Source organism: Leclercia sp. LTM14, from assembly GCF_023736175.1.
Taxonomy (GTDB): domain Bacteria; phylum Pseudomonadota; class Gammaproteobacteria; order Enterobacterales; family Enterobacteriaceae; genus Enterobacter; species Enterobacter barmai.
This window is the reverse complement of sequence record NZ_JAIKTT010000002.1, coordinates 571,063-799,516: the sequence shown is the minus strand read 5'-3', so window position 1 is coordinate 799,516 and position 228,454 is coordinate 571,063. Positions and strand designations below refer to the sequence as shown.

At 55.8% G+C, this 228,454-nt stretch carries 223 protein-coding genes, 2 tRNA genes, 1 other RNA gene, 10 pseudogenes and 1 other annotated feature (2 of these 237 running past the window's edge); of the genes and pseudogenes, 141 read left to right on the top strand and 95 right to left on the bottom strand.

The genetic code is table 11. From position 1 onward, the window contains the following. Positions 1-515: pseudogene (rluC, locus tag K5I40_RS08345) on the top strand (23S rRNA pseudouridine(955/2504/2580) synthase RluC) (it extends 434 nt beyond the left edge of the window). Between the two features lie 74 nt (positions 516-589). Here the strand turns inward: rluC and K5I40_RS08340 are convergent. After that, positions 590-1,174: a nucleoside triphosphate pyrophosphatase gene (locus K5I40_RS08340; protein WP_223074301.1), complete on the bottom strand. Its 585-nt coding sequence runs from the start codon at positions 1,172-1,174 to the stop codon at positions 590-592. Between the two features lie 141 nt (positions 1,175-1,315). Here K5I40_RS08340 and yceD point away from each other — a divergent pair, with 141 nt between their 5' ends. From yceD to ptsG, 14 genes and pseudogenes are all read left to right on the top strand, one after another. Further along, positions 1,316-1,837, top strand: coding sequence for a 23S rRNA accumulation protein YceD (gene yceD / locus K5I40_RS08335; RefSeq protein ID WP_223074300.1), 522 nt, complete (start codon positions 1,316-1,318; stop codon positions 1,835-1,837). A gap of 16 nt (positions 1,838-1,853) precedes the next feature. Continuing rightward, positions 1,854-2,027 carry a 50S ribosomal protein L32 gene (rpmF, locus tag K5I40_RS08330; protein ID WP_003857964.1) on the top strand — a complete coding sequence of 58 codons (174 nt, stop codon included), beginning with the start codon at positions 1,854-1,856 and terminating at the stop codon, positions 2,025-2,027. Between the two features lie 79 nt (positions 2,028-2,106). Continuing rightward, the gene (gene plsX / locus K5I40_RS08325; protein ID WP_205735732.1) at positions 2,107-3,141 is read left to right on the top strand and encodes a phosphate acyltransferase PlsX; all 1,035 of its coding nucleotides are present in this window, start codon (positions 2,107-2,109) and stop codon (positions 3,139-3,141) included. Positions 3,142-3,147: 6 nt separating this feature from the next. After that, positions 3,148-4,101 carry a beta-ketoacyl-ACP synthase III gene (locus tag K5I40_RS08320; protein ID WP_223074299.1) on the top strand — a complete coding sequence of 318 codons (954 nt, stop codon included), beginning with the start codon at positions 3,148-3,150 and terminating at the stop codon, positions 4,099-4,101. Between the two features lie 14 nt (positions 4,102-4,115). Further along, positions 4,116-5,045 carry an ACP S-malonyltransferase gene (fabD, locus tag K5I40_RS08315; RefSeq protein WP_223074298.1) on the top strand — a complete coding sequence of 310 codons (930 nt, stop codon included), beginning with the start codon at positions 4,116-4,118 and terminating at the stop codon, positions 5,043-5,045. Positions 5,046-5,058: 13 nt separating this feature from the next. Further along, positions 5,059-5,793 (top strand): 3-oxoacyl-ACP reductase FabG, encoded by a 735-nt coding sequence (gene fabG / locus K5I40_RS08310; RefSeq protein ID WP_223074297.1) that lies wholly within the window; start codon positions 5,059-5,061, stop codon positions 5,791-5,793. 154 nt (positions 5,794-5,947) lie between these two features. Beyond that, positions 5,948-6,184, top strand: coding sequence for an acyl carrier protein (gene acpP / locus K5I40_RS08305; protein WP_000103754.1), 237 nt, complete (start codon positions 5,948-5,950; stop codon positions 6,182-6,184). 90 nt (positions 6,185-6,274) lie between these two features. After that, on the top strand, positions 6,275-7,516 hold the full coding sequence (gene fabF / locus K5I40_RS08300) for a beta-ketoacyl-ACP synthase II (RefSeq protein ID WP_223074296.1): 1,242 nt from the start codon (positions 6,275-6,277) through the stop codon (positions 7,514-7,516). Between the two features lie 142 nt (positions 7,517-7,658). Then, positions 7,659-8,468 carry an aminodeoxychorismate lyase gene (gene pabC, locus K5I40_RS08295; RefSeq protein ID WP_223074295.1) on the top strand — a complete coding sequence of 270 codons (810 nt, stop codon included), beginning with the start codon at positions 7,659-7,661 and terminating at the stop codon, positions 8,466-8,468. 2 nt (positions 8,469-8,470) lie between these two features. Next, positions 8,471-9,493: a cell division protein YceG gene (yceG, locus tag K5I40_RS08290; RefSeq protein ID WP_223074294.1), complete on the top strand. Its 1,023-nt coding sequence runs from the start codon at positions 8,471-8,473 to the stop codon at positions 9,491-9,493. Next, entirely contained in the window at positions 9,483-10,124 is a 642-nt protein-coding gene (gene tmk / locus K5I40_RS08285) for a dTMP kinase (RefSeq protein WP_139564765.1), read from the top strand. Before yceG ends, tmk begins: the two co-directional genes overlap by 11 nt. Then, positions 10,121-11,124 (top strand): annotated as a pseudogene (gene holB / locus K5I40_RS08280) (DNA polymerase III subunit delta'). The gene tmk and the pseudogene holB overlap by 4 nt, the downstream one beginning before the upstream one ends. A gap of 10 nt (positions 11,125-11,134) precedes the next feature. Next, positions 11,135-11,929: a metal-dependent hydrolase gene (locus K5I40_RS08275; protein ID WP_223074293.1), complete on the top strand. Its 795-nt coding sequence runs from the start codon at positions 11,135-11,137 to the stop codon at positions 11,927-11,929. A 297-nt stretch (positions 11,930-12,226) separates the two neighbouring features. Then, entirely contained in the window at positions 12,227-13,660 is a 1,434-nt protein-coding gene (gene ptsG / locus K5I40_RS08270) for a PTS glucose transporter subunit IIBC (RefSeq protein WP_223074292.1), read from the top strand. A 171-nt stretch (positions 13,661-13,831) separates the two neighbouring features. Here the strand turns inward: ptsG and fhuE are convergent, their stop codons facing one another. Next, positions 13,832-16,021 carry a ferric-rhodotorulic acid/ferric-coprogen receptor FhuE gene (gene fhuE, locus K5I40_RS08265; RefSeq protein WP_223074291.1) on the bottom strand — a complete coding sequence of 730 codons (2,190 nt, stop codon included), beginning with the start codon at positions 16,019-16,021 and terminating at the stop codon, positions 13,832-13,834. A gap of 349 nt (positions 16,022-16,370) precedes the next feature. On the opposite strand from fhuE, the gene hinT reads away from it, so the two are divergent. From hinT to K5I40_RS08225, 8 genes are all read left to right on the top strand, one after another. Then, positions 16,371-16,730, top strand: coding sequence for a purine nucleoside phosphoramidase (hinT, locus tag K5I40_RS08260; protein WP_138368681.1), 360 nt, complete (start codon positions 16,371-16,373; stop codon positions 16,728-16,730). A gap of 1 nt (position 16,731) precedes the next feature. Continuing rightward, entirely contained in the window at positions 16,732-17,106 is a 375-nt protein-coding gene (locus tag K5I40_RS08255) for a YcfL family protein (RefSeq protein ID WP_138368682.1), read from the top strand. Between the two features lie 10 nt (positions 17,107-17,116). Further along, on the top strand, positions 17,117-17,767 hold the full coding sequence (lpoB, locus tag K5I40_RS08250; protein WP_039028941.1) for a penicillin-binding protein activator LpoB: 651 nt from the start codon (positions 17,117-17,119) through the stop codon (positions 17,765-17,767). Next, on the top strand, positions 17,748-18,572 hold the full coding sequence (gene thiK / locus K5I40_RS08245; RefSeq protein ID WP_223074351.1) for a thiamine kinase: 825 nt from the start codon (positions 17,748-17,750) through the stop codon (positions 18,570-18,572). Before lpoB ends, thiK begins: the two co-directional genes overlap by 20 nt. Positions 18,573-18,583: 11 nt before the next feature. Next, positions 18,584-19,609 (top strand): beta-N-acetylhexosaminidase, encoded by a 1,026-nt coding sequence (nagZ, locus tag K5I40_RS08240; RefSeq protein WP_138368683.1) that lies wholly within the window; start codon positions 18,584-18,586, stop codon positions 19,607-19,609. Positions 19,610-19,643: 34 nt separating this feature from the next. Continuing rightward, positions 19,644-20,186: an alpha/beta hydrolase YcfP gene (gene ycfP, locus K5I40_RS08235; protein ID WP_223074290.1), complete on the top strand. Its 543-nt coding sequence runs from the start codon at positions 19,644-19,646 to the stop codon at positions 20,184-20,186. 233 nt (positions 20,187-20,419) lie between these two features. Continuing rightward, a complete protein-coding gene (locus tag K5I40_RS08230) occupies positions 20,420-21,724 on the top strand; it encodes an NAD(P)/FAD-dependent oxidoreductase (RefSeq protein WP_223074289.1) in 1,305 nt (434 codons plus the stop codon). A gap of 196 nt (positions 21,725-21,920) precedes the next feature. Beyond that, positions 21,921-22,460: a glycine zipper 2TM domain-containing protein gene (locus K5I40_RS08225; RefSeq protein WP_039028945.1), complete on the top strand. Its 540-nt coding sequence runs from the start codon at positions 21,921-21,923 to the stop codon at positions 22,458-22,460. Between the two features lie 476 nt (positions 22,461-22,936). On the opposite strand, the gene K5I40_RS08220 is transcribed toward K5I40_RS08225, so the two are convergent. After that, a complete protein-coding gene (locus K5I40_RS08220) occupies positions 22,937-23,572 on the bottom strand; it encodes a TetR/AcrR family transcriptional regulator (RefSeq protein ID WP_039028946.1) in 636 nt (211 codons plus the stop codon). A gap of 240 nt (positions 23,573-23,812) precedes the next feature. Here K5I40_RS08220 and bhsA point away from each other — a divergent pair, with 240 nt between their 5' ends. Continuing rightward, positions 23,813-24,070 carry a multiple stress resistance protein BhsA gene (gene bhsA, locus K5I40_RS08215; RefSeq protein WP_139564771.1) on the top strand — a complete coding sequence of 86 codons (258 nt, stop codon included), beginning with the start codon at positions 23,813-23,815 and terminating at the stop codon, positions 24,068-24,070. Positions 24,071-24,144: 74 nt separating this feature from the next. On the opposite strand, the pseudogene K5I40_RS08210 reads toward bhsA, so the two are convergent. From K5I40_RS08210 to K5I40_RS08200, 3 genes and pseudogenes are all read right to left on the bottom strand, one after another. Further along, positions 24,145-25,097: pseudogene (locus K5I40_RS08210) on the bottom strand (L,D-transpeptidase family protein). A gap of 155 nt (positions 25,098-25,252) precedes the next feature. Beyond that, on the bottom strand, positions 25,253-28,699 hold the full coding sequence (gene mfd / locus K5I40_RS08205; protein ID WP_138368686.1) for a transcription-repair coupling factor: 3,447 nt from the start codon (positions 28,697-28,699) through the stop codon (positions 25,253-25,255). Positions 28,700-28,817: 118 nt separating this feature from the next. Then, entirely contained in the window at positions 28,818-29,891 is a 1,074-nt protein-coding gene (locus tag K5I40_RS08200) for an acyltransferase family protein (RefSeq protein WP_223074288.1), read from the bottom strand. A gap of 270 nt (positions 29,892-30,161) precedes the next feature. Between K5I40_RS08200 and lolC the strand changes: the two are divergent. The 5 genes and pseudogenes from lolC to cobB all read left to right on the top strand — a co-directional run bounded on the left by lolC (position 30,162) and on the right by cobB (position 35,101). After that, positions 30,162-31,360: pseudogene (gene lolC, locus K5I40_RS08195) on the top strand (lipoprotein-releasing ABC transporter permease subunit LolC). Continuing rightward, positions 31,353-32,054 carry a lipoprotein-releasing ABC transporter ATP-binding protein LolD gene (gene lolD, locus K5I40_RS08190; protein ID WP_039028952.1) on the top strand — a complete coding sequence of 234 codons (702 nt, stop codon included), beginning with the start codon at positions 31,353-31,355 and terminating at the stop codon, positions 32,052-32,054. The pseudogene lolC and the gene lolD overlap by 8 nt, the downstream one beginning before the upstream one ends. Further along, a complete protein-coding gene (gene lolE / locus K5I40_RS08185; protein WP_138368689.1) occupies positions 32,054-33,298 on the top strand; it encodes a lipoprotein-releasing ABC transporter permease subunit LolE in 1,245 nt (414 codons plus the stop codon). The genes lolD and lolE overlap by 1 nt, the downstream gene beginning before the upstream one ends. Before the next feature lie 54 nt (positions 33,299-33,352). Further along, a complete protein-coding gene (gene nagK, locus K5I40_RS08180) occupies positions 33,353-34,264 on the top strand; it encodes an N-acetylglucosamine kinase (protein ID WP_223074287.1) in 912 nt (303 codons plus the stop codon). Positions 34,265-34,279: 15 nt separating this feature from the next. Continuing rightward, complete coding sequence (cobB, locus tag K5I40_RS08175) at positions 34,280-35,101, top strand: Sir2 family NAD+-dependent deacetylase (RefSeq protein ID WP_039028955.1); 822 nt, start codon at positions 34,280-34,282, stop codon at positions 35,099-35,101. A 105-nt stretch (positions 35,102-35,206) separates the two neighbouring features. Here the strand turns inward: cobB and potD are convergent, their stop codons facing one another. From potD to potA, 4 genes are read right to left on the bottom strand one after another with little or no spacing between them, the layout of a single operon-like run. After that, positions 35,207-36,253: a spermidine/putrescine ABC transporter substrate-binding protein PotD gene (potD, locus tag K5I40_RS08170; protein WP_223074286.1), complete on the bottom strand. Its 1,047-nt coding sequence runs from the start codon at positions 36,251-36,253 to the stop codon at positions 35,207-35,209. Beyond that, positions 36,250-37,041 carry a spermidine/putrescine ABC transporter permease PotC gene (gene potC, locus K5I40_RS08165; RefSeq protein WP_039028957.1) on the bottom strand — a complete coding sequence of 264 codons (792 nt, stop codon included), beginning with the start codon at positions 37,039-37,041 and terminating at the stop codon, positions 36,250-36,252. Before potC ends, potD begins: the two co-directional genes overlap by 4 nt. After that, positions 37,038-37,895 carry a spermidine/putrescine ABC transporter permease PotB gene (potB, locus tag K5I40_RS08160; protein ID WP_223074285.1) on the bottom strand — a complete coding sequence of 286 codons (858 nt, stop codon included), beginning with the start codon at positions 37,893-37,895 and terminating at the stop codon, positions 37,038-37,040. The genes potC and potB overlap by 4 nt, the downstream gene beginning before the upstream one ends. Further along, positions 37,879-39,015, bottom strand: a complete 1,137-nt coding sequence (gene potA, locus K5I40_RS08155) for a spermidine/putrescine ABC transporter ATP-binding protein PotA (protein WP_138368694.1) — start codon at positions 39,013-39,015, stop codon at positions 37,879-37,881. The genes potB and potA overlap by 17 nt, the downstream gene beginning before the upstream one ends. Before the next feature lie 248 nt (positions 39,016-39,263). Between potA and pepT the strand changes: the two genes are divergently transcribed. Together pepT and K5I40_RS08145 are read left to right on the top strand one after the other, a co-directional pair. Then, a complete protein-coding gene (pepT, locus tag K5I40_RS08150; RefSeq protein ID WP_223074284.1) occupies positions 39,264-40,490 on the top strand; it encodes a peptidase T in 1,227 nt (408 codons plus the stop codon). 88 nt (positions 40,491-40,578) lie between these two features. After that, positions 40,579-41,070 (top strand): REP-associated tyrosine transposase, encoded by a 492-nt coding sequence (locus K5I40_RS08145; RefSeq protein WP_039028961.1) that lies wholly within the window; start codon positions 40,579-40,581, stop codon positions 41,068-41,070. Between the two features lie 83 nt (positions 41,071-41,153). Here K5I40_RS08145 and K5I40_RS08140 read toward each other — a convergent pair whose 3' ends face one another. The 8 genes from K5I40_RS08140 to rluE form a co-directional block, all read right to left on the bottom strand. Beyond that, positions 41,154-42,275: a cupin domain-containing protein gene (locus tag K5I40_RS08140; RefSeq protein WP_039028962.1), complete on the bottom strand. Its 1,122-nt coding sequence runs from the start codon at positions 42,273-42,275 to the stop codon at positions 41,154-41,156. Between the two features lie 89 nt (positions 42,276-42,364). Further along, positions 42,365-43,828, bottom strand: coding sequence for a two-component system sensor histidine kinase PhoQ (gene phoQ, locus K5I40_RS08135; RefSeq protein WP_139564778.1), 1,464 nt, complete (start codon positions 43,826-43,828; stop codon positions 42,365-42,367). Next, complete coding sequence (phoP, locus tag K5I40_RS08130) at positions 43,829-44,500, bottom strand: two-component system response regulator PhoP (RefSeq protein ID WP_039028964.1); 672 nt, start codon at positions 44,498-44,500, stop codon at positions 43,829-43,831. A gap of 124 nt (positions 44,501-44,624) precedes the next feature. After that, positions 44,625-45,995, bottom strand: a complete 1,371-nt coding sequence (purB, locus tag K5I40_RS08125; protein ID WP_138368695.1) for an adenylosuccinate lyase — start codon at positions 45,993-45,995, stop codon at positions 44,625-44,627. A gap of 19 nt (positions 45,996-46,014) precedes the next feature. After that, on the bottom strand, positions 46,015-46,644 hold the full coding sequence (gene hflD / locus K5I40_RS08120; protein ID WP_223074283.1) for a high frequency lysogenization protein HflD: 630 nt from the start codon (positions 46,642-46,644) through the stop codon (positions 46,015-46,017). Between the two features lie 27 nt (positions 46,645-46,671). Beyond that, positions 46,672-47,781, bottom strand: coding sequence for a tRNA 2-thiouridine(34) synthase MnmA (mnmA, locus tag K5I40_RS08115; protein ID WP_138368696.1), 1,110 nt, complete (start codon positions 47,779-47,781; stop codon positions 46,672-46,674). A 41-nt stretch (positions 47,782-47,822) separates the two neighbouring features. Continuing rightward, positions 47,823-48,296, bottom strand: coding sequence for an NUDIX hydrolase (locus tag K5I40_RS08110; RefSeq protein WP_223074282.1), 474 nt, complete (start codon positions 48,294-48,296; stop codon positions 47,823-47,825). Beyond that, positions 48,289-48,960, bottom strand: coding sequence for a 23S rRNA pseudouridine(2457) synthase RluE (gene rluE / locus K5I40_RS08105; protein ID WP_039029010.1), 672 nt, complete (start codon positions 48,958-48,960; stop codon positions 48,289-48,291). Before rluE ends, K5I40_RS08110 begins: the two co-directional genes overlap by 8 nt. Before the next feature lie 117 nt (positions 48,961-49,077). Between rluE and icd the strand changes: the two genes are divergently transcribed. Next, entirely contained in the window at positions 49,078-50,328 is a 1,251-nt protein-coding gene (gene icd, locus K5I40_RS08100; RefSeq protein WP_223074281.1) for an NADP-dependent isocitrate dehydrogenase, read from the top strand. A gap of 88 nt (positions 50,329-50,416) precedes the next feature. Here icd and K5I40_RS08095 read toward each other — a convergent pair whose 3' ends face one another. Both K5I40_RS08095 and yncL (K5I40_RS24110) read right to left on the bottom strand, forming a co-directional pair. After that, on the bottom strand, positions 50,417-50,929 hold the full coding sequence (locus K5I40_RS08095) for a hypothetical protein (protein ID WP_223074280.1): 513 nt from the start codon (positions 50,927-50,929) through the stop codon (positions 50,417-50,419). Positions 50,930-51,473: 544 nt separating this feature from the next. After that, complete coding sequence (gene yncL, locus K5I40_RS24110) at positions 51,474-51,566, bottom strand: stress response membrane protein YncL (RefSeq protein WP_071886459.1); 93 nt, start codon at positions 51,564-51,566, stop codon at positions 51,474-51,476. A gap of 363 nt (positions 51,567-51,929) precedes the next feature. Between yncL (K5I40_RS24110) and K5I40_RS08085 the strand changes: the two genes are divergently transcribed. After that, the gene (locus K5I40_RS08085; protein ID WP_032617669.1) at positions 51,930-52,178 is read left to right on the top strand and encodes a GlsB/YeaQ/YmgE family stress response membrane protein; all 249 of its coding nucleotides are present in this window, start codon (positions 51,930-51,932) and stop codon (positions 52,176-52,178) included. 49 nt (positions 52,179-52,227) lie between these two features. On the opposite strand, the gene yoaJ is transcribed toward K5I40_RS08085, so the two are convergent. Genes yoaJ through K5I40_RS08075 form a run of 3 tightly spaced genes read right to left on the bottom strand, consistent with a single transcriptional unit; the run spans position 52,228 to position 53,474 of the window. Next, positions 52,228-52,302, bottom strand: coding sequence for a protein YoaJ (gene yoaJ, locus K5I40_RS24105; protein WP_073885218.1), 75 nt, complete (start codon positions 52,300-52,302; stop codon positions 52,228-52,230). Next, a complete protein-coding gene (locus K5I40_RS08080) occupies positions 52,303-52,401 on the bottom strand; it encodes a YoaK family small membrane protein (RefSeq protein ID WP_032617670.1) in 99 nt (32 codons plus the stop codon). It abuts the gene before it with no gap. A gap of 44 nt (positions 52,402-52,445) precedes the next feature. After that, complete coding sequence (locus K5I40_RS08075; protein ID WP_223074279.1) at positions 52,446-53,474, bottom strand: sensor domain-containing diguanylate cyclase; 1,029 nt, start codon at positions 53,472-53,474, stop codon at positions 52,446-52,448. Positions 53,475-53,826: 352 nt separating this feature from the next. Between K5I40_RS08075 and K5I40_RS08070 the strand changes: the two genes are divergently transcribed. Further along, entirely contained in the window at positions 53,827-54,132 is a 306-nt protein-coding gene (locus K5I40_RS08070) for a hypothetical protein (RefSeq protein ID WP_039029014.1), read from the top strand. Between the two features lies 1 nt (position 54,133). Here the strand turns inward: K5I40_RS08070 and K5I40_RS08065 are convergent, their stop codons facing one another. Then, positions 54,134-54,478, bottom strand: coding sequence for a DUF488 domain-containing protein (locus tag K5I40_RS08065; RefSeq protein ID WP_138368748.1), 345 nt, complete (start codon positions 54,476-54,478; stop codon positions 54,134-54,136). Between the two features lie 100 nt (positions 54,479-54,578). Here K5I40_RS08065 and K5I40_RS08060 point away from each other — a divergent pair, with 100 nt between their 5' ends. Beyond that, positions 54,579-55,289 (top strand): CTP synthase, encoded by a 711-nt coding sequence (locus K5I40_RS08060; RefSeq protein WP_223074278.1) that lies wholly within the window; start codon positions 54,579-54,581, stop codon positions 55,287-55,289. A gap of 7 nt (positions 55,290-55,296) precedes the next feature. Here K5I40_RS08060 and K5I40_RS08055 read toward each other — a convergent pair whose 3' ends face one another. Further along, the gene (locus K5I40_RS08055) at positions 55,297-56,484 is read right to left on the bottom strand and encodes a CynX/NimT family MFS transporter (RefSeq protein WP_223074277.1); all 1,188 of its coding nucleotides are present in this window, start codon (positions 56,482-56,484) and stop codon (positions 55,297-55,299) included. A 96-nt stretch (positions 56,485-56,580) separates the two neighbouring features. Here K5I40_RS08055 and K5I40_RS08050 point away from each other — a divergent pair. Then, a pseudogene (locus tag K5I40_RS08050) lies at positions 56,581-57,371 on the top strand (AraC family transcriptional regulator). On the opposite strand, the gene K5I40_RS08045 reads toward K5I40_RS08050, so the two are convergent. After that, positions 57,355-57,801 (bottom strand): DUF441 domain-containing protein, encoded by a 447-nt coding sequence (locus K5I40_RS08045; protein WP_039029019.1) that lies wholly within the window; start codon positions 57,799-57,801, stop codon positions 57,355-57,357. The pseudogene K5I40_RS08050 and the gene K5I40_RS08045 overlap by 17 nt on opposite strands. Positions 57,802-58,111: 310 nt before the next feature. Between K5I40_RS08045 and K5I40_RS08040 the strand changes: the two genes are divergently transcribed. After that, a complete protein-coding gene (locus tag K5I40_RS08040) occupies positions 58,112-59,008 on the top strand; it encodes a diguanylate cyclase (protein WP_223074276.1) in 897 nt (298 codons plus the stop codon). Between the two features lie 242 nt (positions 59,009-59,250). After that, the gene (locus K5I40_RS08035; RefSeq protein ID WP_223074275.1) at positions 59,251-61,281 is read left to right on the top strand and encodes a TonB-dependent copper receptor; all 2,031 of its coding nucleotides are present in this window, start codon (positions 59,251-59,253) and stop codon (positions 61,279-61,281) included. Positions 61,282-61,328: 47 nt separating this feature from the next. On the opposite strand, the gene K5I40_RS08030 is transcribed toward K5I40_RS08035, so the two are convergent. Together K5I40_RS08030 and yeaG are read right to left on the bottom strand one after the other, a co-directional pair. After that, positions 61,329-62,612 carry a YeaH/YhbH family protein gene (locus tag K5I40_RS08030; protein WP_223074274.1) on the bottom strand — a complete coding sequence of 428 codons (1,284 nt, stop codon included), beginning with the start codon at positions 62,610-62,612 and terminating at the stop codon, positions 61,329-61,331. A gap of 122 nt (positions 62,613-62,734) precedes the next feature. Next, a complete protein-coding gene (gene yeaG / locus K5I40_RS08025; protein WP_039029022.1) occupies positions 62,735-64,669 on the bottom strand; it encodes a protein kinase YeaG in 1,935 nt (644 codons plus the stop codon). A 434-nt stretch (positions 64,670-65,103) separates the two neighbouring features. Here yeaG and K5I40_RS08020 point away from each other — a divergent pair, with 434 nt between their 5' ends. The 3 genes from K5I40_RS08020 (at position 65,104) to K5I40_RS08010 (ending at position 69,828) form a co-directional block, all read left to right on the top strand. After that, complete coding sequence (locus K5I40_RS08020; RefSeq protein WP_039029023.1) at positions 65,104-65,850, top strand: MipA/OmpV family protein; 747 nt, start codon at positions 65,104-65,106, stop codon at positions 65,848-65,850. A 1,237-nt stretch (positions 65,851-67,087) separates the two neighbouring features. Next, the gene (locus tag K5I40_RS08015; RefSeq protein ID WP_223074273.1) at positions 67,088-69,307 is read left to right on the top strand and encodes a YadA-like family protein; all 2,220 of its coding nucleotides are present in this window, start codon (positions 67,088-67,090) and stop codon (positions 69,305-69,307) included. Between the two features lie 140 nt (positions 69,308-69,447). Next, the gene (locus K5I40_RS08010; protein WP_223074272.1) at positions 69,448-69,828 is read left to right on the top strand and encodes a hypothetical protein; all 381 of its coding nucleotides are present in this window, start codon (positions 69,448-69,450) and stop codon (positions 69,826-69,828) included. Positions 69,829-69,854: 26 nt separating this feature from the next. Here the strand turns inward: K5I40_RS08010 and K5I40_RS08005 are convergent, their stop codons facing one another. Further along, positions 69,855-70,073: a hypothetical protein gene (locus tag K5I40_RS08005; RefSeq protein ID WP_251929584.1), complete on the bottom strand. Its 219-nt coding sequence runs from the start codon at positions 70,071-70,073 to the stop codon at positions 69,855-69,857. Between the two features lie 12 nt (positions 70,074-70,085). Between K5I40_RS08005 and K5I40_RS08000 the strand changes: the two genes are divergently transcribed. From K5I40_RS08000 to K5I40_RS07990, 3 genes are all read left to right on the top strand, one after another. Further along, positions 70,086-70,529 (top strand): hypothetical protein, encoded by a 444-nt coding sequence (locus K5I40_RS08000; protein ID WP_223074270.1) that lies wholly within the window; start codon positions 70,086-70,088, stop codon positions 70,527-70,529. A gap of 151 nt (positions 70,530-70,680) precedes the next feature. Then, positions 70,681-71,109, top strand: a complete 429-nt coding sequence (locus K5I40_RS07995; protein WP_223074269.1) for a hypothetical protein — start codon at positions 70,681-70,683, stop codon at positions 71,107-71,109. A gap of 302 nt (positions 71,110-71,411) precedes the next feature. Continuing rightward, positions 71,412-71,843: a hypothetical protein gene (locus tag K5I40_RS07990; protein WP_223074268.1), complete on the top strand. Its 432-nt coding sequence runs from the start codon at positions 71,412-71,414 to the stop codon at positions 71,841-71,843. Between the two features lie 114 nt (positions 71,844-71,957). Here the strand turns inward: K5I40_RS07990 and K5I40_RS24100 are convergent, their stop codons facing one another. Further along, complete coding sequence (locus K5I40_RS24100; RefSeq protein ID WP_223074267.1) at positions 71,958-72,104, bottom strand: BCCT family transporter; 147 nt, start codon at positions 72,102-72,104, stop codon at positions 71,958-71,960. A 124-nt stretch (positions 72,105-72,228) separates the two neighbouring features. On the opposite strand from K5I40_RS24100, the gene K5I40_RS07980 reads away from it, so the two are divergent. Beyond that, positions 72,229-73,083: an aldo/keto reductase gene (locus tag K5I40_RS07980; RefSeq protein ID WP_223074266.1), complete on the top strand. Its 855-nt coding sequence runs from the start codon at positions 72,229-72,231 to the stop codon at positions 73,081-73,083. A gap of 41 nt (positions 73,084-73,124) precedes the next feature. Here the strand turns inward: K5I40_RS07980 and K5I40_RS07975 are convergent, their stop codons facing one another. Next, on the bottom strand, positions 73,125-74,009 hold the full coding sequence (locus tag K5I40_RS07975) for a D-hexose-6-phosphate mutarotase (protein ID WP_223074265.1): 885 nt from the start codon (positions 74,007-74,009) through the stop codon (positions 73,125-73,127). Between the two features lie 75 nt (positions 74,010-74,084). Continuing rightward, entirely contained in the window at positions 74,085-75,080 is a 996-nt protein-coding gene (gene gapA, locus K5I40_RS07970; RefSeq protein ID WP_039029026.1) for a glyceraldehyde-3-phosphate dehydrogenase, read from the bottom strand. Between the two features lie 341 nt (positions 75,081-75,421). On the opposite strand from gapA, the pseudogene msrB reads away from it, so the two are divergent. Beyond that, positions 75,422-75,834 (top strand): annotated as a pseudogene (gene msrB / locus K5I40_RS07965) (peptide-methionine (R)-S-oxide reductase MsrB). Positions 75,835-75,876: 42 nt separating this feature from the next. Then, the gene (locus K5I40_RS07960; protein WP_039029028.1) at positions 75,877-76,155 is read left to right on the top strand and encodes a YeaC family protein; all 279 of its coding nucleotides are present in this window, start codon (positions 75,877-75,879) and stop codon (positions 76,153-76,155) included. Positions 76,156-76,202: 47 nt separating this feature from the next. Here the strand turns inward: K5I40_RS07960 and K5I40_RS07955 are convergent, their stop codons facing one another. From K5I40_RS07955 to sppA, 4 genes are all read right to left on the bottom strand, one after another. Next, the gene (locus K5I40_RS07955) at positions 76,203-77,456 is read right to left on the bottom strand and encodes a glycoside hydrolase family 18 protein (protein WP_039029029.1); all 1,254 of its coding nucleotides are present in this window, start codon (positions 77,454-77,456) and stop codon (positions 76,203-76,205) included. A gap of 239 nt (positions 77,457-77,695) precedes the next feature. Next, positions 77,696-78,337 carry a bifunctional nicotinamidase/pyrazinamidase gene (gene pncA / locus K5I40_RS07950; RefSeq protein WP_039029030.1) on the bottom strand — a complete coding sequence of 214 codons (642 nt, stop codon included), beginning with the start codon at positions 78,335-78,337 and terminating at the stop codon, positions 77,696-77,698. 9 nt (positions 78,338-78,346) lie between these two features. After that, positions 78,347-79,363: an asparaginase gene (gene ansA / locus K5I40_RS07945; RefSeq protein ID WP_223074264.1), complete on the bottom strand. Its 1,017-nt coding sequence runs from the start codon at positions 79,361-79,363 to the stop codon at positions 78,347-78,349. A gap of 59 nt (positions 79,364-79,422) precedes the next feature. Continuing rightward, positions 79,423-81,279 carry a signal peptide peptidase SppA gene (gene sppA, locus K5I40_RS07940; RefSeq protein ID WP_223074263.1) on the bottom strand — a complete coding sequence of 619 codons (1,857 nt, stop codon included), beginning with the start codon at positions 81,277-81,279 and terminating at the stop codon, positions 79,423-79,425. 165 nt (positions 81,280-81,444) lie between these two features. On the opposite strand from sppA, the gene K5I40_RS07935 reads away from it, so the two are divergent. The 3 genes and pseudogenes from K5I40_RS07935 to K5I40_RS07925 all read left to right on the top strand — a co-directional run bounded on the left by K5I40_RS07935 (position 81,445) and on the right by K5I40_RS07925 (position 85,065). Continuing rightward, on the top strand, positions 81,445-81,996 hold the full coding sequence (locus tag K5I40_RS07935; protein ID WP_039029033.1) for an NAD(P)H nitroreductase: 552 nt from the start codon (positions 81,445-81,447) through the stop codon (positions 81,994-81,996). Between the two features lie 117 nt (positions 81,997-82,113). Continuing rightward, positions 82,114-83,156 (top strand): annotated as a pseudogene (gene selD, locus K5I40_RS07930) (selenide, water dikinase SelD). 4 nt (positions 83,157-83,160) lie between these two features. Then, complete coding sequence (locus K5I40_RS07925; RefSeq protein WP_223074261.1) at positions 83,161-85,065, top strand: DNA topoisomerase III; 1,905 nt, start codon at positions 83,161-83,163, stop codon at positions 85,063-85,065. A 93-nt stretch (positions 85,066-85,158) separates the two neighbouring features. Here K5I40_RS07925 and gdhA read toward each other — a convergent pair whose 3' ends face one another. After that, the gene (gene gdhA / locus K5I40_RS07920; RefSeq protein ID WP_039029036.1) at positions 85,159-86,502 is read right to left on the bottom strand and encodes an NADP-specific glutamate dehydrogenase; all 1,344 of its coding nucleotides are present in this window, start codon (positions 86,500-86,502) and stop codon (positions 85,159-85,161) included. A gap of 235 nt (positions 86,503-86,737) precedes the next feature. Here gdhA and K5I40_RS07915 point away from each other — a divergent pair, with 235 nt between their 5' ends. Next, positions 86,738-87,013 (top strand): YnjH family protein, encoded by a 276-nt coding sequence (locus K5I40_RS07915; protein WP_138368759.1) that lies wholly within the window; start codon positions 86,738-86,740, stop codon positions 87,011-87,013. On the opposite strand, the gene K5I40_RS07910 is transcribed toward K5I40_RS07915, so the two are convergent. Beyond that, positions 86,964-87,389, bottom strand: a complete 426-nt coding sequence (locus K5I40_RS07910) for a pyrimidine (deoxy)nucleoside triphosphate diphosphatase (protein ID WP_223074260.1) — start codon at positions 87,387-87,389, stop codon at positions 86,964-86,966. The two genes, K5I40_RS07915 and K5I40_RS07910, sit on opposite strands and share 50 nt — an antisense overlap. A 67-nt stretch (positions 87,390-87,456) precedes the next feature. On the opposite strand from K5I40_RS07910, the gene K5I40_RS07905 reads away from it, so the two are divergent. Beyond that, positions 87,457-88,029, top strand: a complete 573-nt coding sequence (locus K5I40_RS07905) for a carboxymuconolactone decarboxylase family protein (protein WP_375540628.1) — start codon at positions 87,457-87,459, stop codon at positions 88,027-88,029. Next, entirely contained in the window at positions 88,022-88,645 is a 624-nt protein-coding gene (locus tag K5I40_RS07900; RefSeq protein WP_223074259.1) for a CDP-alcohol phosphatidyltransferase family protein, read from the top strand. Before K5I40_RS07905 ends, K5I40_RS07900 begins: the two co-directional genes overlap by 8 nt. Here the strand turns inward: K5I40_RS07900 and K5I40_RS07895 are convergent, their stop codons facing one another. From K5I40_RS07895 to xthA, 6 genes are all read right to left on the bottom strand, one after another. Continuing rightward, entirely contained in the window at positions 88,646-89,953 is a 1,308-nt protein-coding gene (locus tag K5I40_RS07895) for a sulfurtransferase (protein WP_223074258.1), read from the bottom strand. Between the two features lie 87 nt (positions 89,954-90,040). Continuing rightward, positions 90,041-90,673: an ATP-binding cassette domain-containing protein gene (locus tag K5I40_RS07890; RefSeq protein WP_223074257.1), complete on the bottom strand. Its 633-nt coding sequence runs from the start codon at positions 90,671-90,673 to the stop codon at positions 90,041-90,043. Further along, the gene (locus tag K5I40_RS07885; RefSeq protein WP_223074256.1) at positions 90,673-92,208 is read right to left on the bottom strand and encodes an ABC transporter permease subunit; all 1,536 of its coding nucleotides are present in this window, start codon (positions 92,206-92,208) and stop codon (positions 90,673-90,675) included. The genes K5I40_RS07890 and K5I40_RS07885 overlap by 1 nt, the downstream gene beginning before the upstream one ends. Next, positions 92,181-93,344 carry an ABC transporter substrate-binding protein gene (locus K5I40_RS07880; protein WP_375540631.1) on the bottom strand — a complete coding sequence of 388 codons (1,164 nt, stop codon included), beginning with the start codon at positions 93,342-93,344 and terminating at the stop codon, positions 92,181-92,183. The genes K5I40_RS07885 and K5I40_RS07880 overlap by 28 nt, the downstream gene beginning before the upstream one ends. Before the next feature lie 21 nt (positions 93,345-93,365). After that, complete coding sequence (locus K5I40_RS07875; RefSeq protein ID WP_375540630.1) at positions 93,366-94,046, bottom strand: TVP38/TMEM64 family protein; 681 nt, start codon at positions 94,044-94,046, stop codon at positions 93,366-93,368. A gap of 6 nt (positions 94,047-94,052) precedes the next feature. Then, a complete protein-coding gene (gene xthA, locus K5I40_RS07870) occupies positions 94,053-94,862 on the bottom strand; it encodes an exodeoxyribonuclease III (protein WP_039029044.1) in 810 nt (269 codons plus the stop codon). Positions 94,863-95,306: 444 nt separating this feature from the next. Here xthA and K5I40_RS07865 point away from each other — a divergent pair, with 444 nt between their 5' ends. From K5I40_RS07865 to ves, 7 genes are all read left to right on the top strand, one after another. Further along, positions 95,307-96,527 (top strand): aspartate aminotransferase family protein, encoded by a 1,221-nt coding sequence (locus K5I40_RS07865; RefSeq protein WP_223074253.1) that lies wholly within the window; start codon positions 95,307-95,309, stop codon positions 96,525-96,527. Beyond that, the gene (astA, locus tag K5I40_RS07860; protein WP_223074252.1) at positions 96,524-97,558 is read left to right on the top strand and encodes an arginine N-succinyltransferase; all 1,035 of its coding nucleotides are present in this window, start codon (positions 96,524-96,526) and stop codon (positions 97,556-97,558) included. Before K5I40_RS07865 ends, astA begins: the two co-directional genes overlap by 4 nt. Further along, positions 97,555-99,042 (top strand): succinylglutamate-semialdehyde dehydrogenase, encoded by a 1,488-nt coding sequence (gene astD, locus K5I40_RS07855; RefSeq protein WP_223074251.1) that lies wholly within the window; start codon positions 97,555-97,557, stop codon positions 99,040-99,042. The genes astA and astD overlap by 4 nt, the downstream gene beginning before the upstream one ends. Beyond that, entirely contained in the window at positions 99,029-100,354 is a 1,326-nt protein-coding gene (gene astB / locus K5I40_RS07850) for an N-succinylarginine dihydrolase (RefSeq protein WP_223074250.1), read from the top strand. The genes astD and astB overlap by 14 nt, the downstream gene beginning before the upstream one ends. A gap of 10 nt (positions 100,355-100,364) precedes the next feature. After that, positions 100,365-101,330, top strand: a complete 966-nt coding sequence (gene astE, locus K5I40_RS07845) for a succinylglutamate desuccinylase (protein WP_223074249.1) — start codon at positions 100,365-100,367, stop codon at positions 101,328-101,330. 338 nt (positions 101,331-101,668) lie between these two features. Beyond that, complete coding sequence (gene spy, locus K5I40_RS07840) at positions 101,669-102,157, top strand: ATP-independent periplasmic protein-refolding chaperone Spy (RefSeq protein ID WP_223074248.1); 489 nt, start codon at positions 101,669-101,671, stop codon at positions 102,155-102,157. A 294-nt stretch (positions 102,158-102,451) separates the two neighbouring features. Next, positions 102,452-103,009 carry an environmental stress-induced protein Ves gene (gene ves / locus K5I40_RS07835; protein ID WP_138368773.1) on the top strand — a complete coding sequence of 186 codons (558 nt, stop codon included), beginning with the start codon at positions 102,452-102,454 and terminating at the stop codon, positions 103,007-103,009. Here the strand turns inward: ves and cho are convergent. Both cho and nadE read right to left on the bottom strand, forming a co-directional pair. Next, positions 102,978-103,865, bottom strand: coding sequence for an excinuclease Cho (cho, locus tag K5I40_RS07830; protein WP_138368774.1), 888 nt, complete (start codon positions 103,863-103,865; stop codon positions 102,978-102,980). The genes ves and cho overlap by 32 nt on opposite strands. An 85-nt stretch (positions 103,866-103,950) precedes the next feature. After that, positions 103,951-104,778: an ammonia-dependent NAD(+) synthetase gene (gene nadE / locus K5I40_RS07825; RefSeq protein ID WP_039029053.1), complete on the bottom strand. Its 828-nt coding sequence runs from the start codon at positions 104,776-104,778 to the stop codon at positions 103,951-103,953. Positions 104,779-105,009: 231 nt separating this feature from the next. Between nadE and osmE the strand changes: the two genes are divergently transcribed. The 7 genes from osmE (at position 105,010) to chbG (ending at position 110,860) form a co-directional block, all read left to right on the top strand. After that, positions 105,010-105,351 carry an osmotically-inducible lipoprotein OsmE gene (gene osmE / locus K5I40_RS07820; RefSeq protein WP_039029054.1) on the top strand — a complete coding sequence of 114 codons (342 nt, stop codon included), beginning with the start codon at positions 105,010-105,012 and terminating at the stop codon, positions 105,349-105,351. A 275-nt stretch (positions 105,352-105,626) separates the two neighbouring features. Beyond that, positions 105,627-105,944 (top strand): PTS N,N'-diacetylchitobiose transporter subunit IIB, encoded by a 318-nt coding sequence (gene chbB / locus K5I40_RS07815; protein WP_039029055.1) that lies wholly within the window; start codon positions 105,627-105,629, stop codon positions 105,942-105,944. An 84-nt stretch (positions 105,945-106,028) separates the two neighbouring features. Then, positions 106,029-107,387 carry a PTS N,N'-diacetylchitobiose transporter subunit IIC gene (gene chbC / locus K5I40_RS07810; protein ID WP_039029056.1) on the top strand — a complete coding sequence of 453 codons (1,359 nt, stop codon included), beginning with the start codon at positions 106,029-106,031 and terminating at the stop codon, positions 107,385-107,387. 46 nt (positions 107,388-107,433) lie between these two features. Continuing rightward, positions 107,434-107,787: a PTS N,N'-diacetylchitobiose transporter subunit IIA gene (chbA, locus tag K5I40_RS07805; RefSeq protein ID WP_039029057.1), complete on the top strand. Its 354-nt coding sequence runs from the start codon at positions 107,434-107,436 to the stop codon at positions 107,785-107,787. A 28-nt stretch (positions 107,788-107,815) separates the two neighbouring features. After that, complete coding sequence (gene chbR, locus K5I40_RS07800) at positions 107,816-108,634, top strand: transcriptional regulator ChbR (protein WP_039029058.1); 819 nt, start codon at positions 107,816-107,818, stop codon at positions 108,632-108,634. A 103-nt stretch (positions 108,635-108,737) separates the two neighbouring features. Then, positions 108,738-110,093 (top strand): 6-phospho-beta-glucosidase, encoded by a 1,356-nt coding sequence (locus K5I40_RS07795; RefSeq protein ID WP_223074247.1) that lies wholly within the window; start codon positions 108,738-108,740, stop codon positions 110,091-110,093. A gap of 11 nt (positions 110,094-110,104) precedes the next feature. Further along, entirely contained in the window at positions 110,105-110,860 is a 756-nt protein-coding gene (gene chbG, locus K5I40_RS07790) for a chitin disaccharide deacetylase (RefSeq protein WP_039029060.1), read from the top strand. Positions 110,861-111,002: 142 nt separating this feature from the next. Here the strand turns inward: chbG and katE are convergent, their stop codons facing one another. Then, positions 111,003-113,261 (bottom strand): catalase HPII, encoded by a 2,259-nt coding sequence (katE, locus tag K5I40_RS07785; RefSeq protein WP_223074246.1) that lies wholly within the window; start codon positions 113,259-113,261, stop codon positions 111,003-111,005. Positions 113,262-113,458: 197 nt separating this feature from the next. On the opposite strand from katE, the gene cedA reads away from it, so the two are divergent. Continuing rightward, positions 113,459-113,713, top strand: coding sequence for a cell division activator CedA (gene cedA, locus K5I40_RS07780; protein ID WP_223074245.1), 255 nt, complete (start codon positions 113,459-113,461; stop codon positions 113,711-113,713). Between the two features lie 58 nt (positions 113,714-113,771). On the opposite strand, the gene K5I40_RS07775 is transcribed toward cedA, so the two are convergent. The 4 genes from K5I40_RS07775 to hxpB all read right to left on the bottom strand — a co-directional run bounded on the left by K5I40_RS07775 (position 113,772) and on the right by hxpB (position 117,554). Beyond that, positions 113,772-115,163, bottom strand: coding sequence for an L-cystine transporter (locus K5I40_RS07775; RefSeq protein ID WP_039029064.1), 1,392 nt, complete (start codon positions 115,161-115,163; stop codon positions 113,772-113,774). A gap of 129 nt (positions 115,164-115,292) precedes the next feature. Then, positions 115,293-115,883: a metal-dependent hydrolase gene (locus K5I40_RS07770; protein WP_039029065.1), complete on the bottom strand. Its 591-nt coding sequence runs from the start codon at positions 115,881-115,883 to the stop codon at positions 115,293-115,295. Positions 115,884-115,975: 92 nt separating this feature from the next. Continuing rightward, positions 115,976-116,737 (bottom strand): 2-dehydro-3-deoxy-D-gluconate 5-dehydrogenase KduD, encoded by a 762-nt coding sequence (kduD, locus tag K5I40_RS07765; RefSeq protein WP_223074244.1) that lies wholly within the window; start codon positions 116,735-116,737, stop codon positions 115,976-115,978. A 148-nt stretch (positions 116,738-116,885) separates the two neighbouring features. Next, positions 116,886-117,554: a hexitol phosphatase HxpB gene (hxpB, locus tag K5I40_RS07760; protein ID WP_039029067.1), complete on the bottom strand. Its 669-nt coding sequence runs from the start codon at positions 117,552-117,554 to the stop codon at positions 116,886-116,888. A gap of 145 nt (positions 117,555-117,699) precedes the next feature. Between hxpB and K5I40_RS07755 the strand changes: the two genes are divergently transcribed. Continuing rightward, positions 117,700-118,236, top strand: a complete 537-nt coding sequence (locus tag K5I40_RS07755) for a YniB family protein (protein WP_223074243.1) — start codon at positions 117,700-117,702, stop codon at positions 118,234-118,236. A gap of 42 nt (positions 118,237-118,278) precedes the next feature. Here K5I40_RS07755 and K5I40_RS07750 read toward each other — a convergent pair whose 3' ends face one another. From K5I40_RS07750 to pfkB, 3 genes are all read right to left on the bottom strand, one after another. After that, positions 118,279-119,139 carry a fructosamine kinase family protein gene (locus tag K5I40_RS07750; RefSeq protein WP_139564830.1) on the bottom strand — a complete coding sequence of 287 codons (861 nt, stop codon included), beginning with the start codon at positions 119,137-119,139 and terminating at the stop codon, positions 118,279-118,281. Between the two features lie 105 nt (positions 119,140-119,244). Continuing rightward, positions 119,245-119,535: a type V toxin-antitoxin system endoribonuclease antitoxin GhoS gene (gene ghoS, locus K5I40_RS07745; protein ID WP_039029070.1), complete on the bottom strand. Its 291-nt coding sequence runs from the start codon at positions 119,533-119,535 to the stop codon at positions 119,245-119,247. A gap of 89 nt (positions 119,536-119,624) precedes the next feature. Continuing rightward, on the bottom strand, positions 119,625-120,557 hold the full coding sequence (gene pfkB / locus K5I40_RS07740; RefSeq protein ID WP_223074242.1) for a 6-phosphofructokinase II: 933 nt from the start codon (positions 120,555-120,557) through the stop codon (positions 119,625-119,627). 374 nt (positions 120,558-120,931) lie between these two features. Between pfkB and K5I40_RS07735 the strand changes: the two genes are divergently transcribed. Both K5I40_RS07735 and K5I40_RS07730 read left to right on the top strand, forming a co-directional pair. Further along, a complete protein-coding gene (locus tag K5I40_RS07735) occupies positions 120,932-122,683 on the top strand; it encodes a recombinase family protein (protein WP_223074241.1) in 1,752 nt (583 codons plus the stop codon). Positions 122,684-122,685: 2 nt separating this feature from the next. After that, positions 122,686-122,931, top strand: a complete 246-nt coding sequence (locus K5I40_RS07730; protein ID WP_223074240.1) for a hypothetical protein — start codon at positions 122,686-122,688, stop codon at positions 122,929-122,931. A gap of 361 nt (positions 122,932-123,292) precedes the next feature. On the opposite strand, the gene K5I40_RS07725 is transcribed toward K5I40_RS07730, so the two are convergent. The 3 genes from K5I40_RS07725 to K5I40_RS07715 all read right to left on the bottom strand — a co-directional run bounded on the left by K5I40_RS07725 (position 123,293) and on the right by K5I40_RS07715 (position 128,878). Further along, positions 123,293-124,213 carry a hypothetical protein gene (locus K5I40_RS07725; RefSeq protein WP_223074239.1) on the bottom strand — a complete coding sequence of 307 codons (921 nt, stop codon included), beginning with the start codon at positions 124,211-124,213 and terminating at the stop codon, positions 123,293-123,295. Positions 124,214-124,317: 104 nt separating this feature from the next. Continuing rightward, on the bottom strand, positions 124,318-125,193 hold the full coding sequence (locus tag K5I40_RS07720; protein WP_223074238.1) for a hypothetical protein: 876 nt from the start codon (positions 125,191-125,193) through the stop codon (positions 124,318-124,320). 409 nt (positions 125,194-125,602) lie between these two features. Beyond that, positions 125,603-128,878: a hypothetical protein gene (locus K5I40_RS07715; protein ID WP_223074237.1), complete on the bottom strand. Its 3,276-nt coding sequence runs from the start codon at positions 128,876-128,878 to the stop codon at positions 125,603-125,605. 512 nt (positions 128,879-129,390) lie between these two features. On the opposite strand from K5I40_RS07715, the gene K5I40_RS07710 reads away from it, so the two are divergent. The 4 genes from K5I40_RS07710 (at position 129,391) to K5I40_RS07695 (ending at position 132,884) form a co-directional block, all read left to right on the top strand. Then, entirely contained in the window at positions 129,391-130,197 is an 807-nt protein-coding gene (locus K5I40_RS07710) for a hypothetical protein (protein ID WP_223074236.1), read from the top strand. Between the two features lie 266 nt (positions 130,198-130,463). Next, positions 130,464-130,664, top strand: coding sequence for a hypothetical protein (locus K5I40_RS07705; RefSeq protein ID WP_223074235.1), 201 nt, complete (start codon positions 130,464-130,466; stop codon positions 130,662-130,664). Then, entirely contained in the window at positions 130,661-132,418 is a 1,758-nt protein-coding gene (locus tag K5I40_RS07700) for a DEAD/DEAH box helicase family protein (RefSeq protein ID WP_223074234.1), read from the top strand. The genes K5I40_RS07705 and K5I40_RS07700 overlap by 4 nt, the downstream gene beginning before the upstream one ends. A 142-nt stretch (positions 132,419-132,560) precedes the next feature. After that, positions 132,561-132,884 carry a hypothetical protein gene (locus K5I40_RS07695; protein ID WP_223074233.1) on the top strand — a complete coding sequence of 108 codons (324 nt, stop codon included), beginning with the start codon at positions 132,561-132,563 and terminating at the stop codon, positions 132,882-132,884. 684 nt (positions 132,885-133,568) lie between these two features. Here the strand turns inward: K5I40_RS07695 and K5I40_RS07690 are convergent. After that, positions 133,569-134,132: a recombinase family protein gene (locus K5I40_RS07690; protein ID WP_223074232.1), complete on the bottom strand. Its 564-nt coding sequence runs from the start codon at positions 134,130-134,132 to the stop codon at positions 133,569-133,571. Positions 134,133-134,681: 549 nt separating this feature from the next. Here K5I40_RS07690 and K5I40_RS07685 point away from each other — a divergent pair. From K5I40_RS07685 to K5I40_RS07630, 12 genes are all read left to right on the top strand, one after another. After that, positions 134,682-135,335, top strand: a complete 654-nt coding sequence (locus K5I40_RS07685; RefSeq protein WP_251929580.1) for an HNH endonuclease — start codon at positions 134,682-134,684, stop codon at positions 135,333-135,335. Next, positions 135,335-135,637 carry a hypothetical protein gene (locus tag K5I40_RS07680; RefSeq protein ID WP_223074231.1) on the top strand — a complete coding sequence of 101 codons (303 nt, stop codon included), beginning with the start codon at positions 135,335-135,337 and terminating at the stop codon, positions 135,635-135,637. The genes K5I40_RS07685 and K5I40_RS07680 overlap by 1 nt, the downstream gene beginning before the upstream one ends. Further along, entirely contained in the window at positions 135,634-135,954 is a 321-nt protein-coding gene (locus K5I40_RS07675; RefSeq protein ID WP_223074230.1) for a hypothetical protein, read from the top strand. The genes K5I40_RS07680 and K5I40_RS07675 overlap by 4 nt, the downstream gene beginning before the upstream one ends. Beyond that, positions 135,951-136,151 (top strand): hypothetical protein, encoded by a 201-nt coding sequence (locus K5I40_RS07670; RefSeq protein ID WP_223074229.1) that lies wholly within the window; start codon positions 135,951-135,953, stop codon positions 136,149-136,151. The genes K5I40_RS07675 and K5I40_RS07670 overlap by 4 nt, the downstream gene beginning before the upstream one ends. A gap of 13 nt (positions 136,152-136,164) precedes the next feature. Next, on the top strand, positions 136,165-136,536 hold the full coding sequence (locus K5I40_RS07665) for a hypothetical protein (protein WP_223074228.1): 372 nt from the start codon (positions 136,165-136,167) through the stop codon (positions 136,534-136,536). A gap of 785 nt (positions 136,537-137,321) precedes the next feature. Next, positions 137,322-137,918 carry a hypothetical protein gene (locus tag K5I40_RS07660; RefSeq protein WP_223074227.1) on the top strand — a complete coding sequence of 199 codons (597 nt, stop codon included), beginning with the start codon at positions 137,322-137,324 and terminating at the stop codon, positions 137,916-137,918. A 35-nt stretch (positions 137,919-137,953) separates the two neighbouring features. Beyond that, on the top strand, positions 137,954-138,304 hold the full coding sequence (locus K5I40_RS07655) for a hypothetical protein (protein WP_223074226.1): 351 nt from the start codon (positions 137,954-137,956) through the stop codon (positions 138,302-138,304). Continuing rightward, the gene (locus K5I40_RS07650) at positions 138,301-138,588 is read left to right on the top strand and encodes a hypothetical protein (protein WP_223074225.1); all 288 of its coding nucleotides are present in this window, start codon (positions 138,301-138,303) and stop codon (positions 138,586-138,588) included. Before K5I40_RS07655 ends, K5I40_RS07650 begins: the two co-directional genes overlap by 4 nt. An 11-nt stretch (positions 138,589-138,599) precedes the next feature. Continuing rightward, the gene (locus K5I40_RS07645; RefSeq protein WP_223074224.1) at positions 138,600-139,340 is read left to right on the top strand and encodes a hypothetical protein; all 741 of its coding nucleotides are present in this window, start codon (positions 138,600-138,602) and stop codon (positions 139,338-139,340) included. Between the two features lie 19 nt (positions 139,341-139,359). After that, positions 139,360-139,632: a hypothetical protein gene (locus K5I40_RS07640; protein WP_223074223.1), complete on the top strand. Its 273-nt coding sequence runs from the start codon at positions 139,360-139,362 to the stop codon at positions 139,630-139,632. A 159-nt stretch (positions 139,633-139,791) separates the two neighbouring features. After that, positions 139,792-142,038, top strand: a complete 2,247-nt coding sequence (locus tag K5I40_RS07635; protein WP_223074222.1) for a hypothetical protein — start codon at positions 139,792-139,794, stop codon at positions 142,036-142,038. After that, complete coding sequence (locus K5I40_RS07630) at positions 142,038-142,850, top strand: phage baseplate protein (protein WP_223074221.1); 813 nt, start codon at positions 142,038-142,040, stop codon at positions 142,848-142,850. The genes K5I40_RS07635 and K5I40_RS07630 overlap by 1 nt, the downstream gene beginning before the upstream one ends. A gap of 423 nt (positions 142,851-143,273) precedes the next feature. Here the strand turns inward: K5I40_RS07630 and K5I40_RS07625 are convergent, their stop codons facing one another. Genes K5I40_RS07625 through K5I40_RS07615 form a run of 3 tightly spaced genes read right to left on the bottom strand, consistent with a single transcriptional unit; the run spans position 143,274 to position 144,293 of the window. Continuing rightward, complete coding sequence (locus K5I40_RS07625) at positions 143,274-143,675, bottom strand: hypothetical protein (protein ID WP_223074220.1); 402 nt, start codon at positions 143,673-143,675, stop codon at positions 143,274-143,276. Further along, on the bottom strand, positions 143,672-144,079 hold the full coding sequence (locus K5I40_RS07620) for a hypothetical protein (RefSeq protein ID WP_223074219.1): 408 nt from the start codon (positions 144,077-144,079) through the stop codon (positions 143,672-143,674). The genes K5I40_RS07625 and K5I40_RS07620 overlap by 4 nt, the downstream gene beginning before the upstream one ends. Beyond that, positions 144,069-144,293 carry a hypothetical protein gene (locus tag K5I40_RS07615; protein ID WP_251929579.1) on the bottom strand — a complete coding sequence of 75 codons (225 nt, stop codon included), beginning with the start codon at positions 144,291-144,293 and terminating at the stop codon, positions 144,069-144,071. Before K5I40_RS07615 ends, K5I40_RS07620 begins: the two co-directional genes overlap by 11 nt. A 91-nt stretch (positions 144,294-144,384) precedes the next feature. Between K5I40_RS07615 and K5I40_RS07610 the strand changes: the two genes are divergently transcribed. Next, complete coding sequence (locus tag K5I40_RS07610) at positions 144,385-145,143, top strand: YdiY family protein (protein ID WP_039029072.1); 759 nt, start codon at positions 144,385-144,387, stop codon at positions 145,141-145,143. 255 nt (positions 145,144-145,398) lie between these two features. Beyond that, entirely contained in the window at positions 145,399-145,632 is a 234-nt protein-coding gene (locus K5I40_RS07605; protein WP_072036628.1) for a hypothetical protein, read from the top strand. Positions 145,633-145,820: 188 nt separating this feature from the next. Here K5I40_RS07605 and yniD read toward each other — a convergent pair whose 3' ends face one another. Further along, a complete protein-coding gene (yniD, locus tag K5I40_RS07600) occupies positions 145,821-145,928 on the bottom strand; it encodes a small membrane protein YniD (protein ID WP_223074218.1) in 108 nt (35 codons plus the stop codon). Positions 145,929-146,028: 100 nt separating this feature from the next. After that, positions 146,029-146,121, bottom strand: a complete 93-nt coding sequence (yncL, locus tag K5I40_RS07595; RefSeq protein WP_072036629.1) for a stress response membrane protein YncL — start codon at positions 146,119-146,121, stop codon at positions 146,029-146,031. 328 nt (positions 146,122-146,449) lie between these two features. Between yncL (K5I40_RS07595) and thrS the strand changes: the two genes are divergently transcribed. The 14 genes from thrS to selO all read left to right on the top strand — a co-directional run bounded on the left by thrS (position 146,450) and on the right by selO (position 159,065). Beyond that, positions 146,450-148,378, top strand: coding sequence for a threonine--tRNA ligase (gene thrS / locus K5I40_RS07590; RefSeq protein ID WP_039029073.1), 1,929 nt, complete (start codon positions 146,450-146,452; stop codon positions 148,376-148,378). 3 nt (positions 148,379-148,381) lie between these two features. Beyond that, positions 148,382-148,924 (top strand): translation initiation factor IF-3, encoded by a 543-nt coding sequence (gene infC / locus K5I40_RS07585; protein ID WP_023616141.1) that lies wholly within the window; start codon positions 148,382-148,384, stop codon positions 148,922-148,924. Positions 148,925-149,021: 97 nt separating this feature from the next. Beyond that, positions 149,022-149,219 (top strand): 50S ribosomal protein L35, encoded by a 198-nt coding sequence (gene rpmI, locus K5I40_RS07580; RefSeq protein WP_003030583.1) that lies wholly within the window; start codon positions 149,022-149,024, stop codon positions 149,217-149,219. 52 nt (positions 149,220-149,271) lie between these two features. Further along, positions 149,272-149,628: a 50S ribosomal protein L20 gene (rplT, locus tag K5I40_RS07575; protein WP_000124850.1), complete on the top strand. Its 357-nt coding sequence runs from the start codon at positions 149,272-149,274 to the stop codon at positions 149,626-149,628. 117 nt (positions 149,629-149,745) lie between these two features. Further along, positions 149,746-149,869, top strand: a sequence feature (Phe leader region). Next, positions 149,751-149,795: a pheST operon leader peptide PheM gene (gene pheM / locus K5I40_RS07570; protein WP_001386830.1), complete on the top strand. Its 45-nt coding sequence runs from the start codon at positions 149,751-149,753 to the stop codon at positions 149,793-149,795. Its footprint overlaps the feature before it by 45 nt. A gap of 40 nt (positions 149,870-149,909) precedes the next feature. Beyond that, the gene (gene pheS / locus K5I40_RS07565) at positions 149,910-150,893 is read left to right on the top strand and encodes a phenylalanine--tRNA ligase subunit alpha (protein WP_039029074.1); all 984 of its coding nucleotides are present in this window, start codon (positions 149,910-149,912) and stop codon (positions 150,891-150,893) included. A gap of 15 nt (positions 150,894-150,908) precedes the next feature. After that, positions 150,909-153,296 (top strand): phenylalanine--tRNA ligase subunit beta, encoded by a 2,388-nt coding sequence (pheT, locus tag K5I40_RS07560; RefSeq protein ID WP_138368782.1) that lies wholly within the window; start codon positions 150,909-150,911, stop codon positions 153,294-153,296. A gap of 4 nt (positions 153,297-153,300) precedes the next feature. Beyond that, complete coding sequence (ihfA, locus tag K5I40_RS07555) at positions 153,301-153,600, top strand: integration host factor subunit alpha (RefSeq protein ID WP_006820203.1); 300 nt, start codon at positions 153,301-153,303, stop codon at positions 153,598-153,600. 101 nt (positions 153,601-153,701) lie between these two features. After that, positions 153,702-154,682 carry a vitamin B12 ABC transporter permease BtuC gene (gene btuC, locus K5I40_RS07550; protein ID WP_223074217.1) on the top strand — a complete coding sequence of 327 codons (981 nt, stop codon included), beginning with the start codon at positions 153,702-153,704 and terminating at the stop codon, positions 154,680-154,682. Positions 154,683-154,717: 35 nt separating this feature from the next. Continuing rightward, positions 154,718-155,269, top strand: a complete 552-nt coding sequence (locus tag K5I40_RS07545) for a glutathione peroxidase (RefSeq protein ID WP_138368784.1) — start codon at positions 154,718-154,720, stop codon at positions 155,267-155,269. Beyond that, on the top strand, positions 155,269-156,024 hold the full coding sequence (btuD, locus tag K5I40_RS07540) for a vitamin B12 ABC transporter ATP-binding protein BtuD (protein WP_223074216.1): 756 nt from the start codon (positions 155,269-155,271) through the stop codon (positions 156,022-156,024). Before K5I40_RS07545 ends, btuD begins: the two co-directional genes overlap by 1 nt. 72 nt (positions 156,025-156,096) lie before the next feature. Further along, a complete protein-coding gene (locus tag K5I40_RS07535; protein WP_138368786.1) occupies positions 156,097-156,561 on the top strand; it encodes an NlpC/P60 family protein in 465 nt (154 codons plus the stop codon). A gap of 286 nt (positions 156,562-156,847) precedes the next feature. Beyond that, positions 156,848-157,561, top strand: coding sequence for an EAL domain-containing protein (locus K5I40_RS07530; RefSeq protein WP_039029080.1), 714 nt, complete (start codon positions 156,848-156,850; stop codon positions 157,559-157,561). A 61-nt stretch (positions 157,562-157,622) separates the two neighbouring features. Beyond that, positions 157,623-159,065 carry a protein adenylyltransferase SelO gene (gene selO / locus K5I40_RS07525; RefSeq protein WP_223074215.1) on the top strand — a complete coding sequence of 481 codons (1,443 nt, stop codon included), beginning with the start codon at positions 157,623-157,625 and terminating at the stop codon, positions 159,063-159,065. Here selO and K5I40_RS07520 read toward each other — a convergent pair. From K5I40_RS07520 to K5I40_RS07485, 8 genes are all read right to left on the bottom strand, one after another. Next, on the bottom strand, positions 159,062-159,841 hold the full coding sequence (locus K5I40_RS07520) for a heme ABC transporter ATP-binding protein (RefSeq protein ID WP_223074214.1): 780 nt from the start codon (positions 159,839-159,841) through the stop codon (positions 159,062-159,064). The genes selO and K5I40_RS07520 overlap by 4 nt on opposite strands. Continuing rightward, positions 159,834-160,826: an iron ABC transporter permease gene (locus K5I40_RS07515; RefSeq protein ID WP_223074213.1), complete on the bottom strand. Its 993-nt coding sequence runs from the start codon at positions 160,824-160,826 to the stop codon at positions 159,834-159,836. Before K5I40_RS07515 ends, K5I40_RS07520 begins: the two co-directional genes overlap by 8 nt. Then, complete coding sequence (locus K5I40_RS07510; protein WP_223074212.1) at positions 160,826-161,647, bottom strand: hemin ABC transporter substrate-binding protein; 822 nt, start codon at positions 161,645-161,647, stop codon at positions 160,826-160,828. Before K5I40_RS07510 ends, K5I40_RS07515 begins: the two co-directional genes overlap by 1 nt. Beyond that, the gene (locus tag K5I40_RS07505; protein WP_223074211.1) at positions 161,644-162,672 is read right to left on the bottom strand and encodes a hemin-degrading factor; all 1,029 of its coding nucleotides are present in this window, start codon (positions 162,670-162,672) and stop codon (positions 161,644-161,646) included. The genes K5I40_RS07510 and K5I40_RS07505 overlap by 4 nt, the downstream gene beginning before the upstream one ends. A 45-nt stretch (positions 162,673-162,717) precedes the next feature. Continuing rightward, positions 162,718-164,703 carry a TonB-dependent hemoglobin/transferrin/lactoferrin family receptor gene (locus K5I40_RS07500; RefSeq protein WP_223074210.1) on the bottom strand — a complete coding sequence of 662 codons (1,986 nt, stop codon included), beginning with the start codon at positions 164,701-164,703 and terminating at the stop codon, positions 162,718-162,720. A 69-nt stretch (positions 164,704-164,772) separates the two neighbouring features. After that, positions 164,773-165,009, bottom strand: a complete 237-nt coding sequence (hemP, locus tag K5I40_RS07495; RefSeq protein WP_223074209.1) for a hemin uptake protein HemP — start codon at positions 165,007-165,009, stop codon at positions 164,773-164,775. Between the two features lie 166 nt (positions 165,010-165,175). Further along, entirely contained in the window at positions 165,176-166,222 is a 1,047-nt protein-coding gene (aroH, locus tag K5I40_RS07490; protein ID WP_039029294.1) for a 3-deoxy-7-phosphoheptulonate synthase AroH, read from the bottom strand. Positions 166,223-166,375: 153 nt separating this feature from the next. Further along, positions 166,376-167,209, bottom strand: a complete 834-nt coding sequence (locus K5I40_RS07485; RefSeq protein WP_223074208.1) for a pyruvate, water dikinase regulatory protein — start codon at positions 167,207-167,209, stop codon at positions 166,376-166,378. Positions 167,210-167,546: 337 nt separating this feature from the next. On the opposite strand from K5I40_RS07485, the gene ppsA reads away from it, so the two are divergent. Together ppsA and K5I40_RS07475 are read left to right on the top strand one after the other, a co-directional pair. Then, positions 167,547-169,925, top strand: a complete 2,379-nt coding sequence (gene ppsA / locus K5I40_RS07480; protein ID WP_039029089.1) for a phosphoenolpyruvate synthase — start codon at positions 167,547-167,549, stop codon at positions 169,923-169,925. A 546-nt stretch (positions 169,926-170,471) separates the two neighbouring features. Next, positions 170,472-171,548, top strand: a complete 1,077-nt coding sequence (locus tag K5I40_RS07475) for a hypothetical protein (RefSeq protein ID WP_223074207.1) — start codon at positions 170,472-170,474, stop codon at positions 171,546-171,548. A gap of 23 nt (positions 171,549-171,571) precedes the next feature. Here the strand turns inward: K5I40_RS07475 and rprA are convergent. Further along, an RNA gene (rprA, locus tag K5I40_RS07470) (antisense sRNA RprA) lies at positions 171,572-171,682 on the bottom strand. 188 nt (positions 171,683-171,870) lie between these two features. Next, a complete protein-coding gene (gene ydiK / locus K5I40_RS07465; RefSeq protein WP_039029091.1) occupies positions 171,871-172,983 on the bottom strand; it encodes an AI-2E family transporter YdiK in 1,113 nt (370 codons plus the stop codon). Between the two features lie 206 nt (positions 172,984-173,189). On the opposite strand from ydiK, the pseudogene K5I40_RS07460 reads away from it, so the two are divergent. After that, positions 173,190-176,244, top strand: a pseudogene (locus K5I40_RS07460) (FAD-binding and (Fe-S)-binding domain-containing protein). After that, positions 176,241-176,651, top strand: coding sequence for a 1,4-dihydroxy-2-naphthoyl-CoA hydrolase (menI, locus tag K5I40_RS07455; RefSeq protein ID WP_039029093.1), 411 nt, complete (start codon positions 176,241-176,243; stop codon positions 176,649-176,651). The pseudogene K5I40_RS07460 and the gene menI overlap by 4 nt, the downstream one beginning before the upstream one ends. Before the next feature lie 431 nt (positions 176,652-177,082). Here menI and K5I40_RS07450 read toward each other — a convergent pair. Next, positions 177,083-177,723: pseudogene (locus tag K5I40_RS07450) on the bottom strand (helix-turn-helix domain-containing protein). Between the two features lie 84 nt (positions 177,724-177,807). Continuing rightward, positions 177,808-178,467: a helix-turn-helix domain-containing protein gene (locus K5I40_RS07445; RefSeq protein WP_039029095.1), complete on the bottom strand. Its 660-nt coding sequence runs from the start codon at positions 178,465-178,467 to the stop codon at positions 177,808-177,810. A gap of 499 nt (positions 178,468-178,966) precedes the next feature. Between K5I40_RS07445 and K5I40_RS07440 the strand changes: the two genes are divergently transcribed. The 13 genes and pseudogenes from K5I40_RS07440 to K5I40_RS07380 all read left to right on the top strand — a co-directional run bounded on the left by K5I40_RS07440 (position 178,967) and on the right by K5I40_RS07380 (position 192,041). After that, positions 178,967-179,497: a fimbrial protein gene (locus tag K5I40_RS07440; RefSeq protein WP_039029096.1), complete on the top strand. Its 531-nt coding sequence runs from the start codon at positions 178,967-178,969 to the stop codon at positions 179,495-179,497. A gap of 59 nt (positions 179,498-179,556) precedes the next feature. Next, positions 179,557-180,234 (top strand): molecular chaperone, encoded by a 678-nt coding sequence (locus K5I40_RS07435; protein ID WP_223074205.1) that lies wholly within the window; start codon positions 179,557-179,559, stop codon positions 180,232-180,234. Positions 180,235-180,278: 44 nt separating this feature from the next. Then, positions 180,279-182,786 carry a fimbria/pilus outer membrane usher protein gene (locus K5I40_RS07430; protein WP_223074204.1) on the top strand — a complete coding sequence of 836 codons (2,508 nt, stop codon included), beginning with the start codon at positions 180,279-180,281 and terminating at the stop codon, positions 182,784-182,786. Between the two features lie 24 nt (positions 182,787-182,810). Further along, on the top strand, positions 182,811-183,818 hold the full coding sequence (locus K5I40_RS07425; protein ID WP_223074203.1) for a fimbrial protein: 1,008 nt from the start codon (positions 182,811-182,813) through the stop codon (positions 183,816-183,818). Between the two features lie 13 nt (positions 183,819-183,831). Further along, positions 183,832-184,344, top strand: coding sequence for a fimbrial protein (locus tag K5I40_RS07420; protein ID WP_039029100.1), 513 nt, complete (start codon positions 183,832-183,834; stop codon positions 184,342-184,344). Between the two features lie 42 nt (positions 184,345-184,386). Continuing rightward, positions 184,387-185,025 (top strand): LuxR C-terminal-related transcriptional regulator, encoded by a 639-nt coding sequence (locus K5I40_RS07415; protein WP_223074202.1) that lies wholly within the window; start codon positions 184,387-184,389, stop codon positions 185,023-185,025. A 385-nt stretch (positions 185,026-185,410) separates the two neighbouring features. Then, entirely contained in the window at positions 185,411-185,779 is a 369-nt protein-coding gene (gene sufA, locus K5I40_RS07410; RefSeq protein ID WP_039029102.1) for a Fe-S cluster assembly scaffold SufA, read from the top strand. Between the two features lie 8 nt (positions 185,780-185,787). Continuing rightward, on the top strand, positions 185,788-187,275 hold the full coding sequence (sufB, locus tag K5I40_RS07405; RefSeq protein ID WP_139564855.1) for a Fe-S cluster assembly protein SufB: 1,488 nt from the start codon (positions 185,788-185,790) through the stop codon (positions 187,273-187,275). Between the two features lie 16 nt (positions 187,276-187,291). Further along, a pseudogene (gene sufC, locus K5I40_RS07400) lies at positions 187,292-188,036 on the top strand (Fe-S cluster assembly ATPase SufC). Next, positions 188,011-189,282 (top strand): Fe-S cluster assembly protein SufD, encoded by a 1,272-nt coding sequence (gene sufD, locus K5I40_RS07395; protein WP_223074201.1) that lies wholly within the window; start codon positions 188,011-188,013, stop codon positions 189,280-189,282. Before sufC ends, sufD begins: the two are co-directional and overlap by 26 nt. After that, positions 189,279-190,499 (top strand): cysteine desulfurase SufS, encoded by a 1,221-nt coding sequence (gene sufS, locus K5I40_RS07390; protein ID WP_223074200.1) that lies wholly within the window; start codon positions 189,279-189,281, stop codon positions 190,497-190,499. The genes sufD and sufS overlap by 4 nt, the downstream gene beginning before the upstream one ends. 14 nt (positions 190,500-190,513) lie before the next feature. Further along, positions 190,514-190,930: a cysteine desulfuration protein SufE gene (sufE, locus tag K5I40_RS07385; protein WP_039029107.1), complete on the top strand. Its 417-nt coding sequence runs from the start codon at positions 190,514-190,516 to the stop codon at positions 190,928-190,930. 97 nt (positions 190,931-191,027) lie between these two features. Continuing rightward, positions 191,028-192,041, top strand: coding sequence for a L,D-transpeptidase family protein (locus K5I40_RS07380; RefSeq protein ID WP_039029108.1), 1,014 nt, complete (start codon positions 191,028-191,030; stop codon positions 192,039-192,041). A gap of 61 nt (positions 192,042-192,102) precedes the next feature. Here the strand turns inward: K5I40_RS07380 and lpp are convergent, their stop codons facing one another. Next, positions 192,103-192,339, bottom strand: coding sequence for a murein lipoprotein Lpp (gene lpp / locus K5I40_RS07375; RefSeq protein ID WP_001082307.1), 237 nt, complete (start codon positions 192,337-192,339; stop codon positions 192,103-192,105). Positions 192,340-192,649: 310 nt separating this feature from the next. Beyond that, positions 192,650-194,071, bottom strand: a complete 1,422-nt coding sequence (pykF, locus tag K5I40_RS07370) for a pyruvate kinase PykF (RefSeq protein ID WP_039029109.1) — start codon at positions 194,069-194,071, stop codon at positions 192,650-192,652. Positions 194,072-194,248: 177 nt separating this feature from the next. Here pykF and K5I40_RS07365 point away from each other — a divergent pair, with 177 nt between their 5' ends. The 5 genes from K5I40_RS07365 (at position 194,249) to fumD (ending at position 197,494) form a co-directional block, all read left to right on the top strand. Next, positions 194,249-194,491, top strand: coding sequence for a hypothetical protein (locus K5I40_RS07365; protein ID WP_223074199.1), 243 nt, complete (start codon positions 194,249-194,251; stop codon positions 194,489-194,491). 163 nt (positions 194,492-194,654) lie between these two features. Beyond that, positions 194,655-195,677 (top strand): methionine ABC transporter ATP-binding protein, encoded by a 1,023-nt coding sequence (locus tag K5I40_RS07360; protein ID WP_039029110.1) that lies wholly within the window; start codon positions 194,655-194,657, stop codon positions 195,675-195,677. Further along, positions 195,670-196,338, top strand: a complete 669-nt coding sequence (locus K5I40_RS07355; RefSeq protein ID WP_223074198.1) for a methionine ABC transporter permease — start codon at positions 195,670-195,672, stop codon at positions 196,336-196,338. The genes K5I40_RS07360 and K5I40_RS07355 overlap by 8 nt, the downstream gene beginning before the upstream one ends. Positions 196,339-196,366: 28 nt before the next feature. Next, the gene (locus K5I40_RS07350; RefSeq protein WP_039029111.1) at positions 196,367-197,179 is read left to right on the top strand and encodes a MetQ/NlpA family ABC transporter substrate-binding protein; all 813 of its coding nucleotides are present in this window, start codon (positions 196,367-196,369) and stop codon (positions 197,177-197,179) included. Positions 197,180-197,284: 105 nt separating this feature from the next. Beyond that, the gene (gene fumD, locus K5I40_RS07345) at positions 197,285-197,494 is read left to right on the top strand and encodes a fumarate hydratase FumD (protein WP_032617775.1); all 210 of its coding nucleotides are present in this window, start codon (positions 197,285-197,287) and stop codon (positions 197,492-197,494) included. Here the strand turns inward: fumD and K5I40_RS07340 are convergent. From K5I40_RS07340 to K5I40_RS07325, 4 genes are read right to left on the bottom strand one after another with little or no spacing between them, the layout of a single operon-like run. Next, positions 197,475-198,161: an amino acid ABC transporter permease gene (locus K5I40_RS07340; RefSeq protein ID WP_223074197.1), complete on the bottom strand. Its 687-nt coding sequence runs from the start codon at positions 198,159-198,161 to the stop codon at positions 197,475-197,477. The two genes, fumD and K5I40_RS07340, sit on opposite strands and share 20 nt — an antisense overlap. Beyond that, positions 198,155-198,922 carry an amino acid ABC transporter permease gene (locus tag K5I40_RS07335; protein ID WP_223074196.1) on the bottom strand — a complete coding sequence of 256 codons (768 nt, stop codon included), beginning with the start codon at positions 198,920-198,922 and terminating at the stop codon, positions 198,155-198,157. Before K5I40_RS07335 ends, K5I40_RS07340 begins: the two co-directional genes overlap by 7 nt. Further along, on the bottom strand, positions 198,922-199,737 hold the full coding sequence (locus K5I40_RS07330) for an amino acid ABC transporter ATP-binding protein (protein ID WP_223074195.1): 816 nt from the start codon (positions 199,735-199,737) through the stop codon (positions 198,922-198,924). Before K5I40_RS07330 ends, K5I40_RS07335 begins: the two co-directional genes overlap by 1 nt. A 1-nt stretch (position 199,738) precedes the next feature. Continuing rightward, on the bottom strand, positions 199,739-200,557 hold the full coding sequence (locus K5I40_RS07325; protein ID WP_138368810.1) for an ABC transporter substrate-binding protein: 819 nt from the start codon (positions 200,555-200,557) through the stop codon (positions 199,739-199,741). Positions 200,558-200,794: 237 nt separating this feature from the next. On the opposite strand from K5I40_RS07325, the gene K5I40_RS07320 reads away from it, so the two are divergent. The 4 genes from K5I40_RS07320 (at position 200,795) to K5I40_RS07305 (ending at position 203,621) form a co-directional block, all read left to right on the top strand. Then, positions 200,795-200,956 (top strand): hypothetical protein, encoded by a 162-nt coding sequence (locus K5I40_RS07320; protein ID WP_072036633.1) that lies wholly within the window; start codon positions 200,795-200,797, stop codon positions 200,954-200,956. A gap of 160 nt (positions 200,957-201,116) precedes the next feature. After that, a complete protein-coding gene (locus K5I40_RS07315; protein WP_223074194.1) occupies positions 201,117-202,445 on the top strand; it encodes a sensor histidine kinase in 1,329 nt (442 codons plus the stop codon). Next, a complete protein-coding gene (locus tag K5I40_RS07310) occupies positions 202,438-203,049 on the top strand; it encodes a response regulator transcription factor (RefSeq protein WP_223074193.1) in 612 nt (203 codons plus the stop codon). The genes K5I40_RS07315 and K5I40_RS07310 overlap by 8 nt, the downstream gene beginning before the upstream one ends. An 89-nt stretch (positions 203,050-203,138) precedes the next feature. After that, positions 203,139-203,621: a heme-binding protein gene (locus K5I40_RS07305; protein ID WP_223074192.1), complete on the top strand. Its 483-nt coding sequence runs from the start codon at positions 203,139-203,141 to the stop codon at positions 203,619-203,621. 84 nt (positions 203,622-203,705) lie between these two features. Here the strand turns inward: K5I40_RS07305 and K5I40_RS07300 are convergent, their stop codons facing one another. Further along, complete coding sequence (locus tag K5I40_RS07300) at positions 203,706-203,846, bottom strand: hypothetical protein (RefSeq protein WP_223074191.1); 141 nt, start codon at positions 203,844-203,846, stop codon at positions 203,706-203,708. Positions 203,847-203,974: 128 nt separating this feature from the next. Here K5I40_RS07300 and K5I40_RS07295 point away from each other — a divergent pair, with 128 nt between their 5' ends. Together K5I40_RS07295 and K5I40_RS07290 are read left to right on the top strand one after the other, a co-directional pair. Further along, positions 203,975-204,793 carry an MBL fold metallo-hydrolase gene (locus K5I40_RS07295; protein ID WP_223074190.1) on the top strand — a complete coding sequence of 273 codons (819 nt, stop codon included), beginning with the start codon at positions 203,975-203,977 and terminating at the stop codon, positions 204,791-204,793. Positions 204,794-204,836: 43 nt separating this feature from the next. Further along, positions 204,837-205,472 carry a carbonic anhydrase gene (locus K5I40_RS07290; RefSeq protein WP_138368814.1) on the top strand — a complete coding sequence of 212 codons (636 nt, stop codon included), beginning with the start codon at positions 204,837-204,839 and terminating at the stop codon, positions 205,470-205,472. Positions 205,473-205,512: 40 nt separating this feature from the next. Here the strand turns inward: K5I40_RS07290 and K5I40_RS07285 are convergent, their stop codons facing one another. From K5I40_RS07285 to K5I40_RS07260, 6 genes are all read right to left on the bottom strand, one after another. Next, a complete protein-coding gene (locus K5I40_RS07285) occupies positions 205,513-206,679 on the bottom strand; it encodes a cupin (RefSeq protein WP_223074189.1) in 1,167 nt (388 codons plus the stop codon). Positions 206,680-206,690: 11 nt separating this feature from the next. Continuing rightward, entirely contained in the window at positions 206,691-207,479 is a 789-nt protein-coding gene (locus tag K5I40_RS07280) for an HpcH/HpaI aldolase/citrate lyase family protein (RefSeq protein ID WP_223074188.1), read from the bottom strand. Then, the gene (locus K5I40_RS07275; RefSeq protein ID WP_251929577.1) at positions 207,472-208,188 is read right to left on the bottom strand and encodes an alpha/beta fold hydrolase; all 717 of its coding nucleotides are present in this window, start codon (positions 208,186-208,188) and stop codon (positions 207,472-207,474) included. The genes K5I40_RS07280 and K5I40_RS07275 overlap by 8 nt, the downstream gene beginning before the upstream one ends. 8 nt (positions 208,189-208,196) lie before the next feature. Further along, complete coding sequence (locus K5I40_RS07270; RefSeq protein ID WP_223074186.1) at positions 208,197-208,961, bottom strand: SDR family NAD(P)-dependent oxidoreductase; 765 nt, start codon at positions 208,959-208,961, stop codon at positions 208,197-208,199. Between the two features lie 3 nt (positions 208,962-208,964). Next, entirely contained in the window at positions 208,965-210,287 is a 1,323-nt protein-coding gene (gene hisD, locus K5I40_RS07265) for a histidinol dehydrogenase (RefSeq protein ID WP_223074185.1), read from the bottom strand. A 74-nt stretch (positions 210,288-210,361) separates the two neighbouring features. Next, positions 210,362-211,600 carry an MFS transporter gene (locus K5I40_RS07260; protein WP_039029125.1) on the bottom strand — a complete coding sequence of 413 codons (1,239 nt, stop codon included), beginning with the start codon at positions 211,598-211,600 and terminating at the stop codon, positions 210,362-210,364. Between the two features lie 328 nt (positions 211,601-211,928). On the opposite strand from K5I40_RS07260, the gene K5I40_RS07255 reads away from it, so the two are divergent. The 6 genes from K5I40_RS07255 to K5I40_RS07230 all read left to right on the top strand — a co-directional run bounded on the left by K5I40_RS07255 (position 211,929) and on the right by K5I40_RS07230 (position 217,913). Continuing rightward, positions 211,929-212,999, top strand: coding sequence for a LacI family DNA-binding transcriptional regulator (locus tag K5I40_RS07255; RefSeq protein ID WP_138368821.1), 1,071 nt, complete (start codon positions 211,929-211,931; stop codon positions 212,997-212,999). Then, positions 212,996-213,967: a nuclear transport factor 2 family protein gene (locus K5I40_RS07250; protein ID WP_138368822.1), complete on the top strand. Its 972-nt coding sequence runs from the start codon at positions 212,996-212,998 to the stop codon at positions 213,965-213,967. Before K5I40_RS07255 ends, K5I40_RS07250 begins: the two co-directional genes overlap by 4 nt. 131 nt (positions 213,968-214,098) lie before the next feature. Continuing rightward, the gene (locus K5I40_RS07245) at positions 214,099-215,238 is read left to right on the top strand and encodes an ester cyclase (protein WP_139564872.1); all 1,140 of its coding nucleotides are present in this window, start codon (positions 214,099-214,101) and stop codon (positions 215,236-215,238) included. After that, on the top strand, positions 215,238-216,548 hold the full coding sequence (gene hisD / locus K5I40_RS07240; RefSeq protein WP_251929576.1) for a histidinol dehydrogenase: 1,311 nt from the start codon (positions 215,238-215,240) through the stop codon (positions 216,546-216,548). Before K5I40_RS07245 ends, hisD (K5I40_RS07240) begins: the two co-directional genes overlap by 1 nt. Positions 216,549-216,600: 52 nt before the next feature. Beyond that, positions 216,601-217,572 carry an amidase gene (locus tag K5I40_RS07235; protein ID WP_251931010.1) on the top strand — a complete coding sequence of 324 codons (972 nt, stop codon included), beginning with the start codon at positions 216,601-216,603 and terminating at the stop codon, positions 217,570-217,572. After that, positions 217,548-217,913, top strand: a complete 366-nt coding sequence (locus K5I40_RS07230) for a hypothetical protein (RefSeq protein ID WP_251931009.1) — start codon at positions 217,548-217,550, stop codon at positions 217,911-217,913. The genes K5I40_RS07235 and K5I40_RS07230 overlap by 25 nt, the downstream gene beginning before the upstream one ends. Here the strand turns inward: K5I40_RS07230 and K5I40_RS07225 are convergent. The 4 genes from K5I40_RS07225 to mdtK form a co-directional block, all read right to left on the bottom strand. Then, positions 217,900-219,510: an FAD-NAD(P)-binding protein gene (locus K5I40_RS07225; protein WP_223074183.1), complete on the bottom strand. Its 1,611-nt coding sequence runs from the start codon at positions 219,508-219,510 to the stop codon at positions 217,900-217,902. The genes K5I40_RS07230 and K5I40_RS07225 overlap by 14 nt on opposite strands. Positions 219,511-219,658: 148 nt before the next feature. After that, positions 219,659-219,735, bottom strand: a tRNA-Val gene (locus tag K5I40_RS07220). A 4-nt stretch (positions 219,736-219,739) separates the two neighbouring features. Next, positions 219,740-219,816: transfer RNA gene (locus tag K5I40_RS07215), tRNA-Val, on the bottom strand. Positions 219,817-219,967: 151 nt separating this feature from the next. Then, positions 219,968-221,341: an MdtK family multidrug efflux MATE transporter gene (gene mdtK, locus K5I40_RS07210; protein ID WP_223074182.1), complete on the bottom strand. Its 1,374-nt coding sequence runs from the start codon at positions 221,339-221,341 to the stop codon at positions 219,968-219,970. 222 nt (positions 221,342-221,563) lie between these two features. On the opposite strand from mdtK, the gene K5I40_RS07205 reads away from it, so the two are divergent. Continuing rightward, complete coding sequence (locus tag K5I40_RS07205; protein ID WP_039029133.1) at positions 221,564-222,208, top strand: riboflavin synthase; 645 nt, start codon at positions 221,564-221,566, stop codon at positions 222,206-222,208. A 32-nt stretch (positions 222,209-222,240) separates the two neighbouring features. Here the strand turns inward: K5I40_RS07205 and cfa are convergent, their stop codons facing one another. Together cfa and punC are read right to left on the bottom strand one after the other, a co-directional pair. After that, positions 222,241-223,389 carry a cyclopropane fatty acyl phospholipid synthase gene (gene cfa, locus K5I40_RS07200; protein WP_223074181.1) on the bottom strand — a complete coding sequence of 383 codons (1,149 nt, stop codon included), beginning with the start codon at positions 223,387-223,389 and terminating at the stop codon, positions 222,241-222,243. A gap of 280 nt (positions 223,390-223,669) precedes the next feature. After that, positions 223,670-224,866: a purine nucleoside transporter PunC gene (punC, locus tag K5I40_RS07195; protein WP_223074180.1), complete on the bottom strand. Its 1,197-nt coding sequence runs from the start codon at positions 224,864-224,866 to the stop codon at positions 223,670-223,672. Between the two features lie 115 nt (positions 224,867-224,981). Between punC and punR the strand changes: the two genes are divergently transcribed. Further along, positions 224,982-225,905, top strand: a complete 924-nt coding sequence (gene punR, locus K5I40_RS07190; RefSeq protein ID WP_223074179.1) for a DNA-binding transcriptional activator PunR — start codon at positions 224,982-224,984, stop codon at positions 225,903-225,905. 5 nt (positions 225,906-225,910) lie between these two features. On the opposite strand, the gene purR is transcribed toward punR, so the two are convergent. Further along, positions 225,911-226,936, bottom strand: coding sequence for an HTH-type transcriptional repressor PurR (purR, locus tag K5I40_RS07185; protein WP_039029137.1), 1,026 nt, complete (start codon positions 226,934-226,936; stop codon positions 225,911-225,913). 294 nt (positions 226,937-227,230) lie between these two features. Between purR and cydH the strand changes: the two genes are divergently transcribed. Together cydH and K5I40_RS07175 are read left to right on the top strand one after the other, a co-directional pair. Next, entirely contained in the window at positions 227,231-227,320 is a 90-nt protein-coding gene (gene cydH / locus K5I40_RS07180) for a cytochrome bd-I accessory subunit CydH (RefSeq protein ID WP_072036634.1), read from the top strand. 164 nt (positions 227,321-227,484) lie between these two features. Then, positions 227,485-228,454, top strand: partial view of an MFS transporter gene (locus tag K5I40_RS07175; RefSeq protein ID WP_138368827.1) — the 5' portion only. It continues 197 nt past the right edge of the window; the window shows 970 of its 1,167 coding nt (coding positions 1-970); its start codon is at positions 227,485-227,487; the stop codon falls past the right edge of the window.

The following is a 228,454-nucleotide window of genomic DNA, read 5'->3' as shown; positions in this document are numbered from 1 at the left end:
GCGACACCTCTGGCGTACTGCTGGTGGCGAAAAAGCGTTCGGCGCTGCGTTCGCTGCATGAACAGCTGCGTGAGAAAGGGATGCAGAAGGATTACCTCGCGCTGGTGCGCGGCCAGTGGCAATCCCATGTCAAAGTAGTGCAGGCACCGCTGCTGAAAAACATTCTGCAGAGCGGCGAGCGAATTGTCCGCGTGAGCCAGGAAGGCAAGCCGTCAGAAACACGCTTCAAAGTTGAAGAGCGTTATGAATTCGCCACCCTGGTACGCTGCAGCCCGGTCACCGGTCGTACCCATCAGATCCGTGTTCATACTCTGCATGCGGGTCATCCTATCGCTTTCGACGATCGCTATGGCGACCGGGAATTTGATAAGCAGCTGGCCGGTACGGGGTTATCTCGTCTGTTCCTGCATGCCGCCGCGCTGAAGTTTACCCATCCGGGTACCGGCGAGGTCATACGTATCGAAGCCCCGATGGACGAGCAGCTGAAACGCTGTCTTAAAGTTCTGCGTGGTTGATTGCCCGGCGGCGCTGCGCTTGCTCGGACCTACGGTTTTGTAGGCCGGGTAAGCGCAGCGCCACCCGGCGTAAATTACGCCATCAACGGGTTGCAGTGCTCGCGACGCAGCATCTGACACAGCGCAATCAGCGGTAATCCCACTAGCGTGTTCGGGTCACGCCCGTCCAGCCTGTCGAATAGCGCAATCCCCAGTCCTTCGCTCTTAAAGCTGCCCGCGCAGTTTAATGGACGCTCTTTGCGGACGTAATCTTCAATCTCCTGTTCACTAAGATGGCGGAAATGAACATCAAAGGGCTCGCATTCCGTCTGCAGATGGCCCGTAGCGCTGTTATAGAGGGCGAGGCCAGTATAGAAGGTCACAATACTGCCGCGGGCTTTCAGCAGCTGCTGGCGCGCATTCTCTTCGGTGTGCGGTTTTCCGGTGATAATCCCATCAAGGACGCAAACCTGATCGGAACCTATAATAAGATGGTCAGGAAATCGCGCAGCCAGGCTTTTCGCTTTTTCCTGCGCCAGACGTACCACCAGATGCCGTGGCGATTCACCGGGTTGTGGGCTTTCATCCACGTCCGGCGCGGCGCATTCAAAGGGTACGCCAAGTTTTTCCAGCAGCATGCGGCGGTAGGGCGAAGTCGAGGCGAGGATCAGATTTGGCATATTTTTTTCACCAGATATAGCGTATCGATGCCAGCCATTTTAAACTACGGGCCGCAATGTGTGCGAATAATTGGCAAAAGGCAGCCTGAGGTTGCCTTTTTCTTTGACTCTATGACGTTACAAAGTTAATATGCGCGCCCTATGCAAAAGGTAAAATTACCCCTGACTCTTGATCCGGTTCGTACGGCTCAAAAACGCCTTGATTACGAAGGTATCTATACTCGTGAACAGGCTGAGCGTATCGCCGAATCCGTAGTCAGTGTGGACAGTGATGTGGAATGCTCCATGTCGTTCGAAATCGATCCCCAGCGCCTTGCCGTTATTACCGGTGATGCAAAGGTGTCGGTCACGCTCGAGTGTCAGCGTTGCGGGAAACCGTTCCCACTTCATGTTCACACAACATATTGTTTCAGTCCGGTTCGTTCAGACGAACAGGCTGAAGCACTCCCGGAAGCGTATGAGCCGATTGAGGTTAACGAATTCGGTGAAATCGATCTGCTGGCGCTGGTTGAAGATGAAATCATCCTCACCTTGCCTGTAGTTCCGGTGCATGATTCTGAACACTGTGAAGTGTCCGAGGCGGACATGGTCTTTGGGGAACTGCCTGATGAAGCGCAAAAACCAAACCCATTTGCCGTATTAGCCAGCTTAAAGCGTAAGTAATTAAGGAGTAAGGTCCATGGCCGTACAACAGAATAAACCAACCCGTTCCAAACGTGGCATGCGTCGTTCCCATGACGCGCTGACTGCAGTTACCAGCCTGTCTGTAGACAAGACTTCTGGTGAGAAACACCTGCGTCACCACATCACTGCTGACGGTTTCTACCGCGGCCGCAAGGTTATCACTAAGTAATCACGCGTTTGCGTGATTAGGCTTAGTGAGGGTTTCCCCGTGCAAGCGGGGATATACCGAACCAGGCTGCGACGATACCTTGACACGTCTAACCCTGGCGTTAGATGTCATGGGGGGAGATTTTGGCCCTTCCGTGACAGTGCCTGCAGCATTGCAGGCACTGAACTCTAATTCGCAACTCACTCTCCTTTTAGTCGGCAATCCCGACGCTATCACGCCATTACTCGCAAAAGCTGACTTCGAACAACGTTCGCGTCTGCAGATTATTCCTGCGCAGTCAGTTATTGCCAGTGATGTCCGGGCCTCACAGGCGATCCGCAGCAGTCGCGGAAGCTCGATGCGCATTGCGCTGGAACTGGTAAAAGAAGGACGCGCGCAGGCGTGCGTCAGCGCCGGAAATACCGGCGCGCTGATGGGGCTGGCAAAATTACTGCTCAAACCGATTGATGGTATTGAGCGCCCGGCGCTGGTGACGGTTCTGCCGCATCAGCAAAAGGGCAAAACGGTGGTGCTGGATTTAGGCGCTAACGTTGACTGCGACAGTGTTATGCTCGCGCAGTTTGCCGTTATGGGCTCGGTGCTGGCAGAAGAGGTCGTCGGGATTTCGCATCCTCGCGTTGCCTTGCTGAATATTGGCGAGGAAGAGACTAAAGGTCTCGACAGCATCCGCGAGGCGTCCGAGAGGCTAAAAAATGAGCCATCCATAAACTATATTGGATATCTCGAAGCCAACGAATTATTGACCGGAAAAACGGATGTCCTGGTGTGTGACGGGTTTACAGGAAACGTTACATTAAAAACCATGGAAGGGGTGGTGAGAATGTTTCTTTCTCTGCTTAAATCGCAGGGAGAGGGTAAAAAACGGTCATGGTGGCTGATTATATTGAAGCGTTGGTTACAAAAGAGCCTGGCGCGGCGATTCAGTCACCTCAACCCCGACCAGTATAATGGCGCCTGTCTGTTAGGATTGCGCGGCATTGTGATTAAGAGTCACGGTGCGGCCAATCAGCGAGCCTTTACCGTCGCGATTGAACAGGCAGTGCAGGCGGTGCAGCGACAAGTCCCACAGCGGATTGCCGCTCGCCTGGGATCTGTATTAGCAAAAAGTGACTGAGCGTACATGTATACGAAGATTTTAGGTACCGGCAGCTATCTGCCAAAGCAAGTGCGAACCAACGCCGATCTGGAAAAAATGGTCGATACCTCTGACGAGTGGATCGTCACACGTACAGGTATCCGCGAACGTCGTATTGCCGCGCCAGATGAAACAGTTTCCACCATGGGCTATGAAGCCGCCCAGCGCGCGCTGGAGATGGCGGGTGTCGATAAAGAAGACATCGGCCTGATTATCGTTGCGACCACCTCAGCCACGCATGCTTTTCCAAGCGCGGCGTGCCAGGTTCAGAACATGCTGGGGATCAAAGGCTGCCCGGCGTTTGACGTTGCCGCTGCGTGCGCAGGCTTTACCTATGCGCTGAGCATTGCCGATCAATACGTGAAATCCGGTGCCGTGAAGCATGCGCTGGTTATCGGGGCTGACGTGCTGGCTCGCACCTGCGATCCAAACGATCGCGGGACGATCATTATTTTTGGTGATGGCGCGGGTGCGGTCCTGTTAGGACAATCTGAAGAGCCGGGCATCATCTCCACGCATCTCCACGCGGACGGCCGCTACGGTGAGCTGTTAACGCTGCCAAACGCGGATCGTGTTAACCCGGACAGCGCCATCTACCTGACCATGGCCGGTAACGAAGTCTTTAAAGTGGCCGTGACCGAGCTCGCGCACATCGTTGACGAGACGCTGGAAGCCAATAATCTGGAGCGCTCCGCTCTCGATTGGCTGGTGCCGCACCAGGCTAACCTGCGTATTATCAGCGCCACAGCTAAAAAGCTCGGCATGTCTATGGATAACGTTGTGGTGACGCTCGATCGTCATGGCAATACGTCTGCAGCATCAGTACCGTGCGCGTTTGACGAAGCGGTGCGCGATGGACGAATTCAACGAGGCCAACTGGTCTTGCTCGAAGCCTTCGGTGGCGGTTTCACCTGGGGCTCTGCGCTGGTTCGTTTCTAGAAAAAGGATAAAAAATGACGCAATTTGCTTTTGTATTCCCAGGTCAGGGTTCTCAGGCCGTTGGAATGTTGTCTGTATTAGCGGAACAGTATCCGGTTATCGAAGAGACTTTTCGTGAAGCTTCTGATGCGCTGGGCTACGATCTGTGGGCGCTGACCCAGCAAGGGCCAGCCGAAGAGCTGAATAAAACCTGGCAGACGCAGCCAGCACTGCTGACCGCATCGGTCGCACTGTGGCGCGTGTGGCAGCAGCAGGGTGGCAAAACCCCAGCGCTGTTGGCCGGTCACAGCCTGGGTGAATACTCAGCGCTGGTTTGCGCGGGTGTGATTGCGTTTGCTGATGCTGTGCGCCTGGTTGAGCTGCGCGGCAAATTCATGCAGGAAGCGGTGCCGGAAGGTACCGGCGGTATGTCAGCGATTATTGGTCTGGATGATGCTGCCATTGCGAAAGCGTGCGAAGAGTCCGCAGAAGGCCAGGTCGTTTCGCCGGTAAACTTCAACTCGCCGGGCCAGGTGGTTATCGCCGGCCATAAAGAAGCGGTTGAGCGTGCAGGCGCAGCCTGTAAAGCCGCTGGCGCGAAACGTGCGCTGCCGCTGCCGGTGAGCGTTCCGTCCCACTGCGCGCTGATGAAGCCTGCTGCGGATAAACTGGCTGTTGAGCTGGAAAAAATCACCTTCAGCGCACCGGCTATTCCGGTGATTAATAACGTTGATGTGAAGTGTGAAACCGCACCAGAGGCCATCCGCCATGCGCTGGTTCGCCAGCTGTACAGCCCGGTTCAGTGGACGAAGACCGTTGAATTCATGGCAGCACAGGGCGTTGAGCACCTGTATGAAGTGGGCCCGGGTAAAGTCCTCACCGGTCTGACCAAACGTATTGTTGATACCCTGACCGCATCGGCGATTAACGAGCCTGAAGCACTGTCAGCGGCACTTGCGCAGTAAGAAGAGGAATATCATGAGCTTTGAAGGAAAAATCGCACTGGTCACTGGCGCAAGTCGTGGTATTGGCCGTGCCATCGCTGAAACCCTCGTCGCGCGCGGCGCGACAGTGATCGGTACCGCGACCAGCGAAAACGGTGCGCAGGCCATCAGTGAATACCTGGGTGCGAACGGTAAAGGTCTGATGTTGAATGTGACCGATCCTGCATCTATCGAATCTGTTCTGGGAAATACTCGCGCAGAATTTGGCGAAGTGGATATTCTGGTCAATAATGCCGGAATCACTCGTGACAACTTACTGATGCGAATGAAAGATGATGAGTGGAACGATATTATCGAAACCAATTTGTCATCTGTGTTCCGTCTGTCAAAAGCGGTAATGCGAGCTATGATGAAGAAGCGTCATGGACGTATTATCACTGTCGGTTCTGTGGTTGGTACCATGGGAAATGCTGGTCAGGCAAACTACGCTGCGGCGAAAGCAGGCCTGATCGGTTTCAGTAAGTCGCTGGCACGTGAAGTTGCGTCCCGCGGAATTACTGTAAACGTTGTTGCTCCGGGCTTTATTGAAACGGACATGACGCGTGCGCTGACCGATGAGCAGCGTGCGGGTACGCTGGCGGCAGTTCCAGCGGGTCGTTTAGGCGACCCTAAAGAAATCGCCAGCGCGGTTGCATTTTTAGCCTCTGACGAAGCGAGTTACATCACTGGTGAGACTCTCCACGTCAATGGCGGGATGTATATGGTTTAACCACGATAGAAAATATTTGCGTTATGAGGGGGAATGGCCTCAAAATAACGTAAAATCGTGGTAAGACCTGCCGGGATTTAGTTGCAAATTTTTCAACATTTTATACACTACGAAAACCATCGCGAAAGCGAGTTTTGATAGGAAATTTAAGAGTATGAGCACTATCGAAGAACGCGTTAAGAAAATTATCGGCGAACAGCTGGGCGTTAAGCAGGAAGAAGTGACCAACAATGCTTCTTTCGTTGAAGACCTGGGCGCAGATTCTCTTGACACCGTTGAGCTGGTAATGGCTCTGGAAGAAGAGTTTGATACTGAGATTCCGGACGAAGAAGCTGAGAAAATCACCACCGTTCAGGCTGCCATTGATTACATCAACGGTCACCAGGCGTAAGTGAGCATCTCCAGGCGGTCATTCGACCGCCTGTGTTTTTCTTTTGTAGTCCCTCGATTTTCTTTTTTTATCCCTCCCTGGAGGACAAGCGTGTCTAAGCGTCGTGTAGTTGTGACCGGACTTGGCATGTTATCTCCTGTCGGCAATACCGTAGAGTCCACCTGGAACGCTCTCCTTGCCGGTCAGAGTGGCATTAGCCTAATCGACCATTTCGATACTAGCGCCTATGCAACGAAATTTGCTGGCTTAGTAAAGGATTTTAACTGTGAAGAGATCATCTCGCGCAAAGAACAGCGCAAGATGGATGCCTTCATTCAATATGGAATTGTCGCTGGCGTTCAGGCCATGCAGGATTCTGGCCTTGAAATTACGGAAGAGAACGCAACCCGTATCGGCGCCGCTATCGGCTCCGGGATTGGCGGTCTTGGCCTGATTGAGGAAAACCATACCTCTCTGGTGAATGGTGGTCCGCGTAAAATCAGCCCGTTCTTCGTTCCGTCAACGATTGTTAACATGGTGGCAGGTCACCTGACCATCATGTTCGGCCTGCGTGGCCCAAGCATTTCGATTGCCACGGCCTGTACTTCAGGTGTGCATAACATCGGTCAGGCAGCGCGTATGATTGCCTATGGCGATGCTGATGCAATGGTCGCCGGTGGCGCAGAAAAAGCCAGCACCCCGTTGGGCGTGGGCGGTTTCGGCGCAGCGCGTGCCCTGTCTACCCGCAATGATAATCCGCAGGCGGCAAGCCGTCCGTGGGATAAAGACCGTGATGGCTTTGTGCTGGGTGACGGTGCAGGTATGGTCGTACTGGAAGAGTACGAGCATGCGAAGAAACGCGGCGCGAAAATTTATGCAGAAGTTGTCGGCTTCGGCATGAGCAGCGATGCCTATCACATGACCTCTCCACCGGAAAACGGTGCAGGTGCTGCGCTGGCGATGGTTAACGCTATCCGTGACGCGGGTATTGAACCTGGTCAGATCGGTTATGTGAATGCGCACGGCACCTCTACGCCTGCGGGCGATATCGCAGAAGCGCAGGCCGTTAAGTCTGTGTTTGGCGATGCAGCCAGCCGCGTAATGGTCAGCTCCACCAAATCCATGACCGGCCACCTGCTGGGTGCGGCGGGTGCAGTAGAGTCTATCTACTCCATCCTGGCACTGCGCGACCAGGCCGTTCCGCCAACCATCAACCTGGATAACCCGGATGAAGGTTGCGATCTGGACTTCGTTCCACACGAAGCACGCCAGGTCAGCGGAATGGAGTACACCCTGTGTAACTCCTTTGGTTTTGGCGGCACTAACGGCTCTCTGATCTTCAAAAAGATCTGAGGCTGACAGCCGGGGCGATAGTCTTGCTTCCCGGCACACTGATAAAAAAGGTCCGCTTGTCGGGCCTTTTTTATTCGGTTTTCTTCCCTTGTCCCGGGCTCACCTTCCTGCCAGACTATTTGACCATCTTAAAGGAGCCACCATGTTCTTGATAAATGGCATAAAGCAGGCAGTGCTTCCGGCAAATGACCGGGCTATCCAGTTTGGTGACGGATGCTTTACTACGGCGCGCATTGTCGAAGGCAAAGTCTGTTTGCTTAACGCGCATGTGCAACGTTTGCAGACGGCCTGTGAAAGATTGTTCATTCCCTTTGCCCAGTGGGCAGAGTTAGAAAAGGAAATGGCAGAGCAGGCGCTGGGCATCGATCGTGGCGTGCTAAAGGTGATTATCAGCCGGGGAAGCGGCGGCAGGGGATACAGCGCAGCTGGCTGTCTGCATCCGGTTCGCATTCTTTCCGTGTCGGCGTATCCGGCCCATTACGATCGCTGGCGGACCGAGGGGATCGCCCTGGCATTGAGTCCGGTGCGTCTTGGCCGTAATCCGCATCTGGCGGGGATAAAACACCTTAACCGGCTTGAACAGGTGTTGATCCGCTCCCATCTTGAACAGACGGACGCCGACGAGGCGCTGGTCCTTGACAGCGAAGGGTTCATTACGGAATGCTGTGCGGCGAATTTATTCTGGCGGCAGGGTAAGGATGTGTTTACCCCCCGTCTGGATCAGGCGGGCGTCGATGGCCTGATGCGCCAGTTTTGTCTGCGACAGCTGGCACACTCCGCCTTTCGCGTTGTCGAAGTGCAGGCGTGCGAAGCTGCGCTGAAGGATGCCGACGAGATCGTCGTGTGCAATGCGCTGATGCCTGTGGTGCCGGTGCGCCAGTATGGTCCTCACCATTTTTCATCGCGTGAGTTGCACCTGTTTTTAGCCCCTCTGTGTGAGCAAACCAGATAGTCATGAAGAAAATGTTGCGTTTTATTCTCCTCGTCGTTGTCGTGCTGGGCATTGCCGCTGGCGTGGGGATATGGAAGGTTCGCCAGCTGGCGGACAGCAAAATCCTCATCGCGGATGAGACGATATTTACCCTGAAGCCAGGCACCGGACGACTGGCGCTGGGCGAGCAGCTGTATGGCGAAAAGGTCATTAATCGCCCGCGGGTGTTCCAGTGGTTATTACGCGTGCAGCCGGAGCTGTCGCATTTCAAAGCCGGTACTTACCGTTTTACGCCAGGCATGACCGTTAAGGAGATGCTGGAGCTGCTCGAAAGCGGTAAAGAGGCCCAGTTCCCGCTGCGTTTGGTTGAAGGGATGCGCCTGAGCGATTACCTGAAACAGTTACGTGATGCGCCATACATCAAGCACACGCTGTCGGACGACAGCTATGCCGCCGTCGCTGAAGCCCTGAAGTTTGAACATCCTGAATGGGTAGAGGGCTGGTTCTGGCCGGATACCTGGATGTACACGGCGGGCACCACCGATGTGGCGCTGCTGCAGCGTGCGCATAAAAAGATGGTCGAGGCGGTGGAGAAAGCCTGGGAAGGGCGGATGGAAAACCTGCCGTATAAAGATCAAAACCAGTTCGTGACCATGGCGTCTATCGTCGAGAAAGAGACGGCGGTGGCCAGCGAGCGCGATCAGGTGGCGTCGGTGTTTATTAACCGCCTGCGTATCGGCATGCGCTTGCAGACCGACCCAACGGTGATTTACGGGATGGGTGAGAACTACAAGGGCAAGATCTCACGTAAAGACCTCGAAACCCCAACCGATTATAATACCTACGTCATTAGCGGATTACCCCCAGGACCGATTGCCACACCGGGCCAGGCATCGCTGAATGCCGCCGCGCATCCGGCAAAAACGCCGTATCTCTATTTCGTCGCTGACGGAAAGGGTGGACATACTTTTAACACCAATCTTGCCGGTCATAATCGTTCGGTTCAGGACTATCTGAAGGCACTTAAGGAAAAAAATGCGCAGTAACTACATCGTCATTGAGGGGCTGGAAGGCGCCGGGAAAACCACCGCACGCAACGCGGTGGTTGAGACGCTGAAACAGTGTGGCATCGAAGAGATGATCTTCACCCGCGAACCGGGCGGCACACAGCTGGCGGAAAAACTGCGTAGCCTGGTGCTGGACATCAAATCGGTTGGCGACGAAGTGATTACCGACAAAGCCGAAGTCATGATGTTTTACGCTGCCCGTGTTCAGCTGGTTGAAACCGTGATCAAGCCTGCTCTGGCGCGCGGTTGCTGGGTCATCGGCGACCGCCACGATCTCTCCACCCAGGCTTACCAGGGTGGAGGTCGCGGCATTGACCAGAATATGCTCGCCACGCTGCGCGACGCGGTGCTGGGTGATTTCCGCCCGAACCTGACGCTCTATTTAGACGTGACGCCGGAAGTGGGCCTGAAGCGGGCCCGCGCCCGCGGGGAACTGGATCGTATCGAACAGGAGTCGCTGGACTTCTTCAACCGTACCCGCGCCCGTTACCTGGAGTTGGCGGCACAGGACAGTTCAATCCGCACAATCGACGCGACGCAGCCTCTGGAAGCGGTGATGGGGGACATTCGTGCCACCGTTACTGACTGGCTGAAGGAACAACAGGCATGAAATGGTATCCATGGTTGCGCCCGCACTTTGAACAGCTGGTGAACGGCTATCAGTCCGGTCGGGGGCATCATGCGTTACTGATCCAGTCGCTGCCGGGGATGGGGGATGATGCGCTTATCTATGCCATCAGCCGTTTCCTGATGTGCCAGCAGCCGCAGGGGCATAAGAGCTGCGGCCAGTGCCGTAGCTGTCAGCTGATGCAGGCGCAAACCCATCCGGACTATTACGCCCTGGAGCCTGAAAAGGGAAAAACGACCCTTGGCATTGATGCGGTGCGCGGGGTTAGCGAGAAGCTGTACGAACGCGCGCGGCTGGGCGGGGCAAAAGTTGTCTGGCTGAAAGATGCCGCCCAGTTGACCGAAGCGGCCGCCAACGCGCTGTTAAAAACCCTGGAAGAGCCGCCGGAAAATACCTGGTTTCTGATGGCCTGCCGTGAACCGGGGCGATTGCTGCCGACTCTGCGCAGCCGCTGTCGTTTGCATCATCTCAGCGTTCCGCAAGAGGCGTGGGCTATCAGCTGGCTCGCAAGAGAAGTGACAACGTCACAAGAAGCGGCGCTGAGTGCGCTGCGCCTGTGCGGTGGGGCGCCGCCGCGGCGCTGGCCTTGTTGCAGCCTAAAGTCTGGACCCAACGCGAACAGCTTTGTCAGGCGCTCGGGGCGGTGTCAGACAGCGGCGACTGGATGAGCCTGCTGCCGGTACTTAATCATGAGCAGGCGGCAGATCGCCTGCACTGGCTGGCAGCGTTGTTGCTGGATGCGCTTAAAATTCAGCAGGGCGCGACCCTGCTCAGCAATGCCGACGTCTGGCAACTTGTGAATAATCTCGCCCATCGCCTGCCAGGCGTGGCACTGCGGGCTATTCTTCATGACGTATGCCAGTGTCGCGAACAATTACTCAGCGTAACGGGGCTGAACCGGGAGCTTGTGCTGACCGACCTGTTACTCACTATCGAGCATTACCTGCAACCGGGCACGACGCTGCCTGTATCCCATCTCTGAGAGAGACATTATGTTTTTAGTCGACTCACACTGCCATCTCGATGGCCTGGATTATCAATCCCTGCATAAAAACGTCGATGACGTGCTGGAAAAAGCGGCCGCCCGCGATGTGAAATTTTGTCTGGCGGTCGCCACGACGTTGCCCGGCTATCGCACCATGCGCGAACTGGTGGGCGTGCGTGACAACGTGGTTTTCTCCTGCGGCGTGCATCCCCTGAACCAGGATGAAGCCTATGACGTCGAGGATTTACGCCGTCTGGCGGCGGAAGAGGGCGTGGTGGCGATGGGCGAAACCGGGCTGGATTATTTTTACACCCCGGAAACGAAAGACCGCCAGCAGACGTCCTTCCGCGACCATATCCGCATTGGCCGGGAGCTGAACAAGCCGGTGATTGTCCATACCCGCGATGCCCGGGCCGATACGCTGGCGATCCTGAAAGAAGAAAAGGTGACGGATTGTGGTGGCGTACTACACTGTTTCACAGAAGACAGAGAAACAGCGGGCAAGCTGCTGGATCTGGGTTTTTATATCTCGTTTTCCGGGATCGTAACGTTCCGTAACGCCGAGCAGCTTCGTGACGCTGCGCGGTACGTGCCGCTCGATCGCCTGCTGGTGGAAACAGATTCCCCTTATCTGGCACCGGTGCCGCATCGCGGTAAAGAGAACCAACCCGCGATGGTACGGGATGTGGCCGAGTACATGGCCGTTTTGAAAGGCGTCGACGTTGAAGAACTGGCACGCATTACCACCCACAACTTCGCCAGTCTGTTTCACATCGATCCCTCCCGCCTGCAATCTGCCTGATAAGACAGTTTTTTTTGGGCTCGTAATTAATAGCTAAAGCGAGTACAGTTCACCGCCCAAATGGGGGCGGTGAATGCGTTTCTGGTAACATCTGGCAATCTATTTTGTAAAAATCTGAAAGTTTTTCAGCTGCCGAGCGCTGAAACGTGATAGCCGTCAAACAAAGATCCGCAGATTTATTTTACTCTGCGTAATAAATAAAGGGCGCTTAGATGTCCTGTCCACGGCACGGTTCTCCCCCCGGGCCAATGCGTGAAAACGTAAAAAAAGCACAAATACTCAGGAGCACTCTCAATTATGTTTAAGAATGCATTTGCTAACCTGCAGAAGGTCGGTAAATCGCTGATGCTGCCGGTATCCGTACTGCCTATCGCAGGTATCCTGCTGGGCGTCGGTTCTGCAAACTTCAGCTGGCTGCCAGCCGTAGTTTCCCACGTGATGGCCGAAGCAGGCGGTTCTGTTTTCGGTAACATGCCACTGATCTTCGCTATCGGCGTTGCGCTTGGCTTCACTAATAACGACGGCGTATCTGCGCTGGCCTCTGTTGTTGCCTACGGCATCATGGTTAAAACCATGGCTGTGGTTGCACCTCTGGTGCTGCACTTGCCACCGGAAGAGATCGCAGCAAAACACCTGGCTGACACCGGTGTTCTGGGCGGTATCATCTCGGGTGCTATTGCGGCGTATATGTTTAACCGCTTCTATCGCATCAAGCTCCCTGAGTATCTGGGCTTCTTTGCTGGTAAGCGTTTTGTTCCAATCATCTCTGGTCTGGCGGCGATCTTCACAGGTGTGATCCTCTCCTTCATCTGGCCACCGATTGGTTCCGCTATCCAGACCTTCTCTCAGTGGGCTGCTTACCAGAACCCGGTACTGGCGTTCGGTATCTATGGCTTCATCGAGCGTTGCCTGGTGCCGTTTGGTCTGCACCATATCTGGAACGTTCCTTTCCAGATGCAGATCGGCGAATTCACCAACGCGGCGGGCCAGGTATTCCACGGCGATATCCCACGCTACATGGCAGGCGACCCAACTGCAGGCAAACTGTCTGGCGGCTTCCTGTTCAAAATGTACGGCCTGCCGGCTGCTGCGATTGCAATCTGGCACTCTGCTAAACCAGAGAACCGTGCAAAAGTGGGCGGTATCATGATCTCCGCAGCGCTGACCTCGTTCCTGACCGGTATCACCGAGCCGATCGAGTTCTCCTTCATGTTCGTTGCGCCGATCCTGTACGTTATCCACGCGATTCTGGCTGGCCTGGCGTTCCCAATCTGTATCCTGCTGGGTATGCGTGACGGTACGTCCTTCTCACATGGTCTGATCGACTTCATCGTACTGTCCGGTAACAGCAGCAAACTGTGGCTGTTCCCAATCGTTGGTGCGTGCTACGCAGTGCTGTACTACACCATCTTCCGCGTGCTGATCAAAGCACTGGACCTGAAAACACCAGGTCGTGAAGATGCAACAGAAGACAGCAAAGCGGGTGCGACCAGCGAAATGGCTCCAGCACTGGTTGCAGCCTTCGGCGGTAAAGAGAACATCACTAACCTGGACGCATGTATCACTCGTCTGCGTGTTAGCGTCGCCGATGTCGCGAAAGTTGACCAGCCAGGTCTGAAAAAACTGGGCGCAGCTGGCGTAGTTGTTGCAGGTTCCGGTGTACAGGCTATCTTCGGTACTAAATCCGATAACCTGAAAACCGAAATGGATGAGTACATCCGCGGCAACTAAGTTGTGACCTGGGGAGACTAAGGCAGCCGAATGGCTGCCTTTTTTATTGCCTGAGATTTGGGAAATGCCCGGCGGCGCTGCGCTTGCACGGGCCTACATATCCTGGGCCACAGGCAAACCGCGCGTACAAAAAAGGGAGCCTTCTGGCTCCCTTTGGTAACGGATGCTGTATCAGAACTGATAGCTTGCGGTCACGCTGACGTTACGCGGTTCGCCATAGACAATCGCGCCTTCAATATTCGTGTCGTAAGTCTTATCAAACAGGTTATTCACATTACCCTGCAGAGAGAAGTTCTTCGTGACCTGATAACGGGTGAAGAGGTCAACCAGCGCGTAGCTGCCCTGTGACGCTCGCCATGTGCCGTACGGCGTGTCCTGATAGGTATACACGCTGTTTTGCCAGTTAACGCCGCCACCTACGGTCAGCTCAGGCATGACCGGCAGACGATAGCTGGTAAACAGTTTCACCGTGGTACGCGGCAGCTGCGGGTTAACCGCCTTGCCCTGGTTATCTTCTGCAACGTAACGCGTCGCACCGAAGGTCATCTGCCAGTTATCCGTCAGTGCGCCGTTGATTTCAAACTCAACGCCTTTACTCACGGTACCGTCTACGCTCTCGTAAGCCGTATCCGTCGAGCCCTGAATGGTCCGGCCGGTGCTTTGTCCCAGATTATCCTGCTCAATGCGGAAGACGGAGAGGGTGGTCGTCAGACGGCTGTTCATCCAGTCGGATTTCAGACCCGCTTCGTAGTTATTACCGGTGATCGGGTCGAGATATTTGCCCGAGCTGTCGCGGTAGTTCTGCGGCTGGAAGATAGAGGTATAGCTGGCGTAGGCAGACCAGTTGTCGTTGATGTCGTAGACCAGACCCGCGTAAGGCGTGGTGTGGTTCTTCTCCATGCCGTAGGTCAGGGTGTCAATGCTCCAGTTGGTATAGCGCGCGCCGAGGATCAGGTGCAGCGGATCGGCCAGCGAGATACGGGTTGCCGCATACAGCGACTTCATGTTGGTGGTATCGTCCTGGGCGAGGGACTGCGATCCCCAGTTAGTTTCCGGGAAGTTACCGTTATAGTCGTAGAAACTGCCGAACTCATCCGGGAAGACGTTGGCCCAGGAGTTGGTGTAACGGTTCGTCTGACGGCTGAAACTGCCGCCGATCATCACGGTGTGCTGACGACCTAACAGCTCGTAACCACCGTCAGCAAAGAGATCTACAGCATCCACTTTACGCTTGCCGCTGTTCCAGCCGGTACCGCCAATGTAGCCGTAATCCGGACCGTAGTTCACGTAAGGACCTTCCAGCATTCCGGTGCTCTTGTTGACATAGGCATCAAGGTACATCGCTTTACTGTCGAATTTCGCTTCGGTATGGGTCGCATTTAACGTGGCCTGCCAGTCGTCGGCAAAACGCTGCTTCAGCGTAAAGAAGACCTTATTGAACTCTTTATCGTTGTAGGCCCAGTCTGGAGACGTGCTGTGTGCGCGATCGTAGTGTCTGACGCTGCCATCGGTGTTCCAGCGCGGCAAACCACCCCACGTCTGGTTGTTGATGTCGATACGCTGGTATTCGTAGCCCGCCGACAGCGCGGTGCTGGTGCCCAGGTCGGCGTCAAGAATTCCGGAGAAGAAGGTCCGCTTCTGGTTGTAGTTGTCGAGCCAGGAGTCGCTGTCCTGATAACCCGCCACGATGCGGCCGCGCAGATTGCCGTCATCCGTCAGCGGGCTTTGCATGTCCATCACGTAGCGCTGTTTGTTCCAGCTACCGTATTCCGCAGACAAATTGGCCTTAAATTCGCGGCTGGTGGCATGCTTACGCACCATATTGATCGCCGCAGAGGGGTTGCCTGTTCCGGTCATCAGACCGTTGGCGCCGCGCACCACTTCAACCCGCTCAAACAGGGCAGTGTCAGACTGAGAATCACCCAGATTCCAGCGTGATTCGAAGTAGGTTGGGATGCCATCGACCATGTAGTTGTCGATTTCAAACCCACGGGAGTAGAAGTTGCTGCGATCGGAATCGGTGGTGCTTTTGCTGATCCCCATCGTGTTGTCCATCACGTCGCCCAGCGTCTGCAACTGCTGGTCTTCCATGCGCTGCTCGCTGACGATAGTGACCGACTGCGGAATGTCACGCTGGACCATCTGCATTTTGGTGCCGACGGTTGTGGTTTTTACGCTGTAGTCCTGGCTGTCATCGCCAGATGCATCGGACTGTGAGGTACCATCGACAATGACGGTTTCCTCAGAAGGAGCAGCAAAACTGGCGGTAGGCATCAATGCCATAGCAATGCAGGCTGCCAGCAACGAAGGTGTTGCGACAGACTGAGATTGCCCTTCCCTGGATTGAATGGTGAAAGACATCATCAAACCCTTATGAACGGTGAATGGTGTGCATCAGTCTCTTAAGCGAGCTGAAATAGTTTTCTAGGTATTAATTGCGCATGAAAATGCAAATGCGAAATATACGCATTCGATTTATCACTGTAAACAGATGTTGCGGTGGTAAGTGAAATAATGTTTCAGACGGAGCAGGGAAGAGATGGTCATTCAGCGAGCAGATCGGGGCGAACCAGCAAAGAAATCGTGGGATAAGGTTGAAAGGACTGGAGAAAGTCGCTCATACTCTTGAGTCGTGTCACAAAATAATGCGCCTGTACCGGGCGGGTTGTCTCCGGTCACGTCGCCAGATTAAATGAATAAGGAAAACCTCATGGCTGAAGAAACCATTTTCAGTAAAATTATCCGCCGCGAGATCCCGGCAGATATCATCTATCAGGATGAACTGGTTACTGCTTTTCGCGACATTTCCCCGCAGGCGCCTACCCACATTCTTATTATCCCCAATATTCTGATTCCTACGGTAAATGACGTGAAAACTGAGCATGAACTGGCATTAGGCCGTATGCTGACAGTAGCAGCGAAAATCGCTGAGCAGGAAGGGATTGCCGAGGAGGGTTACCGTTTGATCATGAACTGCAACCGCCACGGTGGGCAGGAAGTTTATCACATTCATATGCATCTGCTGGGCGGACGTCCGCTGGGCCCGATGCTGGCGCATAAAGGTCTCTAAGATGCAAAGAGGATGGATGGCGGCTCTGGTCATGGCGACGGTGTTAGCGGGATGCAGCTCGCAACCCTCGATACCCGTCAATGACGATCAGACGCTGGTAATGGAGTCATCGGTGCTGGCTGCAGGGATCACCGCGGATCAGCCTTCGCTCACCACTAGCGAAATTCAACCGTCCGCCTCCTCTGTGCTGTTTAATGAAAGAGATGAGCCGGTTACCGTTCACTACCGCTTTTTCTGGTATGACAACCGTGGCCTGGAAATGCATCCACTGGAAGCGCCGCGCAGCGTAATTATTCCGGCAAAATCGTCGGTTAAGCTTTACGGCAGCGCAAACTACCTGGGTGCGCATAAGGTCAGACTTTATTTATATCTCTGAGGGGTGAATTTTGATTAATAACTTCAGTCGTTACGCACTTGTCACGGCTTTTGCACTGTTCCTGTCGGGCTGTATTAGCCGCACTGAGCAACCACCGGCACCGGTGGAAGAGGTTAAACCGGGGGTTGAGCAGCCGGTTGAGCCAACCCAGCCAGTCCCAACCGTACCGACCGTGCCGTCAGTACCGGAGCAGCCAGGACCGATCGAGCATCAGGAGCAGCCTGCTCAGCCCACACCGCGTGAACGTCACTACGACTGGAACGGGGCCATGCAGCCGATGGTCGGCAAGATGCTGCAGGCTCAGGGCGTGACAGCGGGCAGCGTGCTGCTGGTGGACAGCGTCAACAACCGCACTAACGGCAGCCTGAATGCGGGTGAAGCCACCGAAACGCTGCGTAATGCGCTGGCGAATAACGGGAAGTTCACGCTGGTATCCGCGCAGCAGCTTGCGGTGGCCAAACAGCAACTGGGCCTCTCTGCGCAGGACAGCCTGGGCTCGCGCAGCAAAGCTATCGGTATTGCCCGTAACGTGGGTGCCCAGTACGTGCTCTATTCCAGCGCGACCGGTAACATCAACTCCCCGGCGCTGCAAATGCAGTTGATGCTGGTTCAGACAGGTGAAATTATCTGGTCGGGTAAAGGTGCAGTTCAGCAACAGTAACCTGACGCGCGACACGCTGCTGTCGCGCTTTTTCCCGCAGTTTCGCATCATCGCGCCGCCAGCCCACGCCGGGTTGAGCGGCGCGAGCTGCATTATTGAGCATGCTGGACACCGTCTGGTGCTGCGCCAGTGCCATGCCGGGCTGGCAACGCCTGCCCATTTTCGCCGTCAGTACCATGCCCTGCGCCATCTTCCCGCCGACATTGCTCCTCAACCGCGTTTTTACAGTCCTGGCTGGATGGCGGTGGATTATCTGGCGGGCGATATCAAAACCACGTTGCCCGCCGCACCTGCGCTGGCCGCAATGCTGTATCATCTCCATCAACAGCCGACGTTCGGCTGGCGCATCACCCTGACGCCGCTGCTGGAACAGTACTGGCTACAGGCCTCGCCCTCCCGACGCACGCCGCTATGGCTGAGATGGCACAAGCGTCTGCGAAAACAAGGAGAGCCGCGCCCGCTGCGCCTGGCGCCGCTGCATATGGACGTTCATGCGGGTAATATCGTGCATACCGACCTCGGCAGTCGGCTGCTGGACTGGGAGTACGCCGGTGACGGCGACGTGGCGCTGGAGCTTGCCAGCGTCTGGACCGACGGTGACGTCGGGCGTCAGGCATTGCTCGCCGCCTATGCAGAGGCCGCACAGCTTGACCTGACGCAACTGCAACGACAGGTGAAGCGCTGGCGCCCCTGGGTGCTGATGCTGATGGCGGGCTGGTTTGAGCTGCGCTGGCAGCAGTCACAAGACAAACAATTTATAACCCTGGCCGATGAAGTCTGGCGCCAGTTAGCAACGAGAGAATAAGAGAGGTTCGTGTGGGTCCGGTCATGTTGGATGTGGAAGGTTATGAGCTGGATGCGGAGGAGCGCGAGATCCTGGCGCACCCGCTGGTGGGTGGCCTGATCCTGTTTACCCGTAATTATCACGATCCGGCGCAGCTGCGCGAGCTGGTTCGCCAGATCCGCGACGCTTCCCATCACCGGCTGGTGGTGGCGGTGGATCAGGAGGGGGGCCGCGTGCAGCGTTTCCGCGACGGCTTTACCCGTCTGCCGGCTGCCCAGTCCTTTGCGGCGCTGCTCGGGCTGGAAGAGGGCGGCAAGCTGGCGCAGGAGGCGGGCTGGCTGATGGCCAGCGAGATGATCGCCATGGATATTGATATCAGCTTCGCCCCGGTGCTGGACGTAGGCCATATCAGCGCCGCCATCGGCGAGCGTTCTTACCATGATGAACCGCAGAAGGCGCTGCAGGTGGCGACCCGCTTTATCGACGGGATGCACGAAGCGGGGATGAAAACCACGGGTAAACACTTCCCGGGACATGGTGCCGTCACGGCGGATTCCCATAAAGAGACTCCGCGCGATCCACGGCCACAGGCGGAGATCCGCGCCCGGGATATGTCGATTTTCAAATCGCTTATCAGCGACAACAAGCTCGACGCCATCATGCCCGCGCATGTGATCTACACCGATGTCGATCCCCGTCCGGCCAGCGGCTCGCCGCACTGGCTGAAAACCGTTCTGCGTCAGGAGCTGGGTTTCAACGGGGTGATTTTTTCCGACGATCTGTCGATGGAAGGGGCGGCGATCATGGGCAGCTACGCTGAACGGGGTCAGGCATCGCTGGACGCGGGTTGCGATATGATCCTGGTCTGCAATAATCGTAAAGGCGCAGTAAGCGTGTTGGATAACCTGTCGCCGATCAAGGCTGAACGTGTTACACAATTGTATCATAAAGGTTCTTTTAGCCGTCAGGAGCTGCGGGATTCCGCACGCTGGAAAACCGTGAACGCGCAGTTACAGGCGCTTCATGAGCGCTGGGAAGCGCATAAAGCGGGGCAGTAATCCCTCCTGACAAGCGTAGTGTGGCGAGGATACGATGATCATCTATTTGCACGGTTTTGATTCGAACAGTCCCGGTAATCACGAGAAAGTACTGCAGCTGCAGTTTATCGATCCGGATGTGCGTCTGATTAGCTACAGCACGCGCCATCCGAAGCATGATATGCAGCATCTTCTGAAAGAAGTGGACAAAATGCTGCAGCTGAACGTTGACGACCGTCCGTTGATTTGTGGCGTCGGCCTGGGAGGATACTGGGCCGAGCGCATTGGGTTCCTGTGTGATATTCGCCAGGTGGTGTTCAATCCTAACCTGTTCCCGAACGAGAGCATGGAAGGCAAAATCGACAGGCCGGAAGAGTATGTTGATATCGCCACCAAGTGCGTGAGCAATTTTCGTGAGAAAAACCGCGATCGCTGTCTGGTGATCCTCTCCCGCAACGATGAGGCGCTGAACAGCCCCCGCGCAGCGGAGCTGTTGCACCACTACTACGAAATTGTCTGGGACGAAGAGCAGACGCACAAGTTCAAGAATATTGCCCCCCATCTGCAGCGTATCAAAGCGTTCAAGACCTTAGGATAAGGCTCATTTTTCCAACTAAGCCCGGCCACTTTCGTGAGCCGGGCTTTCTTTTTGCTAAGCTTGGGTGAATTTTAAGCGGCAAAACTTGATGCACATCAATTTTGGTATGACCAATGCACCGAACATGTTATTCTCATGACGGTTGAATGGTTTCAGTGCTGTAACCTGTTGTTAATTAAAGGTTATTTTAATAACTTTTAGTTAACAATTGGTTAATAATTTAGGGGGTCACGTTGACTACACCATTGAAAAAGATAGTGATTGTGGGCGGCGGCGCAGGCGGGCTGGAGCTGGCTACGCAGCTGGGTAAGAAGCTCGGCCGCGGTAAAAAAGCCAAAGTTACGCTCGTCGATCGCAACCACAGCCACCTGTGGAAACCGCTGCTGCACGAAGTCGCCACAGGTTCTCTGGATGAGGGCGTGGACGCGCTGAGCTATCTGGCGCATGCGCGCAACCACGGGTTCCAGTTCCAGCTGGGTTCAGTGGTCGATATCAACCGTGAAAGCAAAACTATTACGCTGGCAGAGCTGCGTGACGAGAAGGGCGAACTGCTGGTGCCGGAGCGCAAGCTGGCGTATGACACGCTGGTGATGGCGCTGGGCAGCACCTCCAACGACTTCAACACCCCGGGCGTAAAAGATAACTGCATCTTCCTCGACAACCCGCATCAGGCGCGTCGTTTCCATCAGGAAATGCTGAACCTGTTCCTGAAATATTCCAATAACCTTGGCGCAAGCGGCAAGGTGAATATCGCTATTGTCGGCGGTGGCGCGACGGGCGTTGAGCTCTCTGCGGAGTTGCACAATGCGGTGAAACAGCTGCACAGCTACGGTTATAAAGGCTTAACCAACGACGCGCTGAACGTGACGCTGGTGGAAGCGGGCGAACGTATTCTGCCTGCGCTGCCGCCGCGTATCTCCGGCGCTGCACATAGCGAACTGACCAAGCTGGGCGTGCGTGTTCTGACCCAGACAATGGTGACCAGTGCCGATGAGCACGGCCTGAACACCAAAGACGGCGAGCACATCAAAGCCGATCTGATGGTCTGGGCGGCAGGGATCAAAGCGCCTGATTTCATGAAAGAGATCGGCGGCCTTGAAACCAACCGCATCAACCAGCTGGTGGTTGAGCCAACGCTGCAAACCACCCGCGATCCGGACATCTACGCCATTGGCGACTGCGCCTCCTGCGCCCGCCCGGAGGGTGGATTCGTACCACCGCGCGCTCAGGCTGCTCACCAGATGGCAAGCCTGGCGCTGCACAACATCCTGGCCCAGGCGAAGGGCAAAACCCTGAAGAGCTACGTCTATAAAGATCACGGTTCCCTGGTTTCGCTTTCGAACTTCTCCACCGTGGGCAGCCTGATGGGTAACCTGATGCGCGGTTCAATGATGGTCGAGGGGCGCATTGCCCGCTTCGTCTACATCTCCCTGTACCGTATGCACCAGGTTGCGCTGCACGGTTACTTCAAAACCGGGCTGATGATGGTGGTTGGCAGCATCAACCGCGTGATCCGTCCGCGACTGAAACTGCACTGAGTTCTAAGCCCCTCCGCATCCGCGGTGGGGCTTTTTTAGCATATCGTTCTGCAAAACGCCCTCTCAGGGTCTAAGAGTCCTCCTAAACCAGCCAGTTTTGCGCTTGTCGCCGCATTTTTAATCCTTTCTCTGATTTGCCTGCGTACACCTTTCGTTGCAAAATTGTTACTAATAGCAATAAAAAGGAGAACGTCACATGAATAAATCCATGGTGGCAGGTATAGGGATTGGCGTGGTTGCCGCATTAGGTGTGGCGGCCGTTGCCAGTCTTAATGTTTTTGATCGTGGCCCACAATATGCGCAGGTGGTTTCGGCTACACCTATCAAAGAGACGGTAAAAACACCGCGCCAGGAGTGCCGCAACGTGACCGTAACGCATCGCCGCCCTGTGCAGGATGAAAACCGTATCGCCGGTTCCGTTCTTGGCGCGGTAGCAGGCGGGGTGATCGGTCACCAGTTTGGTGGCGGCCGCGGTAAAGATGTCGCAACGGTAGTGGGTGCCTTAGGTGGTGGTTACGCCGGGAATCAGGCGCAGGGTGCCCTGCAGGAGCGCGATACCTACACCACGACCCAACAGCGTTGTAAGACGGTCTATGACAAATCAGAGAAAATGCTCGGCTATGATGTGACCTATAAAATTGGCGATCAGCAGGGCAAGATCCGTATGGATAAAGATCCCGGCACCCAGATCCCGCTTAACGGCGACGGTCAGCTGGTACTGAATAACAAAGCATAAAAAAATCTGTTCTCTGCATTTAGCTCCCCATTCGCTCAGGCTGGGGAGCTTTTTGCGCAAAAAAAGACCTTTACACCGGCGCCGGTTGCGCGATGACTAAGGTCTTTCTCAGGGATACAGCAGGGTAAGAGTGGTTAGAGGTCGAATTCGTGATACTGGCGTAGCAGCAAAAATCCCGTTATCAGTACGGAAAGAAAAGCAAATAAAACTGACCCACCACATAAAACCCAGAGACCGAATAACAATGTAATTACTATTAACACCTTGAATAAAGGTAATAGCAAAATCATTTATATTCTCCTTCTGAATGTGTATAGCCAGAACTTCTCCGCCACAACTCATGCGCCTAATCATTAGCACATCAATAATCACACAATAAAGAATAGCAAACAGCAGAGCCAGGGGAGCAATTTTTGCCAGGCTTTGAGAAAGTATAGTTGAGAGGAGGGGATCAGGGCGGCAGGCCGCCCTGACGATCAGGCTTTCAGAAGTTCGGGCCACAGACGCAGGGTAATTTGCGTTATGGTCAGCAGTTTTTCCAGGCTGGCGCCTTCCCGGGCGCTGATGGACATGCCCTGTAAAACGCAGTTGAGATATTGGGCAAGTTTATGGGGATCGCTCTGGGCCGGGATCTCACCGCGCAGCTGACGCTGCTGTAAAAACCGGCACAGCGTCTCTTCCTGCATGGCATGGCGTGATTTCACCGTGTGGGCAATCTCTTCCGAAGAGGCCGCAAGCGTCGCCGAGGTATTAATCATAAAACAGCCCGCAGGCGTATCTTTGCTGGTAAAGCAGGTCGCCACTGCGGTGAAGTAGTCTTCCAGCGCCTGTTCGACGCGCTTCTCTTCACAAAACAGCTGCGCTTCATGGCGTGCGGCGAAGCGGCTGATATAGCGATCCAGCACCGCGCGGAACAGCCCCTCTTTATTGGTAAATTCTGCATACAGCGTAGGCGCTTTCGCCCCCGTCGCGGCAACCAGGTCTGCCAGCGATGTGGCTTCATACCCATGCTGCCAGAACAGCGTCATGGCCTTATCCAGCGCCGCTTCCCTGTCGAACACTTTTGGTCGGCCACGGCTTTTCTTTTCGCAACGCGTGTCATCGGTTGTCATAGCCGTTGTACCTCTGTTGGTTTGTTGAACGACCATTATAAAAATAATCCCTTTCTGCGACCAGCGCTGAATTGATAAAAATTTATTCATCCTATCAATATGAATTTAAAAGCTTTTAAAATTATTTTAATGATCGTTATAAAAATTAATTGACGTGTGACGCAGATCACATCTATCATTTTGTTATCGATCGTTAAGTAAATTCTTGCGACATCCCTTCACTTGCAAAAGGTCTTTATCATGAAAAACGTAAAAACACTGATCGCCGCCGCCGTACTTAGCTCACTCTCATTTGCCAGCTTTGCAGCCGTTCAGGTGCAGTCTACCCCTGCCGATCAACAAAAAGTGGGCACTATCGCCGCGACGGGTGGGACTAACCTGGATTCACTGGAAAGCCAGTTAGCGCAAAAAGCGGATGAAATGGGTGCAAAATCTTACCGTATCACTTCCGTTACCGGCCCGAACACCCTGCACGGTACTGCGGTGATCTACAAATAAGCATGGCTTAACCCTCATTAATGCCACTGCGAAAAAACGCTCTGCCTGTGCAGAGCGTTTTTTGTTTGTGCAGTTTACATCGACTGGGTTACAGGATGTGGCGTCACGTCCACCGGCATACCCGAACGCGCTTCCATGGCGCGCTCCATCACCATCTCATCAGCGCTGGCCTTAAAACCCTGCTGGGCGGCATTGAGGATAATCGGCAGGGTTTGCGGATCGTCATTCAGCTGCTTCGACAGCGGCTGGTGCACCTCCACCAGACGCACGCCGCCTGGCTCTTCCGACACCTTGATCGGCGTATTCATGATATTCACTTTGGTGCCGGGCTGGATGACACGGAACAGCGTCTCGATGTCATTGTCCCGCAGGCGAATACAGCCGGAACTCACGCGCATGCCGATGCCAAAATCGGCATTGGTGCCATGCAGCAGATACACCCCACCGTAGGCCGCGAGGCGAATGGCGTGATGTCCCATCGGGTTTTCCGGCCCGGCGGGCACCACCGCAGGCAGATCGATACCCTGGGCTTTATAGCGGGCGCGGATGTTGGCGGTTGGGGTCCAGGTCGGATTGGCGCGTTTGTCCGACACCGTAGTCACCATCGTTGGCGTCAGGGTATCGCCCCCCAGCTGACCAATGCCGATGGGGTAAACCGTGACCTCATTTTTACCCGGCGGGTAATAGTAGAGCCGCAGCTCGGCCAGGTTGATCACAATTCCTTCCCGCGGCGCGTCGGGGAGCAGGGTTTGCAGCGGGATAGTCAGCACGCTGCCGCGCGGGGAACGTAGGGGTCAACGCCCGGATTCGCCTGCAGCAGGGCCAGGAAACCGACGTTATATTTTTTGGCAATGGCTTCCAGCGAGCCGCCATCGTTCTCGACCACATGAAAACGATTTTCGCCCACTAGCCGACTGCCCGCCGGGGGCAGGGGCCAGGTATTGGCCCGGGCGGGCAGGGCAAGCGCCAGGGTCGCGAGGAGCGCAACCAGGGGTATCCAACGGGTAAAACGCGACGTTTTTTTCATCACCAGAATCCATAGCAATAAAGATTATTATTATCTGAACGTTAATCGATAATTATGGCGAATGAGTGTGTCGGGAAGTCCAGGCGGATTGCAAAGAGTTGTAAATTGCGCGGGGGAAATCATGCCGGGCGATATCAACATCGCCCGGCACGGGGTCAGGCTACGGCGTTCTCTTCCAGCTGACGCATAAAGTTGCACACCCACTCCATGCGGGTTTTGCGCTCCGCCAGATCCTGAGTGAACTTCAGGCGCGTCGGGCCATCAAGCCGGTAGTGCTGGGGCTGTTTCTGCAGCAGGCCGATCAGCCACATCGGATCGACATGGTTCTTCTCGGCAAACTCAATCATGCCGCCTTTTTCATTCCCTTCCAGCTTGCGGATCCCCAGTTTCTGCGCCTGCTGGCGTAACCGGGCGATATCCAGCAGGTTACGCGCTGCATCCGGCAGCAGGCCAAAGCGGTCGATCAGCTCTACCTTAATTTCGTCGAGACCGGCCTCGTCTTTGGCGCTGGCAATACGCTTGTAGAACGACAGGCGGGTGTTGACGTCCGGGATAAAATCATCCGGCAGCAGGGCTGGCATGCGCAGCTCCACTTCCGTTTGCTGGCTGGTGAGATCTTCCAGCGACGGCTCGCGCCCCGCCTTCAGCGCATCGACGGCGTTTTCCAGCAGCTCCATATAGAGCGAGAAGCCGATGGTCTCCATCGAGCCGCTCTGATCTTCCCCGAGCAGCTCACCCGCCCCGCGGATCTCCAGGTCGTGGGTGGCCAGCGCAAAACCGGCACCCAGATCTTCCAGCGAGGCGATAGCTTCCAGGCGCTTCTGCGCATCGGTGGTCATCGCTTTCGGATGCGGGGTCATCAGCCAGGCATAGGCCTGATGGTGCGAGCGCCCGACGCGACCGCGCAGCTGGTGGAGCTGCGCGAGGCCGAAGTGATCTGCCCGCTCGATGATGATGGTGTTGGCGGTAGGAATATCGATACCGGTTTCGATGATCGTGGTACACACCAGCACGTTAAAACGCTGGTGGTGGAAGTCGTTCATCACCCGCTCCAGCTCGCGCTCGCGCATCTGGCCGTGGCCGATGGCGATACGCGCTTCTGGCACCAGCTCCGCCAGCCGGTCGGCCGCTTTCTGGATATTCTCCACATCGTTGTAGAGATAGTAGACCTGGCCGCCGCGCAGCACTTCACGGAGGATCGCCTCACGCACCACCAGATTGTCGTATTCACGGACAAAGGTTTTCACCGCCAGACGACGGGCAGGCGGGGTGGCGATAATCGACAGATCGCGCATGCCGCTCATCGCCATGTTCAGCGTACGCGGGATCGGCGTGGCGGTGAGGGTCAGAATGTCCACGTCGGCACGCATCGCTTTGATGCGCTCCTTGTGGCGAACGCCGAAGCGGTGCTCCTCATCGACAATCAGCAGCCCCAGATCTTTCCACTTCACGTCGCTCTGCAGCAGCTTATGAGTGCCGATCAGAATGTCGATCTTGCCTTCGCTTGCCTGCTCCAGGATCTGCGCCTGCTCTTTGGCGCTGCGAAAACGCGACATCATCTCGATGCGCACCGGCCAGTTGGCAAAGCGGTCGCGGAAGTTATCGTAGTGCTGCTGCGCCAGCAGGGTGGTCGGAACCAGCACCGCCACCTGTTTATTGTTTTCTACCGCCAGGAAGGTGGCGCGCATCGCCACTTCGGTTTTACCAAAGCCCACGTCGCCGCAGACCAGCCGGTCCATCGCCAGCGGCTGACACATGTCGCTGAGGACGGCGTTAATCGCCTGGGCCTGATCCGGGGTGGTTTCAAACGGGAAGCTGTCGCAGAACAGCTGGTACTGCTCTTTATCGTGCTTGAAGGCATAGCCCGCTTTCGCCGCACGCTGGGCGTAGATATCCAGCAGCTCCGCCGCCACGTCGCGCACTTTTTCCGCCGCTTTCTGCCGTGCTCTGGCCCAGGCGTCACCGCCGAGCTTATGCAGCGGCGCGTTCTCTTCCGCACCGCCCGCGTAGCGGCTGATCAGATGCAGGGAGGAGACCGGCACGTAGAGTTTGGCGTCGTTAGCGTACATCAGCATCAGGTATTCACCCTTGATGCCACCGGCCTCCAGGGTCGTCATCCCCGCGTAACGGCCTACGCCATGCTCCAGATGGACAATCGGCTGGCCGGTATGCAGCTCCGCCAGGTTGCGGATCAGCGTGTCGGGATTGATGGTGCGACGGCTGTCCTGACGGCGGCGCGCCACGCGCTCACCCAGCAGATCGCTTTCGCAGATCAGCGCCAGATTATTGATGGTATCAATAAACCCATGTTCGGCTGCGCCGATCATCAGGTAGCGCCCGGTGCCGCTGGCTTCGTCCAGACGCAGGATCCGTTTCGGAGCCACCTTAATGCGGCCAAGCAGTTCGCCCAGCGCCTCACGACGGCCTTCGCTCTCCACAGAGAAGATCACCGGCCCGGTAAAGGATTCGAGAAATTTACGCAGGTTATCCAGCGGCGATTTATTCTGTGCCTGCACCGCGAGGTCCGGCAGCGGCTGATAGGCGAGGTTGGTGTTGGCGGCTTTGTCCGGCAGGCTTTCGGTTTTGAGCTGCACGCGCGGCCAGCGTTTCAGCTCGCTGAACAGTTCGTCAGTGCGCAGCCACAGCAGCTCGGGCTCCAGCAGCGGACGCATCGGATCGACACCGCGATTCTCAAAGCGGGCGCGGGTTTCACTCTCAAAACGGTTGGCGCTGGCCTCCAGATCGCCGGTGTTCAGCACCAGGGTATTCGCCGGAAAATAGCTGAACAGGGGAGGCAGCGGCTCGCTGAAGAACAGCGGCTGCCAGTATTCGATCCCCGACGGCAGGGTGCCTTTGCTCACCTGCTGGTAGATATGCTCGGCGTCACGCTTGACGTCAAACTTATCGCGCCACTGGCTGCGGAACAGCTCGATGGCGGTTTTGTCGGTGGGGAATTCATGGGCCGGCAGCAGGTTGATGGATTCCACTTCCTCCAGCGTGCGCTGGGTGTCGGCATCAAACAGGCGCAGGCTGTCGATTTCGTCATCGAAGAAGTCCAGACGATAAGGCTGTGCGCTGCCCATCGGGAAGAGGTCGAGCAGCGCGCCGCGGGTGGCGTACTCCCCATGCTCCATCACCTGATCGACATGGCGATAGCCAGCGCTGTCGAGCTGCACGCGCAGGCCATCCCTTGAGAGACGCTGGCCTTTTTTCATCACCAGGGCGTGACCGTGCAGATAGCTGTGCGGGCAGACGCGCTGCATCAACGTATTAACCGGCACAATCAGCACACCGCGCTGCATGGTGGGCAGCTGATAGAGCGTGGAGAGGCGCGAGGAGATGATCTCCTGGTGCGGCGAGAAGCTGTCGTAAGGCAGCGTCTCCCAGTCGGCAAGGCTGGTGACCAGTTGATCGGTGAACTGGCGGATCTCGTCATGCAGACGCAGGGCGTTTTGCATGTCAGGCGCGACCAGCACCACCGGGCCCTGATGACGCTCTGCAATTTCCGCAACCAGCGTGGCGCAGGCTGCCCCGGTCAGTTCACCCAACTGGCGTTGGTCGCCCGCTTTGCCGGGCAGGGAAAAACGATTTTGTTCAGGCATGGCTTTGTCAGGATCTCTTATGGGCATATCACTGATACACAATGTCTTTATTATCCTTGATCGTTTTACATTAGCAAACCGTAACCGCACACAGGGTGAAGACGCCCCCTGAGGGGCGTTAGCGCGCGGCCTGAACCGGCGTCAGGCGGGCAGGCGGGGTAAAGAAGAAATCCCCTGTCAGCGCAGTGGAGAGTTTGCGGGCAGCCAGGCCCACCAGCGTGCAGAGCAGCAGGCTGGCAAACGGGTAGAACAGCACCAGGGTCAGCTCTGCCCATACCGGCCATGCGCCGCCATTCAGCTCGTGAATCAAAAACAGGCTCATCCCTTCGATAAGAATGCGGTGGGTGGTGTAAATCGCAATGGTGTTCGAGCCAATCACGTTCAGCAGATTGTCAGGCCCGACGGCGAAGCGCTGCTCCAGGCGCGAGAACAGGGTCATGATCAGTAAAATAGAGAGCAGCGACAGCGGCAGGGGCACGTTCGCGAACCACAGCACGACCGAAACCGCCGCGAAAGCCGCAACCGCCACCCAGTCTCGTCGCCACACCCTGGCCTGCATCCAGGTCATCAGCTGCACGCCGTACCAGGCTCCCAGGCTGTAATAGATCATATTGCGCACCACGCTGTTCATCCCCCACCACGGCAGCGGCATAAAGTTAATGGCGATGCTCGCCAGGGCCAGCAGCCCGACCAGCGGCAATTTCCAGCGGCTCAGCAGCTTGCAGAGGGTGAAATAGACCACCAGGGCATAGAGATACCACAGGCTGGTGCTGGCGGTGAGCATGCCGGTGATAAAGCCGGTCAGCGAGTCAGCGTAGGCGGCGTTAGAGGTGGTATTGAGCTCGCGCTCCGGTGCCAGCCAGGCGTTGAGGTGGGTCAGCGCCTGCCACTGCAACACGCCCCACAGCATCAGAACCCAGACAATGCTCCAGAGCCGCTTATCGAGGCTATTTTTCCAGTCCACCTCGTCGATATAGCGGCGGATCAAATAGCCTGAAATAAAGAAGAACACCGGCATGCGAAACGGGGCGAGATAGAGATTGAAATAGACCCAGCATTTGGCAAGCAGCGCCGACAGCGGCGAGTGCAGCGCGTTCAGATGGGGATAAAAGGTGATGACCGAGTGGTAGATCACCACCAGGCAGATGCAGAGCCCCTTTATCTGGTTAATCCATAGTGTTTTTTGTTTCATCGCTTACCGGGTCCTGTTGTTACCTTGTTCGAACGGGTAAGTGTGTTGGGCGGCGGGCAGGATGTAATGGGTAAGAGTCTGTATCCGTACGATTTTCAGAAAAGCTGCAAACAACCCCGGGCGTCAGGCTTGTGGGCAGATGCGGTTATTACGCTGATTTATCGTGCTTTTTCAGACAACCGGTAAGCAAAGCTTAGGGTTTCAGTCATTTACCCTTTGCGGATTCGCTTATATACTCGTGGGTCTGCTATCAGCAAACAGACGGATTTCATGTACCAACCTGTCGCACTATTCATAGGCCTGCGTTATATGCGTGGGCGCGCCGCGGACCGCTTCGGTCGCTTTGTCTCCTGGCTTTCAACCATTGGCATTACGCTTGGCGTGATGGCGCTGGTGACGGTTCTCTCCGTCATGAACGGCTTTGAGCGCGAGCTGCAAAATAACATTCTGGGGCTGATGCCGCAGGCCATACTCTCATCCAGCAACGGGTCGGTTAATCCGCAGCAGCTGCCCGAAAGCGCCGTGAAGCTGCAGGGCGTCAGCCGTGTGGCGCCGATCACCTCCGGTGACGTGGTGCTGCAAAGCGCCCGCAGCGTGGCGGTGGGGGTGATGCTGGGCATCGACCCGGCGCAAAAAGATCCCCTGACGCCATACCTGGTTAACGTCAAACAGACCGATCTGGCTCCCGGCCAGTACAACGTCATCCTCGGCGAACAGCTTGCCGGACAGCTGGGCGTCAATCGGGGCGACCAGCTGCGGGTGATGGTGCCGTCTGCCAGCCAGTTCACCCCGATGGGACGTCTGCCGAGCCAGCGCCTGTTTAACGTGATCGGCACCTTCGCCGCCAACAGCGAAGTGGACGGCTACCAGATGCTGGTGAATATCCAGGACGCGTCGCGTCTGATGCGCTATCCGCTCGGTAATATCACCGGCTGGCGTCTGTGGCTCAACGAGCCGCTGAAGGTGGATGTCTTAAGCCAGCAAACGCTGCCGGAAGGGACAAAATGGCAGGACTGGCGTGAACGCAAGGGCGAGCTGTTCCAGGCCGTGCGGATGGAAAAAACATGATGGGCCTGCTGCTGAGCCTGATTGTGGCGGTCGCCGCGTTTAACATTATTACCTCCCTTGGCCTGATGGTGATGGAGAAACAGGGCGAGGTGGCGATCCTGCAAACCCAGGGGCTGACGCCGCGGCAGATCATGGCGGTCTTTATGGTGCAGGGCGCCAGCGCCGGGATTGTCGGAGCGCTGCTGGGCGCGGTGCTCGGTACGCTGCTTGCCAGCCAGCTGAACAATTTAATGCCGATTATCGGCGCGCTGCTCGACGGCGCGGCGCTGCCGGTGGCCATTGAGCCGCTGCAGGTGGTGGGCATTGCGCTGGCTGCGATGGCCATTGCCTTACTCTCCACGCTTTATCCTTCATGGCGCGCTGCCGCCACTCAACCCGCTGAGGCTTTACGTTATGAATAAGATCCTGTTGCAATGCGACAACCTGTGCAAACGCTATCAGGAAGGCACGGTGCAGACGGATGTCCTGCACAATGTCAGCTTCAGCGTAGGCGTTGGGGAGATGATGGCGATCGTCGGCACCTCCGGCTCCGGCAAAAGTACTCTGCTGCACCTGCTCGGCGGGCTGGATACGCCAACCTCTGGCGACGTAGTCTTCTCCGGCACCCCGCTGAGTACGATGTCATCGAGCGCCAAGGCCGACCTGCGTAACCGCGAGCTGGGCTTTATCTACCAGTTCCACCACCTGCTGCCTGATTTTACGGCGCTGGAAAACGTGGCGATGCCGCTGTTGATCGGCAAAAAGAAACCGGCTGAAATCAACGCCCGCGCCAGCGATATGCTGAAGGCGGTCGGGCTGGGCCATCGCGGCAACCACCGTCCTTCGGAACTCTCCGGCGGCGAGCGCCAGCGCGTGGCAATTGCCCGTGCGCTGGTGAACAACCCGCGCCTGGTGCTGGCAGATGAACCGACCGGCAACCTGGACGCCCGCAACGCCGACAGCATTTTCCAGCTCCTCGGCGAGCTGAATGCCTCCCAGGGCACCGCGTTTCTGGTGGTGACCCACGATCTGCAGCTGGCGAAACGCATGTCCCGCCAGCTGGAGATGCGTGACGGGCATCTGAATACCGAGCTGACCCTGATGGGGGCAGATTGATGGCTTCACCGTTATCGTTACTTATTGGTCTGCGTTTCAGCCGGGGCCGCCGTCGCAGCGGCATGGTGTCGCTGATCTCTGTTATCTCCACCATCGGTATCGCGCTGGGCGTGGCGGTGTTGATCGTTGGCCTCAGCGCCATGAACGGTTTCGAGCGTGAGCTGAACAACCGCATTCTGGCGGTAGTGCCGCACGGTGAAATCGAGCCGGTTAACCAGCCGTGGAATAACTGGAACGATGCGCTGAACAAGGTGGAAAAAGTGCCGGGCATTGCCGCGGCCGCGCCGTACATCAACTTCACCGGGCTGGTGGAGAGCGGCGCAAACCTGCGCGCCATTCAGGTGAAAGGAGTCAACCCACGCCAGGAAGAGAAGCTCAGCGCGCTGCCGCAGTTTATCCAGAAAGATGCCTGGGCGAACTTTAAGGCCGGCGATCAGCAGATCATTATCGGCAAGGGCGTCGCCGACGCGCTGAAGGTCAAGCAGGGCGACTGGGTGTCGATCATGATCCCAAACGCCAGCGCCGATCATAAACTGCAGCAGCCGAAGCGCGTGCGTCTGCACGTCACCGGCATTCTGCAGCTGAGCGGCCAGCTGGATCACAGCTTCGCCATGGTGCCGCTGGAAGATGCCCGCCAGTATCTGGATATGGGCAGCAGCGTCACCGGTATCGCCATCAAGGTGAACGACGTCTTTAACGCCAACAAGCTGGTGCGCGACGCCGGAGAAGTGACCGACAGCTACGTCTACATCAAGAGCTGGATCGGCACCTACGGCTATATGTACCGCGATATCCAGATGATCCGCGCCATCATGTACCTGGCGATGGTGCTGGTGATTGGTGTGGCCTGCTTTAACATCGTCTCTACGCTGGTGATGGCGGTGAAAGACAAGAGCGGCGACATTGCGGTCCTGCGTACTCTTGGAGCAAAAGACGGTCTTATTCGTGCCATCTTCGTCTGGTATGGTCTGCTGGCGGGGCTGCTGGGCAGCCTGTGCGGCGTGGTCATCGGCGTGGTGGTTTCCCTGCAGCTGACGCCGATTATCAACGGTATTGAGGCCCTGATTGGCCATCAGTTCCTGTCGGGCGATATCTATTTTATTGACTTCCTGCCGTCTGAATTGCACTGGCTGGACGTTTTTTATGTGCTGGTAACGGCACTTTTACTGAGTCTGCTGGCAAGCTGGTATCCGGCGCGTCGCGCAAGCCGAATTGATCCGGCGAGGGTATTAAGTGGCCAGTAATTACGTCATGATTTAGCGGTTGCGAGGCCGCTGAATCAGAAAGAGGAATGCACTATGTATTACGGATTTGATATTGGCGGCACCAAAATCGCGCTGGGCGTATTTGATACCAACCTGAAGCTGCAGTGGGAAACCCGTGTTCCCACTCCCCGCGAAAGCTATGATGAATTTTTAACCGCCATTGCCGCGCTGGTGGCCCAGGCCGATGAGCGCTTCGGCGTGAAGGGCACTGTCGGGATTGGCATTCCCGGGATGCCGGAAACCGACGACGGTACGCTGTATGCCGCCAACGTCCCTGCTGCCAGCGGCAAGCCGCTGCGCGCCGACCTGACACGTCTTCTTGAGCGCGACGTGCGCCTCGACAATGACGCCAACTGTTTTGCCCTCTCCGAAGCCTGGGACGATGAGTTCCAGCAGTATCCGCTGGTGATGGGTCTGATCCTCGGGACCGGCGTTGGCGGAGGGATTGTGGTCGACGGCCAAGCGGTGACCGGGCGCAGCTATATCACCGGCGAGTTTGGCCATATTCGTCTCCCGGTGGACGCGCTGGAGGTGGTCGGGCGCGATTTCCCGTTGATCCGCTGCGGCTGCGGCCAGCACGGCTGCATCGAAAATTACCTCTCCGGCCGTGGATTTGCATGGCTTTATGAACACTTCTATCATCAAAAACGTGAGGCACCAGAAATCATTGCGCTGTGGGAGCAGGGCGATGAACAGGCCGTTGCACACGTCGAGCGCTATCTCGATCTGCTGGCGGTCTGTCTGGGTAACATCCTGACCATTGTCGATCCAGACCTGCTGGTGATCGGCGGAGGATTGTCGAACTTTACGGCTATCGCCGAGCGGTTGTCCGGCCGGTTGCCGCGTCATCTGTTGCCGGTTGCCCGCGTCCCGCGCATTGAGCGCGCGCGACATGGCGATGCCGGGGGAATGCGCGGCGCCGCGTTCCTCCATCTCACCCGTTAGCCATACGAGGTTTTTATGCTGTCGCGTCGGTCACTTCGACTCAGCCGTTTTCGCAAAAACAAACGCCGCTTGCGTGAGCGCTTACGCCAGCGAATCTTCTTCCAGGATGGGGCACTGCCAGAACTGATGGAAAAACCAAGAGTGTTGGTCCTGACCGGGGCGGGGATCTCCGCCGAGTCGGGCATTCGAACGTTTCGCGCGACCGACGGGTTGTGGGAAGAGCATCGGGTTGAAGACGTGGCGACGCCGGAAGGTTTTGCCCGCGATCCTGAGCTGGTGCAGGCGTTCTACAACGCCCGCCGCCGTCAGCTTCAGTCGCCGGAGATCGCCCCTAACGCGGCGCATCTGGCGCTGGCGAAGCTGGAAGAGGCGCTGGGCGACCGCTTTCTGCTGGTGACGCAGAACATCGATAACCTGCATGAACGCGCGGGCAACCGCAACGTGATTCATATGCACGGTGAACTGCTGAAGGTGCGTTGTTCCGGCAGCGGGCAGGTCTTTAACTGGACCGGCGACGTGACCAGCGATGACAAATGCCACTGCTGCCAGTTCCCGTCTACGCTGCGCCCGCACGTGGTCTGGTTTGGCGAAATGCCGCTGGGGATGGACGAGATCTACAGCGCGCTGGCGATGGCGGACGTGTTTATCGCCATCGGCACCTCCGGGCATGTCTATCCGGCAGCAGGATTTGTTCACGAAGCGAAACTGCATGGGGCGCACACGGTGGAGTTAAACCTTGAGCCGAGCCAGGTGGGCAGCGAATTTGAAGAGAAAACCTACGGACTGGCAAGCGTTGTGGTGCCGGCGTTCGTGGATAAATTATTGAAGGGATTGTAGGCATATTTCCCCTCACCCCGGCCCTCTCCCCATAGGGGAGAGGGTGTAAAGTTCCCTCTCCCCTATGGGGAGAGGGTTAGGGTGAGGGGCCCAGACCGCACGAAATTAACGTCCCGCCTTTAACTTCTGATAATACTCTTCATACAGGCGGCTCGCGTCGCCGACATCGTTCTGCCACTCGCCTTTGCTGATGGTTTGCGCATCCGGGTAGAGCGACTTGTCATTAGCCACCTCCGGGCTCAGCAGCTTGCGGGCGGCGAGGTTTGGCGTCGGGTAACCAATAGTCTCTGCCACCTGTTTTGCCACATCCGGGCGCAGCAGGAAGTTAATCAGCTTCAGCGCGCCGTCCACGTTTTTGGCATTGGCCGGAATAGAGAGGCTGTCCATCCAGAAGATCCCACCTTCGGCAGGCCACACCACTTCAAGCGGCGTGCCGGCCTGGCGCGCTACGTACGCTGAACCGTTCCATACCATCCCCACGTTCACTTCCCCTTCCATGTACGGGTTAGCCGGGTTATCGGAGTTGAAGGCGGCGACGTTAGGCATCAGTTTTTGCAGCTCGTGATAGGCTGCTTCAATCTCTTTCGGATCGGTGGTGTTACCAGAGTAACCGAGCTTTCGTAGCGCAATCTGCAACACTTCGCGGGCGTCGTCGGTCAGCAGCAGCCCGCCCTTATACTCCGGTTTCCACAGGTCGGCCCAGCTCGTTACCGATTTCGGATCCATCGCCTCGCTGTTGATCCCGATAGCCGTCGCACCCCAGATGTACGGAATGGAGTAGTCGTTATTCGGGTCAAACGGCTTGTTGAGCATCTCCGGATCGAGGTTTGAAAAATTGGTCAGCTTCGTTTTGTCGATCTTCTGGATCATGCCCTCTTTGCGCATCTTGTCGACGAAATAGGTCGACGGGACCACCAGATCGTAGGCGCCCTCTTTATAGGTTTTGAGCTTGGCGTACATGGTTTCATTCGACTCGTAGGTCGAGTAGATCACCTTGATGCCGGTCTCTTTGGTGAACTGCTCCAGCAGGCCTGGCGGCACATACTCGGTCCAGTTGTAGAAGTAGAGCGTTTTACTGTCGTCCGCGTGCGCAGCGCTCATACCCATTGCCAGAGCGCCTGCCGCGAGCAGGTGGCGTGACCATTTTTTCATTTTAACGTCCCCTGAGATTTTGTTTTATCACGAGCAATAAGCTGGCTGGCGATCACCAGAACCAGCGATAACATCAACAGAATGGTCGCCAGCGCATTCACCTCCGGTGAGACGCCGACTTTCACCATTGAATAGATCTTCAACGGCAGAATTTCATAGCTCGGCCCGGTGACAAACGACGAAACCACCACGTCATCCATCGACAGAGTAAAGCTGAGCAGCCATCCCGCCGCCACGGCGGGCATCGCCAGCGGCAGGATAATTTTGCGCAGAATGGTCATCTCGCTGGCACCCAGATCCTTTGCCGCCTCCAGCATCCGCACGTCAAAGCCTTTCAGACGGGAGTAAACCGTCACCACCACAAACGGCAGGCAGAAGGTGATGTGCGAGAAGAGCAGGGACCAAAAGCCCAGCTGCACTCCCAGCAGCATAAACAGCACCAGCAGCGAAATGGCCATCACAATGTCCGGAGACATCATCACCACGAACAGCATGCCGCTGACGAAGGGCTTGCCGCGAAAACGGTAGCGGTAGAGCGCTACTGCGGTCAGCGAGCCAATCAGGGTGGCGAGAGTGGCCGAGAAGATCGCCATCGTCAGGGAGTGTTGCGCCGCCTGCAGCAGGCTGTCGTTATTCATCAGCAGGCTGTACCACTGGGTGGTGAAACCCTGCCAGTTGATGCCAAAGCGCGAGCTGTTGAACGAGTTCACGATCAGAATAATGATCGGAATGTAGAGATACGCATAAATGGCGGTCATAAAACCGCCCCGGAGCAGTCGACCGATCATTCAAGGTCACCTTTACTATTAAGCAGGCGAGATGCACGCCAGTAGATCAGCAGCATCAGGCCCATCACCAGGGTCAGGGTGATGCTGGTGGCCGAGCCGAACGGCCAGTCGCGAATGTTCAGGAACTGGCTCTTGATGACGTTGCCGATCAGCAGGTTTTTGGCGCCGCCCATCAGGTCGGAGACGTAGAACAGCCCCATCGCCGGCAGCATCACCAGCAGGCAGCCGGCAATAATCCCCGGCATGGTCAGCGGAACGATGATGCGGATAAAGGTCTGCATTTTGCTGGCACCCAGATCCCTTGCCGCTTCCAGTAAGGGTTTATCCAGCTTCTCAATGCTGGAGTAGAGCGGCATCACCATAAACGGCAGCAGGATATAGACCAGCCCGACGATCACCGCGCTGGGGGTGAACATGATGCGGATCGGGGTATCAATCACCCCCAGCCACAGCAGGAACTCGTTCAGGTAGCCTTTGGTGCTGAGAAAGATCTTCAGGCCGTAAATGCGGATCAGCGAGTTGGTCCAGAACGGCACAATCAGCAGGAACAGCAGCAGCGGGCGCACCTTCGTCGGCAGCTTCGCCAGAAACCAGGCGAAGGGATAGCCGAGTATCAGGCACGCCAGGGTGGCAATCAGCGCCATGTTGAGCGAATGCAGCAGCACCTGGAAATAGAGCGGATCGAGCAGGCGCGCGTAGTTATCCAGCGTAAAGACCAGCGAGACGAAGTGCGTGTCGTCACGGGTCAGGAAGCTGGTGGCGATGATCATCAGGTTGGGTAAAAAGACAAACAACACAAGCCAACCGACGATAGTGGCGATCACCACATTCTGGAATTTACTTGTGTTCTTCATCAGCCAGCACAACCTCCCAGCTTTCTACCCAGTTAATGACCATTTTTTGATTGAGCGAGTGGTCAAAATCAGGATCGTCTTCGTTAAAGAATTCGCTGACCATCACCATCTTGCCGTTTTCCAGCTCAACCACCGACTCCAGCGTCATCCCTTTATAGTTGCGCTCGCGAATATAGCCGATTAACCCTTCAACTTCGGTTTCGTCGTGGATCTCATCGACACGCAGATCTTCCGGACGCAGCAGGACGTTCAGCTGCTGTCCCGGCTCTACGGCAAAGTTAACGAAGATATTGCAGGCGCGGCCTTCGACGTTGGCCAGTACCCGCTGGTCGTCGAGGCGTTCAATAACGGTAGCACTGAAGATGTTGATTTCGCCAATAAAGCTGGCAACAAACAGGTTTTTTGGCTCTTCGTAGATCTCACGCGGGGTGCCGTCCTGCTCGATCTTGCCGTCGCGCATCACCACGATGCGATCGGACATGGTCAGGGCCTCTTCCTGATCGTGGGTGACAAAGACAAAGGTGATCCCGAGCTTACGCTGCAGCGCTTTTAATTCGTTCTGCATCTGCTTGCGCAGCTTGTAGTCCAGCGCGGAGAGGGACTCATCCAGCAGCAGCAGGCGCGGCTTATTGACCACGGCGCGGGCGATGGCGACACGCTGTTGCTGACCGCCTGAAAGCTGGTGCGGTTTACGCTGGGCAAACTCCTCCAGCTGCACCATGCGCAGGGCATCGGTAACGCGTGGGGTGATTTCACTGGCGGGGGTTTTTTGCATCCGCAGACCAAAGGCGACGTTTTCGAAAACCGTCATGTGCGGAAAAAGCGCGTAACTTTGAAAGACGGTATTAACGTGGCGGTGTTCAGCAGGAACCTGAGTAATGTCCTGATTTTCCAGATGGATATGACCGCGGTCGACGTTTTCCAGCCCGGCGATAAGGCGAAGCACTGTCGTTTTACCACAGCCCGAGGGGCCAAGTAGTGTAAGAAATTCGCCGTTGTTGATCGTTAAATCGAGGTCGGAAATGACGGTTTTTCCGTCAAAGCTCTTACGAATTCCGGCCAGTTGCACCAACGGTGACAGTGAAGCTGGTTGTGTATTCAATTTTTGATTCAGTCCCATATCGACGCTGCAAATACTTATCGCAGCGGGGTTTGTGGTTAACCACCTTGGTGAAACGTAATGAGGGCGGACATTCTACGGGAAACCTCTGCAATCGCCAATCCTTGTTACCCATTGATAAGCTACATTTATTAGCAAACGGCGAGATAAACGGAAATATTCTCGTTTACGGGATAATAGTGACCTGACGCAATATTTGGGTTTTGATGCTTATTGATAATGTTGTCACAAAAAGTGAGGGTGACTGCATGGATAAATTACTTGAGCGTTTTTTACAGTACGTATCGCTGGATACCCAATCTAAGCCGGGTGTCCGCCAGGTGCCGAGCACCGAAGGCCAGTGGAAACTGTTACAGCTGTTAAAAAAACAGCTGGAGGAGATGGGCCTCATCAACGTGACCTTAAGCGAAAAGGGGACGGTGATGGGCACGCTACCTGCGAATGTCAGCGGTGATATTCCTGCCATCGGCTTTATTTCCCATGTCGATACCTCACCGGATTTTAGCGGTAAAAACGTCAATCCGCAGATTGTTGAGAATTATCGGGGCGGCGATATCGCCCTCGGCATCGGTGATGAAGTGCTTTCGCCGGTAATGTTCCCGGTGTTACACCAGCTGCTCGGCCAGACCCTGATCACCACCGACGGCAAAACGCTGCTGGGTGCCGATGATAAGGCGGGCGTGGCCGAGATCATGACCGCGCTGGCGGTACTGAAAAATAATAACGTCCCGCACGGCGATATTCGCGTCGCCTTCACCCCCGATGAAGAGGTGGGGAAAGGGGCGAAGCATTTTGACGTTGCGGCGTTTGATGCCCGCTGGGCCTATACCGTTGACGGCGGCGGAGTGGGCGAACTGGAGTTTGAAAACTTCAATGCCGCTTCGGTGAATATCCGCATCGTCGGCAATAACGTTCACCCGGGTACCGCGAAAGGGGTGATGGTCAACGCGCTGTCGCTGGCGGCCCGTATTCATGCCGAAGTCCCGGCGGAGGAAAGCCCGGAAAAAACCGACGGCTATGAAGGCTTCTACCATCTCACCAGCATTAAAGGGACGGTGGATCGCGCGGACATGCACTACATCATCCGCGATTTCAATCGCGGAGGGTTTGAAGCGCGTAAACGCAAGATGATGGACATTGCCAAAAAGGTGGGTAAAGGGCTGCACCCGGACTGCTACATTGAGCTGGTCATTGAAGACAGCTACTACAATATGCACGAAAAGGTGATCGAGCATCCCTATATCCTCGAGGTGGCGCAGCAGGCGATGCGCGACTGCGACGTCGAACCCCAGCTCAAACCGATCCGCGGTGGCACCGATGGCGCCCAGCTTTCCTTTATGGGACTGCCGTGCCCGAACCTCTTTACCGGCGGCTATAACTACCACGGCAAGCATGAGTTTGTGACGCTCGAGGGAATGGAGAAAGCCGTACAGGTGATTGTGCGCATTGCCGAGTTAACGGCGAAGCAGCAGTAGAGAATTGCCCGGTTCACCGGGCCCATTCGTAGGCCGGGTAAGGCGCAGCCGCTACCCGGCATTTGCACAAACGAGGAGGGAACCTCATATGTCAAACTACCGACGTCACTACGTGCCGGGCGGGACCTGGTTTTTTACCGTTAATCTGCAAAACCGTCACAGCGATCTGCTGACGCGTCACATCGATAAACTCCGTTCCGCCACGCAGTGCGTCAAACGCGCAAAACCTTTTCTGATTAATGCCTGGGTAGTTTTGCCAGAACATATGCACTGTATCTGGACGTTGCCTGAAAACGACAGCGATTACTCAGGCCGCTGGCGGGACATAAAGAAAACCTTCACCCGAACGCTGGGGATGTCAGGCATCTGGCAGCCACGTTTCTGGGAACATACCATTCGGGATGAAAACGATCTGCGCAGGCATACGGACTATATCTGTATCAATCCATTGAAACACGGTTACGTTACACGCGTTAAGGACTGGCCGTATTCAAGCTTTCATCGTGATGTACGGGAAGGGTTATATCCGGAAGACTGGGCGGGGGATGTGGACGATTTTAACGCGGGGGAGCGCCGGTAAAAACGCCGGGTGGCGGCTTCGCCTTACCCGGCCTACTCGATCATTGTAGGCCCGGTAAGCGAAGCGCCACCGGGCGTTGCGAATCAGTCCTCGAAGAACCAGTACCCGCTGTTGACCAGCGCCGCCAGCATCGCGAGGAACGACGGATCTTCAAGTGCATCACCGAAATGCTCGGCGGTCAGCACCATATGGCTGGCAAGGGCTTCCAGCGCCGGACGGTGCGGGGAATCCAGCTGTTCGCCGTTGACGAAAACATCTTCGCCAATGCGCAACACGCGTAATCCACCCAGACGCGCCAGCTTGTCGCCCTGCTGCAGCGCATCATAAATTTCATCCGGCTGATACGGCGGCTCCGGCAGGGAGACGTCCAGCTCGTGGCGGGACTGGCTGATAAACTCCCCGAACCACTGGTTGAAATGCTCAGGCTTGTTGATCATATCCAGCATCATCCCGCGCAGCTGATCCAGCTCCTGCGGCAGAATATCGGCCGGATGTTCCCGGGAAGGCACCGCCGGATCGCTGAAACGATGGCTGCCCAGCTCGCGTTGCAGAACGTAATCGGCAAACCCGCTGATCATCTCGCGACCGCTTGGCGCGCGGAAGCCCACTGAATAGTTCATCGAGTTCTCAAGAGAGTAACCTTCGTGCGGGAAGCCCGGTGGAATATAGAGGATATCGCCCGGCTCCATCTCTTCGTCGATGATGCCGACAAAGGGATCGACCTGCAGCAGGTCAGGGTGCGGACAGTGCTGTTTCATCGGCACCTTCTCACCCACGCGCCAGCGGCGGCGGCCGGTACCCTGAATGATGAACACATCGTACTGATCCAGATGCGGGCCAACGCCGCCGCCGGGCACGGAGAAGGAGATCATCAGATCGTCCATTCGCCAGTCGGGCAGGGCGCGGAACGGCAGCATCAGGGCTGCGGCGGGCTGGTGCCAGTGGTTAACCGCCTGCACCAGTAACGACCAGTTGCTCTCGCCCAGATGGTCATAGCTTTCAAACGGACCGTGGCTGACCTGCCATTTCCCATCCTGATGGCTGACGAGACGGCTGTCGACTTCGCTCTCCATGGCCAGGCCGGCCAGTTCGTCAGGAGAGATGGGATCGACGAAGTTGGCGATGCCGCGTTTCAGAACAACCGGACGCTTTTGCCAGTAACGTTCGATAAAGTCGGGCCAGTTGAGCGCTAATTGATAATCCATATTTATATTCCGCAGGCTTTTACTTGCTCGGATTATAACGGAAGCACGGCAGCCTGCGTGTGAGAATCACGCTTTTTTCACCCAGGCGCTCAACTATCGTCGCTGGTCAGGTGCTGGCGGCCAAAAATCGCCTCCATTCGGGCACCGCCCAGCAGGCTGTCGCTGGTCTCGATCCTGCCGTCGTATTGCTCCACAATGTCGCGGGCGACCGACAAACCAACACCCTGGCCGGGACGCAGCGTATCGGCGCGCTGGCCGCGATCGAAGACCTGGTCGCGTTTACCCTGCGGGATCCCGGGGCCATCATCCTCAACAATAATGTGCAGCTGATCCTCTCCCTGACGGGCAGAGACTTCGACAAACTCGAGGCAGTATTTACAGGCGTTATCGAGCAGATTGCCCATCACTTCCATAAAGTCGTTTTTCTCGCCCACGAAGCTGATTTCCGGCGAGATATCCAGAGTGATGTTCACCCCTTTACGCTGGTACACCTTGTTCAGGGCCGAGGTCAGGCTGTCGAGCAGCGGGGCAACGGGATGCAGCTCCCGGCTCAGCAGGGTGCTGCCGGTTCGCATACTGGCGCGGTGCAGGTAGTAGCCGATCTGCTGGGAGATACGGCTGATCTGCTCCAGCATAACCGGCTCGGCTTCATCAGCGCTCAGTCTGGCGCTGCGCAGGGATCGCATGGTGCTCTGCATCACCGCCAGCGGCGTTTTCAGGCTGTGGGTCAGATCGGTGAGGGTGGTGCGGTACTTATCGTAACGTTCGCGCTCGCTTTTCAGCAGACGGTTCAGGTTACGCACCAGGCTGGTGAGTTCCCGGGTGGTATTCGGATTGAGCTTCTCCCGGTGATGCTCTTCCAGCTCGCGCACCTCTTTCGCCAGCGACTCGATGGGCCGCAGGCTCCACCAGGCGGCCAGCCAGAGCAGGGGGATCACCAGCAGCAGGTTGGCGGCTAGCACGTACACGAACCAGTTCCACACCATATAAGAGCGTTTTAGCTCTACCGGAATGGTGTCGATGACCACAATCGTCAGCTGGGGCATCGCGATCGTGGCGGGGTAGATGTTTACCGCTACCGAGTGGGTCAGCTCGCTGTCGTCGTCGTCCTCGCGGATCTCGGCCAGCTCCTGCTGCATATTGTGATTGTCACCCACCAGCACGCTGGTGGCATCGACATTCGCTTCCAGCTCATGAAAACCGTTGGTGCGTAACCACTCCGGGCGGATGCTTTTTATCAGCCAGGGGACGTCGCGCTGGGCCCACAGCAGTTTGCCTTTTTCATCGTAAATCAGCGACATGGTCGGGCTCTGGCGATCAAGATGCTCCGGCATATCAATGCTGATTTTATTGTCTTCCCATCGAGCAAGGGTATAGAAAAGATTGCTCTCCCCGCGCAGCAGGCGAAAGGTGGTTTTGTCGAAGCTGACGCTGTAGCCCACCAGCGCCACCATCCCGTAGGCCAGCGAGAGCACCAGCACCACTACCGCTGTCGCCAGCAGAAAACGAAACCGCAGCGACAGAGGCAGAAAGTGACGAAAGAGATTTTTCATTTAGCGTAATTCGAAAAGATAGCCCTGGCCGCGCACGGTGGTAATGACATCCTCCGGGTACTGCGCCTGAATTTTCTTGCGCAGACGCCCCATCAGCACGTCGATGGTGTGGCTTTCGCGCAGCTCTGCGTCAGGGTAGAGCTGGAGCATCAGGGAATCTTTGCTCACCACCTTGCCGCTGTTGCGGATCAGCGTCTCCATAATGGTGTACTCAAAGGCCGTCAGCTTAATGACCTCGTCATTAATCGCCAGCTCGCGGCGGGAGAGATCGACCTGAAACGGCGGGATGGAGATCACCTGCGAGGCCAGACCGCTGTTGCGGCGCATCAAGGCCTGCATGCGTGCGGCGACCTCTTCGATATGGAAAGGTTTAGTGACGTAATCGTCGGCACCGGCGCTGAGCACTTCAACCTTATCCTGCCAGCCTTCGCGGGCGGTTAAGACCAGTACCGGCAAAGAGACATCGTGGCTACGCCAGCGGCGGATCAGCGACAGGCCATCTTCATCAGGCAGACCCAGGTCAACGATGGCGATATCGGGAAGGTGTTCATTGAGATAGTAATCGGCTTCTTTTGCATCTTCGGCATCATCCACCTGATGTCCCATTTCCTGAAGCTGAACTTTCAGGTGATGGCGTAGCAACGCATTATCCTCAACAACCAGAACGCGCATCATCGCTTCTCCCTAATATGAATGGTCAGAGTAGTTTAACGCTGATTATGTTGCGGCGGGGATAAACATTTCGTAAACCGAAGGGGAGGAACCCTCTTTCCGGGCGGAAAGAGGGTTAAAAGCGTTATTTCAGCTCATCAACCATCGCAATCGCGCGACCGATGTAATTTGCCGGAGTCATTGCTTTCAGACGGGTTTTCTCTTCTTCTGGCAGGGCCAGACCGTCGATAAACTGCTTCATGCCTTCGGCGTCAACGCGCTTGCCGCGGGTCAGCTCTTTCAGTTTTTCGTACGGCTTCTCGATGCCATAGCGGCGCATCACGGTCTGGATTGGCTCCGCCAGCACTTCCCAGTTGTGATCCAGTTCGTCCAGCAGACGCTCGCGGTTCACTTCCAGCTTGCTCACGCCTTTCAGGGTGGATTGATAGGCGATCAGCGCGTAGCCAATGCCCACGCCCAGGTTACGCAGTACGGTGGAGTCGGTCAGGTCACGCTGCCAGCGGGAAACTGGCAGTTTGCTGGCCATGTGCTGCAGCAGCGCGTTCGCCAGACCCAGGTTGCCTTCGGAGTTTTCGAAGTCGATTGGGTTAACCTTGTGCGGCATGGTGGACGAACCGATTTCACCGGCGATGGTCTTCTGCTTGAAGTGGTTCAGGGCGATGTAACCCCACACATCGCGGTCGAAGTCGATCAGGATGGTGTTGAAACGCGCGATGCAGTCGAACAGTTCGGCGATGTAGTCGTGCGGCTCAATCTGCGTGGTGTACGGGTTCCACTGGATACCCAGAGAGGTCACAAACTCTTCGCTGAACTGGTGCCAGTCCACTTCCGGATAGGCGGCGATGTGCGCGTTGTAGTTACCCACAGCGCCGTTGATTTTACCGAGGATCTCCACCTGCTCCAGCTGGCGGTACTGACGCTCCATACGGTAGGCGACGTTGGCCATCTCTTTACCGATGGTGGATGGGGTCGCTGGCTGACCGTGGGTACGGGAAAGCAGCGGGATATCGCGATACTCGACCGCCAGCGCTTTGACCGCGTCGATGATTTTGCGCCAGTACGGCAGCACCACTTCTTCACGCGCGGTAGAGAGCATCAGCGCGTGGGAGAGGTTGTTGATATCTTCTGAGGTGCAGGCGAAGTGAATGAATTCAGACACCGCGTGCAGCGCCGGGACGCTGGCGACTTTCTCTTTCAGGAAATATTCAACGGCTTTTACGTCGTGGTTGGTGGTGCGCTCAATGGTTTTGATGCGCGCGGCATCTTCTTCATTGAATTCTGCGACGATTTTATCGAGGTAATCGTTTGCCTGGCTGTCAAAAGCAGGAACTTCCTTGATTGCTGCCTGCGCGGCCAGCTTTTGCAGCCAGCGTACTTCAACCTGTACACGGAATTTCAGCAGACCATATTCGCTGAAGATCCCGCGCAGCGCGCTGACTTTATCGCCGTAGCGTCCATCGACAGGGGAAACGGCGGTCAGTGAGGATAATTCCATAGTTCGCAACTCCGGGAGGTTAACAATGAGCAAGAATTTGTTTTGCCTGAGTCGTCAGGCGATTACGATAAAACATTAACTGCAGGCGGCCACCGCCGACCTGATGCCACAGCACAGCGGCACGAATACCTGCCAGCAGGGAGGCGCGCACTTTGGCCTGCACCTGTGGGCTTTGCAGCACGGCAGGGGAGCCGGTGACCTGGATACGTGGCCCCAGTGGACTGATGACATCCACATAAATGCCCGCCATGGCGCTGAGTAACGTATCGGATTGCAGCTCGAAATGGTCGAGCTGGCGCTGCAGGCCGCTAATGCGGTCACCGAGGGTGTCCATCGCCCCTTTGGCGGCATGCAGCTTGCGCTCGAGCACCATCATGCTGAGGGTATAACGCGTCAGTTCAGCGTTCAGCCCTTGACGGCTGCTGGCATTTAATACACCGAGCAAGGTTTCCAGACCGAGGCGAAGATTCGCTTCGCTACCACCAAACACGCCGAGGGTTGAACTGGGGTTCAGATCCACAACGCTGTTGAGCGAAACGTGCAGCGCGTCAGCATCGCAGTGACCCTGATGCGCCAGCTGTTGCACCAGACGGGCTGACTGGCAAATTCCCGCCAGCGCCAGGGTGATGTCATAAACGTTCTTCGCCACACTTGCTCCTTTCTGTGTGTTATCGCATTAAACCGCGGTCAGCGGCAGGCGTTGTTCGATGATGCCGCCGCCAAGGCAGATCTCGCCGCTGTAAAAGACGGCAGACTGACCCGGGGTCACGGCGGCAACCGGCTCGTCGAAACGCACTTCAATGCGTTCGTCGTCCAGCGCGGTCACGGTGCAGGGAATATCGGTCTGGCGGTAGCGGGTTTTCACCGTGCAGCGCAGCGTGCCTTTCAGCGGCTCGCGGTCGACCCAGTGCAGCTGTTGGGCAATCAGGCCGACGGACATCAGACGCGGATGGTCATGACCCTGCGCCACAATCAGAATATTGTTTTCGACGTCTTTATCGACGACGTACCACGGATCTTCGCTACCCTCTTTGATACCGCCGATACCCAGGCCCTTACGCTGGCCGAGGGTGTGATACATCAGACCCTGGTGCTCGCCGATGGTATCGCCATCCACGCTGATGATTTTACCCGGCTGGGCAGGGAGGTAGCGGCCAAGGAATTCACGGAATTTGCGCTCACCGATAAAGCAGATACCGGTGGAGTCTTTTTTCTTCGCGGTGATCAGATCCAGCTCTTCGGCGATTTTACGCACTTCCGGTTTTTCCAGCTCGCCCACCGGGAACAGGCTTTGGGCAATCTGTTCGTGGCCGAGGGTATAGAGGAAGTAGCTCTGATCTTTGTTGCCGTCGAGACCGCGCAGCAGCTGGCTTTTGCCGTCGACATCGGCGCGGCGCACGTAGTGGCCGGTGGCGATGTAGTCAGCACCCAGATCTTCAGCGGCGAACTCGAGGAAGGCTTTAAATTTGATCTCTTTGTTGCACAGAATATCCGGGTTCGGCGTGCGGCCGGCTTTGTACTCTTCCAGGAAATGCTCGAAGACGTTATCCCAGTACTCTGCGGCAAAGTTGACGGTGTGCAGTTCAATGCCAAGCTTGTCGCAGACCGCCTGGGCATCAGCCAGATCCGCAGCAGCCGTACAGTATTCCTCGCCATCGTCCTCTTCCCAGTTCTTCATGAACAGGCCTTCAACCTTATAGCCCTGTTGCAGCAACAGCCAGGCAGAGACGGAAGAATCGACGCCGCCGGACATGCCGACGATCACTTTTTTTTGGCTTTCAGACATTGGAATACTCACGACATTGAACTTCAAGGCGGCGTATTCTATCACGCGCCCCCGGCATTGACACCCTCTGTAAACGGCCAGTTAAATTCCCCGATGGTCTCCAGCGGCAGACGCTGGCCGGAGAGGTAGCTGCGAATACTCTCCGCAACCAGCGGCGAGCGCAGATTTGTCGCGTTGAGAATGGTGTCGGCATCCACCCACAGGCAGCGGTCGATGTCGCTGTCATGGGGCTCAGTGGCGCACGTTTCGCTAAGCTCGATGGCGAACAGAAAACGGATAAACGGCGTTTTGTCCGGGGCAATCCACTGATGCAAACGGATGAAATGCTGGGGCTTAGCCTGAATGCCGGTCTCTTCCCACAGCTCGCGCTCAGCTGCCTGAACCAGCGTCTCGTCGGCTTCAAGATGGCCCGCAGGCTGGTTCCACAGCGCCTTGCCGTTGATGCTCTCTTCCACCACTAAAAATTTGCCCTGGGCGTGCACAATGGTCGCCACCGTGACGTGCGGTTTAAACATGAGGCTCTCCTTGTTGAGTTACGTCCCGCCAGTCACCGTTGGCGAGGCTATCCAGCGTATAACTGCCCATGGCGTAGCGGATAAGGCGCAATGTCGGATGGCCGACATGGGCCGTCATGCGACGCACCTGGCGGTTACGGCCTTCATAAAGGGTCACTTTGATCCACGAAACGGGAATGGATTTACGCTCGCGGATCGGTGGGTTGCGCGGCCAGAGCCACTCTGGCTCATTGACCAGCTCAATACCTGCGGGCAGGGTAGGACCGTCGTTGAGCGTCACCCCGTGACGCAACGCCGCCAGCGCTGCTTCGTCCGGCACGCCTTCAACCTGCACATAGTAGATTTTGCCGGTGCGCTTACCGGGCTGGGTCAGCCTGGCCTGCAGTTCACCATCATTGGTGAGCACCATCAGCCCTTCGCTGTCGCGATCGAGCCGGCCTGCGGCATAGACTCCCTGGACAGGGATGTAGTCTTTCAAGGTGCTGCGTCCGGCTTCGTCGGTAAACTGCGGCAGGACATCGTAAGGTTTATTGAACAAAATAACGCGTGTCGGCGCGCTTTGCTTGCGCGGTCTGGACGCTTGTCGTTTGCTGAATCGTTCAACCCGGTGATTTCTAAAAGAAGTTTTCTGCATGGTATTTTCAGACGTTATCAATTGCCGCATTATAGCCTAATAACGAATGCCTTTCATGGCGCCAGACATTCAGGTACTATCGATGGGCTCATTACAAATTATTAACATAAGATCAGTAACAACCAGAAGCGCTCGAAGGAGAGGTTAATGGAAAGCAAAGTAGTTGTTCCGGCGGAAGGTAAAAAGATCACCCTGCAAGACGGTAAGCTGAACGTCCCACACAATCCGATTATCCCGTTCATCGAAGGTGACGGTATCGGTGTTGACGTAACCCCAGCGATGCTGAAAGTGGTGGATGCCGCTGTTGAGAAAGCCTATAAAGGCGAGCGTAAAATTTCCTGGATGGAAATTTACACCGGTGAAAAATCTACCCACGTTTACGGCCAGGACGTCTGGCTGCCAACTGAAACTCTTGACCTGATCCGTGACTACCGCGTTGCCATCAAAGGCCCGCTGACTACGCCAGTCGGTGGCGGTATTCGCTCCCTGAACGTTGCTCTGCGTCAGGAACTCGACCTGTACGTTTGTCTGCGCCCGGTACGTTACTACCAGGGTACGCCAAGCCCGGTTAAACACCCTGAACTGACCGACATGGTTATCTTCCGTGAGAACTCCGAAGATATCTATGCAGGTATCGAGTGGAAAGCGGACTCCGCAGAAGCAGAGAAAGTAATTAAGTTCCTGCGCGAAGAGATGGGCGTGAAGAAAATTCGCTTCCCTGAACATTGCGGTATCGGCATCAAGCCGTGCTCCGAAGAAGGGACCAAGCGCCTGGTTCGTGCAGCGATCGAATACGCAATCACCAATGACCGTGACTCTGTGACCATCGTTCACAAAGGCAACATCATGAAGTTCACCGAAGGCTCGTTCAAAGACTGGGGTTACCAGTTGGCGGCGGAAGAGTTCGGTGGTGAACTGATCGACGGCGGCCCATGGCAGAAGATCAAGAACCCGAACACCGGCAAAGAGATCATCATTAAAGATGTGATCGCCGATGCGTTCCTGCAGCAGATCCTGCTGCGTCCGGCTGAGTACGACGTTATTGCCTGTATGAACCTGAACGGTGACTACATCTCTGACGCCCTGGCGGCGCAGGTTGGCGGTATCGGTATCGCACCAGGCGCGAATATCGGCGACGAGTGCGCGCTGTTCGAAGCGACCCACGGTACTGCACCTAAGTACGCGGGCCAGGACAAAGTGAACCCAGGTTCTATCATCCTGTCCGCAGAAATGATGCTCCGTCACATGGAGTGGTTCGAAGCCGCAGACCTGATCGTTAAAGGTATGGAAGGCGCGATCAACAACAAGACCGTGACCTACGACTTCGAACGTCTGATGGAAGGCGCTAACCTGCTGAAATGTTCAGAGTTTGGTGACGCGATCATCGAAAACATGTAATCCTGTTTCCGGGTTATACAAGAACGGGAGCCGAAAGGCTCCCGTTCTTTATTTTGGCGGTTATCAAAGTAATTATTTGAATCGCTTATTATTCTGTTTCGAATTTTGGCTCAAGTAAAAGTGCTGGCGATGAGTCCATATAGGTTAACCAGGTTTGCCACATATCATGTATCTGTAGCTCTAACAGACGAATGCTGCGTTCATTGGATAGCGAAGTGCTGATCGTACCGCCTTCGTAGTCAACTTCTACGGACTTAGAGGCAGCGTTAACTAAAGCAGACCAAGCTTGAGCTTCTTCATTATAAGCCGCTTCCAGCCTCTTCTTATGAGCAGCATTGTCCTTATTTTCGCTCGAAATGCGTTCGACTGTAGTGGATTGATATTTGTTTAAAACCCATTCAAGCTGACTGATTTTTTTTCCCTGACATTCATCTATATCAATCGTAGTTTCCTGAGGCATTCCACTACAGTTAATAGCAAAAATTTCAACACCATTTTCAAGACGACTACCAGGTTGATTCTGGTCATTGTTATCCGCTGCATTTGCAGGCAGTTGTATGGCTGCAGACAGCAAAATACTAAAAACAAATTTTTTGATCATTTGTCGAACCGACAGGATAAAGGGGCATCCAGATTAGCTAATTCCAGGTAGGCTGGAAATGAGTGTAACGTTATTAACTTTGATCAAAAGCAAAATTAATTAGAATTAAAATAAAGGTTTATGGTGATTGCGTAGCATTACTGCTGAGCAGCGGACGGATGGCACCTTTGGGGCAGGCATGACCCATCAGTTACAACAAACGAAGGCGAAAGGTGTAAAAGTTGAGGTATCAATCACCTCATAGGAGGAAACGATGATCGATGAGGATGAGGTTCGTCGGGTCGCTGCAGGCGATCTTTCCAAAATAACCGCAGCAGAGCTTGCCACAGAACTGCTCTCACTGCGTCAGGAAAATACCCGCCTGAAATAGCTTCTCGCGACGGAAGTAAAGCTCCCTTACGTCAGCGCGAGCCCGGTATGCGATATCGAGGCAGGGTACGCTGCAGGCGTCACGGACAGCAAAGAGGCGATACGTCGGGCAGGGTTCTTCATCGAAGGGGATGATTAAAAGATGAAACCCGGCGGGATGCCGGGTCTGCTCACATTAAAACCAGTTAAATTTGTCAGAGAGTATCAGTAACAACGAACTGGCACAAACAAGGTTAATACAAATCACGAATCTGCTGGAAACATTCATGTTATCAATACCATTAAGGCTGTTCTGGGATTGTGTTAATAAGCGTAATAGCAAAATCCAGAACGTCAAATGGCAGAATGAAGGACAAAAAAAAGCCCACATAAAGTGGGCAAGAAATACTGGAAGCAATGTGAGCAATGTCGTACTGAATACCTGAGTGTTTTGCTCAACTATTCAGTGTTGAGAAAGATAATGTTTCTCATTAACGATTGCAACCCCAATTTTTGTGCGGAACACAGGTTTGCCGACTAATTCTTAATTTTTTCGCGTGATGGTAATCACAAACTTGCATTTCTGAATCCTGTGCTAAGCTTTCTGTGTACTTGATTTGACGACAAAAACCATACAGAGAGGAAAGCAGTTATGGGAATCATATCCTGGATTATCTTTGGGCTTATCGCGGGTATTCTGGCTAAGTGGATCATGCCGGGCAAAGATGGCGGTGGATTCATCGTTACGGTCATTCTGGGGATCATCGGTGCCGTGGTCGGCGGCTGGATCAGTACCCTCTTCGGTTTCGGCAGAGTCGATGGCTTTAACTTCGGCAGCTTTATGGTCGCGGTAATTGGCGCGCTGGTTGTGCTGTTCATTTACCGTAAGGTAAGAAGCTAACCCGACATTGCAAAAAAAGACCGCCAATTGGGCGGTCTTTTTACGCGATTTACCACCAGCCTAGCTGGCTACCGGCAACGGCCACAATGGCGACAATCAGCATAATAATCGTCGTTTTTCTCATTTATCCTCCGGGCGCAGCGTAGCCGCCGACAAAAAACCACGTTAAAAAAATCACCGCCGTAATAAAGATTACGATCGGGAACAGAATACCAAGCCGCATGCTATCACCTGTCCTGAAATGCGAAACCCGTTGAGTGTACGGGGTTAATCGATATTGAGAAAGGGCGTTTTTATTTTCCCTTTTTTATCGCTGTACATGGCCGCATCGGCTGCCCGCAGGGCGCTGTCGGCATCCAGTTGGGCCGGATCCACCTCAATCACGCCAATACTTGCGCCCGGATAAACGATATGCACATCCCCGAGCCAGTATTCACCGGCAATCTGCGCGCTCAGCTGCGTTTTCATTACCGTTAATGGGATCTGCTCCCCGGTGTCGCGGTTCTGACTCAGACAGGCCACCAGGAATTCATCCCCGCCCAGCCTGCCGACGATATCATCGTCGTCGCGTCCGTCGTTCAGCCGTTTACCCACCTCAACCAGAAAGCGGTCGCCCGCCTCGTGACCAAAGCGATCGTTGATGAGCTTAAAATCATCCAGATCGATGTACGCGATGATGGCGTTACGGTTCAGATGGCGCGCCAGCGAAAAGAGGGTGGTGAGATTGTCAAAAATGGCGCGGCGGTTAGGCAGCCCGGTAAGGGCATCGGTATAGGAGTACGCAATCAGGGCGGCGTTCGCTTCACGCAGCTGATTCACCAGCGACTCTTTCTCAATGTACTGGGTGATGAGTCCGGCGAAGAGCTTTAAGACATGCTCACCGCGTTCGCTCAACTCCTGTTTGCGGGTGCTGGTGGCGCACAGGGTGCCGTAGAGCGAACCATCGGTCAGATGAATGGGAATGCTCATATAGGTGGTAATACCCAGCGCTTTTGCGGCGTCGCAGTCGGCAAAACGTTCGGGAACGCTATCGCTGTAGAAGCAGTCGGAATCGATCGCCCGTTTACACAGCGTCTCGTCCCAGGGAACGCTTAGCCCTTCCGGAATGTGCATCTGCTTGCTGTTTCTGGCGTAGAGAATGTGCTGCAGACGGGCGTTGATATCAATTTTAGTAAGGTAGGTGGACTCCATATCCGTCACCACCTCCAGCATTTCGAGCAGCTGACGCACCAGGCTTTCAAGTGATTGCTCAGTGCTGAGCGTTTCTGAAACACGGGCAAGAATAATATCCGACATGACGCTGCTCAACTCCCCTACAGATGACCTCTGTACCTGACTGTTTTGCTGAAAGATTCGACGGCGGATAGTAAAACATGAATTGAAAACATTTCATATATTCAGGCGAGGAACGACAAATTCTGGCAGGAAAAAAGCCCCGGCGCAGGGCCGGGGAAAGTAACATCTTGATTACGGAATGATGTTCTCTGGTCAAGGCGAGAACAACCTCACTATAGCGATGAAACATGTCGGCATAATGAAGAAATCATGGAGAAAAATTCACCTGTTCACCCTGGTGACAGAGCCTTTTGGCTGAGATAAAATCCGCACTAAGAAAATTCTTATATACAATATTCAGACACGAGGAAGCATGTTTCAGTTAAATCCGGGCAGCCTGGCGATGATTATTGGTGCCCGCACGCCAGCAGGGCGTCGCAATATTGGCAAATCCGTTGAGCTGTTCAGCCTTTGCCATCCGGGAGAGCGGTTTTTAAATCCGGTCAACGGCGTGATGACAGAGCTGCCGCCATCTGCACAGCGCCCCCTGTGGCTGGTGACCGGGGATGTCTGGTCGGTGGATAATCAACACGGCTTTGCGTTTGTGCGCCCGGAATACCTGATGCCGCTCACGCCTGAAGAGGCGCCGGAAACCCTCGACGCCCTGATGCTGGACTGACTTACAGCTCGCGCAGCCAGGCGGCTAACACCCGCGCGTGATTCTGCTGCGGATCTTTTGCGCCGTAGAGCAGCGTCACGGTCTGCTTGTCCGCCAGGCGGGCAATGCGCCGTCCCTCATCCTCATGTAATGCCAGCTCCTGACGATAGGCTTCGCTGAAGCTGGCAAAGTCGATCGTCTCGCTGTGAAATGCCTTGCGCAGTTCATTTGACGGTGCCAGCGTCTTACACCACTCATCACACGCCAGCGTCTCTTTTTTCATACCCCGCGGCCAGAGCCGATCCACCAGGATCCGGTAACCATCCCCCTGGCTGGCCTCGTCATAAAGACGTTTGCAATGAATCATTCTCTTGCCCCTCAATTTAAGGTGTTGTGATAACAACGAAAGATCGGTAGTCTGACGCGCCTTATGTTATCTGATATTTATCTGGCATAAGGATCACTCTATGGAACTCTCTCCGGTAAAAGATACCCTCCGAATTGCACTGGTCGGCGACTACAATCATGACGTGCTGGCTCACCAGGCGATCCCTCTGGCCATTGACGATGCCGCTGCGGTGCTGGACATTACCGCCGACTACGACTGGCTGGCGACCACCGAATTAACCAGCCCGGAAGACCTGGTCGGCTACGATGCTCTGTGGCTGGTTCCTGCAAGTCCGTATAAAAATACCGAAGCCGCGTTCATTGCCGCGCGCTATGCCCGTGAAAACAGCGTGCCGTTTCTGGGCACCTGCGGTGGATTCCAGCATGCGCTCATTGAATACGCGCGTAACGTGCTGGGCTGGGAAGATGCCGCCCACGCGGAAACCGATACCGAAGGCCGGATGGTGATTGCCCCGCTGACCTGCTCGCTGGTGGAGGTCGCCGATACCATCGAACTGCGCGCCAACACCCTGATCGCTAAAGCCTATGGCCAGGAAGAGATCGAGGAGGGCTATCACTGCAACTACGGCGTATCGCCTGAGTTCGCGCAGGCGCTGGATAAAGGCGATATGCGCGTCACCGGCTGGGACGCGCAGGGCGAGATCCGCGCCGTTGAGCTGGTAACGCATTCGTTCTTCGTGGCGACGCTGTTCCAGCACGAGCGCGCCGCCCTTGCCGGGCGTCCTGCGCCGCTGGTGCGGGCTCTGCTTCGCGCGGCGCAGAATTACTGAAGACAACTTAGCCCGGTGTGATCACCCGGTCACGCCCGGCAAGCATACCGCACACCGCCATGATGACTGACACCAGCGCGCAGGCAAGCAGTGGGATCCGCCAGTCGCCATTGGCATCATGGATTTTACCCATTAACGGTGGACCACAGGCGGCAAGCAGATAACCGACCGACTGCGCCATCCCGGAAAGCGCCGCCGCCTGATGAGCCGAGCTGGCACGCAGGCCGATAAAGGTCAGGCCGAGGATCATGGTGGCACCGGAGCCAAAGCCAAATATTAGCGTCCACATCACCGCCATATCCGGCATAAACCACAGCCCGGCCGCGCTCACCGCGCACATCATTGCCGCCAGCCCGGCGACACCGCGCTGATCCTTCAGGCGAAGCAGAATTAACGGCACCACAATTCCCGGCGCGGCGGTCGCCAGCTGTAACAGCCCGTGCAGGGAGCCCGCCTCGGTTTCGCTGTAGCCATGACTCTGCAGGATCGCCGGAAGCCAGCCGATAATCACATAGTAAATCAGCGAGTTGATCCCCAGAAACAGCGTCACCTGCCAGGCGAGCGCAGAGCGCCAGATCCCCCGGTTTTGCAGCGCGCGGGCGCCGCTCAGGGAACCGGCGGGGCGCTGACGCCACTGCGGCAGCCACAGCAACAGCGCCAGCAAAGGAAACGCCATCAGCATCAACAATGCCCCGTGCCAGCCCGCGCCGCTCAGGGCGACGGGCACCACCAGCGCCGAGCCCAGCGCAGCGGCGGCCCCCATGGTCAGGGAGTACGCCCCGGTCAGTTTTGCCACCTGGCCGGGAAAATCGCGTTTGATAAGCCCCGGCAGCAGCACGTTGCCCAGCGCAATGCCGCAGCCAATGACGGCGGTGCCGCCAAACAGCAGCGCCGCTGAGGGCAACGAACGCAGGGCAATCCCGGCAATAATCAGCAACAGGGCGATAAACAGGCTGCGCTCCATCCCGATACGCCGGGCGAGACCCGCCGCCAGCGGGGAGATCAGGGCAAAGGCCAGCAGGGGCAGGGTGGTGAGCAGCCCGGTCTGGGCGGTGGTCAGGGCGTAATCGGCGCGAATAGCGTCAAGCAGCGGCGCGGCCCCGGTAAAGGTCACCCGCAGCGAGGTGGCAATCAGCAAAATTCCGGCGATCAACAGCGCTCGCTGTTTACCGGTGGCAGAAAGGGCAAGGGTCATGAGTATCTCTTACGTCGAAATGAGCCTACAGGATACGCATTTTCACGCTGGCTGAAATCAGGCTAAAATGACAGATTATCGCTAATATCGGACAAAATTATGTTTGGCCTCGGCCTTGAGGGATACGATCCCGACAGCCAGCACGACCCGGCGGTGGCGTTTCATGTGCGCGTGGTGGCAGACGAGCAGCGCATCCCGCGCCACCAGCACCGCAAAGGACAGCTCATTCTGGCCCTGCATGGGGCCATCACCTGCGAAGTGGAAAATGCCATGTGGATGGTGCCGCCGCAGTTTGCCGTCTGGATCCCCGGCCAGCTACCGCACAGTAACAAGGCGACACCCAGCGCCCGACTCTGCTTTTTATTTATCGAACCCGACGCCGTGTCGCTGCCGGATCGCTGCTGCACGCTAAAAATTTCCCCCCTGGTGCGGGAGCTGATCCTCACCCTGGCCGAGCGCAGCCCGGACGTGCAGGAGCCGGCGACCCGGCGGCTGGTGGAGGTGCTGTTTGATGAACTGCCCCGCCAGCCCCAGGAGCATCTGCAGCTCCCGGTATCCACGCACCCCAAAATTCGCCTGATGAGCGACACCATGGCGCAAACGCCTGCCGAATGGCAGACGCTGCACCAGTGGCGCGCCATTTTGCGATGAGCGAGCGCAACCTCGCCCGGCTGGTGGTCAGCGAAACCGGGCTCAGTTTTCGCCGCTGGCGGCATCAGCTTCAGCTGATTGTCGCCCTGCAGGGGCTGATTAGCGGGCAGTCGGTGCAGCAGGTGGCGCATCATCTGGGTTATGACTCCACCACGGCGTTTATCACCATGTTCAAAAAAGGGCTGGGACAAACCCCGGCCCGGTATATCGCCAGCCTCGCTACGACTTTCCGATAAACAGCGACACCAGCCCGGCGGCAATAAGCGGCCCGACCGGGACGCCGCGAAACAGCGCCACGCCCAGTACCGTACCTACCAGTAGTCCGGCCACCAGCGTAGGCTGTGAGCTCATCAGCGTGACGCCGCGCCCGCCGAGCCAGGAGACAAATACCCCTACGGCAATGGCGATAAGCGATTTCCAGTTCATAAAGGCGTGGATCAGCGTCGAAGCCGGTAAGGTGCCGCTGGCAATGGGTGCCATCACGCCGATGGTGAGGATGATAATCCCGATGGTCAGCCCCTGTTTTTCAATCCACGGGAAAAAGGTGTTAAGCGGCGTCACCCGGACAATGATCAGCACCAGAATCGAGATCGCCACCGTGGTGTTATGGCTGACGAAGCCCAGCGCGGCCAGAGCCAGAAGAATGAGCAGGGTAGGGTCAAACATGTTGTATTCCTTGCCAAAAATAAAAAAGTAAGCCTGCTTACTTTACGCCCTCGCACGCCTGTAAAAAGGGTTATGTGAAAAAAAAGTATTGATTTGGGCGATTGCCTGAAAGGGGCCGGGCAGCGCGGCAGGAACCCGTTTCGTTGACGATAGCCCTTTCTACTACAGAAGGTTATTTACAGATATTTGGAAACATTCATTTCGTATCTTTATTAGTAGCGGGCTATATAATCTTTAAATGCCCTTACAAATATTGAGATTTAATTTGATATGATCTTTTTCGTTATTAATTTGTTAATTGCGAGGTCCAATGAACCGGAAATTCAAAGAGATTGATGAAACCGTTCGCGGGCTGAACCAGTCAACGGATGCGCACTTTAAGTGGTTGGTAAAGTTATTGCGCTTTATTGATAGCGGTGATGTCGATATACCCGAAATATGTAGTGACGATGCCCACCTGCATTGCGAGTTTGGACACTGGTTAAATACTCGCTTACTGGAGGAGCGGGAAGACACAAACTTTTTACTGGATATTAACAAAAAGCATATATGCGTGCATCAAACCTGTCGGAGTCTGATTATCGCCATTGAGCATCGGCGGCAAAAAAGTGAAGATTTCGATCTTTTCGAACAATCGTTGCTGGCTTTTACCGATGCCCTGACCACTTATAAAGTACATCTGCTGCAGCTGCGTACCAGCTACGATGCCCTGACCGGTCTGCCGCTGCGACGCATTCTTGATGAGTCGTTCTGCAGCATGAATAAAGAGCTGGGTGCCGAGGGGCTATACCTGCTATTACTGGATATCGATCACTTTAAAAAAGTGAATGATAATTACGGTCATCTTAACGGGGATATTGTCCTGCGTTCGCTGGCGATGAATATCAGCAATAATATTCGCCGCTCTGAGTCAATGTATCGCTACGGTGGCGAAGAGTTTATTGTTGTTCTGCATGCCACCAACGACCGGGAAGCGGTTACCATCGCCGAACGGCTTCGTCGTGATATTGCTCGTCTGGAAACTTTCGCCGGAGAGCATATTATTCGCATTACTTTTACCGGCGGCTTAACACGTATTCATCAGGAGGAGACGCTCAGGGAAGTGCTCGAGCGAGCAGATATTGCGTTATATACCGGCAAAAAAAGCGGGCGTAATTGCACCCATTTAATTAACAGGGAACTGCAAACCCAGAAGTATTGCGATTAACGAACAGGCCAGTTATTAATTAACTGGCCTGTTTATTTGTGCGCTCGTTCAGCATGTAATGGCAGTATTAATTTTTTCAACTCTTTTCTGTACCTCTTATTCTCTTCACCCGGTGTTGTTATGGCGCTTACCCTTCGGCAAAATTTTACTCCAGTTTATGTGCCTGCTCGTTAAGCGCTTTCGGTAGCGAAAGGATTCGGTTTGCAGCGGTACACCACGCCATCCTTAGCTCAGGCACAGAAATGAAAAAAGTAAAATTTACCCCCCATCCGCTGGCCGTGGGGCTGCTGATCGCTATCTCCGGCACCAGCCTGGCGGCAGAGAATAGCCGCACGGCGCCGGTAGACGATCAGGATGTGATCACCGTGACGGCACCGGTGCTATCTCCTCTGGAAGTGGTGACATCGCCAAAAACGCCACGCCAGCCGGTCCCGGCCAGCGACGGCTCGGACTACCTCAAAACCATCCCCGGCTTTAGCCAGATCCGTAACGGCGGCAGCAATGGCGATCCCGTATTTCGCGGCATGTTTGGCTCCCGCCTGCGCCTGCTGACTAACGACAGCGAGATGCTCGGTGCCTGCCCGGCACGAATGGATGCCCCCAGCTCGTACATTTCGCCTGAAAGCTACGATCTGCTGACGGTCACCAAAGGGCCGGAAACGGTGCTCTGGGGGCCAGGTAACTCTGCCGGGACGGTACGTTTTGATCGCGAACCGCCGCGCTTTGACAGCGCAGGCATCAAGGGTGACGCCAGCTTCCTCGCCGCCTCTAACGATCGCTTCGACGAGTACGCCGACGTCAGCTTCGGTAACGACACCGGCTATGTTCGCCTCAACGGCAATAAATCGAAATCGGGCGACTACAAAGACGGCAACGGCGATCGCGTGGCGTCGAAGTGGGACAAGTGGAACTCCGATCTGGCGGTTGGCTGGACGCCGGACGCCGATACGCTGCTGGAACTGACCGCCGGGCAGGGTAACGGCGATGCCAGCTATGCCGGTCGCGGTATGGACGGCTCTCAGTTCAAACGCGAAAGCCTGGGCCTGCGCTTTAAGAAAGAGAATATCGGCGAGGTCTTCGACTCGCTGGATATGAGCGTCTACTACAATTACGCCAACCACATCATGGACAACTACTCCATGCGTTCTCCGGACTCCGGCTCCATGAACGGGATGCCAATGGGGTCGATGAATATGTCGATGCCGATGGAGAAACAGGTCGATCGCCGCACCGTCGGCGGCAGAATGATGGGCACCTGGCTGTGGTCAGATTTCCAGCTGCAAAGCGGGCTGGATATGCAAACCAACACCCATCGCAGCTATGAAGAAGACGAGAATAAAGGCTGGCAGGAGGACGCGCGTTTTCACGATTACGGTGCCTTCAGCGAGCTGACGTGGAATGCGACCGATCTGAGTAAAGTGATCGGCGGCGCGCGTCTGGATAAAGTCGAAGTGGATAACTACACCGGCATCGGCAGCGACAGCCGGGAAGATACGCTCCCGGCGGGCTTCCTGCGCGTGGAGCACAATCTGGGCACTATGCCGGCGATGTTTTACGCCGGGCTGGGGTATACCGAACGCTTCCCGGATTACTGGGAGCTGTTCTCGCCCACCTATGGTCCGGACGGCACCTCGGACGTGTTTGATAACCTGAAGCCAGAGCAAACCACCCAGCTTGATATCGGAGCCCAGTATAAAGGCGAGCGCACTACCGGGTGGATCTCCGCCTATGTCGGGCGCATCAACGACTACATCCTGTTTATCTACGATCCGGACGACTCCCACGTCAGCCAGGCCGACAACGCCGATGCCACCATTATGGGCGGTGAGATGGGCGCGTCGTATCAGCTGAGCGATCAATGGAAAACCGACGCGACCCTGAACTACTCCTGGGGCCAGAACACCGACGATCACCAGCCGCTGCCGCAGATGCCGCCGCTGGAGGCGCGTCTTGGCCTGACGTGGGAGAAGGGCGATCTGAGCTCAACCGGGCTGCTGCGCATGGTCAGCCCACAGCATCGGGTGGCAATGAACGAAGGTAACGTGGTCGGGAAAGATTTCGATCAGAGCGCCGGGTTCGCCATCCTCTCCGCCAACGCCGCGTACAAGGTGAATAAGTTCCTGAAGCTCAGTACCGGCGTCGATAACCTGCTGGACAAGAACTACAGCGAACACCTGAACCTGGCGGGGAACAGTAGCTTTGGTTACTCCTCCGACACGCCAGTGAATGAGCCAGGCCGCACGGTGTGGGCGAAGATGAACGTCACGTTCTGAGGCGTGACAGCCAACGTAAAACCGCCGGTCAGTGACCGGCGGTGGCGTTAACTGTTGCTGGTGGCAGATTGCTTGTGGAACAGCTCTCTGAATACCGGATAGATATCTTCCTGGTCGCGAATGTGCTGCATCGCGAAGTTATCAAACGTGGTTTGCAGATGTTCATACTCACGCCATAGCGTCTGGTGGGCGCGGCGGGTGATCTCGATATAGCTGTAGTAACGCACCACGGGCAGCAGTTTTTTCGCCAGAATTTCATGACACAGCGGCGAATCGTCTGCCCAGTTATCACCATCCGACGCCTGCGCGGCATAGATGTTCCACTGCGCCGGGTCGTAACGCTCTTTCACCACTTCATCCATCAGCTTCAGGGCGCTGGAAACAATCGTCCCGCCGGTCTCCTGGGAGTAGAAGAACTCGTGCTCATCCACCTCTTTGGCCTGGGTGTGGTGGCGAATATAGACTACCTCCACGTTCTTATAGGTTCGGCTCAGGAACAGATAGAGCAGAATATAAAAGCGCTTCGCCATGTCCTTGGTGGCCTGATCCATCGAGCCCGAGACGTCCATCAGGCAGAACATCACCGCCTGGCTTGAAGGCTCGGCACGTTTTTCATAGTTCTTGTAACGCAGGTCAAAGGTGTCGATAAAGGGCACGCGCTCGATTTTGGCGCGCAGTTCGGCGATCTCTTTGCGTAAACGCTCCTCTTCCAGCAGTTGCGCGGGTTCGCTGTTTGCCACGCTATCCAGGGTGGCTTCCAGCTCGCGCAGTTCACGCTTCTTGCCCGCCGTCATGGCGGTACGGCGCGCCAGTGAGTTCTGCAGTGAACGCACCACGCTGATGTTGGCCGGAACGCCGTTAGCGGTGAAACCGGCCCGGTGCGTTTTATATTCGTTCAACTGACGATGCTGGTTTTTCTTCAGATTTGGCAGGGCCAGATCTTCAAACAGCAGATCCAGGTACTCATCTTTGGAGATCTGGAAGACAAATTCGTCCTGTCCTTCACCGTCCTGGCTGGCCTGGCCCTGACCACTCCCGCCGCCACCGCCGCCGCCCTGAGGACGCTCGATACGGTCGTTCTGGACAAAATGGTCATTACCCGGATGAACGCGATGGCGCAAACCGCCGCGTCCCTGATGGAACATCGGTTCGCTAATGTCGTCCGTCGGGATAGAGACGGACTCCCCGCTGTCTACGTCGGTCACCGAACGCTTGTTAATGGCCTCGGAGATCGACTGTTTGATTTGCGATTTATAACGACGCAAGAAGCGCTGGCGATTCACCGTGCTCTTGTTTTTGCCGTTAAGACGCCGGTCAATAAACCAGGTCATATGCCCCCCGTACTGCATTTGCCAACTTGCATTGTCCGCAAGTGCCGGATGGCGTTAACGCTTATCCGGCCTGCGGAACATAGTTGTAGGCCCGGTAAGCGGCAGCGCCACCGGGCTTAGTGTTAAGACGATTTACGCACGCGCAGGTACCATTCGCAGAGCAGGCGAACCTGTTTGCGGGTGTAGCCTTTCTCCATCATGCGATCCACAAAATCGTCGTGTTTTTTCTGCTCGTCGGTAGAGGTTTTGGCATTAAACGAAATGACCGGCAACAGCTCCTCGGTATTGGAGAACATTTTCTTCTCAATAACGGTGCGCAGTTTTTCGTAGCTGGTCCAGTTCGGATTGCGTCCGCTGAAGTTCGCTCTGGCGCGCAGCACGAAGTTGACGATCTCATTACGGAAGTCTTTCGGGTTACTGATCCCGGCAGGCTTCTCGATTTTTTCCAGTTCCGCATTCAGTGACTCGCGGTCAAACAGCTGGCCGGTATCCGGGTCGCGGTACTCTTGATCCTGGATCCAGAAATCGGCGTAGGTGACATAGCGGTCAAAAATGTTCTGCCCGTACTCAGAGTAAGATTCAAGATAGGCGGTCTGGATCTCTTTGCCGATAAACTCGGCGTATTTCGGGATCAGATAACCTTTCAGGAACTCCAGATAACGTTCAGCCTGCTCTTGCGGGAACTGTTCACGCTCAATCTGCTGCTCCAGCACGTAGAACAGATGCACCGGGTTGGCGGCCACTTCGGCGTGGTCAAAGTTGAACACGCGGGAGAGGATTTTGAACGCGAAGCGCGTGGAGAGACCGTTCATCCCCTCATCGACACCGGCGTAATCGCGATACTCCTGGTAGGATTTCGCTTTCGGGTCGGTATCTTTCAGGCTTTCACCGTCGTACACGCGCATCTTCGAGTAGATGCTTGAGTTTTCTGGCTCTTTCAGGCGCGACAGGATCGAGAAGCGCGACAGCGTTTCCAGGGTTCCCGGGGCGCACGGCGCATGAACCAGCTCACTGTGGTTCAGCAGTTTTTCGTAAATCTTGATCTCTTCGGAGATCCGCAGGCAGTAAGGCACTTTGACGATGTAAACACGGTCAAGGAAGGCCTCGTTGTTTTTGTTATTGCGGAAGGTGACCCATTCCGATTCGTTGGAGTGCGCCAGGATAATGCCGTTAAACGGCAGGGCGGAGATACCTTCCGTCCCGTTGTAGTTCCCTTCCTGGGTTGCCGTCAGCAGCGGATGCAGCACCTTGATAGGCGCTTTGAACATCTCGACGAACTCCATAATCCCCTGGTTGGCGCGGCACAGCGCACCGGAATAGCCGTAGGCGTCAGGATCGTTCTGGGCGTGGTTTTCCAGTTTACGGATGTCCACTTTACCCACCAGCGCCGAGATGTCCTGGTTGTTCTCATCACCCGGTTCGGTTTTGGCAATCGCAATCTGCTCCAGAATGGATGGCCACACCTTCACCACGCGGAATTTGGTGATATCCCCGCCAAATTCGTTCAGGCGTTTCGCTGCCCACGGCGACATGATGGTGCCGAGATAGCGGCGGGGAATGCCGTACTCTTTATCCAGAATCTGCGCATCTTCCTGCGGGTTAAACAGGCACAGCGGATGGTCGTTAACCGGGCTGCGTTCGCCGTTGGCGCTAAGTACGTAAATCGGTACGCGCTGCATCAACGATTTCAGCCGCTCGGCCAGGGACGATTTACCGCCGCCGACGGGACCCAGCAGATAGAGGATCTGTTTCTTCTCTTCCAGACCCTGAGCAGCATGCTTCAGATAGGAAACAATCTGCTCGATGGCATCTTCCATGCCGTAAAATTCTTCAAACGCAGGATATCGGGCGACGACCCGATTCGAAAACAGACGGGAAAGCCGTGGCTCCTGGGCGGTATCAACCATATTAGGCTCACCGATAGCCATCAATAGTCGTTCCGCCGCATTGGCATAAGCACTGCGATCTTGCCGGCAGATGGTAAGAAACTCCTGCAGTGTGAACTCTTCGTCCTTGGCAGCTTCATAGCGCTGGCGATAGTGATCGAATATATTCATGGCATGCCGTCCTTTCGTTTTTTAGCACAGGAAAAGAGCCGTTCATATGAATAGTAGAGGCTCCCGGAAGCAGGATCCGTTGCACCTCACTGCCAGAGCAGCAACCCGTGTGCCAGGTCGGGCGGCCGAAACTGCGGGGTGATCGGGTATTCAGCTTCTTAAAATTAAGCGTAGATGGCATTTGCAAAACTTGCATGTATGCCAAAACTAATTTCAATGACATATCAATAACTCATCCAGAAATTCAGCCAAATCTTTAACGCCAAACACACTTCCTTCACTGAACGGTAATCCGGGTGACAGCGTTTCGTCATCTGCCGCACGCACAATAATCGGTTAATCGAATTGATTAGCAGACAAAAAATTTTGAGCAAAAGGGGGAATGACGGTTACACTTCACCCGCTGATTATTTGACTACAGGAAAGAATGGATTGTGACCAAACTCAAACTTCTGGCACTGGGGATTATCGTTGCCACCTCAGTGAGTACAGCATATGCGGAGAATCAGTGGTCTGTTGGTGCTGGTGTCGGCGTAATCAATAGCCCTTACAAACAGTACGATCGCGATTTCTACCCGGTTCCGGTTATCACTTATGAAGGGGATAACTTCTGGTTCCGCGGACTGGGCGGCGGCTACTATCTGTGGAACGACCAGACCGACAAACTCTCCATCATGGCCTATTACGACCCGACGCACTTCAAACCTGGCGACAGCGACAACCGTCAGCTGCGTCAGCTCGACAAGCGTAAGAGCACCATGATGGCCGGGATTTCCTGGGTACATAACACCGAGTACGGTTTCCTGCGTACCGCGCTGGCGGGCGACACGCTCGACAACAGCAACGGTTATATCTGGGATCTGGCGTGGCTGTACCGCTACACCAACGGCGGTCTGACGCTGACGCCCGGCATCGGCGTGGAGTACAACAGCGACAACTACAACGACTACTATTATGGCGTGTCCCGTGACGAAGCACGTCGCAGCGGGCTGCACAGCTATGATGCAGACGACAGCTGGAAGCCGTACCTGGAGCTGACCGCCAGCTACAAGTTCGCGACTGACTGGAACGTCTACGGCACCGGCCGCTATGCCCGTCTTAGCGATGAGGTGAAAGACAGCCCAATGGTCGACAAGTCCTGGACCGGGCTGATGTCGGTGGGTGTAACCTACAGTTTCTGATTGTGCAATGTGTGTAGAGTCAGATATCTCAACAAATCGACAAAACTCACTATCTTCCTTAAGAACCCGCCATGTGCGGGTTTTTTTACAACCCTGTTCTTACACCTTAATACTCACGACAATAGATGTTACCGCATGCAGTTCCCCTTACTAAGCATAAAGGATAACTTGCATACTTCGTATAGTGTCATCCGGTTATAACTGTTAGTCACTGTCACGGCTAACTCTACAGGGATAGTGGATAACGGGGAGTTTCGGCTATCAATAAAGCCATGATAAGTATTCTTCGCATAACACTATATGCTGACTAGTTGTTCTTCTGAACCCATGTAATTCTCTTCAGTCTTATAGGTAAACTATCCACCATAGAAGTCATTATCATCGTCCTTCCTGCCTTCATTTTTATTGTATCAGTCACTTTGCTCATAACTTTCCCTATAGTCAAAAATGACTGACATCAAACTTTGGGGCTTTTTTTTTGTGCTTCGAAGGAAGTTATGGGTTGTGTGTTTTTACATCAATTTTAAAAAATTAACCAAATTAAAACAAAATGAGGAGATTCACCGGGGATCACACCTTTGATGGTTAACATTCCTGAAAGCTAAAGCACACCAGGTGAGAAAGGGGAAAGTTGAAGGGTTAGCGTTGGTAATAAGATATTGCTAAGTATTGCAGTATAGGAAGTTAAGTAGACTTCAGACATTTGTCAGACTATTGAATGATTTTCTATAAAATTTTTAAGTGGTAATAGTCACAAGAATTATTATTTATTTATGACTTTTTATTTTCTTTCGCTTGAAAGTTGATGAGAGTTTAAATTGAATTAATCTCATGTGTAATGCAACAATTATTAAACACTTTTACATATTGACATGTTTCTGACCCGCCTGCATTCTTCGACCCCAGACCGCCATTGTGGATAAAAAAGCTACAAGGTGGGGCTCTATGAATATTTAAAAACAGACCTACCCAAAGCACCGACTCAGTAAGTACCCGTGCAAAAAAAGACGGCGCATGCTCATTACTCGAATCGATGAATCGCTTTATGAATACGTCCGGGAAGCCGCTCACCGGCTAAGGCGAACGAGACAGGATATGTTCGGGGAGGATCTGGAACAGTTCATGGCTAAGCACGGCGAGGTTTCCCCCGCCGCAGAAACTAAATCACGTTAACTCTCTCGTCGCCAAACAGTCGAGTTAACACAACCCAGATCAAATTAATAATAGCAGACTCAACATGAAGAAATCACTCATCGCCACCGTAGTTTTGACCGTAATCACATCCAGTGCAAATGCAGCTGCATCTACCCCTGTAGCACCTGTTCTCACTGCACCAGGCCAGACCGCCTATGACGCTTCGCAAGATGCGAAAATTAACACGAACACCGCAGTACTGGGTGACAAGGTTGATACCTCTACTTATACCGCTGATCAGCAGGCCGCTTCTGCCAAGATTCAGCAGGCCTCTGACAAAGCCGATAATCTGGCCTCTTCCCTGAAACTACTGGAAAAGGCTCAGCAAGCAGTTAACGGCAACCTTAATAGCAAAAACGTATCTCAGGATACCGCAATCGCGAAGGCTCAGACTACCGCTGATGCTGCTACTACCTCCATGACGGGCAAAGTTGACCAGACAGCTTTCAAAGCCGATCAGGATCGCCAGGATAAAGCAGCCGCCGCTGAAACCAATCGCGTTAATGCCGAGCTGGTCAATGTTGGCACCAAAGCCACCAACGCACAAAAAACCGCTGACGCTGCAGCAGCGAAGGCGCAGAGTAACTCTACCGCTATGAACCAGCTGGCCGTATCTACTCAGGTGAAAGTAACTACCGAAACTGTCCGTGCCACTGCCGCTGAGCAGGCTAACGCAAAAGGTGTAGCTGATAACATCGTCGCTATTGCGAACAAAGTCGATCAGACCACTTATGACGCAGGCCAGGCCGCTCAGGATACCGAGATCGCCAGGAAACTGGATCGCGCAGACTGGCAGACTGCTCAGGGCATCCAGACATCGATCAACAAGGACCTGGATAAGGCCACAAAAGACAACGCAGCTGGTGTGAAAACCAATGCTGATGCCATTGCACAGGCTCAGAAGGATACGAATACCATCGCGGGCCAACTGGCCGGACGTATCGACACCAACAAACAGGGCGTAGCTGATAACGCTGCGACCATCGCTACCGAAACCACTCGCGCCACCAATGCCGAGCAGGATCTGTCTAACCGTATTGACAACATCCAGCTTACCCCTGGGCCAAAAGGCGATAAGGGCGACACTGGCGCGGCTGGCCGTGACGGCGTAGACGGTGCTCAGGGGATCCAGGGCGTTAAGGGTGACAAAGGCGATACCGGAGCCACCGGAGCCACCGGGGCGCAGGGTGCGAAAGGCGATCAAGGCATCCAGGGTCTTAAAGGCGATACTGGCGCGACAGGTGCGCAAGGCTTGAAAGGTGATAAGGGCGATAAAGGCGATAAAGGCGATAAAGGCGATACGGGTGCGCAGGGTATCCAAGGCCTGAAAGGCGATAAAGGAGATAAAGGGGATCAGGGTGCCACTGGTGCCGCTGGTAAAGATGGCGCTCAGGGTATCCAAGGCATTCAGGGTGTTGCAGGTCAGGATGGTAAGGACGGTAAAGACTTTGACCCGGCTGTAGTCCAGCAGGTTAAAGACAACAAGGCTGGCGTTGCCACCAACAAAGCGGATGTGGACGCAACCAAAAACGTCCTGAGCGCCCTGCAACAGCGTGTAAACCTGGATGAGCAGTACGACGGCGACGCGATCTCCAAAAACCGCGCCAATATCGACACTGAGCAGCAACGCGCCACCAGCGCTGAGCAGAGCCTGGATTCTGTGAAAGCTGACAAAACTGACGTTGCGGCCAACTCCACCAGCATTAAGCAGAACGCCGCTCGCGCTCAATCCAATGCCGATGTTGTTAAGCAGAACGCCGACACTGAACGCCAGCACTTCGCAGCCCTGCAAACCGCAGTAAACCAGAAGGTGGAAACCTCAGTATTCCAGCAGCGCTCCGCAGTGGTCGATCAGCGCTTTGCCGATACTGATGCGCGTATCCAGCAGCAGAAAGCAGAGCAGGACAAAACCAATAAGCAGGTAGCGGCCAACAGCAAGCAACTGGCTGACCATGAATCCCGCATTCAGGATCTGGAAGCCAACAACCAGACCAACTTTAAAAAGCTGCAAAACCAGCAGAACAAAGACCGTAAAGAGTTCCGCGCTGGTGTGGCTGGTGCGATTGCACTGACCCAGATCCCGCAGGTTCAGGCGGATCAGTCCGGTAACTTCGGTATGGGTGTAGGCACCTTCAACGGCGAGAACGCTATCGCCGCTGGTATCAGCACCCGCCTGTCCAGCTCTGTGACCCTGAAATCAGGTCTGAGCTGGGATACCCAAGGCAACGTCGGTGCAGGCGCTGGCATGGCTGTAGGCTGGTAATCACTTCCCACCAACAGGGGGGCGCAAGCCCCCTCTTGTACAGAAAAACGATGAGCATAAACCTTTACGACAACGCCCGACGCTATGCCGACGGCAAAACATCACAGAGCCGCGTCAGTGGCTTTTTTTCAGGAACCAACATGAAACGTTACGTAATCTCCGCGCTGGTGGCTGTAACCCTCGCTGGCTGCGCTGTGCAGGAGCGTGACACCCTGGGTGATGAACTGGCTCAGTTTCGCGCTACTCGCCAAATCTACGCTCGCGCGAATCTGCGATGCCAGCAATTGGTTACCGAGAAGTATCACGGCCGTCTTAATGGTCTTACACCTGTTGAAGGATCCGGTCGCCAGGAAATCGAGTCCGTTGCAAACAATGACCGTGCAGCTTGCACCGTCAACTATGAGCGCAAATCCGCTGCTCTATGGAATGAACAATCCCCCGAAGTACATGCGTTCTATGCTAAGCGCCGGGCTGAACTCCGAAAAGAGATTGTCCAGGTAGAAGCAGAAGCACAACGATAAGAAGAAATTAATATGAAAAAATGATGTTAGCACTCACCATGACCGCAGCGTTGGCCGGTTGCGCAGAACACCCCTATCTTTCCGCCGCAGCCGTCGGTGTGGGCGCCGCAGCGGTCGCTACTGCCGTCGCAAAGCATAAATACAACAAAGATGACTCCAAAAAGGATGATCACAAAGATGATCACCACCATAGGCACCACGACAATGACGACAATGGTCATCACCACGGCAATCGCCATCATCATGGGTAATTGAACATGAAAAAAATGCTTACATTCCTGGCTGTATCGGTCGTCATCGCAGCGCCAGCAGCTCACGCTATCAATGCGCATTACCGTGACCAACTTATTCGCTCAGGTTGCAATCAGGTCACAGAAGTTCAGGGCTGTGATATTCATAAAACGAAAGCGCAAAACGAGGCCGCAGGATTCAGTGACGGCGAGGCACCTGCTGCGAAGTCTGACCTACAAAAGTTTGAAGGGAACTATGTGGCGCACCGTCCAAACGGTCAACGCATTGCAAACATTCATATTGGTGCAGGAAAAACGACCGTCGACGGAAAGCCAGTAAAAGCCACCATTTTGAACGATATGCTTATCATCAACGGCAAAAACAACCGTACATTTGTGATTTACACAACGGGAGGCAGCTTCTGGGAAAATGCCGACACACACGATCGTGGAGTTATTGAGCGCGGCTAATAATGGGGTTTACCCTTTTTTCGCCAGATTTATTAGCCCCAATCTCTGGTGTTGGGAATACAGGAAAACAGTTTGACCATTATCGTTTACCCGGAAAACTAGCGATCACTTGTATCCCGCTGCGAAAAGCGGCGGGATTAGGCAAAGGAATATGAAAATTTATAAAGCGGTAATCCTGGCAATTTGGCTGTGCTTGTCTGCGATCCCCCTGTTGACCCTGGTAGATGTATGCAGCGGCGGTTACCTGTTTCTTCTGCTGATGCTGGCGGCCATCGGTTATTGGTTCAACTGGAAGTATGCCGAAGGGGAGTGGCCAGAAATGAGTTTCTGGAAAGCGTGCAGCATTTCACTTTTGCTCTCCGTTGCTGGTTTGTCTATCAGTTTTATTTCGTTGGCTGATCGGTATCAACGGAGCGTTGATGCTATTGCGGAGTTACTCTTTGATTACTCGCCCCAGATCTATTTCCGACCGCTTGTGATCATTCCGATAAACCTGCTGATATGGCGCTGGCTGTTCAAAGAGCGACGCACCGCGCGCCTCGCTATTGCTTCCGTACTTGTTCCTGTAGAGAACGCATAAAAGAATCGGCCTTCACGTTAAGAGGCCATTGGTTCGCCGCCGTTAATGGCGGCAAAGAGAGTGTTAGTGACTTTGTGTTGATAGCGCATTGCGCACCTCGCCCCAGATTCTAAAACTGAGGCGGGGTTTTTTTTAGCAACTTCAAACCTGGCGCATCGATCTGTCTCAATATGACTAATGCCCCGGCAGTGCCTTATCGCCAGAACGCTTCTCAATTGCTGGCGATGGTTCACGCTGGGTCGCAACTCTTAACAGCGTGGTAGGCATAGTTTGAAGCGTCTGACGAACTGGAAAAAATAATCATGAAAAATATGATAATAACTCTCATCCTGGCGACAATAGCCGCAACTCCGGTTCAGGCTATGAATGCCCAATATCGTCAGCAATTAAAGCGCTCCGGATGCACCGAGATGAACGCCGGAAACACCTGCAATCTTAACAAAACTCCGGCTCAAAACGCTGCGGCGGAGAAGCGCAGCAAAGTCTTCACCAGATTCACCGGCACCTACTCCATATTTTCCTCGAATGGCCAGCGTCTCGGTAATAAGGCCATTCGTGTGCAGCCGAGAGAGGTTCGTTATGAAGGTCAGTTGGTGGAGCGTGCGCGTGTGATTAATGGTGTACTGTTGTTCAGCGTCGACCAGGCGCAGTATTCAATCACGGATACATATGGAAGGGTGCTGGGTAGGTGGTTTGATGATCGCACCAATACTGGCGGCACTATTGGCCGTTAACCAACACCACTCAGCCAAAGAAATTCAGGCCGCAAGATTATCGAGGCCTGAAGGTTTTGATCCTGGCGCGACCGCTGTGATTATCTCAGGTGTATCTACTGGCGCGGAAATGGATTAGATGACCGGCTCAGCGGCGCCCAAAAATATCATGCCTGTTCCTGTACCGGCAGAAAATATCATCGCAAACCGGGAATGGCACCTAAAACCGGGATGGGAGCCGCCGGGGCCGGGTTTAATATCATCATATTGCGACAGTCCCAACTTTCAGTAGTCGAACCATAATATGTGTGCATTTTCACCGTTATTGATGATTCAATTTGTGCATCATAACGGGGCTCTGGCGCCCCGTTTGTTTTAGGGTGGTGCAGACAAACAGGAGCATATTATGAGCGAAAAAACCGTCACCTTTGTCGACAACAGAGTGCTGCCAGCCATCGGCCAGGGCACATGGTATATGGGTGAAAAGGCGAGTCAACGCCGCCAGGAGAGCGATGCCCTGCGGGCAGGTATCGAGCGGGGACTGACGCTAATCGACACCGCCGAGATGTATGCCGAGGGCGGCGCGGAAGAGGTGGTGGGGGAGGCGATCAAAGGCCAGCGCGATAAGGTTTTTCTGGTCTCCAAAGTGTACCCGTGGAATGCCGGGGGACAAAAAGGCATCGCCGCCTGCGAAGCCAGCCTGCGCCGTCTGGGAACCGATCGTATTGACCTTTATCTGCTGCACTGGCGTGGAAATTACCCTCTGGAAGAGACCGTCGGGCTGATGGAGACCATGCAACAGCAGGGCAAAATTGGCCGCTGGGGCGTCTCTAATCTTGACTATGCGGATATGCATGAACTCTGGCAGACGCCGGGCGGCCATGCGTGCGCCACCAATCAGGTGCTGTACCATCTGGCCTCACGCGGGATCGAATATGACCTGCTGCCCTGGTGTCAGCAGCAAAATATGCCGGTGATGGCCTACTGCCCGCTGGCGCAGGCCGGGCGGCTGCGCACCGGGCTGATGAATCACCCGGTGGTCAATGCGATTGCCCGAGAGTACAACGCCACGGCGGCGCAGGTTCTGCTGGCGTGGGTTATTCGTCACCGCGGGGTGATTGCCATCCCGAAAGCGTCGACGATAGCGCACGTGGAGGAGAATGCGGGGGCGCTGGAGATTTCACTCTCAGCAGAAGCCTTGCAGCAGCTGGATGCGGCCTTCCCGGCACCGCAGCAGAAAACGCCGTTGGACGTGGTGTAACAACGAAATGCCCTCTCAGCATGAGAGGGCAAGAGCAGGGATTAACGCTTCACGATGTGAATGGTTTGTCCCAGACGGGTAGGTTTCTCTTCCGTCGCTTTTTGCGGTTCGCTGACGCAGGCGGTTTCCACGCAGACGAAGGTTTTATACCCGTCATCCGGAACATCACCCATGCTGACGGAGAGCGCCGGACCAGGGTTCCAGCCAACCACGTTGCTGTGATGGTGATGGATAACTTCAATCGCGCGGTTCAGGGCGGTATCTTCGATAACGCTACAGGCTTCCGGGTTCAGATAGACGCGGTCGGTACGATCCAGGAAGGTCTGCGCGCCGTCGGTCAGTCGGCCCTCTTTCGCGTTATCCACCTTGTCGATAAAGGTATCGCCAAGGCCGTTCACGGTAACGGCAGCGATGTCGCCGACGTTGAAGTAGGTGTGCAGGGCAGAGGTGGTTTCAAATTCACCGTGCGCTTCCAGTTCGATCTCACAGGTTTTACCCAGCTTAAAGCGCGCGTACAGGGTGAAGTCGTGCGGCCAAAGTTTGCGCGTCTCGTCATCGCTTTGCAGTTCAAAGGTCAACACCACGCCGGATTCATCTTCGTTGTGCGCTTTCAGCGTCCACGGCAGGTTGCGGGCAAAACCGTGTGACGGCAGCCCCTGCTGAGCGGCCGGGCCAAACCACGGCCAGCAGATCGGCACGCCACCGCGAATAGCGGCGCCTTTTTTGAACGAGGTGATATCGCTCAGCCACAGGGCTTCTACTTCGCCCTCAGGCTGCCAGGAGAGCAGGTGCGCGCCCTGCAGGGCAACGGAAGCCTGAACCTGCGGATGTTCGACCACAATCACTTCAACATCGTCAATCTGACGGCGGGAAAGCACAGGGGTAAGCTGTTCGACTACCGGAAGTGCAAAAATTGTTTTAATCATTACGCAATCCTCTGTCTTTAATGCCATAAAAAAAGGCGACCGAGGTCGCCTTTTTGGATCAGTTTCTCATCTCACTTATTTGGAGATGTGAGCGATCAGGTCCAGAACTTTGTTAGAGTAGCCGGTTTCGTTGTCGTACCAGGAAACCAGTTTCACGAAGTTGTCGTTCAGTGCGATACCTGCTTTAGCATCGAACACGGAAGTGCAGATTTCGCCGTTGAAATCGGTAGAAACAACGTCGTCTTCGGTGTAACCCAGAACGCCTTTCATTGCGCCTTCAGAAGCCGCTTTGATTGCTTTCTTGATTTCTTCATAGCTTGCTGCTTTTTCCAGACGAACGGTCAGGTCAACAACAGATACGTTTGGAGTAGGAACGCGGAACGCCATACCAGTCAGTTTGCCGTTCAGTTCTGGCAGAACTACGCCTACTGCTTTAGCAGCACCGGTAGAAGAAGGGATGATGTTCTGAGCTGCGCCGCGGCCGCCGCGCCAGTCTTTGTGAGACGGGCCATCAACGGTTTTCTGAGTTGCGGTGGTAGCGTGAACGGTGGTCATCAGGCCTTCAACGATACCGAAGTTGTCGTTGATAACTTTAGCCAGTGGCGCCAGGCAGTTGGTGGTGCAGGATGCGTTGGAAACGATGTCCTGGCCAGCATACTTCTCGAAGTTAGCGCCTTTAACGAACATTGGGGTGTTGTCTTTGGATGGACCAGTCAGAACAACTTTTTTCGCGCCAGCGGTGATGTGCTTACGCGCAGTTTCGTCAGTCAGGAAGATACCGGTTGCTTCAGCAACAACGTCAACACCGATTTCGCCCCACTTCAGGTTAGCTGGATCTTTTTCAGCAGTAACACGGATGGTTTTGCCGTTGACAACCAGGTGGCCGTCTTTCACTTCAACGGTGCCGTTGAAACGACCGTGAGTTGAGTCGTACTTCAGCATGTACGCCATGTATTCAGCGTCTAACAGATCGTTGATACCAACGATTTCGATGTCAGAACGTTCCTGAGCAGCACGGAAAACAATACGGCCGATACGGCCAAAACCGTTGATACCTACTTTGATAGTCATATATTCCACCAGCTATTTGTTAGTGAATAAAAGGTTGCGTGTAAAATTACAAAAACCTTACGCAGCGTCAAGCGGAATCGTGTCAATCATTGCGACAAATCAATCCTTCGCACTAGCTTTGCTCGATTGACCTACCTCACATTCCCTTGGAGCTAGCACCCATATGGGGCCTGCGCACGGAATTTTAAAGGGCTGCCCACATAAAAACGTGGACTGGATCACATTTGTCTGAGCACCTCTGCGCAACGAGTAAGTTTAGAACAAAAGTTCATACTTCAGTGTTAATGTTTTGTTAGAATCGACGGTAAAAGTAGTCTGTTTCAACTGCGAGATGTAAGCCTATGTCGAATCAACATAACTCCGATGAACTGAAAAAAACCTCACAGAAATGCAGTTCTACGTAACCCAGCACCACGGTACGGAACCCCCGTTTACCGGGCGTCTGCTGCATAATAAGCGGGATGGTGTATACCACTGCCTGGTGTGTGACGCCGCCCTGTTTAACTCCCAGAGCAAATACGATTCTGGCTGCGGCTGGCCGAGCTTCTATGAACCGGTCAGTGAAGAGGCGATTCACTATCTGAAGGACACCAGCCACGGGATGGAGCGCATTGAGATCCGCTGTGGAAACTGTGATGCCCATCTCGGTCACGTCTTCCCGGATGGCCCTCAGCCGACAGGGGAGCGTTTTTGCGTCAATTCCGCCTCATTAAGCTTCACCGATGACCAGAACGGCGACCAGACCAAAGGTTGAAAAATCGATTCAGCAAATTATTCCTTCACCTCAGGATAAAACATGAACATTGAAGAGATGATTAACGGCATGACGCCGGAAGTTTATCAGCGTCTGGTCACGGCGGTTGAGCTGGGCAAATGGGCCGATGGCGTGGCGCTGACCCCGGAGCAGAAAGAGAACTGCCTGCAGCTGGTGATGCTGTGGCAGGCGCGCAATAACACCGACGCGCAGCACATGACCATCGACACCCAGGGTCAGATGGTGATGAAGAGCAAACAGCAGCTGAAAGAAGATTTTGGTATTGCGCCGAAATCCATCGCGACGCTGAAAATGCATTGATGGCGACTGCGGCCCGGCGATCCTCTCACCGGGCCTTTTTGATGCCGTTAGTGTTTGATCCCCAGCGAGTCAGCTAACTGCTTCGCCAGCTGGTTATTATCATCCGCGCCGTACTCCCAGAACATGGCGCCTGCCAGTCCTTTCTCTTTGATGTAGTCCGCTTTGATCGCCACCGAGCGCGGGTTTTCATACGACAGGGCGAACAGCGGCTTGCCGTCATCAGACTTCACCGATAACCACGGCACTTTGGCCTCATCGTCCCACTGTTCCGTAAAGCGTTTCTGCGGATCGTTTAAAAAAGTCTTCACGATGTCGTTGTACTTCACGTAGGTATCTTTGGTCAGATCGTAGCCCAGGGATTTGAACAGTTCGATCTGCTGTGCGCTGAAGTAAGGCTGCGTTGCGGGATTTTTCTGCGCATCCGGTTTGCTCCAGTCGATGCCCGGCTCAACGGCGCGCTTCGGCACGCGACCATAAAAACCGATGCCCAGGTTCATCTGCTGCGGTTTCAGCCCGGCGGCCAGATAGTTGTTCACCACAAAATCGACGCTGTATTTATCCGCGGCGGCAACGGTCGGCCAGGCGCTGGAGTCATACAGGTTGGCGTTGAAGTACTGAGTGCCGTACGCCATGTCGTAGGTCATCAGGTTGATGTAATCGAGCAGCGGGGCCACCGCTTTCACGTCCACCCAGCTTTTCGGACTTTCTGCATTGGCACCAACGGCGATGGTCACCAGTTTTTTATCGCCGAACGCGGCACGCAGCTCTTTCAGCAGTGCGGTAAAGTTAGCCCGATCTTCAGGCTTGCTGGCGACCAGTCCCCACGCGCCGTTGACCGGATACTCCCAGTCCAGATCGATCCCATCAAGTCCGTATTTCTCAACGATAGCGTCGGCGGAGCGGATGAACACCGCCCGGGTCTCCGGGGTTGATGCTGCACCCGAGAAACCACGAGCGCCCCAGCCGCCGACGGAGAGCAGCACCTTAAGGTTGGGGTTCTGCTTACGCAGGACAGGGAGCAGGGCCAGATCGGCTTCCACCTTAGGAGATAACCAGATCTGGTGCAGCCTGGCTGGATCTTTTAACGCCGGGTTAGTTTCGTCTTTCTCGTCGTTATAGATCAGGCCAAAGGAGTAATTCAGGTGGGTTATCTGGCGCACGTCCAGTTTATTGATATCCCCGCCCGGTCCGGCAGTGACATCGCCGCCACCGTTGAAATAGCCGACGGACATCATCGAACTGGCGGAAGCAACCGAGGCGCAGAGCAGGGGTAAAGCTGCCAGCAATGGCAAACGTTTCATACAAGTTCCTCTTTGACTGAATAAAAATAACCACGCCACGGAAAGGCGTGGCGAAAAAACAGCCGAAAAAGAATAGCATTACCGCTGCGCTGAGAGTGGGAGGGAGTTCACTTTATGGGAGATCGTGCGGGTTGCCGGATTGCCCGGCGGCGCTGCGCTTGTACGGGCCTACGTGTCCGATGCCGGTTGTTGATTTTGTAGGCCGGGTAAGCGTCAGCGCCACCCGGCGAACAGGCGCGCTACGCCTGGGTTTCCTGCCAGTCCGCCAGCGTATAAAGCGTGGCGCCTTCCGCCGCCATGTCCATAAACGCCTGGGCGCTGTCCTGACGCTGAATGTTCACCCCGCGACAGCCGTCGGTGATCACATTCACCCGGTAGCCCAGCTGCAACGCGTCCAGCACGGTAAACTTCACGCAGTAGTCCGTCGCCAGCCCCATCACGATCAGCTCCACGATCTCGTGATGGCGCAGCCACTGATCCAGCCCGGTTTTCTGCCGGTGGCCGTTATCAAAAAAGGCGCTGTAGCTGTCGATGTTCGGGTTTTCGCCCTTCTGAAACACCGCGTCAATGGCTTTGCTGTTGAGCAGGGGATGCAGCTCTGCGCCTTCGCTGTGCTGCACGCAGTGATCGGGCCAGAAGGTTTGCGGCAGGCCGTCCAGCTCGCCCTGGGTAAAGGGCTCAACGTTATGCTGGCTGGCAAAGCTGCCGTGATCCGCCGGATGCCAGTCCTGGCTGGCAACCACCGCTTCGCCGCGTGCTTTACACCACCCGATCAGCGCGTTGGCAACATCTACCGTGCTGTCGCCTTCGGCTACCGCCAGCGCGCCGCCGGCGCAAAAATCATTTTGTAAATCGACCAGTAACAGGGCTCGTTGCTTCATAGGGGCTCCTTATTCGTCTGGCGTCAGTTCGCCACGCAGGTTTTGCATCATTGCGGTGCGGATCGCCTGCACATCCAGATCCTGACTGAGTAAGTAGTGAAGTTTAGTCAGCGTCGCCTCGACCGTCATATCGAAGCCGCTGATCACCCCCGCATGGGCCAGGGCATTACCGGTGGCATAGCCTCCCATATTTACCTTGCCGGACATGCACTGGGTCAGGTTCACCACCACAATCCCCCGGCTGCTCGCCTCCTGCAGCTCTTTCAGGAATTCGCCATTCTGCGGCGCATTGCCCACGCCGTAGGAGCGCAGGATCAGCGCTTTCACCGGCTGGCGCAGGAAGTTACGCACCACGTCGGCGGAGATGCCCGGATAGATCGTCACCACGCCGATAGGCTGTGGGGTAATGGGATGCACCACCAGCTCGCCGGAGGTATGCGGCGCTGGCGGCGTGCCGAGGCGGCGGATATGGATCCCCGCTTCCAGCAGCGGCGTAAGGTTCGGCGAGGCAAAGGCGTCAAAGCCGTCGGCATGGGCTTTGGTGGTGCGGTTCCCGCGATAGAGCCGGTTGTTGAAGAACAGGCTCACTTCGTTAATCGGGAAGTTGGCCGCCACGTACAGGGAGTTGAGCAGGTTGATCTGCCCGTCGGAGCGCAGCTCCGCCAGCGGGATCTGCGACCCGGTGACGATCACCGGCTTGCTGAGGTTTTCCAGCATGAACGACAGCGCCGAGGCGGTAAACGCCATGGTGTCGGTGCCGTGCAGGATCACGAAGCCATCGTAGTCGTCGTAGTGCGCCTTGATGTCGTCAGCGATATGTTGCCAGTCTTCCGGGGTCATGTCGGAAGAGTCCATCAGCGGATCGTATTCGTGGATGGTGAAGTCCGGCATCTCCGGGCGATGGAATTCGGGCATTAACGCCAGCTGGCGTTGCAGGTGGCCGGATACCGGAATGTAGCCATTTTCCGAGCGCTGCATACCGATGGTACCGCCGGTATAGGCCACATAAATTGATTTCTTTTGCATGATGTTATGTTCGTTTGCTTCAAAAAAAAATCCCCTCTTCGCAGAAGAGGGGATGAGGATTAACGTACGTTAGCGCAGGTGAGGCAGAACGCGTAGCGGTTTTGCGGATCGTTAAAGGCGGCCAGCTTGTCGCCCTCCGCTTTGACCGCTTTCGCCGCCGTGGCGACCGGGGCAGGCAGGTAAGCCTGCATCGCGTCCGGCAGCATGGCTTTTACCGAGCCGGAGAAGCTGTCCATCACCAGATCCATAAAGGTCGGCTCATCCTGATAGAAATCGATGTGCCACTGCTTCAGTTTCGCCAGCTCAGCGGCCTTCGCCACGGCATCGTCGAAGTCGCCCAGGTTATCCACCAGACCGTTGTTCTTCGCATCCTGGCCGGTCCAGACGTGACCCTGCGCAATCTGGTCGATCTGCTCCGGGGTTCGCTTACGGGAGTCGGCCACCAGGGTGATAAAACGCTTATAGCCGTTCTCAATGCTGAGCTGCATCATCTGCGACACTTCCTGCGGCAGCGCTTTGGTCACGGAGATGTCGGCCAGCGGTGAGGTGGCGACGCCGTCGGTATGCACGCCCAGATAGTCGAGGCTGTTTTCGACGGTGTTAATCACCCCGAAGATGCCAATCGAGCCGGTGAGGGTGCTCGGGTTCGCCACAATGTAGTTCGCCGGGGTGGAGATCCAGTAGCCACCGGATGCCGCCATACCGCCCATCGAAACCACCACCGGCTTACCGGCGGCGCGCGCGGCTGCCAGTTCAGCGCGGATCACTTCTGATGCGCTGACGCTGCCGCCCGGGCTGTTGACCCGCAGGACGATGGCTTTCACTTTCGGATCGAGACGCGCGTCGCGGATCTGTGCGGCGGTGGTATCACCCCCGACGTTACCCGGCGTCTCTTCGCCATCCATAATCGCCCCGTTAGCAAAGACCACGGCGATGCTATCCCCGGTATCGGCCGGTTTTTTCGCCTGATAATCGTAGAAGCTGATGGCGCTGAAGTTCTTCTCCTCTTTGCTCCAGCCGAACTGTTTGGTCAGGGATTTTTCAACCTCGGCGCTGGAGCCCAGGGCATCAACCAGTTTGCTGTTCAGAGCATATTTCGCGGTATCGCCATCCACCTTACGCAGCCCGTCGAGCACGCCCTGCGCGCCCGGGAATACCTGCTCAGCGGTGATCTGGCGGTTCGCGGCAACGGTGCTCAGGTAGTTCTGCCACAGCTCGCCAATCCAGCGGCTGTCCGCTTCACGGGCCGCAGGGGACATATCGTCGCGGATAAACGGCTCAACGGCGGATTTATAGGTCCCGACGCGGAAGACGTGGGTGGTGACCTTCAGCTTGTCGAGCAGCGATTTGTAATAGAGACCATTGGTGGCAAAGCCGTGCAGATCCACGCTGCCCTGCGGCGAAAGCCACACTTTGTTGGCAAAGCTCGCCAGATAGTACTGCCCCTGGCTGTAGTTATCGCCCACCGCAATCACCGGTTTGCCGCTGTCGCGGAACTCGCGCAGCGCTTTACCGATGTACTGCACTGAAGGCTGATCCGCCCCGGCAAAGTTTTTCAGATCCAGCACGATGCCGGTAATGTTGCGATCGTCCTTCGCCTGACGAATGGCGTCGACGATATCGAACAGCGAGTTCTCCTGCAGACGGTCGCTGGTAGCGCCAAACAGCTGGCGGCCCAGTACGCCAAGTCGATTGCTGGTGGACGGTTTATCCACTACCACGCCGGTAATATCCAGCAGCAGCGCGCCGCGCCCGGCGTTCTGGCTCTGGCTGGTGGCGCTGAGGTGCATCCAGACACCGACGCAAACCATCACAATAAGGATGAAAAAGAGGTTCATCACCAGGTTGCGGACGAAATTAAGCAGTCGCCACGTCCATTTAAAAAAACCGGCAAGCAGTCGCCAGAGGGTTCGCATGTATTCTCCCTGTCCAGATAATTACCTGTCCGTCCACGCTGGACGGTGTTGTCGGGCTATCGTAATGACCCGACCGTCACTTGTCAGCAGGAATCGCCTGCTACGCTGTAACAAAATCTGCCGTCGTGTTAATTTTGAGTAAATTTCAAGACAGGAGTTAACCCAATGGATGCACTCGAACTGCTTGTTAACCGTCGTAGCGCCTCGCGCCTGGCGGAGCCTGCTCCGGCTGGCGAACAGCTGGACAACATTCTCCGCGCCGGGATGCGTGCCCCGGACCACGGCACCTTACAGCCGTGGCACTTCTTTATCATCGAGGGTGACGGACGCGATCGCTTCAGCACGCTGCTGGAAAAAGGTGCCATCGCTGCCGGCCAGGATGAGAAGGCGATTGAGAAAGCCCGCAACGCGCCGTTCCGCGCCCCGATGATCATCGCCGTGGTCGCCAAATGCCAGCCGCAGCACAAAGTACCGGTGTGGGAGCAGGAGATGTCTGCCGGTTGCGCGGTGATGGCGATGCAGATGGCGGCGGTTGCACAAGGCTACAACGGTATCTGGCGCAGCGGCGCGTTAACCGACAGCCCGGTGGTGCGTGAAGGCCTCGACTGCGGCGCAGACGATAAAATCGTCGGTTTCCTCTATCTGGGCACCCCGCAGCTTAAAGCCTCGACCACCGTTTCCGTGCCCGACACCGCGCCTTTCGTCACCCGATTCTGAACATCCTCATAAAAACTGTCTGGATCCTGAGCAAGCGCAGCAGAATTCAGACAGTCATACTTATCACTTAATGGAATGAGCGCTAACATAGTGCAATTGTAATGAAAGGAGATTGTCATGAGCGAGCAAGCCATTCGTTTAACGCAATACAGCCATGGAGCCGGTTGCGGTTGTAAAATTTCACCTAAAGTGCTGGAGACCATCCTGCACAGCGAGCAGGCGAAGTTTGTCGACCCGAACCTGCTTGTGGGCAACGAAACCCGCGACGATGCCGCCGTCTACGATCTGGGCAACGGCACCAGCATCATCAGCACCACCGATTTCTTCATGCCGATCGTCGACAACCCGTACGACTTCGGGCGCATCGCGGCCACCAACGCCATCAGCGATATTTTTGCCATGGGCGGCAAGCCGATCATGGCGATTGCGATCCTCGGCTGGCCGATCAATACCCTGGCCCCGGAGATCGCCCGCGAGGTGATCGAGGGTGGGCGTTTTGCCTGCCAGCAGGCGGGGATCGCCCTGGCGGGTGGCCACTCCATCGATGCCCCGGAGCCGATTTTCGGCCTGGCGGTCACGGGCGTGGTGCCAACGGAGCGCGTCAAACGCAACAGCACCGCTGAAGCGGGCTGCAAGCTGTTCCTCACCAAGCCGCTGGGTATCGGCGTGCTCACCACCGCCGAGAAAAATCACTGCTGCTGCCAGAGCACAAAGGGCTGGCGACGGAAGTGATGTGTCAGATGAACCTGGCCGGTGCCGCCTTTGCCAATATCGACGGCGTGAAGGCGATGACCGACGTGACGGGCTTCGGGCTGCTGGGCCACCTCAGCGAAGTGTGTCATGGCGCGGGCGTGCAGGCGCAGCTCTGGTATCAGGACATACCTAAACTGCCGGGCGTCGAAGCCTACATTACCCAGGGCGCTGTCCCGGGCGGCACGCAGCGTAACTTCGCCAGCTACGGTCATCTGATGGGCGACATGCCTGCCGAGTGGCGCGATCTGCTGTGCGACCCGCAGACCTCCGGCGGCCTGCTGCTGGCCGTAACCCCGGACGCCGAAGACGACGTCCGCGCGACCGCCGCCGAGTATGGCATCGCCCTCACCGCCATTGGCGAACTGGTGATCGCCCGCGGCGGCCGTCCGATGATTGAGATCCGTTAATTCAATGCGGTTATTTATTGCCGAAAAACCGAGCCTCGCCAGGGCGATTGCGGATGTTTTACCCAAACCGCATCGCAAGGGCGATGGCTATATTGAGTGCGCAAACGGGCAGGTGGTCACCTGGTGTATCGGCCACCTGCTGGAGCAGGCCCAGCCGGACGCCTACGACAGCCGCTACGCGCGCTGGAATCTTAACGATCTCCCCATCGTGCCGGAAAAGTGGCAGCTGCAGCCGCGCCCGTCGGTGACCAAACAGCTGAACGTGATTAAGCGGCTGCTGAATGAGGCGACGGAAGTGATCCACGCCGGTGACCCGGACCGTGAAGGTCAGCTGCTGGTGGACGAAGTGCTGGATTACCTGAGTCTGGCCCCGGAAAAACGCCAGCAGGTGCAGCGCTGTCTGATTAACGATCTCAACCCGCAGGCGGTCGAGCGGGCCATTTCGCGTTTGCGCGCCAACAGCGAGTTTGTCCCGCTGTGCGTTTCGGCGCTGGCCCGCGCCCGCGCTGACTGGCTGTACGGCATCAACATGACCCGCGCCTATACCATTCTCGGGCGTAACGCCGGGTATCAGGGTGTGCTCTCGGTGGGCCGGGTGCAGACCCCGGTGCTGGGGCTGGTGGTGCGTCGCGATGAGGAGATCGAGAACTTTGTCGCCAAAGACTACTTCGAGGTGAAAGCCCATATCGTCACCCCGAAAGACGAACGCTTTACCGCGGTGTGGCAGCCTAGCGAGGCCTGCGAACCCTATCAGGATGAAGAGGGGCGTCTGCTGCATCGACCGCTGGCCGATCACGTGGTGACCCGCATCCAGGGTCAGCCCGCTGTGGTCACCAGCTATAACGATAAACGGGAATCAGAACCTGCGCCGCTGCCGTTCTCGCTTTCTGCTTTGCAGATAGAAGCGGCAAAACGCTATGGCCTGAGCGCGCAAAACGTGCTCGATATCTGCCAGAAGCTGTATGAGACGCACAAGCTGATTACCTATCCGCGTTCCGACAGCCGCTACCTGCCGGAAGAGCATTTCGCCGGGCGTCACGCGGTACTGAACGCCATTGCCGCGCACGCTCCCGATTTGGTGCCGCAGCCGGTGGTCAACCCGGACACCCGCAACCGCTGCTGGGACGATAAAAAGGTGGATGCTCACCACGCCATTATTCCGACGGCACGAAGCAGTTCCGTCAACCTGACGGATAACGAAGCGAAGGTCTATAACCTCGTGGCCCGCCAGTATCTGATGCAGTTCTGCCCGGATGCGGTGTTCCGCAAGTGCGTTATTGAGCTGGAGATCGCCAAAGGCAAGTTTATCGCTAAAGCCCGATTCCTCGCGGAAGCCGGGTGGCGCACGCTGCTGGGCAATAAAGAGCGGGACGAGGAGAACGACGGTACGCCGCTGCCGGTGGTGGCGAAAAACGACGAGCTGCTGTGCGAGAAAGGCGAAGTGGTGGAGCGACAAACCCAGCCACCGCGCCACTTCACCGACGCCACAATCCTTTCTGCCATGACCGGGATCGCCCGCTTTGTGCAGGATAAAGATCTGAAGAAGATCCTGCGCGCCACCGACGGGCTGGGAACGGAAGCGACCCGCGCCGGGATTATCGAGCTGTTGTTCAAACGCGGTTTTCTGCACAAGAAAGGGCGCTATATCCACTCGACGGACGCGGGCCGGGCGCTGATCCACTCTCTGCCGGAGATGGCCGCCAGACCGGACATGACCGCGCACTGGGAGTCAGTGCTGACCCAGATCAGCGAGAAGCAGTGTCGCTATCAGGACTTTATGCAGCCGCTGGTGGGAACGTTATTCGATCTGATCAACCAGGCGCGTAACACCTCGGTGAGGGATTTTCGCGGCATGGTGGCGCCGGGCGGCGACAAGAAGAAAAAGTTTAAGAAGAAGAGTGCGGCCTGAGGAATTGCCGGGTGGCGGCTACGCCTTACCCGGCCTACAAAAGCACGAACCGTAGGCCGGGTAAGCGCAGCGCCACCCGGCACAGCCACAGAATCAGATCACACCCTGACCCAACATCGCATCCGCCACTTTCACAAACCCGGCAATGTTCGCGCCGCGAACGTAGTTGGTCTGCTTCTCCTCGCCGCCGTACTCGACGCAGGCGTGGTGAATATCCAGCATGATGTGATGCAGACGCGCATCCACTTTCTCCGCTTTCCAGCCCATACGCGCGGCGTTCTGCGCCATCTCCAGGCCTGAGGTTGCCACACCGCCGGCGTTCGCCGCTTTACCCGGTGCGAACAGCACGCCAGCCTGCAGGAACAGGTCGGTGGCTTCGATGGTGGTTGGCATGTTGGCCCCTTCGGCCACCGCTTTCACGCCGTTGGCGATCAGCTGGTGCGCGGCATCCACGTCCAGTTCGTTCTGGGTGGCGCACGGCAGGGCGATATCCACCGGTACGGCCCACGGCTGTTTGCCTTCCAGATAGACCAGCCCGAACTCACGGGCATAATCGGCCACGCGGCCGTCGCGGCTGGCTTTGATCTCACACAGGCGCGCCAGTTTTTCGGTAGTGAAGCCCGCTTCGTCAACCACGGTACCGCTGGAGTCAGAGGCGGTGATCACCCGCGCGCCCAGCTCCATCGCTTTCTCGATTGCGTACTGGGCCACGTTGCCGGAGCCGGAAACCGCAACCCGCATCCCGTCAAAGCTCATCCCGTGACGCTTCAGCATCGCTTCCGTGAAATAGACCAGACCGTAGCCGGTGGCTTCCGGGCGGATCAGGCTGCCGCCGAAGGAGAGGCCTTTCCCGGTAAAGACGCAGGCGCTGTTGTTGGAGAGTTTTTTCATCATCCCGGCCATAAAGCCCACTTCGCGACCGCCCACGCCGATATCCCCGGCCGGTACGTCGGTATCCGCGCCCAGGTGACGGTAGAGTTCAGTCATCAGCGCCTGGCAGAAACGCATCACTTCGCCTTCGCTCTTGCCTTTCGGATCAAAGTCGCTGCCGCCTTTCCCGCCGCCCATAGGCAGGGTGGTCAGGGCATTTTTAAAGGTCTGCTCAAAGCCGAGGAACTTCAGGATCGACAGGTTTACCGACGGGTGGAAACGCATCCCGCCCTTGAACGGGCCAATCGCGGAGCTGAACTGCACGCGCCAGGCACGGTTGACCTGCACCTGATTGCGGTCATCGACCCATACCACGCGGAACTGGATCACGCGTTCAGGTTCAACCAGGCGCTCAAGCAGGGACATCTGACGATAGCGGGGATTTTGTTCCAGGAATGGCCAGAGGGTGGTCATTACTTCACGTACTGCCTGAGCAAATTCGCTCTGGTGCGGGTCACGCTGTTGAACACGATTCAAAAAGGATTCAAGGGAGCAAGCCTGGTCCATAACTATAAGTTCCTCTTATATTTAAGGTTGTTCTATTTGTTACAAATATATACATGTTGTTGTGTTTTTCGACTATACCACCCGATGGCCTTTTGAATGCAAGCGAAATTTCGCCGTCCAGATAAATTCATTAAACGCGCCGGGTCATAACAAAAAACGATGACCGGCGGGATTAAAGCTTCGGCCACTTTTTACCGTTATAGTGATTATCAGGACACAACAGGAAGAGACGTCTATGAAGCGTATTGTGATGGCTGTTTTGCTTGGGGTTTTCTCGGCCGGCAGTCAGGCCGACCAGCGGTTTGGCACCGGCGTGGATGTGAATATCCCGCCGGAGATCTTCAGCTCCAGCGGTCAGCGTCCGCCGCCGTGCAACCAGTGCTGCATTTATCAGGATCAAAACTATTCAGAAGGGGCAGTGGTAAAAGCCGAAGGGGTACTGTTGCAGTGCCAGCGCGATCCTAATGCCCTGAGCACGAATCCGCTGGTGTGGCGTCGCGTAAGAGAATAAACGCTTCAAGTAAAGGGATATCCGCCGGGGCGAGATCGTACTCCAGCGCCTCGCGCGGTGAACACCACACCAGCTGGCTGTGGTAGTGCGTTTCGGGCGCGCCGGTAAATTCCGGTACGTGCCAGGCGTGCAGATTGATGAGTCGCTGCGACACTTCCCGCTGATGGCTGGCGACGTAGCGGGCAGGGCGGGCTTCAATGCCAAGCTCCTCGCGCAACTCACGCACCAGCGCGTCGGGCTGCGTCTCCCCGGTTTCCACTTTACCCCCGGCAAACTCCCACAAACCCGGCTGATCCGCATGCTCAGGGCGTTGCGCCAGTAAAATTTTGCCATCCCGTTCGAGAATAGCGCAGACAACATCGAGTGTTTTTAGCATGATCGTCAATAATGGTTGAGAGAAAAAGAGTTAGGATCTGCGCACTTAACACGCCAGGGAGCATCCTGTGAAAGAGATACCGCCAGTCTGGGTTAAACCCATCGAATCCATCCCCGCCATTCTAACGCCAGTCGCCTCGATGCAGAAAAAACATTATGGCGCGGTGCTTAATCCCCTGCGCTGGTGGGGACGCATGCCCCGGCTCTTCTGGCTGGTGGCGCTGTTTGTCGGCTTTCTGGAGCGTAAAAAATCGCCGCTCGAGCCGGTACTGCGATCGCTGCTGATGACCCGCATCTCGCAGATCTGCCACTGCGCATTTTGCATCGACGCCAACGCGCTGCGCCTGGCAGAACGCAGCGGTGGGCTGGATAAGGTGCAGGCGGTGGCAACATGGCGCGACAGCAGCCTGTTCAACGATAAAGAGCGCGCCGCGCTGGCCTATGCGGAGGCGGTGACCGCCACGCCGCCGAGGGTTGATGAGGCCACCAAAGCGGCGCTGCGCCGTCACTTTGACGATGAGGCGATCACCGAGATGACGGCCCTGATCGCTTTCCAGAATTTGTCGGCCCGCTTTAACGCGGCGCTGGAGATCCCCTCGCAGGGATTGTGTGCAGTGGCAGGAGAGAAACGCGATGCTTGACCGTCACCTTCACCCGCGCATCAAGCCGCTGCTTAACCGGCTGGTAACCACCCTTGATAAACCGGGCATCACCCCGGACGGTATTACGTTGATTGGCTTTGCCATCGGGTTGCTGGCGCTGCCGTTTCTGGCGCTGGGCTGGTATCTGGCGGCGCTGGTGGCCATTGTGCTGAACCGTCTGCTTGACGGGCTGGACGGGGCGCTGGCCCGGCGGCGCGGGCTGACCGATGCTGGCGGTTTTCTCGATATCTCTCTCGACTTCCTGTTCTACGCCCTGGTGCCCTTTGGTTTTGCCCTCGCCGATCCCATTCAGAACGCGCTGCCCGCCGCCTGGCTGCTGTTTGCCTTTATCGGCACCGGGAGCAGTTTTCTGGCGTTTGCGGCGCTGGCCGCGAAGCATGAGATTGATAATCCGGGCTATGCCCATAAGTCGTTTTACTATCTGGGGGGCCTGACGGAGGGGACGGAAACGCTGCTGCTGTTTGTGCTTTTTTGCCTGTTCCCGGCGCATTTCGGCTGGCTGGCGTGGGTGTTTGGCGCGTTGTGCTGGCTCACCACCGCAACGCGCATCTGGAGCGGGTATCTGACGCTGAAAAACGTTCAGCGCCAGCCGTGATCACAGTGAACTGTCTGGCCCGCGTTCCCCGGTTGCCACCGGGTTCTGCGGGTTGCTGCTCCACTCGTACCAGCCTCCGTCGTAGACGCCGACGTTTTTCCAGCCCATCGCCCGGGCGTACATAAAGGTTTCAGATGCCCGCCAGCCGGTGCCGCAGTAAAACGCCACCTGCTGATCCGCCACGATATGCCACTCCTTCCACATGGCCGCGATATCGTCCGCGCTGCGCATGGTGCCGTCCGGGTTCTTGAAATCTTCCATATGGGTGGCATCGCTCCCCGCATGGCCCCAGCGAGCGCCCTGAATCTCACCTTTGGGCTTGATGTAGCTGTAGCCGCTGGTGACGCCGGTAAACTCCGGCCACGAGCGGATGCTCACCAGCGAGGCGTCCTTACGATGCAGCAGGCCGCGCGCCTGTTCAGTATTCAGCATCAGCTGCGGCTGACCGGGAACTGGCGCGCCAAAATCGGCGGCGGGGGTCACTTTGCCCGGCGTGCCGCGCTCAACCGGCAGGCCGGCTTCGTCCCACGCTTTCCAGCCGCCATCCAGCAGGCGGACATCTTTCACCCCGGCATACAGCATGATTTGCGCCACGCGTGCGGCGGCATAGACGTCGCGTCCGTAAAGGATCACCGTGGTGTCATGGCGAATGCCGTGTTTCGCCAGCATGGCTTTGAGCGCGTCATCGGAGACCTTGTTCCACAGCGGTTCGCTCTCCACCTCGTTGGTGTCGATATAGTCCGCACCGGGAATGTGGCTCAGCAGATAAAATTTCGGCGCGCCCCAGGCGGCCTCAATCACTTTCCACTCCCCGGCAGGGGCGGCGGTCACGGGTTTACCCTGCTGAAGTTGACTGAGCCACTGGGGATAAACCAGCTGTTCGAAGTGGGCGAGGCGCTGCAGGCGCGCCGGGATTTGCAGGGCGTCACCGAGCAAAGCGATGTGACTGAAGCCCGCCTCGCTCAGCCGCGCCTTCACGGCCTGGTTATCGCTGTCGCTGCCGTATAACGCGATGGGGGTTGCTTGAGTTAACTGATGCTGCGTGGCCCAGGCTTTCAGCTGCGCCTCGTTCATCGCGCCCAGCCAGCTGGCAGAAAGATTAAGAGCCGAAGGTTCATGCCCGGAGGTCCCGTTCAGTGCCTGGGGCCAGCCGTTGTAAAAGGCGCTGACGCGGGTATCAATTACCGCGCCTTTTTGCTGTTGAAGCTCAGCCAGGGTGAGGGAGTGCGTCATATCAGCGGCGAAAGAAGAGAAAGCGGCGAGACCTAAAGCGGCGGTCAGCGCGGTCAGTTGAGAAACACGTTTCATCGAAATGCCCGTCGTAAGAGAAAAGAGCCGTGATTGTGGCAACCCTCCCGACTAAAAACGTTGCGTTTGCGCAGGTTGCCCTTCGATTCATTGCCACTTCTCCATCGCCAGCACCCGACCGCCGGACGGAACATCGTCCTCGTCGTGGGTCACCTGTACGACCGGAATGCCCAGGCTGCGCACTTCGGCAAACACCCAGCGGCGAAACTGATCGCGGAGCGTTTTATCCAGACGACTGAACGGCTCATCAAGCAGCAGCGCTTGCGGCTGCGCCAGCAGGGCGCGCAGCAGGCTGACCCGTGCGCGCTGCCCGCCGGAAAGCGTGGCCGGATCGCGATGAAAAAATCCGCTCAGTTCGGCGGCGTCCAGCGCGTCGTTGACCTGCTGTTTGCGCGCCGCGCCTTTGACCGACGCCGGGAGCGCCAGCAGCAGGTTCTGCCCGACGCTGAAGTGATCGAACAATAGCGCATCCTGGAACAGCAGCCCCAGGCTCCGCTGCTCGGTGGGCAGGGTGTCGCAGCGCCGGGCGTTGATCCACAGCTCCCCTTCGGCATGCAAATCCGCGGGCAGGGCCCCCACCATCCAGGCAAACAGCGAGGATTTCCCGCTGCCGGAGGGGCCCATCAGAGTGAGGATCTCCCCTGACTGCACGGTAAAACTGACGTTATGCAGCAGCGTTGTCTGGCGCAGCGAGAGCGAAACATCCTTGACCATCAGCATTAACGTAACCCATGTCGAAAACGGCCAATCAGCCTGGAAAGCACAATGCAGGCGGCGAAAACCAGCATCGGCAGCAGCAGCTGCCACAGCGCCTGCGCCGCCAGCACCGCGCTGCTCCCGCCGCTGCTGAGCGCGACGGCGTCGGTTGTGAGGGTGGTAAACCGTCCGCTCCCCAACCACAGGGTGGGCAGATACTGCGCCACGCTGACGGAAAAGCCTACCGCGAACGCCGTCAGCGCCGGGCGGATCATCTGCGGGCATTTGATCAGCCAGAAAATTTTAAGCGATCCCCAGCCGAGCGTGCGGGCGGTCAGGATCAGGCGCGGATCGAGCCTGCGCCAGGCCGGTTGCATCACCAGCAGCATCCACGGCAGCACCCACAGCAGATGCCCCCACAGCACGGCGATAAACTGTCCGTCCAGCTGTAACATCAGCGCGAGCCGATACTGCCCGGCCACCAGCGGCAGGGCGGGGAGGGCCAGCGGCAGCCAGACCCAGAACGCGCCGCGCTGCGGGCCCCACTCGAGCCACAACAGAATCATCCCCAGCGCAATACCCGCAGAGAGCAGCCCCAGCGTCAGGCTCAGCCCGGCCGTCTCGCGCGTGACGCTGGCATTGCCCGCCACCAGCACCAGCACCGCGATGCTGGCGAGACCGGCCAGGGGGAGCAGCACCCCGCAGGCTTGTCCCATCACAAGCGGTCGCGGCGTCGGGCGCTCCCCGGACACCGCCGGGATGGTGCGCCGCCAGCGCCGCCAGCCGGTAAACACCGCGATGGCGATCAGTTCCAGCAGCACCAGCAGGATCGCGCATACCAGCATCCCTTTGGCCTGCTGGACGCTGTCGCCCTGCGTCAGCCACTGCCAGGCCAGCACCGCCAGGGTGGGGGGATTACCGGGCCCGAGGATCAGGGCGACATCCACCACCGACAGCGACCAGGCGATCACCGCCAGCATTACCGCCCCCAGCGCCGGGGCAATGGCGGGCAGGATCAGCCAGCGCAGCGCCTGCCAGCGGCCGTAGCCCAGCGATCGCAGGATCGTCACTTTTTGTGCCAGTTCCTTCTCCGGCAGCGAGGCATAAATCGCCCACATCACGAAGGCGCTCTCCTTGACGGCGAGGCTCAGGCCCAGCCCGATCCCGTAGCGATCCATCACCGGGGAGCAGATCGTACAGACGCGATAGAGCGCGCCGCCTTCGGCAAAAACCAGCAATACGCTAACGGCAAAAGCCACGTGCGGGATCGCCAGCAGCCACGGCAGATGGTTGCACAGCCGCCGCCAGCGGCTGCCGGGCCACAGCGCGGCCACCACCGCGAGGGCCAGCATCAGCGCCCCGGCGGCAGCTATCAGGGTAGAAACCAGAGTGGCGATCAGCGCCTGCGGCAGCTGCGGATCGGCCGCCAGCGCCCGCCAGCTATCCGCAGAAAAAACCGGCGGAATCAGCAGGCCGAAGGCGGGCAGTAGCGGCAGATACACCGTGCCCAGCAGCAGCCAGGCCAGGGCGCTTAGTGGGTGCCGTAGCGACGAAGCCATTCCTGCTCCAGCGCGTTAACCCAGGCGGCATGCGGCTCACCAAGGGTCGGTGGAAGATCCGCCGGAATAAACTGGCGCAGCTTTTCTGCCTGGGAGGCAGGCAGTTTCTGCGGGTCAAGCACGCTTGGGTCGCCCCAGTTGGCCGGGTCCGCCTTGTGGATCTGCGCCTCTGGCGAGAGTAAGAAGTTCGCGACGACCTTTGCCCCCGCGCTAGCGGAGGCGTTAGCGGGGATCGCCACAAAATGGACGTTGCCGAGCATTCCCTGGCGGAAGCCAAAGCTGTAGCTGTCAGCTGGCAGCTCCTTGCTGGCGACTTTCTGCCGGGCGTGGGCCGGGTTAAAGGTGATCGACAGGCGTAAATTACCGCTCGCCAGCAAAGCATCCATCCGCGCCGGAGACGGCGGGAAATCTTTGCCCTCGCGCCACAGATAAGGATGCAGCTTATCCAGATAGGCCCACAGGGGGGCGGTAACGCGGGCAAAGGTGGCGCTGTCCGGCGGCTGTTTCAGCACCTCCGGCTGGGTGGTCTGCGTCAGCAGAAGCTGTTCCAGGAACGCGGTGCCGGTAAAGTCGGGCGGGCGGGGGTAGGTGACGGTGCCGGGATGTTTGCTGGCGTATTCCAGCAGCGTCCCGGCGTCCGCCAGCGGCTCAGCAAGCTGTTCGCGACGGGCAATAAAGGTGAGCTGGGCGCTGCCCCAGGGGGATTCAGCCCCTTCGGTCGGAATGGCGAAATCTTCGCTGACCGGTTTGGTTGTATCCACATAGCGCCAGTTGGGAAGAGTTTTTGCCCAGCCGGTCTGCAGCAGCCCGGCGGTTTTCAGGGTGCGGAAGTTCTCCCCGTTCACCCACAGCAGATCCACCGAGCCGTTAGTTTTGCGCCCGGCGCTGGCCTCGGTCTGGATCCGCTTCACCGCGTCGGCGGCATCCGCCAGACGGACAATCTTCAGGTTGATGGCGTAGTGGCTTTTCATCTCGCCGCTCACCCAGTCCAGGTAGCGGTTCACCGCCTCATCGCCGCCCCAGGCGTTAAACCAGACGGTCTGGCCCCGGGCGTCCTGTTTGATTTTCTGCCAGCCGTCATCGGCCAGCGCCTGTCCTGCCATCAGCAGGCCCGTTAACAACATGCAAAAACGCACACGGCGCATAATGCCTCCCTGTTATGGAGAAGTGCGGGAAAAACGGGCCAGCAGCCAGCGGGTGATGAGCGGCAGCAGCCCCAGTAGCGTGAAGGCAAAAACCACGCCGGGCGAGAGGATATCACGCAGCGAGGCGATCTGCCCCAACTGGTGCCCGGCATTCAGATAGACAATCGCCCCCGGCAGCATGCCGAGCTGGCTGACCCACCAGTAGCGTCTCACGCCAAGTGTAGTCACTCCGGCCAGCAGGTTGACCACAAAGAACGGGAACAGCGGCACCAGGCGCAGGGCAAAGAGATAAAACGCCCCGTCGCGGGAGACGCCTTGGTTGACGGTGCGCATCGGCCCGGCAAAGCGGCGCTGCACCCAGTCACGCAGCAGGTAGCGGCTGGTAAGCATTGCCAGCGTCGCGCCAAGCGTCGAGGCGAACGAGACCAGCACAATCCCCGGCCACAGGCCGAACAGCGCCCCGCCGAGCAGGGTCAGTAGCGCTGCGCCCGGCAGCGACAGGGTGGTGACCAGCACATAGACAATAAAAAAGAGCGCGGCGCTTTTTAACGGTGCCTGCTGGCAGTAAAGCCGCAGGGCCTGATGCTGCGCCTGGAGATTTTCCAGGGTCAGCGTGCCGGGAGGCAGTTGCGTAAAGATGATGCTAAATGCGCCCAGAAGGGCGCATATAAGCAGAAATTTACCGCGATGTATCCGCATTTACTTCACGTCGAAGGTTGCCCATACCGGGGCATGGTCAGAGGGTTTTTCCATGCTGCGGATCTCGTAGTCGATCCCGGTTTCGATGCAGCGCTCCGCCAGTGGGGCGCTTGCCAGCAGCAGGTCGATGCGCAGGCCGCGGTTGTCATCAAAGCCTTTAGAGCGGTAATCAAACCACGAGAAACGATCCTGGGTTTCCGGGTTGGCGGTGCGGAAGGTATCCACCAGACCCCAGTCCAGCAGACGTCCCATCCACTCGCGCTCTTCCGGCAGGAAGGAACACTTTCCGGTGCGCAGCCAGCGCTTGCGGCTGTCCTCGCCGATGCCGATATCCAGATCGGTATGGCTGATGTTCATGTCGCCCATGATCAGCACCGGATTCTCTTTTTTCAGCTCGGTTTCGAGGAAGGACTGCAGATCCTGATAGAACTTCTCCTTCGCCGGGAACTTCAGGGGATGGTCGCGGCTCTCGCCCTGCGGGAAGTAACCGTTGATCACGGTGATGTTGCCCAGCGGTGAGGGAATTTCCGCCATGATGATGCGGCGCTGGGAATCTTCACCGTCACCCGGGAAGCCGCGGCGCACCGAAACCGGCGTCTCTTTGGTGAGCAGGGCCACCCCGTAATGGCCTTTCTGGCCGTGATAGAAGACGTTGTAACCCAGTTTTGCCACCTCTTCGAGGGGGAACATATCGTCGTGAACTTTTGTCTCCTGCAGGCCGATCACGTCAGGCTGATGCTGGTCGACGAGGGCTTGCAGTTGATGAGGACGGGCGCGCAGGCCGTTGATATTAAAAGAGACAAATTTCATAGTCGCTGCCAGTGCAAGGTGAATAGTGCAAGGATGGTAGCAGAATTTCCGACGGCTGACTCCCGCCGCTGCGTATGTTCGGCCAATTACTGCGACAGCTTGTATCAACGGTGCAATTTCTGCACCGTTCTGGCGCGTAACGCCCTCTGATGGCGCGTAAAAGCTATACAAATTTCGCGAGCGATCACAATTCCAGAATTATATTTGGCCTATGCATAATATTTCTGTTTTTCCTTCGGTAAAGCGCCGCTTGTTGTAAAAATATTCACTTTTTATGCAATAACAGTGAATAACTCCATATTGTAACCTGTTGATATTTCGTTACCTCATCCCGTTTATGCATTTTTATCGCTGGCTGGCACGAACGCTGCAATCTACATTCACAGGGCAAACACATAAATATTTAACATTTTATCAACCTTTTATTTACCGGATGAGGTCGCTATGTCTCTGTCAGTTACGCGTGAAAACTTTGATGAATGGATGATGCCGGTTTACGCCCCGGCGGCTTTTATTCCGGTACGGGGAGAGGGCTCGCGCCTGTGGGATCAACAGGGTAAAGAGTATATCGACTTCGCCGGCGGTATTGCGGTCAATGCCCTGGGACACGCCCATCCGGCCCTGCGTCAGGCGCTGAACGACCAGGCGGCGAAGTTCTGGCATACCGGCAACGGCTACACCAACGAACCCGCGCTGCGTCTGGCGAAAAAACTGATCGACGCCACCTTTGCGGAAAAAGTGTTCTTCTGTAACTCGGGCGCGGAGGCCAACGAAGCCGCGCTGAAACTGGCGCGCAAATATGCTCACGATAACTTCGGCAGCCAGAAGAGCGGCATTGTGGCCTTCAAAAATGCCTTCCACGGCCGCACCCTGTTTACCGTCAGCGCCGGCGGGCAGCCTTCCTATTCCCAGGACTTCGCGCCGTTGCCGCCGGATATCCGCCACGCGGTCTATAACGATCTGCAGTCTGCCAGCGAGTTGATTGACGATACCACCTGCGCGGTGATCGTCGAGCCGATGCAGGGTGAAGGCGGCGTGCTGCCCGGGGATAAAGCCTTCCTGCAGGGGCTGAGCGAGCTGTGCGATCGTCACAACGCGGTGCTCATTTTTGACGAAGTGCAGACCGGCGTCGGGCGCACTGGCGAGCTGTATGCCTATATGCACTATGGCGTCACGCCGGATGTGCTCTCTACCGCCAAGGCGCTGGGCGGCGGCTTCCCGGTCGGGGCGATGCTGACCACCGACAAATTTGCCCGCGTGATGACCGTCGGTACCCACGGCACCACCTACGGCGGCAACCCGCTGGCGTCGGCGGTGGCAGGTCAGGTGCTGGATATCATCAACACCCCGGAAGTGCTGAACGGCGTGAAGCAGCGTCACGACTGGTTCGTCGAGCGTCTGCAGGCCATTAACAGCAAAACCGGCCTGTTCAAAGAAATTCGCGGTCTGGGGCTGCTGATCGGTTGTGTACTCACGGACGAATTCGCCGGAAAAGCTAAACTTATTTCACAGGAAGCGGCAAAAGCGGGCGTGATGGTACTGATCGCCGGGGCTAACGTGGTGCGGTTTGCGCCTGCGCTGATTGTCAGCGAAGAAGAGGTGCGGACCGGGTTAGATCGCTTTGCGCTTGCCTGTGAACAGGTGAAGTCCGGGGTGTCATCATGATGGTCATCCGTCCCATTGAGCGCGGTGATTTACCCGCCCTCATGCAGCTTGCCGGTAAGACGGGAGGCGGGCTGACCTCGCTTCCCGTTGATGAAAATACGCTCTCGGCGCGCATCGAGCGCTCCATCGAGACCTGGCAAGGGACGCTGCCGAAAGGCGAACAGGGTTATGTGTTTGTGCTGGAAGATACCGACACCGGCACCGTCGCAGGGATCTGCGCCATTGAGGTGGCGGTGGGCCTGAACGATCCCTGGTACAACTACCGCGTGGGCACGCTGGTGCATGCCTCGAAAGAGCTGAACGTCTACAACGCGCTGCCGACGCTGTTTCTCAGTAACGATCACACCGGCAGCAGCGAGCTGTGCTCGCTGTTTCTCGACCCGACGTGGCGCAAAGAGGGCAACGGCTATCTGCTCTCCAAATCGCGCTTTCTCTTTATGGCCGCCTTCCGCGATCGCTTTAACGAAAAAGTGGTCGCCGAGATGCGCGGCGTGATCGACGAAACCGGCTTCTCGCCGTTCTGGAAAAGCCTGGGCGAACGCTTCTTCTCCATGGAGTTCAGCAAGGCGGACTACCTGTGCGGCACCGGGCAGAAAGCCTTTATCGCCGAACTGATGCCGAAACACCCCATCTATACCCATTTCCTCAGCCCCGAGGCGCAGGCGGTGATTGGCGAAGTGCATCCGCACACTGCCCCGGCGCGCGCGGTGCTGGAAAAAGAGGGCTTCCGCTACCGCAACTATGTCGACATCTTCGACGGCGGCCCGACCCTGGAGTGCGATATTGACCGGGTGCGGGCGATCCGTAAAAGCCGTCTGGTGGAGGTGGCCGAGGGCCAGCCTGCGCCGGGGGAATTTCCCGCCTGCCTGGTGGCAAACGAGCAGTATGACCATTTCCGCGCCACGCTGATCCGCGTGGACCCTGATTGTGAACGTCTGGTGCTGACACCTGCGCAACTGGATGCCCTGAAATGCCGCGCTGGCGATCGTATTCGCATGGTGCGCCTGTGCCCCGAGGAGAAAACGGTATGAACTTATGGATTAACGGCGACTGGGTCACCGGCGAAGGTGAGCAACGCAGCAAACACAACCCGGTAGGCCAGGAGTTGCTGTGGCAGGGGGCGGACGCCAGTCCGGCGCAGGTTGAACAGGCCTGCCGCGCGGCGCGCGGCGCGTTCCCCGGCTGGGCGAAGCTGCCGTTCAGCGCTCGCCAGGCGATTGTCGAGAAATTTGCTGCCCTGCTGGAGGCGAATAAACAGGAGCTGACCAGCATTATTGCCCGCGAAACCGGCAAGCCGCGCTGGGAGGCGGCGACCGAAATCACCGCCATGATCAACAAGGTCGCCATTTCGATAAAGGCGTACCACACCCGCACCGGCGAGCAGCGCACCGAGATGGCAGACGGTGCCGCCACGCTGCGCCATCGCCCGCACGGCGTGCTGGCCGTGTTTGGCCCCTATAACTTCCCCGGTCATCTGCCGAACGGCCACATCGTGCCCGCGCTGCTGGCGGGCAACACCCTGATCTTCAAGCCAAGCGAGCTGACGCCGTGGAGCGGTGAGGCGGTGGTCAAACTGTGGGAGCAGGCCGGGCTGCCGCCGGGCGTGCTGAACCTGGTGCAGGGCGGACGTGAAACCGGCCAGGCCCTGAGCGCCCTCGGCGACATCGACGGGCTGCTGTTTACCGGCAGCGCCGGGACCGGCTACCAGCTGCATCGCCAGCTCGCCGGTCAGCCGGAAAAAATTCTGGCTCTTGAGATGGGCGGCAACAATGCGCTAATCGTTGACGACCCGTCGGATATCGACGCCGCGGTTCACCTGACGATCCAGTCAGCCTTTATTACCGCCGGGCAGCGCTGCACCTGCGCCCGTCGCCTGCTGGTAAAAAGCGGGGCAGAAGGCGATGCCTTCCTGGCCCGTCTGGCCGAAGTGAGCGGACGCCTGCTGCCGGGCGCGTGGGATGCCAGCGACCAGCCGTTTATCGGCGGGCTGATTTCCGAGCAGGCGGCAAAAAATGTCTATCACGCCTGGCGGGAGCATGTCGCCCGTGGGGGCCAGTCGCTGCTGGAACCGCGTCTGGTGAAAGCGGGCACCTCTTTACTCACCCCGGCCATTGTTGAGATGACCGGCGTGCGCGACGTGCCGGATGAAGAGGTCTTTGGCCCGCTGCTGTGCGTCTGGCGCTACGACGATTTTGACCAGGCCATCGCCATGGCGAACGCCACGCGCTACGGCCTGTCCTGCGGGCTGATCTCCCCGGATCGCGAGCGCTTTGACCAGCTGCTGCTGGAGGCCCGCGCCGGGATCGTCAACTGGAATAAACCGCTCACCGGCGCGGCCAGTACCGCACCCTTTGGCGGGGTGGGGGCCTCCGGCAACCATCGCGCCAGCGCCTGGTATGCGGCAGATTACTGCGCCTGGCCGATGGCGAGCCTCGAGACCGCCGCCATCGTCCTGCCGGAGCAGCTGAATCCGGGTCTCGATTTTACACGGGAGAAGCGTCATGAAAGCGCGTGAAGTTAACTTCGACGGGCTGGTGGGGCTGACCCACCACTACGCCGGGCTGTCGTTCGGCAATGAGGCCTCTACAAAGCACCGCTTTCAGATCTCCAACCCGCGGCTGGCGGCAAAGCAGGGTCTGTTAAAGATGAAGGCGCTGGCCGATGCGGGCTTCCCTCAGGCGGTGATCCCGCCCCAGGAGCGGCCCAACGTCGGTGTGCTGCGTCAGCTTGGCTTTACCGGCACGGACGAGCAGGTGGTGGAAAAGGCGGGCACCCAGATGCCGCAGCTGCTCTCCGCTGCCAGCTCGGCTTCCTCTATGTGGGTGGCCAACGCCGCCACGGTGGCCCCGTCTGCGGATACCCTCGACGGGAAAGTGCATCTGACGGTGGCGAACCTCAATAACAAGTTCCACCGCGCCAGTGAGGCCGGCACCACGGAACAGGTACTGCGCGCCATCTTCCGCGATGAATCCCGCTTCAGCGTGCATACGGCGCTGCCGCAGGTGGCAATGTTCGGCGACGAAGGGGCGGCCAACCATAACCGTCTCGGCGGCGATTACGGCGAGCCGGGCCTGCAGCTGTTTATCTATGGCCGTGACGAGGGGGCTGGCCGCGCGCCTGCCCGCTACCCGGCCCGTCAGACCCTGGCCGCAAGCCAGGCCGTGGCCCGCCTGAATCAGGTCAATCCGGGGCAGCTGATATTTGCCCAGCAAAACCCGCTGGTGATTGACCAGGGGGTGTTCCATAACGATGTGATTGCGGTATCAAATCGTCAGGTGCTGTTCTGCCACGAGCAGGCGTTTGTCGATCAGCCCGCGCTGTTGCAGTCCCTGCGCGATCGCGTGCCCGGCTTTATGCCTATTGTGGTGCCGACCGGGGCGGTCCCGGTGCAGGACGCGGTGGCAACCTACCTGTTTAACAGCCAGCTCCTTAGCCGCGACGACGGCAGCATGATGCTGGTTCTGCCCCAGGAGTCGCAGAACCACCCGGGCGTCTGGCGCTACCTGAGCCAGCTGGTGGCAGAGGATAACCCCATCAGCGAGCTACGGGTGTTCGATCTGCGTGAAAGCATGGCCAACGGTGGCGGTCCGGCGTGTCTGCGCCTGCGCGTGGTGCTGACCACCGAAGAGCAGCGGGCGGTGAACCCGGCGGTGATGATGAACGATACCCTGTTCAACACGCTTAACGACTGGGTGGATCGCTACTATCGCGACCGTCTGACCCAGGCCGATCTGATCGACCCGCTGCTGCTGCGGGAAGGGCGCGAGGCGCTGGATGCCCTGACGCGCATTTTGCAGCTCGGCTCCGTCTATCCGTTCCAGCAATAAAGGAGGCGTTATGGAAAACTTTCTGGCGCTGACGATGGCCGATGAACCCCCCGCCCAGCGCGAAGGCCACGGGGCGTCGTTTCACTGGCGCTGGCTGGCACGCGGCGTGCTGGAGCTAATCCCGGAGGCGGCAAGCGAGCGCGCCCTGGTGCTCTCTGCCGGGATCCACGGCAACGAAACGGCCCCGGTGGAGATTGTCGATCTGCTGGTCAGGGCGCTGTTTCGCGGTGAACTGACCCTGCGCTGCCGTCTGCTGGTCATCTACGGCAATCCTCCGGCGCTGCGGGCCGACAAGCGCTACCTGACCTGCGATATCAATCGCCTGTTCAGCGGGCGCGGAGCGCAGTTTCCGGCCTGCGATGAGACCGCACGGGCGGCGTTGCTGGAGACGCTGGTTGAGGCGTTTTACCAGAAGGCGGGAGCCGATCGCTGGCATCTCGATCTGCATACCGCCATTCGTGCCTCTTATCATGAGCGATTTGGTGTGTTGCCCCAGCGCAGTCAGCCCTGGGACGAGGCCTTTATTGAGTGGCTGGGGGATGCCGGGCTTGAAGCGCTGGTGTTTCATCAGGCGCCTGGCGGTACCTTTACCCATTTCACCTGCGAGCGTTTTGGCGCGCTTGCCTGCACGCTGGAGCTGGGGAAAGCGCTGCCGTTCGGGCATAACGATCTGACGCGCTTTGCCACCACCCATCAGGCGCTGCGGGCGTTGCTGAGCGGTGTGGCCTCGACGCCGCACGCTGAGCCAGTGGAGCAGTATCGTGTGGTGCAGCAGATCACCCGGCGCAGCGAGGCCTTTGTCCTGCATATGGCCGGGCATACCCTCAACTTTACCCCTTTCCGCCAGGGCGTTTTACTGGCAGAGGATGGGGACGAGCGCTACGAGGTGCAAAAGCCGACCGAGTACGTGCTGTTCCCCAATCCGGCAGTGGCCTTTGGCTTACGCGCCGGGCTGATGCTGGAAAAAATCGGCTGATAAATATCTGGCCCCAATAAGCGCAACGCGGCGGGGCCGGTTATTCACGCACTCATGTCATTATCACTGCTTTTATTACAGATTATTCCTGGCTGTTTGCTTTATTATTAATCTGTTTGTCGGTATACTCCTTCACAATCTCTTTAAAATCATGTTATTGCATATTTCTGTTTCAACTCTCCACGCTTTATCCTTATTTTCTCCATATTTGACGATAATTTGTTTTTTACACTTTCATTGTTTTACCGTTGCTCTGACTAATTGACGATAAACCCCGTAAAGTGAATCTCGTCAACACGGCATAGCGCCGAAGAATAACTGAAAGGAAGGACAAAATTATGCGTAAATTAACTGCACTGTTTGTTGCCTCTACCCTGGCTCTGGGCGCTACCAGCGCGGCGTTCGCCGCAGATACCGCCACCACCACGGCAGCACCAACCGAAGGCAAAATGATGCATCATAAAGGTAAGCCGGGTATGCATCACGACATGATGTTTAAAGACCTGAACCTGACCGATGCGCAGATACAGCAGGTTCGCGACATCATGAAAAGCCAGCGTGACCAGATGAAGCGTCCGCCGGTAGAAGAGCGTCGCGCAATGCATGACATCATCGCCAGCGACAGCTTCGATAAAGCGAAAGCCGAGGCGCAGGTAGATAAGATGGCCGAGCAGCATAAAGCCCGCATGCTGGCGCACATGGAAACCCAGAACAAGATCTACAACATTCTTACCCCGGAACAGAAAAAGCAGTTTAATGCCAATTTTGAGAAGCGTCTGACAGAACGTTCAGCGCCGGAAGGTAAAATGACCCCACCAGCCGAATAATCGGTTCAGCCATTCAAGACCGCCGGAGTCCTGTTCACCCAAGCGTATTCGCTGTGGACAGGTCCGGCGGTTTTTTCTTTTCCTGCCTCTTGCCAGCCGCCACCATCCCGGTATTCTCCTGTTATCGATCTGCAGAATGTGTTTGAAATGTCTGACGTTACTTTTTTTCACCGTCGGACTAAGGCCCACCCGCACATCTGCCGATATTGATCCGCAGCGACCTAATGATAACAAACAATAAGCAACCGCCCCCGGCGGGATGCTCTGGCGCGCATTGCGCCATTTGGAGTGGTGATGGACTTTTTTGATATCCGCAAAATGCCGGTTAACCTCTGGCGCAACGGCGCAGGCGAGACGCGCGAAATATGTTGTTTCCCTCCGGCAACCCGGGACTTTACCTGGCGCGCCAGTATTGCGTCCCTTGCCAGCAACGGCGATTTTTCCGTTTCGCCCGGCATCGACCGGGTGATTACCCTGCTGGAAGGGGGTGAAGTGAAGCTGGATGGCGGGCAGGCGTTTAACCACACCCTGCGACGTCATCAGCCCTTCAGCTTTGCCGGAGAGTTGCCGGTCAAGGCGGAGCTGCTGGAAGGGCAGATGTCGATGGACTTTAACATCATGACCCGCCGGGACATCTGTCGGGCGAAGGTGCGGGTGGCGGATCGCACCTTCACCACCTTTGCGTCACGCGGCGGGGTGGTCTTTGTGCTGAGCGGGGCCTGGCAGTTGGGCGACAAATTGCTCACCGCCGACCAGGGCGCGTACTGGCATGACGGCGATCACACCCTGCGGCTGCTCAAGGCAGAGGGCACCCTGCTGTTCAGCGAGATTTTCTGGCTTCCAGGTCACTGAGCGGAATGATCTCATAGTTCCCGGCCAGCAGCGGCTTGCAGAGAATTTTATACCCATCCTGATCAAAACCGGCGGGGGCGCGCAGCAGTTCCGCCGCCTCGTCGAGGCTTTCCACCGCGCCCAGCCAGAGCCAGTTATGGATGATATGGTAGTGGGTCATCTCCGGGCGCGACTCTTTCAGCGCCACGGCGCAGTCCCACGGCCAGCAGGTGACGCCAATCGCCTGCAACCCTTCAACCAGCCGCTGCTGGTGATCCTCAACGCTCTCTTTTCCGCAGCACGCCCCCGCACAACGCTTCAGCGCCGAACGGAAACAGGCCCGCCCGCGGGTTAACGACTCCAGCCCGAGCAGGCCATAACAGAGCTGGCGCTCATCGGCCAGCGCCTGCAGGGTTTGCAGCGCCGCCCGGCGATTAGCAAACAGGCCAAACAGGTTCGGGGTGTGGGAGAAATCCACCTCCCGGGCATACACAATCTGCGGTTTTCCCTCGGTGATCTGCAGCGAGCAGAGCTGGCGATTGCGGCGTAACCGTTTATTGAACAGCGGCTGCTGCTCCTTGATTAAACGTGCTTCCAGCAGCAGCGCGCCCAGCTCACCGGCGGTTTGCGTCCAGGTGATCCGCCGGGACTGGCGCAGCATGGCGGCCTCGTCCGGGGTGCGCAGATGCGACAGCACCCGGCTGCGAATATTGACGCTCTTGCCGATATACAGGGGCATGGCGTCGCTTTCGCCATGAAAGAAGTAAACGCCAGGCTGTTTGGGCAGAGCCTCAAGCCACGGGCGAAGATGTTCGGGATATTCATAGATGGCGGCCGCTTCGAATTCAAGCCGCGGTGCCGATTGACGCCTGCTCACAACATACTCCTGATACTGTTCAGGCATACAGTGTAGCAGCAGTTATGTGGTTAAAAAAGAGGCGGCAGACGCCGCCCCTGCAGAATTACTGTTTCCAGAAGTCGTCGAATACCGTGATCGGCGGACGACGTTTGTGCTCAGTCTTCAGGTACCAGCCTTCAATAATGCGGGCGGTGCCTTCGTCCAGGGTCTTGCCTTCCAGATAATCATCAATGTTTTCATAGGTCACGCCCAGCGCGGCTTCGTCTGGCAGGGAAGGGCGATCGTCTTCCAGGTCCGCGGTTGGGGCTTTCTTATAGAGATGCTCCGGGCAGCCCAGCGCGGCCAGCAGCTGTTTGCCCTGGCGCTTGTTGAGACGGAACAGCGGGTTGATGTCGGTGCCGCCGTCGCCATATTTGGTGAAGAAGCCGGTCAGCGCCTCTGCGGCATGGTCCGTCCCCACCACCACGCCGCTGGTCATCCCGGCGATGCTGTACTGGGCTTTCATACGCTCGCGGGCTTTTTCGTTGCCGCGGACAAAATCGCTCAGCTCAATGCCGGCTTCACGCAGCGCTTTTTCGCTGGCCAGCACCGCTTCTTTAATGTTCACGGTCAACACGCGATCGGGCTGAATAAAGGCGATGGCATCCTGGCAGTCCTGCTCGTCGAACTGTACGCCGTAAGGCAGGCGCACGGCGATAAACTGCAGGTCGTTGTTGCCTGTCTCTGCACGCAGTTCACTGATAGCCATCTGGCTCAGTTTACCGGCGAGCGTGGAGTCCTGTCCGCCGCTGATGCCCAGCACCAGCGTTTTCAGGAACGGGAAGCGGGTAAGATAGGATTTCAAAAAATCAACGCTGCGGCGGATCTCGTCTTCCGCATTGATGGTGGGTTTGGCACCCAGCGCCTGGATAATCTCTTGTTGTAGAGCCATCTGGCCCCTCCGTTACACAAATTTGCCTGATGAATGTTCTGTTAAAGCTAACCTGTCATGCGGAAAACGACAAGGATCACAGATTTGAATGCAGCGAATTAGAGCGATTCAGCAGGTTATATTGGTTTTACAGGAATTTTCCTAAAAAACTCTGCCGTCACGCTTAGGGTTGAAAAATGTGGTTTTCTATTCCAGGCTTACTTAACACGCTGATAAACAAGAGGACGGAATATGAACAAGAACGTAGCAGGAATGTTAGGCGCAGCGGCTGTACTGACTTTACTGGCGGGCTGTACCGCCTATGACCGCACAACAGATCAGTTTAAAGAGCCAGTAGTAAAAGACGTTAAAAAAGGGATGACCCGTGCTCAGGTTGAGCAACTGGCCGGTAAGCCGTCATCAGAGGTGACGATGATCCACGCTCGCGGTACCTGCCAGACCTACATCCTGGGTCAACGGGATGGTAAAACCGAGACCTATTTTGTTGCATTAGATGACACAGGTCACGTTATGAACTCCGGCTATCAGACCTGTGCCGAATACGACACCGATCCGCAGGCGCCTAAAGCCTAATCAGGCTCCTTCCTGAGCAGACAGACAAACCGGCCCTCTGGCCGGTTTTCTTTTTGCCGCCCCGCAATCTTATTTCTTATCGCGAATTATTTGCCTGAAATGTGAAGGCAGTCATAACCGCAGGTCAATGAGAGACAATTCCAAAACATTCTGGATTATCCCCAGCAATTCCCTTGCCGTATACTCATCCCATCAGACAGGCCAGCGAGACGAGACGCCAGGTAACGGCGCTGATATTGCGGCTAACGCGGTGGCCATATAAGAGGGAAGTCATTATGGAAAAGAAACATATCTATCTGTTTTGCTCAGCGGGCATGTCAACGTCACTGCTGGTGTCAAAGATGCGCGCGCAGGCAGAGAAGTACGAAGTGCCGGTTGTGATTGAAGCCTTCCCGGAAACCCTGGCGGGTGAGAAGGGCACCAGCGCAGACGTCGTGCTGCTGGGTCCGCAAATTGCGTATATGTTGCCGGAAATTCAACGTCTGTTACCGAATAAACCGGTGGAAGTGATCGACTCTGTGCTGTACGGCAAAGTGGATGGTTTGGGTGTTCTTAAAGCTGCTGTAGCGGCGATTAAAAAAGCTGCTAATTAATTTAATTTTTTATTTTTCCCGTCAAAGAGCAATTTCACACACACTTACGCCGCAATATTATTGCGGCATTTAAGGGCATTTTCTATGAGTAGATTTATTGCTGCGCTTGAAAAGGTACTCCTTCCTTTTGCAGTTAAAATAGGAAAGCAACCGCATGTCAACGCCATTAAAAACGGTTTTATTAAGGTAATGCCGTTAACCCTGGCCGGTGCCATGTTCGTTTTAATTAACAACGTTTTTCTGAGCTTCGGTGATGGTTCATTTTTCTATTCATTAGGTGTTCGTTTAGATCCCTCAACTATTGAAACGTTAAATGGTTTCAAGGCCATCGGCGGCAATGTGTACAACGGTACGCTGGGTATTATGTCGCTGATGGCGCCTTTCTTTATCGGGATGGCGCTGGCGGAAGAGCGTAAAGTCGACTCGCTGGCCGCCGGTTTATTATCTGTCGCTGCCTTTATGACCGTGACCCCTTACAGCGTCGGTGAAGCTTACGCGGTGGGTGCCAACTGGCTGGGCGGGGCGAACATTATTTCCGGTATTGTGATCGGTCTGGTCGTGGCGGAAATGTTTACCTTTATTATTCGTCGCAACTGGGTGATCCGCTTGCCGGACAGCGTCCCGGCATCGGTGTCGCGCTCCTTCTCGGCGCTGATCCCAGGCTTCATTATTCTCTCCATCATGGGGACCATCGCCTGGGCGCTCTCTCACTGGGGCACCAACTTCCACCAGATCATCATGGACACCATCTCCACACCGCTGGCATCCATGGGTGGGGTCGTGGGCTGGGCTTACGTCATCTTCACCTCCCTGCTGTGGTTCTTCGGTGTTCACGGCTCTCTGGCGCTGGCCGCGCTGGACAGCGGCATCATGACCCCATGGGCGCTGGAAAACGTGGCACTCTACCAGCAGTACGGCTCCGTTGACGCGGCGCTGGCGGCAGGCAAGACCTTCCACGTCTGGGCGAAACCGATGCTCGACTCCTATATCTTCCTGGGCGGTACCGGGGCGACGTTAGGTCTGATCATCGCGGTGTTTATCACCTCCCGCCGTGCGGATCACCGCCAGGTGGCGAAGCTGGCCCTGCCGTCAGGCATCTTCCAGATTAACGAGCCCATCCTGTTCGGTATGCCGATCATCATGAACCCGGTTATGTTCATTCCGTTCATCCTGGTGCAGCCGCTGCTGGCCGCCATTACCCTGACGGCGTACTACCTGGGCATTATCCCGCCTATCACTAACATCGCACCGTGGACCATGCCAGCCGGTCTGGGCGCCTTCTTCAACACCAACGGCAGCGTTGCGGCATTCCTGTTAGCGATATTCAACCTTGGTGTGGCAACCCTGCTCTACATGCCGTTTGTCGCCATCGCCAACAAGGCCCAGACCACCATTGATGAAGAAGAGAGCGAAGAAGATATCGCCCTCGCACTGAAATTCTGATGTCGTATGACGCGGGGCAACCCGCGTCAGTACAGGAGAACAAGAGATGTTTGATTTAGAGAATGTTGTAGCAGAGCCAGAAGACGTAGCAGAGAACGATCTTGAAGAAGTGGTGATGGGGCTTATCATCAACTCCGGACAGGCGCGCAGCCTGGCATACGCGGCGCTGAAAAAAGCCAAGCAGGGCGATTTCGATTCCGCCAAAGAGATGATGGCCCAGTCGCGCACCGCGTTGAATGAAGCCCATCTGGTGCAAACAAAACTGATCGAAAGCGATCAGGGTGAAGGTAAAATGAAGGTGAGCCTGGTGCTGGTACACGCCCAGGACCATCTGATGACCTCCATGCTGGCCCGTGAGCTGGTGGCGGAACTCATCGAACTTCACGAGAAAATGCAGTAAATCAGTCTGATAGCAGGAGGTCAGCGCCATGGAAATCACTACCGCCCGGGAACAACAGCTGTTCAATGGTAAAAATTTTCATGTGTTTATTTACAACAAAGTGGAGAGCATCAGCGGTCTGCATCAGCATGACTACTATGAGTTCACCATTGTGCTGACCGGCCGCTATTTCCAGGAGATCAACGGCAAGCGGGTGCTGCTGGAGCGCGGGGACTTTGTCTTTATCCCGATGGGGTCGCATCATCAGAGCTTTTACGATTTTGGCGCCACGCGCATTCTCAACGTCGGCATCAGTAAACGCTTCTTCGAAACCCACTACTCGCCGCTGCTGCCGTTCTGCTTTGTGGCCTCGCAGGTTTATCACGTTAAAAGTGAATTCCTGAACTGGATCGACACCGTGATTGCCTCGCTTAACTTCCGTGACAATGAGTTCGATGAATTTATTGAAACGGTGACCTTTTACGTCGTCAACCGCCTTCGCCACTATCGCGAAGAGCAGCAGGCAACTGACGATATCCCGCAATGGCTGCGCACCACCGTTGAAATGATGCACGACAAGCTGCGTTTTGGTGAAAACGCGCTGGAAAATATGGTGGCGTTGTCGGGTAAATCACAGGAATACCTGACCCGTGCGACCCAGCGTTATTATCAGAAAACGCCGGTACAGATTATTAATGAAATACGGATCAATTTCGCCAGAAAACAGCTGGAAATTACCAACTATTCGGTGACGGATATTGCTTACGAATCCGGTTACAGCAGTCCGAGTCTGTTTATTAAGACCTTTAAGAAATTGACCTCATTTACACCTAACAGCTACCGGAAAAACCTCACGGTTATTAATTAACGTCCGGCGGTATTACCGCCGGGAATATTGATTTAAATGATTGCCCAAAATAGATGGGAAGGGACCGCTATACTCAAAAAGCGGATCGCCCAGGGAGAATATTATGCAAAAGAAACTTAAAGTAGTGACCATCGGCGGCGGAAGCAGCTATACCCCGGAATTACTGGAAGGCTTCCTCAAGCGTTACCATGAACTGCCGGTCAGCGAATTGTGGCTGGTTGACGTGGCCGAGGGCCAGGAGAAGCTGGATATTATTTTTGACCTCTGCCAGCGCATGGTGAAAAAAGCGGGCGTGCCGATGACCGTGCATAAAACCCTCGACCGCCGCCAGGCGCTAAAGGATGCCGATTTTGTCACCACCCAGCTACGCGTCGGCCAGCTGAAGGCCCGCGAGCTGGATGAGCGCATCCCGCTGAGCTACGGCTATCTGGGCCAGGAGACCAACGGGGCAGGCGGCCTGTTCAAAGGGCTGCGTACCATTCCGGTGGTGTTCGACATCATTAAAGACGTGCAGGAGATCTGCCCGCAGGCGTGGGTGATCAACTTCACCAACCCGGCCGGAATGGTGACCGAAGCGGTTTATCGCCACACGGATTTCAAACGCTTTATCGGCGTCTGCAACATTCCTATCGGCATGAAGATGTTTATTCGCGACGTGCTGGCCCTGACCGACAGCGACGAACTTTCCATCGACCTGTTTGGCCTGAACCACATGGTGTTCATCAAAGACGTGCTGGTTAACGGCAAATCTCGCTTCGCGGAGCTGCTGGACGGCGTGGCGAGCGGCACCCTGAAAGCGAGCTCGGTGAAGAACATTTTCGACCTGCCGTTCAGCGAAGGGCTGATCCGCTCCCTGAACCTGCTCCCGTGCTCCTATCTGCTTTACTACTTTAAGCTGAAAGAGATGCTGGCGATCGAGATGGGCGAATACTACAAAGGCGGCGCCCGCGCGCAGGTCGTACAGAAGGTAGAAAAACAGCTGTTCGATCTGTATAAAAACCCGGATCTGAACGTGAAGCCGAAAGAGCTGGAGCAGCGCGGCGGAGCTTACTACTCTGATGCCGCCTGCGAAGTGATCAACGCCATCTACAACGACAAGCAGGCGGAACATTACGTCAACGTGCCGCACCACGGCCATATTGATAACATTCCGGTGGACTGGGCGGTGGAGATGACCTGTATTCTGGGCCGCGACGGCGCGAAGCCGCATCCTCGCCTGACTCATTTCGATGACAAGGTGATGGGGCTTATCCACACCATCAAGGGCTTTGAGGTGGCGGCAAGCCAGGCGGCCATCAGCGGCGAGCTGAACGACGTGCTGCTGGCCCTGAACCTGAGCCCGCTGGTGCAATCCGATCGCGATGCCGAGAAGCTGGCGCGCGACCTGATTCTGGCCCATGAAAAATGGCTGCCGAACTTCGCTGCCACTGTCGATAAACTGAAAAGCGAGCAGCACTGAGAGGGATCGCTATGGAATATCTGCTGATCGTCAATGCCGATGATTTTGGCCTCTCAAAAGGGCAGAACTACGGCATTCTGGACGCCTGTCGGAACGGGGTGGTGACCTCCACCACCGCGATGGTTAACGGCGATGCCGTTGAGCACGCTGCGGCGCTCAGCCGGGATCTGCCTGAGCTGGGGGTAGGCATGCACTTTGTGCTGACCCTCGGCATGCCGCTGACCTCCATGCCGGGGCTGACCCGGGACGGCGTGCTCGGCAAGTGGATCTGGGAGATGGCAGAGCAGGGGACGCTGCCGCTGGAGGAGATTGCCCGCGAGCTGGACTGTCAGTTCAATCGCTTCGTCGATCTCTTCGGGCGCGAACCGACCCATATCGACAGCCATCACCATGTGCACATGATCCCGGCCATCTTCCCGCTGGTGGCCGAATTTGCCCGTCGCAAAGGGGTGGCATTACGGGTGGATCCTCTGGTTGAAGGGATCGAACGGGATGCCGGCCTGCCGCCTACCACCGACGGCTTCAGCAGCGCGTTCTATGGCGATGACATCAGTGAAGCGCTGTTTTTACGCGTGCTGGATGAGTCAGTGCAGAAGGGAGAGCGCTCGCTGGAGGTGATGGCACATCCGGCGTTTATCGATAACACCATCCGTAAAAGCGCCTACTGCTGGCCGCGACTGACGGAGCTGGACGTGCTCACCTCGACATCGCTGAAATATGCCATTGCCGAGCGCGGGTACCGGTTGGGAACGTTCAGGGATCTGTGAGGAAACGCCGGGTGGCGCTTGCGCTTACCCGGCCTACAAATCACGGGAAATGCCGGGTGACGCTTGCGCTTACCCGGCCTACAATGTCTACAAAAGCACCGAAACGTAGGCCGGGTAAGGCGTAGCCGCCACCCGGCTTTTTTTACGCCGGAATGGCCGCGATTTTACTGCTGCGGGACCACACCCGGTGCGCCGCCATCAGCAGCGTCAGTTCATCCATAAACGCGCCTGCCGCCGTATCGCCTTCGATAATCCCTTCTTCGCCCTGATCTGCCACCTTCAGCAGCGGCTTGAACTGACGGGCATCGCCTGCCAGCGCAATCGGCTTGAGGTGCTTATAGGCTTCCAGCAGGTAATAGGCCGCATCGCCGTTAGTGAGCAGACCCTGAATATCCCCGCACGGCACCACCACCGCATCCACGGTCAGCGACGGAGAACCGGCGAAGGTTCCGGCCACCGGCAGCACCGAGCCGTCGTCGGCAATGACTTCACCCATTCGCGAGTAGAGCAGCTTCGCATGCACGCCTTTGGCCTTCAGCGCCTGCAGCACCGCCAGCACATCGCTGGCGCGAGGCTTGTCGTTCAGCAATACGGCCACCACGCGACCTTTGATATCGCCGCCGGGAACGGCATACAGGCTAAGTGACGGATCCTTTTTCAAACCGTTCACATCCTGCGGCGGAACAAGGTTGCGCTGCTCGTCGGTCAGGGTGATACCCAGATTGTCCGCCACGCCCTGCGCCAGGGTGATATCAATATGCGCCAGCTGATCCACCACCCGCTCGCGGATGTAGGTGCGCACCACCTTGCTCAGCTCAAAGCTGAAGGCACCGATAATATGCTCCTGCTCCACCGGCGTCTGGCTGTGCCAGAACAGGCGTGGGTGGGCGTAGTATTCGGCGAAGGAGGGGCTGCGCTCGCGAATTTTGGTCCCTTCCACGCGCTCCTGATACGACTCAAAGCCGCCGCGTTTTGGCCCCGGAGGGGTTTCGCGCGGCCAGTTGTCGTTGATTGAGTTCGGCTCGTAGTTGGCCGGGTTGGTGTCGATCTCCATGCGGTGCATCCCGTCCCGCTGGAAGTTATGGTAGGGACAGGTTGGTTTGTTGATCGGGATTTCGTGGAAGTTCGGCCCGCCGAGGCGGCTGATCTGCGTATCGGTGTAGGAGAACAGACGCCCCTGCAGTAGCGGGTCGTTAGTGAAATCCAGCCCCGGAACGATATGCCCCGGGTGGAAGGCGGCCTGTTCGTTCTCGGCAAAGAAGTTGTCCGGGTTACGGTTGAGCACCATTTTGCCCACCAGCTGCACCGGCACCAGCTCTTCGGGGATCAGCTTGGTCGGGTCGAGAAGATCAAAGTCGAATTTGAACTCGTCCTCTTCCGGGATCAGCTGGAAACCGAGCTCAAATTCCGGGAAGTCGCCCGCTTCAATGGATTCCCAGAGATCGCGGCGGTGGAAGTCCGGATCGCGCCCGGTAAGCTTCTGCGCCTCATCCCACACCAGCGAGGCTTTACCGGCCACCGGCTTCCAGTGGAAGCGCACAAAGGTGGCTTTGCCTTCGGCATTGATCAGGCGGAAGGTGTGGATGCCAAAGCCTTCCATGGTGCGATAGCTGCGCGGAATACCACGGTCAGACATCGCCCACATCACGTTGTGCAGGGTTTCCGGCTGCAGGGAGACATAATCCCAGAAGGTGTCGTGCGCGCTCTGACCCTGCGGGATCGCCCAGTGTGGCTCCGGTTTTACCGCGTGTACAAAATCGGGGAACTTGTGTGCGTCCTGAATAAAGAAGATCGGCGTGTTGTTGCCCACCAGATCAAAAACGCCCTCTTCGGTGTAAAACTTGGTGGCGAAGCCGCGAATATCACGCACCGTATCGGCGGAGCCTGCGCCGCCCTGCACCGTAGAGAAACGGACAAAGACCGGGGTAATTTTATCCGGGTCGGAGAGGAAATCGGCTTTAGTCAAATCGCTCAGGTTTTTATACGGCTGAAAATAGCCGTGCGCGGCCGAACCACGGGCGTGCACAATACGCTCCGGGATACGCTCATGGTCAAAGTGGGTGATCTTCTCCCGCAGGATAAAGTCTTCCAGCAGGGTCGGGCCGCGGGTTCCGGCGCGCAGGGAGTTCTGATCGTCCGCGATGCGCACCCCCTGGTTAGTGGTCAGCGGGAAGTTCTCGCCGCCTTTGCGAACTTCATCAAGCGCATTCAGTTTCTGGTTGCCGGTATCGGGTGACTTCAGGCTGCCGGGCGCTGTGGGCTCCTGGCCCGGTGGCGTAGGGACCGGGCTGGCGAGGTGAGAACCGTCCGCCGGGGCCAGCGAGTCCATTCCGGGCTGCGCTTCATGGGCGTCGTGAAGCGGGGATTGTTCGGGTTTATGTGTCTTATCATTTTGCGACATTGCACTCGTCTCCTGTTTTCATTGCTGAAACGCGGTCGTATTTGCCTTAAAACCCAATAACTATAGAACATTAAGGGTTATAAGCTGGGTGAATACCCAATTTCGGACTACCGCTTACGCTTCAGCTGGCACGTGGGGCGCGACGCAGAAGGGGCAATCGGCTATGATAGGAATTTACTGATTTTTAAGTTTGTTTAGTGAACCCGCTGCTTATGAAACCTCTTCGCCAACAAAATCGTCCTGTAATCAGCTATCAGCCCCGCGTTGAACCCGCGCCGCCCGACCACGCCACTAAAATGGATGGCTTTCGTGACGTCTGGCTGTTACGCGGTAAATATGTGGCTTTTGTACTGATCGGCGAACGTTTTCGTCGTTCCCCGGCGTTTACTGTGCCGGAGTCTGCCCAGCGTTGGGCGGTTCAGGTCCGGCAGGACGAAGACGTTGAGGATTAACAGATATAAAAAAACCGCCGTCATTGCTGAAGGCGGTTTTTTTTAACAGAGGAGGCGATTAACGGTGCGCGAGTTCCGCGTCGTCTTCGCTTTCCAGAACCGCTTTGTCGGTCTGCTTCAGCCACTGGCTGGTCAGCGTCCCGGCGGTCATGGAGCCGCTGACGTTCAGCGCGGTACGGCCCATGTCGATCAGCGGTTCAACGGAGATCAGCAGCGCCACCAGCGTTACCGGCAGACCCAGCGCAGGCAGGACAATCAGCGCCGCGAAGGTTGCGCCGCCGCCCACACCGGCTACACCGGCAGAGCTCACGGTCACAATCCCGACCAGAGTTGCGATCCACACCGGATCCAGCGGGTTAATGCCTACCGTTGGGGCAACCATTACCGCCAGCATGGCCGGGTAGAGACCGGCACAACCGTTCTGACCAATGGTCGCGCCGAAGGAGGCGGAGAAGCTGGCGATGGATTCCGGCACGCCCAGACGACGGGTCTGCGCTTCCACGTTCAGCGGAATGGAGGCTGCGCTGGAGCGGCTGGTAAAGGCGAAGGTCAGCACCGGCCACACTTTGCGGAAGTATTTCAGCGGGCTTACGCCGTTCACAGTCAGCAGAATGGCGTGGACCACAAACATGATGCCCAGACCGAGGTAAGAGGCAACCACGAAGCTGCCCAGCTTGATGATGTCCTGCAGGTTAGAGCCAGCAACCACTTTGGTCATCAGCGCCAGGACGCCGTACGGGGTCAGCTGCATCACCAGACGCACCAGCTTCATCACCCAGCTCTGCAGGGTGTCGATGGCGGTCAGCACGCGCTGGCCTTTCGGGGCGTCATCTTTCAGCAGCTTCAGTGCAGCCACGCCGAGGAAGGCGGCGAAGATCACCACGCTGATGATGGACGTCGGGTTCGCGCCGGTCAGATCCGCAAACGGGTTTTTCGGGATAAAGGAGAGCAGCATTTGCGGAACGGTGAGATCCGCCACTTTACCCGCATAGTTGGTCTCGATGGCGGTCAGACGCGCGGTTTCCGCGGTGCCCTGCACCAGGCCTTCTGCCGTCAGGCCAAACAGGTTGGTGACCAGCACGCCGACCAGTGCCGCGATAAGCGTGGTAAACAGCAGCGTACCTATGGTCAGGAAGCTGATTTTACCCAGCTGTGAGGCGTTATGCAGACGGGCCACCGCGCTCAGAATAGAGGCGAAGACCAGCGGCATGACAATCATCTGCAGCAGCTGCACATAGCCGTTGCCGACCACGTTAAACCACTGGATAGACTCTTTCAGCACCGGGTTGCTGGAGCCGTAAATGGCCTGCAGCGCCAGGCCAAAGACCACGCCCATCACCAGACCGACCAGCACTTTTTTGGCCAGGCTCCACTGTTTATGACGCGCCTGCGCCAGCAACAGCAGTAAGCCGACGAACACCACGATGTTCGCGATTAATGGAAAATTCATCCCCGTTCTCCTGATTTAATATCAGATCGGTATCAGTCCGACCTTGTTGGCGCAAGGTTAGCAGAAGTGTGATCCCGTCGCTTATATCCAAATGGAATGGTTTATTCCAAACGCGCTAACTTTGTCGAATTAGCGCTCAATCTGATGATGGATAAAGCGGTTGAACTGAAATTGCAGGGAATTAATCATGTGCGAGGACCAGCGCACGGCACCGTTTTCCGGTAGCGTCTGCGGCATCCACACCGCCCAGGCGAACAGCGCCATGCACAGGGCGCGCTCCAGCTGGTTACCTTTTTGCGGGCGGAGGATGGGCAGGCGAAAACGCCAGCGGCAGGGCCACAGCAGGGGAACGCCCGCCGGGGTAAGCATGTCGGCCAGAATATGGCTCAGATAGCCCAATACCATTCCCTGGATAGCGTCCGCCGGGATCAGCCAGCTGTCCGGCACTTTTAAGTAGAAAAGGGTCAGGGCAGCGAACACCGCCAGCAGGCTGTGGGTAAAGCCGCGATGCCCGCAGGCGCGGGCAATGGGTTTGGAGATCCACTTCAGCCGCTGCCCGAGCAGCGACTTGGGATGATCGATATCCGGCAGCAGGCAGGTCAAAACCGCCGATGGCACGATATGCCACCAGTCACCCTGCGCCAGCACCGGTGTAAGCTCCGCATTTTTGGCAAACACTGCGCAGGCGAGAGAAAAGAGCAGATGACCTTCCGCCGTCATGATAAAACCCACTAAACTGTCGATGCATCCAGTATAGGGATTTTATACAGTATACGGAAGTAGTGACGGTGTAACTCTTTGTCACAAAGCTGTTAACGCGCCAGCCAGCCACCATCGACGGCCAGGGTGTAGCCGTTCACATAGTCCGACGCGGATGAAGCGAGAAAGACCGCCGGGCCCTCCAGATCGTCCGGCTTACCCCAGCGCCCCGCGGGGATGCGGTCGAGGATCTCTTTGCTGCGCTGTTCGTCGTCGCGCAGCTGCTGGGTGTTATTGGTCGCCATATAGCCCGGCGCGATGGCGTTGACGTTGATGCCGTGGTGCGCCCACTCGTTGGCGAGCAGGCGGGTGATCCCCAGCACGCCGCTTTTGGAGGCGGTATAGGAGGGAACGCGGATCCCGCCCTGGAACGACAGCATGGAAGCGATATTAATGATTTTGCCGCCCTGACCCTGGGCAATGAACTGGCGGGCCACGGCCTGCGAAAGGAAAAAGACCGATTTAAGGTTGAGGTTCATGACGTCATCCCAGTCCTTTTCGCTGAAGGTCAGCGCGTCTTCCCGACGAATGGTTCCAGCGTTGTTCACCAGAATATCCACGCGTCCCATTCCGGCAACCGTCTGTTCGACAATACTGTCGATGGCATCCTGCTTGCTGAGGTCGGCCTGAATAGCCAGAAACCGACGTCCCAGCGCCTTAACGCCTGCGGCGGTCTCTTCGGGGATGCGACGGTTGACGCTGACGATATCGCAGCCAGCCTGCGCCAGACCCAGCGCCATGCCCTGGCCGAGGCCGGTATCACAGCCGGTAACGATGGCAACTTTTCCTGAAAGATTAAAGGCATCCAGTATCATACGGACCTCAGAGTGTAGGGGGGTATTATTGTTCTGAGATAAGCATAGAAGCAGTTGGAAATAAGATCAAACTAAAATGAAATGGCGTTTTAAAAATTTGAAATGCGATCGTATTTGCGGGCAACGGTGCGCTGCCCGCCATTGACACTCACCCGCGCAGATGCGCCACGGTGAGTTCCTGCAGGGAGGTCAGTTTTACATCCGCCAGCGCGTAACGGGCGTCGTGCTGGTTCTCTTCGGCAGGGACGACGATAGAACGCATCCGCGCCGCCTTGCTGGCGATCATACCATTCACCGAGTCTTCCAGCGCCACGCAGGCTGTCGGGTCAACGCCCAGCTTCGCGGCGCAGTCCATATACACCTGCGGGTGCGGCTTGCTGTAGGGCAGCTTTTCAGCCGAGGCCATGGCGTCGAAACTGTCGCGCAGATCGAACATGATCAGCACTTTTTCCAGCATATGTAGCGGCGAAGCGGAAGCCAGTCCGACCTTCAGTCCCTGTTCTTTGCACAGCGCCACGGCTTCACGCGCGCCTTTGAGCAGCGGGCGGTTCTCCTCCACCAGGGTAATGGCGCGGTTGATGATGCGATCGGTCACCTCATCACGCCCCGGGCCGACCCACGGCTGGTGGGCGTACCAGAGCTCAACCACCATATCGATGCGCAGGCCGAGCGTATCCGGCAGCTCGTGGCGGCGGGTGATATCCACGCCCAGGCTGGCCATCACATCCAGTTCAGCCCGATCCCACAGCGGCTCGGAATCAATCAGTAATCCATCCATATCAAAAATGGCAGCAACAATTTGACGCGGCGTCGACATGCAACCTCTCCTTTCGTTGGTTTTAGCAGGGGGTAAGCGCTACCTCACCCCGGCAATTTAGCATATCACCCGTAAAGAGCGGGCGAAAATGACAACCAGCAGGTAGACTTAGCCTCAAAGGATGTAATTTGAAAATGAGGAATCAATGACATATCAACAAGCTGGACGTATCGCGATACTGAAACAGGTCGCTGGATGGGTGATTTTTATTCCGTCAGTGATCTCGACCATTATTTCCGTCCTGAAATTTATCTATGACCACAGCGAGAAACAGGCGGGCATCAACGCCGTGATGCTTGATTTTGCCCATGTCATGATTGAGATGATGCGATTCAATACGCCGTTCCTGAATTTCTTCTGGTACAACTCGCCGACGCCTGACTTCCGTCACGGGATGAACGTCGCCTTCTGGATTATTTTTGCTCTGGTCTTTATTGCCCTGGCGCTGCAGGCCTCTGGCGCGAAGATGCGCCGTCAGACCCGCATGATCCGCGAGGGGTTAGAAGCTCAATTGATTCTGGAGAACGCGAGAGGGGAAGAGGGGTTAACCCGCGAGCAGATCGAATCACGCATTGTGGTGCCGAATAACACCATTTTCCTGCAAATCTTTACGCTCTACGTGCTGCCGGTGCTGATGATTGTCGCCGGGTATTTCCTGTTTACCCTGCTCGGCCTGCTGTAAACGTTCTTCGCTGCCGGGTCAGGACGCCCGGCAGCCTGCGCGCTATGCCGCCAGCACTCTCTCCAGCGCTCTCTGCGCCTTCACCAGATGCTCGCCGCCAAACAGAATGGCTCGGTTCATCAGTGTATAGAGCTGATAAACCGGCTGTCTTTCCAGGAAATCAGCCGGGAGCGGGGATATCGACTGATAGCCGTCGTAAATCTGCGGCGGCTGCTCAGGATGGAGCGGCAGCATGGCGAGGTCGCACTCTCTGTCTCCCCAGTAGCAGGCCGGGTCGAAGATATAGGGACCCTGAGGGCCCAGCGCGCAGTTGTCTGACCATAAATCGCCGTGCAGCAGGGAAGGCTGCGGCTGGTGCGAGGCCAGACGCTGCTGAATATGATCGACAATGGCGTCGATATTGCCGAACTCCAGCCCTTTTTCCGCCGCCAGCTCCAGCTGCCAGCCAATACGCTGCTCGGCAAAGAAGGTCGACCAGCGTCGTTGCCAGGCGTTGGGCTGCGGGGTGGTGGAGAGATCGTTGTCAAAATCGAGGCCAAACTGCGGCTGATCGCTCCACTGGTGCAGGCGGGCGATCTGCTGCCCCAGAATAAAGGCGTTATGGGCATCCAGCGGGCGGGGCGGGAGATAGTCCATCACCAGAAAGCTGTAGTCGCGATCGCTGCCGACGGCCCGGACCTGGGGAACATGTACGGTTTTGCTGCGGGAGAGCAGTTCCAGCTGGTCAGCTTCTGCCGTGAAGATAGGTAACAGTTCGCGTTCGTCACACTTTACGAAAAGTTCACGACCCGCATAGCGCAGATGCCACGCGGCGTGGATCTCACCCCCTGGCAGCTCGTTACGCAGTTCAATTTCACCTTCGCCCAGTTGTTCACTTAAAAGATGACTGATAGCCTGCCACATGATCGCTCTCCCATGTTGTCTGCCAGATCATAAAGTTAGCGTGAAACTATGGTTAAAAAATACGAGCTAACGCACAGTTGGGCCGTTTGGCTGGCCCGGGGGCACTTATTGTTGCGCTTTTTGCCAGGTTTCCCAGCGCGTCACCTCAACCTGCGGCTCTTTTCCGGTTGCGCTCTCCACGAGCCCTGATGCCAGCGCTTTTACCTCATCTTCACTCAGCGGACTGACCAGGCCGTAAGTATGGGTGCCCAGCTCGTGCAGGTTGCCCTCATCATCAGTCATGGTCATTAAAAAACCACCGCGGGTGAGATTGTTGTTGATTTCATTGAGCTCTGTCAGCGTGTCTTCATGAACTTTGATGGTTACCACGTAGCGCGCGATATCTCCGCTGCTCATAATTCACCTCGTTGTTATCCCGAAAGTTTTTTTAGCATAGTTGATTCATGCCATTTGTCGCCCTCACCGGGTAACCGGGAGGGCAGTCATTACACACTGACCAGATAGGTGAATATCTTCTGCGTGTCCTCCAGCGAGCACAGGCGGGTGCCATGATTGATGGTCGCCGCGCTGCCTGCCGCCACGCCGTACTGGGTCATCTCCCGTAATGAGGCCCCCTGCGCCAGCTTCAGGGTCATTGCGCCCACCATGCTGTCGCCCGCGCCGACGGTGCTCTGGCTTTTCATTGGCGGGGGCACAACCTGCACCGAGCCGGTCTCATCAACGGCCAGCGCACCCTGCGGACCCAGGGAGACCACCACCCGCCGCGCTTTACCGCTTTTCACCAGCTCCTCGGCGGCCTTACGCACGTCATCAGGCTGGCTCAGATCGCGATTGACCAGCGCACTCAACTCTTTCTGGTTGGGTTTGACCAGCTCGATGTTGCCGAGCGTCAGCGCGGCGCTGAGCGCCTCGCCGGAGCTGTCGACAATGCAACGAATGCCGTTCTGCTGGGCGGCGCGGATCAGCTGCGTCAGTTTTGCGGTTTTTACCCCGGGCGGCAGACTGCCGCTGATAACCAGCAAAGCGCCGCTCTCGATAGCCAGCACTTTCTCTTCGAGCTGGCGGAACTCATCGTCGTTCAGCGTCGCGCCTGGCATGACAAAGCGGTACTGCTCGTGGGTGGATTCAACGTGGACGTGCAGGTTTTGCCGGGTCCAGTCCTGGGCCTCGACCGTATCGACGGCGACCTGCTCGTCAGCAAGAAGCGAGACCAGATGTTCGCCCGTCGCGCCGCCTGCGGGAAAGATGGCGGTGGCTTTGCCACCAAGGTGGGTAATAGCGCGGGCGACGTTAATGCCGCCGCCGCCGGGCTCGAAAACCGGCACGCTACAGCGGAGTTTACCCTCAGGATAGAGTTGTGCCGTCAGGGTTGCGCTGTCCAGAGAAGGGGAGAGCGTCAACGTAAAGATACGATCCATGCTTATCTCCTGTCAGTGAGGTTCGCATTAAGCCTGGCACCGAACCCACAGAAGCGAAAGTATTAACAATATGATTTTCAATATAAATACCTTTACGTACCCTGACTTTTATTTATAAATATCGGGCTGGTTTAAGATCGTTCTTATTCCAAAAATGAAACAAGAAATCATTGCTATGTTATTTGAGCCTTTTTATAATTTGTAACCTTTCTAAGGATCCCATGGCATTGATCCGCAAGAAAGTTTCCGGGACCGTAATGGTCTCTTTTTTTGTTGTACGGACTCTTTATAAATGAACATTTCAAGGTCTATAAAACATTTTTTAAAGTCCGTACACATTGCCCTTTTGACGCGCTATAGTGGGGAAATTGTTTATGGAACGGGTTTTGAAAATGGCAAAGTTGGCTATCCCCTATCGGCGTTACTCGTCTGATTCACAGACGGGAAACAGTTCTCTCGAACGTCAGCAGCAGATGATCAACCAGTGGCTGGAATCGGAAGACGGAAAGGAATTCACCACATCACCAGCTTTCACGTATACGGATGAAGCAGTCTCCGGCTTCTCTGGATCTCACATCTCGAAAGGTGACTTTGGACGGTTCCTGTCAGATCTCGATGCTGGGAAGTTTCAGCGATTTGAACAGCCAACTTTGCTAATTGAGAACGTGGACAGGTTCGGTCGTCAAAAGGCAACGAAAGCAATCGGTCTGCTAACTGAGATCTTGGAAAAGGGTGTCAACGTCTATTTCCTTTCAACTCATCAGCTTCTCACTGGTGAGATGGATGACATGCAGTTGATGATGTTCGTTATGGAGTCTTCACGCGCACATGGTGAGTCTTCTCGCAAATCGCAGATGGTTAACACTGCATGGGATAAGAAACAAGATAAGGCTGGGGATGGCGCACAGCTTACTAAAAACGTTCCTTGGTGGATTGACCCTAACGACAAAAACAAAGTTATCCCTGAACGTGCAGCACTGGTCAAAGAAGTCTTCTCGATGCGCTTGCATGGTAAGTCCTGCAACAAGATCGCTGCTCACTTCAACGAACAGGGAGTTGCTGTGCCTTCGAACCGTAAGGTCAAAGAGGGTAAGGAGTATAAGAAAGCACGTGTCCGTGTGAATTGGGATGGCGTATTTGTATCAACACTGCTTTCTAACCGTGCTGTCATGGGTTACCTGGCAGAGCAAAGCATGACACCATCAAACAGTGTCGTCGTGGTTGAGGTTGATCCGTTGACGGGAAAAGAGATCAAGACTCGGAAACTGAAACCAAAGCGTCAGCTTCGCAAAGAGATTCCTGGTTACTTCCCGCAGGTTATCAATCCTGCAATGTTCGCTTCTATCCAGATGCTCAAAGATGAGCAGGCAGGTCGTAAATCTGTCACAACTCAAGTCAACTCGATTAAGCTGTTCAAGAAGTCAATCGTCTGCTCAGAATGTGGAGGTCTCGTCAACGTCTACGGTTCTCGTGAGAAGTACGCAGGGATCTACCAATGTTCGAATACCAGAGTAAAGGCATGTCAGGAAATCTCGATTAACCGTGCAGAAGTGGACAATGCTCTGTTGAAGAATTTGATCCCGAACCTGTCAAAGCTGAACGTCAATGACTCGCTGGAAGTGCAAATTGCTGAACTTGAAAACGAGCGTGACCAGCTTGTTCAACGTGCAAAGAACATCTACGACATTGCAGAGATAAGCGGCCTTACTGATGAACTCAAGTCACGTCTAAAGGCGAACACCAAACGACAGTCAGAACTGAATACGCAGATCGACGCATTGAAGACGAAACGTGACGCTACAGAATTCGAATCTGTGGATCATCTTGACCTATCTACTTTCGAGGGACGGTTTCAGGCACAAATTATTATCAAACGGATGATCAAGCGCATTACCTTGAACACCAATACACGCACAATGGACGTACTGCTTGTGAATGGCAGTGAGATGAAAGGCTTCGAGATCGATTCAAAGGCAAACTTACGAGAGGTCACTCAGGTGATGTCTGGACAGAAGGAACTTCCAGAACCAACTGACGAGCGGATGGCTCTTATCCAGAAACCGACCAAAGAGATCGACCTCGGAGACATCTACTCGGTGACAGATTCTTACATCAAAGGTAAGTGACGATGAGCACAGATAGCTATGACGAATACGCTCAGATGTTGGCACAAGATCAGGAACGACGAGCAGAACGTTTCCATGCCATTACTATCAGGGAGAACGAGAGGCTGTTAGGGCATGGACAATTTTCATCAATAGCGGTAGAGGAAGATCTTAACGGAGACAGATTTACGAGGGACTATGAGCAGGGCGGTCAAATCGTCTATCTGGATGATAACGAATGGAAAGGTGAGTATGACATGGATGACTGATCAGTGGTCTGTAAAGAATACTGTTAAGAGGGATCTGTTAAGGTGAAACCCCATTGAATAAGAATACCGTGTTTGTCAAGTATTCGTCCAATGAGTTTTTGTTATAACATAACAAGTATTCATTCCGTTTTGGAATGTACCTTTAAAACGCACTGTATCGCGTTCTGAGGGACTTTCTTTAAAGTGGCTGTAGGACAAGGGGGGGTTATTTAAACGATCAGATGATGCCAATGCTTTGCAAGAATGCCACGATAAGCAGAGCGGCAAAGATACCAGCAAGAATGTTGATGATCGGTCGCAAGTGTTGCCCTCCTGAAAAGAAAAAGGCCAGCCCCAGAAAGAGCCAGCCCCACGATCAGCATTACATGGTGAAGTCTTTCAACGGTGACCCCTGAGCAGCCTTAGCAGCGGTTATCAGACGGTCAGCGAACTGATCCACACCTTCCTTTTCGACCTTCGCCACGCCGTCACGGATGGCCTGAATGTTATCAGCGTCAAAGAATGTCTTGATGTTAGCGCCAGGGAGTTCATGACCAGTGATCGCCTTGTGTACGGTAGCAACAGATTTCTGCAACGGGGTTACCGCACGGGCAGAACCATTAATTGCTTCATAAGCATCTTTAGCTGAGTATTTCCCTTGCTCAACATCGCCTGCATCGAATAATGCAATTCGTTCTTTAAGGAATTCGACAACCTTTTGAACAGTTGCCTTATCAGGGGCGTTAACTTTCGGTGCAGTATCGCGTGTGCCTTTCTCTTTCGATTTCTTTTGTGGTGGGTCTGAGAGTGTGTATCTCACACCGAACAGAGACAGAATCACGGGCAAGCGATCCTCTTCTGAAAGCTTTTCAAGTTTGGTGATTGCATCTGCCAGCGTAGCGCCCTGGAGATCATACTTGATGAGCAACGAGGTGCGTTTAATCTGGTCTGCATCCAGTCCTGCAAGGTCACTATGTTTACCCTTAGCGTCAAAGTGCTTTGCGCTTCCATCCAGGAAATAGAAATCAGAGTTGCTGAAATCTGCCATCACAGGCGCGTACTTAACAGCAGTTCGAAAGAATGCGGCAATGTCAGAGCTGATCGTAGTGGTAGTTCCGTCTGGTGCAGTTGCGATAGATTCAGCGGTCGTCAACTGGCCTTGCTGCTGTTCGTAGAAAGTTCTCATGTGAGCAGTTTCCGATAGTAAATAGGTCAGACCGTAAACTACCCTTTGTAAGTATTCGATTGCAACTGGTAGTTGCTGAACGAATGTTAACAATGGAGCACAATCAGAGTTAACCATAGTTACAACCAGATTAATAACTTTCTGAATGCTAAAGTTTATTATCTTCAAAACATAAAAAAGGCCAGCAGTATAAATGCCAGCCTTATTTCTCTAATCCAAAATTAATTCGGCAGCTTGTATTCAAATTTATTCAGGTCGAGATCTCCCGCCTGCTGTATAGCCTGGGAAAGTTCAGCGTAAAACTTTTCAAGCCCGTAATCTTTGATTTGCTGCAACGAAGTTTGAATAGGTGCGCAAAACACGTCTGCGTGACCAGCCTGTACCTTTTTATTATTAGGAGGCAGTTCACCAGTGATTGCCTTAAACCATGTTCTAACCGAACCTTTCAACGGAGTTGGGGCTTTCGCGATGTTATCAAAGCCAGTCAGGAGCTGCATTGTTGGGAATCGGTTAGCACTTACCGCGCCCTCAAGATTCTGATAAAAAGTCTGGAACATTTCAAAAGAATTAAGGTCAGCAACTTTTGGCTGAGTCGAGAGCTTATTTCTATTACCCACTCTACCTACTGTTTGTTTAGCATTATAAGCAGGCATAGCAGAAGGGAGTTTATCAAGCTCTAAATTCAGCAAAAAATTACCATGCAGTCTACGGTCTTTTACATCAGGGAACATTTCGAGGAAGTTACGCAGAAATTCGACAATACTCTGATCGTGCATTTCTTTATTCTTTAACCACTGTTCCCGCAGGAATTCACCTGGATCAGGATACCAGTCAGGCCGAACGGTGGTTATAGGCTTCACGTTGCCTTTAGCGTCGATTTCGATAAATTCCGAACCATCAGCCAGAGCAAAGCGGCAGTTTTTTAACAGAGGCAGTTTCTGACCTTTAAACGCAATCAGAGTCTGTCTGAACCATTGCGCAACCTCTGCACTGATTGAAAACGCAGTGTCTTTGTCTTCACGAAGCACGTAGTGCAGATCGTTAATTTCTTTCACGCCTGGATCGATTCCAGCAATCTCGAAAAAATCGTGGGTCATTTTATAGTTTTCCTGTTGTGTCTAACCCAAACATACTACCACAATTAGTGTATACGTTGTTGTAACAGCAAGTGCGGGAAAAGCCTTAAAACGGACAGAGCTGTAAGCAAATGCGTACTCACACATCAAATCACAACACATGCCATCAATAAACCTTAGGGGTTTACCGTCAACTAGTACCCTGATTTTTACGATAGACATCGCTTTAAGTTGCCACCATCCAGCGTGTTTATCATTAGCGTGATAAATCCTGCCGTCATAAAAGCAGAAAAGCCCACCTGCGTTTAAACAGGGGGCTTAGGTTTCATTCAGGAATGATTAGTGCATTAGGCTAAGATAAGCCATGCGCCTAAGAAGAGAGTCATAAAGTAAACCCCAAAAACAAGCCTGCGTTCATTCATCGGTGACATTAAAAGTCCCCTGAAAATCCGACAGACGCCATCCAACCGCCATCCATTGAGGTTGATGCCTGAACAGTTGCGGCTGTGTGCTGTGTGAAACTGTGAGACAGGCCGCCTGCGATTGCTGCACCATCACCGTTCGCTGTACCAGTCGAAATTGCGTAAGAGTCATTAGAGTGGTAATGCAGGCCAGTCATTGCCGCTGCATTGTTGAGACCACGTTTCAGATCCTTTTTAGTGTCGTCAATTTCACGCTTATTACGTTCAATTTGCTGACTGTTATGTTGAATCTGAGCGGTATTCTGATCAATACGTGCAGAGTTATGGCTGATGACAGCGCCCTGCGCGTTGATAACCTGAGATTGGCGCTGGATGTAATCGCCCTGAGCATTCACCTCTTCACCGACTGCGCGAATGTTACCAGCATTACGGGAAATCAGCTTAGAGTTAGTGGCAATTACAGATTCATTAGTCGCAACCTGTTTCTGCGTCTTAGTGTCGGTCTCTACTTTAGTGATCGTTGTGGTCACACCGTCAACACCGTTTTTACCATCCTGACCCGTTGCACCTTGCAGACCGTTTTTACCCGCTGGTGATGGTTCGGTCACGTGCTGTGAAGCAGTGCGATCACGGTTAGCCTGCGCCAGTTGCAGACCTTTTACAGCCTCCTGAAGGTTGGTGTCGGTTGTGGTAGGTTGTTCGGTAACATGCTGGCTTGCTGTACGGTCGCGGTTCGCATCTGCCAGTGCTGCCCCTTTTAGAGCCTGCACAGTTTCCTGTGTAGCTGTATCGGTAACAACAGTGGTGACACCATCTTTACCATCTTTACCATCTTTACCATCTTTACCATCTTTACCATCGACACCATTAACGCCATCTTTACCGTCATGACCTACAACCGGATCAACGTGCTGCTCTGCTGTGCGGTCACGGTTTGCCTGTTGAAGTTCCAGACCCTGAATAGCGTCGGCGTTAGACTTGATAAACTGAGATTGTACAGCGTTACCCTTGAGCGCAGCATCTGCGTTAACTTGCGCATGGTGAATCGCTGCATCCTGCTGGCCGTTCTGGTTTTCGATGTTCTGTAGGTCAGATTGAGTGACAACCTCAACATGTTGGCTTGCTGTACGTTCACGGTTCGCCTGTTCCAGAGCCTGCCCCTGGATAGCAGCAGCATTAGCATCAATGTCGGTCTGAGCTACCATAATAGCGTGGTGAGCGTCATCAATCTTAATTCCGTTCCAGTTGGCGTCATGCTGTGCTTTATCAGCAGCAGCCTGAGCAGTCTTAACAGCATCAGCATTGGCCTTGATAAACTGAGACTGAACAGCATTACCTTTGAGGGCAGCATCTGCGTTAACTTGTGCATGATGGATGGCAGCGTCCTGCTGATCGTTTTTGTTTGCCACGTTCTGTAGGTCTGATTGAGTGGCTGTTTCAACGTGCTGTACTGCTGTACGTTCACGGTTAGCTTGCGCCATCTGCGCCCCCTGAATTTGAGCAGCGTTAGCGTCAATGTCAGTCTGAGCGGTCTTAACAGCGTCAGCGTTAGCCTTAATAAACTGAGACTGAACAGCGTTACCTTTTATCGCAGCATCAGCGTTAACTTGCGCATGGTGAATTGCTGCATCCTGCTGGCCGTTTTTATCCGCTAAGTTTTTCACATCCTGCTGAGAGGCAATCTCAACGTGCTGGCCTGACGTACGATCACGGTTTGCCTGTTCCAGAGCCTGTCCCTCGATAGCAGAAGCATTAGCATCGATGTCGGTCTGAGCAACCATGATTGCGTGGTGAGCATCTTCAATCTTAACGCTGTTCCAGTTGGCATCATGTTGAGCCTGGTCAGCAGTGGCTTGTGCAGCCTGAACAGCATCAGCATTGGCCTTGATAAACTGAGATTGAACTGCGTTACCTTTGATCGCTGCATCGGCATTGACTTGAGCATGGTGGATAGCTGCATCCTGCTGAGCGTTTTTATTCGCTAAGTTCTGTAGGTCTGACTGACTGACAGTTTCAACGTGCTGCTCTGCTGTACGGTCACGGTTTGCCTGCGACAGTTCCAAACCCTGGACAGCGTCAGCGTTAGCCTTGATAAACTGAGACTGAACCGCGTTACCTTTGATCGCAGCATCAGCGTTAACTTGTGCATGGTGAATCGCTGCATCTTGTTTGCTGTTCTGGTCTACTAAGTTTTGTACGTCCTGCTGCGTTACGGCTTTAACGTGTTGTGAAGAGGTGCGGTCACGGTTAGCCTGTTCCAGCTTCTGACCCTGAATCGCCGCAGCATTAGCATCAATGTCGGTCTGAGCAACCATGATTGCATGGTGAGCGTCATCGATTTTAACGCTATTCCAGTTGGCGTCATGCTGAGCCTGGTCAGCAGCAGACTGAGCAGTCTTTACAGCATCAGCGTTAGCTTTGATAAACTGAGACTGAACCGCGTTACCCTTGATCGCAGCATCAGCGTTAACTTGCGCATGATGGATAGCGGCATCTTGTTTGCTGTTCTGGTCGTCGATGTGCTGCACATCCTGCTGAGTGACAACGTCAACGTGCTGTGAAAAGGTACGGTCACGGTTAGCTTGTTCCAGTTCCTGACCCTGAATCTGAGCAGCATTTTTGTCGATGTCTGCCTGAGCTACCATGATTGCGTGATGAGCATCGGCAACCTTAACCCCGTTCCAGTTGGTATCATGTTGAGCCTGGTCAGCAGTGGCTTGTGCAGCGTCAGCAGCAGCCTGAGCAACAGCAGCAGGATCGGTATGTTGTGCAGCTACACGTTCACGGTTCGACTGTTCCAGCGCCTGACCTTCTGCCTGAGCAGCTTTGAGTTCTGCAAACTTCTGGCGTAACTCTTCCTGAGTCGGTTTAGAACTGTAATCTGCATACAGCTTTTGCAGATCTTCCGGCAAGTGGTAGACAACCTGAGATGGTGCAGCAAAAGCAGTTGCAGAACCAGACATCACCAGAGCAGCTATTAACGCAGATTTCAAAAGACCAGCAGGCTTATGTGCAACAGACAGTTCAACATCAGCTTTGCTGTTCATTGACAATGCTTCAACGTGAGCAGCTTCAACACACTTTGCCAGCACCTTTGCAAGCGTCACATCTGAGGTGATCAGGCGGTCAGTGGTGGTGCATTTGCAGCAGACATCAGCAGAATCAGTGTGCATGGTCAGTGAGTAATTTTTGTCGTTCATAGTGCAAAGCATGGTGATTTTCATTTTTTCGTCTTCCAGCCAGAGAAATGTGAAATAGCGTTTCGCCGTTCCGATGTGGCGCATATTACGCTTATGGAAGACTTGAGCAAGTTGTATTTAACAGTTATTTGTGGCTTATGTATCAATTGTATGATTATTAAGAGAATTTAAATGCTTTTATAAGTCTGATTGATGGCTTGATGATCAGGCTGAGTGTAGAGGTGTTTTAAGACTATAAAAAGATTTGTATCAGATGAGTTGAGATAGAGAAATAAAAGATGAAGAGATCTGTTAAGGAGGTGTGAGAAGTTTTATGGCAGCGTATTTACGGTGACTTGTAGGTTTTTTGTTTATCAGGCGTAACACGGCTTACGATAAAATTTCAGAAGACTTTTATCATAAGTATTGATCACTTTATCGTTGACATCTGAGATTGTCAGACGTAACTTAATTCGTATCGAGGCATAGCCCGTCAAGTAGTACCACTATCTAACCTAAACGAAGCAGTACCGAAAACGTTGCAGTACCTTGCAACCGCATGAGCCGACGCCCTGTCAGTTCACGGTTACCGTAGACTTTGTTTAGGAAAAAACTTCATGACTACCAGCACCACTATCATCAATTCCGTTTGTGACTTTTTGCAGGCGAAAGCCAAAGAGCACCAGACAGAGAAAGCCTTCAAAGCGTGGCTTAAATCTGACACTGAGATGCAGCGCCTGCACATCCCTACAAAATGGGCTGTTGCGATTGCTTTTGACCGTGAGTCTGAGCAGCACCAGAAAGACCAAGATGCAAAAGCCAAACGCGAAGCAGCCAAAGCAGAGAAGGAAGCAGCAGCCGCGATTGCAGAGCCAGCGCCAGCGACTGAACAGCCATCTGTTGATGATGCAGAGATCGCCAGCCTCAAAAAAGAAAACGCAGAGTTACGCGAATCACTGACCCGGACTGAAACTTTGTTAGCCGAAGAGAGAGCCAGAGCAGATCTGATCACCTCGACTGCTAAGCCCGTGCTTACCTACAAAGAACGAAAGGGGCAACGGGAGGCAAAACTTAAACAGATTCGCGAGGCCATACGCGCAAACACCTACCAATTCAGTGATAAGCGGTTCTGGGCGAACGAACTAGAAGTTGTTAAGATGCAAAGGGATCAGATCGGATGGTCGGTCGAGTACGCCGCGCTTCTGTATGGTTTCGACATGACAACAGAGATCACACCCCGGATGATTGCTGATCGCGAAAAAGAGCTATTCAGAGAGGTGCCCGGTCAGTGGGGCAGTGAAAGATACGATACTGCAATTCACGGTATCAAAACAGGTCGCAGGAAACTACGTGATCACCTGGATGATCAGAAGGACGCACGGAAAAAGGCCAGAGAAGAGGCAAGGATGCAAAAGGCTGCTTGAATTCTTTCCGAAAGAGTGGGGGACGCCTCACCAGAATTCACGGAGCGTTGCATGTTTAATGTATGTTTGTTGTATCTATCTCAAAATTTATTGATTTAGCGCAATGCAAGTATTCCCAAGCTATGGGAAGATGTTCATGTAAGGCAAATTTAGCGCCTAACATACGAAAATTAACTAAGACTAACTCCGCACCAACTAAGCCCAAACTAAGCAAAAACTTAACCCGCGCTTTTTGCCATCTCTCAACTATCTAAGAGGTGGTCATTATGGCTATTAAAAAACTTGAGTCCGGTCGCTATGAGGTGACTTTCGGGCGTAACTTCCTTCACGCTGGCATTTATGACGATCTGGCATCTGCTGAACGTCGCAACCAGGAAATGCTGAACCTGCTGGCATACGTCGAGCAAGGTCTACCAGTAGCGCAAGACAACATTTCGGTATCACTGGCGGTGGAGGTGACCGAATGAACAACATTACAATTAATCTATCCGTGCTGGACGTGCTGAAACATTCACCGAAAGCAGTAGAAGCACTGACCCATGACGAACACCGTACAGTGATCCGTGACGGTATTCATAAACGCAGTGACGCACTGGCACTTGATGCCCTTTGCGGTTCGGGTAAGACATACGCACTGATCCAACTGGCTAATAAGCAGGCCAACTTAGAGAACCGTTTCATCATCTGCTGCAAAACCATCCGTTTATCGCGCCAGATCGAAAAAGACATAGAGACGCTTCAACCTGGCTTGTGCAGACGTTTGGACAGCAGCAAATTTGAAGCACATACAGATCCAGACTCTGAGCAGATAGTAAAACCGTCAAAGCGTCGTTCATCGGTTATAGGTGAGCTTATTCAGGCGCTGCGATCAGCAGATGCACCAGTTCTTATTGTCACACATAAGTGCCTTGACCTGCTGGCAGAGATCGCCCTTGTTAACAGCGACATTGACGAGCTTTTCAAAAAGGCCAGCGTGTTTATCGATGAAGCGCCAGAAAGTTTCATCACCCAGACCACAAAACCAATCTGCTATGAAGATAAGCACATTCACCCGTGGTTGAACTACGTTCATAAGTGTAAGGATGAGGCCACCGGACGCGATGTACTCAGGGCAACAGACCCAGAGGCAATTAAGAAATACCTTGCCGGACAGGAATCACGTTATCAAACGGTACTGGTTGCGCTGGTTACTGGTCATAAGGTCTTTGTTAACCATCTGGATGAGGACAACCATACTTATGAGCTTTCCGCACGTCGCAATAGTCTGATCCTTACGTTACCTTGCCGGGAGGTTACCTTGATGGCAGCAGGAGCCAAAAAGACACCTTTTGCACGTGAGATGGTACGCACCGGGCAGGTTATGAAATGGGGCGACAACTCCGCGCTTATGGCTGAGATGAATCCTGATCGTTTGATTCATAAGAATGCTGGACGTTTCCACGTTACGCCAGTTCTAAAGAACGTGAGAGCCAGCCAGCGCAATCTAAGAGAGAACTTTGATGACATGATGAATGGGGTGATCCAGGAGCTTAACCGTATTGGTAAGCCTTTCATCATCACATCGAACGTCAAGCTATGTGATCCGATTAAGTTACGCTTGCAGTCAGCCGGACTTCTCGACGCAGACAACATGATCTTTGATGCAGAGCAGACCATCACCCCGCCAGCAGGGGTTAAGGGCATCTGGTGTCCTCCTATGGTGCAGGGCTTGAATTGTTTCAAGGAATACCAGGTATTTGTGTTCCTCTGTACGGTACGCTTTGCAGCGCAGGATGTAGAGGCTTATTTCGGTATTGATGAAAGAGACATTGCTCAAGAAGTGGAGGATTTTTCTAACATCGATGCACCTTATCAGTTCTTTATGCGTGGTGTCGGTCGTAAGCGTGGCGGTACGGATGACTTTGCAGAGTCATGGCTGATTTGCGCTGATCAGTTTCAGGCCGATGCGGTTAAGGAGTACATAGGGAAAGAGACCGATACGTATCTGATGAGTAGCGCGGTTCAGGTTACTGAAAAAGAGCAGGACATGACCACGCAAAAAGCTACGGTGGATGCGAACAAGCAGAAGCTACAGCAGGGGATCGACATGCTGAGGTTATCGGGGCAGAAGGTGACAAAGGCTACGCTGCATAAACAGACAGGTATTAGCAGACCCACTATTAATAAGTATTGGGATGACCTGATCGCGGTGTCTGAGCAGCAGCCGGAGCAGTCAAAGTAAGGAAATGGGGCAAGGATGCCTGAGCAGTAAAAAGTGTAAAGGGAGGGCTATTTTTATCTATACCCCTGGGTTTACATTTTTGAGCCGTACTCTATAGCCCCCGTTTCACTTTTTGATTCAGTAGTAATAAGGAAAAGATCTGATGAGAGATTCTATCAAGGCCATTGTTGCAGAATGGCTTTACTATGATACTGATACACAACGCTTGCACTGGAAGGAAACTGTTAAGCCGTCAACGATGGCCTACGTGCAAGCCAGCCAGCAGACAGAAAACGATGTAAGGTATGTTGTCCAGACGATTGCAGGGAGCTTTGACGAGGGCGAATTAATACCGCTGGTAGAGGTATCACGAACAGCCGAACGTAAACGGGCAATGTTCATGAAAGACCATGCAGGCCGATTCGACCGACAACCAGTGAAACGAGGTCAACTGTCGTATTTCAAAGCTGGTGCCTATGGTCGATGATCGGGAAATTATAACGAACTACTATAAGAGGGGATCTGTTCAGAGTTTGCATCACACTTGACGGGCTTTCATCACGTGATGTCAGCGCCCTTTGCTCTGGTGAACCATCCTCTTAATCTGCGATCCTTCATCTGCGACAAACGCCATAGCAGAGCGGAGCGAACAAGGCGCTTTTCATGTGAACATGCGCTAACCTGTTTTATCCTGATAAATACAGACGGTAAACAGATGCATAAACCTATCTTTTTATGCTGTTATTTTGAGCTTTTATTCATTATCTGGATAGATTCTTTATAGATAAACATAGGGCGATGATGAGTTATCTTATTGATCTGTAATGAGAAAACTTGATAGAATGGACTGATAAGGAATTTCTACAGTTGCCTTAATGCCTGGCAGATTTACATTTTTATGCAAGAATTATTTTCAGGAACCTGAGTAAAAGTTTTGTAAACATGATGTTGCAGGGTTGTAACTAGGATGTTTGTTGAGAAATTGTTACAATCCTGATCGTCGGGCAGGGGTGGATTAGTCCCCATTCTGAGCAGGGGCATGAGCGGAAAGGTTCGGGCTAGTGATGGTGCTGCTGTTTCTCCATGTGAAGTGATTCGATGTAAGTGATTGTACGGAACTGCAAAGAGACCTGCAAGATAATTCTTACAGATCATTTGTAAAGTTGTCGGTTCAGAGTTCTTTCCGCAATCTGTAAACAGTTGCACGGGAAACACCACTTTTCAGAACAGTGTCAGTAACGCTGTAACCTTCTCTGAGCAGATCTAAGGCAAGACCTGTATCGCCATCTGATTTACGTCCACAATGCACTCCACGCGCTTTAGCAGCAGCCATACCCAGCTTTACACGCTTCTGGATAACACCCTTTTCACGGCGGTTGAGAGAGGCTAGGAGCGATAATCTAAATTCATCCTCTGGATCGTTCAGGTCAAATGTCCCTTCACGTTCTGATGTGATCGTTACACCCATTCTTGCCAGTTGTCTGAACACTTCCAGCGTTTCGATAAGGTCACGTGAGATACGGCTAATTTCCAATACGTGTACGCTATCCCCTGGTTGCAGCATAGACACAAGCTGATTCCATCCAGTACGGCTATCAGGTCTGCTGCTACCGCTGACACCCTCATCACAGTACATGAACAATGCAGCCGGGTACGCATTCTTGAGCAGTGTTCTTTGTGTCTCAATAGTCTGTTTCTTATCGTCTGTACTGATACGTGCGTAAATGTGTTGCATGGTCTGATTGTCTCAATTGCTAGTATTCTATGCAAGCATGTTAACATCAAACGATGACCTTTGAGAATTAACATTTGCAAGTGTACTGAGAATTAATTTACTTGCATGATGTGATCAGGTGTGTTAGCAGGCTATGGTTAGTTCAGCTGTTGAGTTATCTAAACAGTTTGTGAGCAGAACCCTGCAAGTGTTAATGAGAGGTTATGTTTGTAGATACATTTGGGTCCCTCTGCAAACGAAAGGTAACCAGAGTTTCTGACCCCACTGGCACGTATACGCAGACTGAGCAGAAAAATAAAACGAGTCATAATAAGGGAACCGGGGCAGAGACGGGATTAGAAAATTATAACGAGTCATAAAAAGGGAACGAGGGCAGAGACGGGGGGCAGAGATACTTTTCAGAGACCAGCGCAACAGAGAACTATCCAGAGCACCCTACATAGCAGAAAAAGATGTATAATGCAAGATCTATCTACCATAATCATTGACAAAATGTGCCATTATGATAGAATTACTGTATAAACAATTCGTTGAGGTAATCACTATGTAATGTCGAAAGCAATCAGACCCTGGACAGACCAGGAAAAAGAGTTCATCACCAACAACATCAAACTTGACCCACAAACAGGGATTTTATACTGGTCGAAAGACCAAACCAACCGCAAGGGCAATCCGAAAGCGGGTGATCCTGTAAACGTCTATTTGATGAACCCCAAACCCCGCCGTTATTACTATTTTGCGCTGTACCGACCAGTAACACCCCATCAAGTTAATTTGCGTGTGCATCACGTTGTGTGGTTCTTAACGCATGGTTATCAGTCGATGCAACTGATCGATCACATCAACGGTGACCCGCTTGATAATCGCCCGGTGAATTTGCGACAGGCAACCAGAAACCAGAACATCAGAAATCAGGTTAAACACTGCGTAACAGAGGGAAGCCCATACAAGGGTATCCATCGCCGTACAGGTGCAACCAGATTCGTCAGCAGTATCTCTGCTGATAACCTTACAACGCGCTTAGGCAGCTTCACAGATCCGATTGTTGCCGCACGGACGTATGACCTTGCGTCTATCTGCCTGCACGGTGAATACGGTCGCAGAAACTTTCCAGACTCAGACTACAGTCCGGAACAGATCGCTACCATGCGTGACTATCTACAGGCCAAACGTCAGCCAGCTACATCAGGAACCATCCACTAATGCTGAAATCAAAACTCAACGGTGTAACGGTCTCGAACAAAGGCCGTGTGTTTACCGCAACGCTACGTATGGGGCAGGACTCTATGCCCCTCGGTCAGTTCAAGACAGAGCGTCTTGCAGCAGAGACACATGATCTCGCAATGCTGGCTTTATACGGTGATCAGGCTATCACGAACTACCCGCGCCAGAAGTACACCACTGAGCAGATCCGCAACATGTCAGACTTCATCGATCGACGCATGGCAGCACGTGAGAATTCACCTTCATTTTCCCAACTATCCAAGCAGGCACCCATTCAATGAGCCAACATTTCTATGTTCCCAAACAATGCCGGGGTGAAACTCAACCCCGTATTATCTTTGCCCTCGACCGTGGTTATACCTTCGTGCGTACCGTACTGCATGACTATAAACAGATCACCGCAAGACCTCCTTACCCAACCGATGAAGCGCCACATGAACAATTGGTTGATGACTTCGCCAGGAAACTGATCACCGGGGCAAAGGCTTGTGAAAACTATCGTTTCCCAGATGGACGGCAGCAGCGCCACCGTTATCAATGGGACGGTGAAAAACTAAGTAAGATCGTTGGTATCCCATCTGAAGAGGTGACCGGATGAGCAGACCGCAACAAGAGCTTGACCGCGCACAACTGCTGGCAGAGTTCGACCTCTACGCAGAAGAACACCCAAAACCAGACTATGTGCGCCCCGTGCTAACGTCTGCTGACAAGCAGGCCATGATGCACCGTGACTACTACGAAAACAGCACAGGCAACCTTGTAACGCCGTACAGCCTGCCTATTGCCCTATGTTGAGGTAACTTTATGAATGACCAGCCAACCAACCCCAGATAATCCGTACTTTTCGCCAACCTATCCCGCCTGTATCGAGCCATACACGATCTACGTTCTACGCTATGGGGAAACCCCCCAAACGTTCTATGACCGCATGTTGACCATGCCAGCACATCAGGTGTGGATAATTCAGGCCGGGGAGCCGTTCGACTATACCAACCCAATGTTCAAGAAACTGACCGGGCAACCACTTATCACCACTGACTACGGGTTACAGGTTTTGCGGTCTGGTGTACTGCCAGAACTCGACCCTTACCAGTTCATGCAGTATGAGGTGATCGCGTACCCATCAAAAACTATCGCCCGTCACAAGGTAGCGGCTTGCAGTGACGGTTTCCCAATCTGACCAGCAGAGGCAAGATAATGACCAGAAAACGCAAAGGTAACGTTTATGAGACCGGGAGTGACATCTTGTCGCATAAGGTATCCATCAGCTTTGTTTCCGGCGATAAAACCGTACAGATCCACGCAGGGAGCTATGCAACAGCACTTGAGGCCAGAGCAGCGGCAAAGGCTGTCAAAACCATGCGTAGGGCTTTGCGTAATCTGGGTTACATCCCACACCAGAGACCAGGCAGACCCCGCACCGTGTCTCCATAGCACATTAAGCTATTTAAATCAACAGAAAATAGTTGACATTTTATGTCAGTATGATAGTATTAGAGGGTAGGGTTTTGACTAAATGCTGCATTTCTCTATTACTCCCATTGAGCTTGGGTGTATGCCATTAAACAAAGTGCGCTGTTTTACTCGTCAACAGTTGCAGCGCCTTTTCTTCTCAAAGTCTGCATAGTGAAACTTTTACATGAAGTTGCGATAAAATCCAAAGTGCAACGCTTTGGTGTGATCCCTGTTCCTACTTGTTCGCAGGTTTCACTATGCAATCTTTCCTTACCAAAAAATTAAGAGGCTGGCTAATGGTGTTCTGCACCGTAGCTAGCCTTTTTGCTATCTGGAATTCTGAAAAATGACTTTCCTCTATGAGTTCGGATTAACCGCGCTGATCATCGGCGCGATTCTCTACGATAAACACCGCAGCGGTGACCACAAATGACCGTTGTTTTTGTCCTGGTCGCATTCGCATTTATTGCCTATGTACTGGACGTATAACCCCTTATGAGACTTGAAATAATGACAGCTACAAAAACACAATCATCTACCCCTGCAACCGCAGAGAAGGAACAAGCCCCTGTATTAGCGGCAACTGAAAAAGATGAAGTTCAGGACGAGCAGGGCGCAGAATTAACGCCACATGCAGCACCGCCAGCACCGCTAGTTTTCAAGCCAGTACGCTTTGAACGTGGCACTGTAACCCCTGACTTTATTATTTTTGAAGAGAGTTCCCCGAATGGGCGTACCCGTCAGGCTATCGACATTCACCCTGATCAATTCATCGGTGCTTTCTTGGGTGATGACTTTGATCCGGTTGAACTCAAAACCGCAGCAGACGCAAAAAACATCGTCGGTGTGTGTCTGACCGCACCATCTGTTACTGGTCTCACTGCGAATCTATTTGATGGTCAAGCAGCAATGATCACCCGCAAAGCTGAACTTAAATCAACGGCACTTGCGCTTAATGGTTTCCGTGGTATTCAGTTCGACGGTAGCAAATACACCTGCACTGGCCTTGACGGTGTAACGGGCGTAACAGCAGCGCAGGCGGTATTAGATGCCGTGATCGCTCAACTGGCAAAACTGACAATTGACCTTGTTCCTTGTGGCGCATAACCACATAAACGCACTTCATGTAAGAGACCGAACAAATGAGCAATAACCTATTAACACCAGAGGTGCTACAGATCGCCGCACTACTGGATACACAAGAAAACCAGCTTGCAGCCGAACAGCAGCGGATTGAAGACCGTGCAGCGAAAGAAACGCGCCTGCATTCATTACGCCGCCAACTTAATACGGCTAACAGCAACCTGAACTATTCGCGCAACCTTATTACTGAAAAGCTGTTAAGAGATCCGGGCTATTTCGGTGATGCAATTAAGCAGCAGGTTGAAAACCTCGTTTCCGCGATTCTCTATCGTGAGAATCAGCAGGACTTTACCAAAGCAGCCCAATTACAGAAACAGGTTGATGATCTGATTCAGGAGCTTGACCAATGATGACTATCAGACCTTATTTCGATGAAGATGGTTCATTCAAGTACGACATTGATAATGTCCCATACAACGAACTTAAAGAGACTATTTTCTATCAACCGCAGATCTTTATTGATGCGATGAAAGACGCTTTCCGCGCTGTTGATTATGAGCTTCACGCGCTCGACTATAACGCTACAAAGGCACTTGACCTGGTACGCGATGAAATTATTAAAGACCTTGCAGAGATGTTGAATAATACCACTATCGCAAGCGTTATTATTCCTGAGTCTATTTCCCTACATTGAGAAACTACATAATGATGAGCATTGAACCAGCTAAGACAGCTATTATCACCGATCCCGTTACTGGCAAAACATTTGCCGGACAAGCTGAAACCCTCCACATTGAAACACCCCGCGCTGTTGATGCAGAGGATGTTAACCCAGAGGCACAGGCACGAATTGACGCTTTCAACCAGATCCAGCATGAGATTGCTAATCAGGCCGATGAGCAGAGTCAGCAGGCTTACAACGCGATGACACCTACAGAAAAGAAAATTCATCTTGAACGTGTATACATCCCGAAACTTGAGCGCCTGGCAGCAGCACACCGCAACGCATGTGACGCAGTGGCAAACTTTGAAGATTTCCATGATGCCTTTACCCTGATGGAATGCGCGAAATACGCCAACGACTGCCGTCACCCTGAACTACGAGTTATTACCTGTAACGGCATCCATCACCGTAAACACATCGTTGAGTCTGGTCAGATCTCTGAGGGTGACTATCACCAGATCGCAGAGTTAACCTTTCCACAGCGCATTGTGTGCGCCCCTCGTTCTGTATCCAGCCTGATGCACTATGCCAAAACCAAAGAGGCGCAGGAGTACGCAGAGAACGTTTATAAGGTCGAATTAGACAAGCTGATCCGTATTCGTGACCGTGCAGCCCGTGAAAAGGTAGCGTGTGAACTTGAAGCGCAACAGCGTTATGAGGCTATTACAGAGATCACCAGCTTCTTTACCAAAATCAAACAGGCCGCACGTAAGGCCAGCTAACTATCTATGAGGTCTACCGATGAACAGAACAGGCAAAGGTGGATTTACACCTGGTCATACAAGATCAAAAGGGAAAGGTAGACCACGCAAGCACGAAATTATCCGACAGCTTGAGCAACTGCGTGATGAAGTTTCCCAGATCCCAGATCAGCTATTATCCGCTATCGCCAACTATGAACCCGTGACGCTGGAACAATTCAAAATTCCCCTTTCCCAGATTAACCAGCAGATCCAGATCCTTGCATCTGGCTTTCTGTACCTACGAGATAAGCAGAATAATGATTCAGAATAACCTACGGGCTTTATTACTTCATCCTCTGACACCTGACATGATCAAATACGTTTCCCAACTTCCCCAGCGTTTCCCCGAAATGTTCACAGCAAGTGATAAGCGTATTTTCATGCGAGCGGTCAGAGCCTCTATTAACTTCACTACATAAGGCCGTTATTAATGGCAGGAAAGCAAGTAGTAAGTGAATTTACTATTGAGATGGGCTTTTCAGAAAAGGTTATGAAAGGCTTGGCTAAACTTGAAAAACAAGTGATGCCAGTTGCTAACCGTATGGAGCAACGTCTTAATAAGGTATTCGCAAAAGATTATTCACGTAACATGCGCGGTACTTTCGCAAAGATCGAAAAGATGTCTGCGAGTTCTGCCCGTGTTATTAACCGCAACCTGAACAACGCTTTCAAGTCTGGTCAGATGGGTAATGGCCTGTTTAACCGCTATCAGACCGAAGGTATTGCAGCAGCACGTGCGGTGCGTAAGGCACTGGCAGAGGCTAAACGAGAGGCCAGATTAGGCGCTGGCGATCTTGGCGGTCTGGGTAATGGTGCTGGTCGCCGTCGTACCCCTCGCAACCCGGCAGGCACAATCAGCAACCTGGACATGCGTCAACGCACCTCTGCACAGTACGGTAACATGATTGCACGTGACCCTGCACAGGCGCGTGAGTATGCACGTAGGCTGACAGAACTCCGCAACACTCATCTGATGGGTGATCGTAACGTTGAGACATACCGCCAGAACCTGAGACAGCTTAACTTTGAATTTGCACAACAGGCACGTGTTGCCAGAGCAGCCGGAGCAGCACAACGTGCAGCAGCAGGTTCAGCGGGTGCAGGTCTGGGCGCATTAGCAGAGTCAGTTTCACCGCTGGTTGCTGGTTTCTTTGCCCTACAGAAAGCGATGGATTTCTTTAAACAGTCTCTTGAAGTTGGCGCAGCTAAGACGCAGGCCAACACGATGACCAGCTTTGCTTTTGGTGCGAATGGTGCCAACGCTAAGCAGCAGATCTTAGAGCAGGCGAACAAGTACGGGCAGAATGAGACCGCAGCACTTGAACAAGCCTCTACTCTCCGCGCCACAATTCCACGCACCGTGAACGATGACAAGATCATTAAGTACATGGAGGACGCAGGCGTATTTGCTCACCTGACAGGTGCTAAACAGGATCAGGTTGAACGCATGAACTATGGTCTGTCGCAGGCCGTATCGAGTGATAAACTCATCAAGCAGGATTTCCGTCAGATCGTCAGTAACATGCCGGGTATCGTGCAACCTATGCTTGAGTTTACTAAGACCAAAAACGCAAACGAGCTTTTCGAGTACCTTAAAAACTTGAAAGATGGTGGCAAGGTCTTTGACGTAGTAGCGCAGTCTATGCAGCAGGCGAACATTAAAGCCAACGCTTATAAAATGGCGATGGACAACATTATCAGTGTGCAGGGGCGTTTCACCAACGCTGTGCAACATGATCAGTTCAGTTTCTTCTCTGGTTTTGAACAGGGTTTCTCTGACATGACAGAGGCAGGTTCACAAGCCCTGAACGATGCAACCGGACTGTTTTACAAATTAGGTCAGGCGGCTGGCTGGCTGTTCCAACGTATCACCCCGATTATTCAGATTCTTGACGTTGTGGCAATGAACGTTGACGGCTATCTCGGCCTGATCCGTGACAAATGGCAGGAATTCTTTAACGGTCTACCTCAACCTATCCAGAACGCACTGAACGATGTAGGCAACGCTCTTAACGGTTTCTTATCCGGTGCAATTGCTATCGCTGGTACGCTGGGCGGTCTGTTCGCTGCTGCTAAAGTTGGCGCTATGGTCAAACGTCTGCTAGGTCTGGGCGATGCCATGTCAACAGCATCCGGTGCTGGTGGTGGTTTAGGTGGTATCGTCGGCAAACTAGGTCAGATTGCCATGATCATTGATGCAGGTGTTACCCTTGGCAACTACCTGTTTGATAGTGTTATTCCGAAGTTCCAGAAATGGGCATACGGTGACGAAAACGGGAATGTTGAGTACACCAATGGCGGCAACACTGTAAAAGGTTCTCTTGCAGAAAAGGGATGGAACATGATCAGCGGCTGGTTCGGTGATTCACCACTTGCTAATGGTAACTGGTCTGGTGCAACTTCACCCGGTCTGCCAGGTATGAACGGTGCAGCAGCTTATGCGACACCTCAACCCCTGAGCCTTGTCCAGCCAGAGCCGATGAAAATTCAGCTTGACCCGTTCACTATCAACATTCCTATGCCTGATGGTTCAATGCACACTGCCACGGTCTCACCTGTAGTGAGAGAGATCTTAGGTGACACCATGATGATGACTCAAGGCACAGGCGGCAACTGGCAATCGACATCACAAAATGCAGGCTGGTCACCATCTCTATTAGCGCGAGGTTCCAACTAATGGCTACAGGTCTACCAGGCTATAACGTAACGCCTATGAACTACACGGGGCAGGATGGAATCCTGTTCCACCTCAAAGACGACATGTCTGTATTTCTCAAGTTATCCGCAACAACTGACATCACGTACAACTCTCCGATGGAGGCCACAACCCAACCTGTTCAGACGGGGCAAGTTGTGACCGACAACATTCAAGAAAAGCCGAACACCATTCAGATCAACGGTGTGGTTGTGGTCAGCTATGAGGGTGCATTCTTGACAAAAAGCGCAGTCGGTACGGTTGAGGACTTTGTAACAACTCTGCAACGTTGGCGACAACAGCGCCAGGTATTAAGAGTTCTGGCAAAAGATGGCATCACCCTTGAAAACGCTCTTTGCACCAACTTTGAAGCAAAGAAAGATTCTAAGATCGCCAACGGTCTTAACATCAGTCTGACTTTCCAGGATGCAAATTTTGTTGTTCAGGTAGGGCAGACAGAAGCACCTAATGCGAACGGTTCAGGAAGCGGCAAGAATGTCACTGGCAAGGCAACCACTAAAAACGGTGCTGTTACTTCGATGAAAGACGCTGGCAATACTGGCACGAAAGCCATCAAACCGGGCAACTGTTCTGATGTTCGCGGCCTGTACTCAACAGGTCAGAAGGTGCCAGGTCTCGACCTTGTGCGGGCGTGGGAGTCATGCGAGCGTGGATCTACTTATAACAAAACCACGGGTAAAGTGGTTTATAACGAGTCAGGTTTAAAGGGCTACGTTAAAGATAACCCGTACCAGGCGCAGGCCGGGAACATTACTAAGCAGAGCACACACTGATAAAAATACTAAACTCCGTTCCTTAACTGGTTCGGGGTTTTTCTGTATCCGTCATCGGACGATCTTTTTTATCAGGTTTCCGTGCTTGTTCCTGATGGCTGTTAAACGCTTCTGAGCGCGTTTCTCTTTCTCGGTCAGTACCTCATACGGAATAACCTTTTCTGCTGTCCTGGTGGTTCCCGGCTTGCGATTTGTGAGCACGTGCAAGTCGTCTGCATGATACGAATAAACCTTGATACCTATGACCACTCTTATCACACTTGATGTCTTGCTTCGCTGGTATACGAAATCGCTCACGGATAGACACTCTGTTAAGAAATCTGAACACATACTCTCTTCTAAAGAAAACCCTCCTTGACCTAAGCATGATCTTTGCCGAAGTCTTGGAGGGTTTTTTGTTTCTACAATTCGTCACAAATCTGGTTAAGCCTCGATCACCTCATAGTCACCGTAATGTGTCATTAATAGACCTGTGAGGAAGTCATTTTCATCAGATAGCATCTCGCGCTTACGTCCGGTATTGAATGCTGTAAAAACATTCACATAAGGCTTACCGACGAACTCCAGTGTCGTCTGAGGAACGTTCAGGATTGCAAGTCCATAGCAGTACGGACACTCGATCTGGAGATCAAGAGGTGCTGGCCTGTCGTGAGCAACAATACGTTCATTCATCGTCATAATCCTCAGATCTTGGTGACTTCCATCCTTGCCAATCCGCACCGCTTGAAGAGTCAACACCTGTCCTGCTGCTTGAGCATAGATGAATACTCGTGATGTGCTTTCATCAACATGAAAAAGATCTAAGTTTGCGAATTGAAGTTTCATAGACCAGTCACCTGAGAACACATTTTCACTGTCCACCAATCTTTTGCAACCAGTAACCATGAACCAGGTTCCAGAGGGAGACCACGCTTCTGAATCTGATCCATCATCTCGTCTTCTGTCTCTGAAACTGTCTGTTGGAAGAACAGCGCATAGTCAGTGGCAAGATCACTCGGTGATGGATTGTAGACGCCACCTGGACGCATTCTCGCTGTAATGTCCACATACTTTCTCAGTGACAGATCCATGACCTGAACAGTGTTGTCAGCGATCATCACATTGGCGATGTAACCACATCTAGCGATGTTCTGAACCTGCTGGTATTCACCGAATTGCACACCATCTGCCTGTACTGCACCAGAAAACGAAGCCATCAATGCCACGATAGCCAAAAGTTTACTTTTCATCATCATTACCTTCATTGTCAGGAACGTTGAAACTACAGTGACCAGAGAAACCAACGTTCAAATAGTAGTCATGAGAGTGTGCGCTATAAACGCAAATACGATCTTGGTTAGCGTCAATAAACTGTTCTTTCAAAGTGGCAGCTTTCGCAGGTACGGCAGCACCGACGATTACTCCTGCACATAGCAGGATTCCGGCGACATGGTAGTTCTTCAAAATGTTTCTCTCTTTGTCTGTTGATAACGAATAGAAGGGCGGTGCATACTCTCCGCGACTAATTCCTTGTTATGTATCATAGAGAACCAAAATGAAGCTCTTAAAGACAGTACCCGCCGCGATGATGTTGGCGGGAGGCCTGCTTGCGTCACTGAATGCGGCAGCCGATGATTCCGTTTTTACTGTCATGGACGATCCCTCCACTGCACAGAAACCCTTCGAAGGCACCCTTAACGCAGGTTATCTGGCGCAATCGGGCAATACGAAAAGCTCTTCCCTGACCGCCGACACCACCCTGACATGGTACGGCAACACCACAGCCTGGTCGCTGTGGGGTAACGCCAGCAACACCTCCTCTAACGATGAGCGCTCTTCCGAGAAATATGCGGTGGGCGGACGTAGCCGTTACAACATGACTGACTATGACTATCTGTTTGGTCAGGCGAGCTGGTTAACGGATCGCTACAACGGCTACCGCGAGCGTGATGTGGCAACCGCCGGTTACGGTCGCCAGTTCCTGAATGGTCCGGTACACAGCTTCCGCTTTGAATTTGGTCCGGGTGTTCGCTATGACGAATACACCGACGGTGATACCGAAACCCAGCCGCTGGGTTACGCATCCGGAACCTACGCCTGGCAGATGACCGATAACGCGAAGTTCAGCCAGGGCGTCTCCGTCTTTGGCGCTGACGATACCACCGTCAACTCCGAGACCGCCCTCAACGTGGCGATCAACGCGCATTTCGGGCTGAAAGTTGCATATAACGTGACCTGGAACTCCGAGCCGCCAGCGTCTGCACCGGAACACACCGATCGCAGAACCGTCGTCTCTCTGGGCTACAAAATGTAATTACCGCGGGCCAATAATATATTGGCCCGTTTTTAATTTTTGTGCTGATAAATAATAAACACTGTTTTAAAATATAGCGGTAGCCGATATCTCCATATTCTCTCCATAATCCCTCCTTTTGTTAACCATTCAGTTTATTTGACACGAATTGATAAATATTTTGACTATGCAAAAGTGTGATCCAGATCTAAACTGTAAATACAGGCTAGATATTGCCTAAGTTGGTCTGTATTAATTCAGTAAGAGAAAAACATTATGAATAAAATCACAACTGCATCTGCAGCATTAGTCCTTTCTGCATTGTCATTCGGTGTCTTTGCCGCTGACTCTGTATATAACTCTGCCAGTGACACCTCTACACAAATTGGCATTACCAAAGCCTCTGATGTAGAAGCCGGTTCGAACATCGCCCCGGGCTCACAATCGACCGGGCAATCCATGGATGACGCGTTCGACGTGCATAAACTGGTTGCCGGTGAATGGTCCTGATTGATTTGTCAGATGTGATAAATGCATTTTCGGCCGTTTATTGCCGCTAAAAAAAACCGGATCCTGAGGTACCGGTTTTTTTATTTCTGTAATTTGTGTAAAGATAAATAAAACGTAAGTTTATATTTGTGCTGATTGTGCAAACCAGTCGATAAATATCCTGATCTGCAGGGGCAGGGAAGATGAGATTAACCCCAAAGCATCGCCGCCCAACGTAATAACAGCATAGCGACACATATGGCGATTAAGACAATCACCATCTTCCAGTGTTTTTTTGAAAAGCGTTTCGTCGGCATCACGTCATCCTTGTTCTTTGGTGAAAGCAGTTTACCAAAGAGCAATGATAATTGCGCATCGCCGGAATGCTACAGCTTCAGGTGCTTGCAACAACGCGCTTCAGAACCAGTGAAACTTATCTGCCAGAATCACGAGTAGTGCGGTGGCAGAAAGAATGTTAAGGATAACGACTGTTCTGCTTGATACGTTCATAATTCGCCCCAATAAAGTGTTGAAGGACCTGTTCAAGAATAGCTCAGCAACCCGGTATTGCGAGAAACTGTCTGAAATTCCACATCAAAGTCATGCAAAAGTACTAACGCATGCATTCTGCCTGTGGAGGGTGTTTTCACCCTTTTGTTAGTGTTACCATCTACAGGCTGATCGTAAATTGTCATTTATCTGATTTCGATCCTGTGGATGGTTGCGAGCCAATTTGACGATTGTTGGTCAGATGGTTTTGCAATTCACTGTAAATTAAAGATTATTTTCTTTGCATATGCTCTTATGTGTGGGGCATCACTGCAAATAAGGACATAAAATGCCTGTTATTACTCTTCCTGATGGCAGCCAACGCCATTTTGACCGTGCCGTCAGCCCAATGGATGTTGCGCTGGATATCGGCCCGGGTCTGGCGAAAGCCACTATCGCTGGCCGCGTAAACGGTGAGCTGGTTGATGCTTCCGATTTAATTGAAAACGATGCGAAGCTGTCGATCATCACCGCGAAAGACGAAGAAGGTCTGGAGATCATTCGTCACTCCTGCGCACACCTGCTCGGTCATGCGATCAAACAGCTGTGGCCTAACACCAAAATGGCTATCGGCCCGGTTATCGACAACGGTTTCTACTACGACGTTGACCTTGACCACACGCTGACCCAGGAAGATATCGAAGCCCTCGAAAAGCGTATGCACGAGCTGGCTGAGAGCAACTATGACGTCATCAAGAAGAAAGTGAGCTGGCACGAAGCGCGTGAAACCTTCGTGAAGCGTGGCGAAAGCTACAAGGTCACTATTCTTGATGAAAACATTGCTCATGATGACAAGCCTGGCTTGTATCACCATGAAGAATACGTCGACATGTGCCGTGGACCGCACGTGCCGAATATGCGCTTCTGCCATCACTTCAAGCTGATGAAAACCGCAGGCGCTTACTGGCGTGGCGACAGCAACAACAAGATGCTGCAGCGTATTTACGGTACTGCTTGGGCCGACAAAAAAGCCCTGAGCGCGTACCTGCAGCGTCTGGAAGAAGCGGCGAAGCGTGACCACCGTAAAATCGGTAAACAGCTCGACCTGTATCACATGCAGGAAGAAGCGCCGGGCATGGTGTTCTGGCATAACGACGGCTGGACAATCTTCCGTGAACTGGAAACCTTCGTGCGTTCCAAGCTGAAAGCGTACCAGTATCAGGAAGTGAAAGGCCCGTTCATGATGGACCGTGTGCTGTGGGAAAAAACCGGCCACTGGGACAACTACAAAGATGCGATGTTCACCACCTCTTCCGAGAACCGTGAATACTGCATCAAGCCGATGAACTGCCCGGGTCACGTTCAGATCTTCAACCAGGGTCTGAAATCCTACCGCGACCTGCCGCTGCGTATGGCGGAGTTCGGTAGCTGCCACCGTAACGAGCCGTCAGGCGCGCTGCATGGTCTGATGCGTGTTCGTGGCTTTACGCAGGATGACGCGCACATCTTCTGTACTGAAGATCAGGTGCGTGATGAAGTTAACGCCTGTATTCGTATGGTCTACGATATGTACAGCACCTTTGGCTTCGAGAAGATCGTGGTCAAACTCTCAACTCGTCCTGAAAAACGTATCGGCAGCGACGAGACCTGGGATCGTGCTGAGGCGGACCTGGCCGTCGCCCTGGAAGAGAACGGTATCCCGTTTGAATACCAGTTGGGCGAAGGTGCATTCTACGGTCCGAAAATTGAATTTACCCTGTATGACTGCCTCGATCGTGCATGGCAGTGCGGAACGGTACAGCTGGACTTCTCCCTGCCGCAGCGTTTAAGCGCCTCTTACGTTGGCGAAGACAACGAGCGTCAGGTTCCGGTAATGATTCACCGTGCGATTCTCGGTTCACTGGAGCGCTTCATCGGCATCCTGACCGAAGAGTTCGCTGGATTCTTCCCAACCTGGCTTGCGCCGGTGCAGGTAGTGGTGATGAACATTACCGATTCTCAGTCTGAATACGTTAAAGAATTGACGCAGAAACTACAAAATGCGGGCATTCGCGTAAAAGCGGACTTGAGAAATGAGAAGATTGGCTTTAAAATCCGCGAGCACACTTTACGTCGTGTCCCGTATATGCTGGTCTGTGGTGATAAAGAGGTGGAAGCAGGCAAAGTTGCCGTTCGCACCCGCCGTGGTAAAGACCTGGGCAGCCTGGACGTAAATGAAGTGATTGAGAAGCTGCAACAAGAGATTCGCAGCCGCAGTCTTCAACAACTGGAGGAATAAGGTATTAAAGGCGGAAAACGAGTTCAAACGGCACGTCCGAATCGTATCAATGGCGAGATTCGCGCCCAGGAAGTTCGCTTAACAGGTCTGGAAGGCGAGCAGCTGGGGATTGTGAGTCTGAGAGAAGCAATCGAAAAGGCTGAAGAAGCTGGAGTAGATTTAGTTGAAATCAGCCCTAACGCCGAACCGCCAGTTTGTCGTATCATGGACTACGGCAAGTTCCTTTATGAAAAGAGTAAGTCTTCTAAGGAACAGAAGAAGAAGCAAAAAGTTATCCAGGTTAAGGAAATTAAATTCCGTCCTGGTACCGACGATGGCGATTATCAGGTAAAACTCCGCAGCCTGATTCGCTTTCTGGAAGATGGCGATAAGGCCAAGATCACACTGCGTTTCCGCGGTCGTGAGATGGCCCACCAACAGATCGGTATGGAAGTGCTTAACCGCGTCCGTGACGATCTGAGTGAACTGGCAGTAGTCGAATCCTTCCCTACGAAGATCGAAGGCCGCCAGATGATTATGGTGCTCGCTCCTAAGAAGAAACAGTAAGGCCTTCAAGTAGCAATTCCTGTGGAGCCTACAGGCTTCGCAGGTTTTGTTCGCCTACGTTTCGTTTATTTAACAATGCGAAGTGGAAGTTATTAAGATGCCTAAAATTAAGACCGTACGCGGTGCTGCTAAGCGCTTCAAAAAAACCGGTGGTGGTGGATTTAAGCGTAAGCACGCAAACCTGCGTCATATTCTGACCAAAAAATCTACTAAACGTAAACGTCACCTGCGTCCAAAAGGCCTCGTGTCTAAAGGCGATCTGGGTCTGGTTATCGCGTGCCTGCCGTACGCATAAGCCGTTAACGTTTAATTTTTTTTACTAAGAATATAGATACAGGAGAGCTCACATGGCTCGCGTAAAACGTGGTGTAATTGCTCGTGCACGTCACAAAAAAATTCTGAAACAAGCTAAAGGCTACTACGGTGCGCGTTCTCGCGTATACCGCGTTGCCTTCCAGGCTGTTATCAAAGCTGGTCAGTACGCTTACCGTGACCGTCGTCAACGTAAACGTCAGTTCCGTCAGCTGTGGATTGCACGTATCAATGCGGCAGCACGTCAGAACGGTATTTCTTACAGCAAATTCATCAACGGCCTGAAAAAAGCCTCTGTTGAAATCGACCGTAAGATCCTGGCTGACATCGCAGTATTCGACAAAGTAGCGTTCACCGCTCTGGTCGAAAAAGCGAAAGCAGCACTGGCATAAGCCAGTTGGAAGAGGGAGCTTTGCTCCCTCTTTTCGTTTCAACAGCATCAAAACATTGACAATTTTCTGGCGACCCTTTTCAATAAGGCGACAGGTTCCGTATCACACAAGGTAACGCAAGCATGAATGCTGCTATTTTCCGCTTCTTCTTTTACTTTAGCACCTGACATCAGGAGGCTAGCGCGTGAAAGACGAAACGGAAAACAGCGCCAGAAAGCCTCCTGATGGAGGCTTTTTTCGTATCTGCCGCTTGTAAATATCGCTACATAACGAGGAAAACCATGTCACATCTCGCAGAGCTGGTTGCCAGTGCAACGGCCGCCATTAACCAGGCCTCAGATGTTGCCGCGTTAGACAACGTCCGCGTCGAATATCTGGGCAAGAAAGGGCACCTGACCCTTCAAATGACTACCCTGCGTGAATTGCCGCCAGAAGAGCGCCCGGCTGCAGGTGCGGTAATTAACGAAGCCAAAGAGCAGGTTCAGCAGGTGCTGAACGAGCGTAAAAACGCGCTGGAAAGCGCCGCGCTGAATGCGCGTCTGGCTGCAGAAACCATCGACGTCTCCCTGCCGGGTCGTCGCATTGAAAACGGTGGCCTGCACCCGGTTACGCGCACTATCGACCGCATTGAAAGTTTCTTCGGTGAGCTCGGCTTTACCGTGGCGACCGGCCCGGAAATCGAAGACGATTACCATAACTTCGATGCCCTGAATATCCCAGGCCACCACCCGGCGCGTGCTGACCACGACACTTTCTGGTTCGATGCTACCCGTCTGCTGCGTACCCAGACCTCTGGCGTGCAGATCCGCACCATGAAAGAGAAGCAGCCGCCAATCCGCATTATTGCCCCGGGCCGCGTCTATCGTAACGACTACGATCAGACCCACACCCCAATGTTCCATCAGATGGAAGGGCTGATCGTTGATAAAAACATCAGCTTTACCAACCTGAAAGGTACCCTGCACGACTTCCTGAGCAACTTCTTTGAAGAAGATCTGCAGATTCGTTTCCGTCCGTCCTACTTCCCGTTCACAGAACCTTCTGCCGAAGTTGACGTGATGGGTAAAAACGGCAAGTGGCTGGAAGTGTTGGGCTGCGGCATGGTGCACCCGAACGTCCTGCGTAACGTTGGCATTGATCCGGAAGTCTACTCCGGCTTTGCATTCGGTATGGGCATGGAGCGTCTGACCATGCTGCGTTACGGCGTAACCGACTTACGCGCTTTCTTCGAAAACGATCTGCGTTTCCTCAAACAGTTTAAATAAGGGCAGGACAGAACAATGAAATTCAGTGAACTGTGGTTACGCGAATGGGTGAACACCGCGCTCGACAGCGAGGCGCTCTCTAACCAGATCACCATGGCAGGCCTGGAAGTGGACGGCGTTGAGCCGGTTGCGGGCGCGTTTAATGGCGTTGTTATCGGCGAAGTCGTGGAGTGCGGCCAGCACCCGAACGCCGACAAACTGCGTGTGACGAAAGTGAACGTGGGCGGCGAACGCCTGCTGGATATCGTCTGCGGCGCGGCAAACTGCCGTCAGGGCCTGAAAGTGGCCGTGGCGACCGTGGGCGCGGTGCTGCCAGGCGATTTCAAAATCAAAGCGGCGAAACTGCGCGGCGAGCCGTCTGAAGGCATGCTGTGCTCTTTCTCTGAGCTGGGTATTTCCGACGACCACTCTGGCATCATTGAGCTGCCAGCGGATGCGCCAATTGGTACCGATCTGCGTGAATACCTGAATCTCGATGACAACACCATCGAAATCAGCGTGACCCCGAACCGTGCCGACTGCTTAGGCATCATCGGCGTGGCCCGCGACGTGGCGGTCCTGAATCAGACCGAACTGAACGCGCCAGAGATTGCCCCGGTTGCCGCCACCATCAACGACACGCTGCCGATTCAGGTTGACGCGCCAGACGCCTGTCCGCGCTACCTCGGCCGTGTGGTCAAAGGCATCAACGTTAAGGCGCCCACTCCGCTGTGGATGAAAGAGAAGCTGCGCCGCTGCGGCATCCGCTCTATCGATGCGGTGGTTGACGTGACTAACTACGTCCTGCTGGAGCTGGGTCAGCCGATGCACGCGTTCGATAAAGATCGTATCGAAGGCGGCATTGTGGTGCGTATGGCGAAAGAGGGCGAAACCCTGGTTCTGCTCGACGGTAGCGAAGCCAAACTTGGTGCCGATACCCTGGTTATTGCCGATCAAGGCCAGGCGCTGGCCATGGGCGGTATCTTCGGTGGCGACCACTCTGGCGTGAATGATGAAACCCAGAACGTGCTGCTGGAGTGCGCCTTCTTCAGCCCGCTGTCCATTACCGGTCGCGCGCGCCGTCACGGCCTGCATACCGATGCCTCTCACCGCTATGAGCGCGGCGTGGATCCAGCCCTGCAGTACAAAGCGATGGAGCGCGCTACCCGCCTGCTGATCGACATCTGCGGCGGCGAAGCCGGTCCGGTTATCGATGTGACCAGCGAGGCGCATCTGCCGAAGCCTGCGACCATCACCCTGCGCCGCAGCAAACTGGACCGCTTGATTGGTCATCACATTGCCGATGCGCAGGTGAGCGACATTCTGCGCCGTCTGGGCTGCGACGTGACCGAAGGTCAGGATGAGTGGACCGCTGTCGCGCCGAGCTGGCGTTTCGACATTTCGATCGAAGAAGATCTGGTGGAAGAAGTGGCCCGCGTATACGGCTACAACAACATTCCTGATGAGCCGGTACAGGCAGGCCTGGTGATGGGTTCCCATCGCGAAGCCGACCTCTCCCTGAAGCGTGTGAAAACCATGCTGAACGACAAAGGCTACCAGGAAGTGATCACCTACAGCTTCGTTGACCCGAAGGTGCAGCAGCTGATCCATCCAGGCCAGGAAGCGCTGATCCTGCCAAGCCCTATCTCCAGCGAAATGTCCGCCATGCGGCTGTCGCTGCTGACCGGCCTGCTGGGCACCATCGTCTACAACCAGAACCGTCAGCAGAGCCGCGTGCGCATCTTCGAAACCGGTCTGCGCTTTGTTCCGGATACCCAGGCAAACCTCGGCATCCGTCAGGATCTGATGCTGGCGGGTGCAATCTGCGGCAACCGCTATGAAGAGCACTGGGATCTGAGCAAAAACAGCGTTGATTTCTACGATCTGAAAGGCGATCTGGAATCAGTCCTCGATCTGACCGGTAAATTGTCTGAAATTGAGTTCCGCGCAGAAGCCATTCCGGCCCTGCATCCGGGCCAGAGCGCCGCGATTTATCTGAAAGGTGAACGCGTTGGTTTCATTGGTGTTGTGCATCCGGAACTGGAGCGCAAGCTCGATCTCAATGGCCGCACGCTGGCGTTTGAACTGGAGTGGAACAAGGTCGCAGACCGCGTCATTCCTCAGGCTCAGGAGGTTTCTCGCTTCCCGGCAAACCGTCGTGACATCGCTGTCGTGGTGGCCGAAAATGTGCCTGCCGCAGATATTTTGGCCGAATGTAAGAAAGTTGGCGTAAATCAGGTAGTTGGCGTAAACTTATTTGACGTGTACCGCGGCAAGGGCGTAGCAGAGGGCTTTAAGAGCCTGGCTATCAGCCTGATCCTTCAGGATACCAGCCGTACACTCGAAGAAGAGGAGATTGCCGCTACCGTCGCCAAATGTGTAGAGGCATTAAAAGAGCGATTCCAGGCATCATTGAGGGATTGAACCTATGGCGCTTACAAAAGCTGAAATGTCCGAATATCTGTTTGATAAGCTTGGGCTTAGCAAACGGGATGCCAAAGAGCTGGTTGAGCTGTTTTTCGAAGAGATCCGTCGCGCTCTGGAAAATGGTGAGCAGGTAAAACTCTCCGGCTTTGGTAACTTTGATTTGCGCGACAAAAACCAACGTCCGGGTCGTAACCCGAAGACGGGTGAGGATATTCCCATTACAGCTCGCCGCGTGGTGACCTTCAGACCCGGACAGAAGTTAAAGAGCCGTGTCGAAAACGCTTCACCCAAAGCAGAGTGAGATGATCTAACCAAAAAGGCCGCATTCGCGGCCTTTTTTCTTTGCGCTGCTCTGAACCCACCGTAAAATCAATCACATCATTCACCCGTAAAATGATTCCAATGCCTGAATTTGCCCGTCTGCAGTACCGTTCCGATCTGCGTAAAGTGCTCTTCCTGCTGCTGGCGCTGGTTATCGCGCTGGGGCTGAGCCTGTGCGCGGGCGATCAATGGATCGGACCGCCGTCGTGGTTTAGTCCGCAGGGGGAGCTGTTTATCTGGCAGATCCGTCTGCCGCGTACTCTGGCCGTGGTGCTGGTGGGGGCGGCGCTGGCGCTGAGCGGCACCATCATGCAGGCGCTGTTTGATAACCCACTCGCCGAGCCGGGCTTATTAGGCGTATCAAACGGGGCCGGCGTCGGGCTGATTGCCGCCGTCATGCTGGGCGGAGGCGTCCTGTCCGGCTGGGAACTGAGCCTCTGCGCCATTGCCGGGGCGCTGATCGTTACCCTTATTCTGTTGCGCTTTGCCCGCCGTCATCTCTCGGTCAGTCGCCTGCTGCTCGCCGGGGTGGCGCTGGGAATTATCTGCAGCGCCCTGATGACCTGGGCGGTCTACTTTTCCACCTCCTTTGATCTGCGCCAGCTGATGTACTGGATGATGGGCGGCTTCGGCGGCGTGGACTGGGGGCAGGGCTGGCTGATGCTGCTGCTGGTACCGGTTATTGTCTGGGCCTGTTTTCAGGCCGCACCCCTGAACGTCCTGGTGCTGGGTGAGATTTCGGCCCGCCAGCTCGGACTGCCGCTCACCTTCTGGCGCAACATCCTGGTGGTCGCTATCGGCTGGATGGTGGGCGTAAGCGTGGCGCTGGCCGGTGCCATCGGCTTTGTCGGCCTCGTTATCCCCCATATGCTGCGTTTATGCGGCATAACCGATCACCGGCTGCTGCTGCCTGCTGCGGCCGTGACGGGCGGCGCGACGCTGCTTATCGCCGACATCATCGCGCGCCTGGCGTTAACGGCGGCAGAGTTGCCGATCGGCGTTGTCACCGCTACGCTGGGTGCACCGGTATTTATCTGGCTATTATTAAAAGCTGGCCGCTAAGGCTGCCAGTCTGAACCACAACCTGAGGGAATGCTATGCCGAACGATATTCTGAACACCGAAGTGACGACCATCGATGGAGAAAAGACCACCCTGGAAGGCTATAAGGGCAAGGTTCTGCTGGTGGTAAACGTGGCATCGAAATGCGGTCTGACGCCGCAGTATGAGCAGCTCGAAAACATTCACAAAGCATGGGAAAAGGACGGTTTTACCGTGCTCGGTTTCCCGTGCAACCAGTTTCTCGGCCAGGAGCCAGGTAGCGAAGAGGAGATCAAAACCTTCTGCAGCACCACCTATGGCATCACCTTCCCGATGTTCAGCAAAGTCGAGGTCAACGGCGAAGCGCGTCATCCGCTGTATCAAAAGCTGATTGCCGCAGCCCCGGTGGCTGTTGCGCCTGAAAGCAGCGGTTTTTATGAGCGTCTGGCGAGCAAAGGCCGTGCGCCGCTCTATCCTGATGACATTTTATGGAATTTTGAAAAATTCCTGATCGGTCGCGATGGCGAAGTGGTTCAGCGTTTTGCGCCGGATATGACGCCTGAAGATCCGATCCTGATGGAAGCGATCAAGCTGGCGCTCGCGAAGTAATGTCGATCCTGATGCAGCTCAATGGGGTGTCGGAAGCCGGACGTCTGCAGCCGCTTTCCGCACAGGTTAATGCGGGGGAGATCCTGCACCTGGTCGGCCCGAACGGGGCAGGTAAGAGCACATTGCTTGCCCGTATGGCCGGGCTGAGTAGCGGGCAGGGCGAAATCCTGTTGCAGGGGGAATCGCTATCCCGTTGGTCCTCCGCGTCGCTGGCGAGTCGCAGGGCGTATCTGGCGCAGCAGCAAACTGCGCCGTTCGCCATGCCGGTCTGGCACTATCTGACGCTGCATCAGCACAATAGTCAGCAAAAAGCGCTGTTAAGTGACGTCGCAGCCATGTTGGGTATTGAGGATAAACTGTCCCGGCACGTCAGCCAGCTCTCCGGCGGAGAGTGGCAACGCGTGCGGCTGGCGGCGGTGATCCTGCAAATTCATCCCCAGGGCAATCCGCACGGTCAGTTGCTGTTGCTGGACGAGCCGATGAGCAGTCTCGATGTTGCCCAGCAGGTGGCGCTGGACAGAGCTTTAAGCGCTCTGTCGCAGCAGGGTATTGCGGTGGTGATGAGCAGTCATGACCTCAACCATACCCTGCGTCATGCGCATCGCGTCTGGCTGCTGAAGCGGGGCCAGTTGATTGCCAGCGGGGCGCGTGACAGCGTTCTGACGCCGCCCAATCTGGCTAAAGCTTATGATATGTCTTTCCGCCGTCTGGACATCGAAGGTCACAGAATGATCATTTCGACGTCTCAGGAATAACCGCTTGTTGCACAGCGACATATTCACAGGCTAAATTACGGAAAATCCAAAAAATCAGAGGATTCGTCGGGAATGCGATTCTGTTTTCTATTGGTAGCCGCGCTATTTCTTGCAGGATGCAGCAGCCATCGCGCACCGCCGCCGAACGCGCGGCTGTCTGATTCTATCGCGGTGATTGCGGGTCTCAACGATCAACTGCACAACTGGGGCGGTACGCCTTACCGCTACGGTGGCATGACGCGCGGCGGTATTGATTGTTCGGGGTTTGTCTTGCTGACGTTTCGCGACCAGTTTGCGTTGCAGTTGCCGCGAGAAACGCGACAGCAGGCGACAATAGGCACCGAGATTGACAAAGACGATCTGTTGCCTGGCGATCTGGTGTTCTTTAAAACCGGCTCTGGCGAAAGCGGCCTGCACGTCGGCATATACGATACAGATAATCAATTTATTCATGCCTCGACCAGTCGCGGCGTGATGCGCTCCTCTCTCAATAATGTTTACTGGCGCAAAAACTTCTGGCAAGCCCGACGCATTTAATCTCGTCGCGCCGGCCTGGCGCGACGCCGATCCTTTGTTTAAATGAGATTCGTTTCAGGACATTAATTCTGGATCTCCAGCAGGCGGAATTAATTTGAATCAATTCTGGCAGTTAGGGAAAACTGGCTATTAAGCTTTATCCAGGATAAGATTATTTTCAGGACTAAGGAAAATCCGAAAATTAAATGGAACGAATGAGATTATTCTTTATAAAATCCAAATGGTTGAATTACTTCAGCATATGTTTCAGGATGTCTTGTATCGTCTTTAAATCAGGACGGACGCCATGATTGTGATGCTGGATATTGCTTATCAAACAGAATTTTTATTAGTCCCTGCGCGCCATGATTCAGGGGCGCTTAAAGGTCTTGAAATAAACGTCAATTTTGTTGGTGTTAACAGCCCTGTGCGCATTCCTACTGAACTGGTGCGCCCGTTGTTAACGCCTGCGCAAGAGTTGATGCTTTTTCAGGAGCAACTTGCGCTGCTCGAAACCTGCAAACTCTTTTTTATTCAGCAACAGCTCCTGGCGTGGATAAATATCTCCCCAGTGATTGTTGAATATCTGCTAACAGAAGAAGAAGGTGTTTCAATATGTGAACGTCATCCGTGGCTGGAGTTCACCATTTATGAAAACTATCCGGATCTCAATAAAGGCAATTTGAATACCTCGCTAATGAATTTCGCACTGCGTTTTCCGCTGGTGTTAGGCAATTTTGGTGCCGGGGATGCCTCAACCAAAGCCATTTTTGACGGCATGTTTAAACGCGTGGCGCTGGATAAAAACTTCATTCAGCAACAGCTCACTCAAAATACCTTCGATCCTTTCTTACGGGCGATCTTTATCCAGATATCGCCGTACTGTCAGTCACTGATGGTAGCGGGCGTGGATGATGACGTTGCGCTGCGGCGGCTGTCGGTGTACGGCTTTAGCGCCATGCAGGGCAGCCTGTGGCCTGCCGTTCCCCTTGAGCGTATAACCTCCCTGGTGCAGGTATAACCCTTGTCTTCCCCGGTGTTTAACCGCTGACAAACCCACTACACTAAAAGCAGGAGGACCTATGACCCTGTCTTTTACCGCGCACTGGCATGATGAATTACCCGGTTTTTATACGGCTCTGAAACCCACTCCCCTGAATAATGCCCGCCTGATCTGGCATAACACGGCGCTGGCCGCCGAACTGGCGATCCCGGAATCGCTGTTCAGGCCGGAGCAGGGTGCCGGCGTTTTTGGCGGCGAAACGCTGCTGCCCGGCATGCAGCCGCTGGCGCAGGTGTACAGCGGACATCAGTTTGGCGTCTGGGCCGGTCAATTAGGTGACGGGCGAGGGATCCTGCTCGGCGAACAGCAGCTCGCCAACGGACAAACCATGGACTGGCACCTGAAGGGCGCCGGGCTCACGCCGTACTCACGTATGGGCGATGGCCGCGCCGTTCTGCGCTCCACCATCCGCGAAAGCCTGGCCTCGGAAGCGATGCACGCCCTGGGAATTCCCTCCACCCGCGCGCTGTCGATTGTCACCAGCGACACCCCGGTGGCGCGTGAGAGCATGGAGCAGGGCGCGATGCTGATCCGCGTAGCTCAGAGCCACGCCCGTTTCGGCCATTTCGAACACTTCTACTATCGCCGCGAGCCGGAGAAAGTGCGCCAGCTGGCGGACTTTATCATTCGCCATCACTGGCCCCAGTGGCAGGACGAGGCCGATAAGTACATCCTCTGGTTCCGCGACGTGGTGGCACGTACCGCGTCGCTGATCGCCTGCTGGCAGACGGTGGGCTTTGCGCACGGCGTGATGAATACCGACAACATGTCGATCCTCGGCCTGACCATCGATTACGGTCCTTACGGTTTTCTCGACGACTACCAGCCGGGCTATATCTGCAACCACTCCGACTATCAGGGGCGTTACAGCTTTGATAACCAGCCTGCGGTGGGCCTGTGGAACCTGCAGCGCCTGGCGCAATCGCTCTCACCCTTTATCGACGTTGACGCGCTTAACGACGCGCTGGACAGCTATCAGGACGTCTTGCTCCAGCAGTACGGCAAGCTGATGCGCCGCAAGCTGGGGCTGATGACGCAGGAGAAGGGCGATAACGAGCTGCTGAATAACCTGTTTGCGCTGATGGCCCGGGAAGGCAGCGACTACACCCGTACGTTGCGCATGCTGGGCCAGACCGAACAGCACAGCGCCGCCTCACCGCTGCGCGATGAGTTTATCGATCGTCAGGCGTTTGATGACTGGTTTGCGACCTACCGCGCGCGTCTGCAGCAGGAGAACGTGGCGGACGAGGTGCGTCAGGCGCAGATGAACGCCGTCAACCCGGCTATGGTATTACGTAACTGGCTGGCACAGCGGGCGATCGAGCAGGCGGAGAAAGGCGATTACGCCGAGCTTCACCGCTTACACGAAGCCCTGCGAACGCCGTTTGCCGACCGCAGTGATGACTATGTCAGCCGTCCGCCGGACTGGGGCAAACGGCTGGAAGTAAGTTGTTCCAGTTAAGGTTTGAGAAAAACCTGGGGGCTGGCATTAAGCGGATGCTGCCCCACCTGCACCTGCGCGCCGTACCAGCGCGTCAGGTCGTCAGCCTGTAATACCTGCTGCGGTGTCCCCTGCGAAACGATTCTGCCGTCGTGCAGGAGCACGATCCGATCTGCCCATAAGGCCGCCAGATTGAGATCGTGCAGCACCACGCAGACGTGCAGTTTACCCTCCTGAACAAGAGCTTTCAGCAGACGCAACAGATGCTGCTGGTGATAGAGATCCAGCGCCGAGGTAGGCTCATCGAGAAATAACCAGCCCCGTGGCGCGCCGCCATGCCAGAGCTGAGCCAGCGCCCGGGCCAGCTGCACCCGCTGCTGCTCTCCCCCCGAGAGGGCCGCATACTGGCGACCGGCAAGCGGCTGGCAGCCAGTAAGCTGCATCACCTCGCTGACGATCTGCGGCTCGGGTTGTTGCGTCCACGGCGCGCGACCCATGCCGATCACCGCCTCAACCGGCCAGTCAAAACCGAGCTGGGTTTGCTGGCGCATCACCGCCCGCATCCGGGATAAACTCTGCGTACTCCAGCCGTCCAGTACTTTGCCGTTCAGCAGGCAGCGCCCTGAATCCGGCTTGAGAAAACCGGTCAACAGGCGCAGCAGGGTGGATTTCCCCGCGCCGTTAGGGCCGATCAGCGCCACCAGCTCTCCCGGCGAAAGGGACAGCGAGACGTCGTTCAGTACCGTCCGGCCTGCCACCCTGTAGGTCAAACCTTCGGCAACTAAGGCTTCAGCCATGCTGGCCTCCACGACGAAAAATAAGCCACAGGAACCAGGGCGCGCCGAGAATGCTGGTCAGTAATCCCACCGGCATCTCCGCCGGAGCCACCAGCGTGCGCGCGGCGGTATCGGCGATCAGCAGCAAAAAAGCCCCCGCCAGCACCGAGCCGGGGATCACCGCCCGGTGATCTGACCCCAGCCACATGCGGATCAGGTGCGGCACCACCAGGCCAATAAAACCGATCACGCCGCTGACCGCCACCGCGGCGGCCACCAGCAGGGCGCTGCATAAAAGCAGGATGCGCTGAACGATCCGCACATCGACGCCCAGATAGTGCGCCTCTTCCTCGCCAAGCTGGAGCAGATTCAGGGCTGCCGCCAGCCGCCAGATAACCAGCACCGTCGGGATCATCAGCGAGGTCACCGCCAGCAGAGTAGACCACTGGGCCTGGCCGAGGCTGCCCATTCCCCACAGGGAGAGCTGGCGCAGCTGAGCGTCGTTACTCACCCAGGAGAGCACGCCCACCGCCGCGCCGCACAGGGCATTGATGGCGATGCCTACCAGCAGCAGGCGCGAGAGGGAATTCTCCCGCTGCTGGCTGAGCAGAAAAATGACGACCGTTGCCGCCAGCGCGCCGAGAAAGGCCGACAGCATCGGGGCGTAGAGCATCAGCAGGGCGGGCAGGGTGATGGGCAGCACCACCCACAGGGCGACGGCGCAGGCGGCACCGCTGCTGATCCCAAGCAACCCGGGGTCGGCGAGGGGATTACGAAACAGGCCCTGCATCACGCAGCCCGCCAGCGCCAGCGAGCCGCCAATCACCAGCGCCAGCAGCACGCGCGGCAGGCGAATGGTGAGCCAGATCTGGCGTAGCGCCTCGTCGGTGCCGCTCCAGAGCAGGTTCACCGGCAGGCGCAGCGCGCCAAAACCGGTGGCCAGCAGCGTCATCAGGGCCAGCGCCAGCGCCAGGCCCCACAGCGAGCAGAGAATACGGCGAGGCATCAGGGCAGTTGCTCAGCTTTGCTGCGCAGCTGGCCAATCGCCTGCGGGGTACGCACGCTGAACCCGAGCAGGGCCATGTCGTCAATCTGTAACACCTGCTTATTACGCCCGGCAGGGGTTTGCGCCAGACCTGGCAGCTTCCACAGATTCTCTTCTCCGCCCATCGCTTTTACCCCGTCCTGCGAAATCACCACCAGATCGGGCTGGCTGGCGATCACCCCCTCCTGACAGAGCGGCTGGTAACGGGAGAAGCCCTGCATGGCGTTTTGCAGACCCGCGGCGCGGATCGCCGCATCGGCGCCGGTATTCTGCCCGGCAGCCATGGCGGTCATCCCGCCGTGATTGAGAATGAACAGCACCCGCTTGTTAAGCGGGGAGGAGGGCATCGCGGCCAGCTCCTGATTCAGACGCTGGCGCAGGGCTTCCCCTTCGGAGACGCGGTGCGTCGCCTGCGCTATCAGGCGCACTTTCTCGTCGATGACGCTGAGCGCATTGCTGCCCGGCACCGTCACCACCCTGATGTTGCTTTGCCCGACCTGTTTGAGCGCCAGGGAAGGCTGCGCCTGGGCGCTGGCTAACACCAGCGTCGGGCGCATCGCCAGGATCCCCTCGGCATTGAGCTGGCGCAGGTAGCCCACGTCCGGCAGGGAGTTGGCCTGCTCCGGCCACTGGCTGGTGCTGTCGCGCGCCACCAGTGAATTCCCGGCGCCCAGGGCGTAAACAATCTCCGTGACGTCCCCGCCAAGGGCAACGATCTTCTCCTGCGGCGCGGCAAAGGCGGCCAGCGGCAGCGCGGCGATCAGGGCAAGCAGTTTTCTCATGCGGCCAGCCCTTTCACCGTCAGGGCGTCAATCTGGGCACGCCACTGGCGCTGCTCGGGCTCGCCTTCCGTGCGCTGACCGTACAGCTGGGCGATCTGCGTTCCGTCGGCGGCAAACAGCTCAAGGCTGGTAACGTGGCCGTCGGCGGTCGGTTTACGCGTCACCCAGGTCTCGGCGATGGTCTCTTCCAGCAGATGCAGGGTGAAGGCCGGGTTAAAGATGTTCAGCCAGCCTTTCATCGGCACCACTTTCTCCACCTTGCCGGTGAAGATCTGCACGCAGCCGCGGTTGCCGACGAAGATCATGATCTCGTTGGCGTCCTGACGGGCGGTGTCCAGCAGCTGCGCCAGGGCGCGGTTATCCACCTGACAGGCCAGATCGTCACCCACCAGGCGGAACGCCTGCTGACGGGTCAGACCGTGGCGCTTTAGCAGACCGAAGAACTGATGCACGTCGGTCATGGCGCGCCACTCGCTGTCTACCGTTGCGGCATCGGCGTTTGCCACCTCTGCGCTCACCTCGGCAGCCTTCAGCGCCAGCGGCGGGTTATCGGCAAAGATAAAGTGGGTCAGCACGTCGCCCCAGGCGGAGATATCGGTGTTGTCGGTAGTGTAAACCTTCAGCAGCGCATCGCCCTGATGGTCAAAAAACTGGATGCTCTGACGTTCGCCGCGGGCAGTGGTTTCGCTGATATGGAACACGCTCGCCCACTGGTTGAGGAACAGGCGCAGATCCAGTGCGCGCGGGTTGAGCACCAGCCCGGCATGGCCATTCAGGTGCTGGTTGGTAAAGGTGCCCACCTGCTCGTGAACCGCATAGTCGTTGCGGCAGATGCATTTGGTTTCACCCGTCGCTTCCAGCGCGCCGATGATCTCACGAATGTCGCCATGCAGACGCCAGGCATCGTGGCCCACCCGCGCATAGGTCAGTTCAGCTTCGCTGATGTTCATCAGCGCGGCGATATCACGCGCGTATTTCCCCGGGTTTTCTTCTTTTAGTTCAAGCCAGCGTGTGTAGTGATTCATTGTCTCTTCCTTCCGGATAAATGCCCCGCAACCGGGGCAAGGGGATTACCACTGATAACTTACGAAAATCTTGCCGTTGCGCCCATCCTGCGGGATGCCCTGCGGCGACCAGTACTCTTTGTCGAAGGCGTTGCCGAGCACCAGAGTGGTGGTGACGCCCTTCAGCGCCTGCTGGCCCTGATAGCTGACGTAGAAATCGTTCACCGCGTAGCCCGGCTGGTGGCTGTAGCTGCTGCTCACGTGGGTGGAGCGATCGGCGAAGGTGCCAATCCAGCCCACGTTGAAGCCGCTCTGCGCCAGCGGAATGTCCAGCTTGCTGGAGACGGTATCCGGGCTGATGCTGGAGATGTACTCCCCGGTGTCGGTGTCTTTGCCCCGGGTGCGGTTATAGGCCACATCCAGGCTGAACAGGCTGGCGGAGTATTTCGCCATCATGTCCCAGCCCCAGATTTTGGCGTTCGGCACGTTGTACGACATGGTGGTCGCGGCGGCGAAATCGACGGTGGTGGAGATGTAATCTTTGGCGTTGGTATCAAAGTAGCTGGCTTTGAACTCCAGCGCATCGTTGGCGAGCATCAGATCGTCAAAGCGCAGGCCAAATCCGTACTCCTGGGTTTCGTTAGTTTCCGGGCGCAGATTCGGGTTCGGCACCCAGTAGTTGGTGTAGAAGCGACCAATGGAGAAGTGCTTCGCGTCGTTATACATCTCGCCCATCGTCGGGGCGCGGAAGGCCTGGGCCCAGGAGCCGAACATCATCAGCCAGTCGGTCGGGGAGACGGTGATCCCGGCGCGGGATGACCACTTATCGGCGTCCACGTCCTCGTAGCCGTCGCTGCTGCCGCGGTAGTTATCGTAGCGGGTGCCGCCCAGCAGGGTGACGGGCAGATCGCGCAGGGTGATCTCATCCTGCAGCCAGCCGGAGCTGAAGTCGATGCTCGCATCCGGGAAGCCGGTGGTGGCGCCAGAAGGCGACTGCTCCTGACGGTAATACTCGCCGCCGTAGGTCAGCAGGTGCGAGGCGAAAGAGTCGGCGAACAGGCGGGTGCGGTTTTCCACTTTGCCGCCTTTGGTGGTCTGCTCGCGGTACTCCCCGGTGCCATCAATGTTCTGGGCATTAATCCGCGCTTCAGACCAGTAGATCCGGGCATCGGCGTTCAGCCAGTCGTTGCCTTCCGGGGCGATGTGATACCCCAGCTGAACGTCACGCTGGATGGTGGAGCGGTCGGTCATCGGGTTACTGCTGTCGTCGGCATCGATGGTCTGCGGGTTTTTGGGCTCCTGCGCCGCGTTGTTGTAATAGCGCAGCGAGCCGCTCAGGGACTGGGCCTGATCCATCTGCCAGCTGCCTTTTGCCAGCATATTGTTGATTGATTCGTCGTTCGGCGCGGTCTCGCCGCCGCCCTGGCGGATATCCCCGCGATCCCGGCTCGACCAGGCCACCAGACCATCGAGAGTATCGGTCCGGCCAAAGGCGCTGGCCCCCATGCCGAGGCTGTGATCGCCGGTAGCGGCGGTGCCAAACACACGGAAGCCGCTGCTCTGGCCGGGCTGGAGCAGGTCTTTTGCATCGGCGGTGTCATAGGCGATCACCCCGCCCATCGCACCGCTGCCGTACAGCAGGGCGGACGGGCCGCGCACGATCTCAATGCGCTTGATCAGCGCCGGGTCGAGGAAGGTGCTGTTCAGGTGGCCGGTATCGGTGCCCTGACGAACGCCGTCCACCAGCACCAGCACGCCGCGACGATCGTAGCCGCGCAGATTGACGTCCTGACCGTTGGTGCGCCCGGTGCCGTCGAGGGTCAGGCCAGGAACATGGCGCAGCAGATCGGCGGCAGAGCTGGCGGTTTGGTTTTCCGGGGCGGTGGCGTCAATGACGCTCACCATCATCGGCGCTTCAAAGGCGCTGCGGGCATTCCCGGTGGCGGTCACCGTCATGTCGTCGGTGGCGGCAAGGGCCATTCCCGGCAGGGCGGTGGTAATGGCCAGCGCCAGCAGCGACGGGCGTAAAGACGCGGTATTCAGGTATGGCATGAGCCACTCTCCATTTAAAAGTGAAAAGCGCTGGCTGCCTGGGGAAACCTGGGTGGCTGGCGAAGGTGCTTATTTTGTGAGGATTAATTTTCCGGCATGTGTCTGGCGCAAGAGGTAGTGCTGGCCATCATGCTCGATAATGACGCGTCCTTCCTCGCCCAACAGCTGTTTACTGTTAATGCGACGATCGTTCGCGTCCGGGGCAGGCTGTGTTTTGTCTTCAGGACGAGTGAGCGTTGCTGCGGTGTTATCCATACGTGACATAATGTGTTTCAAAATGGCAATCAATGTAACAATGATAATCATTATCAACAAATCATTTTTAACGGCAAGCGTTTTATGAAAAAACAGTGACTGAGGGAACGTTAAAGGGTTGTGCGGGATGAAAAAAAGCCGGGTAGCGGCTACGCCTTACCCGGCCTACAAAGTGTGATACGTAGGCCCGGTAAGCGAAGCGCCACCGGGCGAAATGTCAGAAGCGAGAGTCCACCGCCACCGCAAGTTTATCCAGCAGCACTTCGGTATCTTCCCAGCTCAGGCAGGGGTCGGTAATGGACTGACCGTAGGTAATCGGCTGGCCGACCACCACTTTTTGCGTGCCTTCGCGCAGGAAACTTTCGGCCATAATCCCGGCAATGGCGCTGGAGCCGTTGCGGATCTGCTGGCACACCTCGTCGCAGACGTCCAGCTGGCGGCGGTGCTGTTTCTGGCAGTTGCCGTGGCTGAAATCGATCACCAGCTGCTCCGGCAGGTCGAACTCGCGCAGGGTGTCGCAGGCTTCGGCGATATCCTGCGGATGATAGTTCGGCTGTTTACCGCCGCGCATAATGATGTGGCCGTACGGGTTGCCGCTGGTTTGATAGATGGTCATCTGGCCGTTCTTGTCCGGAGACAGGAACATATGGCTGGCGCGGGCGGCGCGGATGGCATCCACCGCAATGCGGGTATTGCCGTCGGTGCCGTTTTTGAAGCCCACCGGACAGGAGAGCGCCGAGGCCATTTCACGGTGGATCTGGCTTTCCGTAGTGCGCGCGCCAATCGCCCCCCAGCTGATGAGATCGGCGATAAACTGTCCGGTCACCATATCCAGGAATTCGGTGGCGGTCGGCACGCCCAGCTCGTTAACCTGCAACAGCAGTTTGCGCGCCAGCTGAATGCCGTGATTGACCCGGTAGCTGCCGTTTAAATCGGGATCGGAGATTAGCCCTTTCCAGCCCACCACGGTGCGCGGTTTCTCAAAGTAGGTGCGCATCACGATCTCAAGCCGCGCCTGGTGCTTATCCCGCAGCCCTTTCAGGCGCTGGGCGTAATCCATCGCGGCATCAAGATCGTGAATAGAGCAAGGACCTACGATCACCAGCAGGCGGCGATCGTCCCCGTTCAGGATTTTTTCAATACGTTTACGTGACGTTGTCACGTGATCGGCCACTGCCGCAGAAACAGGGTATCGCTGGGCCAGTTCTGCTGGCGTCACCAGGCTGTCGATACGCGCTGTGCGGAGTTCATCGGTTTTATTCATGGTATTTCTCAGAATGTAGTGCTTCATCGGTAACTTACCGGGAAGTGATGGGCATCACCTTAAACCAATCCCCGCTGATTTCAAGTGCAGGGCACAAGCGTGCCCTGTTATGGGTAGCGAGTATAAAGGATTGCGAACCAATGTACTAGCCTGTTAGTACATGCGGCGATTCAGCCCCATAATGTCGAGGATCTTGGTGGCAATCTCTTCTACCGAATAGTTGGTACTGTTGAGACAGGGAATGTTGTTCTTCCGGTACAGGGCTTCCACTTCAGCCACCTCCATCCGGCACTGGCGCATCGACGCATAGCGGCTGTTTTCCCGGCGCTCTTCGCGGATGGCCGCCAGACGTTCCGGGTTAATGGTCAGACCAAACAGCTTGTGCTGGAGCGGTTTCAGCGCCGCCGGCAGCACCAGATTATCCATATCATCGGCAATAAAGGGGTAGTTTGCCGCGCGGATGCCGAACTGTAACGCCAGATAGAGGCTGGTGGGGGTTTTGCCGCAGCGCGAAACGCCGAGCAGAATGACCTGGGCCTGATCGAGGTTGCGCATCGAGATGCCGTCATCGTGGGCGAGGGTGTAGTCGATGGCGGCGATACGGGCGTCGTACTTAATGATATTCGCCGGATTCAGACCGTGGGTGCGGTGCGCCACCGGGGTAGGGTCCAGCTTCAACTCCTGCTGCAGCGGGGCCACCAGCGCCTGGACGATGTCCTGACAGAAACCTTCACTTTGCAGAATGATATTGCGGATTTCCGGGATCACAATCGAGTAGAACACCAGCGGACGCTTGCCGGTCTGCTGGAAAATGGCATCAATTTGATCTTTCACCGCTCTGGCGCGGCTCTCGTTTTCCACAAACGGCAGGGTGATGCTGTTGATGGAAACCGGGAATTGCGACATCACCGCATGGCCCAGCACTTCGGCGGTGATCGCCGTACCATCGGAAATATAAAAAACGTGGCGATCGACAGCATTATCCATTTTGCACACTCGGTATATCAGATGTAATTGACTGAAAGCATAAATTAAAAAAGTAAATTACAACAGTCAACGGGCGCGGGAAATTCAAAATGAAACGCTATTTTTATTTTTAATGAAAGGGGTGTTTCATTTTTCAAAATCACCCTAAAGTCTGAGTTTTTTGTGGGAATCCATAGGAATCATCAGGTTAGCATTTAAGCGGGAACAGTCTGAAAAGCGAAAAAATAAAAGTGCTTACACGATTCACCGTTTTTTTAGCGCGATTAAATATGACAGTATAAATACGCAGTAAGGAGTTTCTTAAAACCCGTTCATATATCATAAAAGGATTGTTTCGATGTCCAACAATGGCTCGTCACCGCTGGTGCTTTGGTATAACCAACTCGGCATGAATGATGTAGACAGAGTTGGAGGCAAAAATGCCTCCCTGGGTGAAATGATTACAAATCTGTCCAGTATGGGTGTCTCCGTACCGAATGGATTTGCTACCACCGCCGATGCTTTTAACTATTTTCTGGATCAAAGCGGCGTAAACCAGCGCATTTACGAACTACTGGATAACACGGACATTGATGATGTCTCCGAGCTTGCCAAAGCCGGGACCCAGATCCGCCAGTGGATCATCGACACACCTTTCCAGCCTGAACTGGAAAAAGCCATCCACGACGCCTATAACCAGCTCTCCGCTGATGATGCTCAGGCCTCCTTTGCCGTGCGCTCCTCCGCCACCGCAGAAGATATGCCGGATGCCTCCTTTGCCGGTCAGCAGGAGACCTTCCTTAACGTACAGGGCTACGATGCGGTTCTGGTGGCGGTTAAACACGTGTTTGCTTCCCTGTTTAACGACCGCGCCATCTCCTATCGCGTGCATCAGGGTTACGACCACCGCGGCGTTGCGCTGTCGGCGGGCGTGCAGCGCATGGTGCGTTCGGATCTGGCCTCGTCAGGCGTGATGTTCTCTATTGATACCGAATCGGGTTTCGATCAGGTGGTCTTTATCACCTCCGCCTGGGGTCTGGGCGAGATGGTGGTGCAGGGTGCGGTCAACCCTGACGAATTCTATGTACACAAGCCAACCCTGGCAGCGGATCGCCCGGCTATCGTGCGTCGCACCATGGGTTCGAAAAAAATCCGCATGATCTACGCCCCGACCCAGGAGCACGGCAAGCAGGTCCGGATTGAAGATGTGCCGCAGGAACAGTGCGATCGCTTCTCGCTGACCGATGCCGAAGTGCAGGAGCTGGCGAAGCAGGCGGTGCAGATTGAGAAGCACTATGGCCGTCCGATGGATATCGAATGGGCCAAAGACGGTAACACCGGCAAGCTGTTTATCGTCCAGGCGCGTCCGGAAACCGTCCGCTCCCGCGGCCAGGTGATGGAGCGTTACACCCTGCATGCCCAGGGCAAAATCATCGCTGAAGGCCGTGCCATCGGCCACCGCATCGGCGCTGGCCCGGTGAAAGTGATCCACGACATCAGCGAAATGAACCGCATTCAGCCTGGCGACGTGCTGGTCACCGACATGACCGACCCGGACTGGGAACCGATCATGAAAAAGGCGGCAGCGATTGTCACCAACCGTGGCGGCCGTACCTGTCACGCGGCAATCATCGCCCGTGAGCTGGGTATTCCGGCGGTTGTTGGCTGCGGTGATGCCACCGAACGCATGAAAGACGATGAGAACGTCACCGTCTCCTGTGCCGAAGGCGACACCGGTTACGTCTACGCCGAACTGCTGGACTTCAGCGTGAAGAGCTCCAGCGTGGATACCATGCCGGATCTGCCGCTGAAGATCATGATGAACGTCGGCAACCCGGACCGCGCGTTCGACTTCGCCTGTCTGCCTAACGAAGGCGTTGGCCTGGCGCGTCTGGAGTTCATCATCAACCGTATGATTGGGGTCCACCCGCGTGCGCTGCTGGAGTTCGATGACCAGGATCCGAAGCTGCAGAAAGAAATTCGCGAGATGATGAAGGGCTACGACTCGCCGAAAGAGTTCTACGTCGGCCGTCTGACCGAAGGGATCGCGACCCTTGGCGCTGCGTTCTTCCCGAAACGCGTGATCGTGCGTCTCTCTGACTTCAAATCGAACGAATACGCCAACCTGGTGGGCGGCGAGCGTTACGAGCCGGAAGAAGAGAACCCGATGCTGGGCTTCCGTGGCGCCGGTCGTTATGTCTCTGACAGCTTCCGCGACTGTTTTGCCCTGGAGTGCGAGGCGGTGAAACGCGTGCGTAACGAGATGGGCCTGACCAACGTCGAGATCATGGTGCCGTTCGTGCGTACCGTGGATCAGGCGAAAGCGGTGGTTGACGAGCTGGCGCGTCAGGGGCTGAAGCGCGGCGAGAACGGACTCAAAATCATCATGATGTGTGAGATCCCGTCCAACGCCCTGCTGGCAGAGCAGTTCCTTGAGCACTTCGACGGCTTCTCTATCGGCTCGAACGATATGACGCAGCTGGCACTGGGTCTGGATCGCGACTCCGGCGTGGTCTCCGCACTGTTTGATGAGCGTAACGAGGCGGTGAAAGCGCTGCTGTCGATGGCTATCCGCGCCGCGAAAAAACAGGGCAAGTACGTCGGCATCTGTGGTCAGGGTCCTTCCGACCATGAAGACTTTGCCGCATGGCTGATGGAAGAGGGGATCGACAGCCTGTCCCTGAACCCGGACACCGTGGTACAAACCTGGCTGAGCCTGGCCGAACTGAACAAGTAACGTCACGCTTCAGCACCGAATAAAGGCGAGGACTTTGTTCCTCGCCTTTTTTTATGCTTCATGCTCAGGACATTAACCGTTACGTTATCGCTCTGTTTACCAGTGCGGTTTCTGTAAATATTTCAACTGATTAAAAAATAGCCAGCGATATTAACGCTGATTTTATTTGATGCATTTGTGCTATTCAGGGCGGTCAGCGTTGACTGTTTTATCCTGTAAGAACATTCTTAGCGGGCACAAGTGAACGACGCTTTATTAATAGTGGTGGGAGCTAACAAATAATTAATATTAACACGCGATGGAAAGCTAAATATTCTCAAGGCTCAATGCGAAACACAAATACGCTGCATTTATGGAACGTTTCAAACATTGTGAAACAGGTGCGGTGTGTGAGCAGTGCTTTATCCCACTGTATTGTTGCATGAGTTCTGGTACTGAAATTTAGGGTGTTATCACCGTTGGTATAATGCCAGTTATCACGGTTAAAGAGTTGATTGTGCTTCTTCAGCGTCAGCAAATAGTTGCTGACGTATCGGGGTGATCCTTATGAATATGATCGTCCCGCTCTGTTCTGTTAATTTAAGTGTGGAATTTAAAATGAAACGTTCTGTCTTAGCTTTGCTTATTCTTAGTTCTTTTGCTGCCTCTGCTCACGGTAATCACGGTAATCACGGTGGCGGTCATATGGGCGGCCATTCTTTTAATAATCATTCTTTCAATGGTCATAGTTTTAATGGTCGTAATGCAGGACGCATTAATAATGGGCACACCTTTAACGGCTTTTCACGCGGCTCAATTAACATGGGTGACACCAGTCGTACTATTGCTGTAAAAGACGGTGCGATAGTGGGTACCAAAACGACCACTATGGGTAATGTCACACGACTGGAAACTAACGTTATTTCTGCAGACTATCGCTCGCATTCTGTCGCGGTAACCAACGGCACGAAGACGGCGGTAGCAACGGGTAGCTATAAAGACGGTATGGGTGGTATCAGCGTGCATGGCGTGAATAATGGTGTGAATACCGTCGGTCATGTCTCTTTATACAACGATGTTGCAAATGCCGCTTATCGCACCAGTGTGGTTAAAAACGACGAAGTGACCCGTGCTGGCCTTAACGTTGTCTCTCCAACTCAGCGTTCACATATGGTCGATGTGAAGAGTGGTGACTACTCCCATGTTCACACGCGTGGTTCCCTTGACACTGAAGGGGGCGTGCGTGGCTGGAACAAGTCAGTTACCAAAGAAGGCCAGTATGGTTTTGAACGTTCTGTTGATGCTAAAGGCATTGCAACTGTCGCTGCCTTTGGTCCAGCACATTACGCTGAGATTGTCGCCAATCTGAACACCGGTAAATACAAAGCGTTTAGTGATATCACTCCACCGACGCCTGTACCAACCCCGACTCCAACCCCAACGCCGACGCCGGCACCAACGCCGACGCCAGCGCCAGCACCAACGCCGACGCCAACACCAACGCCGACGCCAGCGCCAGTACCGACGCCAACACCAGCGCCAGCACCAACACCAACCCCTGTCACACCTGACATGCCTGTTACCGCTCACATCTCATATGTGAACGCTGATAACGACTACGTTTTGTACTGGTGGAATGTATAACAGGCTGGAGCATTAATTTTATTATAAAAAAAAGCCCATCGTGGGAGATGGGCAAAGACTACACACAGCAATTCGTTGTTTCACTCAGGGGATTTCCATGCTTATAAATCAAGATGTTGTTGATTCATAACCGTGACCTAATAGTAGGCATAGCGAATTTTTGCGTCGATCAGATTCGTCTCAATAGTTTAAAAAGCATGAAGAATTTATGAAGTAGATTGAAGGAATTAGGGGCGCTGAAGGGTTTAGTGGTGCTTAATGCCAAGCTAATTGATAAGTGATGCTTAACATTCTGGTGGGCGTACCCACCAGAATGGGAGATTTACTGTTTCGGCTCGTCCGTTTCGTGAAGCGTGGCAAGCAGGACGTCGGGATCGGTTGGCGGTAGCGGGACTTCGTGCACCCAGGCGGAGAAGAGTCGCCAGGAGACGGCCAACAGCACCGGCCCGATAAACAGACCGATCATGCCGAAAGCGATCAACCCACCGATCACGCCGGAGAGGATCAGAATCAACGGCAGATCGGCCCCCATGCGGATCAGTAGCGGGCGGATCACGTTATCCATCGTCCCCACCACGCAGCTCCATACCAGCAGCACCGTGCCCCAGGTGGTATCCCCGCTCCAGTAGAGCCAGATAATTGCCGGAACCAGAACCAGCAATGGCCCCAGCTGCATCAGACAGGTTAACAACATCAGCACCGTAAAGAGGGTGGCGTAAGGCACCCCCGCGATCGCCAGACCAATACCGCCCAGCACCGACTGCACCAGCGCCGTCACCACCACGCCTAACGCCACCGCGCGCACCGCCTGCGCCGCCAGCAGCATCGCCGCGTCGCCGCGCGTCGAAGCCAGACGGGTGGCAAAATGACGCACCCCAAGGGCTACCCGCTCTCCGCGCCAGTAGAGCAGGGCGCTGAACAGCAGCATCAGCACGCAGTGCACCACAAAGCGGCCCAGATGGGCAGCGGTACCCACAAACCAGGTGGTGGTGGCGCCAATATAGGGCCGCACTTTCGCCATAATGGCGCTGCCGCCCATGTCCAGCAGGTTGTGCCAGCCGGCATAGAGCTTGTCGCCAATCAGCGGAATGTCGTTCAGCCAGGCCATTTCCGGCAGCGTCATATCGCCGCTGGTGATGCTGGAAATGAGCGGGCCGCTGCCGTCCACCAGGCTATTCACCAGTAACGCAACCGGGATAACAAACAGCAGCACCAGCAGCAGCGTCATCACCAGCACCGCCAGCGTGCGGCGACCAAACAGCAAACGCTCAAGGCGAATGAACAGCGGCCAGGTGGCGATCACCACGGTCCCCGCCCATGCAAAGCCAAGAATAAAGGGTTGAACAATCCACAGACACGCAATAATCATGATTGCCAGGAACAGCACCGACAGCAAAACTTGTGCAACGTCCCTGGGCTGGTGTCGATTGACCATAAATGAAATTCACCTTGTGAGAACACCGGCAGACCGGCGAGAACATGAAACCGCATCACTATAATCATTAGTGATTTCAGCCATTTTTAACAGGCAGATTCTGCCTGTAATTCTGTCGGGCGGATACGTTTAAAATGTGATACAAAATGTGAGACACAACGCAAACGATTATCTACAACTATTCAGATTGGGCAGGGTCGACAGTAATGATCCCACAAATTTCTCAGGCACCCGGCGTCGTTCAGCTGGTGCTGAATTTTTTGCAGGCACTGGAGCAACAGGGTTTTACCGGCGATACCGCCACACGTTATGCCGACCGGCTGACGATGGCGACCGACAACAGTATCTACCAGCTACTTCCCGATGCAGTCGTTTTTCCCCGTTCTACCGCTGATGTGGCACTCCTTGCCCGTCTGGCGTCCCAGGAGCGATTCGCTTCGTTAATCTTTACCCCTCGCGGCGGCGGCACCGGCACCAACGGCCAGGCGCTGAACACGGGGATCGTTGTCGATATGTCCCGCTACATGAACCGCATCATTGAGATCAACCCGGAAGAGGGGTGGGTGCGGGTGGAAGCCGGGGTCATTAAGGATCAGCTGAACCAGTACCTGAAGCCGTACGGCTATTTCTTTGCGCCGGAGCTGTCGACCAGTAACCGCGCCACCCTCGGCGGCATGATCAATACCGACGCCTCCGGTCAGGGGTCGCTGGTGTACGGTAAAACCTCCGATCACGTCCTTGGCGTGCGGGCGGTGCTGCTGGGGGGCGATATTCTCGATACCCAGCCGATGCCGGTTCAGCTTGCCGAAACGCTCGGAAAAGACAACACCACTACCGGGCGCATCTATCGCACCGTACTGGAACGCTGTCGCGACAACCGCCAGCTGATTATCGATAAATTCCCGAAACTGAACCGCTTCCTGACCGGCTACGATCTGCGCCATGTCTTTAATGACGATTTCAGCCAGTTCGATTTGACCCGCATCCTCACCGGTTCCGAAGGGACGCTGGCCTTTATCACCGAGGCGCGTCTCGACATCACTCGTCTGCCCAAAGTCCGCCGCCTGGTGAATGTGAAGTACAACTCCTTCGACTCCGCGCTGCGTAACGCGCCCTTTATGGTGGATGCCCGCGCGCTGTCGGTGGAAACCGTCGACTCTAAAGTGCTTAACCTGGCGCGGGAAGATATCGTCTGGCACTCGGTCAGCGAGCTGATCGCTGACGTGCCAGACAAAGAGATGCTTGGCCTCAACATCGTTGAATTTGCCGGCGATGACGCCGGGCTTATCGAAAGCCAGGTCGAGAACCTATGCCAGCGCCTGGACGAGCTCATCGCCCGGGGCGAGGGCGGGGTGATTGGCTGGCAGCTGTGTAACGATCTCTCCGGCATCGAGCGTATCTATGCGATGCGTAAAAAAGCGGTGGGGCTGCTGGGCAACGCCAAAGGGGCGGCCAAGCCGATTCCGTTTGCAGAAGATACCTGCGTCCCGCCGGAAAACCTGGCGGACTATATCGTCGAGTTCCGCGCGTTGCTCGACAGCCACGGCCTGAGCTACGGCATGTTTGGCCATGTCGACGCCGGAGTGCTGCACGTGCGCCCGGCGCTGGATATGTGCGATCCGCAGCAGGAGATCCTGATGAAGCAGATCTCCGACGACGTGGTGGCGCTCACCGCGAAGTATGGCGGCCTGCTGTGGGGCGAGCACGGGAAGGGGTTCGCGCGGAATACAGCCCGGCCTTCTTTGGCGAGCAGCTGTACGGCGAACTGCGCAAAATCAAAGCCGCCTTTGATCCGGACAACCGCCTCAACCCCGGTAAAATCTGCCCGCCGGAAGGCATTGACGCCCCGATGATGCAGGTGGACGCGGTCAAACGCGGCACCTTCGACCGTCAGATCCCCATTGCCGTGCGCTCGTCCTGGCGCGGGGCGATGGAGTGTAACGGCAACGGCCTGTGCTTTAACTTTGATGTTAAAAGCCCGATGTGCCCGTCGATGAAGATCACCAGCAACCGCATCCACTCGCCGAAGGGGCGTGCGACGCTGGTACGTGAGTGGCTGCGTCTGCTCGCCGACCGCGGCGTGGATCCGCTGGCGCTGGAAAAAGAGCTGCCGGAAAAACGCGCCAGCCTGCGTACCCTTGTCGAACGCACCCGCAACAGCTGGCATGCGCGCAAAGGGGAGTATGACTTCTCCCACGAGGTGAAAGAGGCGATGTCGGGCTGCCTGGCCTGCAAAGCCTGTTCCACCCAGTGCCCGATTAAGATCGACGTGCCGGAGTTCCGCTCGCGCTTCCTGCAGCTCTATCACAGCCGTTATCTGCGCCCGATGCGCGATCATCTGGTGGCAACGGTGGAAAGCTATGCCCCGCTGATGGCCCGCGCGCCGCGCACCTTTAACTTCTTTATCAACCAGCCGCTGGTGCGCAAACTCTCCGAGAAGCATATCGGCATGATCGACCTGCCGCTGCTCTCCACGCCGTCGTTGCAGCGTCAGATGGTCGGCCACCGCTCCGCTAACCTGACCCTTGAGCAGCTCGAAGCCCTGAGCGCCGAGCAAAAAGCGAAAACGGTGCTGGTGGTGCAGGATCCCTTTACCAGCTATTACGATGCGCAGGTGGTGGCCGATTTTATTCGTCTGGCCGAGCGGCTGGGGTATCAGCCGGTGCTGCTGCCGTTTTCACCGAATGGCAAAGCGCAGCACATTAAAGGTTTCCTCAACCGCTTTGCGAAAACGGCGCAAAAACCTCGGACTTCCTGAGCCGGGTGGCGCAGCTGGGCATGCCGATGGTGGGCGTCGATCCGGCGCTGGTGCTCTGCTATCGCGATGAGTACAAACAGACGCTCGGCGACAAGCGCGGCGAGTTCCACGTGATGCTGGTGCACGAGTGGCTGCCATCGGTTGTCAACGCGCAAACCGCGCCGGAGACCAGCGGCGAGCCGTGGTATCTGTTCGGGCACTGCACCGAAGTAACCGCGCTGCCGGGGGCGCCTGCGCAGTGGGCCGCTATCTTTGCTCGCTTTGGCGCGAAGCTGGAGAGCGTCAGCGTGGGCTGTTGCGGTATGGCCGGAACCTACGGCCATGAGGTGGTGAACCACGCCAACTCGCTCGGGATCTACGAGCTCTCCTGGCACCAGGCGATGCAGCGTCTGCCGCGTAACCGCTGTCTGGCGACCGGCTACTCATGCCGTAGCCAGGTCAAACGCGTCGAGGGCAGCGGCGTGCGCCATCCACTGCAGGCCTTACTGGAGATAATGGGATGATCTGGAAACGCGCGGTCACGTTGCAGGCGTTAAACGCCATGAGCGACGGAAATATGGTGGGCTTGCTGGATATCCAGTTCACCCGCATCGGCGAGGATGAACTGGAAGCCACTATGCCGGTGGACAGCCGCACCCATCAGCCGTTTGGCCTGCTGCACGGCGGCGCCTCTGTGGTGCTGGCCGAAACTCTGGGTTCGGTGGCGGGCTATCTCTGCACCGAAGGGGAGCAGAAGGTGGTGGGGCTGGAGGTGAATGCCAACCACATGCGTTCCGTGCGCAGCGGTCGGGTGCGCGGCGTCTGTCGCGCGCTGCATACCGGCGGACGTCACCAGGTGTGGCAGATTGAGATTCTGGATGAGCAGGACCGGCTGTGCTGCACGTCGCGGCTCACCACCGCCGTAGTATAAGAAAAGGCCGCGAATGCGGCCTTTTTGCTTTTCCATCTCGTTGAAATAGCATCGCTTTCTGGCGGGCCGCAATTTATGCTAATTCGCACCCTCAGATTTATGAGACTATTCCTATGCTCCTTCAAGAGCTAAGCCATATTGAGTGCCGGAGATAAGCGCCGGATGGAGCGAGAAGCCCTTAAGATTACCTCAGGTAGTCTTAAGGGCTTTCTTTTTGGTACTCAGTAATCGTTGTTAATGTCCTGCATGGCAGACAGGATAACCAGCCCGGTAATGACGACGGCAACGACGGCGATGGTCACAAGTGCAATGAGCATTTTCCCCTCCGTATGCTGCCCTTTTGCCAAAGCATAGCGCACCAGGAGGGGATCGCCTCAGCCATCCGACTGAGATTCGGAATACGCTTACAATGCGAACATGTGCGAATTCACTCAATATTTAGTGGGGAGTTTGTTAATTTTAATCAGTCGGCCCTCTTCCATTTCCACATAACCGCCGGCTTTCAGATCGGCCAGAATACGCATTACGCCGCTGCGTGAAAGCTGCGTCTTATCCCGGATATACCTCTCTGCGGTGATCTTTCGCGAAAACTCTCATCTTCGTTCATCAGTTCCAGCAGGTGCTTGCGGATTAACTCATACGCCGTTGGCGTGCCCTCGGGCATGATGTGGTGGTAGAGCCGGTTGTAGACAAACATCAGATGGCTGGAAACCAATCCCCACAGATCCTGCTGCTGGCAAATAGCGTTGACCTTATCGGCCGGAATAATGCCAATTTTGCACGGCTTAATGGTTTTGAAGTAGTCGTCAAAATAGATATCCGTGAGGTTCGCCAGGCCGAAAACCGCAGGGCTGGTGGCGGTTGACAGCAGCATATTGTTGCTCCGGCGATAGATCGCCACGCTTCCCTCGATGATCAGATAACAGATCCCCTGACCTTTTACGCACAGATCAAAGCGTTCCCCCCGCTGAGCGTCGTAAATGGTGGCGTGGGGTTGCAGATGGGTAATAAGTTCCTGAGACCAGGGCGACCCACGCGGAACCGAACCGGGGAGCGTTGTTGGCGATGACATAAAATAACCTGCGAGCTGAGAGTGACGTAATGACGATTATTATAGTGCCACTCGGCTTTGAGAAGTACGGGTTACACAGCCGCATCAATATTTTTGCGGCAGGTGGTGAATATCCAGCAGTACGCCCCGCTGCATGGTGATATATCCCCCGGTACGCAACTCTGACAGAATGCGCATGATGCCGCTTCGGGAAAGGTAGGTGCGGCTTTTTATGTAAGCCGCCGCAGTGGTATTGAGCCGGACCGAATCGGGTTCCTGTAATAGTTCCACCAGTTGCACCCGAATAATGTCATACGCGGACATCTGCGATATTTGCGAGCAATGCTCATATATGCGGGAAACCGTGTAGATCAGCAGCCGGGAAAAATATTCCCATAACCCATCGTTGGCGATGATTTGATTAAATAACTCCAACGGCATACGTGCCACTTCAGAATCTTCCAGCGCCCTGGCATATAAATGCTCCGAGCACAATTGGCTGCTCACACCCAGGATAAAGGGTGCGGATTCTGAATTCAGCACCACGCCATCGCCACGGCGATGCAGCGCCACACTGCCTTTTAATAACAGCCAGCACTGGCGAACATCCGCCTCGTAATAATGCACCACTTCGCCTTTATTAACCGTCAGGGTCTCGGTAAAAGGTCGAAGATGCGCAATAAGTTTTTCTATATCGGCAAAAGGTTTTAACGCCAGCGAAGATGTATTGGGACCGGCCTTTACCGCCGTCATTCGGGTATTCATCAGGTGACCTCAATCTAAGCAAATTATCGGCTGGTTATTACCGGGCAGGATTATCTTAAAAACCATTGACGCAGGGAATATGTGGGTTTGGTCTAAAAATAGACCGGACACAAGCCTCGTTAGTTAACATCATGATTGATCATTGTTTTTCTACCGAGTCTATTAATAGACCCAACGAGGGCAGGCATGGTTCTATTCATAAGAATGAGATGGGGCCCTCACGATGTGCTGAATTTCGTCGGTGATACCAATGAAAAAAAGCTGACCCAAAGTCTACAACTAGACTGAAAAACAATTTGAGTTTGGGGAGGTCTTTATATAAATTGCCGCCATGTGAGTAAAAAACAGACAGTGTCTTTTATATGCAGACAGGGTTTTGTTCTTTTATTTACACCCAGGAACCAGCATAGCGGGCATACAAAAATAAAAGGTGATAAACACCTTATGGATGCTTTTGCCCAAAAATGGTGATGACAAAAGTAATTAAGGAAATGATTTTATGAAAAAGAATATTATTATTGTTGCGTTAACAGCTCTCGCTGCCGTTTCGTCCTCTTCTGTCTTCGCGGCAGCAGGGACGGTTAATTTTTCCGGGAATATTCTGGATTCGGCCTGTGAGGTTGCCGTTGCATCGCAAAACCAGACTGTGGTCATTGGTAACTTCTATAAATCAGAATTCGCAGGTATGGGGGATAGAACCGCAGCAAAAGACTTCGACATTATATTAAAAGATTGTCCCGTTACCGTCACCTCAGCAAAAGTCCGTTTTGACGGTGCGCCGGATTTGGTTAACCCAAGCCTGCTGGCCATTAACTCTTCAGTTGCCGGTGCGGCGACCGGGGTGGCGATTAATCTGATGTCGGCAGATAAAGCCGATCTGCCGCTGCATGGCGAGAATAACTACAACTATGTTCTGAGCAGCACCCAGGATAATACACTGAAGTTTTATGCTCAGTATATTTCCACGGCGTCAAGCGTGACGGCGGGGCCAGCAAACTCTGTCGCCAACTTCTCTGTTGTTTATAACTGATTTCCTGACCGGATATCAGATGGGGCCGGAAAACGGCCCCGTTGTTACTGAGGTATGTAATGAAATTTGTTCACAAAACCCTGCTCGCCAGTCTGCTTATTCTGACCGGCGTATCAACTGCACAGGCAGGTATCGTTATTGGCGGAACTCGCCTTGTCTTTGATGGCAGTAAAAAAGAAGCGTCTATTAACGTAAATAATCCTGACAACTCGCCGTATCTGATTCAGTCGTGGATAGAGGCGGCGGGTGACAGCACGCAAAAACCGCCTTTTATTATTACACCACCTCTTTACCGGCTGGATAAAGGACAGCAAAACGTTGAGCGGGTGGTATTAACCGGGGCATTACCTCAGGATCGTGAGAGTCTGTTCTGGCTGAATATAAAATCGATTCCTTCAGCAACCACGGTGGAGAACTCGCTGCAAATTGCCGTAAAAACACGCATTAAATTAATTTACCGTCCGGCAGCATTAAAGCGCTCAACACCAGAGGAGCAGGCCGATAAATTAACCTGGCGACGCAGTGGAAATAAAATAGAGGTTACTAACCCTACCGACTATGTCATGAATTTCAACGAAATTACCGTCGGGGGTAAAAAAGTGCCGGAAGCAACCTGGATATTGCCGCATTCACAAACGGCAATCTCTCTGCCTGCACAAATCACGTCAGGTGCAGTGGTATTTAAATTGATCAGCGATTTTGGCGGTACAGGGGAAGCACATACGGCAAACCTGTGACCAATAACAGGGGTTAAAGGTGATATTCATGGAGCAGCGTTAAGATGGACATCAGTAGATATAAAATCACGTGGCTGGCATGGTTTATTACCCTTGCCCTGGCGAGTGGTTTAAATAAAACTCATGCACGAGAATTTTTTAACCCGGATTTAATCGAGCTCGATAATCCAGGCATCGACAAGGCCGATCTACAGGGTTTTGAAACAGGTTCCCAGGCGGCAGGTATTTACCATGTGGATATCATACTTGACGGTCAGCTGACGGATACCCAGGACATCACCTTTAAAAAAGTCAGTGATACGCAGGGGGAGACGCGGCTTGAGCCCTGTCTGAGCGTCGAAATGCTGAGTAAATGGGGCGTTAAGACGGAGCACTTTCCACAGCTTAATCAGCCCGGTACGCCATGTGCGCGTCTGGGGGCCATTCCCCAGGCCAGCACTGATTTTCAGTTTACCAGCCAGCGCCTGGTGATCAGCGTCCCGCAGGCTGCGCTGTCCATGCAGGCCAGAGGCTATGTCCAGCCTGCGCTGTGGGATGACGGGATCACCGCCGCGATGCTCAATTACTCGCTGAGCGGCGCAAACAACCTGAACAAAAACGGCGGCAACGACAGCAGCCAGTACGCCAACCTGCGACCGGGCCTCAATATCGGTCCCTGGCGACTGCGCAACTACACCACCTGGTCACGGGACAACGACGGCCACACGCAGTGGGATAGCGTCTATACCTATGCCCAGCGCGGCATTGTCCCGCTGAAAGCCCAGCTGACGCTCGGAGACAGCTCCTCTCCGGCCGACGTGTTTGACAGCCTGCCTTTTCGCGGCGGACAGCTGGCTTCAGACGATGACATGCTGCCGGATTCGCTCCGGGGATACGCCCCGGTGGTGCGCGGCATTGCCAGAACCAACGCGCAGGTGATTATCCGCCAGAACGGCTACCAGATTTACCAGAACTATGTTGCACCGGGCGCGTTTGAAATTACCGATATGTACCCGACCGGTGGCGCAGGGGATCTCGACGTCACCATTAACGAGGCCGACGGCAGCGTGCAGCACTTTACCGTGCCCTTTGCTTCCCTGCCGGTTTTGCAGCGTGAAGGGCAGCTGAAGTACGCCGTCACCGGCGGGCAGTACCGCTCATGGGATAGCCGCGTCGATAAGACGCCGTTCAGCCAGCTGACCGGGATCTACGGACTTCCGTATGGCCTGACCCTGTACGGCGGTTTTCAGGGTGCGAGTAAATACCAGTCGCTGGCCGCCGGGCTGGGAAAAAATATGGGCGATTTCGGCGCCTTTTCCGCGGATGTCACCCAGGGCTGGTCCACGCCGAAAGATGAGCAAAAATCGAACGGTCAGTCCTGGCGGGCGCGGTACAGCAAGAATTTTATCGGCACCGGGACCAACTTTGCCATCGCCGGCTATCGCTACTCCACCCGCGGCTTTTACGGGATGCAGGAGGTGCTGGACTCTTATGGCAGCGACAGTGCGCTCATCGAAAGGCGTCGTAACCGTGCCGAGCTAACCATGAGCCAGTCCCTGGGCAATAACCTCGGCTCTCTGATGTTAAGCGCCATGAGGGAAGATTACTGGAACGATGGCCAGTCGAAGACCTCATGGAGCCTGGGCTATAACAACTTCTGGCGTAGTGTCAGTTACGGCTTGACCTACACCTACAGTCACAACGGGAGCAACAGCGACGGTCGGTATGCTAAAGACCAGATGATCGCTTTCAATATCAGCGTTCCGCTGGCGGCCTTCCTGCCGCAGACCTGGGTGAACTACAGCGTCACCGCCAGTAAGAACGGTGGCACCACGCACAATCTGGGGATCAATGGCACCGCGCTGGAAAATAATGCGCTTAGCTGGAACGTCCAGCAGGGGTACGGTACCAACAATGTGGGGTATACCGGCAACGTTAACGGGGATTACAAAGGCACCTACGGTGAAGTGACCGCTGGCTACAGCTACGACCAGCACAGCGACCGGCTGAATTACGGCCTGCAGGGTGGGGTGGTTGCCCACGAAGACGGCATCACCTTTTCTCAGGCGCTGGGCGAAACCAACGTGCTGATCAAAGCGCCGGGGGCTGCCGGGGTAGGGGTGCAAAACCAGTCGGGGGCCAGGACGGATTACCGCGGTTATACCCTGAGCGGCAATATTACGCCGTACCGGAAAAACGATATCTCGCTGTTGACCGACACCCTGCCCGCCGACGTTGAACTGGAACAGACGGTGCAGACCGTGGTGCCGACCCGGGGGGCCATTGTGCGTGCCAGCTATGTCGCCAGCGTCGGGCAGCGGATCCTGATGACGCTCACCCGGCAAAATGGCCAGCCCGTTCCGTTCGGGGCAATTGCCACGGTGAACGGGGCGCAGAATTCGGGCTTTATTGTCGGCGATAGCGGGCAGGTTTATTTAACCGGTTTGCAGCCGGATGTGAAATTGACCGTGAAGTGGGGCGAAGGTGAACAACAGCGTTGCCAGGCTCATTACACACTTAATAACAAGCAACCCGCCAGCGATATTATTCGTGCCGATGTTGTTTGCCGTTAAATAAATTTATGTGGATTACTCGAAATGTCTATTATCAGACGTCTGTTAATTTTGCTGGGGATCGTATTTCCGCTTTACGGATACGGGTGTGATTACACCACTATCGGCGCCCCTTATTCCGTTAATTACGGCAATATTATCGTCCAGCGCGATGTTCCCGTCGGGCAGGCGATAAGCAACGAAATTTATGGCTCGATGGCGCTGGCATACAGCTGCACGGCAACCGGAAATGAAGGCTCAACCACCGGGATGAAAAGCGGGGTATTAACCTATGCGTTTACCTCCGCTAATGGTCGCCGGGTGTATCAAACCAACCTGCCGGGCGTTGGGGTCTCACTCGGTTACTATGAGAAAACCACCGCCGGACCAAACTCATTCAGTGGCGATACCTGGCTCGGGGCCGATCTGTTCACAGCCTCATGGTCGTCGAATCCGAATGAAGTGGATGCCAGCAACTTCCAGCCGATCATCCAGTTCTGGAAAACCGGCAATATCACCTCGGGTTCGGTAACCGGGCAACTGGCGTCGTTTGTGGCCTGGACCGAGCAATATCGGGGTGGGGTGGCGGCCCCGGAGATCCCGGTTTATGCAGGAACCGGTTCGATTACCCAGGTGGCCTGTGACATCACGACGCCAAATCTGGTGTTCCCCCTGGGCGACATACCGGCAGGTGATTTCGGCGATACCGTTGGCACCGTACCGGAACGGGGGCAGAACACGCAGAACCTCGGCCTCAACTGCGACAGTGGCGCCAATATTAACGTCACGCTGAGCGGCGTTCAGTACCCAGGTTTCAGTGACAACAGCGTGCTGGCTCTATCCGGACAGGGCTCGCCGGGCGTCGCTGACGGTGTCGGCGTGCAGTTGCTTTATGACGGCAGACCACTGGTACTCAACAGCACCATTGCGCTGAAACAGACAACAGGCGGTCAGGAGAGTTTCGCAATCACCGCCCGCTATTATCAAACCAAAACCTCGGTAAGCACCGGAATCGCAAATGCCAGTGCCACCCTGATCCTCACCTATCAATAAAAGGAAAAGGTCGATGACGCTCAATATCATCGCGGCCGCGTTCGCCTGCCTGTTTACCGCCGGGGCGGCAGCAACGGATGCGGTCAGTATCGCCGTAAAAGGCAGAATTGTGGCCTCCCCGTGCGTGTTTAACGGGGGAAACTCGGTTGTAAACGTCAGTCTCGGGAACATGCAGGCACAAAATATGGTGACACCGGCTTCAGCATCCACGCCCGTGCCTTTCAGTCTCACCTTTACCGACTGCCCGGCAGCAACCCAAAGCGTGACGGCCACCTTTAGCGGAACCGCCGATCCCGTGGCCGGGACGAATTATTACAAGAACAGCGGTTCAGCGACGAATATCGCACTGGGCATTATTGAAACCAGCTCAGGGAGCTTAAAAGGCCCGGGTAGCAGCGTTACCCAAAATATTGCTGCCGATCGCACCGCTACCATGAATATGCAGGCCATTGCCTGGTCCGCTTCCGGCGGCGTAACGCCCGGCACCATCAGCGTCGCGGTGGTGGCGACGCTGGAATACAACTAATTCTGAATAAGAAAGACGATAAACAGGAAGTGGAGAAAACAGATGACCATCAACGTGCTTATTAAAGAGACAGAGACACTTTACTGTTATGCGCTAAAAAATTTCATTGTTGATCTATTCAGAACGGAATTTCTGAGGGAAGTTAATTTTATTACGGAATTTACCCGGGAGAGCATCAGCGATGCCGATATTATTGTGCTCTCTCTTTGCCGGGGCGAGCCTTTTATCTGCACGCCCGAATTACTGGCCCGCAATAAAGGGGTGATGATTGGTCTGGTCAGCGGCGAACAGTACGATAAAGAGACGTTACCGGGCTGTTTTAAAGAGATGGTTTTCATCTCGCGGGATGCCCCGTTAAACGACTTTTATCAGGTTTTCCGGGCGGCATGGCAAACCCTGCAGAGCGATGAGCAAAAGAGCGACAGCCTCTCCTGCGCCGATTGCCATCACCGGACGTTATCGCCCCGGCAAACCGTGATCATGGCGAGCCTGTATCAGGGGCTGTCGACGCCTGAAATCGCCAAAAAGCTGCAGATCGATTACAAAACGGTGTATGCGCATAAGTATGACGTTATGCAGAAATTCCAGCTGGGCAGCGACCACGACCTGCAGGTGCTACTCTCCAGAATGCGTGAAAAAAATACCCAAATAAATTTGCTGCGCGAATGCCTGAGAACGTAACGGCGCATGATGTGTAACCGAACTACCCACCCATATGGGTGGGTGTCTGATTCTGTGGTCACGCTACCCGATACGTAAAGGGTGATGCAAGGAGCCACGTTGCAGTCAGGCGAGCGCAAAAAGAGCTATCCCAAAAATAGGCATTTTCTATACATATTTTCGCTTTTGACCATTTCTGCCGATTTCCTTCCGTAATCCTCAGCATTATCAACAAATTAAACATTCGCCCTCAGGCCTGATAAGCCCGTCAGCAGGGTCTATGCTTAATAAAAGTAAGCAAAAAGGGCGATTAAGCGGAATGTCCCTGCAACTGAGGGGTTGAAGTGATAATCATTATCACTAACATGGTGTTATGCCCTGGGGGCGCAATACATGAGGTGGACTTATGGAACAGCATTCAGAAACGTTTGATCCGACAGATTTCGCGTGGCGTGGATTATCGCTCACGCCTGCCGCAGCGGCGCACATTCGCGAGCTGGTGAGTAAACAGGCAGGCATGCTTGGCGTGCGGTTAGGGGTAAAGCAGACCGGCTGCGCCGGTTTCGGCTATGTCCTGACGACCGTCAGCCAGCCGGAGAAAGACGATCTGGTTTTTGAACATGACGGCGCCCGACTCTATGTGCCGCTACAGGCGATGCCGTTTATTGACGGTACGGAAGTGGATTACGTGCGCGAAGGCTTGAACCAGTTATTCAAATTCAATAACCCGAAAGCCCAGAACGAATGCGGCTGCGGCGAAAGTTTTGGGGTATAGGCGGTATTATGTCTCGACATACTGAAGCAACTGACGATGTCAACACCTGGTCCGGTGGCCATATTAATTATAAAGAGGGCTTCTTCACCCAATTGCAGACCGACGAGCTGGCAAAAGGGATTAATGAAGAGGTCATTCGCGCCATTTCGGCCAAACGTAATGAACCCGACTGGATGCTGGAGTTCCGCCTGAATGCGTTCAGGGCCTGGCTGGAGATGGAAGAGCCGCACTGGCTGAAGGCGCACTACGACAAGCTCAACTATCAGGATTACAGCTACTACTCTGCGCCGTCCTGCGGCAACTGCGACGACACCTGCGCCTCAGAGCCCGGTGCGGTACAGCAGACCGGAGCCAATGCCTTTTTAAGCAAAGAGGTGGAAGAGGCCTTCGAACAGCTCGGCGTGCCGGTGCGAGAAGGGCGTGAAGTGGCGGTTGACGCCATCTTCGACTCGGTTTCGGTGGCCACCACCTACCGGGAAAAGCTCGGCGAGCAGGGAATTATTTTCTGCTCCTTCGGGGAAGCCATCCACGATCACCCCGAGCTGGTGAAGAAGTACCTCGGTACCGTGGTGCCGGGCAATGACAACTTCTTTGCCGCCCTGAATGCGGCGGTGGCCTCCGACGGCACCTTTATCTACGTGCCGAAGGGCGTGCGCTGCCCGATGGAGCTCTCCACCTATTTCCGCATCAACGCTGAGAAAACCGGCCAGTTTGAACGCACTATCCTCGTCGCCGACGAGGGCAGCTACGTCAGCTATATCGAGGGCTGTTCCGCCCCGGTACGGGACAGCTACCAGCTGCACGCTGCGGTAGTGGAAGTGATCATCCATAAAGACGCGGAAGTGAAATACTCCACGGTGCAGAACTGGTTCCCGGGGGATAACAACACCGGCGGCATCCTGAACTTCGTCACCAAACGCGCCCTCTGCGAAGGTGAGAACAGCAAGATGTCCTGGACCCAGTCGGAAACCGGCTCCGCCATCACCTGGAAATACCCGAGCTGCATTCTGCGCGGGGATAACTCCATCGGCGAGTTCTACTCCGTGGCGCTGACCAGCGGGCATCAGCAGGCCGATACCGGCACCAAGATGATCCACATCGGCAAGAACACCAAATCGACCATCATCTCAAAAGGGATCTCGGCGGGTAAAAGCCAGAACAGCTACCGCGGCTTAGTCAAAATCATGCCGACGGCGACCAACGCGCGTAACTTTACCCAGTGCGACTCGATGCTGATTGGCCCGGACTGCGGGGCGCACACCTTCCCGTACGTCGAGTGCCGCAATAACAGCGCCCAGCTGGAGCACGAAGCGACGACGTCGCGGATTGGCGAAGATCAGCTCTTCTACTGCCTGCAGCGCGGGATCAGCGAAGAAGACGCCATCTCGATGATTGTGAACGGCTTCTGTAAGGATGTGTTCTCTGAACTGCCGCTGGAGTTTGCCGTGGAAGCACAGAAATTACTGGCGATTAGCCTTGAACACAGCGTCGGTTAAGGATTAAGGAAAGCACATGTTAAGCATTAAAGATTTACAGGTCAGTGTGGAAGATAAAGCGATCCTGCGCGGCCTGAGCCTTGAGGTTCGCCGGCGAAGTGCATGCCATTATGGGCCCTAACGGCTCCGGGAAAAGTACGCTGTCGGCCACACTGGCCGGGCGCGAAGATTACGAAGTGGTTGGCGGATCGGTGGACTTTAAGGGCAAAGATCTGCTGGAGCTGTCGCCGGAAGAGAGAGCCGGAGAGGGCATCTTTATGGCCTTCCAGTATCCGGTGGAGATCCCGGGGGTCAGCAACCAGTTCTTCCTGCAGACCGCGCTGAACGCGGTGCGCAAATACCGCAGCGAAGAGGAGCTGGATCGCTTCGACTTCCAGGATCTGATGGAAGAGAAAATTCAGCTGCTAAAGATGCCGGAAGATCTGCTTACCCGTTCGGTCAACGTCGGTTTTTCCGGCGGGGAGAAGAAGCGTAACGACATCCTGCAGATGGCGGTGCTTGAGCCTGAACTGTGCATCCTTGATGAAACCGACTCCGGGCTGGACATCGACGCCCTGAAGATCGTCGCCGACGGCGTTAACGCCCTGCGCGACGGCAAACGGTCGTTCATCATCGTCACCCACTATCAGCGCATCCTTGACTACATCAAGCCTGATTACGTGCATGTGCTCTATCAGGGGCGAATTGTGAAATCCGGTGATTTCACGCTGGTCAAACAGCTGGAGGAGCAGGGCTATGGCTGGCTTAGCGAACAGCAGTAACGCGCTGCAGCAGTGGCATCGTCTGTTTGAAGCGCAGGGCCAGACGCGCTCGGAGCAGGCGCAACAGCACCTGCAGCAGATGCTGCGCCTCGGGTTGCCGACGCGTAAGCACGAAAACTGGAAATACACCCCGCTGGACGGGCTGCTCAATGGCGAGTTCGTGGCGCGTCCGGCAAGCGTAGCGCCTGGCGACCGCGATGCGCTGGCGCTGACCCTGGATGCCACACGGCTGGTCTTTGTCGACGGGCGCTTTAACGCGGATCTGAGCGACAGCACCGACGAGAGCGGGTTCGAAGTGGTAATTAACGACGAACGTCAGAGCCTGCCGACAGCGGTTCAGCCGGAGCTGTTCCTGCATCTGACCGAAAGCCTGGCCCAGAGCGTGACCCATATCAGCGTGAAGCGTAACGCCCGCCCGGCGAAGCCGCTGCTCCTGCTGCATATCACCCAGGGGCTGGCAGGGGAGGAGATCAACACCGCTCACTATCGCCACCATCTGGAACTTGCCGAGGGGGCGGAAGCCACGATCGTTGAACATTACGTCAGTCTCAACGACATGCGCCATTTCACCGGCGCGCGCCTGACCATGAACGTGGCGGCCAACGCCCGGCTGCACCATATCAAGCTGGCGTTTGAGAATGCGGCGAGCCACCACTTCGCCCATAACGATCTGCAGATGGCCGCCGATGGGTCGGCGTTCAGCCACAGCTTCCTGCTGGGCGGCGCGGTCCTGCGCCATAACACCAGCACCCAGCTGAACGGCGAAAACACCACCCTGCGCATCAACAGCCTGGCGATGCCGGTGAAAAACGAGGTGTGTGACACCCGCACCTGGCTTGAGCACAACAAGGGCTACTGCAACAGCCGTCAGCTGCATAAGACCATCGTCAGCGACAAAGGTCGCGCGGTCTTTAACGGGCTGATCAACGTGGCCCAGTACGCCATTAAAACCGACGGGCAGATGACCAACAACAATCTGCTGATGGGCCGCCTGGCGGAGGTGGACACCAAACCGCAGCTGGAAATCTACGCCGATGACGTGAAGTGCAGCCACGGTGCCACCGTGGGCCGGATCGACGACGAGCAGATGTTCTATCTGCGCTCCCGCGGGATCGACAAGCAGGCGGCAGAGAAGATGATCATCTACGCCTTCGCTGCCGAACTGACCGAGGCCCTCGGGGATGAAACATTAAGACAGCAGGTGCTGGCGCGTATCGGCCTGCGTCTGCCTGGAGGTGTGGCATGAATTTCCCTGTAGAGAAAGTGCGGGCGGACTTTCCCGTCCTGACCCGTGAAGTGAACGGTCTGCCGCTTGCCTATCTCGACAGCGCCGCCAGCGCGCAAAAGCCTGCCCAGGTGATCGAGGCCGAAGCGGAGTTTTACCGGCACGGCTACGCGGCGGTGCACCGGGGGATCCACACCCTCAGCGCCGAGGCGACCCAGCGGATGGAAAACGTCCGCACCCGGGCGGCGGCGTTCTTAAATGCCCGCTCGCCGGAGGAGCTGGTCTTTGTGCGCGGCACCACCGAGGGGATCAACCTGGTGGCGAACAGCTGGGGCAGCGCGGAGGTTCACGCGGGGGATAACATCATCATCACCCAGATGGAGCACCACGCCAATATTGTCCCCTGGCAGATGCTGTGCGAGCGCGTCGGGGCAGAGCTGCGGGTGATCCCGCTTAATCAGGACGGCACCTTACAGCTTGAGCGGCTGGATAGCCTGCTGGATGAACGCACCCGGCTGGTGGCCATCACTCAGGTCTCCAACGTGCTGGGCACCGAAAACCCGGTGGCGGAGATTATCGCCAAAGCCCATCTGGCAGGGGCGAAAGTGCTGATCGATGGCGCCCAGGCGGTGATGCACCATACGGTGGACGTGCAGGCGCTGGACTGCGACTTCTACGTCTTTTCCGGGCACAAGCTCTACGGGCCAACCGGCATCGGCGTCCTCTACGTTAAAGACGAGATTTTACAGGCCATGCCGCCGTGGGAAGGGGGCGGGTCGATGATCGCCACCGTCAGCCTGAGCGAAGGCACCACCTATGCCCGCGCGCCGTGGCGCTTTGAGGCGGGAACACCCAACACCGGGGGCATTATCGGGCTGGGCGCGGCGATGGAGTATGTGACCGCTATTGGCCTTGATGCCATCGCCGAGTATGAGCAGATGCTGATGCGCTACGCGCTGGCGGAGCTGGCCAGCGTGCCGGGTCTGACGCTGTACGGCCCGGCAGGTCGCCTTGGCGTCATCGCCTTTAATCTCGGCAAGCACCACGCCTATGACGTCGGCAGTTTTCTTGATAACTATGGCGTAGCGGTGCGCACCGGACACCACTGCGCCATGCCGCTGATGGCGTTCTATGAGGTACCGGCGATGTGCCGCGCGTCGCTGGTGATGTACAACACAACGGAAGAGGTCGACAGACTGGTGGCAGGGCTGAAGCGTATCCACCGTCTGCTGGGCTAACAAGAGGGTAAGAGATGGCTGCATTGCCAGACAGAGACAAATTGCTGCGCAACTTTACCCGTTGCGCAAACTGGGAAGAGAAGTACCTCTACATCATCGAACTGGGGCAGCGTCTGCCTGCCCTTAGCGAAAGCGACCATGTTCCGGAAAATAGTATTCAGGGCTGTCAGAGCCAGGTGTGGATAATAATGCACCAGAATGAAGCCGGGATGATTGAATTAGCGGGCGACAGTGATGCGGCAATAGTGAAAGGCCTTATTGCCGTCGTGTTTATTTTATATCAGCAGATGTCCCCTCAGGATATTGTCGCCTTTGACGTCCGCCCGTGGTTTGAAAAAATGGCGCTCACCCAGCATTTAACGCCGTCCCGTTCTCAGGGGCTTGAGGCGATGATCCGCGCAATCCGCTCCAAAGCCGCCAACATTAGCTAAACTATCTAAACAGCCCTCATTCTGTTCCGCGAGACGGCTCCCGCCTCGCGGATTTTTCAGCTTTCTGACGATCCGTCAGTGAATAAGGAATCTCAGTATGAAGCGCGCGTCTCTATTAACTCTCATTCTTTTTGGTTCGCTTAGCGCGCTTAATAGCGCCTGGGCGGTGGATTATCCTTTGCCACCGGCGGGCAGCCGGCTTATCGGGCAAAACCAGACGTATATTGTTCAGGAAGGTGATAATAACCTGCAGGCAATCGCGCGTCGGTTTAATACCGCTGCGCATTTAATACTCGAAACCAATAATACCATCGCCCCGGTTTATCCGGCGCCGGGAACGGTCATCACCATTCCGTCGCAGATGCTGCTGCCGGATACCCCCCGGGAAGGGATTGTGGTGAACCTGGCGGAGCTGCGGCTCTACTACTATCCGCCGGGTGAAAACAGCGTGCAGGTCTATCCGCTGGGGATTGGCCAACTGGGGCTGGAGACGCCGGTGTCCACCACGCGAATCAGCCAGAAGATCCCGAATCCGACCTGGACGCCAACGGCGGGCATCAGAGCGCGCTCGCTGGCGCAGGGTATCAAACTGCCCCCGGTGGTACCCGCAGGGCCTAATAACCCGTTAGGACGCTTTGCGCTGCGTCTGGGCATAGGCAACGGTGAATACCTGATCCATGGCACCAGCGCGCCGGACAGCGTCGGGTTGCGGGTCAGCTCCGGCTGTATGCGCATGAACGCCCCGGATATCAAAGCGCTTTTCGCCCAGACCCGGGTCGGTACGCGGGTGCAGATCATCAATGAGCCGGTGAAGTTCTCGGTTGAACCGGACGGTAAGCGCTACGTTGAAGTGCATCGTCCGCTGGCGATGGTAGAGGGCGAAAACCCACAGACGGTGTCAATCGCGCAGTCCAGCGCCTTTACGTCATTTGTCTCACAGGGCGGCAGCGATAAGCTGCTGGTGAATAAAGCCTTGTCGCGTCGGGCAGGTATCCCGGTAGTGGTATCAACAGGAGCCGGGCAGGCTGTGAACAGTACGGGTTTGTCGGCGCAGAACACGCGCTTGCCGGTGGCGGCATCACAAGGTGGGCAGGAGCAGGCGATTCAGTAGAGCAAAATGCGGGCAAAAAAAATGGCGCACAATGTGCGCCATTTTATTAACACAGGTACTATTACTTACGGTATTTAGTAGCCTGGTTGTCCAGACGCTGGTTAGCGCGTGCTGCGTCATCTTTAGCAGCCTGAACGTCGGAACGCATTGCGTTCACGTCGTTGCTCAGCTGGTCAACTTTAGCGTTCAGAGTCTGAACGTCAGAAGACAGCTGATCGATTTTAGCATTGCTGGAGCAACCTGCCAGCAGAGTAGAACCCAGGATTACCGCGCCCAGTACCAGTTTAGTACGATTCATTATTAATACCCTCTAGATTGAGTTAATCTCCATGTAGCGTTACAAGTATTACACAAAGTTTTTTAGGTTGAGAATATTTTTTTGATGGGAATATGCCTATTTTTGATCGTTCGCTCAAAGAAACACCTGTTTTGACTATTTCGTCAAAAATGTTGTGTTAAAACAGACAATTTTCATCGGATTCATCTTAGAAAACGTACCCGTTAAATAGAAAAACCCGATTTGCTTTTTTAATAAGTTTGGCTGATAGCGGAAATAAAAAAAGCGCCCCGAAGGACGCTTTTTAAACAAATTAATTCGTTCGGTATTATTACAGGACGTGAACAGATGCGGTATTAGTGGTGCCGCTTGGAACCAGCGCACCTGAAACCATTACCACTACGTCGCCTTTCTGCGCCAGGCCACGCTCAACCAGCTGCAGGGCCACTTCTTTACCCAGACGGTAGAAATCGTCAGTAGAAGCGATCTCTTTCACCAGGTGTGGAACCACGCCTTTGCTCAGCACCAGCTGACGCGCGGTCACTTCGTTAGTGGTCAGCGCCAGAATGGTCGCGTTCGGGAAGTACTTACGTACGGCTTTCGCAGATTTACCGCCCTGGGTCGCCACAACGATCAGTGGGGCTTCCAGCTTCTCGGCAGTCTCTACCGCGCCACGGCACACCGCTTCGGTGATGCGCAGCTTACGGCTGTCGTTGTTGTTGTCCAGACGGCTCTGCATCACGCGGTCGGTACGTTCGCAGATGGTTGCCATGATGGATACCGCTTCCAGCGGGTATTTACCCTTCGCGGATTCACCGGACAGCATAACGGCATCGGTACCGTCGAGGATGGCGTTGGCTACGTCGCCAGCTTCAGCGCGGGTTGGACGTGGGTTTTTGATCATGGAGTCCAGCATCTGCGTCGCGGTGATAACCACTTTACGCGCGCGGACACACTTCTCGATCATCATCTTCTGCGCGAAGATAACTTCTTCAACCGGGATCTCAACGCCCAGGTCGCCACGCGCAACCATGATGCCGTCAGAGGCTTCGAGGATTTCGTCGAAGTTGTTCAGGCCTTCCTGGTTTTCGATTTTGGAGATGATCTGGATGTTTTCGCCGCCGTGGGCTTTCAGGTGCTCACGGATTTCAACGACGTCAGAACGTTTACGGATAAAGGACGCCGCAACGAAGTCAACGCCCTGCTCGCAACCGAAGATCAGGTCCTGTTTGTCTTTCTCAGCCAGCGCTGGCAGTGCGATGGAAACGCCCGGCAGGTTAACACCTTTGTTTTCGCCCAGGTCGCCGTTGTTCAGTACTTTACAAACAACGTTTTTGCCTTCGATAGCGGTGACTTCCATACCGATCAGGCCATCGTCCACCAGAACGGTGTTGCCGACGGACAGATCGCTGGTGAAGCCTTCATAGGTTACAGCAACGATGTCGCTGTTGCCGACAACAGACTTGTCTGTGGTGAACGTGAAGGTCTGGCCCGCTTTCAGAGAAACGTCGTTGCCGCCTTCCAGTTTAATGGTACGAATTTCTGGACCTTTGGTATCCAGCAGGATTGCTGCTTTTTTACCGGTCTTGCTCATCACGTTGCGCAGGTTCTGGATGCGCTGGCCGTGTTCAGCATAGTCACCGTGAGAGAAGTTCAGACGCATCACGTTCATGCCGGCGTCCAGCATTTTGGTCAGCATCTCTTCAGATTCGGTTTTCGGGCCGATGGTGCAAACAATTTTCGTCTTTTTCATGACAGTCTTAGTCTTTAAGTTGGGAAGGATATGGAATTCTCGCTCCGGGGGCGCAGGGCCTCGGAGTCAAACCTGTGTTGCGAAATTTTTTATGACACGCAGTAAGGATAGGTGACATCAATTGAGCGTGCAGAAGAATGTGTGCCTGTGTTTCAGCCCAGGAAGAGAGGGTAAGTTGTGTGCGTTGTTTTTTGTAGTCCAAGCGCTGAAACCATTCATCAGGAGTTTGGCGCGCATTATACGCTGAAAGATGCGCAAAAGGAAAATGAAAACAGCGTTTCAAAAATTTTATATGCAGTTTCACAAAGGATTGTTATCAAGGCGTTAAGGTTCGCTGCACGGATGTTGCGGCAGCGAAAAACCTTAAGGCAAATGCCCCAATTTTATAGCGATTACCCATTGCCGCTCCTCAACTATTGATTGCTGAAAATTAGCATTATGGCGTTTCCCGCGCGCGGCGCGGCATATCACTCAAAGTTATAAGATATTCCTTTTCATTCATTTAAAAGCTAATAACGGCTGTTTACTATCATTTGGACATCCATACTGCTAAACCGCCACAGGCGAACGGATTACCCGAATAATGATTGTACTCAGGAATATTTCGAAGATTTTTGACAACGGAAAAGTGGCGCTGACGGCCGTTGATAACGTGAACCTGGCGATAGAGCAGGGACAGATTTATGGAATTATTGGCTACAGCGGCGCGGGCAAAAGCACCTTAATCCGCCTGCTTAACGGCCTCGAAAAACCGACCACCGGCAGCGTGACCATTAACGGCCAGGACATCTCGGCGGCGAAAGGCGAAACCCTGCGCCAGGCGCGGCTGAAAATCAGTATGGTGTTTCAGCACTTCAACCTGCTGTGGTCGCGCACCGTGAGCGAGAACATCGCTTTCTCCATGCAGATTGCCGGAGTGCCAAAGGCCAAAATTAAAGCCCGCGTGACGGAACTGGTTGAGCTGGTGGGGCTGAAGGGCCGCGAACAGGCCTATCCGTCTCAGCTGAGCGGCGGACAAAAGCAGCGTGTCGGCATTGCCCGCGCGCTGGCGAATAACCCTGATGTGCTGCTCTGCGATGAGGCCACCTCGGCGCTGGACCCGCAGACCACCGATCAGATCCTCGATCTGCTCCTCGACATTAACCGTCGTTTTAAGCTGACCATCGTGCTCATCACCCATGAGATGCACGTGGTGCGCAAAATCTGCGACCGCGTGGCGGTGATGGAAAACGGCAAAGTGGTGGAGGAGGGCGAGGTGCTGCAGGTCTTTACCCACCCGCAGCAGCCGATTACGCAACAGTTTGTGCGCCAGGTGAGCCAGTATGCGGAAGAAGAGACCTTCAATACCGAGCTGGCAAACGATCTGGAAGGCACCGTTATCAAGCTGACCTTTACCGGACACAGCACCCATAAGCCGGTGGTGGGAGAACTGACGCTGCGCTACGGCCTGCCGTTTAACATCCTGCACGGCAAAATGACGCAAACCGCTCACGGCGTATTCGGCCAGCTCTGGCTGCACGTGGTGGCAACGGAAGAACAACTGAACAATATCCTCGCCGATTTGCAGCACAGTGATATTGAAGGCGAGGTAATTAAACATGGCTGAGAATCTCTTCCCGCACCTGAAATGGGACCAGCTCTGGGCCGCCACCCTGGAAACGCTGTACATGACGGCGCTCTCCGGCGTCGCCACCTTTGTACTGGGTCTGGTCCTCGGCCTGGCGCTGTTTTTAACCGCCCGTGGTGGGATGTTCCACAACCGCACGGTCTACAGCGTCATTTCGATTGTGGTGAACGTGTTCCGCTCTATCCCGTTCATCATTTTGATTGTGCTGCTGATCCCCTTCACCAAAACCGTGGTGGGGACCATCCTCGGGGCGAACGCCGCACTGCCCGCGCTGATTGTCGGTGCCGCGCCGTTCTATGCCCGTCTGGTGGAGATTGCCCTGCGTGAAGTGGACAAAGGGGTAATCGAAGCGACGCGCTCGATGGGGGCCCGTCTGAATACCTTAATTTTTCGGGTTTTACTGCCGGAATCATCGCCAGCCCTGGTCTCGGGGATCACGGTGACGCTGATTGCCCTGGTGAGCTACAGCGCCATGGCAGGGGTGATTGGTGCCGGTGGTCTGGGAAATCTGGCTTATCTGGAAGGATTCCAGCGCAACCATGGTGACGTCACGCTGGTGGCAACGGTGACCATTTTGATCATCGTTTTCATTATCCAGTTCTGCGGCGACATCATTACTTCACTGTTAGATAAAAGATAAACACGAATAACACACAGGAACCATCATCATGAAAAAGACACTGACGTTGATCGCCGCAGCAACCCTGAGCGCCCTGAGCTTTGCCTCCTGGGCTGACACCCTGACCGTGGGCGCGTCCAACACGCCGCACGCCGAAATTCTGGAGCAGGCGAAGCCGATTCTGGCGAAACAGGGTATCGATCTGGAGATCAAACCGTTCCAGGACTACATCCTGCCGAACACCGCCCTGGCGGGTCGCGACATCGACGCCAACTACTTCCAGCACATCCCTTACCTGAACAGCGTGCTGAAAGATCACGCCGGGGATAAAGAGTACGATTTCGTCAGCGCCGGTGCGATCCACATCGAGCCGATCGGTATCTACTCTAAAAAGTACAAATCGCTGAAAGATCTGCCGGAAGGCGGCAAAATCATCATGCGTGATGCGGTCTCTGAAGAGGGTCGTATCCTCTCTATCTTCGAGAAAGAGGGCGTGATCAAGCTGAAGCCGGGCATCGACAAAGTGACCGCGCGCATCAGCGATATCGTTGAGAACCCGAAAAAGCTGCAGTTCACCCCGAACGTTGAAGCCTCTCTGCTGCCGCAGATGTACAACAACGATGAAGGCGCTGCGGTCGTCATCAACGCTAACTACGCCATCGACGCTGGTCTGGATCCGGTTCACGACCCGATTGCGGTAGAGAGCGGTGAGAACAACCCGTACGCCAACATCATCACCGTCCACCGTGGCGATGAGAAGAAGAAGGACATCGTGGCGCTGGTAGACGTCCTGCACTCCAAAGAGATCCAGGACTGGATCCGCACCAAGTATAAAGGCGCGGTGATCCCGGTTAACAACTGATTTATCAGCTTGATATTAAAGCCCGGCGGGTCCCTCGCCGGGCTTTTTTTGTATACGGGCGATGAATGAATTAAGCTGGCGTTTTAAGGCAATGGAGTGAAAGTCATGGGCAATGTAACCAAAGACGAAGCGCTGTATCAGGAGATGTGCCGCGTGGTAGGCAAAGTCGTGCTTGAAATGCGGGATCTAGGGCAGGAGCCAAAGCATATTGTCATCGCCGGGGTACTGCGCACCTCGTTGGCGAACCAGCGGGTGAAACGCAGTGAACTGACCACCCAGGCGATGGAGACCGTCGTTAAAGCGCTGGCCGGTTAAGCTGCCAGCGTTTTGCCAGCTGTTCGACCCCACAGCACAGCAGGTAATAGACCACACCGGTAAAAACAAAAATAGCCGCCGGGTAAATCTGCACCCGGTTGTTCACCTGGCCTGCCACGGTGGTCAGCTCCGGCACATTGACAATAAACGCCAGCGACGTGTCCTTCAGCAGGCTGATAAAAATCCCCAGCAGCGAAGGCAGCGTGTTGCGCAACGCCTGCGGCAGCAAAACAAACCCCAGCGTTTGCAGCGCGCCAAACCCCTGCGCTTGCGCCGCTTCATATTGCCCGTTCGGCAATGCCCTCAGCCCGGCCAGCACCGAGTGCATCACCGCGGCGGCGGTAAACCACGCCAGCGCCAGGGTGACGGTCAGCGCCCCCGGCAGATCGCCGCCGGTCATCAGCGGCAGCAGATACCACAGCCAGAAGATGACAAAAATCAGCGGGATGCCGCGGATGATCTCCGCCCAGACAAACAGGGTTTTGCGTATCACTCCCGGAAAACGCCACGCCAGCCCCGCCAGCGCAACCCCGGCCGGTAGCGCCAGCGCCGCAGCGCCGAAGGCCATCAGCAGCGTCAGCAGCACGCCGCCGGGCTCCCCGGCCGCAGCCCGCCCCCAGAGCAGGTAGTCCAGGTTTTCGGTAATCACGTTCAGTCCGGCTAACATCTCTCTTCACTCCGGGTGGCTGGGGCGACGTTTTGACGCCGCCGGTTTGCGGGGCCCAGTCTGGTCAGCACCACGCCCATCACCACGCCGGTGAGCAGGTACAGCACCGTGCCGATGGTGAAGGCCTCCAGCGCGTGGGCGTTATAGCTCTCAATCTGGCGCACCTGATAGGTCAGTTCCGCAAAGCCGATGCCGCTGGCCAGGGACGAAAGTTTCATCAGGTTGAGATACTGCCCAACAACCGGTTGCCAGGCGTTGGCCAGCCCCTGCGGCAGCAGAATATGCCGCAGCAGCGGCCAGGCAGAAAACCCCTGCGCCATGGCGGCTTCGCGTTGCCCGGCAGAGACGGCGCGCAGGCCAGCGCTAATCTCCTCCGTCAAAAACGCCGAGGTAAAGACCCCGAGCCCCCAGGCGGAGCAGAGAAACTCTGGCGTAAACCACCACACCTGGCCCGGCAGCACCGACCAGCTGTGATCGTCCATCACAAAGGCGCGAAAACCCTGCGGGAGCCCGTTCCAGGCGGCGAAGTACCAGAACAGCAACTGCACCAGCAGCGGGGTATTGCGAAACAGCGACACCCACACGGCGACAATCGTTGCGCCAGGGCGGCCTCCGGCGAGTCGCAATCCCAGGCAGACGAGGGTGATGAGGCTGGCGACGGCCATCCCGGCGAGCGTCACCCACAGGGTGGTCAGAAAACCGGACAGGATCCACGTCAGAGGCTGGCCGGTCAGCACCCCCTGCCAGTCGAGGGCGGGCATCAGGACGTTCCCGGATGCAGCGGATTGAGCACCTTCTGTAGAAAACGCTGCGTGCGGGGATGCTCAGGATGCTGAAAGAACTGCGCCGGGGGAGCCACTTCCAGAATGTGTCCGCCGTCGATAAACACCACCCGGTCGGCAATCTCCCGGGCGAACTGCATCTCATGGGTGACGACAATCATGGTGATCCCGCTGTGGGCGAGGGCTTTCATCACCAGCAGCACTTCGCCGATCATCTCGGGATCGAGGGCCGAGGTGGGCTCATCAAACAGAACGATCTGCGGTGAGGAAGCCAGGGCGCGGGCGATGGCCACCCGCTGCTGCTGCCCGCCGGATAACGCCTCCGGGTAGTGGTCGGCTTTATCCGCCATCCCCACCTGCGCCAGCAGCGCGTCGGCGCGGGCATCGGCCCCGGCTGGCTGCCAGCCGTGAACATGCTTCAGCGCCAGGGCGATGTTTTGCCGCGCCGTCAGATGGCTGTACAGATTGAACTGCTGGAAGACAAAACCCACCCGGCTGCGCAGCTGGCGCAGCGCCTGGCGGGGAAGCTGGCGGGTGGATTTCCCGTCGATCAGGATGTCGCCGGAGGTCAGCTCTTCCAGCTGGTTGATAAGGCGGATCAGCGTCGATTTGCCGGAACCCGACGGGCCAAGAATGGCGACCACTTCACCGGGCATCACGCTGAGGTTGATGCCTTTCAGCACCGGGCGATCGCCGTAACGTTTCACTACGTCACTAAAGGTGACGCTGGCCTGCTCCAGATATGAAAAATCCGCGGCACGGGCCGCGGAGCGAGAAAATAGACCTGACAGCATATTACTGGGCTTCTATTTTAAATGCGCGCGGCTGCGGGGAGGGCGTCTGTGGGCCAAACCAGACATCGTAGATTTTGGCTGCGTCGCCGCTTTTCTCCAGCTTCACCAGCTCATCGTTCACCACCTTCAGCAGCGCGGTTTCGCCTTTTTTCACCCCGACGCCAATCTCCTCTTTACTCAGCAGGTCCGGGAGAATTTTAAAATTCGCCTTATCCGGTGCCTGGGCCAGCAGCCCCGCCAGAATGGTGCTGTCCTGAGTGATCGCCTGCACGTTGCCGTTGCGCAACGCCGTCAGCGCCAGCGGAATATCGTCATAGGAGAGCACGCGGGACTGCGGGAAACGCTGATGCAGCGCCTGCTCCCCGGTGGTACCCTTCACCGCCCCGATACGCGCCTTGCTGTAGGCGTCGAGTTTATCCGCGCCGCTGGCCGGGACCAGGAACTGCTGTCCGGTAACAAAGTACGGCGTTGAAAAATCAATCACCTGAGCGCGCTCCGGGGTGATGGTGATATCGGCCACGATCAGATCCGCCTTGCCGGACTGTAACAGCGGGATGCGGTTCGCCGGGTTGGTGGCGACCAGCTCCAGTTTTACCCCGAGGGTTTTCGCCAGCGCTTTAGCAAAATCGACGTCATAGCCGACGATCTCGTGGCTTTTCGCGTCTATCGAGCCAAACGGCGGGTTGGCATCGAAGGTGGCGACCTTAACGACCCCCGCCGCCTTGATATCCGCCAGCTGGTCGGCCTGCACCTCTGCAGAAAAGATCCCGCCTGCTGCCAGTAAAGCCAGTACCAGCGCCCGTTTTGTGTGTATTGCCATAAATTCCTCTGCACCTGTTCTTGTTTTGTCCTCATACGCTCCCATAACCGGCACTGGTCGCCAAATGCCAATATTGACTTTGCTATATGAAAAAACTCATTAGTGAACAGCGTGTTACATGGCTGTAAAAGAAAACTGCTTTTGCGTCTGGCGCAAATCCTCTGCCGGAATCGGTATTTCTCAGGGGGGCAGAATGCTGGTTAACTGCATTCAGGCTGAGCAAACGAGGACAAGGCAATGGGCAAACTGATGAGTACGTTACGGCGGTTTTTTACCGCAAGATCGGAAGAGAACAGCGCGCAGCGTATTATTGAATCCATTCTGCCGGCAGCCAGCCTGTATGGCGTGGATATCGCCAACATCGATCCGGAGTGGTTCCATGACAAAACGTCACGCTGAACACCGCCAGGTGCGGGAAACCTACTGGAATGAGGTGTGCGTTCTTCACCGCACCGCCTGCCATTCTGGACGCTGACATCCAAAAATCAGCGCAAGTTTTGTCCCCGGCCTAGCTTCCTGCTAAGGTCTCTGGCGTCTTCCTCCAGCGCCAGTTAAATAAATGAACAGCAAAAAATTTCTGCAACGTGGGCTTCTGATCTGGCTGATGCTCTGCCTGCTCAGCAGCGTGCTGCTGTATGCCGAACTGATCCGCCGCCAGTTCTGGGAACTCGACCGTGAATTTGCCACGGCGTATACGGAGATCGGCGCGGTTCTCACCCAGAATGAGTCGGTGCTGCCGCTGTTGAATGGCGATGAAGATCTGGCGGCGCTGGGCAAAAAATTCCCGCAGATACTTGGCCTGCAAAAGACCCAGGGACGTGCCCTCGACGCCGCCCGGGTTGAACCCCTGTCCGGCACGCAGTACTGGCTCTACAACCCCTGGCGGCAGATCCGGGTGTTGATCGACCTCGCGCCGGTCATCAATGCCTGGCCCAGGTTTACCCGCATCACCCTGAATCTTACTGGCCGTTTGCCGTCCCCATCCACGGACGCCTTCTGGCACTGGCAACGGCAATTTCCCCAGCATACTCAACCCTTCGTGCTGCTGGCCGACGCCCGACCGGCGTGGCTGAACGTGACGCTGCTGCCGTTTATCCTGCTGTTTATCGGCTGGGCTGTTGTGGTGGCGGCAGGGGGGCTGATCCTCTGGCAGCGTAAGCAGCGCCAGAATGCCGATCGGCGCGCCTGGTACTATCAACACGCCCGGCTCAATACCCTGGGGGAGATCACCGCGGGCATCGTGCATGAGATCAACCAGCCCCTGACGGCGGTTCAGACCTGGATCCAGGGGGCGCAGCGCCAGCTGGATCAGGATAACCCCGCAGCGGTATCCCAGGCCCTGGGCTCGGCGCTGGTACAGACCCGGCGGATTGGCGAGCTGCTGACCCGCTTTCGCGAGCACGTTACCCAGGATGCCGTTACCTTAGGTGAAGTGGATCTCGCGGAATGCTGGCAGCACGTCGGCAACCTGCTGGAGCACGAACGCACCGCCAGACATATTCGCCTTACCCATGATTTTGCCGCCGATGCCCAAACCCTCTGCGCCGACCGGCTGTGGCTGGAGCAGGTCCTGCACAACCTGCTCAGCAACGCCATTCAGGCCCAGCAGGACCGCGCGGCGGGCTGGGTGCATATCCGCAGCCATCGTGAGGGCGAACGTGTGCACGTCGAGATCGCCGACGGCGGACCGGGCTTTACCCCGGAAGCACTCCACAACGCCTTTATGCCTTTTTACAGCGGGCGGGAGGGCGGTACGGGGCTGGGGATGACCTTAACGGAGTCTTTAGTTACCCGAATGAACGGCACGCTCGCGCTGGACAATGCGCCGGAAGGCGGAGCCAGAATCAGATTGCAGTTTGCTCACCACGGGAGTCAGGTTCATGGATAACGTCATCTGGTTAATTGATGATGATGCGTCAGTCAGGGAGTCGCTGGTGTTTCTTTTTTCCGGGATGAACTGGCGCGTGGAGCCCTTTGAGAGTATTGCCGCCTTTAGCGCCGCGCAGGAGGCGGGAAAAGAGCTGACCGGCTGCCTGCTGCTGGACATGCGCATGCCGGGCAAAGGCGGGTTAGCCTGGCTGGAAGAGGGGAAATGGCCGTGGCCGCTGCTGCCGGTGATCCTGATGACCGGTCACGGCACCATTGATGCCTGCCGCCGCGCGTTTCACAACGGGGTGTTTGAGTTCTTCACCAAGCCGCTGGACGCCGACAAGCTGATCGAGTCCATCACCGCCGCGCTCGCAGAGAGCCAGCGGCGCGTGGGGGTATGGCATGAGGCGAAACGGGTGAAGACGCTGTTTGAGCAGCTCACCTCCCGGGAGCATGAAGTGCTGCTGGCGTTAATGGAAGGCAGCAGTAATAAAGAGGTCGCCGCCCGGCTGAATCTCTCCCCCCGGACGGTGGAAGCGCACCGGGCGGCGGTGTTCCTTAAGCTGGGCGTTTCCAGCCTGGTGCAGGCCATCCGGGAATACGACAAATTACAATCCGTATAACTACCAGGATCACCCCGTAGTCAACCGAATAACATTTCATCGCCCGCTTCGATACGCTGCATCTGTTTCCACTTACCAGAGGATGTGCGATGAAAAAGTTAATGATGGCGGCAGTGTGTGTAGCAGGGATGGTCAGCGTATCGGCGCACGCACAGTCCGTGGCGCAGAAGAGCCTTTCCCTGAGCCAGGCGAACGCGTTAGCCAGCGCAGCGATTCAGGCCTGTACGGCCAAAAATTATCAGGTCAGCGTCACGGTAGTGGATCGTGCCGGGGTGGTCAAAGCGGTACAGCGCACCGATAACGCCGGTCCACATACCCTGAAAGCCAGCGAGATGAAAGCCTTCACCGCGCTCAGCACCAAAAACGCGTCGGGGAAAGTGATGGAGTCGGCCCAGAGCAATGCGGGCGCGCAAAACTTAAAAGATATCCCGGGTTTCCTGTTGCTGGCGGGTGGGCTGCCGGTGAAAGAGGGGGAAGAGGTGATTGGCGCCATCGGGATTGGCGGCGCGCCGGGCGGGCATCTGGATGAAGCCTGTGCCCAGCAGGCGATTGAAAGCCTGACGAAGTCGTAGTCAATCGCCCGGCGGCGCTTCGCTTGCACGGGCCTACGGTTTTGTAGGCCGGGTAAGGCGCAAGCCGCCACCCGGCGTTTTACATCAGATCTTGCAGGCGTCGCCGCAATCATCGTCCGCGATAATCGCCTGCGCTTTTTTATCCGCATCTTCAAGGCGTTCAGCGTTACGTTCTTCGGCTTCATCCAGCCCGTCAAACACCAGATTGTTGAGATCAATTTCCATCGTTTACCTGCTTTGTTCAGTTATTGTTCCAGGTCGTATTATAGAGCAAAAGAATGGGATGAGGCACCCCAGCGCACATAAGGATAATCCTTGCCATACTGATGACTCACCCGCGCTCAGGAGGAGTGATGATCGTCTTATGTAAAACCTGCGGCACGTCCTATGACGCCCCCCGCGAACCCCAACGCTGCGCCATCTGCGACGATGAACGCCAGTACGTGCCCGCAACGGGCCAGGCGTGGGTGGATTTTGCCACCCTGACCCGCACCCATACCAACAAGTGGCAACAGATCGAACCCGACCTGCTAACGATCAAAACCGTGCCCGCGTTTGCCATTAGCCAGCGCGCGATCCTGCTGCGCACCCCGCAGGGGAACGTGCTGTGGGACTGCATCGCCAACCTCGATCCTGCTACCCACGCGCTGATAACCGCCCTCGGCGGGATCTACGCTATCGCCATCTCGCACCCGCACTATTACACCACCATGCAGGACTGGGCGGAGGCCTTTAACGCCCCGGTGTACCTGCACGCCAGCGATCGCGAGTGGGTGATGAGAAGCAGCCCGGCGCTGCGCTTCTGGGAAGGGGACTCGCTTGAGATCGCCCCGGACGTGACGCTGCACAGGCTGGGCGGCCATTTTGCCGGAGGAACGGTGCTGCACTGGAACCGCGCCGGTGGCACGCTGCTGGCGGGGGATATCCTGCAGGTGACCCCTGGAAAAGACGCGGTGTCGTTTATGTGGAGCTATCCGAACATGCTCCCGCTGCCGGCACGTGAGGTGGCGGAAATCGCCGCGCGGCTGGAAAACGTCCCCTTCGAGCGCCTTTACGGCGCCTTTGAAGGGCAGAACATTGCCGGGAATGCGAGGGAGATTGTTATGCGGTCGGTCCAGAAATATATTGCTTGTCTGAACTCGGGGCCGGTGGGTAAACTCCAAAAACCGTGATCTCGATCATGCCTGTACAATCACAAAAAAATGAGACATTGCTATGCAACATATCATTGAAGGTTTTCTCAGCTTTCAAAAAGAAGTTTTTCCGCAACGTAAAGACCTGTTCCGCAGTCTGGCGTCCAGTCAGAATCCCAAAGCGCTGTTCATCTCCTGTTCTGACAGCCGCCTGGTGCCGGAATTAGTCACCCAGCAGGAGCCGGGACAGCTCTTTGTCATTCGTAATGCTGGCAACATCGTGCCACCGTTCGGGCCAGAGCCGGGCGGTGTGTCCGCCACCATCGAATACGCGGTTGTGGCGCTGGGCGTTACCGACATCGTGATCTGCGGCCACTCTAACTGCGGCGCGATGAAGGCCATTGCCGACAACGCTAACCTCGAGCCGATGCCAGCCGTTTCACACTGGCTGCGCTACTCCGATGCGGCGAAAGCGGTCGTGGAAAACAAAACCTGGGATAACCCGACCGACAAAGTGAATGCCATGGTGCAGGAGAACGTCTTCGCCCAGCTGAGCAACATCAAAACTCACCCTTCCGTCGCGGTCGGCCTGCGTAACAACGCCATTCGCCTGCACGGCTGGGTGTACGATATCGAAAGCGGCGACATTCGCGCCCTGGATAAAGAGACCAAAACCTTCGTCTCTCTGTCCGAAAACCCAGGCGTTTACTTCGAGTAACGTGCCGAATTCAGGGCGGGGTAACCCGCCCTGACGTTCCTTACGGCAGCGCTTCGAGCTTCAGCCCCGCGCGCTTCGCCGTTTCCGGTAACAGATCCACTGCCGTAACAAACCCATCCGGATCCAGACAGCGGTTCGCCGCTCTTGCCTGCTTCAGTATCTCCCGATCCCAGTACACGCGCTTACGCTGATCGCCTTCCGTCGTCAGAATGCACTCCATGTCGCCCTCCAGGGCGCGGTAGCGCCGCCAGCTGTTCGCCGGGATCGAAATAACCGAACGCTCAGGGGCGACAATGCTCACCTCTTTGCCTTCTTCATTCCAGGTCACCTCCAGCGTGCCCTTGAAGACCATGATCACCTGCACGTCCGGGCAGAGGTGGCGGCCCACTACGTGATCTGACTTCAGGCGCAGCCACTCAACGGAGAAGCCGTGCGGGTTAACGATAGCCGGTTCCGCGTGTTTATCCTGGCTGATGCCAAAGCCGATCACCGGGGCGATCTCGCCGCCGTGGCCCGGCAACACCGAATCGAGTAACCCCGCCGCCGACCAGCGACGATCCTCCCCGGTCACCGCCCGCTGGCGCATCTCCTCCACGGAGTAGTGGCGCAGGGCGGCGATTTCGTGCTCCGGCAGCGGGGTCAGCAGCCCCTCCGGTTCAGGCAGGGTATCCCCCGCATTGACGTCGAGAAGCATATTCTCCTTGCTCAGATAGAGACCATACTCGCTGGCCGCGGCCAGAATCGACGGATGCCAGATGATCCCTCCAGTGTTATTCCCGCCCAGCACCGTGTAGACCATGCCGCAGGTCTCTTCTTTACTGACGTTGGTGAAACCGCGGAAGATCCAGGTCGGGATAGAGAGGATAGCCGGGGCGCTGAATTCGGCTTCGTTTTCGCCGTTGGCGCCCCAGCGAAAGCGCCAGGTTCCCTCGTGGATCAAAAACACTTCGGCGGTGAAGTGCAGGTGCAGGTTATTGGTCACCCCTTTTGGCATCGCCGCCGCGCCGATGTTAAAGCCGTGCGGTTCCGGGATATTCACCACCTGGGCGGACGACTGGGTCACGCCCGGGCCAATAAAGGAGTAGTTCTGTTTCAGGTGCGAGCCGGGAAGCTTGCAGTCGATAAAGGCCAGATTGCAGGACACCATATCTTCAGGGGCAACCAGACGGGTGCGGGCCAGTTCCGGGGTAATGTGACGTGCTTTCATGTTCTCTCCTGTTAATAGCCTGAAGCGCCGGGTTTAGGGATCGCGTTGCCGCGCGCCAGGGCGATAGCCTCGCGTGAGGCGCGGCCAAGTTGCATGACATCGTTCGCCGGGGTGACAAACTGAAAACCTTCGCTGATGCGCCGGGCGGCGGCGTCGCCGGAGGTACAAAAGATCCCGGCGATTTTCTGCCACTGACGACAGCGGCTGACCACCAGCTCAATGGCGGCCAGCATCTCAGGGTGCTGCGATTCGGCGCTGGCGCTGCCGGTCAGGGTTAACGAGAGATCGTTCGGGCCGATAAATACTCCATCCAGCCCCTCGGTAGCGAGGATCGCATCGAGATTCGCCAGCCCGTCACGGGTTTCAATCATCGCCAGGGTCAGAATTTCATCGTTGGCGTGCTGCGGGTAATCGGCCCCGCCGTAGAGCAGGCCGCGGGCCGGGCCAAAGGAGCGGTTGCCCAGCGGCGGATAGCGGCAGGCGGCCACAAAGCGCCGGGCCTGTTCCGGGGTGGAGATCATCGGGCAGATAATGCCGTAGGCCCCTGCATCCAGCATGCGCATGATCTGCGCCGGGTCGTTATCGGAGACCCGCACCAGCGGCACCGCCGGGGTAGCGGAGAGCGCCTGCAGCATCGACAGCGCGCTGGCGAAGTCGATCATGCCGTGCTGAAGATCGACGGTGACCGCGTCAAAGCCCTGATGGCCTGCGATCTCGGCGCTGTAGCCCGACGGGATCGCCAGCCAGCCGTTAATGATGGCGCTGCCGTCCGGCATTGCCCTGAGTCTGTTCTTACGCATGTAAACACTCCTGGATCCAGTGACGTAGCGGGAGGGCAACCTCGTCGGGCGCTTCGAGCAGGGTGAAGTGCCCGGCACAGGCGACGGTGAAGAGCTTCACCTGAGGCGCGCTCTGCGCCACCCGCTGGTGGTGATGGGGCGTGCAGATGGGATCGTGCAGGCCGTTGATAACGATGATGGGGCAGGCGAGGGCGGCCAGCGCCGCGCGATTATCCCGCCGGGTAATGGCGATCTCGGTCTGGGCGGCGAGCGTATCGAGGCCACTCTCCTCTGCCATCAGACAAATAAGATCGTGCAGGGCCTGGTCATCCACACGCGAGGGGGCAACGTACTTCGGCCACAGGCTGGCGGAGAGCCAGTTTGTCAGCCCCTGCTGCCGGGCAGCGCGCACCGCCTCGCGACGGGGAGCGGCATTTTCTGGCGCATCCGCAAGGGGGTTAACCGACAGCAGCGCCAGCCCGGCAATGCGCCCAGGCGCGTCGGCGACCATCTGTAGCGCCACAATCGCCCCCAGCGAGAAGCCCGCCAGCAGAAAGCGCGGCGGCAGTTCGCTCAGCAGCGAGCGGGAAGCTTGCGCCGCCGAGGTAGCGTCCGCAAGCGTAACGCACCGCACGTCAGAGACGTTGAGCCTGTCGAGCACCGGCTGCCAGAGACGCGGGTTACAGAGCGTGCCGCCGATCAGCACCAGCGGCAGGGCGTGGTTATCCATGGGGCTCCTCACGATGCGGTCCAGCCGCCGTCGACCATCAGCGCGCTGCCGGTGATCATCCCCGCGGCACCGGAGGCGAGAAACACCACCGGACCCATCACGTCCTCCACCGTGCCGGTGCGTCCGAGCTTGATGTTCTCCAGCACGTAGCGGCGAAAGTCGGGGTCAGCCAGCGACGAGGCGGTTAGCGCCGTCTCAATAAAGGTCGGGCAGAGGGTGTTGACCCGGATCCCGTCCTCGCCCAGCTCCAGCGCCATGGCTTTGGTTAACCCTTCCAGCGCAAATTTCGACGCGCAGTAGACGCTGCGCTTCGGCCCGCCGACGTGGCCCATCTGCGAGGAGATGTGGATGATGGAACCCGCAATGCACGCCTCGCGCATCCGGGCCGCTACCCGCTGGCTGACAAAAAAAGTGGCCCGCAGGTTGATCGCCATAACCGCATCGAAGTTCGCCTCGCTGACCGCCAGAAACGGCTCGTGGCGCGCCAGTCCGGCGCTGTTCACCAGAATATCGAACGCGGGCAGGGCATCGGTTACGGCCTCAACCTGGGCGACATCGGTGATATCCAGCACCACCGGATGCAGGCGCAGATCGCGCTCGGCGGCGAGGGTCGTCGCCGCCTCCAGCGTCTGGCGATCCCGGGCGGCGATCCACACCTGCGCCCCGGCATGGGCCAGCGCGACGGCGCAGGCGAACCCCAGCCCTCTGGAGCCGCCCGTCACCAGGGCACGCTTGCCGTGCAGGCTAAAGGAGGGCATCTGAGGAAAGGTCATGGCTTATACCTTCTCTCTGATCGGCGCAGGGGTGGCGTAAGGCACCTCCACCTGACCGTAGCGGCGCACGCGGATATTGGCCTGCTCGGCGTGACCGGCGAAGCCTTCCAGCAGCGACAGGCGCGAGCAGTAGCTGCCGATCTCGGCGGTGGCCTCGTCGCTGAGTACCTTCTGCCAGGTGCAGGTTTTCATGAATTTGCCCACCCACAGGCCGCCGGTATAGCGCGCCGCTTTTTGCGTCGGCAGGGTGTGGTTGGTGCCGATCACCTTGTCGCCGTAGGCCACGTTGGTGCGTGGTCCGAGGAACAGCGCGCCGAAGTTGGTCATGTTGGCGAGGAACCAGTCGTCGCGGTGAGTCATCACCTGCACGTGCTCGGAGGCAATGCGGTCGGCTTCGGCGAGCATTTCGTCGTAGCTGTCGCAGACGATGATCTCCCCGTAGTCGTGCCAGGCCTGACGGGCGATGTCGGCGGTAGGCAGTTTCTCAAGCAGGCGCTCGATCTCCCGCAGCGTCTCTTTGGCAAGGGTCATGGAGTTGGTGAGCAGAATGGCGGGGGTGGTGACGCCGTGTTCGGCCTGCCCCAGCAGGTCGGTGGCGCACATTTCAGCATCCACGCTGTCGTCGGCAATCACCAGCGTCTCGGTCGGACCGGCAAAAAGATCGATCCCCACCCGGCCAAACAGCTGACGTTTGGCCTCCGCCACAAAGGCGTTGCCGGGGCCGACCAGCATATCCACCGGGGCCAGCGAATCGGTGCCCAGCGCCATCGCGCCGATGGCCTGGATGCCGCCTAAGGCGTAGATCTCAGTGGCCCCGGCCATTTTTTGCGCTGCCACGATAGCAGGGGCAGGCTCGCCGCCGAACGGTGGGGCACAGCTGACGATGCGCGAGCAGCCCGCCACGTTGGCGGTGATAATCGACATATGCGCCGAGGCCAGCAGGGGATATTTCCCGCCAGGGACATAACAACCCACCGCATTAATAGGAATGTTTTTATGCCCGAGAATCACGCCCGGACGCGTTTCAATTTCCAGATCGAGCAGACAGCCTTTTTGCGCCCGGGCGAAATTAAATACCTGCTCCTGAGCGAATTCGATGTCGTGAATATCCTGGCGGCTCAGTTTATTGATACAGGCATTAATTTCCGCGTCGCTCAGGCGATAATCCTGACGATCGTAGCGGTCGAACTTAACGGATAATTCGCGAATGGCTTTATTTCCGCGTTTTTCTATATCCGCCAGAATAAGCTCTACCGTTTCCCTTATTTGTCGCTGCGCATCCTGCCGTTCCTGAACCGGTTTACTGGTTTTAAGCATATAAGCCACAATATCGTCCTCGCATAGTTAAGATGATGACTGTCCTCCCGGCAGGCCGGGATAAATGTATGGGTGTTTAAAAATTACTGGTCGCGCGCGGGCGCGAGTGGACCGTTAATAGATAATTCCGCAGACGCAGGCATTTTACGGTTATTCACCCAGCGCACGGAGAGCGGGGTGACAATCGCCGCCACAACCGACAGGCCAGCAATAAACAGATAGCCGGACGAGAGGTTAATGTGCTGCATCATCACCCCCATGATCACCGGCCCGGCAAACATCCCGCAGGAGTAGATGGTCTGGAACAGACCCATGCGCGTGGACTGCTCATCGGAGGTGGTGTTGACCACGCTCAGGGACATAAAGGCCGCGAACGCCATTCCGAAGGAGAAGCCGGCCAGCGCCTGCAACAGATAGATGACATACAGATTGCTGGTGAAGGGGATGCCAAAGGTCGACACCACCTGCAGCACAATGCCCAGCACCGCCGTCTTCAACAGCCCCAGGCGCGGGTAAAAGAGGCTGCTGCACAGGGCGATGGCCAGGGCGTAGAAGATGAGATGGATGTTGCTCAGCAAAGTTAAGATCCCGGCACGCCCGCCTAACTGCTCAGCGTAGATCGGCGTCAGCGTATCGCGGGTGGCAAAAGGCACCAGGATGACGAGGGTCGCCAGAATACCAATCAGCCACACCGAGCGGTCGGCCAGCTGCTGGCGGGCCCCGGCGATACAGGCTTTCAGGGTCGGGGCTTTCACCGGGTCATGCACATCCCGGATGCGGGTGGTGAGGAACAGCGCCACCAGCGCCGAGACGCAGGAGACGAAAAATGCGATGTTGTTCTCAAAATAGTGAATCAACAGGCCGCCGATGCAGTTGCCGAGGAACACCCCAAGCGGCCCCGCCAGCGCCAGAAAGGCCACCGCGGCCGGGGCGTCTTTGCGGTCAAAGTAGCGCATAAACAGGATGTTGTAGAGCACCCAGGTGGCGGCGGTGACGCCGTCAGCCGCTTTGGCCAGGTACAGGGTGATGGCGTTCGGCTCCAGCCAGGCCAGCGGCCAGGCGATAATCGGCAGCACCAGGGCGGCCTGGATAAAGATTTTTCGACTCTTCACCACGTCGGAAATAATCCCCAGCGGGAAGCGGATCAGCAGGGTGGCGAGGCCGCTGGCCCCCATGATGATCCCCATCACCTGCGGCTCCATCCCCTGATTGATCATCATCGGGGCCAGAAACGCATCAATGCTGTGAATACAGATAAAAAACAACACGCTGATGATAAAAAACAGCCGGGCTTCAGGTCGGCGTAACAGTGCTCGAAACATGGTTGTGAACCTCTTAAGAATTAATGGGTTATAACCAGCCAAGTACAACGTTTACCGGCTCAATCCTTTTGGATACTGCCCAATCTGCCCGGTACAATTGACGGTGTGAAAACTGTGCTGCATACGTATTCAAAAATTGAAGTTACGAAAAGGTTTCAATTTTGTAAAGGTCGTTTGTCACCATTGTGAAAAAAATAATTTAGGCTGTTGCATACGCATGCAAACATGGTGTAAGTATAAAAAGTACCCGCTTCCTGCGGCGTGGTGACAGGGATTGCTCTGCCACAGACGCCGGGTCGGGAAGCGTCAGGGATAAGGAACACGGGTAATGAAACGTAAGACTTTTACAGCGGTGACCTCGCAACAGGTGGCGCAGCTGGCGGGAGTATCACAGTCGGCGGTGTCCCGCACCTTCACGCCGGGCGCCAGCATCTCACCGGCAACGCGTGAGAAGGTGCTGAAGGCTGCGCGGGAGCTGGGCTACCGGCCCAACGCCATCGCCCGCTCGCTCAACACGGCCCGATCCCGCATCATCGGGGTGGTGATCTCCTATTTTGATAACCAGTTTTACCCGCAGGTGCTTGAGGCGCTGGCGCAAAAGCTGGATACCCTTAACTATCACCTGCTGCTGTTCGTGGGCGATCGTGACGGCAATGTGGATCGCATTTTCGACCAGATCATGCAGTACCGGGTGGACGGCATCGTGCTTGCCTCGGTCACGCTGTCGCTGGATCTCTCCCAGGAGTGCCTGGCCGCCGGGATCCCGGTTGTGCTGTTTAACCGCAGCGAAGAGAGCGGAATGGCCTCGAGCGTCAACAGCAATAACGAAGCGGCCTCCCGCCAGATTGCCGAGTTTTTACTGGCGGCAGGGCACAAGCGCTTTGCCTACGTGGGCGGCGTGGCGGACTCATCGGTGAACATTGCACGCCAGCGCGGGTATCAGCAGGCTCTGCAGGAGCAGGGGATTGACGATATTCGGGTGGTGAACGGCAACTACGATGCCCAGGAAACCGCCCGTGCGGCCTACGCGCTCTTCTCCACGTCGCCCGCGCCGGACGCCATTTTTGTCGCCAACGACCATATGGCGGTGATCGTTATGGACGTGGCGCGCTACGAGTTTGGCCTGCGCATCCCGGAGGATGTCTCGGTGGTGGGATACGACGATATCGGCCCGTCCGGCTGGGCATCCTACGCCTTAACCTCCGCGTCGCAGCCGGTTGAAGAGATGGTCAGCGCTACGGTGGAGTTACTGATGAAGCAGATCGACAGCGGCACTATCGAACCTGAACAAATTACCGTGCCGGGCAAGCTGGTGGTACGCCACTCTGCGCGCCGACCGCATGCGGGTGCCCTCGACGCAGAGGGTTATGACATGTTCCAGACGCAGGAGGACAAATGAGCAGATTGCCGGGCTTCAGCCCCCAGTTCGATTCCATTCAACAGTTTATTCTCACCCTGACTCATGTGGTCTGGGAGCAAAAGGATATCGGCCAGCTCGCCGACTTTTACGCCTCGCCGGTGGTCTTTATCACCCCGGAAAAGCAGCTGACCGACCTGCAGCAGTTTATGCGCCTGACCCTCGAGGCGATGCACAGCTTTCCCCAGCGCACTGTGCTGACGGAAGATATTCTCGCGACCGAGAATCCAGGCAATGAGTACTACGCCGCCCAGCGCACCATCGCCTGCATCCGCCACATGGGCGAAGGCTTTTTCGGTGCCCCCAGCGGCAAAACCCTCTGGGTGCGCACCTGGGCCGACCGCATCTGCGCCGACGGCGCGGTGCGCCAGGAGTGGCTCCTGCAGGACCGGGCGGCGATTGTCGCCCAGCTCGGCTTAAACGTGCAGGCGTTCGCGCGCAATCTGGCGGTGATGCAGGAGCAGCTCGGCATTACCCCTGCCACCGCAGAAACGCTCGACGCCCGCTGGGCGGGTGGCCCGGACGGGGATGACGTCGAGGGGCCGATTGCCGGGGTGGTGGAGCGCTATCTGACCATGTGGGCTGGGGGCAACAGCGGCACCGTGCCGGGGCTGTACCATCCCGCCGCCACCCTCTATGCTCCGGGCCACTGCAGCGGCACGGGAGAGCAGGAGATCGCCGCGCTGCTGTCGGGCTACCGGGCGTCATTCGCCGACAGCGAAGTGCAGCTGCACCACCTGATCGTGCGTCGGGATCCTGGCGAGCCGGTGCGCATCTCCCTGCGCTGGTCGCTCCTGACCTGGCACGACGGCTACGGTAAATTTGGCGTGCCGACCCGTAAACCGGTGTCGATTACCGGTATCAGTCAGCTTGAACTGCGCGATGGGTTAATTATTCGCGAATATCTTGGTATTGATGAATTAGCTATCTGGTCGCAAATCGTGAATTAAGCGGAGGTTCGCCTCCGTTATATTTCTTCTCTGAAACGTTTTTAAATCCGCCGCAATAAATATTGCGGCTCCATTCTCCATCCATTCCGGGTGCGGGATCGTATTGTCTGAAAACAGAAGCAGGGGTTCATATGTCTTCCACTGAAGCAACGAATAAAGCACCAGCCGTACCTGAAAAAAACAATAAGCCCACCCGTGATGAACCGGTATTACAGGTTGAACGTCGCGACTTTATTGATTTAGTGCCGGAGAAACGTCCCCGCGCGCAATCATTACGCGGGTTCGATGAGTGTTATACCGATATTGTCGATTATATTGTTCGCTGCACCCATAAAATATGGGATGAACGCGACGTGGGATTAATTTACACCCACTATACCCACAACTGCGTTTTATATAACGCGCTGGGCACCCTCTATACCCGCGAGCAGGTGGTGCAGGATACGCTCCAGCGTCTGGTGGCCTTCCCGGAGCGTCGCGGCATGGCAACGCAGGTGATCTGGAACGGTAACGACGTGGACGGTTTCTATACCTCGCACCTGGTGACCGGCAGCGGGCGTCACACCCAGTTCAGCCACCTTGGCAAACCGACCAACCGCACCTTTGTCACCCGCACCGTGGCCGACTGCATGATCCACGAGAACAAGATCTACCGTGAGTGGGTGGTGAGCGACAATATGTCCCTGATGAAGCAGCTGGGGCTGAACACCGACGAAATCGCTTACAACATGGCGAAAGAGCAGTTCGACAAGGGCTTTCGCGTCACCGACATCGGCGAAAACGGCCGCATGCTGGGGCAGTATCCGCCGGAGATGGTCTGCGATGTCTCCATTGCCCATACCGACACCGAAGAGCAGTGCCTGCGCTGGATGCACGAAATCTACAACCGCCGCATGCTCGGCAAGATCAAAGAGGTCTATGCGCCGAACGTCCAGTGGCACGGCCCGCTGATGAAAGAGCTGTACGGCACGGCGTCGGTGACGCACCAGACGCTGGCCCTGATCGGCATGATCCCCGATGGCGCCTGGCTGCCGCAGCATATCTGCTCCAATCCGTGCGAAGAAGGCGGCACCAAGGTGGCGATTCGCTGGATCATCGAGGGCCATCACCTCGGCTACGGCGAGCTGGGTAAACCGACCGGGGAACGCCTGTTCGTGATGGGGATGTCTCACTACCACATTATCAACGGCAAAATCGTCGACGAATGGGTGATTTACGATCATCTGGCGCTGCTGGCACAAATCAAACTGGGTCAAATGGAGGAAGCATAATGTCTGTACAGTCAATCGTGGACCAGGTGAGCTGGATCAAACGTCCCCAGGGGCAGGACGCGCAGGCCGACAAATCGTTAACCGATAAGGTCAGTGCCATTATCGAGCGCGTGAAGGGCGAGGGCGATGCCGCCCTGAGAGACTTCTCGCAGCAGTTTGATAAGGTGGTCCCGGCGCAGTTCGAAGTCACCCCTGAGGAGATCGAAACCGCGCTGCGCGAGATGGACCCGCAGACCCGCCGCGACAGCGAGTTTGCCATCGCCCAGGTGCGTCGCTTTGCCGAAGCCCAGCTCGCCACCATGCAGCCGCTGGAGGTGGAAACCCTGCCTGGCGTGCATCTGGGGCACCGGATCATTCCGGTCCAGACGGTGGGCTGCTACGTCCCGGGCGGGCGCTACCCGATCCTCTCCGCGCCGGTGATGTCCATCGTGCCCGCCACGGTGGCCGGATGCGAACAGATTATCGCCTGCCTGCCGCCCGCGGCGCACCCGTCAATGATTGCGGTCTGTCACCTGGCCGGGGCCCATCGCATCTTTAAAATCGGCGGCGCTCAGGCGGTGGCGGCGATGGCCTGGGGCACTGAGAGCGTCCCGGCGGTGGATAAAATTGTCGGACCGGGCAACGCCTTTGTGAACGAGGCCAAGCGCCAGGTGTTCGGCAAGGTGGGGATTGACGCCCTGGCGGGACCGAGCGAAATCTTCACCATCGCCGACGACAGCGCCGATGCGCGCATTATTGCCGCCGACCTGCTGGCGCAGGCCGAACACGACGTCCACACCCGCGTCGGGCTGGCGACCACCAGCCGGGCGATTGCCGAGGGAACCCTGGCCGAGATCGAACGCCAGCTGACCACGCTGCCGACCGCCGCGACGGCGGGTGAAGCCTGGCGTCGCCAGGGGGAGATCGTGGTGTGCGACAGCGAAGAGCGGCTGATCGCCTTCGCTGATTACATGGCCACCGAGCATCTGCAGGTCCATACCCGGGATCCGCACGGCACCGCGGCAAAAATTCGCAATTACGGCTCGCTGTTTATCGGCCAGAACGCCAGCGTGGTGTTCTCGGATAAATGCTGCGGCACCAACCACACCCTGCCCACCATGGCGGCGGCGCGCTACACCGGCGGGCTGTGGGTGGGAGCCTACGTTAAAATCTGCACCCATCAGTGGATCGACGAGCAGGGCATCGCCGCCATTGCGGAACCGGCAATCCGCCAGAGCCGTACCGAGGGGATGCAGGGCCACCGCCGTGCGGCGGAGATCCGCCTGCGTCCGGAAGCGCTGGACGCCATCACCTCCGGGCTGCGCGACTAACGGCGACGGGAGGCCGGGCGCAGGCCTGGCCTCCGGCATGATAAGGGACGGTATGAAAAAACAACGGCTGATTCCCCCCAGGGACTGCGTTGAGGAAATAGCCCGGCGGCTGGCGATTATCGCTGCCCAGCCGCAGCTGAACGCCATACTTGGGGTAAACCCGGACGCGCTGGCCGAGGCGGAACAGCGCCAGGCGCTGCGCCGTCGCGGTCAGCAGCTGGGACCCCTGCACGGTGTGCCGCTGATCGTCAAAGATAATATTGCCTGCGCCGGGCAACCGCTCACGGCAGGGTGCGAGGCGCTGGCCGCGCTTCGACCTACCACCGACGCGCTGGTGGTGCAAAGATTACGCGCCGCCGGGGCGATTATTCTGGCCCGGGCCAATATGTCCGAGTTTGCTTTTGACGTCCGCTCCCGCAGCTCACTCGGCGGGGACGTGCACCATCCGCTGTTTCCCGGCATCACCGCGGGCGGCTCCAGCGGGGGCAGCGCGGCGGCGGTGGCTGCCGGCATGGCGGAGGGGGCGCTCGGCACCGATACCGGCGGCTCGATCCGCATCCCGTGCAGCTACACCGGGCTGGTGGGGTTAAGACCCCGCCTGCGCCGGGCCATGATGGAGGGGATTGCGCCGCTCTCCCTGAGTAAAGATACGGTGGGACCGATGGTCCACAGCGTGCAGGATGCGGCTCTGCTGCACGGGATACTCCACGGCCACAGGCCGCGCGCCGTTGAGCCGGTTTCGCTGAAAGGAGTGCGCTTTGGAACAATCCGCGCGCTGGAGGGCAGTGATGCTCAGCAGCATGAGGTGTGGCACGCCGCCCTTGCGCAGCTGACGCGTCACGGCGCGACGCTTGTTGAAACAGACCTGCCGATCCTGGGGGAAATTGAGGTGGCAACCTGCCTGAGCCTGTATGAATTTCGGGTGGGGTTTGACGCCTGGCTAAAACAGCATCCGGGCGCGCCGGCGATCTGCGGGGGATTGTCGCTTCAGGACGATTTTTGCCGGAGTTCTTGCCCCTGCTGACGCAGATGCTCGCCAGCGACAGGCTGAAAACTCCGGCATGGCTCGCCGGACGGCAGCTGCGTCGTCGGCTGCGTCAGGCTCTGGCACAACGAGCGGAGCAGGAACGTTTAGACGGTTTTCTCTACCCGACGGTGTGCCGGATCCCGCAGAGCCTGGAGAAAATGCCCCCCGGCTGCGCGCCGGAGCTGGCGGCCATCAGCGGTTTCGCCGCCATCACGCTGCCCTGCGGCAGAACGCGGAGCGGCTTTCCGGTGGGGCTGGAAATTCTTTCGCCAGCGGCGGATGAAGCCCCGCTGCTGGCGCTGGCCGCCGCCTGCGAAACCGCGTTTACTCGTCCGTAAACTCCAGCCGTCTGCGCACCCGCGAGGCGGGCTGGACGGCGGCTTTCGCTATCGCCTCGCCGATTTCGGCACAGACCACCAGACCCTGGACAAAGGGGCGATCGTGCATCAGATACGGCAGCGCGCCGAAGGCGATGCGCCCGCGCAGGTAGTCCGGGGCCAGCAGGGTGTAATCGTCCCCCACGTCGGGTATCTCTTCTCCGGCGGATTCCAGCTGGTGGCGCAGCACCGGGAACGGCAGGTCTTTGGTCTTGAGCGGTTTCTGCCCGCGCGCATCGATAAAGACATCGAAATACGCGACCTCGCCCCGGGCCTCGATCACCGTCCGGTCCTCTTTTACCGCCATCTCATAGTCGTCACCCAGCGTCAGAATGCTGATGATACCCGCCTCGCGCAGGGCCAGCAGTCGGCGGATAGACTGGGACGGGATCGCCGCATAGTTGTCGATAAAAATGCGCGCCAGCCCGACTTTAAAACGCTCCCGGTCCTTTTTCGTCAGGTGGGGCACAATCTTCTCAACGGCCTCGTGCAGCCGCAGGATCGTATAGCGCCACGGCACCGTTCGTCTGTCGCGCTTGTTGCGCTCCACTTCATTAAGGTTAGAGACCGCCCAACGGAACGGGCCATGCTTCTCGCGGTCGGCAAACCAGGCGTCGCGAATGCTGTCGGCCGTGAGGGTCTCTAACGCTACCGCGTCACTCCACTGCGGATCGGCATGCTTGAGCTCGGCAACGACAAGTTCAAAGATGCGGTCGAGCAAGCCCTCTGAACCCTGCTCGATGGCCGCCTCAATCGCCTGTTCCGTGGCGATAGTTAACGGCTCATAGGGGATCGGGCAATAAAAATCGGCCTCGGGAAGGATGCCCGAGCGGGACATAAGTACAATCTTCAGCGCCTCGCTGCCCTCATCCAGTTGGAAATGGATCTGTTCATCATCGGTCTCGATAAACTTGCCATGCTGAATGGCCACGGCCATCGCCGCGTCCAGCCCGCTTAACGAGGTGCCAAGAATGCCGACGTTACGGGCCGGGATTTTGGCCTCCATCAGCCCGGACCAGGGGCTTGGGAAGAAGGAGCGCGAGGCGGCATCTTCGTCAGGCCAGACGTGGCCGGTGGCGATAACGGCCAGATCGAACGGCTCAGGCTCGGTTTCACCCTTGGCCCATACATTGACCCCGTCAGGCGTAGCCTCGACGTCGGTCACCTGACAGGACTCGAGGACGTTAACCTCAAAGCCCTGTTTTCTTGCCTGCCCGATAAGCGCCAGGAACTGATCGCGGAAATACTGGCCCAGCAGAATACGCGGCAGGAACTGCCGGTCGTGCAGGGCGGATTTTTGCACGCCGTAGCGCGCCAGATGGGCGTCGCTCTGGGTGCGCAGCCACTCGAGATAGGTCGAAAACAGGGGCGGGATCTCGATGCTGGCGATATTGGCCAGCATCATGCGCGAGTTATCTTCATCGCTGTAGGGCATCCCGACGCCTGCCTCTTCGGCCTGCTCATAGACGGTGACGCAGAGCGGTGTGTTCAGTTTCAGAAGCGAGAAGAGGGTATAAATACCGGTGGGGCCAGCCCCGACAATGGCGATCTTTTTCATTGTGTCCACCTGCTGTTTTTTACCGAATCCATGGGAATAATGCCATGCAGGATAAGTGTGGTAGAAAACGGGTGATGAGCAACTCAGAAACGAGGCTGAAAGCGATAAATCAGATAAGAAGAGGAGTTGCACCATTTCAGGACTGAAATGGTGCGTCCGAGTGGACTCGAACCACCGACCCCCACCATGTCAAGGTGGTGCTCTAACCAACTGAGCTACGGACGCAGAATGGTGCGTTCAATTGGACTCGAACCAACGACCCCCACCATGTCAAGGTGGTGCTCTAACCAACTGAGCTATGAACGCAATGTTGTGTGTGACAACGGGGACGGATATTAGCGGCAGTGGCCGCACGAGGCAAGAGGCAAACTGCAAATTTCTTTCAGATTTCACGCGATTGCTGTATTCCCGCGCAAAATGAAGAGAAAGTAGCCGCCCGCAGGCGGCTGGTGGGTATTTAACGCGCGGCGCGTTGCAATATCACGCTGGAGGGCTGGCACTGCAAATACCGCATGCGCAGCATCATCATGATCGCGGCAGAGGTTAAGCCGATAATAAAGCCCATCCAGAAACCGGCCGGGCCCATGCGATCCACCACCAGATCGGTGAGCGCCAGGATATAACCGCTCGGCAGGCCCAGCACCCAGTAGGCGATAAAGGTAATAAAGAAGATCGAACGCGTATCTTTATAGCCACGCAGCACGCCGCTGCCGATCACCTGGATGGAGTCGGAGATCTGATACACCGCCGCCAGCATCATCAACTGGGAGGCGAGGAGCACCACTTCCGGGTTGTCGTTATAGAGCAGGGCGATCTGCTCCCGCAGCGTGACGGTAAACAGCGCGGTGCAGACCGCCATGCAGATCCCTACGCCAATTCCGGTGCGGGCCGCGATCTGCGCTTCCAGCGTGGAGCCCTGACCGAGGCGATAGCCCACGCGAATGGTTACCGCGGCGGCGAGCGATAGCGGCAGAACGAACATCAGCGAGCTGAAGTTCAGGGCGATCTGGTGTCCGGCCACGTTCACGATCCCCAGCGGTGAGACCAGCAGCGCGACCACGGCGAACAGCGTCACTTCGAAGAACAGCGCCAGGGCAATAGGCAGGCCGAGCTGCACCAGGCGTTTCACCACCTCCATGTCCGGCTTGTTGAAACCCGGCTCGCTGCGGATATCACGCATCGAGCGCGCGCGCTTCACGTAAGAGAGCATGCCGAAGAACATCACCCAGTAGACCGCCGCGGTAGCGACGCCGCAGCCGACACCGCCGAGTTCCGGCATGCCGAAATGACCATAAATAAAGATGTAGTTCACCGGAATATTGACCAGCAGGCCGATAAAGCCCATCACCATGCCCGGTTTGGTTTTCGCCAGGCCTTCACACTGATTACGCATCACCTGGAAGAATAAATATCCCGGCGTACCCCAGAGCAGGGCGCGTAAATAGCCGACGGCGGTATCCGCCAGGGCCGGATCGATATTGTGCATGGCGTGAATAATATAGCCGGCGTTCCACAGCACAATCATGATTAACACCGAAACAAAGCCTGCCAGCCAGAAGCCCTGGCGGATCTGATGGGCGATACGTTCGCGACGCCCGGAGCCGTTGAGCTGGGCGATAACCGGCGTCAGCGCCAGCAGCAGGCCGTGGCCGAAGAGAATAGCGGGCAGCCAGATAGAGGTGCCGATAGCCACTGCCGCCATGTCGGTGGCGCTGTAGCCGCCCGCCATTACGGTATCAACGAATCCCATTGCGGTCTGGGCGATTTGCGCGAGTATCACCGGGATTGCCAGAGCTAATAACTGACGCGCTTCACTCATGTACTTCTGCACGTGAACACCTTTGATATTGTTGTTATTTGAAAGAATAAAAGTCGCTGTGAGAAAACAGCAAAAAGAAGATGCGGGGAAGTCCAGCTATTGTAGCGGGGATAAGCTATTTATCTAGTGAAAAAATCGCCAGAAAAGGTGGGTACTGGCAACCTCTTTTTTCAACTGTTATTGTGGTGGGATTAAACGGTGTTATCACCGAAAGAACAAACAGGAGTCGTAAGCATGTTTACTGGTATTGTGCAGGGCACCGCGAAGCTGGTGTCCATTGATGAAAAACCCAACTTCCGCACCCACGTCGTCGCCCTGCCGGATGAGATGCTCGATGGGCTGGAGACCGGGGCATCGGTTGCGCACAACGGCTGTTGCCTGACGGTAACCGAAATTAACGGTAACTTGATCAGCTTCGATTTGATGAAAGAGACGCTGCGTATCACCAATCTTGGTGACCTGGCTGAAGGCGATATTGTTAACGTTGAGCGCGCCGCGAAATTCAGCGACGAAATTGGCGGACATTTAATGTCGGGCCATATTATGACTACCGCAGAAATTGCCAAAATCCTGACCTCGGAAAATAACCGCCAGATCTGGTTTAAGGTTCAGGATCCGTCATTAATGAAATACATCCTTTATAAAGGCTTTATTGGCGTGGACGGCATCAGCCTGACCGTGGGTGAAGTGACGCCGACCCGCTTCTGCGTACACCTGATCCCGGAGACGCTGCAGCGCACAACGCTCGGCAGCAAAAAGCTGGGCCACAGAGTGAATATCGAAATCGACCCGCAAACCCAGGCAGTGGTGGATACCGTCGAGCGCGTGCTGGCGGCAAAAGAGGCCGCCGCCATCCAGCAGACGCTCAACGACGCGTGATAAAAAATACCCCGGCATGCGGGGTATTTTATTTAGCGGGCTACCCGCAGGCCGTGCTCCACGCCGCGGCTGAATACCACCTGCCACAGCTGAATATCACGGGCGCGAAACGCCCCGGCGCAGGCGTTCAGATAGTAGCTGAACATCCGTTTAAATCGTTCAGAATAGTTGTCGGCGATCTCCGGCCAGCTGGCAATAAAGCGCTCATGCCAGGCCATCAGCGTCGTATCGTAGTCAGCGCCAAAGTTATGCCAGTCCTCCATCACAAAATGGGGTTCGCTGGCATTCGCAATCTGGCGTACTGACGGTAAACAGCCATTCGGAAAGATGTACTTATCTATCCAGGGATCGACGCGATGGTCGGTTTTTCGGGAGCCGATGGTGTGCAGCAGGAACAGGCCGTCGGGCTTCAGGTTGCGATCCACCACCTTAAAGTAGGTCGGGTAGTTTTTCGGCCCCACGTGTTCGAACATCCCCACCGAGACAATGCGATCGAACTGGTCGTTGAGATCCCGGTAATCCTGCAACAGAATAGCGACATCCAGACCGGCGCAGCGCGCCTGCGCCATGCGCTGCTGTTCCGCTGAAATGGTGACGCCCACCACGCTGACGCCATAGTGCTGCGCCATAAACTCCGCCAGACCACCCCAGCCGCAGCCGATATCCAGCACCCTCATGCCGGGTTCCAGCTGCAGTTTTTCGCAGATGAGGCGCAGTTTATCCTGCTGCGCCTGCTGAAGGCTGGTCGCCTGTTTCCAGTAACCGCAGGAGTACTGCATGGCCGGGTCGAGCATGCGGCTGAACAGATCGTTGCCGAGATCGTAATGCTCTTTGCCGACAATCCAGGCGCGCTTTTTACTTTGCAGATTGAACAGGCGGGCAGCGGCAATACGCAGGGTATCCTTCAGGTGGCTGGGCAACTGCTGCTCCAGGCCCGCCCGCAGGACGTTATTGAAAAAAATATCGAGGCGCTCGCACTCCCACCAGCCGTCCATATAGCTTTCGCCAAGGCCAAGCGACCCTTCCTGCAGGACGCGTTTAAAAAAATCGGGGTGTTTGACCTGCAAATCGAAGGATGCCGGGCCGTTGATGGTGATCCCTGCACGGCTCAGCATTTCATTGATTATCCGGTACCAGTTATCTTTGCGAACGCTGACTTCTTCCAGACACGATGAACTCATAGCTTCTCCACCACATGATGTGATCAGAACCCTTAAACAGCGTAGCCGCTCTTTATGGTTTGTGAGAAATCTCACGGTGTGACCCGCGAGGCTAATATCCGACGTAGAACAGAGGAAGGGAGATAACCCTTGCCGAAAGGCCATCCATGCTAAAACGGGAGCACTCCAGCTCCCGTTAATACTTAATAATTTTCGTATTTATCAGAATGCGCTAATAAGTATAGGCCTGATAAATGGGTGCTTCAACAGAAAATCGTTAGCACCCTAATCAGTTACGCCATCAGGCGCGAGAGGACTCCGCCTGCATCTCGTCATGCTGCTGGCGGGCAGGGAGGTACTGCATCCGGTAGCCCAGCGCGGCCAGTATCACGGTGGCGACCATCACGCTGGTGGTGGTCAGCAGCGGGGTGGCAATCAGCCATGAGACCAGCAGGCTGGCAAGGAAGCAGAGGCCCAGCTGCAGGGTGTTCTGCAGCGCCGCCGCGCTGCCGGTGGCCTGAGGGAAGGGACGCAGTGCCTGCGCGACGACGATAGGGTAGATCGCGCCGTTCGCCACCGCCATCAGGCAGAAGGGTATCAGCAGCTCCGCCAGGCTCACGCCCGGAATAAATCCGACCGCCCAGGTGCCGATCACGCTGAGCGCAAACAGGGCCAGCAGCCACGGCAGCATCTGGTGACCCTGCCATTTTTGCAGCGCAGCGCGACAGCCATAGCCGCCAATCAGGAAGGCGATGGTCTGCGGCACGTAGCTCAGGCCGATCGCTGCCGGGCTGTAGCCCATCTCGCTGAGGATAAACGGCGAGCCGGTCAGCCAGGCGAAGAAGCTGGCGGAACAGGCGGCGTAGATCAGCACGTTACCGCGATAAACACGCGAGCGGAGCAGGGTGAAGAAGGTGACGCGGGACTCAGGCCGATCCGCTTTTGCCGCGACCGGTTTCAGGAAAAAGGCCGGGATCATCAGCACCAGGGTGATGGCAAACAGCACGGCAAAAATGGCCTGCCAGCTGAAATGGGCGAGGATCCAGCTGCCGAGCAGCGGTGCCAGGGCCGGTGACAGCCCCACCAGCGGCATGATGGTGGCGAAAATCCGGTTGGTCCGCGTCGCCGGGTAGTAGTCCGTCACCAGCGCCTGCCATGTGACCGCCGCCGCGCAGACGCCTACCGCCTGGATAAAGCGCAGCACCAGCAGCCAGGTGGCATCGCGTACCCACAGCATGCCCAGACAGCCCAGCGCGAAGATGGCTAAACCCGCCAGCAGAACCGGCTTACGCCCGAAGCGGTCGGACATCGGTCCCCACAGCAGCTGCGCGAAAGCAAAGCCCGCAAGGAAGAGGCTCAGGCTGGCGCTGATGGCGGCCGCCGGGGTTTGCAGATCTTCCTGCATGATCGAGAAGGCAGGCAGATACATATCGGTGGCGAGGAAGCCCAGTACGCTCAGGCCGCCAAGCCAGACTAAAAATCCTTTCCTGGGTTGCATTGTTTTATTGTCCTTATGGGTGCAGGTTTAGGTAGCCGCTGAGTGTAGGCAGTGCAATCCCGCTTGTGAAACGCTAATATTTGGCGGTTGCATTCAAATTTTTTGCAGGCAGAAAATGTGGTCTGAATATTCCCTTGAAGTGGTGGACGCCGTGGTGCGTAACGGCAGTTTCAGCGGCGCGGCCCAGGAGCTGCACCGCGTTCCCTCGGCGATCAGCTATACGGTGCGTCAGCTTGAGGAGTGGCTGGCGGTGCCGCTGTTTGAACGGCGCCATCGCGACGTGGAGCTCACCCCGGCCGGCATGTGGTTTCTTAAAGAAGGGCGCTCTGTTATCAAAAAAATGCAGATCACCCGCGAACAGTGCCAGCAGATCGCCAACGGCTGGCGCGGGCACATCTCCATTGCGGTGGACAACATCGTTCGCCCCGAGCGCACCCGCCAGATGATTGTCGATTTTTACCGTCACTTCTCCGACGTCGAGCTGCGGGTTTCTCAGGAGGTCTTTAACGGCGTGTGGGATGCGCTGGCGGACGGCAGGGTGGAGATGGCCATCGGCGCGACCCAGGCGATCCCGGTGGGGGGACGCTACGCGTTTCGCGATATGGGCATGCTGAGCTGGATCTGCGTGGTGGCGAGCCATCATCCGCTGGCCGCGCTCCCCGGCCCGCTCAGCGATGATACCCTGCGCAACTGGCCGTCGCTGGTGCGGGAAGACACCTCCCGCTCGCTGCCGAAACGCATCACCTGGCTGCTGGACAACCAGCGGCGGATCGTCACCCCGGACTGGGAGTCGGCGGCAACCTGCCTCTCGGCCGGACTGTGCGTGGGGATGGTGCCGGTGCATTTTGCCCGCCCGTGGATCGACAGCGGCAAATGGGTGGAACTGACGCTGGAGAACCCGTTCCCGGATGCGGCCTGCTGCCTGACCTGGCAACAAAACGATATGTCACCGGCGCTGGCGTGGCTGCTGGATTATCTGGGGGACAGTGAAACGATGAACAGGGAGTGGCTGCGGGAGCCAGAGGTGCTGGCTCCCTGAGGGGATCAACGGCGGTAGTCGCGGAACGGGCCATCGGCGACGGAGCGGCGTTCGATCAAACGCGGATGCACTTCAATGGACTGCGACTCTTCGCGCTTGTTGACGATACGGTCGAGCAGCATGTTGAAGGCCGTCTCCCCCAGCGAATCTTTTGGCTGGTGGATAGTGGTCAGCGCCGGGGTGAAGAACCGGGCGTTGCGCACGTTATCATACCCGATCAGCGAAACGTCCTGCGGCACGCGCAGACCCATTTCATCGGCGGCGCACAGGGCGCCCATCGCCATAATGTCGCCGCCGCAGAAAATAGCGGTCGGACGCGGGCTCTGGGAGAGGATCTGCTGCATGGCGCGATAGCCGGACTCCGGCTCAAAGTCGCCCTGCACGATCCAGTTTTCTGGCACCGTGATTAACGCCTCTTCCATCGCTTTCATAAAACCGGCCAGACGCCCGGCACCGGTGTTGCGCTCAAGCGCCCCCGGAATAACGCCGATGTCGCGATGACCGCGTTCAATCAGATAACGTCCGGCCATGTAGCCGCCTTCAAAGGCGTTATCAATTACTGAGTCGGTGAAGTCGGCTTTCGCTTCGCCCCAGTCCATCACCACCATCGGAATATTGCGATACTCTTCCAGCATCGTCAGCAGGGGCTCCGGATATTCGGAGCACATCACCAGCAGGCCGTCGACACGCTTTTGCGCCATCATTGACAGGTAGGCCCGCTGCTTCTCGAGGCTGTTCCAGGCGTTGCCGAGGATCAGGGTATAGCCTTTCTGGAAGCAGTTTTTCTCTACCGCTTCAATAATTTCTGCGAAGTAGGGGGCTTCGCTGCTGGTCGCCAGCAGGCCGATCGATTTGGTGTGATTCACCTTCAGACTGCGGGCCACGGCGCTCGGAGAGTAGTGCAGCTCTTTGATCGCTGCCCAGACGTTGTTACGCGTCTCTTCCGCCACAAAGCGGGTTTTGTTAATAACATGTGATACGGTTGTAGTGGAAACGTTTGCGCGTTTCGCTACGTCTTTAATTGTTGCCATCAGATGTCACTCCAGACCATATCTAAGCTCCTGAAAACCAATAGGTAAACGTTTGCCTTCACTCGCCCTAATTGCGCAATTTGAATTGCGGTACGCCGGGAAAACGACACAGGACGTCAGGAGGGGGTCAATGGCCGGTACGCTAATAAATTTAGCGTGGAATTTTGTCTGATCTTGACCAAAAGGGGAAGAGTAAAAATGGATATCAACCTAATTCCCGCAAGATTTTTAACCTGAACTGTGCAAAAATGAGCAAGCTCACTCTTCATGGGGTGATTAAAAGGAGAAAAATTGATGAGTACCGATCTTAAGTTTTCGCTGGTTACCACCATTATTGTTCTGGGTCTGATCGTAGCAAGCGGTCTGACTGCTGCGCTGCACTGATCCTCGCGAGGGAGTCACCGCTCCCTCGTCTCCCTTCCTTTATTGTTACGCTCCCTGCAAAAATCTTTTGCCAAATTGTTAACTTCTCATTTTTTGTGATTGATGTCATGCTTTCGCCTTCATTGTTCTGTGTCGCCTGACGACACGGTGTCTGGAGTTGAAGTATGAGAATCAATTTTCCGCTGCTGGCCCTGGCCATTGGTGCGTTTGGTATCGGCACCACCGAGTTTTCCCCGATGGGGCTGTTACCGGTGATTGCCCGGGGTGTGGATGTTTCTATTCCCGCGGCAGGCATGCTGATCAGCGCCTACGCCATCGGCGTGATGGTGGGGGCGCCGCTGATGACCCTGCTGCTGTCGCACCGCGGTCGCCGTAACGCGCTGATCTTCCTGATGGCGATCTTTACCGTCGGTAACGTTCTCTCGGCGCTCTCCCCGGATTACACCACCCTGCTGCTGTCGCGCATTCTGACCAGCCTCAACCACGGCGCCTTCTTTGGCCTCGGGTCGGTGGTGGCCGCAAGCGTGGTGCCGAAGCACAAACAGGCCAGCGCTGTGGCAACCATGTTTATGGGGCTGACCATCGCCAACATCGGCGGCGTCCCTGCCGCGACCTGGATGGGCGAAGCGATCGGCTGGCGCATGTCATTCCTGGCAACCGCGCTGCTCGGCGTGGTCTCGATGATCGCACTGTTCTTCTCTCTGCCAGCGGGCGGGGCGGGCGAAAAGCCGGAAGTGCGCAAAGAGCTGGCGGTGCTGATGCGCCCGCAGGTGCTCTCGGCCTTGCTGACTACCGTGCTCGGTGCCGGGGCGATGTTTACGCTCTACACCTACATTGCACCGGTCCTGCATGACATTAACAACGCCACGCCTGCCTTTGTCACCGCGATGCTGGTGCTGATTGGCGTCGGTTTCTCGCTTGGCAACTTCCTCGGCGGCAAGCTGGCGGACCGCTCCGTCAGCGGCACCCTGAAGGGGTTTTTACTGCTGCTGATCGTCATCATGCTGGCGATCCCGTGGCTGGCGCGTAACGAAGTGGGCGCGGCATTTGCGATGGTGGTGTGGGGAATGGCGACCTTTGCGGTAGTACCGCCGCTGCAGATGCGCGTGATGCGCGTAGCGAGCGATGCGCCGG

Coding starts and splice junctions, on each gene's coding strand:
- K5I40_RS08340 (WP_223074301.1), bottom strand. CDS start 1,174: ATGCCAAATCTGATCCTCGCCTCGACTTCGCCCTACCGCCGCATGCTG.
- yceD (WP_223074300.1), top strand. CDS start 1,316: ATGCAAAAGGTAAAATTACCCCTGACTCTTGATCCGGTTCGTACGGCT.
- rpmF (WP_003857964.1), top strand. CDS start 1,854: ATGGCCGTACAACAGAATAAACCAACCCGTTCCAAACGTGGCATGCGT.
- K5I40_RS08320 (WP_223074299.1), top strand. CDS start 3,148: ATGTATACGAAGATTTTAGGTACCGGCAGCTATCTGCCAAAGCAAGTG.
- fabD (WP_223074298.1), top strand. CDS start 4,116: ATGACGCAATTTGCTTTTGTATTCCCAGGTCAGGGTTCTCAGGCCGTT.
- fabG (WP_223074297.1), top strand. CDS start 5,059: ATGAGCTTTGAAGGAAAAATCGCACTGGTCACTGGCGCAAGTCGTGGT.
- acpP (WP_000103754.1), top strand. CDS start 5,948: ATGAGCACTATCGAAGAACGCGTTAAGAAAATTATCGGCGAACAGCTG.
- pabC (WP_223074295.1), top strand. CDS start 7,659: ATGTTCTTGATAAATGGCATAAAGCAGGCAGTGCTTCCGGCAAATGAC.
- yceG (WP_223074294.1), top strand. CDS start 8,471: ATGAAGAAAATGTTGCGTTTTATTCTCCTCGTCGTTGTCGTGCTGGGC.
- tmk (WP_139564765.1), top strand. CDS start 9,483: ATGCGCAGTAACTACATCGTCATTGAGGGGCTGGAAGGCGCCGGGAAA.
- K5I40_RS08275 (WP_223074293.1), top strand. CDS start 11,135: ATGTTTTTAGTCGACTCACACTGCCATCTCGATGGCCTGGATTATCAA.
- ptsG (WP_223074292.1), top strand. CDS start 12,227: ATGTTTAAGAATGCATTTGCTAACCTGCAGAAGGTCGGTAAATCGCTG.
- fhuE (WP_223074291.1), bottom strand. CDS start 16,021: ATGTCTTTCACCATTCAATCCAGGGAAGGGCAATCTCAGTCTGTCGCA.
- hinT (WP_138368681.1), top strand. CDS start 16,371: ATGGCTGAAGAAACCATTTTCAGTAAAATTATCCGCCGCGAGATCCCG.
- K5I40_RS08255 (WP_138368682.1), top strand. CDS start 16,732: ATGCAAAGAGGATGGATGGCGGCTCTGGTCATGGCGACGGTGTTAGCG.
- ycfP (WP_223074290.1), top strand. CDS start 19,644: ATGATCATCTATTTGCACGGTTTTGATTCGAACAGTCCCGGTAATCAC.
- K5I40_RS08225 (WP_039028945.1), top strand. CDS start 21,921: ATGAATAAATCCATGGTGGCAGGTATAGGGATTGGCGTGGTTGCCGCA.
- K5I40_RS08220 (WP_039028946.1), bottom strand. CDS start 23,572: ATGACAACCGATGACACGCGTTGCGAAAAGAAAAGCCGTGGCCGACCA.
- bhsA (WP_139564771.1), top strand. CDS start 23,813: ATGAAAAACGTAAAAACACTGATCGCCGCCGCCGTACTTAGCTCACTC.
- mfd (WP_138368686.1), bottom strand. CDS start 28,699: ATGCCTGAACAAAATCGTTTTTCCCTGCCCGGCAAAGCGGGCGACCAA.
- K5I40_RS08200 (WP_223074288.1), bottom strand. CDS start 29,891: ATGAAACAAAAAACACTATGGATTAACCAGATAAAGGGGCTCTGCATC.
- lolD (WP_039028952.1), top strand. CDS start 31,353: ATGAATAAGATCCTGTTGCAATGCGACAACCTGTGCAAACGCTATCAG.
- lolE (WP_138368689.1), top strand. CDS start 32,054: ATGGCTTCACCGTTATCGTTACTTATTGGTCTGCGTTTCAGCCGGGGC.
- nagK (WP_223074287.1), top strand. CDS start 33,353: ATGTATTACGGATTTGATATTGGCGGCACCAAAATCGCGCTGGGCGTA.
- cobB (WP_039028955.1), top strand. CDS start 34,280: ATGCTGTCGCGTCGGTCACTTCGACTCAGCCGTTTTCGCAAAAACAAA.
- potD (WP_223074286.1), bottom strand. CDS start 36,253: ATGAAAAAATGGTCACGCCACCTGCTCGCGGCAGGCGCTCTGGCAATG.
- potC (WP_039028957.1), bottom strand. CDS start 37,041: ATGATCGGTCGACTGCTCCGGGGCGGTTTTATGACCGCCATTTATGCG.
- potB (WP_223074285.1), bottom strand. CDS start 37,895: ATGAAGAACACAAGTAAATTCCAGAATGTGGTGATCGCCACTATCGTC.
- potA (WP_138368694.1), bottom strand. CDS start 39,015: ATGGGACTGAATCAAAAATTGAATACACAACCAGCTTCACTGTCACCG.
- pepT (WP_223074284.1), top strand. CDS start 39,264: ATGGATAAATTACTTGAGCGTTTTTTACAGTACGTATCGCTGGATACC.
- K5I40_RS08145 (WP_039028961.1), top strand. CDS start 40,579: ATGTCAAACTACCGACGTCACTACGTGCCGGGCGGGACCTGGTTTTTT.
- K5I40_RS08140 (WP_039028962.1), bottom strand. CDS start 42,275: ATGGATTATCAATTAGCGCTCAACTGGCCCGACTTTATCGAACGTTAC.
- phoQ (WP_139564778.1), bottom strand. CDS start 43,828: ATGAAAAATCTCTTTCGTCACTTTCTGCCTCTGTCGCTGCGGTTTCGT.
- phoP (WP_039028964.1), bottom strand. CDS start 44,500: ATGCGCGTTCTGGTTGTTGAGGATAATGCGTTGCTACGCCATCACCTG.
- purB (WP_138368695.1), bottom strand. CDS start 45,995: ATGGAATTATCCTCACTGACCGCCGTTTCCCCTGTCGATGGACGCTAC.
- mnmA (WP_138368696.1), bottom strand. CDS start 47,781: ATGTCTGAAAGCCAAAAAAAAGTGATCGTCGGCATGTCCGGCGGCGTC.
- K5I40_RS08110 (WP_223074282.1), bottom strand. CDS start 48,296: ATGTTTAAACCGCACGTCACGGTGGCGACCATTGTGCACGCCCAGGGC.
- rluE (WP_039029010.1), bottom strand. CDS start 48,960: ATGCGGCAATTGATAACGTCTGAAAATACCATGCAGAAAACTTCTTTT.
- icd (WP_223074281.1), top strand. CDS start 49,078: ATGGAAAGCAAAGTAGTTGTTCCGGCGGAAGGTAAAAAGATCACCCTG.
- K5I40_RS08095 (WP_223074280.1), bottom strand. CDS start 50,929: ATGATCAAAAAATTTGTTTTTAGTATTTTGCTGTCTGCAGCCATACAA.
- yncL (WP_071886459.1), bottom strand. CDS start 51,566: ATGAATGTTTCCAGCAGATTCGTGATTTGTATTAACCTTGTTTGTGCC.
- K5I40_RS08085 (WP_032617669.1), top strand. CDS start 51,930: ATGGGAATCATATCCTGGATTATCTTTGGGCTTATCGCGGGTATTCTG.
- K5I40_RS08080 (WP_032617670.1), bottom strand. CDS start 52,401: ATGCGGCTTGGTATTCTGTTCCCGATCGTAATCTTTATTACGGCGGTG.
- K5I40_RS08075 (WP_223074279.1), bottom strand. CDS start 53,474: ATGTCGGATATTATTCTTGCCCGTGTTTCAGAAACGCTCAGCACTGAG.
- K5I40_RS08070 (WP_039029014.1), top strand. CDS start 53,827: ATGTTTCAGTTAAATCCGGGCAGCCTGGCGATGATTATTGGTGCCCGC.
- K5I40_RS08065 (WP_138368748.1), bottom strand. CDS start 54,478: ATGATTCATTGCAAACGTCTTTATGACGAGGCCAGCCAGGGGGATGGT.
- K5I40_RS08060 (WP_223074278.1), top strand. CDS start 54,579: ATGGAACTCTCTCCGGTAAAAGATACCCTCCGAATTGCACTGGTCGGC.
- K5I40_RS08055 (WP_223074277.1), bottom strand. CDS start 56,484: ATGACCCTTGCCCTTTCTGCCACCGGTAAACAGCGAGCGCTGTTGATC.
- K5I40_RS08045 (WP_039029019.1), bottom strand. CDS start 57,801: ATGTTTGACCCTACCCTGCTCATTCTTCTGGCTCTGGCCGCGCTGGGC.
- K5I40_RS08040 (WP_223074276.1), top strand. CDS start 58,112: ATGAACCGGAAATTCAAAGAGATTGATGAAACCGTTCGCGGGCTGAAC.
- K5I40_RS08035 (WP_223074275.1), top strand. CDS start 59,251: ATGAAAAAAGTAAAATTTACCCCCCATCCGCTGGCCGTGGGGCTGCTG.
- K5I40_RS08030 (WP_223074274.1), bottom strand. CDS start 62,612: ATGACCTGGTTTATTGACCGGCGTCTTAACGGCAAAAACAAGAGCACG.
- yeaG (WP_039029022.1), bottom strand. CDS start 64,669: ATGAATATATTCGATCACTATCGCCAGCGCTATGAAGCTGCCAAGGAC.
- K5I40_RS08015 (WP_223074273.1), top strand. CDS start 67,088: ATGAAGAAATCACTCATCGCCACCGTAGTTTTGACCGTAATCACATCC.
- K5I40_RS08010 (WP_223074272.1), top strand. CDS start 69,448: ATGAAACGTTACGTAATCTCCGCGCTGGTGGCTGTAACCCTCGCTGGC.
- K5I40_RS08005 (WP_251929584.1), bottom strand. CDS start 70,073: ATGATGATGGCGATTGCCGTGGTGATGACCATTGTCGTCATTGTCGTG.
- K5I40_RS08000 (WP_223074270.1), top strand. CDS start 70,086: ATGAAAAAAATGCTTACATTCCTGGCTGTATCGGTCGTCATCGCAGCG.
- K5I40_RS07995 (WP_223074269.1), top strand. CDS start 70,681: ATGAAAATTTATAAAGCGGTAATCCTGGCAATTTGGCTGTGCTTGTCT.
- K5I40_RS07990 (WP_223074268.1), top strand. CDS start 71,412: ATGAAAAATATGATAATAACTCTCATCCTGGCGACAATAGCCGCAACT.
- K5I40_RS07980 (WP_223074266.1), top strand. CDS start 72,229: ATGAGCGAAAAAACCGTCACCTTTGTCGACAACAGAGTGCTGCCAGCC.
- K5I40_RS07975 (WP_223074265.1), bottom strand. CDS start 74,009: ATGATTAAAACAATTTTTGCACTTCCGGTAGTCGAACAGCTTACCCCT.
- gapA (WP_039029026.1), bottom strand. CDS start 75,080: ATGACTATCAAAGTAGGTATCAACGGTTTTGGCCGTATCGGCCGTATT.
- K5I40_RS07960 (WP_039029028.1), top strand. CDS start 75,877: ATGAACATTGAAGAGATGATTAACGGCATGACGCCGGAAGTTTATCAG.
- K5I40_RS07955 (WP_039029029.1), bottom strand. CDS start 77,456: ATGAAACGTTTGCCATTGCTGGCAGCTTTACCCCTGCTCTGCGCCTCG.
- pncA (WP_039029030.1), bottom strand. CDS start 78,337: ATGAAGCAACGAGCCCTGTTACTGGTCGATTTACAAAATGATTTTTGC.
- ansA (WP_223074264.1), bottom strand. CDS start 79,363: ATGCAAAAGAAATCAATTTATGTGGCCTATACCGGCGGTACCATCGGT.
- sppA (WP_223074263.1), bottom strand. CDS start 81,279: ATGCGAACCCTCTGGCGACTGCTTGCCGGTTTTTTTAAATGGACGTGG.
- K5I40_RS07935 (WP_039029033.1), top strand. CDS start 81,445: ATGGATGCACTCGAACTGCTTGTTAACCGTCGTAGCGCCTCGCGCCTG.
- K5I40_RS07925 (WP_223074261.1), top strand. CDS start 83,161: ATGCGGTTATTTATTGCCGAAAAACCGAGCCTCGCCAGGGCGATTGCG.
- gdhA (WP_039029036.1), bottom strand. CDS start 86,502: ATGGACCAGGCTTGCTCCCTTGAATCCTTTTTGAATCGTGTTCAACAG.
- K5I40_RS07915 (WP_138368759.1), top strand. CDS start 86,738: ATGAAGCGTATTGTGATGGCTGTTTTGCTTGGGGTTTTCTCGGCCGGC.
- K5I40_RS07910 (WP_223074260.1), bottom strand. CDS start 87,389: ATGCTAAAAACACTCGATGTTGTCTGCGCTATTCTCGAACGGGATGGC.
- K5I40_RS07900 (WP_223074259.1), top strand. CDS start 88,022: ATGCTTGACCGTCACCTTCACCCGCGCATCAAGCCGCTGCTTAACCGG.
- K5I40_RS07895 (WP_223074258.1), bottom strand. CDS start 89,953: ATGAAACGTGTTTCTCAACTGACCGCGCTGACCGCCGCTTTAGGTCTC.
- K5I40_RS07890 (WP_223074257.1), bottom strand. CDS start 90,673: ATGCTGATGGTCAAGGATGTTTCGCTCTCGCTGCGCCAGACAACGCTG.
- K5I40_RS07885 (WP_223074256.1), bottom strand. CDS start 92,208: ATGGCTTCGTCGCTACGGCACCCACTAAGCGCCCTGGCCTGGCTGCTG.
- xthA (WP_039029044.1), bottom strand. CDS start 94,862: ATGAAATTTGTCTCTTTTAATATCAACGGCCTGCGCGCCCGTCCTCAT.
- K5I40_RS07865 (WP_223074253.1), top strand. CDS start 95,307: ATGTCTCTGTCAGTTACGCGTGAAAACTTTGATGAATGGATGATGCCG.
- astA (WP_223074252.1), top strand. CDS start 96,524: ATGATGGTCATCCGTCCCATTGAGCGCGGTGATTTACCCGCCCTCATG.
- astD (WP_223074251.1), top strand. CDS start 97,555: ATGAACTTATGGATTAACGGCGACTGGGTCACCGGCGAAGGTGAGCAA.
- astB (WP_223074250.1), top strand. CDS start 99,029: ATGAAAGCGCGTGAAGTTAACTTCGACGGGCTGGTGGGGCTGACCCAC.
- astE (WP_223074249.1), top strand. CDS start 100,365: ATGGAAAACTTTCTGGCGCTGACGATGGCCGATGAACCCCCCGCCCAG.
- spy (WP_223074248.1), top strand. CDS start 101,669: ATGCGTAAATTAACTGCACTGTTTGTTGCCTCTACCCTGGCTCTGGGC.
- ves (WP_138368773.1), top strand. CDS start 102,452: ATGGACTTTTTTGATATCCGCAAAATGCCGGTTAACCTCTGGCGCAAC.
- nadE (WP_039029053.1), bottom strand. CDS start 104,778: ATGGCTCTACAACAAGAGATTATCCAGGCGCTGGGTGCCAAACCCACC.
- osmE (WP_039029054.1), top strand. CDS start 105,010: ATGAACAAGAACGTAGCAGGAATGTTAGGCGCAGCGGCTGTACTGACT.
- chbB (WP_039029055.1), top strand. CDS start 105,627: ATGGAAAAGAAACATATCTATCTGTTTTGCTCAGCGGGCATGTCAACG.
- chbC (WP_039029056.1), top strand. CDS start 106,029: ATGAGTAGATTTATTGCTGCGCTTGAAAAGGTACTCCTTCCTTTTGCA.
- chbA (WP_039029057.1), top strand. CDS start 107,434: ATGTTTGATTTAGAGAATGTTGTAGCAGAGCCAGAAGACGTAGCAGAG.
- chbR (WP_039029058.1), top strand. CDS start 107,816: ATGGAAATCACTACCGCCCGGGAACAACAGCTGTTCAATGGTAAAAAT.
- K5I40_RS07795 (WP_223074247.1), top strand. CDS start 108,738: ATGCAAAAGAAACTTAAAGTAGTGACCATCGGCGGCGGAAGCAGCTAT.
- chbG (WP_039029060.1), top strand. CDS start 110,105: ATGGAATATCTGCTGATCGTCAATGCCGATGATTTTGGCCTCTCAAAA.
- katE (WP_223074246.1), bottom strand. CDS start 113,261: ATGTCGCAAAATGATAAGACACATAAACCCGAACAATCCCCGCTTCAC.
- K5I40_RS07775 (WP_039029064.1), bottom strand. CDS start 115,163: ATGAATTTTCCATTAATCGCGAACATCGTGGTGTTCGTCGGCTTACTG.
- K5I40_RS07770 (WP_039029065.1), bottom strand. CDS start 115,883: ATGACGGCGGAAGGTCATCTGCTCTTTTCTCTCGCCTGCGCAGTGTTT.
- kduD (WP_223074244.1), bottom strand. CDS start 116,737: ATGATACTGGATGCCTTTAATCTTTCAGGAAAAGTTGCCATCGTTACC.
- hxpB (WP_039029067.1), bottom strand. CDS start 117,554: ATGTCGACGCCGCGTCAAATTGTTGCTGCCATTTTTGATATGGATGGA.
- K5I40_RS07755 (WP_223074243.1), top strand. CDS start 117,700: ATGACATATCAACAAGCTGGACGTATCGCGATACTGAAACAGGTCGCT.
- K5I40_RS07750 (WP_139564830.1), bottom strand. CDS start 119,139: ATGTGGCAGGCTATCAGTCATCTTTTAAGTGAACAACTGGGCGAAGGT.
- ghoS (WP_039029070.1), bottom strand. CDS start 119,535: ATGAGCAGCGGAGATATCGCGCGCTACGTGGTAACCATCAAAGTTCAT.
- pfkB (WP_223074242.1), bottom strand. CDS start 120,557: ATGGATCGTATCTTTACGTTGACGCTCTCCCCTTCTCTGGACAGCGCA.
- K5I40_RS07735 (WP_223074241.1), top strand. CDS start 120,932: ATGGAACGGGTTTTGAAAATGGCAAAGTTGGCTATCCCCTATCGGCGT.
- K5I40_RS07730 (WP_223074240.1), top strand. CDS start 122,686: ATGAGCACAGATAGCTATGACGAATACGCTCAGATGTTGGCACAAGAT.
- K5I40_RS07725 (WP_223074239.1), bottom strand. CDS start 124,213: ATGGTTAACTCTGATTGTGCTCCATTGTTAACATTCGTTCAGCAACTA.
- K5I40_RS07720 (WP_223074238.1), bottom strand. CDS start 125,193: ATGACCCACGATTTTTTCGAGATTGCTGGAATCGATCCAGGCGTGAAA.
- K5I40_RS07715 (WP_223074237.1), bottom strand. CDS start 128,878: ATGCGCCACATCGGAACGGCGAAACGCTATTTCACATTTCTCTGGCTG.
- K5I40_RS07710 (WP_223074236.1), top strand. CDS start 129,391: ATGACTACCAGCACCACTATCATCAATTCCGTTTGTGACTTTTTGCAG.
- K5I40_RS07705 (WP_223074235.1), top strand. CDS start 130,464: ATGGCTATTAAAAAACTTGAGTCCGGTCGCTATGAGGTGACTTTCGGG.
- K5I40_RS07700 (WP_223074234.1), top strand. CDS start 130,661: ATGAACAACATTACAATTAATCTATCCGTGCTGGACGTGCTGAAACAT.
- K5I40_RS07695 (WP_223074233.1), top strand. CDS start 132,561: ATGAGAGATTCTATCAAGGCCATTGTTGCAGAATGGCTTTACTATGAT.
- K5I40_RS07690 (WP_223074232.1), bottom strand. CDS start 134,132: ATGCAACACATTTACGCACGTATCAGTACAGACGATAAGAAACAGACT.
- K5I40_RS07685 (WP_251929580.1), top strand. CDS start 134,682: ATGTCGAAAGCAATCAGACCCTGGACAGACCAGGAAAAAGAGTTCATC.
- K5I40_RS07680 (WP_223074231.1), top strand. CDS start 135,335: ATGCTGAAATCAAAACTCAACGGTGTAACGGTCTCGAACAAAGGCCGT.
- K5I40_RS07675 (WP_223074230.1), top strand. CDS start 135,634: ATGAGCCAACATTTCTATGTTCCCAAACAATGCCGGGGTGAAACTCAA.
- K5I40_RS07670 (WP_223074229.1), top strand. CDS start 135,951: ATGAGCAGACCGCAACAAGAGCTTGACCGCGCACAACTGCTGGCAGAG.
- K5I40_RS07665 (WP_223074228.1), top strand. CDS start 136,165: ATGACCAGCCAACCAACCCCAGATAATCCGTACTTTTCGCCAACCTAT.
- K5I40_RS07660 (WP_223074227.1), top strand. CDS start 137,322: ATGACAGCTACAAAAACACAATCATCTACCCCTGCAACCGCAGAGAAG.
- K5I40_RS07655 (WP_223074226.1), top strand. CDS start 137,954: ATGAGCAATAACCTATTAACACCAGAGGTGCTACAGATCGCCGCACTA.
- K5I40_RS07650 (WP_223074225.1), top strand. CDS start 138,301: ATGATGACTATCAGACCTTATTTCGATGAAGATGGTTCATTCAAGTAC.
- K5I40_RS07645 (WP_223074224.1), top strand. CDS start 138,600: ATGATGAGCATTGAACCAGCTAAGACAGCTATTATCACCGATCCCGTT.
- K5I40_RS07640 (WP_223074223.1), top strand. CDS start 139,360: ATGAACAGAACAGGCAAAGGTGGATTTACACCTGGTCATACAAGATCA.
- K5I40_RS07635 (WP_223074222.1), top strand. CDS start 139,792: ATGGCAGGAAAGCAAGTAGTAAGTGAATTTACTATTGAGATGGGCTTT.
- K5I40_RS07630 (WP_223074221.1), top strand. CDS start 142,038: ATGGCTACAGGTCTACCAGGCTATAACGTAACGCCTATGAACTACACG.
- K5I40_RS07625 (WP_223074220.1), bottom strand. CDS start 143,675: ATGAAACTTCAATTCGCAAACTTAGATCTTTTTCATGTTGATGAAAGC.
- K5I40_RS07620 (WP_223074219.1), bottom strand. CDS start 144,079: ATGAAAAGTAAACTTTTGGCTATCGTGGCATTGATGGCTTCGTTTTCT.
- K5I40_RS07610 (WP_039029072.1), top strand. CDS start 144,385: ATGAAGCTCTTAAAGACAGTACCCGCCGCGATGATGTTGGCGGGAGGC.
- K5I40_RS07605 (WP_072036628.1), top strand. CDS start 145,399: ATGAATAAAATCACAACTGCATCTGCAGCATTAGTCCTTTCTGCATTG.
- yniD (WP_223074218.1), bottom strand. CDS start 145,928: ATGCCGACGAAACGCTTTTCAAAAAAACACTGGAAGATGGTGATTGTC.
- yncL (WP_072036629.1), bottom strand. CDS start 146,121: ATGAACGTATCAAGCAGAACAGTCGTTATCCTTAACATTCTTTCTGCC.
- thrS (WP_039029073.1), top strand. CDS start 146,450: ATGCCTGTTATTACTCTTCCTGATGGCAGCCAACGCCATTTTGACCGT.
- rpmI (WP_003030583.1), top strand. CDS start 149,022: ATGCCTAAAATTAAGACCGTACGCGGTGCTGCTAAGCGCTTCAAAAAA.
- rplT (WP_000124850.1), top strand. CDS start 149,272: ATGGCTCGCGTAAAACGTGGTGTAATTGCTCGTGCACGTCACAAAAAA.
- pheS (WP_039029074.1), top strand. CDS start 149,910: ATGTCACATCTCGCAGAGCTGGTTGCCAGTGCAACGGCCGCCATTAAC.
- pheT (WP_138368782.1), top strand. CDS start 150,909: ATGAAATTCAGTGAACTGTGGTTACGCGAATGGGTGAACACCGCGCTC.
- ihfA (WP_006820203.1), top strand. CDS start 153,301: ATGGCGCTTACAAAAGCTGAAATGTCCGAATATCTGTTTGATAAGCTT.
- btuC (WP_223074217.1), top strand. CDS start 153,702: ATGCCTGAATTTGCCCGTCTGCAGTACCGTTCCGATCTGCGTAAAGTG.
- K5I40_RS07545 (WP_138368784.1), top strand. CDS start 154,718: ATGCCGAACGATATTCTGAACACCGAAGTGACGACCATCGATGGAGAA.
- btuD (WP_223074216.1), top strand. CDS start 155,269: ATGTCGATCCTGATGCAGCTCAATGGGGTGTCGGAAGCCGGACGTCTG.
- K5I40_RS07535 (WP_138368786.1), top strand. CDS start 156,097: ATGCGATTCTGTTTTCTATTGGTAGCCGCGCTATTTCTTGCAGGATGC.
- K5I40_RS07530 (WP_039029080.1), top strand. CDS start 156,848: ATGATTGTGATGCTGGATATTGCTTATCAAACAGAATTTTTATTAGTC.
- selO (WP_223074215.1), top strand. CDS start 157,623: ATGACCCTGTCTTTTACCGCGCACTGGCATGATGAATTACCCGGTTTT.
- K5I40_RS07520 (WP_223074214.1), bottom strand. CDS start 159,841: ATGGCTGAAGCCTTAGTTGCCGAAGGTTTGACCTACAGGGTGGCAGGC.
- K5I40_RS07515 (WP_223074213.1), bottom strand. CDS start 160,826: ATGCCTCGCCGTATTCTCTGCTCGCTGTGGGGCCTGGCGCTGGCGCTG.
- K5I40_RS07510 (WP_223074212.1), bottom strand. CDS start 161,647: ATGAGAAAACTGCTTGCCCTGATCGCCGCGCTGCCGCTGGCCGCCTTT.
- K5I40_RS07505 (WP_223074211.1), bottom strand. CDS start 162,672: ATGAATCACTACACACGCTGGCTTGAACTAAAAGAAGAAAACCCGGGG.
- K5I40_RS07500 (WP_223074210.1), bottom strand. CDS start 164,703: ATGCCATACCTGAATACCGCGTCTTTACGCCCGTCGCTGCTGGCGCTG.
- hemP (WP_223074209.1), bottom strand. CDS start 165,009: ATGATTATCATTGTTACATTGATTGCCATTTTGAAACACATTATGTCA.
- aroH (WP_039029294.1), bottom strand. CDS start 166,222: ATGAATAAAACCGATGAACTCCGCACAGCGCGTATCGACAGCCTGGTG.
- K5I40_RS07485 (WP_223074208.1), bottom strand. CDS start 167,209: ATGGATAATGCTGTCGATCGCCACGTTTTTTATATTTCCGATGGTACG.
- ppsA (WP_039029089.1), top strand. CDS start 167,547: ATGTCCAACAATGGCTCGTCACCGCTGGTGCTTTGGTATAACCAACTC.
- K5I40_RS07475 (WP_223074207.1), top strand. CDS start 170,472: ATGAATATGATCGTCCCGCTCTGTTCTGTTAATTTAAGTGTGGAATTT.
- ydiK (WP_039029091.1), bottom strand. CDS start 172,983: ATGGTCAATCGACACCAGCCCAGGGACGTTGCACAAGTTTTGCTGTCG.
- menI (WP_039029093.1), top strand. CDS start 176,241: ATGATCTGGAAACGCGCGGTCACGTTGCAGGCGTTAAACGCCATGAGC.
- K5I40_RS07445 (WP_039029095.1), bottom strand. CDS start 178,467: ATGAATACCCGAATGACGGCGGTAAAGGCCGGTCCCAATACATCTTCG.
- K5I40_RS07440 (WP_039029096.1), top strand. CDS start 178,967: ATGAAAAAGAATATTATTATTGTTGCGTTAACAGCTCTCGCTGCCGTT.
- K5I40_RS07435 (WP_223074205.1), top strand. CDS start 179,557: ATGAAATTTGTTCACAAAACCCTGCTCGCCAGTCTGCTTATTCTGACC.
- K5I40_RS07430 (WP_223074204.1), top strand. CDS start 180,279: ATGGACATCAGTAGATATAAAATCACGTGGCTGGCATGGTTTATTACC.
- K5I40_RS07425 (WP_223074203.1), top strand. CDS start 182,811: ATGTCTATTATCAGACGTCTGTTAATTTTGCTGGGGATCGTATTTCCG.
- K5I40_RS07420 (WP_039029100.1), top strand. CDS start 183,832: ATGACGCTCAATATCATCGCGGCCGCGTTCGCCTGCCTGTTTACCGCC.
- K5I40_RS07415 (WP_223074202.1), top strand. CDS start 184,387: ATGACCATCAACGTGCTTATTAAAGAGACAGAGACACTTTACTGTTAT.
- sufA (WP_039029102.1), top strand. CDS start 185,411: ATGGAACAGCATTCAGAAACGTTTGATCCGACAGATTTCGCGTGGCGT.
- sufB (WP_139564855.1), top strand. CDS start 185,788: ATGTCTCGACATACTGAAGCAACTGACGATGTCAACACCTGGTCCGGT.
- sufD (WP_223074201.1), top strand. CDS start 188,011: ATGGCTGGCTTAGCGAACAGCAGTAACGCGCTGCAGCAGTGGCATCGT.
- sufS (WP_223074200.1), top strand. CDS start 189,279: ATGAATTTCCCTGTAGAGAAAGTGCGGGCGGACTTTCCCGTCCTGACC.
- sufE (WP_039029107.1), top strand. CDS start 190,514: ATGGCTGCATTGCCAGACAGAGACAAATTGCTGCGCAACTTTACCCGT.
- K5I40_RS07380 (WP_039029108.1), top strand. CDS start 191,028: ATGAAGCGCGCGTCTCTATTAACTCTCATTCTTTTTGGTTCGCTTAGC.
- lpp (WP_001082307.1), bottom strand. CDS start 192,339: ATGAATCGTACTAAACTGGTACTGGGCGCGGTAATCCTGGGTTCTACT.
- pykF (WP_039029109.1), bottom strand. CDS start 194,071: ATGAAAAAGACGAAAATTGTTTGCACCATCGGCCCGAAAACCGAATCT.
- K5I40_RS07360 (WP_039029110.1), top strand. CDS start 194,655: ATGATTGTACTCAGGAATATTTCGAAGATTTTTGACAACGGAAAAGTG.
- K5I40_RS07355 (WP_223074198.1), top strand. CDS start 195,670: ATGGCTGAGAATCTCTTCCCGCACCTGAAATGGGACCAGCTCTGGGCC.
- K5I40_RS07350 (WP_039029111.1), top strand. CDS start 196,367: ATGAAAAAGACACTGACGTTGATCGCCGCAGCAACCCTGAGCGCCCTG.
- fumD (WP_032617775.1), top strand. CDS start 197,285: ATGGGCAATGTAACCAAAGACGAAGCGCTGTATCAGGAGATGTGCCGC.
- K5I40_RS07340 (WP_223074197.1), bottom strand. CDS start 198,161: ATGTTAGCCGGACTGAACGTGATTACCGAAAACCTGGACTACCTGCTC.
- K5I40_RS07335 (WP_223074196.1), bottom strand. CDS start 198,922: ATGCCCGCCCTCGACTGGCAGGGGGTGCTGACCGGCCAGCCTCTGACG.
- K5I40_RS07330 (WP_223074195.1), bottom strand. CDS start 199,737: ATGCTGTCAGGTCTATTTTCTCGCTCCGCGGCCCGTGCCGCGGATTTT.
- K5I40_RS07325 (WP_138368810.1), bottom strand. CDS start 200,557: ATGGCAATACACACAAAACGGGCGCTGGTACTGGCTTTACTGGCAGCA.
- K5I40_RS07320 (WP_072036633.1), top strand. CDS start 200,795: ATGGGCAAACTGATGAGTACGTTACGGCGGTTTTTTACCGCAAGATCG.
- K5I40_RS07315 (WP_223074194.1), top strand. CDS start 201,117: ATGAACAGCAAAAAATTTCTGCAACGTGGGCTTCTGATCTGGCTGATG.
- K5I40_RS07310 (WP_223074193.1), top strand. CDS start 202,438: ATGGATAACGTCATCTGGTTAATTGATGATGATGCGTCAGTCAGGGAG.
- K5I40_RS07305 (WP_223074192.1), top strand. CDS start 203,139: ATGAAAAAGTTAATGATGGCGGCAGTGTGTGTAGCAGGGATGGTCAGC.
- K5I40_RS07300 (WP_223074191.1), bottom strand. CDS start 203,846: ATGGAAATTGATCTCAACAATCTGGTGTTTGACGGGCTGGATGAAGCC.
- K5I40_RS07295 (WP_223074190.1), top strand. CDS start 203,975: ATGATCGTCTTATGTAAAACCTGCGGCACGTCCTATGACGCCCCCCGC.
- K5I40_RS07290 (WP_138368814.1), top strand. CDS start 204,837: ATGCAACATATCATTGAAGGTTTTCTCAGCTTTCAAAAAGAAGTTTTT.
- K5I40_RS07285 (WP_223074189.1), bottom strand. CDS start 206,679: ATGAAAGCACGTCACATTACCCCGGAACTGGCCCGCACCCGTCTGGTT.
- K5I40_RS07280 (WP_223074188.1), bottom strand. CDS start 207,479: ATGCGTAAGAACAGACTCAGGGCAATGCCGGACGGCAGCGCCATCATT.
- K5I40_RS07275 (WP_251929577.1), bottom strand. CDS start 208,188: ATGGATAACCACGCCCTGCCGCTGGTGCTGATCGGCGGCACGCTCTGT.
- K5I40_RS07270 (WP_223074186.1), bottom strand. CDS start 208,961: ATGACCTTTCCTCAGATGCCCTCCTTTAGCCTGCACGGCAAGCGTGCC.
- K5I40_RS07260 (WP_039029125.1), bottom strand. CDS start 211,600: ATGTTTCGAGCACTGTTACGCCGACCTGAAGCCCGGCTGTTTTTTATC.
- K5I40_RS07255 (WP_138368821.1), top strand. CDS start 211,929: ATGAAACGTAAGACTTTTACAGCGGTGACCTCGCAACAGGTGGCGCAG.
- K5I40_RS07250 (WP_138368822.1), top strand. CDS start 212,996: ATGAGCAGATTGCCGGGCTTCAGCCCCCAGTTCGATTCCATTCAACAG.
- K5I40_RS07245 (WP_139564872.1), top strand. CDS start 214,099: ATGTCTTCCACTGAAGCAACGAATAAAGCACCAGCCGTACCTGAAAAA.
- hisD (WP_251929576.1), top strand. CDS start 215,238: ATGTCTGTACAGTCAATCGTGGACCAGGTGAGCTGGATCAAACGTCCC.
- K5I40_RS07235 (WP_251931010.1), top strand. CDS start 216,601: ATGAAAAAACAACGGCTGATTCCCCCCAGGGACTGCGTTGAGGAAATA.
- K5I40_RS07225 (WP_223074183.1), bottom strand. CDS start 219,510: ATGAAAAAGATCGCCATTGTCGGGGCTGGCCCCACCGGTATTTATACC.
- K5I40_RS07205 (WP_039029133.1), top strand. CDS start 221,564: ATGTTTACTGGTATTGTGCAGGGCACCGCGAAGCTGGTGTCCATTGAT.
- cfa (WP_223074181.1), bottom strand. CDS start 223,389: ATGAGTTCATCGTGTCTGGAAGAAGTCAGCGTTCGCAAAGATAACTGG.
- punC (WP_223074180.1), bottom strand. CDS start 224,866: ATGCAACCCAGGAAAGGATTTTTAGTCTGGCTTGGCGGCCTGAGCGTA.
- punR (WP_223074179.1), top strand. CDS start 224,982: ATGTGGTCTGAATATTCCCTTGAAGTGGTGGACGCCGTGGTGCGTAAC.
- purR (WP_039029137.1), bottom strand. CDS start 226,936: ATGGCAACAATTAAAGACGTAGCGAAACGCGCAAACGTTTCCACTACA.
- cydH (WP_072036634.1), top strand. CDS start 227,231: ATGAGTACCGATCTTAAGTTTTCGCTGGTTACCACCATTATTGTTCTG.